Consider the following 230686-nt stretch of genomic DNA (forward strand, 5'->3'; position numbering starts at 1 on the left):
CACTGTCAGCTGGCGCGGCCAGCCACGGCAACTGCTGCTGGATGTGGGGCACAATCCGCATGCTGCGGCTTTTCTCGCCGCCGAACTTGAATCTGATAGCGTAGAGCGGTTGGCGGTTTTTGGTCTGCTGGCAGACAAGGATCTTGCCGGTGTGGTTGCGCCTCTGGTCGGTGTATTCAGTCGCTGGGCACTAGCCCCTTTACCCAGCCCGAGAACGCGGCCCGTTAGCGATCTGGCTACCTGCCTGACCGTTCTAGGGGAGCGAAGTGAAGGTTACGGCTCCGTCGCCGAAGCGTTGGAGCAGAGCCTTGACACAACGCCAGCTTCTACCGAAATAGTCATTTTCGGGTCGTTTTTCTGCGTCTCAGCAGCCATACTCTGGCTAAACCTCCAGTCCCGGGATCTGAATAATGGATGACAAATTGAAACAGCGGCTTATCGGTGCGTTGGTGTTGATCATTGCTGCGGTGGTTTTTCTGCCCATGCTGTTATCCGGTCAGGACGAGACCGTGAGTGTTGAAGTCGAAGCCCCCGAGCAGCCGGTGATGTCGAGCGAGCCTATCGAATCAGCGGCCCCTATCGAATTGCCGGCGCCCGAGCCGGTGAACGATATTCCGGAGGCTGAAGGCATTCCTCTGCCGGTGGAAGAGGAGGTCGCTGAGCCAGCGATTAGCGAAGCTCCAGTCGCCGAGCCTGTGCCCGCCCCCGAGCCTGAAGCCGCGCCAGCACCCGTTGCACCGACCGCCACGCAAGGCGATTGGGTCATCCAGTTAGGCAGTTTTTCAGCGGTGGCGAATGCCGAGGGTTTCAAGCAGAAACTGGTGGAGCAGGGCTACAACGCCTATACGGTAACGGCAAAGGCGGATGGCAAAGAGATTACCCGGGTTTACGTAGGGCCGCTTCTGGATCGCGAAAGCGCCAACCGGGTGCGCGACGAGCTGAGTCGCCGGCATGAGACCAAGGGTTTCGTAACGGCGTTTGATGCGGCTTCGGGTAAGCGATAGCGGTTCCGGTCAAAGGGCGGCTCTGGTAGAATATCGGCCTTTCCGCCAACGGGTGTTTCGTCGTGACACTAGCCTGGATTGATTGGGCCATCATCGCCATTATTACCGTCTCGACTGTGATCAGTTTAGCCCGGGGTTTCGTCAAGGAAGCGCTATCGCTGGTGACCTGGGTGGTCGCTGGCCTGGTAGCCTGGATGTTTGGCGGTGCGCTGGCCGAGTATCTGATTCCGTATATCGCGACACCTTCGCTCCGGGTGATTGCCGCCTGCGCTATATTATTTGTTCTGACATTGATTCTAGGCGGACTGGTCAATTATCTGATCGGCCAGTTGGTGATGGTCACTGGCCTGAGTGGTACAGACCGTTTTCTGGGTATGATATTTGGTGCCGCCCGCGGTGCATTGTTGGTTACCGTTGGTGTAGGGCTGTTGAGCCTGGCGCCGGTCGATGCTGACGAATGGTGGCGGCAGTCCGAGCTGATTCCGCATTTTCTCCTGGTTGCTGACTGGTCCAAGAGCATGATTCTCGGGTTTGTTGGGCGCTGATCCTTGCACCTGGCAGTGGCAGGTGTGGTGTATCCATAGACGAAAAGGTGTTTAGGCATGTGTGGCATTGTTGGCATAGTGGGCAAAGCGAACGTCAATCAGGCGCTCTATGATGCCCTGACAGTCCTGCAGCATCGCGGCCAGGACGCCGCCGGCATCGTAACCTGCGACCGTGGGCGGCTCTACCTGCGCAAGGATAACGGCCTGGTACGAGACGTGTTTCATCAGCGGCATATGCAGCGTTTGGTAGGCAACATGGGCATAGGCCATGTGCGCTACCCAACAGCTGGGTCGTCCAGTTCAGCCGAAGCGCAACCGTTCTACGTCAACTCTCCCTACGGCATCACCCTGGCGCACAACGGCAATCTGACCAACGTCGAGCAGCTGTCTCGCGAGATCTACGAGTCCGACCTGCGCCACATCAATACCAACTCCGACTCGGAAGTATTGCTCAACGTCTTCGCTCACGAACTGGCCCGTTGCGGGAAACTGCAGCCCAGCCAGGAAGATATCTTTGATGCTGTGCGCGCTGTGCACAAGCGTTGTGTTGGCGGCTATGCGGCGATTGCGATGGTTACCGGCTACGGCATCGTCGGCTTCCGCGACCCCAATGCGATTCGCCCCATCGTCTTTGGCCAGCGCGAAACCGAGAATGGCGTCGAGTACATGATCGCCTCGGAAAGCGTTTCGCTGGATGTGCTGGGCTTCGATCTGATCCGCGATCTGGAGCCGGGCGAGGCTGTTTACATCACTGACAAGGGCGAACTGCATACCCGTCAGTGCGCGGAAAATCCACATTACTCGCCCTGCATTTTCGAACATGTGTATCTGGCGCGCCCGGATTCGATGATCGACAACGTGCTGGTCTATAAGGCGCGGTTGCGCATGGGTGAGAAGCTCGCGGAAAAAATTCTGCGCGACAACCCTGATCACGGTATCGACGTTGTTATCCCGATTCCGGACACCAGCCGTACCTCGGCGGTGGAGCTGGCGAACCATTTGGGCGTCAAGTTTCGTGAAGGCTTCGTCAAGAACCGCTACATCGGGCGTACTTTCATCATGCCCGGCCAGGCCGCGCGGAAAAAATCTGTACGGCAGAAACTCAACGCAATTGAGCTGGAGTTTCGTGGCAAGAATGTTCTACTGGTGGACGACTCTATCGTTCGCGGTACCACCTGCAAGCAGATCATTCAGATGGCCCGTGAAGCGGGTGCCAAACAGGTTTATTTCTGCTCTGCTGCACCTGCAGTGCGCTACCCGAACGTGTATGGCATCGATATGCCCAGCGTCCACGAGCTGATCGCGCACAATCGTACTACTGAAGAAGTGGCTGAATTGATCGGCGCGGACTGGTTGATCTACCAGGATCTGCATGACCTGGTGGACGCGGTCAGTGAGGGCAATCCCAAGCTGAAGCGCTTTGATTGTTCGGTGTTTGACGGTGACTACATTACTGGCGATGTGAACGAGGCTTACCTGGGCAAGATCGAGCGCGCGCGCAATGATGCTGCCATGGCCACAGGTGATCAGGGCAACGCGGTGATCGAACTGCACAATAATTAAGCAAGAACAACAGCCGCTGGCGAGCCGCGTAAAGCCACTCGTCAGCGCAGCAAAGAGATTCGAGCCATGACTACAGAATGGGATGCGGGTCGCCTGGATAGCGATCTGAGCGAAGTGGGTTTCGATACCCTGGCCGTGCGCGCGGGCCAGCGCCGCGGGCCCGAAGCCGAACACGGCGAAGCCTTGTTTCTGACTTCCAGCTATGTGTTTCGCAGCGCCGCCGATGCAGCTGCCTGTTTTGCTGGCGAAGCCAAGGGCAACGTCTACTCGCGCTACATGAATCCCACTGTGCGCACCTTTGAAGAGCGTATGGCTGCGCTGGAAGGCGCCGAGCAGGCTGTCGCTACGTCTTCAGGCATGGCTGCGATTCTGGCCATGGTCATGAGCCTGTGTTCTGCCGGCGATCATATTCTGGTCTCGCGCAGTGTGTTTGGAGCCACGGTCAGTCTGTTCGACAAATACTTCAAGCGCTTCGGGGTCGAGTTCGATTATGTCGAGCTAGCGGACTTGAATGCCTGGAAGTCCGCGTGCAAGCCCAATACCAAACTGTTCTTTGTCGAATCGCCCTCCAACCCGCTCGCCGAGCTGGTAGACATTCGCGGCCTGTCGGAAGTGGCTCATGCGCAGGGCGCCCTGTTGGCGGTTGATAATTGCTTCTGTACGCCAGCACTGCAAAAACCTCTGGAACTGGGCGCCGACATCATCATTCATTCGGCAACCAAGTATATCGACGGTCAAGGCCGTTGCCTGGGGGGTGTAGTAGCGGGTCGCCGCGAGCACATGCAGGAAGTGGTGGGCTTTTTGCGCACTGCCGGACCGACCCTCAGCCCGTTCAATGCCTGGGTGTTTCTCAAAGGTTTGGAGACCTTGCGCCTGCGCATGCAGGCACATTGCGCCAGCGCGCAGACACTGGCTGAATGGCTGGAACAGCAGGAGGGCGTCGAGCACGTGTATTACGCTGGGCTACCCAGTCACCCGCAGCATGAGTTGGCCAAGCGTCAACAAAAGGCCTTCGGTGCTGTGCTCAGCTTTGAGGTGGCCGGTGGCCGTGAGGCGGCCTGGCGTTTCATTGATGCGACCCGGTTGTTGTCCATCACCGCTAACCTGGGCGACAGCAAGAGCACCATTACCCATCCTGCGACCACTACTCATGGCCGTCTGACGCCGGAAACCCGAGCTACAGCGGGGATTCGCGACAATCTGATCCGCATTGCGGTGGGTCTGGAAGAAGTAGAGGATCTGCAAGCCGATCTGATACGCGGACTGGCGGCGCTACGCGCCTGATAGTGAGACGCGTCTCACAACAAGGGTAAAAAGCTTTTTATTTTCAGATACAGCTGTTTTAAGTTGATTCGGCCGCAGGGAAGCGGGCCAGATCCGCTGCAGTCACCCCTGCAGTGCGGCGATCTTTCATAAAAAAGGAGCTTTACCATGAAGCATTTTATTCTTGCTGTTTGTCTTTCTTTTGCCTCGGTCTTTGCCCTGCCTGCTCTGGCAGAATCCACCCCAGCCCCTGTGGTCAGCGTCAACATCAATTCTGCCAGTGCCGATGAGATAGCCGAAGTGCTTCAGGGCGTAGGTCAGGCCAAGGCTCAGGCGATCGTCGACTACCGCGAATCCAATGGCGCCTTTGCCGCGATTGAAGACCTGGGGGAGGTCAAGGGTATTGGCGAGGCTACCCTGGCCAAGAATCAGGAGCGGATCACCCTGAAGTAATCGTGGTTTACCTGATATCGGCGCAGCGTTGTCGATATCAGGTTTTGAGTTTGCTTACCGACTCGCTCAAGGTGTGCGCCAGACTGGCCAGTTGCTCGCTGGTGGCGGCGCTGAGTGAGGTTTGCCTCACGGTAGTTTCTGTCACATCCCTTATCTGCACGACACTCTCGGTAATGGCTTCTGCCGCTTGGCTCTGCTGCTCTACGGCAGAGGCGATTTCGCTATTTCCGTCGCGAATCTGGCTGACGGCGGCCGCAATAATCTCCAGTGCCTCTCCCGCCTGCTGGCTTTGCTCGACTGATTCATGCGTTAGCGCTGCACTGGCATGCATATCGCTCACCGCCGCGCTGGTACCGCTTTGCAGCGCCTCTATCATGCGCTGAATTTCCTCGGTGGAGATCTGGACCCGTTGCGCCAGAGCTCGTACTTCGTCTGCTACCACCGCAAATCCGCGGCCTGACTCGCCGGCGCGTGCGGCTTCAATGGCGGCATTAAGTGCAAGCAGGTTGGTTTGCTCGGCGATATTGCGAATCACGCTGACCACGCCACTGATTTCCCGGCTATGTCCTTGCAGGGTTTCCATATGCCGAGTGCAACGTTCGATGCTGGTCGCCAGGCCGGCAATCGTCTGACTAACCAGGTTCACCCGATCATGGCCTTCGCGTGCCAGCAAATCCGCTTGCCTGGATTGGTCGCGGGTCGTCGACGAATTGCGCGCGATGTCCTGGACGGTCGCACTCATCTCGTTGGCAGCAGCGGCGACCATGTCAGTCTGGCTCTGTTGGCTGGTCATGCCCGCGCGCACCTGGGCCATGACTTGCACCAGATTGGCTGTACCTGCGTCGAGTTGTTCCGCGGCCTGCCTGACCGAGCGGACAATGTCGTGTTGCGATGCTTGCATGGCATTGAACGCTCGCGCTATGGAGCCGATCTCGTCACGTGAGTCAGCCTGCGCGCGCAGGGTCAGATCACCGCTTTGCTGGACCTTGAGCATCACATCACGCAGCGCGACGATGTGCCCGGTAATGAACGAAATCAGCAGTTGCGAGACAACCAGCAGCAACAGCATCAACAGCGTCACGGTGAAAGCGTAGAAAGGCGCTCGTTCGATCAGCAACTGCATATAAGGGATACGCTCAACACCCAGCAGGTAGGGTTGTCCTGCCTGTTGGCCAGCCCAAAGTCCATAGAACTCGCGAGCATCCGCTGGGTCTAATTGCTCAGCAGATTTCCACAGAGGAGTGGCAATGTTGCTTGAGGTCAATCGGTTGTGCCGGGGTTCTGGTGGAATTTCTTTCAGTCCAGGTAGTGCGGGGATGGAGCTGTTGTTGGAGGCTAGCACGGCACCGGCGAGCTGCTTTCGCTGATCCTGCAGGCTGTGCTGCTCGATCCAGAGTGCGGCCAGAACCAGCATCAGGGTGGTGACGAATGCTACCGAATTGACGGCCCAGAATTTGTATTTTAACGGTAGATGCTGAAGAACCACGCCATTGCTCCTTTGAGGCCGTGCAATCGCCGCCGCGAATACACTGTGTAGCCAGTATAAATATGCTTTAGCAGTATCGGTTGACGAGGATCAAACTTGAATGAGTTTTGTCATACAACAGTGCGCGGTACGGGCCGCGTTTCACTGTTTGATTCAGGTATACTCATTCGCTGAAAACGGATGAAGGTTGCATATGACGAGCGCGCTGGTTGAACCCTTGATGATTGATCGTAATGCCGATCTGGCGCATTGGTGCGAGCGTTGGCTCCAGCTGCCCTATGTCGCCGTTGACACTGAATTCGAGCGCACGGAGACATTCTTCCCGATTGCAGGCCTGATTCAGATCGGCGATGGAGAAGCGGCTTACCTGATTGACCCATTGGCAATCACCGATTGGTCACCGCTGGTGGCGCTACTGCAAAACCCAGACGTGATCAAGGTGCTGCATGCTTGCAGCGAAGATCTGGAAGTGTTCATGAAGCTCTGCGGCGTGGCGCCGGCGCCACTGTTCGACACGCAGATGGCCGCGGCCTATCTGGGTATGGACTTTTCCATGGGCTACTCGCGCCTGGTGAAGGCGCTGCTGGATATTGACCTGTCCAATGCTGAAACCCGTTCCAACTGGTTGCAACGACCCCTGAGCCCCAACCAGATCACCTATGCCGCTGCTGATGCCTTGCATCTTGCCGAGCTTTATCAGGTGCTGGGCCCGCGTATCGAGGCTGCAGGCTTGACCGATTGGTTGCTGGAAGACAGCGCAGAGCTGGTCAATGCCGCCGCGCGGGTTCAGGAGCCAGAAACGGCTTATCTGAACGTCAAACAGGCCTGGCGGCTGAAGCCCTCCGAGCTGGCAGTCCTCAAGGTCCTGGCCAGTTGGCGTGAACGTGAGTCGCGTCAGCGTGATCAGGCGCGCAATCGCCTGCTGCGCGAAAAAACATTATGCCCGTTGGCCCAGCGTCAACCGGATAGCCTGCAGTCGCTGTCACGTATTGAAGATATGCACCCACGCAGCGTCAGGCAGGACGGTCAAGCGATCCTCGACCTTATACGGGCAGGGCAAGAGGTGCCTGAACATGACTGGCCTCAGCGCCTGCCGGAACCCTTGCCGGCGGAAGCAAACAAGCTGCTCAAGGTTTTGAAGAAAGTCGGCCAGCAGCATGCCTCAACCCTCGGCATGGCTGAGGAGCTGATGTTGCGCAAGAAGCATCTGGAGGCCCTAGTACGCAGCGGTTATCCAGGCGGGCCCTATCAACTGCCTGATGAGTTGAATGGCTGGCGGCGCGTCCTTATGGGTGAGCAGCTGTTAGCGGTTGCCAATGCCAGAGATCAAGCCGAATGAAAGTCATGTGTTCCATCTACCGCAGCAAGCGCAAGGATGGCATGTACCTGTACGTGCCGCGTAAAAAGGACATGAGTGAACTGCCCGAGGCGCTGATGCAGTTTTTCGGCAAACCGGAGCTGTCCATGGATCTGGTGCTTACGCCCGAGCGCAAGCTGGCACGTGAAGATATTAATACCGTGTTGCGCAATCTCGAAGAGCAGGGGTACCACCTGCAGATGCCGCCTCAGGAAGACGAATACCTGGTGCATTTGCCAGACGAACTGCTCTATCGCAACGACCCGATCTGAATCAGCGCAACGACCTTGAAGGTCGCTGCTGCTGCGCTTTTCTCAATGGATCCAGTAGGTAAGAAAGCCCGTTATGATCGATTTCCTGCATAAGCGCGAGTAAGCGACCTATCTCCCCGCGCGGAAATCCCTCACGGGCAAACCAGTTAAGGTAATGCCCGGGCAAGTCGGCGATGACTCGGCCCTGGTATTTGCCATAGGGCATTTGACGCTCGAGCAACAGCGGTAGATCTTCTGGGTTCATCGCAGGTTCCGGGTGTCCAGGGTCGTTGCATGCTATCTTCGCGTTCAGCAACTGACCGCGTTGCTATACACACAACAGGATAAGTCATGATTGTTAAAGCACTTCGTAATGGATTGGGAAATATTATCATTTTTGTCGATTTTCTGACTCGTCCGGCCAAGATGAAGCGTTCGGCCGAGGATCAGGCGGATGTTGAGCGGGCAGCCGCTGCCTTGAGTCTGTACCAGTTTCGTGCCTGTCCTTTCTGCATCAAGACTCGGCGTACGCTGCACAAACTCAACCTGCCGGTCACGCTGCGCGACGCCAAGAACAATCAGCAGGACCGTCAGACGCTACTCGAGCAAGGTGGCAAGATTCAAGTGCCATGCCTGCGAATAGACGAGGCGGGTGGCACTACCTGGCTATATGACTCCAAAGCCATTGATGATTATCTCCAAGAGCGATTCGCAGCGGCTTGATCCGCAGCAGCAGGAGCTGGAATGGGCGCCCCCTCAAGACATCGCAGTAATATTCTGAATGCCGCCGTAACGCTATTCCGCCGCCGCGGATATGCGGCCACCGGGCTTGCCGATATTTTGCAGCTCAGTGGTGCGCCCAAAGGTTCGCTGTATCACTACTTCCCCCAGGGAAAGGAACAGCTGGGCGAGGAGGCGGCACTGCTGGCAGGGGCTGTTGTCTCGCAAACCTTGCGGAAACTGGGCGAGGAACACAGCTCAGCGGCTGACGTAATGCGTGCTTATGGCAAGCTGCTCGCCGGTTGGCTGGAAGCTTCTACTTTTGAAGATGGCTGCCCGCTGGCCACTACCCTGCTGGAAACCACTCCGCAATCCACACGAATGGCCGCGGCCGGGCAACAGGCATTTGACCAATGGACCGCTGAAATCAGGACTCTGCTCGAACACCAGGGCGCCGATGCCGAAACCGCCAGGCGGCTCGCGCAACTGGCCATTGCGACCATCGAAGGCGCATTAATTCAGGCACGGGTCGAATCCAGCGCCAGGCCGGTGCTGGAATCCACCGAAGAAATTGCCTTTTTAATGGAAGCGCGGCTGGCCAGGGTTGGCTAAGTGTTCGTTCAGTCGCCGCGGTACACGCAGCCACTGGTGCAGGTCTCGCGAATGGTGATCTGACTGAGTTCGGGCAACAGCGGTTTCAGCTCACGCCATATCCACTTGGCCAGAACCTCGCTGGTCGGGTTTTCCAGGCCGGGAATGTCATTCAGGTAGTTATGATCAAGCTGGTCATACAGCGGCCTGAAAATCGCCTTGAGTTCGGAGAAATCACGAATCCAACCGGTATGCGCATTCGGTTCGCCGCTGATATGCACTGCCACCATGAAAGAATGCCCGTGCAGACGCCCGCACTTGTGGCCCTGCGGTACATGCGGCAGCAAGTGCGCTGCCTCGAAGGTAAATTCCTTGAATATTTCCACGATGACTACCTGGCTAGGTGACTAAGCCCAGGCTGCTGAACCTGAGCTTATTGAAGGGGCGCAAGTTTATCTGAATCTGTAAACCCGCGCAGTCTTCAACTGACCTTCACCATTCGCGCTGCATGTTGCGGGTGGAGATCTGCTCGTTCAGTGTCCAGTAGTCGTAGAGCACGCCCAAAAGAAACAGTCCGCCGGTGAAGAAGTAGATGATCGCGGTGATCCATTTGCCCATATACAGGCGATGCGCGCCGAAGATGCCGAGAAAGGTCAATAGCACCCAGCTAAGATTGAAATTGACCGGGCCGCTGCGAAAGCGCCGGTCGGCCTGGGCGTCCATCGAGGGGATCAGAAACAGGTCAACAATCCAGCCGATAAAGAACAGCCCCAGGGTGAAGAACCAGATGGTGCCGGTAATGGGTTTGCCGTAATAGAAACGATGTGCCCCCATGAAACCGAAGATCCAGAGTAGATAACCGATGCCTTTGCTGTGTGTGTCTGAATAGGCCATGTGGCCAACCTCTATTGATTGAGTGGACTATGCGATACTGCCAAAGAGCATAGACCTTAAATGATTCCCGGAGTGCCTGCATGGTTGCAGTAAAAAATGTGAACTGGTTCAAACAGGTGCAGCAGCAAGCGGCACGCTTGAGTGGCCAGACAATCCGCGTGGGCGTGACCGGATTGAGTGGTGCTGGCAAGACCACCTTCATAACCAGTTTGATCAATCAGCTGGAGAATCACCAGCGTGGTTTGCTGTCCCGTCGTCGCCCGTTTGATCGTTTGCTGTCAGTGCGTTGGCAGCGTGAACAGGTAGAGCAGCCGTTTGCCTATCTGCAGGCGCTGGGGGCGCTGTCGGGCCAGCCGCCGCAATGGCCGTTATCGACTTCTGATCTGTCGCGGGTCGTTATTGACCTGCAGTTTCGCCCGGAGGGTCTGTTGAAAAGCTTGCAGAGCCAACGCCACGTGCGTCTGGAGTTGCTCGACTACCCGGGCGAGTGGTTGCTGGATCTACCGCTGCTGGGCATGACGTTCGGGCAGTGGAATGAGCAGATGCGCGCCTTGCTGGATGCTGAGCCGCGTGCCAGCCTGGCTGGCGATTTGCGTGAACGACTACTGGCCATCGATCCCGCGGCGCCCTGTGATCAGGCGCTGCTGGAGCAACTGACCCGCGAGTGGACGGATTTTCTCTTGCGCTGCCGCAGTGAGGCAGGCTTGTCACGCAATCAACCTGGGCGTTTCATGTTGCCTGGCAGCGGTATTGCGCCGCAGATGTTGATGTTTGTACCTCTGCTAAGCGCCAATCAGCATAGTCAGGGGGGCGCTGGCAGTTGGTGGGAGCAATGCCGCGAGCGGTTCGATTATTATCGCGACTTCGTGGTGAAGGGCTTTTATGAACAGCATTTCAGTCGGCTGGATCGGCAGATTTTGCTGGTCGATATGCTTGCGCCCATGCAAGCGGGCCAGGCCGCTCTGCGTGACCTGCAACTGGCGTTGGAGGGAGTGCTCGGTAGCTTCCGCTACGGCCAGAACACCCTGTTCCAGCGTCTGTTCAAACCGCGCATCGCTCATATGGCGGTGTGTGCCACCAAGGTCGATCAGGTTGCACCGAATCAGCAACGAGCGCTGCAGCAGTGCCTCGAGGACCTGGTCACCGATAGCCTGTCTGAAGTACGCCACGGCGGTGTACAGGTCCAGGGTTTTCCGCTGGCCGCAGTGCGCGCTGCCGAGCAGGATGGCGAAACCATGATCGGCGGCCTGGTTGGGCAGACGGCGTTTATCCGCTACCAGCCAGCCAGTATTCCCGAGCATCTGCCCCTCGATCTGCAGCTGAAGGGGCCCTCGTTACTGCAGTTGCGACCGCCGGCCGGGCTGCATCGCAACGAGCCTTTTCCGCATTATCGGATGGATGATCTGGTCAATTGGATCCTTGAGGGGGCGCAACCATGACCTACAAACCTACCAGTGACCAGCCCCACATTCTGGAAACCTGGGAGCCGGCACCGGCGCAGCCGGCTGACGAAGTGAAGGTCCTCGGTGAGTCGGCGGAGCAACTCAGGCCACGGGCGACGGCAACCGAGGTGCCCTTGCCAGGCACACTGAATGCGCCGCCCGTCAGCCCTTGGCCGGCGCGCATGGGCAAGCTTTTGCTGGCCGTGGTCGTTGGCGGTGCAGCGCTGGAGTGGGGCCGCTGGACCCTGGACGCCTGGACCTGGAATCCTGTGGCAGGTGGGGTAATCGGTGCGCTGGGGTTAGGGCTGGCCGGAACCGGCTTGCTCAGTTGGCGCGCACTGCGGCAGCAACGGCAACGCCTGACCACACTCGAGCAACTGCGGAAAGAAATGCGCATTGCACTGGCGGACCCTTCCGAGCGTTTAGCGCTGGATTGGCTGGAGCGCTTGCAAGCCTTGTATCGTGATACACCTCTGGCCCCGCGCATGGCGGAGGTGTGTTCAGCATTGGATCAGTCGCACAGCGCCCAGGAGGTAAGTCGGCGACTGAATCAGCAGTTCTATCAGCCGTTGGATATACAGGCCCGGCTGATGATCCGCAACGAATCAGTCAGCACCGGAATGTTGGTGGCAACCAGTCCCTGGGTGTCGATAGATCTGTTGTTGGTGGTCTGGCGCAATATCCGCATGATGCAGCGCGTGGCCATCTGTTACGGGTTGCCAATCGGACAGCTGGGCCGTTGGCGCCTGGCTCGCCATGTGCTGCGGAATATCGCCCTGGCGGGCGGCAGCGAAATGGCGATTGGCGCGCTCAGCGACAGCCTGCTCTCGGGCATGCTGGAGAAGCTTGCCGCGCGCATTGGCCAGGGCATTGGCATCGGGCTTTACAGCTCGAGACTGGGCCATTTTACCCTGGACCTGTGCCGCGCAGCGCCACTTGCCGACCAGAGCAGCCTGGCAGAAGACAACCGCGGGATCATCCAAGGCATTCGTACCCGTTTAGGACGTAAATCCGATGCCAGCTTATAAAAGCAGGGCACGCTGGCTGACCGAGCGCTGGCTGGCGGCCAGGCGCGATCAGTTGCTCGTGCATTGGCAAACGCTCAAGGGGCAACTGCTACCCATGCAGTGGCCACAGCGCTGCGAGCGGATGTTACAGCTTCCCGAGGGCAACGTGGGTGCATGGCAACCGCGCAGCGGCTCAAGCAGTGCGGAGCTGCTGTTGTTGCTCGAGCGCGCGCCACTGCTCCAACGGCGCTGGCTGGCGGCGTTATTGAGTGCGCCTTGCGCTGGGGCGCTGACGTTGGTGGAGGCGGTGGAACGTTTACAACTCGACTGGCGTTGTCAGCTTGATCCGCTGCATAGCCACCGCGAGTACGCTGCGCAGTTGGTCATACTGGCGCGGCAGTTGGGTTTGCCGGTGATTGCCGAATCTGCCTATCTGGAAAACGAACAGCAGATCCGCATCGCCATCGACGAGTTGCTGTTTGCCTCCTTGCCAATGCGTTTGCGCGCAGTGCTTGCCGGCGAGCATCCGCCAGGCAATGGTAGTTACCTGGGCTGGTGGCATGACCGGTTGTTGGCCAGGGCCGGAGTGCAGGAGTATGGCCTCGAAGGACTCGGCGCCGACGACTGGCCGGAGATGCCGCCGTCCTGGCTGGCGCTTGGCTGGCTGTCCAGCTTAAGGCTGGACGCCGACGGCGACTTTCAGCCGAAATAGGGGTTCATTCTGCAAGACTATGTTGCGTCATCAGCCCTTTGCCACGCGGTGCTGATGACCTACCATGCGTTTTCGCGAATTACAGGACTCCTTTCATGACCTTTGCTGAACTGCTTGCTGCACTAGCCGACTCCCCGCAACAGGAAGTCACCATTCCCACTGGCTGGGCTCAGGGCCGTGCCGGCTACGGCGGTTTGATTGCCGCGCTGGTTTATCAGGGTATGCGCGCCAAGGTGCCGGGCGACAGACCCGTCAGATCGCTGGCGATTACCTTTGTTGGCCCGGTCGCACCGGGTGAAAGCATGCAGGTTGAAGCGCAGGTGCTGCGCGAAGGCAAAGCTGTCACGCAGATGCTTGGCATGGGCAAACAGAATGGGCAGGTCATGTGCATCATTCAAGGCAGTTTTGGCGCCTCAAGGGAGTCTGTGGTGGCGGTCCCCAGCTTGCCCGCACCCGCTGCAAAGGCGCCGGCCGATTGCCCGGACATGCCTTATGTGGAAGGCCTGAATCCGGTGTTTATCAAACATTTTGCAGTGCGCTGGGCGTTTGGCGACCTGCCGTTTACCAACAGTCGCAAGCGCGAGATGGGCGGCTGGATGCGCTTTCGCGAGGATGAGGGCAGCGTGAAAGCGGCGCATATTCTTGGTCTCGTGGATGTATGGCCACCTGCGCTGCTTCCACACCTGCAGCAACGTGTGCCGGCCAGCTCGCTGACCTGGACCATTGAGTTCATGCAACCACAACCTGAGATCGGCAATACCGACTGGTTGTTGTATCGAGCTGAGATCGAGCATGCGCGTGATGGATATGGCCACGTGTCTGCCATGGTTTGGCGAGAAGATGGTACGCTGGTTGCTATAAGCCGTCAGACAGTCACCGTGTTTGGTTGAACAGCAACCAGCGCGGTGCAAGAGCGGAGCGTGCTGGTGATAAAAAACAAAATTGTAATTGCCCTGATCGCGGCCCTGGCCAGTCTGCTGGTACTACAGTGGGCGCTAGGCGCGATTTCCCCGTCCTTTGATCTTTCAGCAACCGCGACTCAGTGGTTGCTTGCGCTGGTGCTGGTCATTACTGGCAGCCTGCTCTGTCACTTCTACTGCTCGCAAAAATTGATCCGACAGCTTCGGCGCGATGCACGTGCGGCACTGGAGCGCAATATTCAGGTGATGGCCGCGGTCCGGGATGTGGTTTTTCGCGCTGAGTTCGATGGCAGCCTGGTGTATGTCAACCGGGCCTGGCAGGACTTGACGGGTATGGATGCAGCAAGCGTCAGAGGGCATTCCATACTTGAAGGCTTTCATGAGAGCGACCGCGGCCTGCTAAAAGATTATCTGCATCAGGTCCGAGGCGGTCACACCGAACCGCTGCAGGCGGATCTGCGCTTGCGTGATCTGGCCGGACGCTATCGCTGGAGCCGCCTGACGGCGCGGCCGTATCTCACCACGGAGAGCGGGGCGGTCATCATCGGGACCTTGCAGGATATCCAGGCGCAACAGGAACAAGCGATGATCCAATCGGCGCGCCTGAATGTGCTTGATGGCCTGCTGGGCAAGGCGGGTGTCCGGGAAATGGCCAGCCAACTGGCCAAGGCCTGGGAAAACGTGCAAATGGGGCAGCGAGTATCAGTGCTGTTGCTCGATCCCGACACCGGGGCCTTGCAGACGCTGGCGGCGCCGAGCATGCCTGAGCAGTACAATCAGGCGCTCAATGGCACCATGCCTGCCGAGGGCGTGGGCTCCTGCGGTACGGCGATTCACCGCGGTGAGCCGGTGTATGTGAGCGATGTCCGTAATGATCCCCTATGGCAAGACTTTCAGGATCTTGCCGAGCTGGGTTCGGTGGTCTCGTGCTGGTCCACGCCGTTCAGCGATCAGGACGGTCAGATCCTGGGTTCATTTGCCGTCTATGCCGACCAGGCCCGCTGGCCCGATGACCACGACCTGCAACTCATGAGCGAGTTTACCCGGCTGACTGCACTGATCGTGCAGAAATCACGCCTTGCCCAGGAGCGGGAGTTTACTGAAAAGCGTTTTTCCGCGATTTTCGAACATGCTGCTGTGGGAATATTACTGGTCTCGCCTACGGGACGTTATATAAGCGCCAACCCCTGTTATCTGGAAGGCTCAGGGTACAGTGAGGAAACGCTGCAGCGCATGACTCCGCGAGACCTGCTGGTGGCCGACGATATCCCGCTGGTAGAGCGCGGCTTACGCGATCTTCGTTTTGGGCTGGTTGATGAGTTTGTGCTCGAAGCCCGCTACTACAAATACGATAAGTCGGTTGTCTGGATCAATCTGACCATTACGCTGGTGCGCGACCCCGAGGGAGTGGCGCTGTACTACGTGTTTATCACCGAGGACATCTCCGAGCGCAAGGAGCAGGAGCAGTCGCTCAAGGAGGCGGCTGCGCTGTTCGAAAGCAGCGGTGAGGGGATGATGGTCATGGACAGCAAGTTCCATATTCTCAGGGTCAATCCTGCGTTCACCCACATAACCGGTTTGAATGTAGAGGACATTCTCGGTCAGCGGCCCTCCGCCCACCGGGACGATATGGACTCTCGCACGCTTACTCATCACGTTGTGTCTGCTCTGGTGCAAGACGGGCGCTGGCAGGGTGAGGTGCTGTTGGACCGCCCGGGTGAGCGCGATGTGCCCATCTGGGTGACAGCCACGGCAGTCAGGGATGGCGGCAACCAGATCAGCCGCTATATGGCGATGTTCAGTGATCTTAGCGGTTTGCAGCGCAGCCAGCAGCAGCTTCAGCATATGGCGCATTTTGACAGCTTGACCGGGTTGGCCAATCGCACTTTGGCGCTGCTTAAACTGGACCAAGGCATGCAACGGGCTGCAGCTCAAAAAATACCCTTGGCTGTTCTGTATATCGATCTGGACAGATTCAAGGCCATCAATGACAGTCTTGGTCATGCCATCGGCGATGAAGTGCTGCGCCAGGCCGGGCGGCGCCTTGCCCGCTGCTGTGACGACGCGGATACCCTGGCGCGCTTGAGCGGCGATGAGTTTCTGCTCATATCACATGGCCGGCAGCCTGAATCCGTACGTGAGTTGGGTGAGCACATCTGCACCAGCATGCGCGCACCGGTGGTGCTCGAAGACGGCCGGGAAATTTACATTGGTGCCAGCGTAGGCTACGCCTGCTATCCGCTGGATGGCGACAGTTCCGCAGACCTGGTACGCAATGCCGATGCCGCGATGGATACCGCCAAGAGCATCGGCCGTGATCAGGTGTGCGGTTATTCACGGGCGATGACCGAGGAAGCAAGCCAGCGTTTTGAGTTGGAACGTGGGCTGCGCAAAGCGTTGGAGAACCATGAATTCGAGCTGCATTACCAACCTTTGATCCAGGTCCGCAGTCGCCGTGCCTATGGGGTAGAGGCATTGCTGCGTTGGCGTCACCCGCAACATGGCTTGATAGCGCCGGACAAGTTCATCCCGTTGGCAGAGCAGAACGGTTTGATCGTGCAGATCGGCAGCTGGGTGCTACATGAAGCTTGTCGTCAGGCGCGGCAGTGGCAGGAGCAGGGGCTTGGGCTGGAAATGATTGCAGTGAACCTGTCTCCCCGTCAGTTTATTCAGCAGGATGTGGTTGCGCTGGTGCGCACGGTGTTGGAGGAGAGCGGTTTGCCCGCCAGCATGCTGGAACTGGAGATTACCGAAAGCGCATTGATGGCCAATGCCCAGCAAGGTGAGCAGACGCTCAGGCAGTTGAAAGACCTTGGGGTCACCCTGGCAATCGACGATTTCGGCACGGGTTATTCTTCACTGGCGTACCTGCGCCGCTTCCCGCTGGACAAGCTGAAGATCGACAAGAGCTTCCTCGCGGGGGTGCCGCAGAATACCGAGGACAATCAACTGGTCACGACCATTCTCGACATGGCCGCCAACATGCGTCTGCACGTGGTGGCCGAGGGCGTGGAAACAGAAGCGCAGTGGCGTTTTCTGCAGGGCCGTGGATGTGGAGCCTGCCAGGGCTTCTTGTTTTCCCGTGCATTGCCGCCGGCAGGGTTGCCGGACTGGCTGGCGCAGCAATAGCCTGGCCAGGTCAGGTGGTTCAGTTCCCCGGTTTTTTTGCGGTCAGCGTGGCGCGCAGGGGAGCCGGGTATCCCTCGCGGGTCAAGGCTGGATTCTCCGGGTCAAGAAATTCGGGTAACGACTGAAAGCGCATCCATTCGGTACTGCGCTGCTCGTCGGTGCTGGTCGGGGTGAGATCGATACATTTCACCTGCTGAAACCCGCTGCGGCGCAACAGCCGCTCAAGCATCGCCACCGACGGTAAAAACCATACATTGCGCATCTGTGCATAGCGATCTTCGGGCAATAGACAGGCATTTTCATCGCCTTCGATTACCAATGTTTCGATCACCAGTTCGCCACCGGGGCGCAGGCAGGCTTTTAGCTGCAGGAGATGATCAACCGGTGAGCGGCGATGATAAAGCACGCCCATCGAGAATACCGTGTCGAAGCCGCCAGCGGGTTCAGGCAGCTCCTCTAGGGTGAAGGGCAATTGCCATACCGGTGCGCCAGGCAGGTAACGCTGCACGGCCATGAATTGGTGGTAGAACAGCAGATTGGGGTCAACGCCCAGCACCATGTGCGCCCCCGCCTGCCACATGCGCCACATGTAATAGCCGTTGCCGCAACCTACATCCAGTACGCGCCTGCCTTTCATATCGAGGTGCGGGGCAATACGCTCCCACTTCCAGTCGGAACGCCACTCACAATCAATATGAGTGCCGAACAGCGTGAACGGACCCTTGCGCCAGGGATGCAAGCCCTGCAGGCCAGCCAGCAGATCGGCCTGTTGCTCATCGCTCAATGCCTGAGGCGCTTCGATCAGCACGCCCTGACTCAGGTCCGCTACCGAGTCAGCGACGCTTGGCAGTTGCTGCAGTGCCGCCTGCCAGCGTTCCAGGTCGCCATGATTCATGTCGCTAAAACGCTTTTCCAATGCATTGGGCAGCACGGTAAGCCAGGGAGAAAGCGGAGTATCGGCCAGTTGCTGGTACAGGGGGGTGTAATCGATCACTTATGGGCCATTATCGAGCAGAAGTTGAGGGACTGAAACCAGCTGTGACTGTGGCTGAAACCAGCTTCCTGCAACCGAGCCAGGTGCGTTTCCAGCGTATCAGGCAGCATGACCTTTTCAATGGCGCTGCGCTTCTGAGCTATTTCAAGCTCGCTGTAACCATTGGCGCGCTTGAACGCGTAGTGCATGTTCTCCAGGCTTCGCTGGGTATTCGGGTCGTCGAAACGCAGCTTTTCCGAGAGTATCAGCACGCCGCCCGGCAGCAGCGCTGTATAGATGGCCTCAAGCAGCTCAAGACGTTTGTCAGGTGCTACAAATTGCAAAGTAAAGTTCAGCACCACCACTGAGCAGCTTTTCAGCGGCAGCTCGAGGATGTCGGCCTGCATGACCTCGGCGGGCGTTAGCTCCTCGACCATGGCGTCCTGGGCTTGCAGATATTCCTGGCAGCGCTCGGTCATCGCCGCGGAACTGTCCACCGCAATGATGCGGCAGTCCGGCACGCGCACATGGCGGCGCATTGCCTGAGTGGCCGCACCCAGTGAGCTGCCCAGGTCGTATATCAGGCTATGCGGTCTAGCATATTGACCAGCAATCAGTCCGATGCTCTCTATAATAGTCGGGTATCCCGGCACGGATCTTTTGATCATGTCAGGGAACACGCGCGCCACGTCAGCGTCGAATACGAAGTCACTGACTTGGGCGAGGGGGGCGGAAAACAGCTTGTCGACCTCGTTCATAGATACATGTCTGTCTACTGGTTAAAAAGCGCATATTAACCCATGTCGAGCCGCTTGGCAGAAGAGCTCAGACACTGCTTGACTGCCGGCTGTTCGCGTGATGCCATAGTGGTATCATTTGTTCCAGTCGTCCCAGGCCAAATAATGCAAAAGACTGGTAATGGGTGGTGTGCTGCAGTCAAATTTGTGGCATAAAGCAATCAGTTTTGCTTATTGCAGTTTTTTTTGACGATTTGGCTCAATAGGCCGATTAGTTTAGGCTGTCGCGATGGCATAATGCGCCGGGTTTGGTTGAACTGATTTCAGTTGATGAGTACTCCCGTTCCCTGAAGGGAATGCGATGGAAAGCATCGTTGGTGATAAGCCGGTCAGGGTAACGCCCTTTGAGGTTTTCGCCCACAGAACAAGAGGAAAGGGTATGGCAGTGAAACGCCAAGTGATTGCGGGAGTCGCTACGCTGGCTGCTCTGTATGTGGGCGTCAGTAACGCATTGGGATTAGGTGAGTTGCGGCTTGATTCAGCGCTGAATCAGCCATTAAGTGCCAGTATTCAGTTGCAGGGTGGCGAGGGTCTGTCTCCAGAGGACATTCGCGTTTCCCTGGCTAATCAGGAAGCCTTTCAGAACGCTGGCATTGATCGGCCGTTCTTTCTGACAGACTTGCGCTTTGTGCCGGTAGTGGAAAACAACAGGTTATTTATCCGTGTTGAATCTACCCGACCGGTGCGTGAACCCTTTCTGAATTTCCTCGTAGAACTGCGTCGGCCGAATGGTCGGATGTTGCGCGAGTACACATTGCTGCTGGACCCGCCGCTGTATGACCCTCAAGCGGGATCCATAGCGAGTGCGCCGCCACCGGTCCCTGCTGCTGGCAACCGTCGCCCGATAGTAGCCGCCGCGCAGCCGCGAGATCAGGTCCAGTCGGCTGAGCCGCGATCGGAAGGGCAGCAGTCTTCTGATGCGCAGTTTGCCCAGCCTGCATTGCCTGAACTGCCAGAAATTCAGCCAGCCTCCGGTGCTGATGAGTACACCACGGTATCAGGTGACACACTCTGGGACATCGCTGCCGCGCAAAGACCTGACAGCAGTGTAGATATTCCCACCAGCATGCTGGCGATCCGTGCGCTGAATCCTGATGCCTTTGTGAATGGCAATATCAATCGCCTGCGCGCGAATCAGCGCCTGGTGCTGCCGACCCGCGAACAGCTTGTTGCCTCGGGCGCACCTGTTTCAATCATGGAAGGCGTTGCCGTTGATGAGCCTGAATCCAATGCAGAGCCTACCCAGCAGCCAGTAGTAGAGGCTGCGCCGCAGCCCCAAGCACGTCCAGAAGAAGATCCTTCGGAGCTTGCTACGCCTGACGTTGTCAGCGAAGCAGAGCCCGATGAAGGCATAGATGCGCGTCTGCGCATTGAAGAGTCCAGTATCGAAACGGCGGAAGCTGATTCTGAGGTGCTCCTGGATCGCTTGCGTTCGCTTGAGGGGCGCTTCAATGTGCTGCTCAGCGAACTGGATGCGCGCGACGCCCAGATCGCCAGTCTTCAGGCTGAACTCGAGGTGCTGCGCCAGGCGCGTGATGCCGAGGTGGAAGGCGACAGCTCGCTGGCAGGGGTGACCGGTGCCGGTAGTCTCGGAAGCAGTGACGCTGATTCCGGTCCCGGTGCTGCCGATGGCAGTGACAACCCTGCACCCGGCTCGGTGGATGCGAATGTGTTGCCTGGCGAAGAGCCGGCTGAAGTTGCACCGAGCGGCTCATCCTGGGTTGCCTGGCTGACGTTGCCTCTGGTGCTGATAGCCTTCCTGTTAGGCCTGTTCCTTGCCCGTCGCCGTTCGCCGGATGCTGCTGAAGAAGAACGCCCGAACGTGGTTCAGCCGGAGAATCCCGCTGGCTTTTCCTCGAACATCACTACCGTCCCAGCCATGGTAGCGCGCCCCGTCAAGCAAGCGCCGAAGGCGCCAGTTGATCCGCTGGATGGGGTGGAGCTGTACATTACTTACGGCCGTTTCGCCGAAGCGCGCATCATGCTCGACAAGGCGATAGATGAAGAGCCTGAGCGTCTTGATCTGCGCTACAAGCAACTGCGGGTGCTGGCTGAACTGGGTGATGCGCCGGCTTTTGCAGAACAGGAAGAAGAGATCAAGGACCTGGGTGGCGATCCTGAGCGTGTTGAACAGGTCAAGGCCCGCTTCCCGCTGCTGTTTGACGACAACGGTGACATGGTCGAGCAAGTTGACCAGGTGGAGCCGCTGCTGGACGACGATCTCGAGATCAAGGACTCAGCCGAGTTTCATTCGGGTATCCCGGACGAACATGACGAGTCGAGCACCAGCCAGCTGAATCTCAACGACTTCACGCTGGATCCTGACTGGGATCTGATCGAAGGCCTGAGTCCTGAGCCCAGCCGTCTGAATGCCGAGCGTGACGCTGCCAAGGAAAAAGCACGGAAGGAAGCCAAGGAAGATGACTTCGAGTCCAGCTTGCATGAGCTGCCGGAAGTAGAAGAACTGGATCACGATCATGACGAGCATTTTGCTCCTGATGATGACCGGTCCGGTGGCCGTAAGCGCTAAGGTTGTCGAGCTGTAATCAAAGGCGCCCCCAGGGGCGCCTTTTCAGTTTCAGTCAAACAGCTTTTTGGCCACATCACGGAAGTGACTGGCGAAGTGAACCTGCATGCCGTCTTTCAGATATGCCGGCAACTCTTCGTAGTCCCCGCGGTTGGCTTCGGGCACGATCAGTTCGAAGATCGATTGCCGGCGTGCAGCAATGACCTTCTCACGGATGCCGCCCACGGGCAGTACCTGGCCAGTCAAAGTGATTTCACCGGTCATCGCCAGTCCGGCTCGAGGCGCCTGATTACGCGCCAGCGACAACAGTGCACTGGCCATGGTGACGCCGGCGCTGGGGCCATCCTTCGGCGTGGCACCTTCAGGCACATGCATGTGCACAAAGGCTTCGTCGAAGAAACTGGTATCCGCCTTGTAGGTCTTCAGGTTGGCGCAAATGTAGCTGTAGGCAATCTCTGCCGATTCGCGCATTACCTCGCCCAGTTTGCCAGTCAGTTTAAAGCCGCGATTGAGTGTATGAATGCGGGTGACTTCAATCGGTAATGTGGCGCCGCCCATGGAGGTCCAGGCCAAACCAGTGATGATGCCAACGCCTTTCAGAGTTTTCTCGGTACGGAAGGGCGCGGAGCCAAGCAACTCGACCAGGTCGTCAGGTTTGACGGTGATCTTCTGCTCTCGATCCTGGAGTAGCCGCATGATCGATTTGCGTACAATCTTAGCTAACTGTTTCTCCAGGTTGCGCACCCCGGCTTCGCGGGCATAACCTTCGATCAGGCTGCGCAGCGCCTTGTCGGTGATGCGCAGTTGGCTCTTGCGCAGTCCGGCGCGTTCCAGTTGACGCGGCCAGAGGTGATGTTTGGCAATCGCCAGCTTCTCTTCGCTTATATAGCCTGAGAGGCGGATTACGTCCATGCGGTCCAGCAGTGGGCCGGGAATGCTGTCGAGAGTGTTAGCGGTACACACGAAGAGCACCTTGGACAGATCCAGGCGCAGATCCAGGTAGTGATCAAGAAACTGGTTGTTCTGCTCCGGATCCAGGGTTTCCAGCAGCGCTGAAGCTGGATCACCCTGGTGGCTGGCCCCCAGCTTATCGATTTCATCGAGCATGATTACTGGATTCATCACGCCGACTTCCTTGAAGGCCTGAACGAATTTGCCGGGCATCGCCCCTATATAGGTCCGCCGGTGGCCTTTGATCTCCGCTTCATCGCGCATGCCGCCGACGCTGAAGCGATAAAAGGGCCGACCGAGGCTTTCGGCAATCGAGTGGCCGATACTGGTTTTGCCCACACCTGGAGGGCCGACCAGCAGAATGATCGAGCCCGACACCGAGCCTTTGAACGCGCCCAGGGCGAGAAACTCGAGAATCCGTTGCTTCACGTCTTCCAGGCCATCGTGATCGCGGTCGAGCACTTTGCGCGCGTGATCGATGTCGAGTTTGTCCTGATGAGTCACGCCCCAGGGGATGGCAGTTATCCAGTCCAGATAATTGCGCGTCACCGCGTACTCGGGAGAGCCTGTTTCCAGAATCGAAAGCTTGTTCAGCTCCTCTTCTATCTTTTTGCTCGCAGCTTCTGGCACATCCTTGTCCGCGATGCGTGCGCGGAACTGTTCTATATCGGCGGTGCGGTCATCCTTGGACAGCCCCAGCTCCTTTTGGATGACCTTGAGCTGCTCCTTGAGAAAGAACGTGCGTTGATGGTCGCTGATGGTGCGGTTAACCTCGGCGCTGATCTCGCCTTGCAAACGCGCGACATCGATCTCCTTTTTCAGCAGCACCAGGACTTTTTCCATGCGCCGCAGCACCGGAATGGTATTCAGAATATCCTGCAGTTCGGTGCTCTTGGCAGACGTCAGGGTGGCGGCGAAGTCAGACAGCGGCGAAGGCTGGTTGGGGCTGAATCGATTCAGGTAATTCTTCAGCTCTTCGCTGTACAGCGGGTTGAGCGGCAGCAGTTCCTTGATCGCATTGATCAGTGCCATGGCATAGGCGCGCACTTCGTCACGCTCATCGCTGGGCGCTTCAGGGTATTCCACTTCCACCAGATAGGGTGGCTTGCGGCTCAGCCACTGGGTGATCCGTACGCGGGTCAGGCCCTGGGCAATGAACTGGATCTTGCCGTTCTCCTTGACCGCATGGTGCACCTTTACCGCGCAGCCCGTGTCCGGGAGGCGTGCCGGGTCGAGCTCTCCCTCGGGAGACATGGGGCCGTCGACATAGAACAGCGACAACGCATGGTGCGGGGTGTCAGCTACCCGCTCCAGGGTTTTCGCCCAGGGAGACTCGTCCACCACCACAGGCATGACCTGAGCCGGAAAAAAGGGACGATTGTTGATCGGCAATAAATACAGCTTGTTGGGTAAGCGCTGGCTGGGTACGACCAGCTCGGTGCTGGATTTATCCGAGTCCGCTTGTTGCTCGTTCTCAAAGTAGTCGGATTGATTGCTGTCCTGATCGGTCATGTCGGTTCTCGTCGGGGTTCGGTAGTCGATGGCGCCGTATGAAGTAAGAGATGGTGCCGATTCAGGGCTTTTCAATGCCAACAGGACGTCTATCTTGTGACAAGCATGAGCAAGGACTAATATTGGTGCTCCATGCGCAGTGGTCAGAGGCATGATCAAGACCAAAATATTAGACCTGCCGGTGCAAACTTCCACCCATGCCCATTCACAGCATCAGCTGATTGTGGGGCTGGACGGCTGCGCGGATTTCGAAGTGATGGGGCAGGGCGGTGCAGTCAACCGCTTGCATGCCTGCCTGGTTCCCGGGCATGAGGCGCATGCGTTTTCCGGGCGCGGCAGTAATCACATGCTCATTCTGGATCTGGCTCAGGGCTCGGAGACGACTTACGGTTATGGCGCAGACGACCTGTCCAGGCTGTTCGACAAGCCGCGTTTCCTGCAGCTGGACCAGCGTCTTCAAGGCTTGCTCGATTTTGCTTCGCATGAGTTGCGCGAGAGTCAGGCTCAGAACAGGCAATTGCCGATGGCCTGGCACCTGGGTGGCGTGCTGCTGCACACGCTGCATGACCGTTTGTTTTCCCTGCCTCTGACTGCTCAGCCTGTGCCCAGTCTGGACCTGGCGCGTATCGATGCCTTTATTCAGCAGCGCCTTGATCAACCGATCAGCGTTGCCGATATGGCTGCCCAGGTATATATCAGCCCCAGTCATTTTCATGCTCTTTTCAAGCAGGTGGCCGGGCACTCGCCGCATCAGTACCTGTTGCGGGCCAGGGTCGCCGAAGCGCTCAGGCTGATTTGCCAGACACCCATGCCCTTGTGCGAAGTGGCCAGTCGCTGCGGCTTCTCCAGCCAGAGCGCCCTGACCCATGCAGTGCGGGCCCAGAGCGGGCGCACACCGCGCAAACTCAGGCTGGCGGCGCGGGGCTAAGTTCCACGCGGGCTCTGGTTTCAGAGCTTTTCGCAAAAAAAACCCAGCTTTCTGCAAGATTTGACTGCTTCAGGCTCCTACAGTCGGGATACGGCTTTTACGTGCCTGCTCCGCCAGGAGAGGCGCAGCCGATAACAACAAGTGAATTCGTCCAAACGCTGCCTATGGTCTAGGATCAAGTAAAGATTGATTCCGATCCTTACCGGAGTTTATCCCGGCAGGTGGCGCAGGCATCAACGGAGCAAAATAGATGTTCAAAGCCAGTCAGGCTCTGCAAGGTGATTTCCTTGCCAGCAACCCGGATGACTTTCTCAAGGTTGTCAGCGACAACTACGCGGTAGACGAAGCTGCTTATGTCGCCGAGCTGGAGCCTCTGGCCGAGCCAGAAGATGTGGCGGCCCTGTCGCAACGTGCGACCCGGCTGATCGAAGATGTACGCAAGCGTGACAATGCCAGCGATAGTATCGACGCCCTGCTGCAACAATACAGCCTCGACACCCAGGAAGGCATCATGCTCATGTGCCTGGCCGAGGCGTTGTTGCGCGTGCCGGATGCCGAGACGGCCGATGCACTGATCCGCGACAAGTTGAACGCTGCCCAGTGGGACAAGCACGTAGGCCAGAGTGAGAGCGCACTGGTCAATGCTGCCGCCTGGGGGCTGGTCATGACCGGCAAGGTTGTGAACATGGACAAGCGCCAGGACGGTACTCCCGGCACCGTGCTCGGCCGGCTGGTCAAGCGTAGCGGTGAACCGGTGATCCGCAGCGCCATGCTGCAAGCCATGCGCATCATGGGCAAGCAGTTCGTACTCGGGCGCAATATCAAGGAAGCGCTGAAGAACGGTAAAGAACAGCGCGACAACGGCTATACCTACTCCTTCGATATGCTCGGCGAAGCGGCGCTGACTCGCGCCGATGCGAGCAAGTACCTGGCCGATTACAGCGACGCGATCAATGCCCTGGCTAATGACAGCTACAAGGGCACCAGCCCCAAGCCGACCATTTCGATCAAGCTGTCAGCGTTGCACCCGCACTATGAAACGGCCCGCGAGCAGCAGGTGCTGGATGAGCTGAGCGAGATCGTTCTGGGTCTGGCGCGCCAGGCGCGGGCGGGCGGCGTGGGTATCACCATCGACGCGGAAGAAGCCGATCGCCTGGAGCTGTCGTTAAAGCTATTTCGCCGCGTGTATAACCATGCTGACGTCAAGGGCTGGGGCAATTTCGGTCTGGTGGTTCAGGCGTATACCAAACGTGCGCTGCCAGTACTTTGCTGGCTGACGCTGGTGGCCAAGCAGCAGGGCGATCTGATTCCGGTGCGCCTGGTCAAGGGTGCTTACTGGGATACGGAGATCAAACTCTGCCAGCAGGCGGGGCTGGATGGTTATCCGGTATTTACCCGCAAGGAAGGCACTGATGTGTCCTACCTGGCCTGCGCCCGTTATCTGCTCAGCCCGCTGACGGATGGCCTGATTTACTCCCAATTTGCCACACATAACGCGCATACCGTGACCTGCATACTCTCGATGGCTGGCCAGCGCGCGTTTGAATTCCAGCGCCTGCACGGTATGGGCGACGCCTTGTATGACACCGTGATCAAGCAGAACAGCTGTGCCGTGCGCATTTATGCGCCGGTCGGCGCGCACAAGGATCTGCTGCCCTATCTGGTCCGGCGCTTGCTGGAGAACGGCGCCAATTCCTCATTCGTGCACAAGCTGGTGGACAAGAAGGTTCCGATAGAAACGCTTATTGAGCATCCGCTGGTCAGTCTGCGTCGGCATGCCTCACCCGCCAACCACCGCATCCCTATGCCCGCAGATATTTACGGCACGGAGCGGCGCAATTCCAAAGGCATCAACCTTGATGTGCTCTCTCAATGGTTGCCGCTCAAGCAACAGCTCGACCAGCATATGCAGTCAAGCTGGACCGGTGCGCCGCTGGTCAATGGCAAGCGGCTGTCAGGTGAAAGCAGGGCGGTCATGTGCCCCTACGCCTTGTCACATCAGGTTGGCGAGGTCATCTGGGCCACGGCCGAACAAACCCACGGCGCGATCGATCAGTTGGCTGCCGCATTCCCGGCCTGGAATGCTACCCCGGTTGATACTCGAGCCGCCGTGCTGGAGCGCACTGCGGACTTGCTCGAACAGCACATGCCAGAGCTGATGGCGCTGTGCACCCGCGAAGCCGGGAAGAGTTTGCAGGACGGCATTGATGAGGTGCGCGAAGCCGTTGATTTCTGCCGCTATTACGCACTGCAGGCGCGTCAGCGATTTGCGCTGATCACTCTGCCAGGACCGACCGGCGAAAGTAACGAGCTGTACCTGCAAGGTCGCGGCGTATTTGCCTGTATCAGCCCGTGGAATTTCCCCCTGGCGATTTTTCTGGGTCAGGTGTCAGCCGCACTGGTAACCGGTAATACCGTGGTCGCCAAGCCGGCTGAGCAGACCAGTCTGTTGGCCGTGCGCTGTGTCGAGCTGATGTTCGAGGCTGGCCTGCCAAGTAATGCGTTGGCGTTGTTGCCGGGCGACGGCGCGCAAGTGGGTAGCGTGATCACGTCTGATCCGCGAATAACTGGCGTGGCCTTTACCGGTTCAACCCAGACCGCCCATCTGATCAATCGCGCATTGGCAGCGCGGGACAGCGCGATTGCGCCCATGGTCGCTGAAACCGGCGGGCAGAACGCGATGCTGGTCGACTCGACCGCGCTGCCGGAACAGGTGGTCAAGGACGTGGTGCATTCGGCCTTTACCAGTGCCGGGCAGCGCTGTTCGGCATTGAGGGTCTTGTATATTCAGGAAGATATTGCCCCGCGGGTGATGGAGCTGCTCAAGGGTGCGATGGCCGAACTGCATGTCGGTGATCCCTTCAGCCGCGCCACGGATGTAGGTCCGGTCATTGATGCCGATGCCCGCGAGGGTTTGCTCAAGCATATCGAGACGATGAAGGTCGCAGATCGCCTTATCGCTGAAACACCTTTGCCAGAGGGGCTTGATGGACACTTCGTGGCTCCTGTAGCCTTCCGCCTGGACAGCATAAAGCAACTGGATCGCGAACATTTTGGCCCGGTACTGCATGTAATTACCTGGCGCAACGATACCCTCGACAAGGTCATCGACGAGATCAATGCCACCGGATTCGGCTTGACGCTGGGCATTCACAGCCGCAATGAAGATACCGCCCTGCATATCGATCGCCGGGTACGCATCGGCAACGTCTATATCAATCGCAATCAGATTGGGGCGGTGGTCGGGGTTCAGCCGTTTGGCGGTATGGGGCTGTCAGGCACCGGGCCGAAAGCAGGTGGGCCGCATTATTTGCTGCGTTTCGTTACCGAACGCACGCGCACCATCAACACCACGGCAGTCGGCGGCAATGCCAGCCTGCTGTCGCTGGGCAATGGTGAGCCTTGAGCACGAACGCGGCAGCCACCGGGCTGCCGCCAGGAAACAGAGGGAATTGATCAGTACTTCCCCATACCAATAACAGAACAGGGACTGTTCACTACAATGAGAGAAGAACGCCATGACTGGTAACATAGGCATTGTGAGTGCGACCTTCGCGGTCTATATCGTGGTGATGTTGGCCATCGGCTATATCGCTTATAAACGAACCAATAACCTGTCCGATTATATTCTCGGCGGACGCACGCTAGGCCCGGGCACGGCTGCTTTGTCTGCCGGCGCCTCGGACATGAGCGGCTGGCTGCTGCTGGGTTTGCCTGGCTATGCACTGGCGGCCGGTTATGAAGCGACCTGGATTGCGGCTGGCCTGCTGGCGGGTACCTGGCTCAACTGGCTGATCGTCGCACGGCGTTTGCGGGTGTACTCGCATGCGGTTAACGATTCGCTGACATTGCCGGCCTATTTCGAATTTCGTTTCGAAGATAAAAGCCGCGCATTGCGTGTGATTTCAGCTATTTTCATTCTGCTGTTCTTCCTCTTCTACACCAGTTCGGGCCTGGTGGCTGCCGGCAAGCTGTTTGAAAGCACTTTCGGCCTTAGCTACGAAATTGCCGTGGTACTGGGCACGCTGGTTATCGTCTCTTACACCTTCTTCGGCGGTTTTCTTGCGGTGTCGTGGACGGATGTGATCCAGGGTCTGCTGATGGCTGCGGCGCTGGTGATCGTGCCGATCATTGCGCTCAACACCATGGGCGGCTGGGACGAAGCCCGTGCAGCGATGGAGGCGAGCAATCCGGAACTGCTGACATTCTTCAACGACGTTGAAGGTAATCCACTGGGCTTTGTCGCGATCATTTCGCTGTTGGCCTGGGGTCTGGGTTATTTTGGGCAGCCGCACATTCTTGCGCGTTTCAAGGCTATTGGTGACGACGCTGCTCTGCCTACCGCCCGCCGCATTGCCGTTATTTGGACTGGCATCTGTCTGATCGCCGCGCTGATGGTCGGCTGGGTCGGCATTGGCTTCCTCGGCGAAGCGGGGATTGGCGATGCGGAAACGGTCTTCCTGGCGCTGATCCAGGCCATGATGCATCCAGTTGTGGCTGGCATTCTGCTCGCGGCCGTACTGGCAGCGATCATGTCGACCGCCGATTCCCAGCTGCTGGTGTCATCTTCTGCTCTGGCGGAAGATTTCTACAAGGCGCTGTTCCGCCGTGATGCTACCCAGAACGAGCTGGTCTGGGTGGGCCGCTTTGCGGTAATCGGCATCGCCTTGCTGGCACTGTTGTTCGCCTTCAATCCGGAAAGCACTGTATTGGGTCTGGTTTCCTACGCCTGGGCCGGCTTCGGTGCGGCCTTCGGTCCTGCGGTGATTCTGTCGCTGTTCTGGAAACGCATGAACCGCAACGGCGCTTTGGCCGGGATCATCGTCGGTGGCCTGACGGTGGTGCTGTACAAGCAGATTGATACCATCGGTCTCTATGAGATCATCCCCGGTGTCATTCTGGCGACCATCGCTATCGTTGTAGCCACGCTGCTGAGCCCTCCGCCTTCAGCGACCATAGAAGCAACCTTTGACGAGGTAGCCAACCGCTACTGAGCAATATTGCCGGGCAGCGCAAGCTGTCCGGCAGCTCGGCAGACAAGCTGCCGTATCCTTCTGCCATAGCGTTCTCCTGCCGCACTTCCCCCGACTTCTGACACAACTGCCAACAGTGTATTTGCGCACTGCGGGTTGTTTCCCGGCGCCCAGTGTTTTCTAATACGGACTGACGCGTCAGTCCGTGAGTAACAAATGCCCGTTAATAACAATGAATGCCAAGCCAAACGCTTGCGCAAACCCCCGGCCGAGCGCTGTGAAGAGATTCTTTACGCGGCGATCAAAGTCTTTGCCGAGCAGGGATTTCGCTGCACGGATGTGCAACAGATTGCCGATCTGGCCGGGGTGGGCAAAGGCACGGTATACCGCTTTTATCCCACCAAAGACGAATTGTTTCAGGCCGCAGTCGACGATGTGATGCTGCGGCTGACCAGCCAGGTTGATGCTGCGGTTCAAGAAATTACCGACCCTCTTGAGCACCTCAAACAGGGTTTCAGAACCTACATGTCGTTCTTTCAGCAGCATCCTGAAGCTGTTGAACTCTTTGTTCACGAATGCGCCGAGTTCGGCAAGGTGAGCAAGCCGCGGTACTTTGTCTATTCGGACCTGCGTCGCACGACCTGGTTGAATGTGTACCAGCAACTGATCGACAGCGGTCGTTGTCGAGTCAATGACCCCGAGCAAATCTTGAACGCTATCAGCAACCTGGCGTATGGCAGTGTGCTGGTCAATCGGATTTCCGGACGTAACAGCTCGCTGGAAGTGATGGCTGACGAGCTGCTGGATACGCTGCTGCATGGCGTTCTAGGGCCCACGCAGATAGTGGCCGCTAGCGATGAGTAGCGGTCCGTGCAGTAGCGTTCCCCACACCATCTTCATGCTCGGGCAGCCGCTCCGGGTATCTCTTTCTCCAATTTTCGAGCGATTGACGTTTATGCAAACCCCTCAGTTTCCTTTCCGTAGTTCTCAAGCAGCGGCATGGATCCGCGCGTTGTCTGTGCTAGCAGTGGCAGCTCTGGTATCGGCTTGTGGCAGTGATGATAAGTCCAAGTCCACGGAAAAAACGCCGCCCATGGTGACGGTGCAGGAAGTGACACTTTCCGATGCTGACCTGATTCAGGAGTATCCAGCACGGGTGCGCGGCGCCAGGGAGGTTGAGGTCAGAGCACGTATTTCCGGTGTGCTGCAGGAGCGTGTGTACGTCGAGGGTGCCGACGTCAAAGAGGGCGACATTCTGTTTCGCATTTTTCCGGAGCCGATGCAGATTCTGGTAAAGCAAGCCGAAGCGGCGAAGAGCAATGCCATCGCCGAGGTCAAACAGGCCGAGCGCGAGTGGGAGCGAGCCAAGCAATTGTTTGAGCGGGGTGCATTGAGTGCCAGCGAGCGGGATCGCACGCAATCGCAGCTGGATTTCGCCCGCGCCGGACTGGATGAAGCTGATGCGCTGCTGGATGAGGCCAAACTGAACCTGTCCTATACCAATGTACGTGCGCCGATGGATGGCAGCGCGAGTCTGGAAGTAGTACCGGAAGGGAGCGTACTGGCTGTCGGCGCGCTGCTGACCACGCTGGTCAAGCAGGATCCGGTGCACGTGATCTTCGCTCTGCCTGAGCGTGATGCGGCTATGCAGCGTGCAGCCCAGATTGAAGACGATACGCTGAATGGCGCCGTTACCATGTTGATGGCCGATGGCAGTGAGTACCCCCGCACAGGCAGCATCGATTTCACTTCAAGCAGTATTGATAACGCCACCGGCAGCATCACGCTCAGGGCAGTGTTTGATAATCCCGATCGCCAGCTTATTCCCGGACAATTCGTGCGTATCCGGCTAGTTCTCAAGCACTTCACTGATCAAGTGTTGCTACCTTCAGAGGCAGTGGGTGCCAGCGGTGACGGCCCCCAGGTGTTGGTAGTCAATGACGATTCCGAGATTGAAATTCGCAAGGTAAAACTCGGTGACATCCTGGGTGCAAGACAGATCATTCTTGAAGGTGTCGAGCCGGGTGACCGCGTGGTGGTCAACGGCCAGGTAGGCCTGCGTGCGGGCGCCAAGGTGCGCGTAGATGGTGGGGAACCCGAGCAGGACCCTGCAACCGACGACGCCGAGGAGTAAGGGCATGCTGCAGTTCTTTATTGATCGGCCGATCTTTTCGACGGTGTTGTCGATCCTGATCCTGATTGCCGGTGGCACCTCGCTTTATCAGTTGCCAATTGAGCAGTACCCCAACGTGGTACCCCCGCAGATTGTGGTGGAGGCCAGCTACCCGGGCGCCAGTTCGCAGGTAATTGCCGACGCGGTGTCGGCGCCATTGGAGCAAGCGATCAACGGGGTCGACGACATGCTGTATATGGAGTCCTTCAGTGGCGACTCCGGCAACATGCAACTGACGGTCTATTTCCGGATTGGCACCGACCCTGATCAGGCGACTATCGACGTCAACAATCGCGTGCAGAAAGCAACTGCGGAGCTGCCCCAGGAAGTGCGTGATCTGGGCGTAGTGGTCCAGGCCCGCTCGACCTCCATTCTCCAGGTGGTCGCTCTGTCGTCGGATACAGAACAACTCGGCGTGCTGGAAATCAGCAACTATGCGCTGCTCAACGTACTCGATGAGTTGGTGCGTTTGCCCGGCGTTGGTGATGCGCGTCTGTTTGGTGCCCAGGATTATTCCATGCGAATCTGGTTGCGACCGGACAAGCTGGCTGAATACGACCTGACGCCGAGTGATGTCGCCACAGCACTGCGTGAGCAGAATGCACAGTTCGCCGCTGGCCGTATCGGCGCCAACCCTGCGCCCGAAGGCCAGGCCTTTACCTTCAGTGTCAGCACGCCTGGGCGGATGTCGACCCCTGAAGAGTTTGAACAGATCATTCTGCGCAGCGATTCTGACGGGCGCACATTGCGCTTGGGGGAAGTGGCACGCGCCGAGCTGGGCGCACAGAACTACGATTTCAGCGCCACCTTCAATGCGAAAAATGCGGTGCCACTGGGCATCTATCTCCAGCCCGGGGCTAATGCGCTGGATACCGCGGACGAAGTTCGTCAGGCGATGGAGCGCATTTCTCAGCGCTTTCCCGGCGACCTGCGCTACGACATACCTTACGACACCACCCTGTTTATCGATGTCTCGATCAAAGAAGTGTTGATCACGTTCATTCAAGCATTGGCTTTGGTGGTATTGGTCACCTTCCTGTTTCTGCAGCATCTCAAGGCGACGCTGATTCCGCTGGTGGCTATTCCGGTCTCGCTCATCGGTACCTTCGCCGGGATGATGTTGATGGGTTTTTCCGTCAACCTTTTAACCCTGTTCGGGCTGATTCTGGCGATTGGGGTGGTGGTGGATAACGCCATTATCGTGATGGAGAATGCTGAGCGCTTGATCAAGGAGGAGGGGCTCTCCAGCTATGAAGCCGCCAGCAAGACCATGAAGCAGGTATCCGGCGCGGTAGTAGGCTCCACGCTGGTGCTGATTGCGGTGTTTGCCCCGGTATCCTTTCTCGGCGGCCTCAGCGGCGAGCTGTATCGTCAGTTCGCCATTACCATCGCCGTGTCCGTGGGTATTTCCGGCATCGTGGCGCTGACGCTCAGTCCGGTCATGTGCGCGTTGCTGCTCGACCGCAAGGAAACCGAGCCGTCTCCCAAATTCGCCTGGTTCAATAATGGCTTTGATCGGCTGACTGACGGTTTCACCCGTCTGGTTGGCTGGATGCTCAATCACGCCAAAATTACCCTGGTGCTGTTTCTGCTACTGATTGGATCTACCCTGTTTCTCCTGGATCGCATGTCCAGCGGCCTTGTGCCGCAGGAAGATCAGGGCTTTTTGCTGACGGTCTATCAACTGCCGCCAGTCTCATCACTGGAACGTACGGAGGCCGTGCGTGAGGAGTTGAGTCAGAAGATCGTCGACATGGAAGAGATCAAAGGGATCACCAGCTTTGCCGGTTTCGACATCATGAACCGGGGTCTACGCACCAATATGGGCGTCGCCTTCGTCACGCTGATCGACTGGGATGACCGTACCGAAGTAGAGCAGAGCGCGCAGGGTATGGCCAACCGTATCGTCGGCCTGGGTGCGAATATCCAGGAAGCCAACGTCATGGCCTTTGTACCGCCGCCGATTAACGGACTGTCACTGACCGGGGGTGTCGAAGGCTATCTGCAGCTGCGCGGCGAAAGCGATCCCTTGAAACTCAAGGCGGAAGCAGATCGCTTGGTCGGTGCCGCCAGCGAGCGTCCCGAGCTGACCAACGTGCGTGCGGCATTGGATGTCGGCGTACCTCGCTACCAGGCAGAGGTGGATTGGGACAAGGCCAAGGCCATGGGAGTGCCCATCAACGAAATCTTCACCGCCATGCGCAGTACTTTTGGTGCTCTGTATGTGAACGATTTCACCCTGCAAGGGCGTAACTGGCAAGTCAATCTGCAGTCAGAGGGTGAGTTCCGTAGCCATCCGGATGACCTGCGCAGGGTGTTCGTGCGCTCGGGCACTGGCGAGCTGGTGTCTCTGAATAACGTGGTGACCCTTGAACGTACCCAGGGTGTCGATTCGGTGAGCCGCTTCAATCTCTACCCTGCCACCAAAGTGACCGCCGACCCAGCGCCGGGCTACAACACGGCGGCGGCCTTGGCTGCCTTGCAGGAAGTTGGTGCCGAGGTTCTGGCTGCGGATGCGCAGTTGGGCTGGGTCGGTGAGGCCTATCAGCTGCTGGATTCGGCATCCTCCGGGGCGCTGGCTTTCGGGATGGGCATCATGATGGTATTCCTGATTCTGTCAGCGCAGTACGAACGCTGGAGTCTGCCCCTGGCGGTAGCCACAGCCATTCCTTTCGGCGTCTTCGGTGCAGTGGTAGCGTCGATGTTGCGGGGCTTCCCGAACGATATCTACTTCCAGGTCGGGTTGCTGGTGTTGATCGGTCTGGCGGCCAAGAACGCGATTCTGATCGTCGAGTTCGCGGCACAGAACCGCAAGGAAGGCATGTCGCCCTATGACTCGGCCTTGACCGCAGCACGTCAACGCTTTCGCGCGATCATGATGACCGCCCTGACCTTTATCATCGGCAGCTTGCCGCTGGCAATCAGTACTGGCGCCGGTGCCGTGAGTCGTCAGGAAATCGGTACCGTGGTAGTCGGTGGCATGGTCGCCGCCAGTACCCTGGCGCTGATCTTCGTGCCGGTGTTCTACATGTTGCTGGAGCAGAGGGGGTTCAAGCGCACCGAGTAAAACAGACTGCCCTTGTCGCTTATCGCCGACAAGGGCAGGGTGGCTCACCCGGCGGGAGGGATCACGGCCAATAAGAAGCTGTATTCCTCGGCCAGCTCGCGTATCGCCTGGTAACGTCCACTGGCACCGCCGTGCCCGGCGCTCATCTGGGTGCGCAACAACAGCGGCCGGGAGTCGGTTTTGCAATGCCGCAGCTTGGCCACCCATTTGGCCGCTTCCCAATACTGCACGCGCATGTCGTGATAACCCGCGGTGACGAACAGGGCCGGGTATTCCTGCTCCCGTACCTGTTCATAGGGCGCGTAACCGCGTACACGTTCGGCAACGACAGGATCATTCATGTCGCCCCATTCCTCGTACTCACCAATGGTCAGCGGCAGATCCGGATTGTTCATGGTATTGAACACGTCGACGAAGGGCACGTCAGCCACTGCGGCAGCGAACAGCTCGGGCCGCTGGTTGATTACATTGCCAATCAGCAGACCGCCCGCGCTGCCCCCGGCGATGACCAGCCGCGCAGAATCCGTCAGACCTCGCTGCAACAGGTGTTCGGCGCAGGCGATAAAGTCGCTGAAGGTGTTTTCCTTATGTTCGAGCTTGCCGTTCTGATACCAAGCTTCGCCCAGATCGGCGCCGCCGCGAACATGGGCGATGGCGAATATCCAGCCGCGCTCAAGCAGCGAAAGGCGGGCGTGTGAGAACCAGGGGTCCATGCTCGCACCGTAGGCGCCATAGCCGTAAAGATAAAGCGGCGCAGGCCCGGGAGCTCGCTCTCGCGCGGCGACAAGACTGATCGGGATCCTGCTGCCGTCTGCGGCAGTGGCCCATTCCCGCATGACCTCATAGTCGTCGGGGTCAAACTTGCCTTCCACCGGTATTTGCTTGAGCACGCGTTGCTCGCCGTTGGCGATATGCAAGGCGCTGACTTGTGCTGGTCGGTTCAGGGATTCATAACGCAAGCGCACAAACTCGCTGGCATATTCTTCGCCGCCCTGTACGTGCAGGCTATAGACGGCGTCCGGCATCTTCACCTGGTAGGGGGCGCCGGCCTCTGGCCGGACTTCCAGAGTGATCAACCCCTGGTCACGGTAATGCAGGAGCAAGCCTGCTTTTTGCACGCTCATGTCTTCCAGGGTGCGTTGCGTGTCCAGCTCGGCAATCTGCTGCCAGTGCTCAAATGCAGGATGTTCAGGTTCCGCCTGGAACAAGGCAAAATTCTCACCCGGCGCATTGCTACGAATAATCAGACCCTCGGGGCCATGGTCCACATGATACTCATGCCCGCTACGACGGGCTTCAATCAGTCGCCATGTGCCGGTGGGCTGATCCGCTGGCAGCAGCTGCACTTCGCAGGTGTTTTTACTGGAGCTGGCCAGCAGCAGCCATTGCTCGGAGCTGCTGCGGTAAATGTGCAGGTAGAAGCGCTGGTCCTGCTCATGAAACAGATGCACAGGCGCAGCGTCGGCTCGCAGCCGCCACAGGTGCGCAGGTCGCGAGGTCTCGTCCATGCTGATAGCAAACAGGTGCTGACTATCCTGGGCCCAGACCAGACTGCCGTCGGCGTTTTCCAGTGGCAGCTCGGTCACTGTGCCGCTATCAATCTTCTGCAGATACAACGAGTAGGTTTCATCGCCCTGACGGTCGAGGCTGTAGGCAAGCCATTGATGATCAGGGCTGATGGCATAGTCGCCCAGTTGCAGAAAACCATCGCCGGCCAGCAGGTTCAGATCCAGCAGCAGAGCTTCACTCGCCGGGTCTATTGTCAGAGACCCATCGACAGGCTTGGCGCAGCGGAAGTATCGCGGGTATTCGGCTCCGGTTTCGGTGCGCTGGTAGTACAGCCATGGGCCCCACACGCCGGGCAATGACAAATCGGTTTCACGGATTCGCCCGCGGATCTCTTCAAAGAGTATTTCCCGCTGATCATCATGGCTGGCCAACCAGGTTTCGGTCGCCTGGTTCTCCTGCTCGAGAAAGGTCAGTACCTCGGGCGCATCACGTTGCTCAAGCCAGGCATACGGATCATTGCCGGTATCGCGGCGTGTAGGTTGTAGCATCGAGTTGGGACTCCCTGAATAAAACCGTTATTATAGGCCCACATTTTTGCTGACCGGTGACTGCCTGATGTTCAACGAATCCGAATACCAGATGATGTGGATGATATATCTGGCGGCGGCAGCTTGCGCCTGGTTGGTCTGGTGGAAGATGACCAGTTGGATTCCGCTCTGGTATGTACGCGAACCGCTGTGGCTGATCATGGCGATACTACTGTTCACGCCGGTCCGAGTTGATCCGATGGAATCATGGATGGCACCTGCGACCATGATCTTTCTACTGGATACGGTGCTTGATACAGGAGACAACGAAGCGCGGATGCTGGGTGATCTCGCGCTGGCGATGGGGCTCGCGCTATTGCTTTATCTGTTGATCGCGGCGGGCAGGGCAGGTTGGAAGCATTGGCGCCAGCAGGAGACTGCTCACGCCAAAGGGCATTACAAGGCACCTTGAGGGCTTCTCAGCCCTCGTTCTTCTGTTCGTAAAGCGTGCGCGCCATGCGCATGATCTGCTCCTGGAATTCACTGCGCTGAATATCCGTCATCGGGCAGATACCAATCTGTTCAAACAGCCGATAGCCTCGTACAGAAAAGAACAGGATGCTCGCCTGCGCCAGGCCCAAAGGCGACTCGGCAAGAATGTTGAACAACCCCTGAACATCGTCTGATGTGGTCTGCAGCAACGCGGGGTTGCTGGCAGCGGCGGCGAGAATCGCGGAGTCCAGGTTCTTCTCCTCGTTCGACTCGCTCAGATTGCTCAGCAGCAGTGATTTCAGCTCGCGCATAGGCTCATCTGGCAGCACGCTTTCGTAGGCTCTCCAACGAACACGGAAACGCTCCAGCCGGTGCTCGATCATGGCTGAAAGCAAGGCTTCCCGATCAGGAAACATTCCTTGCAGATCACTCTCGGCGATGCCGGTACGTTCGCTCAGGCTGGCGAAGGTGAGCTGTGAAGCGCCTAGCTCGCTGACGATGGCTTCTGCCGCGCGGAAGATATTCAGACGGCGGTTTTCATTTTCTTTGGTTGAATCGATGCTTTCCACTGTTATAGACATCCTGGTGGTGGGGGTACCAAGGCAACACTGAATAAGGCAGCGCCGGTTGTGTCCCAAATGGCCTTCAGAGTGATGACACTCAGATTATGCGCACTAGGTTACGACTTAAGGGCTTATCAGGCGAGTATTTTTTGCAGCAGGAGGTGTCGCGTACAACTAAGGGAGGGTAAATTTCAGGCATTAAAAAACCCGGCCGGAGCCGGGTTTTTCAGTCAGACTTCGGAATTAACCGATAACCTGAATGTTTGCAGCTTGCTTACCTTTAGGACCAGTAGTGATATCGAAAGATACCTTCTGGTTCTCGGCGAGGGACTTGAAGCCCTGAACCTTGATTTCGGAGAAGTGGGCGAACAGATCATCACCACCGCCGTCCGGAGTAATGAAGCCAAAGCCTTTAGTGTCGTTGAACCACTTAACTGTACCAGTTGCCATTTCGGATAATTCCTATCAAATAAAAAAATCTGAGCTGAGCTCAATTAAAGCGTGGGGAATCAAAGATTACGAGAATGACAAACTTACGTACTGAAAAGTGCGCTTGCAGCCTACTACTCTATCTTGAAAACCTACGCGCTCACTGTGCGCCTTAATGCAAATCAAGTCAAGCTAGGCTATGACTCGCTGCATCGGGCTTGCGATGAACGAAACTCAGTATACGACAGATTCAGGAAATAACACCCTTTACCTGAGTTTTTTTTAAATATGCACTGCCGTTCGTCTGAAAATCGCCTTCAGTTTCGCTTGTACGGAAACACGTCCAGCACCTGCCCATCCTTTATACGCTCCTGCAGACCCCTCCAGTAACTGGCCTCGAACAAGTTGCCATGCATGCTGGAAAAAGCCTTGCGATGGCGGATGTCGGCAAACAGAAACACCGGAAACTCTTCCGGGAACACATCGTTCGGCCCTACCGAATACCAGGGCTCGGAAGCCATTTCCTGTTCGGGGTACATGGCTTCGGGGATGTCGCGGAAGTTGACCTCGGTCAGATAGCTGATTTCGTCGTAGTCGTAGAACACCACGCGGCCATGGCGCGTTACTCCGAAATTCTTCAGCAACATGTCACCTGGGAAGATATTGGCTGCGGCCAGTTCCTTGATCGCTTTGCCATAGTCGAGCAGGGCTTCCTGCGTCTGAGTCTCGCTCGCGCTCTCCAGATAGATGTTCAGCGGCGTCATCCGGCGTTCGGTCCAGCAGTGGCGTACCAGGATCACGTCGCCTTCCTCGATCACCGTCGAGGCTGCCACTTCGAGAAGCTCTGCCAGGCACTCAGGGTCAAAGCGTTCGCGGGGGAAGCGGAAGTCAGCAAATTCCTGGGTATCAGCCAGGCGTCCCACGCGGTCATGGCGCTTCACCAGCCGGTACCGGTCTATTACCGTGGCGCGATCGATATTCTTCGACGGCGCGAACTTGTCCTTGATGATCTTGAACACCGTATTGAAGCCGGGCAGGGTGAACACGCTCATCACCATGCCACGCACACCCGGCGCCATGATAAAGCGGTCTTCGCTGGTCGCCAGGTGTGCTATCAGCGCCCGATAGAATTCGGATTTGCCCTGCTTATAAAAGCCGATGGCGGTATACAACTCGGCAATATGTTTGCTCGGCAGCAACTGCTTGAGGAAGGCCACCATCTCCGCCGGAACGGCTGCTTCAACCATGAAATAGGAGCGGGTAAAAGAGAAGATGATCGAAACCTGGGATTCATCGGTAATCAAGGTGTCGACACTGATGCCTTCATGCTCGTGATGAATCAGCGGGAGAACGAAAGGCCATTGCTCCTGCTGACTGATCACCCGGCCCACCAGATAGGCGCCCTTGTTGCGATAGAACACCGACTGGATCAGCTCTACGGTCAGGCCGCGGTCTTTCTGCGCCCAATCCGGCAGGCCTTTGTGCAGATGTTCGATAATCATCTTGCAGTCGCGTTCGAAGTTTGCCCAGGGCGCGTCGAAGCTGTGCTCGTCGAGAATCTGCCGGACCAGCCCGTCCAGCGAGCCATCGGAAATAAAGCCGCGCGTCAGTGGTATCCGTGACGGCGGTCGCGTAGCCGGACGTGAACTGTGCACGAACATGGTCTCGTCACTGATCTGGTCATGCTGATGCAGTGAAGTGAAGATCGAGTTGAACCAGGTTTCGGCCAACTCGTCGTCGAAGCGCTGGTCGATGAGAGTGATATAGGCTTTGCGGATATCTGGCCAGTTGCGGACATCCAGTATGTATTCGGCATCAGTTGACTGGTGCAGATTCTGCGCGGTGCTGGACACGCAATCTTCATAAAGATTGATGCGCGCGGTGGACGCCGATTGAATGTCATTCCAGCGGGCTTGCTCAAACCGCACTCTCGCGCCGGACGTGATGCTGCGAAATTCGTCACGATAATGATCGAATTGATCCAGGATGTTCTGAGCAATGCGTTTGGGGCTGTAGGGCATGAAATAGGTACTGCCTGTGCCAGGTAGGAAACCGCAGAATAGCCAGTCTGGTGATTCAGCGAAAGTGCTCTATTGTTATCAGCGGATAAATCGCCAATCCTCACTGAAGTGGATAAAGTAGCTGAACTGTTTTAATTCAGCGAAGTCATTTGAGAATGAAAAAGACTTATAGCGTTCCCTTGGCCGCATTGGCCGTCATAGTTGTGTTGTTGATAATTGTGCATCTGTCACTCGCCACCTGGGTCCGTAACCTGTTGAACGAGAACATGGCGGAGATGGGGGATTACACCGGGCATGTAGAGGAGGTTGACCTGTTCTGGTGGCGAGGTGCTTACAGCATTCATAACCTGAACATTCAGAAAAATGTCGGCAACGTGCAGGCGCCCTTTTTTACAGCGCCGCTTATTGATATTGCCGTCAGTTGGCGAGCGCTGTGGGAGGAGCGCGCTTTGGTGGCCAAGGTGCGGTTCACCGACCCGGAGCTGAACTTTATTGACTCGGAAAATGAGCAGGATCGTCAAACCGGTGAAGGCGTTGACTGGCGTGAACGGCTGACCGAGCAAATTCTGATTGAAGTGGACGAGCTTCAGGTCGTCAACGGGACCCTCGCTTTTCGCAACTTTACCTCGGAGCCCCCGGTCAACGTCTACGCCAATAATCTGGATATGACCGTGCGCAACCTAAGTACCGCGCGTGATCTGCAAGGCACTCGTGATGCCAGCCTGGAAGGTACTGCCGATTTTCTCAACCACGCCCCGTTGGAAATAGAAGCTGCGTTCGATCCGCTATTGCGGATGGAGGATTTCGAGTTGCGCTTTCGTGTCAGTGAGGTGGATCTGACCCAACTGAATGATTTCGCCTCAGCCTATGGGAATTTCGATTTCAATTCCGGCAATGGCGAGTTGGTTGTGGAGGTTGATGCAGAGGAAGGTCAGTTAGGCGGTTACATCAAGCCGTTGTTGCGTGACGTGGATGTGTTCAATGTCGAGCAAGATCTGCAGAACGAAGATAAAGGCTTTTTCCGCGGGATGTGGGAGGCGCTGGTAGGTGCTGGTGGTGCGGCAGTGAAAAATCGCAATCGCGATCAGATTGCCACCCGCGTCGATTTAAGCGGCAGCTTGCAGGACGCGGATGTAAGCCCGCTTCAGGCATTCTTCGGGATTCTGCGTAATGGTTTTATTGAGGCCTTCAGTGCCGGCTTCGAAAAAGACGCGCCGGAGACTGAATAGTCTCCGGCGAAGTCTGTCGTTCTTATCCATCAGGCAGCGAGGTTACTGCTGTAGTTCTGCCTCGCTGAACATATCGCTGAACAGCATGCTGCTGAGATAGCGTTCACCTGAGTCTGGCAGGATTACTACCATGGTCTTTCCCTGCATCTCCGGCTCTTCTGCCATGCGCACGGCAGCTGCCATAGCCGCACCGCAGGAAATGCCGCAGAGAATGCCTTCCTCACGCATCAGTCGCAAAGCCATCGCCTTCGACTCTTCGTCAGTCACCTGTTCGATACGATCCACCAGTGACATGTCCAGGTTGCCGGGAACGAAACCGGCGCCAATGCCCTGAATCTTGTGCGGGGAGGGTTTGACCTCCTGACCATCGCGCGTCTGGGTGATTACCGGTGAGCTGACCGGCTCTACTGCCACCGACAGGATGTTTTTCTTGCAGGTGTTCTTTATATAGCGCGACACGCCCGTGATAGTGCCGCCAGTACCAACGCCAGAGACCAGCACATCAATACTGCCTTCAGTGTCTTTCCAGATTTCCGGCCCGGTTGTTTTTTCATGGATCGCCGGGTTGGCTGGATTTTCGAATTGCTGCAGCAGAATGTGGTTGGCAGGGTCCTGGGCGGTGATTTCTTCCGCTGCGGCAATCGCGCCTTTCATACCCTTGGCCGGGTCAGTCAGGACCAGTTCAGCGCCCAACGCTTTGAGCACTTTGCGCCGCTCCAGACTCATGGAGGAGGGCATGCTCAGCTTCAGTTTGTAGCCCCGTGCAGCGGCAACGAAAGCCAGGCCAATGCCGGTATTGCCGGATGTCGGCTCGACTATGGTCATGCCCGGCTTCAGACGCCCGGACTCTTCCGCGTCCCAGACCATGCTGGCACCAATGCGGCATTTGACCGAGTAAGCCGGGTTGCGTCCCTCGATCTTGGCCAGGATAGTCACGCCGGAAGGGCCGATACGATTGATGCGGACCAGCGGCGTATTGCCGATGGATTGTGAGTTGTCTGTATAGATTTTGCTCATAATGACATCCTGTTGGGTGCGGGGATCATTCAGTGACTGAATACTACATCCAGGTTCACAGTGCGCCTACCGTCACGTTATAGTCGCTGTTTTGACCGGGCGCCAATTAGAGCTGGCCCTGCTCCTGAATTCTCCAGAGGATAGCCTGAATGAAATTTGAAGGTACTGACGCCTACGTTGCTACGGATGACCTGAAACTGGCGGTCAACGCTGCCATTACCCTGGAACGCCCCTTGCTGGTCAAGGGCGAGCCGGGTACCGGCAAAACCATGCTCGCCGAGCAGTTGGCCGAGTCCATGGGCGCCAAGCTGATCACCTGGCACATCAAATCGACCACCAAGGCGCACCAGGGCTTGTACGAATACGATGCCGTGAGCCGTCTGCGTGATTCCCAGTTGGGCACTGACAAGGTGCACGACGTTCGCAACTACATCAAGAAAGGCAAGCTCTGGGAAGCCTTTGAAGCAGAAGAAAAGGTCATCCTGCTGATTGATGAGATCGACAAGGCCGATATCGAGTTCCCCAACGATTTGCTCCAGGAACTCGACAAGATGGAGTTCTACGTTTACGAGACCAATGAGACGATCAAGGCTGACAAGCGCCCGATCATCATTATTACCTCGAACAACGAAAAAGAACTGCCGGACGCCTTCCTGCGTCGCTGCTTCTTCCACTACATCGCCTTCCCCGATCGCAACACCATGCAGCGCATCGTCGATGTGCATTTTCCCGAGATCAAGAAAGAGCTGGTCTCCGAAGCGATGGACATCTTCTTTGACGTACGCAAGGTGCCCGGCCTGAAGAAAAAGCCGTCCACCTCCGAGCTGGTTGACTGGCTCAAGCTGCTGATGGCTGACCAGATCCCCGAGGCGGTGCTGCGTGATCGTGATCCGACCAAAGCCATTCCGCCGCTCTACGGTGCGCTGGTGAAGAACGAGCAGGACGTGCAGTTGCTGGAACGTCTGGCGTTCATGACCCGCCGCCAAAACCGTTAAGAAGGAGGGCGCCCATGTTATTGGGCCTGTTCAATGAAATGCGCGCAGCCAAGGTGCCGGTATCGGTCCGCGAGCTGCTCGATCTGATCCGTGCGCTCAAGCACCATGTGGTTTTCGCCGATATGGACGAATTCTACTACCTGGCGCGTACCGTGATGGTCAAGGATGAGCGCCACTTCGACAAGTTCGACCGGGCCTTCGGGGCTTATTTCAATGGTCTGCAGAACCTGGATCAACTTCTCGAAGCGCTCATCCCCGAGGATTGGCTGCGCAAAGAGTTCGAGAAGATGCTCACCGACGAAGAGCGCGAGAAAATCAAGTCGCTTGGCGGGCTGGACAAGCTGATCGAGGAGTTCAAGAAGCGTCTCGAAGAGCAGAAAGAGCGCCACGAAGGTGGCAACAAGTGGATCGGCACCGGTGGTACCAGCCCGTTCGGTTCAGGCGGCTACAACCCGGAAGGGATCCGTGTAGGTGATGCCGGCAAGCGCCAGGGCAAGGCCGCCAAGGTCTGGGATCAGCGCGAGTACAAGAACCTGGATGATCAGGTTGAGCTGGGTACGCGCAATATCAAGGTGGCTTTGCGTCGGCTGCGCAAGTTCGCGCGCCAGGGCGCCGCTGAGGAGCTGGATATCGATGGCACCATCGATCACACCGCTCGCGATGCAGGCCTACTGAACATTCAGATGCGCCCCGAACGTCGCAACGCGGTCAAGTTGCTGCTGTTATTTGATATCGGCGGCTCGATGGATGCGCATATCAAGGTTTGCGAAGAATTGTTCTCCGCCTGCCGTACCGAGTTCAAGCATCTGGAGTACTTCTACTTCCATAACTGCCCGTATGAATCCGTCTGGAAAAACAATCTGCGTCGCACCAATGAACGCACCTCGACCATGGATCTGCTGCATAAATACGGTCCGGACTACAAGGTCGTGTTTGTTGGTGACGCGGCGATGGCGCCCTACGAAATCACCCAGCCCGGCGGCAGCGTCGAGCATTGGAATGAAGAGGCCGGTCATGTATGGATCCAGCGCTTTATGGAAAAGTACAAGAAGATGATCTGGATTAACCCTTACCCCAAAGACGCCTGGGACTACACCACCTCGACACGCATTGTGCGTGATCTGATCGAGGACCGGATGTATCCCTTGACGCTGGAAGGGTTGGAAGAGGGGATGAGGTACCTGAGTAAATAGCCTTTGGCTATCTAGCTTGGAAACAGAAAGTGAAAGCGGGAACCGGTCAGTGCATGACCGGCTTCCCGTTTTTTTTTAACCGATTTTCACCTCTGGCAGTACCGGCCGCGCGACGCTGACCTTCTCGGTGGGCACCATCACGGTGGCGACCCCATCGACGACCTGTTTGCCATCCTGATTGAACACCCGCGTAGCAATGCGCGCGCGGTTCTTCGGCAGCTTCTCGATCACTTCCAGTTCAATGCGAATCTCGTCGCCCAGGCGTACTGGACGCAGGAAGCTCATTTCCTGACCTATATAAATAGTGCCCGGCCCCGGCAGTTCGCAGGCAATAGCGGCGGAGATCAAGGCGCCGGAAAACATGCCGTGGGCAATACGGCCTTTGAACGGAGTGGCTGCAGCAAACTCCTCATCCAGGTGCACCGGGTTCACATCACCGGACACCTCGGCGAACAGGATCAGATCGCGCTCGCTGACCATATGGGTGACCTCAGCTTTGTCACCCAGGGCAAGTTCGTCGTAGGTGCGATTTTCAAGCTTGGACATCAGTGCTCTCCGTTGAGTTGGCTGTGTTGGACGTTGCCAGCAATTGTGTATCCAGCCACTCGATCAGTTCGGCAGTCACCTGATCGCGGTTGGTTTCATTGAGAATTTCATGGCGGGCGTCATCATACAATTGCAGACTGACCTGCGACAGCCCTGCGTCCTGCAAGCGCCGCTGCAACCGCGCCAGGCCGTTGCCGGCGCTGACCGGGTCTGCGCTGCCGCCGATGATCAGCACTGGGAACGTGTCGGGAATGCGTTTCAGCTCACGTGGGTCGGCGATCTGTAGCAGGCCGCCAAACAGATCTTGCCAAAGACGCGCAGTACAGTTGAAGCCGCACATGGGGTCGGCAACGTACCGGTCTACCTCTGCAGGATCCCGGCTCAACCAATCAAACTCGGTACGTGCTGGCCGAAACGCCTTATTGAACTGGCCAAAGCTGAGTTTGCTGATGCCCAGCGCCGGCTGGTCAGCTCCGCGTATCCGCCCTTCGAGCGTGGCCGCAGCTCGGCCAAAGCGGCTGAGCGCAGGAGGATGGGCATTGCTGCCACTCAATACCACGCCAGCCAGATCCGCTCTGTGACGCAGCAGAAAGCCCTGCACTATGTAAGAGCCCATGCTGTGGCCGAAAAGAAAAACCGGTTTGCCCGGCGCCAACGCCTGGCCTTCACGCAACAGCAGGGCAATATCATCGGTTACCTTGCGCCAGCCATCCTGGTCGGCAAAATGCCCTTGTTTCTGGCCCAGGCTGCTCTGGCCATGACCTCTCTGGTCGAGCGCCGCGACGGCAAAGCCGTGGAAGTTCAACTGTTGGGCCAAACGGTCGTAACGGGCCGCATGCTCGGCCATGCCGTGGCTGATCAGCATCAGTGCTTTGCACTGGCGATCCTCCGGCAGCCATTCGTGCAGCATCAGCGGGTATTGGTCGTCACTGAGCAGTCTGCGGGTTTGGTAAGTCACTCTTGTTACTCTCCTTATTCACATACCAAATGAAACAGAACAGCATTTTGTGTTTCCCGGCAATGCTGGTATTTTTACGAGTTACGCATAGACGTGAACCGAATGACAAGCCCGCTGCCGACAGGGCTGTCTGCTGGAACAAGAGTACCGAGGGGCTAACCCGATTGCACCTTGGGTAAATGATACGGGGAAGAGGACAACAATAATGGAAGCAGCGTTCTGGAACGACAAGCGCCCACCGGGTGTACCTAACGAGATCGACCTGACGCAATACGGTTCGATCAATGAAGTATTCGCAAGCTCCTGCAAGAAATTCGCTGATCGTCCTGCGTTTACTAATATGGACACCACGCTGACTTACGGTGAAATTGATCGTTTGTCCGGCAACTTTGCCAGCTATATCCAGACGCAGACCGACCTCAAACCTGGCGATCGCATCGCCATCCAGATGCCCAACGTATTGCAGTTCCCTGTTGCCGTCTTTGGCGCTATTCGCGCCGGCCTGATCGTGGTCAATACCAACCCGCTGTACACCGCGCGGGAAATGCGTCACCAGTTCAAAGATTCCGGCGCTAAAGCCTTGATCTACATGAATATGTTTGGCCATCTGGTGGAGGAAGTCCTCCCCGATACCGATCTGAAATACCTGTTTGAAGCGCGCATGGGCGATATGCTGCCTGGCCTCAAGGGCATGCTGGTCAATACCGTCGTCAAGCGTGTGAAGAAGATGGTGCCATCCTTCAACCTGCCTCAGGCAGTGTCATTCAAGGCCGCACTGAAAGCCAGCAAGGGCAAGACGCCGACCCCGGTGACCAAGACCCTGGACGATGTCGCCGTGCTGCAATATACCGGCGGTACTACCGGCCCCTCCAAGGGCGCGATGCTGACCCATGGCAACCTGGTGGCGAACATGCTGCAGGTTTACGCCAACATGCAGCAGGTGGATAAAGACGGCAAGAAGATCATGAGCGACAGCGGTGAGATCGTTATCTGCCCACTGCCGCTCTATCATATCTTCGCTTTCACCGCGAACTGCATGTGCATGATGCTGGCGGGGCACCATAACGTGCTGATTACCAATCCACGTGATATTCCCGGTTTCGTTAAAGAGCTGAAGAAGTGGAAGTTCTCTTCCATGGTTGGCCTCAATACGCTGTTCGTGGCGTTGATGGAGCACCCCGAGTTTACCGAGATCGATTTCTCCCATCTCAAGAGCACTACCTCTGGCGGTACCGCCCTGGTCAAAGCGACTGCCGAACGTTGGCAAGGCAAGACCGGCAGCCTGATCGGCGAAGGCTATGGCCTGACCGAATGCTCGCCGGTAGTCTGCTCCAGCCCAGGTGATGGTTTGGCGCGGCTGGGTAGCGTCGGTTTGCCGGTACCTAGCACCGCGATCAAGGTGATCGATGAAAATGGCGTTGAACTACCAGTCGGCGAGCGCGGCGAGTTGTGCGTGAAAGGCCCGCAGGTGATGAAGGGTTATTGGCAGCGCGACGATGCAACCGCAGAAATGCTCGACCCTGAAGGCTGGTTGAAAACCGGAGACGTTGCTGTGATTGACGAGGACGGTTTTGTTTCCATCGTTGACCGCATCAAGGATCTGATCATTGTCTCGGGCTTCAACGTCTATCCGAACGAGATTGAAGACGTGGTAGCTGCGCACCCGAAGGTCGCCAACGCTGCGGCGATCGGTGTACCTGACGAGAAGTCCGGCGAAGCCGTCAAACTGTTCGTTGTGCCTAGCGCGGATGATCTGAACATCGATGAGTTGAAAGCGTATTGCCGCGCCAACTTTACTGGCTACAAAGTACCCAAGCATTATGAAATCCGCGATTCTCTGCCGATGACCCCGGTCGGCAAGATTCTGCGCCGGGAGCTGCGCGACAAGTAACCAAGCGCAACCTGCCAGGCTGGCATCGCCAGCCTCAAGCCCGGTGGTTTCACACCGGGCTACTCCCCCGCAAGCTCATTCTTCCATGCCCCCACGCCGCTCAATAGCCACGCTGGTCTGATCTGGCAAAAACTGCTAGTCTTCGGCCACTTTTCGACTGAAATGCTGTTTTTGTTCATCATTGACGCCGATAAGCCAGTTCTGTGCAGGAAACTCCGCTACCGCGCTTTCTACGCGTTTTCGGAGTAGCCTTTATAACCCATAAGAGAGAATCGGCTTGCGTGGCCGACTAGTTCAGGAGCAGGCATCCATGCTTGAGAATTTCTGGAAAGACAAATACCCGGCAGACATTCCTTTCGAGATTAATGCGGACCAATACCCCAACATCCTTGCCGTTTTGAAGGAATCCTGCCAGCGCTTTGCAGACAAGCCTGCCTTTACCAACCTGGGTAAAACCCTTACCTACGGTGAAATGTACAAACTCTCTGGTGATTTTGCCGCTTACCTGCAGAAGCATAGCGGTCTGCAGCCAGGCGATCGGGTTGCCATCCAGATGCCCAACGTCCTGCAGTACCCCATAGCGGTGTTTGGTGCCATGCGCGCCGGCTATGTCGTGGTGAATACCAACCCGTTGTATACGCCCCGCGAGATGGAACACCAGTTCAACGACTCCGGTGCCAAACTGCTGATCTGCCTGGCCAACATGGCTCATCTGGCTGAGCAGGTAGTTCCAAAAACCGGTGTGAAGAAAGTCATCGTTACCGAAGTCGGTGACATGCTGCCGCCGCTCAAGCGGACATTGATCAACTTTGTCGTCAAGCATGTGAAAAAGATGGTGCCGGCCTTCAATATTCCGGACGCGATCAAGTTCAACGATGCGCTGGCCAAGGGCAAAGGGCAGAGCTTTACCGAAGCTTCGCCCACCAATGACGATGTGGCGGTATTGCAATATACCGGCGGCACCACAGGCGTTGCCAAAGGCGCGATGCTGACCCACCGCAATCTGGTCGCCAACATGCTGCAGGCCAAGGCGATGATGGGCAACAGCATCAAGGACGGCGAGGAAGTGCTGATCTGCCCGCTGCCGCTGTATCACATCTACGCCTTCACCTTTCACTGCATGGCGATGATGATCAGTGGTAATCACAATATTCTGATCACCAATCCGCGCGATATCCCGGCGTTCGTCAAGGAGCTGTCAAAGGTCCGCTTCACCGGCTTTGTTGGTCTGAATACACTGTTTGTCGCACTGTGCAACGATGAAACTTTCCGCGGGCTGGATTTCAGCCAGTTCAAGGTCACCCTCTCTGGTGGCATGGCGCTGCAACAGGCCACAGCCGAGCGCTGGGAAAAAATCACCGGCTGTAAGGTCTGCGAAGGTTATGGCATGACCGAAACCAGCCCGCTGGCTACAGTGAATCCGATCAAAGCAATTCAGTTGGGCACTATTGGTATTCCAGTACCATCCACTCTGTGCAAGATCATCGATGATGACGGCACCGAAGTGCCTATGGGCGAGCGCGGCGAGCTGTGCGTCAAAGGCCCCCAGGTAATGAAGGGCTATTGGCAGCGTCAGGAAGCGACCGATGAAATGCTCGACGCTGAAGGCTGGCTGAAGACGGGTGACATCGCCATCATCCAGGAAGACGGCTTCCTGCGTATTGTGGATCGCAAAAAAGACATGATCCTGGTTTCCGGCTTCAACGTTTATCCGAACGAGCTGGAAGATGTCATGGCGGCGATTCCTGGTGTGACCCAGTGCGCCGCTATCGGTGTACCCGACGAGAAATCCGGCGAAGCGATCAAGGTATTCCTGGTCAAGGCACCGGGTGCCGAGTTGAGTGAAGAGCAGGTCAAAGCGCAGATGCGTGACAGCCTGACCGCGTACAAAGTACCGAAGTTTGTCGAGTTCCGCGACGCGCTGCCGACCACCAACGTCGGCAAGATCCTGCGTCGTGAGCTGCGCGATGAAGAGTTGAAGAAAATCGCCAATAAGTAACATTAGCGGTCTCAGCTGCAGCAACGCTTAGAGTAAATCTGCGACAATACGACCCCGCCATTGCTCTGCACTGGCGGGGTTTTTGTTTTCTCCAGAGCCGAATTGATGACTGATTTGAATTCCCTTGCCGCCCACCTCAACCAGGCCATGGCCGCTGACCGTCCACGCCTGGAACGCCAGCTTGCCAGCCTGGGAAAAAAGCCGGATGCCCAGCGTCTGGCCCAGTGGCAAGAGCGCTTCAGCCGTTCGTGCGCACGGGTTGAGGCGCGCCGCGCCAGCATTCCGCCGATGCGCTACGACGATCAACTGCCGATTGCCGAGCGCCGCGAGCAGATCAGAGCGGCGATTGCCGAGCATCAGGTAGTGGTGATTGCCGGTGAAACCGGCTCGGGCAAGACCACGCAGATTCCGAAAATCTGTCTCGAATTGGGCCGTGGCAGTCATGGCCAGATAGGCCACACGCAGCCGCGCCGTCTGGCCGCGCGCAGTGTCGCCAGCCGTGTGGCGGATGAAATAGGTACGCCCCTGGGAGAGCTGGTCGGCTTCCAGGTACGCTTTACCGATCAGAGCAAAGACAGCACGCTGATCAAGTTGATGACCGATGGCATCCTGCTGGCTGAAACCCAGCACGACCGGCTGCTGCAGCGCTACGACACCTTGATTATCGATGAGGCCCACGAGCGCAGCCTGAATATCGATTTTCTGCTGGGTTATCTGAAAACCATCCTGCCGGAGCGCCCGGATCTCAAGATCATCATTACCTCGGCGACCATCGATCTGCAGCGCTTTTCCGAGCATTTTGACAATGCTCCGGTGATTGAGGTCTCAGGTCGTGCCTACCCGGTGGATGTCTGGTATCGACCGCTCAGCGCGGAGATGGATGAAGAGGGTAATCAGGTCGAGGAAGACCTGAGTATCGAACAGGGCATTCTCGCCGCTCTACGAGAACTGGAAAAGTACGAACGGGCCAACGGCAAGGGCCCAGGTGATGCGTTGATATTCCTGCCGGGTGAGCGGGAGATTCGCGATACCGCCGACTACCTGCGCAAGGCCAATCTGCGCCATACCGAAATACTGCCGTTATATGCGCGTTTGTCGGTGGCCGAGCAGCAGAAAATTTTTGCCTCGCATGCCGGCCGCCGGGTGGTGCTGGCGACCAACGTCGCTGAAACCTCGCTGACCGTGCCGGGCATCGTCTACGTGATTGATCCCGGTGAAGCGCGCATCAGCCGCTACAGCCCACGTTCGAAAGTGCAGCGTTTGCCGGTGGAGGCGATCTCCCAGGCCAGCGCTAATCAGCGCAAGGGTCGCTGCGGGCGGGTGGCACCGGGTATTTGCGTGCGTTTGTACGCCGAAGAGGACTTCAACGCGCGGCCGGAGTTTACCGACCCGGAAATTCTGCGTACCAACCTGGCTGCGGTGATCCTGCAGATGTTGCATCTGCGGCTGGGCCGGATCGAGGATTTTCCCTTTATCGAGCCGCCGGATGGGCGCTCGATCAGTGACGGTTTCAACCTGCTGCAGGAGCTCGGCGCGGTAGACCGCGAGGGTGTGATTACCGCCAACGGGCGCCAATTGGCGAGGTTGCCGGTCGACCCGCGCATTGGTCGTATGTTGCTCGAAGCCAGTACCAGCGGCAGTCTGGAAGAGGTATTGATCATCGCTAGTGCGTTGGCCGTGCAAGACCCGCGCGAACGCCCCCTGGAGCGTCAGCAGGCCGCGGACCAGGCGCATGCCCAGTGGAAAGACGAAGGCTCGGATTTTGCTGCCTTCCTGAATCTGTGGCGCGGTTTCGAGGAGCAGCGCCAGGCGCTGACGCAAGGGCAATTGCGCAGTTGGTGCCGCCGGCAGTTTTTGAACTTTATGCGTCTGCGCGAATGGCGCGAAACGCACCGGCAGCTGGTACTCACTTGCAAGGACCTGGAGCTGGTGCGCAATGCGCAACCGGCGTCAGAAGAGGCGGTGCATAAAGCCTTGTTGTCCGGCCTGCTGAGCCAGCTGGGCAACAAGACCGAGGAGGGCGATTATCTCGGTGCACGTCAGCGGCGTTTTATGCTGCATCCGTCTTCGGCACTGGCGAAAAAACGCCCGAACTGGGTCATGGTTGCCGAGCTGACCGAAACGCGCCGGTTGTATGGTCGCCTGGCCGCGAAGATTGATCCTTTATGGGTCGAGCCGCTGGCGGCGCATCTGGTCAAGACCAGCCACAGCGAGCCGCATTGGGAGAAAAAGCGCGGCCAGGTCGTCGCCTTTGAGCAGGTCACGCTCTATGGCTTGATCATCGTACCCAAGCGCAAAGTGCATTTCGGTCCGATTGATCCGGTCGCCTCGCGGGAAATCTTTATTCGCCGGGCATTGGTCGGCGGTGAGTGGCATGGCCGCTCGGCGTTCAACAAGGCCAATCTGCAGCTGCTTGCGGAACTCGACGAGCTGGAAGCCAAAGCCCGACGCCGGGATATCCTGGTGGACGATGAAGCTCTCTACGCGTTTTTCGACCGTCACGTGCCCGCTAACGTCTACCAGTTGGCCAGCTTCGAACGCTGGCTGAAAAAATCCCAGCACGACCAGCCCAATCTGCTGCACATGACTCGGGAGGATCTGCTCAAGCGCGAAGCGGGCGAGGTCACGGTCGAGCAGTATCCTGATGCCTGGCGTTGGGAGCAGGTGGCATTACCGCTTAGCTACCATTTTGAACCGGGGCATGAGGAGGATGGCGTTAGCATTAAAGTACCTGCCGCACTGTTACGGCAGATTCCCGCGGAACGGCTCGACTGGTTAGTGCCTGGCTTGATCTTTGATAAGTGCGTGGCACTGGTACGCGGCCTGCCCAAGTCGCTGCGACGCAACTTCGTGCCGGTGCCGGATTTTGTCCGTGCGGCGTTGGAGCGTATGCCCTTCGGGCAGGGCCATTTGGCACAGACCTTGGGCCGCGAGTTGAGCCGCATGACCGGCACCCGGTTGGACGATGCCGCCTGGGATGATATCGAGCTGGAGCCGCACCTGCGTATGCGCATTGAAGTGGTGGATGCCGACGGCAAGGTGATTGCCAGCGGCCGCGATCACAGCGCTCTGTGCAGTCAACTGGCCGGCCAGCCCCAGGCACCAGCCAAACCGGTACAGGTTACGAGCAGTGACCAGGCCAAAGCTCAGCCGCCAGGCGAATATGCCTTGCCGCTCAGCCTGGTACGCAAACAGGCGGGGATTGAAGTGACCTTCTGGCCGGCCTGGGCCGAGCAGGGCGAACAGGTAGTTGAGCAGCTCTTTGATACCCCGGTGCAGGCTGAACAGGCACATCGCCGCGGCTTACAGCGATTGCTGTTGCAGGCCCAGGGCGAACAGGCGCGTTTCCTGCGACAGAAACTGTCGGCGTTAAAAGAAGCCGCGATCTATTATCGCGAGTGGGGCAATCAACAGCAGTTGACCGAAGACCTGTTGCTCGCCTCCATTGACCGGGTATTTCTGCCGGAAGGCCAGCCGCTGCCGCGCGATCCGCAGACATTAGCGGACTGTCTGGCCAAAGGCCGGGCGGAATGGGTGCCGATAGCGGAAAGTCTGGCGCGTGAGCTGCTGGCCTTGCTCAAGCAATGGCATGGCGTGCAGAAGCGCCTCAAAGGCAAGATTGACCTGGCCTGGGCCGTGGCGCTGACCGACATTCGCGGTCAGTTGGAGGGGTTGGTATTCAAGCATTTTGTTCGGGATGTACCAGCCCAGTGGCTGAGCCAATACCCGCGCTATCTGCAAGCCATCGAGCAGCGCCTGGATAAGTTGCCCGGCCAGGTCCAGCGTGACCGCGTCTGGACCGGTGAGATTCAGCAACTGGTGAGCCAGTATCAGGCCCGCGAACAAAAGCACCGTCAGGAAGGCAGATGGGACGAGCAGTTGCAGCAGTGGCGCTGGTTATTGGAGGAGTACCGGGTATCGCTGTTTGCGCAACAGCTGGGCACCCGCTATCCAGTGTCAGCCAAACGTCTGGCGAAATTGTGGCAGGAGATCGCCGCCTGATGGTCGATATTCTCAGTTCGGCCCTGCAGCTGGAAGCGGCGCCTGGCATCGTTCTGCATGTACAACGTTTTCGACCAACCACTCCTTGCGCACCGATACTCCTGGTGCACGGGCTGGTGGAGGACGGACGAATATTCTACTCCCAGTCGGGCAAGGGGCTTGCACCCTGGCTGGCGCAGCTGGGCTATGACGTTTTTGTGCCGGATCTGCGCGGCCGTGGGCAGAGCACGCCGTCGCTCCAGCCCGGCATGCAGATTACTCAGCAGCAGCTGATTACCGAGGACATGCCAGCGCTTTTTGATCTGATTGAACGTGAGTATCCCGGAAAGCCGTTTTTCGCTGCCACGCATTCCTGGGGCGGAGTCTGGTTGGCTAGCGCGCTGATTCGCCAGCCGCACTATTTGCCGCGGATCGCCGGTATGGTGCACTTCGGCTGCAAGCGGGTGATCTACCAGCGCAGTTTGCGCAAACGTATCATGATCGATCTTTTGTGGGGCAAGGTGGCCGGGCTATTGGGCCGGATCAAGGGCTTTATTCCCGCGCGTTCACTGGGCGCCGGTTCGGCGGATGAGTCCTGTGCACTTCACCGAGACAACCTGGCGTGGATGAACGGTGGCGAATGGCGTGATCTGGAGGACGGATTCGACTATGCTTTGGCATTGGACGCTTTGCACTGGCCGCCGGGTCTGTATCTGGCTGGCAAGCATGACCTTTATTTGGGCCATGTTGATGACGTGAAAGCCTTCGCCCGGGAGCTGGGCAACCATGATGCACAGATCGTATTGCTGGAGAAAGGCACAGGATGCTCCAGAGACTACGGTCATAACGATATGCTGACACACGCAAATGCGCGGGATGACCACTTTCCCCTGGTCCGTTCCTGGCTATTGCAGCACAGCAACTAACTTATTCATGGACAGTCAGCCAATAGCGCGCTGTTCAGGCATTACCTCGATTGGTGATGCATTGCCCATAACAGAAGAGGACCGACCGTGCAGAAAGTCGTGATCAGCGGAACAGGTTTGTATACCCCGAGCAGCAGCATCAGCAACGAAGAGTTGGTTGCCAGCTTCAATGGCTATGTCGAGCAGTTCAACAGCCGCAATGCTGCTGCCATTGAGGCAGGAACCGTCGCCGCGTTGGCACCGTCCAGTACCGATTTCATCGAGAAGGCCTCGGGCATCAAGAGCCGCTTCGTGATGAACAAGAGCGGCATTCTGGATATCAACCGCATGAAACCGGATATCCCCGAGCGCAGCAATGACGAATGGTCGATCCTCTGCGAGATGGCGGTCAAGGCCGCTACTGAGGCTCTGGCTCGCGCTGGCCGCACTGCCGCGGATATTGATGGGGTGATTGTTGCCTGCTCCAATCTGCAGCGTGCCTACCCGGCGATCGCAGTAGAGGTGCAGGAAGCGTTGGGCATTGAAGGTTTCGGCTTCGACATGAACGTTGCCTGCTCGTCGGCGACCTTCGGTATTCAGGTCGCCGCCAACTCGGTGCAGCTCGGCCAGGCCCGCGCTATCTTGATGGTCAACCCGGAAATCTGTACCGGCCACATGAACTTCTGTGACCGCGATAGCCACTTTATCTTTGGTGATGCCTGCACCGCGGTGATCGTTGAGCGCGCCGATCAGGCAGTGTCCGATTGCCAGTTCGACATTCTCGGCACCAAGCTGCTGACCAAGTTCTCCAACAACATCCGCAACAACTTCGGCTTCCTCAACCGCGCTGACGACAGCGGTGTGGGCAAGGATGACAAGCTCTTTGTTCAGCAGGGCCGCAAGGTGTTCAAGGATGTATGCCCGATGGTGGCAGAGCTGATCGGCGAGCACCTCAGGGAATTCAATCTGCCGGTCAGCGATATTCGCCGATTCTGGTTGCACCAGGCCAACCTGAACATGAATATGCTGATCGCCCGCAAGCTGCTGGGCCGTGACCCGGAGGCGCATGAGGCACCCGTGGTGCTGGATGAGTACGCGAACACCAGTTCGGCCGGCTCGATTATCGCCTTCCACAAGCATCAGGAAGATCTACCCAGCGGCAGCCACGGGGTCATCTGCTCCTTTGGTGCGGGTTACTCCATTGGCAGCGTGATCGTGCGCAAGCATTAATGAAGGAACTGGATGACGAGGAGCTGGTAGCGCTGCTGCTCAAGGGCGATCAGCCTGCTTTTCGTCATCTGGTCTATCGCTACCAAGGGGCAATGCGCGCAGTCGCGGTGGCGATTGTCGGTGGCTCACTGGCTGATGAAGTGGTGCAGGACAGCTGGTTGGCCGTCGTCAGGCACCTGCACAGTTTTGCCGGCCGGGCCACGCTGAAAACCTGGTTGATTACCGTCACTGCCAACACCGCGAAAACTCGGTTGAAACAGCAACGCCGGCAGGTGCAGCTGGATGACCGGAGCGGACCCCACGGTACCGTAGGCGCTGACCGTTTCCTGGCCGACGGTCATTGGCGCGTTGCTCCAGCGTCCTGGCATAGCGACTCACCCGAGGAGCTTCTGTGCGAGCAGCAATTGGCCGAATGCCTGGAACATACCCTTGCGTCCTTGTCTGAATTACAACGCAGCGTGCTGGTGTTGCGGGAACGTCAGGGTATTGAGTTGGCCGACATCTGTAATCTTCTGGATATTTCACTCTCCAATGCTCGTGTGTTATTGCACCGTGCCCGCTTGAGCGTGTTCGCTACCCTTGAACACTACGAGGTGACCGGAGAATGTTGAGTTGCAAAGACCTGGTGATGCATTCCAGCGATCTGCTTGATGGCCGATTAAGCTTTCGGCGGCAGCTGGCTGTGCGAACGCATCTGGCTATTTGCTGGAAATGCCGCCGCTTTATTCGTCAATTGCGTATGGCTCAGCAGGTCATTCGCGCGCTGCCGGAAGATCCCATACCTAACGTGGATGCACTTGCGCAGAACCTGGCGGAGCGGCAACGGGGCGGCGGTTGAACCAGTAAGAGGGCGGTCGGCTTGCCAATGATGGAGTAACTGTCTCGATATTGTCTTCCAGTTGTCATGGCCCTGACACACCGCTGGCACACCATGGCACCTGATTCATTCGGCTGCTGCCGCCTGTATCACTTTGTGCACTGCTCCTTGAGCCCCACTTCGGTGGGGCTTTTTTTGTAATCCCCATAATCCGCTATGTATTGCCCGCAGCTTCAAAAGTTCCTTGGAAATTTAAAACTTCATCTGACCGTAACCGTTTGTTCATCTGGGATTTCCATAATCGCTCCAGTCGAAACAACGACGTCACGTCACCTGAGCTGGCGTTTAAAAAACCTAGGAGATTACTGATGAATAAGAAGCTGCTTGCGATTGTTGTTGGGGCTGCTGCCGCCATGCCGATGATGGCCATGGCCGATGTGAACGTCTATGGCCGTGCACACGTGTCCGTTGACTTTCTGGACGATGGCGCTGATTACTCCGAGACCAACCTTTCCAGCAACTCTTCGCGCCTGGGCTTCAAGGGCGATCATGAGATCAACCCGAACCTGACCGCTTTTTTCCAAATTGAACAGCAAATCGACTTCGGCACCGATAACGGCAGTTCTTTTAACACTCGTGACACTTTCGTAGGTCTGGGCGGCAACTTTGGTGCCGTGCGCATGGGTCGTTTCGACAGCCCATTCAAGGCAGCACGTGGCCCGGCCAACCTGTTCGGTGACCAAGTCGGTGATATGCGCAACCTGACTCGTGTTGGTAACGCCCGTTTCGATGAGCGTTATGACAACACAGTTGAGTACACCACTCCTGACTTCAGCGGTTTCACCGGTAAACTGGGCTACTCAGTGCATGAAACCACTGTGAACGAGCAGGACGTAGACACCGATACCATCAGCACATCTTTGAACTACGCCGGTTCAGTTGTCGAAGCCGCTATTGCTTATGAGCAGGCTGAAGAAGATACCGGTCGTGGCGAGCGTGAAGGTGTACGTCTGGCTGGTGCCTACAAGATCACCGACGCGATCAAGGCTGTTGCTTTCTATCAGACCGTTGATTACAAAAACGACTCTGTTACTGAAGAAGTTCGTGATCAGTTGACTGCCGATACTGTTGGTCTGGGTGCAGAGTTTAAAGTCGCCTCCAATACCGCCCTCAAAGGCATGTGGATGACTCGCGAATCAGATGCGGATAACTTTGACAGCGACATGTGGGTTGTTGGCGTAGAGCACAAGCTGGACAAAGCCGTACGCGTTTATGCCAACTACGCGCTGGTTGATAACGAAGATAATGCTGCTCTGACTCCTTGGAGCCAGGCTCGTACTGCCAGCCCAGACGGCGCTGCTGGTGAAGAGGCTACAGGTCTGACAGTAGGTCTGCGCTACGATTTCTGATCTAGCGGTTTAGCCTTGTAATACAAAAGGGTTGTGCCGAGAGGTACAACCCTTTTGTCATCTTACTGACATCTTTCCGTCTTATTATCGCCCTCAACCGCTCTGCGGAAGCTCGTCCTTCTTCTAATTCTATTTGCAGCTATATCAAGGAGTTGTCATGCGAAGTCTGTTCGTTATCGCTGTTGCCTGTATGCTCGCCGCCTGTGCCCAGCGAGAGCCGGTGAAACTCTATTCCGGTGCCGAGCAATCGACCGGGCAGATTGTCGTCGTGGAAATGCCCTACACCCTGGAAGTGCTGAACATCAATGGTCAGCCGGTCCCCGCCGCTAACAGCATGACCGGTAATCGTGACCGCAAGCTGCACCTGCAGCCTGGCCAGTATCGTATCAATGCTTATTATGAAGATGTCTACGATATTGGCGGCGGCTTGAGCCATGAAGTGGTGCGCACCCGCAGTGCGACCTTCATGATTGACGGCAAGGCGGGCGACGTCTGGACGCTGGGCTTTGATGCGCCGGAAAACCTGGCTGAAGCACAGGCAATGAAAGACAACTTTGCTGGTTGGGCGCAGAACACGCGTACAGGTCAGCGCAACCCCACCGAGCCAGGCCCAGCCTATGTTTCCCTGGTAGGCCAGTTAATGGGGGGTGGCAACTCACCGACTTACTCCGAAGAGGTCAAGCCGTTGGGTGCTCAGGCAGCTGCCACCCCAGCGCCTATGGCTCCATCACAGGCTCCAGCTGCGCAACAGACCCTGCCGCATTCTGACGCTACTCTGACGACCCTGCAGCAACTGTGGTTGCTGCTCAGCCCAGAGAGCCGCAAGGCATTTTTGCAGTGGGCTGAAGAGTAAAGCTCGTATCGGTATTGAAAACCCTGCTTTGGCGGGGTTTTTTTATGGGTGTTTGTTGGGAGGAAAATCAGAATGGATTCCCGCCTTCGCGGGAATGACGGTGGAAGTGCGGGAATGACGTCGAGGTGTAGGAATAACGTGGAGGTGTAGGAATAACGGGGGAGCTGTAGGAATGACGGTGGAAGTGTAGGAGTGACGGTGAAAATGTAGGAGTGACAGAGGTGAAGCGGCATGACAGTGGGAACGACTGAGCGGGATTGATGGATTGAGTCACAACGGAAATTAGGCAAAAGGATCTGCTGAGGCGCGTACATTGCTGCGAAGATCCGGTGCGGTGTGGCATGCTGTGCTGATGAAAATACGCCAACTCGCCGCCATTGAAGAGGTCCCCGCTGAACAGTGGGATGGCCTGTTGACTAACGACTATCCGTTTATCCGCCATGCTTTTCTGGCCGCCCTGGAAGCCAGTGGCTCAGTGGGTGTGGAACAAGGTTGGGAGCCAGCGCATTTGCTGGTGGTCAACGCCGATAACAGCCTGCAGGCGGCTTTGCCGCTGTACCGCAAGATGCACTCCTACGGCGAATACGTGTTCGATTTTCAGTGGGCGCAGGCCTGGGAGCGAGCGGGGCAGGACTACTATCCCAAGCTGCTCGCCGCCATTCCCTATTCTCCGGTTCAAGGTCCGCGGCTGTTGGCGCGCTGCGAAACCAGCCGCGATCTGTTGCTGGAATACATCGATAACAATCTGCTGCACAAGCAGTCATCGGGTGCGCACTTGCTGTTCAATCTCGGTGAAGAAAATGTCAGCTTGCAGGCTGCCGGCTGGGTTCAGCGACTGGGTTGCCAGTTTCACTGGTTCAACCGTGGTTATCAGCAGTTTGACGATTTTCTCGCCGCCTGCAATTCACGCAAGCGCAAAAACTTCCGCAAGGAACGGCAAGCTGTGGAAGCGCAGGGTATCAGCTTTCATTGGCTGTCTGGCGCCCAACTGACGACGCAGGTGTGGGACAGGTTCTATCCGTTCTATGCAGCCACCTATCTCAAGCGCGGCCAGCAGCCCTATCTGACTCCGGCGTTCTTCCGGATGTTGGGCGACTCCATGCCCGATGCCATCCGCCTGGTCTTCGCCCGGCATGGTGACCGCGATGTAGCAGGGGCATTTTTCCTGGCGGACGGTAATGCACTGTACGGACGCTACTGGGGCTGCCTGGAGGAATATGACCGGTTGCACTTCGAAACCTGTTTCTATCAGGGCATGGAGCGGTGCATTGCCGAAGGCCTGGCACGCTTCGATGCCGGTGCGCAGGGCGAGCACAAACTGATACGGGGTTTCGAGCCGGTGCTGACGCAATCCTGGCACAAACTGCAGGAGCCTCTGCACGCAGCGGTGGCGGATTTTCTGGTGCGTGAGCGAGAGGGGGTGCAGGCTTATCATCTGGAAGCGCGGGGCTATCTGCCCTATCGGCAAGCCGAGTAGGGCAGAGCCGCCGCTGCAGCAGGATTACTCTTCGGACGCTTCTACGCGCTTGGCGCTGATGATGGTGACCGGGCTGCTGGGAACGTTCTGGTGCATGCCCTGGGTGCTGGTCGGTACCTTGGCAATGGTCTCTACCACGTGCTGGCCGTCGACCACTTCACCGAAAACCGCATAACCGAAATCACGACCGCCGTGGTTGAGGAAGTCATTGCTGCCCAGGTTGATAAAGAATTGGCTGGTGGCACTGTCCACTACCTGAGTGCGAGCCATGGCCAGCGTATAGCGCTTGTTCAGCAGGCCATTATCCGCCTCGTTCTTGATCGGCTGACCCACGTCACGCTGGCGCATGTCTGGGGTGAATCCACCGCCTTGAATCATGAAACCGGGAATAACCCGATGGAAGATCAGCCCGTCATAATGCCCAGCGTCAGCGTAACGCAGGAAGTTCTCAACGCTGATCGGCGCCTTTTCGGCGTACAGTTCAATCAGCATGTCGCCATGACTGGTTTCCAGCATGACGCGCGGATTCTCGGCCGCAGCAGTGGTAGCGAACATCAACAGGGCACAGGCGCCAATCAGGCGTTTCAACATTGTTATTCTCCGTTTTAGAGGGGCTGGTTCATAGCGTTTTGAGTGGGTGCAGCAGACCCTGATTGCCGCAAAAAGTCCAGCAGCAGGGCGTTAAAATTGTCGGCCTGATCGATCGGCGTGCCGTGACGGGAATCCTCAATGACCTCAAGCCGTGCATCGCCAAGCCGGCTGACATACTCACGCTTGCTTTCAACCGGTGTGTAGTCCTGGTCGCCGCTGATCACCAGCACCGGGCAATTGATGCGGTCGAGGCGGTCACTCACCCCCCAGCCAATAATCGCACGTAAGGAGGCCAGGTACGCACTTCGGTCATTCTCGTTCCAGCGGCTTTCAAACGTTTCACGAATGGATGCGTGCTCGGGCTTGGGGAACAGCAGCTTGGCCAAACCGCGAGCAGTTACCGATAACGGCAACACATGGGCAAAGAACAAGCGTTTGGCGACCATCAGGTATTCAGCCGGTTTACGCGGAATCACTTCCGGCGCGCTGTTGACGATGGTCAGGCTAGCGGGCAATTCCGGGCGCTGGGTGGCCAATTGGAAAGCAATCATGCCGCCCATGGAAATGCCGACGATATGCGGCTTTTCCAGGTTCAACTGCTCGATAAAGGCGATGCAGTCGTCGGCGAAGCCTTTGATTGAATACCCACCCTTGGGCTTGTCGCTTTGACCGTGGCCGCGCATATCCAGGCAGATCACCCGATATTGCGGCAGCAGGCTGGGCAGCTGATATTCCCAGTCACGGGTGCTGGAGCCCAGCCCGTGGATCAACAGCACCACTTCGCCGTCGCCCTGGTCCGTGTAAAACAGGCTACAGCCATTAATCATCGCGTGCGGCATGGTCCGGTCCTGTGTAAAAAGGGATGCAGAACTTCTATTCTAGCCAGCATCCCGTGCAGATGTCAGTTTGTCATCGAATGTTCAATCAACAGGTCGGCGAGGATGCGCGTCGCCGGCCCCAGCGGTTTGTCCTTATTGGCGTACAGATACATGTAATGCGAGCGATGCGTGCCTTGTTGCAGCGCCAGGGGTAGCAGTTGCCCCTGTTGTAGCGGGCGCTCGATAGCGTGGCGGGGCAGCCAGGCGAAACCCAGGCCGCTGGCGACCAGGCTGGCGGCGGTGCTGATACTCGTCACTGTCCAGCGTTGCTCGGCGCCTAGCCAGCCGGCGTCAATCGGGTGATGCCCCGAGTCGCGGATGACTACTTGCAGTTGGGTTTGCAGGTCATCATGAGTCAACTGCCGTTGTAACTGATGCAGGGGATGCTCAGGGTGAGCCACAGCGATGAATTCGACCTGGTTGATCTGGTGCGGCAGATAGCCTGCGATGCTCATGCCGGAAATAGCCAGGTCAGCAGAGTCATCCAGCAGACAATCTTCCACCCCGGACAATACCTCCTCGCGAAGCTGCACCCGGCAGCCCTGACTGAGCGGCATGAAGGCTTTTAGCGCGGTGGCCAGGCGATCAGTCGGGAAGGCTGCATCCACTACCAGGCGGACCTCAGGCTCCCAGCCCTGATCCATATTGATGGCAAGCATTTCCAGCTGACTGGCCTGTTTCACCAGCGTACGCGAGCGCCTGAGCAAAACCTCACCGGCTTCAGTCAGCACCGCCTTGCGACCCTCAATAACCAGCAGGGGCACGTCTAGCTGCTCCTGCATCTTGGCCACGGTGTAACTGACCGACGATTGCGACCGGTGCATGGCTTCCGCCGCCTGGGCAAAGCCGCCGTGATCAACCACGGCCTGCAGGGTGCGCCATTGCTCCAAAGTAACCCGGGGAGCTTTCATCGCAGATATCTCTGGCGTACTCTGAACGTCAACTGAACGGGAGCTGTCATGATGAAATTCTTGTCCATGCTGATATTTATGATGTTGTCGATGCCGTTGTTTGCGCAGAGCATTCCAGCCGCCAACAAGCCCTTTCCTATTGAAGTGGAGCTTGAAGGCGAGGCTCTGGGCATTCGTGCATCCAGCGGGCAGATCAGCAACATCGCCACGGTTACGCTGAACAACAGCGGTGACCAGACCGTGTTGTGTGAAGCCACCTTCGTCAACGGCCCTGAGCGCCCTTACGTCAACCGCGCCAGGCTCAATCCGGGTGAAGAAACGGTGGTGACTCAAGCGTTCAGCCGTGAAATCGTCCGGGTGCGTGTGTCTGTCGCCTGCTCTGCGCAATAGTAGTATTCATTTGCTCGATAGATAAAGGGCTAATACCGGGTTTCTTTATCGATTTCGTTCAGCGGTACTCGCCGGGCGTCAGCCCCGTCCATTTTTTGAATGCGCGATGGAACGCAGAGGGCTCGGAGAAACCGAGCAGCGCGGCGATGTCCTGGATGGGCAGATCTTGGCGCGTCAGATGATAGATCGCGATATCGCGCCGCAGATGATCCTTTAGCTCCTGCCATGAGGTACCTTCCTCGCGCAGATGCCGGCGTAGCGTCGGCGGGCTCATATTGAGCTGAGCGGCTATCGCTTCCATGTCCGGCATATCAGCGCCGACCCGCTTGCCGATCAATTGTCGCAAACGGCTCGACAGGCTATTGCCAAAGTCGCGGCGCGACAGCAGGTCCGCCGGTGAGTGGGCCAGAAAGCGCTTGAGCGTTCGCTCATCCTGAATCAGTGGCATCTGTAGGTAGCTGGTGCGCATGGCGACCGCGGTGACCGGCTGATCGAACTCCAAGGGGCAACCAAAGATCAGTTCGTATTCCCGGTAGTGAGCGGGGGCGGGATAATCAAAACAGGCGGTTTCCAGCGGAATCCGTTTGCCGATCAACCAGCTCCCCAGCCGATGCCAGATCACCAGCAAAGACTCGGTCAGGAAATGGTCAGGGTCATCCATCATGCTGGTGTTAATTTCCAACCAGCTCAACCCACCCTCCTGGCGCAACTGCACGCGAGGTGCGTCGGCGAACAGTCCATAAAACAACATACCGCGTTGCAGTGCCTTTTCCAGCGTCGGGCAGTGAATCAGGGAATGGCACATCATTGCGAAGGTGCCGGGCTTGCTGGCGCTGCGGCCCAGTCCCATATATTCGTCGTTCAGCGTCTGCCAGGTGAGCTGTACCAGTCGCGCGTACTGCTCAGGGTCGACCCGCGCACGCGGCTGGCTGAGTAACTCCGGGTTAATTCCGGCCGCGTGCAACAAAGCGTGGCCATCGTGCTTGTGGCGTTCTGCACCGCGCAGCACTGCCTGCACAAAATGGATGGCGACCGACCTGTTGTTCATGAAAACAGCCTTTCTGGTAGATGCTAGCGAGTTAGCCACAGCGACCCCGCCCCCGCAACCCGGCGAAATGGTCAATTGTGGTGAGCGTTCGGGTCATTGAGGCCTGGCGGTTGCCGACCTACTCTGAGCTATAACCACAAGGAGTCAGCCCCATGCAGCGCATCCATTTTGATACCGAGCACAATCTGTTTCGCGAGTCCTTTCGCACCTTCCTGCAGAAAGAGGTGGTGCCACATCAGGAGCGTTGGGAAGAAGCGGGCGTGGTGGATCGCGAGGTGTGGGCCAAGGCAGGGGAAATGGGATTTTTGCTGCCCTGGGCTGATGAGGCGTACGGCGGGCTGGGTCTCAAGGACTTCCGCTATGAACAGATCATGAGCGAGGAGCTGGCCTATATCAACGAGCCGGGCTTTATGTTGCCGTTGCACTCGGCGCTATGCGGGCCTTACATAACCGAGTACGGCAATGAAGAGCAGAAACAGCGGTTTCTGCCGGCGATTATTCGCGGCGAGTGCATTCTAGCCGTGGCCATGACCGAGCCTGGTGCGGGCTCGGACCTGGCTGGTATGCGCACCAGCGCGGTGGATAAGGGCGATCATTATCTGCTCAACGGCTCGAAGACCTATATCTCCAACGGCCTGCTCAGCGATCTGGTGATAGTCGCGGCCAAGACCGATCCGGAAAACAAGCATGCGATGGGGCTGTTTCTGGTCGAGCGGGGCATGCCGGGATTTGAGCGGGGGCGCAAACTGAAGAAGCTGGGTATGCACAGCCAGGATACCGCCGAGCTGTTCTTCAACGACGTCAAAGTGCCCAAGGCCAATCTGTTGGGTGACGGCAAGGCGGGATTCATCTATCTGATGCAAATGCTCGCCCAGGAACGTCTTACCAATGCCTGCGGCGCGGTGGCTGGAGCGGAAGCTGCTTTTCAGGCGACGCTGGAATATGTGAAAGAGCGCAAGGCGTTTGGACGCGCGGTGGCTGACTTTCAGAATACCCGGTTTAAGCTAGCGGAGATGCGCACCCAGATTGACGTCGCGCAGGTATTTGTCGACCGCTGCGTGATGGACCACAACGAGAAAAAGCTCACCGCCGAAGTGGCAGCCGAGGCCAAGTTGTTTACTACCGAGTTGTTGGGCAGAGTGGTGGACGAGGGCGTGCAGCTGCATGGCGGCGCGGGATACATGTGGGAATACCCAATCTGCCGCATGTATGCCAATGCGCGGATTCAGCGTATTTTTGCCGGTACGTCGGAGATCATGAAGGAGATTATCAGTCGGGGGTTGAAGTTGTAGGTTAGATCTCTTGCATGCTTGCGGCTGAGTTTTAACCAATGTGTCTGACTACCTATTCCCCGCCCACAGTCGTCATCCTCGCGAATGCGGGGATCCAAGCGGTGTGTCGGGTGGCAGATGCTGGCGAGATAGCCACTGGATTATACGTGACTCCGATTGGATTCCCGCCTGCGCGGGAATGACGGTGGTTGAGGGGAAAAGCAGACACAAAAAAGCCCGTGCATCAGCACAGGCTTTTTCAAATAGTGGCTCCGCGACCAGGACTCGAACCTGGGACCCAATGATTAACAGTCATTTGCTCTACCAACTGAGCTATCGCGGATCGGACGCTGCGCACTTTATCAAAAATATGATCCAAGTCAATGTCTTGGGGCACCTTTTTATCAAAGTGCGCAGCTTCAAATCAGCCCTTGGTAGTAAGCAGTACCTGCGCCATTGCATTGGCAACGTGATCAATATTGCCGTGATTCAACGCCGCTACACAGATGCGTCCACTACCCACCGCATAGATGCCGAAATCCTCAGCCAGCGTCGCAACCTGCAGTTGCGTCAACCCGGAATAGGAGAACATTCCGCGTTGGTGCTGGATAAATTCCACGTCGCTGGTAACGCCAGCGGCCTTGAGCTTTTCGACCAGGGCCTGGCGCATCAGCCGGATGCGGTCGCGCATCTCAGCCAGTTCTTCTTCCCAGAGCTCATACAGCGCAGGATCGGTCAGCACCTTGGCTACCACCTTGGCGCCGTGGGTAGGCGGATTGGAGTAGTTGGTGCGGATCACACGCTTGAGTTGCGACATGACCATCGCGCTTTCTACTTTGCTCTCAGTCACCAGGGTCAGGGCGCCTACGCGCTCGCCGTACAGCGAAAAGGACTTGGAGAACGAGCTGGCGATGAACATCGGCAGACCGGATTCGGCGAACAGGCGCACGGCAATGGCATCGTCCTGCAGGTTGTCGCCAAAGCCCTGATAGGCGATATCCAGGAAGGGCACATGCTTGCGACGCTGCACTACGTCAATAACCCGAGTCCAGTCGGCGAAGGACAGGTCGGCGCCGGTCGGGTTGTGGCAGCAGGCGTGCAGCAGCACCACACTGCCCTCAGGCAGGGCTTCAATACCTTGCAGCATGCCTTCCAGATCCACCCCATGGGTGGTCGGGTTGTAATAGGGGTAGTTCACCACCTCAAAGCCGGCGGCCTCGAACAGCGCGCGGTGGTTTTCCCAGCTCGGATCGCTGATCGCGACCAGGCGCTTGTCGAGCAGGCGATAGAGAAAATCTGCACCCAGCTTCAAAGCGCCGGTGCCGCCCAATGCTTGCGCGGTAATCAGTTTGCCGGATTGCAGCAGCGGCGAATCGGTACCGAACAGCAGCGTCTGCACTGCCTGGTCATACGGCGCCAGACCTTCCATCGGCAGGTAGGCCCGTGCGGCGTGCTCAGCGACGCGCGCCTCTTCGGCAGTCTGCACGGCGCGCAACAAGGGCACCTTGCCGTTTTCGTCGTAATACACCCCGACACCCAGGTTGACCTTGTCAGCGCGCGTATCGGCATTGAAGGCTTCGTTCAGGCCAAGAATCGGGTCGCGTGGAGCCATTTCAATAGGGGAGAACAGAGTCATGGTATAGGCAAACTCAAAGCAGGTGGGTGGGGTGGAACCGGCGGCCATTATAAACAGACAAGCCCTTGTGTGCGAGTGCGGCGGCGAGTGCAGTATGGTGAAACCCTTTACCGATCAAGGGTGTCAGAAGGAGGGCGCACGCAGTGCTATAGTAGTCACCGATTTTCAGCCCGGAAGCCCGTATTCATGAGCCAATTCAAGCTACAGACCCGTTTTCAGCCCGCCGGCGACCAGCCCACGGCCATCGCGCAGCTGGTGGAAGGCCTGGAAGCCGGGCTGTCGCACCAGACGTTGCTCGGGGTAACCGGCTCCGGCAAGACCTTCACCATTGCCAACGTGATCCAGCAGGTACAGCGCCCGGCGATCATCATGGCGCCCAACAAGACCCTGGCCGCGCAGTTGTACGGTGAGTTTCGCGAGTTCTTCCCGAATAACTCGGTGGAATACTTCGTTTCCTATTACGACTACTACCAGCCCGAGGCCTATGTGCCGTCCTCGGACACCTTTATCGAGAAAGACGCGTCGATCAACGACCATATCGAACAGATGCGCCTGTCCGCGACCAAGGCGCTGCTCGAGCGGCCCGATGCGATTATCGTTGCTACTGTGTCGGCTATTTATGGCTTGGGTGATCCAGCTTCTTATTTGCGCATGGTGTTGCATGTCGATCGCGGGGATCAGCTTGATCAGCGCTCGCTGCTGCGCCGCCTCGCCGAGCTGCAGTACACGCGCAACGATATGGAATTATCCCGGGCCAATTACCGCGTGCGTGGGGATGTGATTGACATCTTCCCGGCGGAATCCGACCTGGAGGCAATTCGTATCGAACTGTTCGATGACGTGGTCGAAACCATCAGCTATTTTGACCCGCTTACAGGTGAAGTATTACGTAAGGTTCCGCGCGTAACTATTTATCCTAAATCACATTATGTTACGCCGCGTGAGAAGCTGCTGGATGCAGTCGAGCTGATCAAGGTCGAGCTGGCGGAGCGTCTGGAAGTCTTGAAAAGCCAGAACAAACTGGTTGAGGCGCAGCGTCTTGAGCAGCGCACGCGCTTTGATATGGAGATGATTCTCGAGCTGGGTTACTGCAACGGGATCGAGAACTACTCGCGCTATCTGTCCGGCCGTGGCCATGGCCAGGCGCCGCCGACATTGTTTGATTACCTGCCCAAGAATGCGCTGCTGATTATCGACGAGTCTCACGTATCAGTGCCCCAGGTAGGCGCCATGTACAAGGGCGACCGCTCGCGCAAGGAAACGCTGGTGGAGTATGGCTTCCGCCTGCCGTCTGCGTTGGACAACCGGCCAATGCGCTTTGATGAGTGGGAGCTGATCTCGCCGCAGGCAATTTTCGTATCCGCAACACCAGGTCCTTATGAGGCAGAACACGCCGGGCGTACGGTGGAGCAGGTAGTGCGGCCCACCGGTCTGGTCGATCCGTTGATTGAAGTGCGGCCGGCGACCAGTCAGGTGGACGACCTGTTGTCTGAAATCGCCTTGCGCGCGGCCAAGGAAGAGCGCGTGCTGGTTACTACCCTGACCAAGCGCATGGCTGAAGACCTGACCGATTACCTGTCTGATCATGGCGTGCGGGTGCGTTACCTGCACTCCGATATCGATACGGTCGAGCGCGTGGAGATTATTCGCGACCTGCGGATTGGCGCTTTTGATGTGCTGGTTGGGATTAACTTGTTGCGCGAAGGCCTTGATATGCCAGAGGTTTCTCTTGTGGCTATCCTGGATGCAGACAAGGAAGGCTTTCTGCGTTCCGAGCGCTCGCTGATCCAGACCATCGGCCGAGCGGCGCGGAACCTCAACGGCAAGGCAATCCTCTATGCCGACCGGATGACCGGCTCCATGGAGCGCGCGATTGGCGAGACAGAGCGGCGCCGTGAGAAGCAGATCGCGTTTAACCTTGAGCACAACATTACCCCTATCGGGATCACCAAAAGCGTTCAGGACATCATGGAAGGAGCCGTGGTGCCGGGTAGCAACAGCCGCTCGAACAAGCGCAAAAAGCTCAAAGCCGCCGAGGATGCCGCGGAGTACAGCGCAGCTCAGCTACGCTCGCCCTCGGAGATCACCAAGCGCATCAAGCAGCTGGAAGAAAAGATGTATCACCATGCGCGGGATCTGGAGTTTGAGGCCGCGGCGGGTATGCGGGACGAGATTCAGAAGCTGCGTAATCAGCTGCTTAAGGTGTAAATCCGCGATACCGCTTGGATCCCCGCTTGCGCGGGGATGACGGGGTGAGCGGGCGCCGGGGGTGAGGTCATGCACCGAACAACTTCCAACACCTCATCATTCCCGCGCAGGCGGGGATCCATTTTGACCTTCATGGCCAGCACAGCGGCTCTGTACCCAACCCCTACGATGGATCCCCGCGTTCGCGAGGATGACGGCAAGGGCGAGGTGTGAGTTGTGAGTTGTTGGAGGTAATACAACGATCCGCCCCAATACCTCGTCATTCCCGCGCACGCGGGAATCCATTTTGACCTTCATGGCCCGCACAGCGGCTCTGTGCCCAATACCTACAATGGATGCCCGCTTTCGCGAGGATGACGAGATTGGCAAGTGGCGCGAAAGTTCGGGTGGATGCATGGGGCCTCCCCAGAACCCCGTCATTCCCGCGCAGGCGGGAATCCAAGCGGAGTATGGCTTCACACTAGCCTTGTCGTTAAACGGAGCCCTGTTTACCCAGCCACACATCAATCCGAGCAAGTAAACGATTTATCCGCTTTTATCAGTAGCTTATGCTTGACAAGGTCCTGCGCCGTGCGTAAAGTTCGCGGCCATTGCAGGCACGTAGCTCAGTTGGTTAGAGCACCACCTTGACATGGTGGGGGTCGTTGGTTCGAATCCAATCGTGCCTACCAAATTGAAAGCCCGGTCCATGTGACCGGGCTTTTCTTTTTCAACGCCATTTGGGGCGCCTTTGCAGTAGCCAGAAGCTGGCTGCCGGCAATCGTCAGCCGGTATGAACTGCAGTAGCAGGCAACCCAAGCGGACTTTTCCATCATGTGGCCTTGCGTAGGGGTCACCACTGAGAAGGAGCGGCATATGCCCACTATTACTCTCCCCGACGGCAGTCAACGCAGTTTCGATCATCCTGTATCCGTAGCCGATGTGGCCGCCTCTATTGGCGCTGGCCTGGCCAAAGCGACGCTGGCCGGCAAGGTCGATGGCCGTCTGGTCGACGCCTGCGACATCATCGATACCGATGCGACCCTGCAGATCATTACGCCGAAGGACGAAGAGGGGCTGGAAATCATCCGCCACTCCTGTGCCCACTTGATTGGCCACGCGGTCAAGCAGCTGTACCCGACTGCCAAGATGGTGATCGGTCCGGTAATTGACGATGGCTTCTATTACGACATCGCCTACGAGCGCTCCTTTACCCCTGACGACATGGCCGCGATCGAAGCGCGCATGCGTGAGCTGATCGCTACCGATTACGACGTGATCAAGAAGGTCACCCCGCGTGATCAGGTCATCGAGGTGTTCGAGTCCCGCGGTGAAGACTACAAACTGCGTCTGGTCGAAGACATGCCGGACGAGCAGGCCATGGGTCTGTACTACCACGAAGAATACGTCGACATGTGCCGCGGACCGCACGTGCCGAACACCCGCTTCCTCAAAGCCTTCCAGCTGACTCGGATCTCCGGCGCCTACTGGCGTGGCGATGCGAAGAATGAACAGCTGCAGCGCATTTACGGCACCGCCTGGGCCGACAAGAAGCAGCTGGCTGCCTACATTCAGCGTATGGAAGAAGCCGAGAAGCGCGACCACCGCAAGATCGGCAAGCGCCTGGGCCTGTTCCATACCCAGGAAGAAGCGCCGGGCATGGTGTTCTGGCACCCGAATGGCTGGACCATCTATCAGGTGCTCGAGCAGTACATGCGCAACCTGCAGCGCGTCAGCGGTTACAAAGAGATCAAAACCCCACAGGTCGTTGACCGCGTCCTCTGGGAGCGCTCCGGCCACTGGGAGCACTACTCGGCGAACATGTTCACCACCGAGTCGGAAAGCCGCGACTACGCGATCAAGCCGATGAACTGCCCGTGCCACGTACAGGTGTTCAATCAGGGCCTGAAAAGTTACCGCGAGCTGCCTCTGCGTCTGGCCGAGTTCGGCTCCTGCCACCGCAACGAGCCATCCGGCTCGCTGCACGGCCTGATGCGCGTACGCGGCTTTACCCAGGACGACGCGCATATCTTCTGTACCGATGAGCAGGTCAAGTCCGAGGCGGCTGATTTCATCAAGCTGACCCTGCAGGTGTACAAGGACTTCGGCTTTGATGATGTCGAGCTGAAACTCTCGACCCGTCCTGAAGACCGCATGGGCGACGACGCCGACTGGGACCAAGCCGAACAGGGTCTGGAAGCCGCACTCAACGAAGCGGGCCTGAAATGGGATCTGCAGCCGGGTGAGGGTGCTTTTTATGGTCCCAAGATCGAATTTTCCCTTAAAGACTGCATCGGCCGGGTATGGCAGTGCGGTACTTTACAACTGGATTTCATGTTGCCGGGCCGGTTGGGCGCGCAATATGTCGCAGAAGATGGTGCACGCAAGACTCCGGTCATGTTGCACCGCGCGATCCTGGGTTCCTTTGAACGATTCATCGGGATTCTGATCGAACACTACGCTGGCGATTTTCCAGCCTGGCTTGCTCCAACTCAGGCCGCAATTCTCAATATCACCGACAATCAGGCCGATTTTTGCTCCGAAGTGGAGAAAAGTCTCAATGAAATGGGCTATCGGGCCACTGCGGACTTGAGAAACGAGAAAATTGGCTTTAAGATTCGCGAGCATACTTTGCACAAGACACCTTACCTCCTGGTAATTGGAGATAGGGAAGTCGAATCGCACACTGTGGCCGTGCGCACACGGGAGGGTAAAGATCTGGGTTCCATGACTGTTACCGAGTTCTCCGAATACCTCGCCCGTGACGTTGCACAACGAGGCCGCCAGAATTCGGAGCTATAAAGATTAAACGCGAGATGAGACAAGACAAAAGAGCCGCACAACGCCCGCCGATCAATGAGAACATCACGGCGCGCGAAGTCCGCCTGATCGGTGCCGAAGGTGAACAAATCGGTATCGTGTCCATTCAGGAAGCCATGGCCGCTGCAGAAGAGGCCAAGATGGACCTGGTTGAGATCTCTCCTGATGCAGAGCCGCCGGTTTGCCGAGTCATGGACTACGGCAAGCACGTCTTCGAAAAGAAGAAACAGCAGGCCGTCGCGCGCAAGAATCAGAAACAGATTCAGATCAAAGAAATAAAGTTTCGACCAGGGACGGAAGAAGGGGACTATAAGGTGAAGTTACGCAACCTTATACGCTTCCTAAGTGATGGGGATAAGGCCAAGGTTTCATTGCGATTCCGCGGCCGCGAAATGGCCCACCAGGAGCTGGGGATGGAACTGTTGAAACGGGTCGAACAAGACCTGCTTGAATACGGTACCGTCGAACAGTATCCGAAAATGGAAGGTCGTCAGCTGATGATGGTCATCGCACCCAAGAAGAAAAAGTAACCTCCAGGGCAACGCCAGGCCTTGCGGTTATCTTATTAACGCAATATGCGGAGTACATGAACATGGCTAAAGTAAAGATGAAGACCAAAAGAGGTGCTGCAAAGCGCTTCAAGGCTACCGGCAACGGTATTAAGCACAAGCATGCTTTCAAGAGCCACATCCTGACCAAGATGAGCACTAAGCGTAAGCGTCAACTTCGGGGTACTTCCGAGTTGCACCCTGCTGATGTGCAAAAAGTCGAGCGCATGTTGCGTCTCCGTTAAGTCAAGGTTGAGGATATAAAGAATGGCTCGTGTTAAGCGTGGTGTAATGGCGCGTAAGCGTCACAAGAAAATTCTGAAACTCGCCAAAGGCTACTACGGTGCACGCTCACGCGTATTCCGTGTTGCCAAGCAGGCGGTCATCAAGGCAGGTCAATATGCCTATCGTGACCGCAAGCAGCGCAAGCGTCAGTTCCGTGCTCTGTGGATCGCTCGTATCAACGCTGGTGCTCGTATGAACGGCATGTCTTATAGCCGTTTGATCGCTGGTTTGAAAAAGTCGTCCATCGAAATCGACCGTAAAGTTCTGGCCGATCTGGCTGTGAACGAAAAAGCGGCGTTTACCGCGATTGTCGAAAAAGCAAAGGCTAGCCTGGCTTAAGCCCTCGTTACGACAATCACCGGAGCCTGGCTCCGGTTGGCAACGTCATTAATAGGGGAAGAGCCTCATCGCTCTTCCCCTATTTTTGTTTCTGGAGTCTGTAAATGGAAAACCTTGACGCCCTGGTCTCCCAAGCCCTTGAAGCTATCGAGCAGGCAGCTGATATCAACGCGCTGGAACAGATCCGCGTGCAGTACCTGGGTAAGAAGGGCGAGCTGACTCAGGTGATGAAAACCCTGGGCAACATCCCGGCTGAAGAGCGCCCGAAAGTCGGCGCCATGGTCAATGACGCCAAAGAACAAGTCTCCAGCGTGCTGAACGCGCGCAAGAGCGATATGGAAGCCGCGGCGCTGAATGCCAAGCTGGCTGCCGAACGTATCGACGTCACTCTGCCAGGCCGTGGCCAGGTCAGTGGCGGGTTGCACCCGGTCACGCGCACCATGGAGCGGATCGAACAGATTTTTGCCCACGTCGGTTACACCGTCGAGGAAGGTCCTGAAGTCGAGGACGACTACCATAACTTTGAAGCTCTCAACATTCCCGGCCATCACCCGGCCCGGGCAATGCATGACACCTTCTATTTCAACGCCAACACCCTGCTGCGTACCCACACCTCACCGGTGCAGGTACGTACCATGGAAAGCACGCAGCCGCCGATCCGGATCATCTGTCCGGGCCGTGTTTACCGCTGCGATTCGGATCAGACCCACTCGCCGATGTTCCATCAGGTCGAAGGCCTGCTGATCGACGAGGGCGTGAGCTTTGCTGATCTGAAAGGCACCATTGAGCAGTTCCTGCGCGAGTTTTTCGAGGCGGATCTGGAAGTACGCTTCCGACCCTCGTTCTTCCCGTTCACCGAGCCGTCCGCCGAGGTGGATATCCGCCGCACTGTGATCAAGAACGGTGAAGAAAAGGCCGATTGGCTGGAAGTGCTGGGCTGCGGCATGGTGCACCCGGATGTGCTGCGCATGTCTGGCATCGACCCGGAAAAGTACCAGGGTTTTGCCTTCGGCATGGGCGTCGAGCGCCTGACGATGCTGCGCTACGGCGTGGGCGATCTGCGCATCTTCTTCGACAACGACCTGCGTTTTCTTGAGCAGTTTCGCTGAGCGCCGCACCCGCAACCCTTTTGAGAGCAGGAACCAACAATGAAATTCAGTGAACAGTGGCTGCGCACCTGGGTGAACCCCAACGTCTCCCGTGACGAACTGGTCTCGCGCCTGTCCATGACCGGACTCGAAGTAGACAGCGTCACCCCGGCCGCTGGTGTGTTCAGCGGTGTGGTGGTGGGCGAGATCGTCAGCGCCGAGCAGCATCCCGATGCTGACAAACTGCGCGTGTGCCAGGTCAGCAATGGTAGCGAGCAGTTTCAGGTGGTTTGCGGCGCGCCGAATGCGCGACCCGGCATCAAGATCCCCTTTGCCATGGTCGGCGCCGAACTGGGCGAAGACTTCAAGATCAAGAAGGCCAAGCTGCGCGGTGTGGAATCCTTCGGCATGCTCTGTTCCGCTGCCGAACTGAAACTATCCGACGATCACGATGGCCTCTACGAGCTGCCAACGGACGCCCCCACAGGTCAAAACCTGCGTGAATACCTGGGCCTGGATGACGCGATTATCGAAGTCGATCTGACCCCCAACCGTGGCGACTGTCTGTCCATCGCTGGGCTGGCCCGTGAAGTCGGTGCCAATTACGGCGAGGCGGTTTCGCCCGTGCAGATTGATGCCGTGGCGGCGGTGCATGATGAGGTGCGTCCAGTCGAGCTCAACGCCCCCAAGGCCTGCCCGCGCTATCTGGGTCGCGTTGTCCGTAATGTGGATTTGTCGCGCCAGACGCCCTTGTGGATGGTCGAGCGCCTGCGTCGCAGCGATATCCGCAGCATCGATGCGGTTGTGGACATCACCAACTACGTCATGCTGGAACTGGGTCAGCCACTGCATGCGTTCGATCTCGCCGAAATCAAGGGCGGTATTCGCGTGCGCATGGCCGAGGAGGGCGAAAAACTGGTTCTGCTTGATGGCCAGGAAATCAGCCTGCGCGCCGATACCCTGGTCATCGCCGACCACGAACGTCCGCTGGCCATGGCCGGCATTATGGGTGGTGAGCATAGCGGCGTCAGCGCAGGCACGCGTGATCTGTTTCTGGAAAGCGCGTTTTTCGACACCATCGCTATTGCCGGCAAAGCCCGCGGCTACAGCTTGCACACCGACTCCTCGCATCGCTTTGAGCGCGGCGTGGATTGGCAGCTGCAGCGCGACGCCATAGAGCGCGCCACCGCGCTGGTGGTGGAGATCGTTGGCGGTGAGCCCGGTCCGGTGATTGAAGCCGTCAACGAAACGACATTGCCAACATTAAAGCAGATCACCCTGCGCAGCGAACGTATCAACCAGATGCTCGGCATGCAGATGAAAGGCGCCGACGTTGAAGCCTACCTGTCCGGTCTGGGGCTATACATTACGGCCGACGGCGAAGGCCAATGGCAGGTCGACGTGCCGAGTCATCGTTTCGATATCAGCATTGAAGTTGATCTGATCGAAGAGCTCGCCCGCCTGTACGGTTACAACCGTTTGCCGGTCAGCGCGCCGACTGCGGCGCTGAACCTGACAGCCAAGCCGGAAACCCGCGGTGAGTTGCCAGTTCTGCGTCGTCTGTTGGTTGCCCGCGGTTATCACGAAGCTATCACCTACAGCTTTGTCGAGCCGGGCCTCAACAAGCTCTTTGACCCCGAGGTTGAACCGCTGGCACTGGCTAACCCTATCTCATCTGATATGGCAGTGATGCGTACCTCGCTGTGGCCGGGCCTGAGCAAGGCCGTGCAATACAACCAGAACCGCCAGCAGGGCCGCGTGCGTTTGTTTGAAAGCGGCCTGCGCTTCGTGCCTCAAAGCAATGGCGAGTTGCTACAGGAGCCGATGCTGTCCGGCGTCGCTTGTGCGTCACGTCTGCCGGAAGGTTGGGCCAATGGCAGCGACAAGCTCGACTTTCATGATGTAAAGGGCGACGTTGAAGCGTTGCTGGGGCAGGGCGGTGCTGGCAATCAGTATCTGTTCGAACCGGCCGAGCACCCCGCGCTGCACCCGGGTCAGAGCGCCCGCATCAGTCGTGACGGCGAAACTGTCGGCTGGCTTGGCGCGCTGCATCCGCAATTGCTGACCGAGCTGGACATTCAAGGCCCATTGTTCGTTTTTGAGCTAACCTTAAGCAGGATCATTCAGGGTCGGCTGCCTAAATTCGCTGAACTGTCACGTTTCCCGGAAGTCCGAAGGGATGTGGCATTGCTCGTCGACAAGACGGTCGTAGCTGAAGATTTGTTGGCAGACATTCGTGCAAATGCAGGTGATGCCCTTAAAAACCTCAGGTTGTTTGACGTGTATGAGGGTAAAGGTATTGATCCGCATAGAAAAAGTCTGGCAATCGGCTTGACGTTACAGCATTCCTCGCGCACTCTTACTGATGATGAGGTGAACGCTGTCATGGACAAGGTGCTGACGTCCCTGGAGCAAAGGTTCAATGCCACACTAAGGAAATAGCCTATGGGGGCTCTGACAAAAGCAGAAATGGCAGAACGTCTCTACGAGGAACTCGGCTTCAACAAGCGTGAAGCCAAGGAACTGGTAGAACTGTTTTTCGAAGAGATTCGCAATGCCCTGGAAAGCAACGAGCAGGTCAAATTATCCGGTTTCGGCAATTTTGATCTGCGCGACAAGCGCCAGCGGCCAGGCCGTAATCCCAAGACCGGTGAAGAAATTCCCATTACCGCCCGGCGTGTGGTCACCTTTCGCCCCGGACAAAAACTCAAGGCACGAGTAGAAGCGTATGCTGGAACCCAGCCATAACGATGAACTACCAGTCATACCTGGTAAACGTTACTTCACCATCGGTGAAGTGAGCGATCTTTGCGCAGTCAAACCCCATGTACTGCGCTACTGGGAACAGGAATTCCCGCAATTGTCTCCGGTCAAGCGCCGCGGCAACCGTCGTTACTACCAGCGCCAGGACGTTCTGATGATCCGTCAGATTCGCGCGCTGCTGTATGACCAGGGCTTTACCATCGGCGGTGCGCGACAGCGTCTCTCCGGCGACGAAGCCAAGGAAGACGTCACCCATTACAAGCAGTTGATCCGTCAAACGATCACTGAGCTGGAAGAAGTTCTGCAGGTTCTGCGCACCCACTGAACCTGCCTCAACCCGAAAAAAAACTTTCTCATTTCAGATAGTTAATGTATTATGCGACCCGCTTCGACAGACAAAGTCGAAGCGACGTCGGGGCGTAGCGCAGCCTGGTAGCGCACTTGCATGGGGTGCAAGGGGTCGAGTGTTCGAATCACTCCGTCCCGACCAATATTATCGATGACTTAGCCCAATGTTCGCGCATTGGGCTTTTTCATTTGTGGGGACTTTGCGGGGCTTATGCGCTCTGTTTATTCCAAAAGCGCGCATTGCGCTTCCCAGCGACACAACTCTCCGCGCGTCTTTAATCTGCCTGAACTTCAAGCTTGCTACTCTCACTGCTTAATCCATCCAAGAGGAATATCCCATGGCTACCAACCGCTCACGTCGTTTGCGCAAAAAACTCTGTGTTGATGAATTTCAGGAGCTGGGTTTTGAACTGAATCTGGACTTGAAAGACGACCTCAGCGTTGAAGAGATTGATACCTTTCTCGACCAATTCATCCTGCAGGCCCTGGATGCAAACGGCCTGGATTATGTTGGCGGCGAAGACTTCGGCCTGGTGTGCCTGGCCGGGCGTGGCTCGGTCACCGAAGAACAGCGCGCGGCAGTCGAAAGCTGGCTCAAGGGCCGTAGCGAACTGACAAAAGTCGAAGTCAGTCCGTTATTGGATGCATGGTATCCAGATAAGCCAATTACTGCGGCATAGCCGCACGCGGCTACATCAGCACGCCTGCACTGGGTCGCCCCAGACCTGAATACGCGAAGAGTAACGCTGCCGTACCATGCTCTGGGGCGCTGCAACGAGTGGGTCGTTGCACGCACTATTTCCCACCAGCGCTCTACTGAATTGGCTCAACCTGCCGATAGCCTGATTATGGGATTTCGCGGGGAAGTGCCCCAGCACTGTTACGGTTTGCTGAGATTATCAATCGCCGGCGGTATTCGTTAGGACTTTGTTTCAAAATGTTGTAACGTGCCGTTATAGCCGAATAACTGGCGCCATTTTTTTGCTGTATGAGACCTGGTTCAAGTTTCACGCTTTGTTTTAGCGGCCTCGCGTTCATCCGAGATCGCCCAGAATGTTTTCGCCCATTCGGGTAGTTTCACCTCTTCTCCATATTTCACACCCTCTACGACTTTTGCGCAGGATGCGCGAAACGGGCACATGCGGATTACTCGCAGGCTCGTTCGAACGCGTCTGGGTGTGCCAAGGGGTCTATTTTGCAAAAAAAAATAATGACATTTGCACTTCTAACGTTGAGTTCCACTGCCTTTGCACAATTTCCTGACGGCGGCAGCCAGCTACAACAAATCCCGCCATCACCTACCCTGGAACAAGCCGAACCAGAGATTCAGGTCGAACAAACCCAAACACCTGCGGTTACCCCAGCCGATTCCGCCAGAATCCAGGTCAATTCATTGCATCTGACCGGCCAGAGTCTGTACACCGAAGCCGAGTTGCTAAGCGTGACTGGCTTTACCGCAGGGCAAGAGCTGAGTCTCGGCGAACTGCAGCAGATGGCTACGCGTATCGCAGCTTTCTACCATGAAAAAGGTTATTTCGTTGCTCAGGCATATCTCCCTGCCCAGGAGATCCAGCAGGGCGCCGTCACTATCGCGGTGGTGGAAGGTCGTTATGGCGACATCAGTTTGCGCAACCAAAGTAACCTGTCCGATCGCCAGGTAAATAGCTCCCTTGCGGGTCTTAATAGTGGTGAGGTGATCGAATCATCCGCACTGGAGAGCCGTTTGCTACTCCTGTCGGATACCCCCGGCGTGAACGTCAGATCAACGTTGGTTCCCGGCGCATCTGTCGGTGCAGCTGATCTGGTAGTCGATGTCGTTCCCGGGCAGCGAGTGAACGGCAGCATCGATGCCGACAATGCCGGCAACTACTACACCGGCGAATATCGCCTGGGTGCCACGCTAAACATCAATAATCTGGCAGGCCAGGGCGATGTTGCCACGTTACGCGTGCTACACGGCTTCGATGGCTTGAACTATGGCCGTGCCGCCTACCAGATGCAGTTTGGTCGGGCCACTGCGGGCGTGGCCTACAGCCGGATGGAATACGAGCTGGGTAAGGATTTCAGTGACCTGGATGCCAACGGCACGGCGGACATTGCCAGCGTCTTTGCCAGTTATCCGCTGATTCGTTCGCGCCGCAGCAACCTCTATGCTCAGGTGGGCTATGACTACAAGACTTTTGAAGACCGCATCGACGCGTTATCGCCGCCTATAGTTGTCGACAAGAATATCCATGTGCTGATGACGACCCTGCGCGGCGACCATCGCGATGACCTCGGCCGTGGCGGTGTGACGGCGGGTGGGGTGACCTGGTCAACTGGCGTGCTGGATATAGAAACGCCAGAAGCTCGTGCTGCGGACGACATCTCAGCGCGCAGAAATGGCAATTACAACAAGCTCGGCATGTATGCCATGCGCCTGCAGAACATTACCGAACGCGTCTCGCTTTATGGCGCGATCAGCGGTCAGCTCGCTTCCAAGAACCTCGACAGCTCCGAGCAGATGTCCCTGGGCGGCATGTACGGTGTGCGCGCTTATCCCCAGGGCGAAGCTTTTGGTGATGAGGGTTATCTGGCCACGCTAGAGGCCAGGTACCTGCTGGCCCAGCTGTCCAGCCAGCAACTTGGCCAAGTGCATCTGGTCGGCTTTGTTGACGGCGGCTCTGTCACCGTCAACAAGGATCCCTGGGACGGTTCGGATAACTCGCGCACCCTGACCGGTGCGGGTGTGGGCGTTAACTGGGTGGATACCAATAATTTCTCTGTGAAGGCTTCCTACGCGCGAAAGCTCGGTAGTGAAGATGCTACGGCGGCGCCGGATTCGAATGGGCGCTTCTGGGTGCAACTGGTCAAATACTTTTGATGGCCGACTTGGCTCAGTACAAAGAACACGGGCCTGAAAGGCTCGCAAAAAATGCCTGCAACAGGGTAGGAACACATAATGAATAATATCTACCAGTCGATCTGGAACGCCAAAAGCGGTACGTATATCGCCGCATCCGAACACGCTAAAGTCGGTGGCAAGAGAAGTGCCGGCGCCGTTAAAGGCGGCATAAGCCGAGCGGTAGGTTTTGCCCTGCAATCGCTTGCCGCTGCAGTCATGTTGGCAACTGGATTCAGTGCCCACGCCCTGCCAGTTGATGGTTCGGTAGCGGCAGGCGCTGCCAGTATTGCTAACGGTGAAGGTAGCATGACCGTTAACCAAGCATCGCAGAATGTCAGTATCAACTGGCAGAGCTTCAATATCGGCCAGGGCGAATCGGTCACGTTTGTGCAACCCAACAGCAGCGCAGTGGCGCTCAATCGGGTGCTGGGTTCTGACCCATCGAGCATTCTGGGTAGCCTGGATGCTAACGGGCAGGTGTTCCTGATCAACCCCAATGGCGTGCTCTTCGGCCAAAGCGCTTCGGTCAATGTCGGCGGTCTGGTGGCCTCGACGCTGAATCTTAGCGACAGCGATTTCATGGCAGGCGACTACAACTTCGCCGGTGCCAGTGATGGCAGTGTCGTCAACCAGGGTGCGATCAATGCCGATGGCGGCTATGTCGCGCTGCTTGGCGCGAATGTCAGCAACCAGGGCGTTATCCAGGCCAATCTGGGCACCGTTGCGCTGGCGGCCGGTGACGCAATAACCCTCGATGTCGCAGGCGACGGCCTGTTAAATGTCGCCGTTGACCAAGGTTCAGTAGCGGCATTGGTGCAGAACGGCGGGATGATCCAAGCCGATGGCGGCAAGGTATTGATGACGGCCAGGTCCGCGGGAAACTTGTTCCAGTCTGCGGTGAACAACACCGGCGTGGTCCGTGCCCAGAGCATCCACAACCGCAATGGCACCATTACCCTGCTGGGCGATATGCACAGTGGCACGGTAGATCTAGGCGGTGAGCTGGATGTGTCGGGCGACGGGGCAGGGCAGACGGGTGGTAGCGTTGTTGCCACAGCTAACCAGGTCGGCTTGGTTAAGGCCAACATCGATGCCTCCGGTGACGCGGGCGGCGGTACTGTGTTGCTGGGCGGCGGCTATCAGGGCAAGGACGCGGCAGTACAGAACGCCAAAGCAACCCATATGAGTGCTGACTCCAGCATCACCGCTGACGCGCTGAGTTCCGGCGACGGCGGCACCGTTGTGCTGTGGGGTAATGAATCGACCCGCGCCTATGGCAGCATTACAGCCCGCGGCGGCGCCGAGTCCGGCAACGGCGGCATGATCGAGACCTCCGGCGGTTGGCTGGACGTTTCCGGGATACGGGTGAATACCAGTGCACCCAACGGCCAGTTCGGCATGTGGCTGCTTGACCCCGCAGATATCACCATCTCCAGCGCGCCAGCATCAGGTGCCACGTCCACAGGCAATGTATTCGCCCCCGATTCCGGAATGAATGTGGCGAACATCAATGTAAACGACCTGGTCATGGCCTTGGGTGGTAGCAATATCACCGTAACGACCGAGAATACGGGCGCCAGTGGTAGCGGTAACGGCGATATAACGGTTATGAACGCCGTTACCTGGGTGGCGCCGACGACACTGACGCTTAACGCAGACCGGGATGTCAACGTGAACCTGGGCGCCGATATCACCGGCACCCTGGGTAGCCTTGAAGCAAATGCCGGTCGGGATATCAACGTTAATGCGGATATCACCACCACCACAGGTGGTCTTAGCTTTATCGCCGTCAACGACGTTACCGTTAACGCGGCCACGACCATTACCACAGGTAACCTCACCGCGGTCGCTGGGCAGAACGTCAATCTCAACGCAGCAATGACGGTCACTACGGGCGATGTCATCCTGCGTGCGGATAACGACGGTACCGGGCCGGGAGCCATCCTAGGTGGCACGGTGCTCATTACCTGCGGCAGCAACTGCATCACTATAGGTACGGGCGATCTGAGCATTCGCTTCAACCCGGTGAATTACGCGCAGACCAATGCTGAAATTCTTGCCTATGGACTGAACCTGACTGGCGGCGGCGCACTTGATGCCAAGGCCTGGGTGTTCGGCTTGGGCGACAACAAGGTTTACGACGGTTTGCGCGATGCCACTGTCAGCGGCCTTGAGACGGATATCACCAACACACCGCCTCCTGTCGCTCTGGGCGCCGTTACCAACGCGTTATTCGATACCAAGGATGTGGGTGTTGAAAAACTGATCACCTATGAAAGCACCTTTGCTGATCCGGTCTTTGATCTTTTTTCTCCTTTCGGTACGGCGGTGGGTACCTATGTCACGCGCGCCGATATAACTCCGGCACCGTTGACCATCACCGCCAATAACGCCACCAAGGTATTTGGTGAAACGCTGGTGTTGGGAACATCGGCCTTCACCTCGGTAGGCCTGGTAGCGGGCGAGACCATTGGCGGTGTGACCCTGACCAGCCCTGGAGCAGTGGGTACGGCTACAGTGGATGGTAATCCCTACGCCATTACTCCGAGTGATGCGGTTCCCGGCACCTTTGATCAGAACAATTACGCCATTAATTATGTCGATGGCACCTTGTTGATCAGCCAGGTGGTACCAGATCCCGTGATTCCAGTAGATCCAGTAGATCCGGTGATTCCAGTAGATCCGGTGGACCCAGTGGATCCCCCAGGCTCAACTCCTCCGGGCTCCACGCCCCCGGGCTCGACGCCAGACCCGACTGAACCAGACTTGCCAACCGAGACCCTGCCGGGTGTCACTAACCCGAATACCAGCAGCCCCTATGACGACAGTACCGGCCGACAATTCGTCGCTGGATCAACCCATCGTGCAGCTGGTGTGAACTACGCAACTGAAGGTACCGGTATCAACCTGGAGGTAGCGCAACTTACCCAGCTGTCAGCTGACCCCGTCGCTATCGTAGAAGAGGAACCCAGAGCGATTTATGTGCCACCGGTATATGCGCCGAGGCAGGATCGTAACTGAGCCAAACCCATGAGAACGGAGGAGATCAGCAACAACACTGCCAGGATCGTGGGCAATGCCCGTGCGAAGGGGCTTTACACGGGTATCCTGCTGCTTGCCGGAATGACTACTAATCACCTGGCGTGGGCGGATGGCGCCTGGGAAACGGGGGCGCTGGGTAAACCCGTTGTCTGGCAGCAGGTTGTTCCAACAGCAATAGCCCCAGCACCGGTTCCTATTCGCAAGGTTGCAAATTTCAAGGGTGAAAATGTCTCCGAGGCTGCACGGCAGGTCGTCAACTGGGTCGTAGACTCAGGCGACAACGCCGGCCTGCCATTTCTGATTGTCGACAAGGTGCAAGCAAGAGTGTTGATGTTTGATGCCCAAGGGCAGCTAACGGGTTCAGCGTCGGCTCTATTGGGTATGGCGGTGGGGGATGACACCGTGCCCGGCATTGGTCAGCGCAGACTGTCCAGTATTCTGCCGAACGAACGCACCACGCCTGCAGGTCGGTTTGAAGCATCGGTAGGCCGCAATCTAGCGGGCAAGGAGATTCTCTGGGTGGACTACGACGCAGCCATCTCACTGCACCGGGTCGTCACTAGTAATGCCAAGGAGCGCCGAGCCGAACGCTTGGCCTCACCGCTCATTGAAGACAACCGGATTTCCTATGGTTGTATTAACGTGCCAGTGGCGTTTTTCGATGAGGTCGTGCTTCCCGCATTTGCCGGCACCAATGGCATTGTGTACACGTTGCCGGAAACTCGGGAAAATCAGTCGGTGTTCAGTTCTTATTACGAACTTGAATAACCCGCTCTAGGTCTCCGTTTACTATACTTTTTATAAGCTACTAGAAAGTTGATGAATGAATATCCTGCATCGAATCTCCTGAAAAATCAGCATTCGCCACATAGGACTATCCGCGCTACTGTCTTCCAAGCTATCCCCGAACCTGGAGGTTCTGATGAAAAACCTGGAAGACCAACTGTCGCAATACGCGGCTTACCACCGCGACGCCCGTAATATCGCCACGCATTTTATCGGCATTCCGATGATCGTGGTGGGCGTTGCCGTTCTGTTATCCCGGCCCGCCATTGAGCTGGCTGGTATTGCCGTATCGCCTGCGCTGCTGGCAGGGCTGGCGGCGTCTTTCTACTACCTCAAGCTTGACTGGTTTCTGGGCGCGATCATGAGCGTGCTTATGGCGCTGTCTGTCTGGGCGGGTGCGCTGCTGGCGGCTGAATCGACTGCGCTCTGGCTGTCTGCCGGCGTCGGGCTCTTTGTGGTGGGCTGGGTATTCCAGTTTATCGGTCACTTCTGGGAAGGCAAAAAGCCGGCCTTTATTGATGACGTTGCCGGCCTGATTATCGGCCCGCTGTTCGTTGTTGCCGAAGCGCTGTTCATGCTTGGCGCTTTGCCAAAGCTGCGCGCGACGATTGAGGGCAGGGCAGGTCATATTCGCTCGGGCAAAACCTCAGCCGCCTGAGTACCAACTGGCCGCATTCGCTTTCAGTAATACAAAGTAACCCAGATCAACTGGCTAAACAGGCGTACCCGGCAACCCTCTGCTGTAATCAGTACTGTCCCATGACCTGGCTCGTGACGGGCCAGGCAACGCGCAGAGGGTAACCATCATGATTTATGCAAATCCGGGAGCCGATGGCTCCGTCGTCTCGTTCAAGGAACGTTACGGCAACTTCATCAACGGCGAGTTCGTCGCGCCGGTCAAAGGGCAGTACTTCAGCAATATTTCCCCCGTCACCGGCGACGCGGTCTGTGAAATTCCCCGGTCCGGCGCTGAAGATATCGAGAAGGCACTGGACGCAGCCCACGCCGCCAGGGCCGCCTGGGGCAAAACCTCTGTGCAGGAGCGGGGCAATATCCTGCTGCAGATCGCCGACCGCATCGAACAGAATCTGGAAAAACTCGCCGTTACCGAAACCTGGGATAACGGCAAAGCCGTGCGTGAAACGCTGAATGCGGATATCCCGTTGGCGGCCGATCACTTCCGCTACTTCGCTGGTTGCATCCGTGCTCAGGAAGGCACCCTGGCGGAGATTGACGAGTTCACCACCGCCTATCACTTTCATGAACCGCTGGGCGTCGTGGGCCAGATCATTCCCTGGAATTTCCCGCTACTGATGGCCGCCTGGAAGCTGGCGCCGGCGTTGGCAGCAGGCAATTGCGTGGTACTCAAACCAGCTGAACAGACCCCGCTGGGCATCCTGGTACTGATGGAGATCATTGGGGATCTATTGCCACCCGGCGTACTCAATGTGGTCAATGGCTACGGCCGTGAAGCCGGTGAAGCCCTGGCGACCAGCAAACGCATCGCCAAGATCGCCTTTACCGGCTCAACCCCGGTCGGCCGACACATCATGCATGCCGCCGCGGAAAACATTATCCCCTCCACCGTAGAGCTGGGTGGCAAGTCGCCGAACATCTTTTTTGCCGACATCATGCAGGCTGAAGAGGCCTTTATCAGCAAAGCCGTCGAAGGCCTGGTGCTGGCGTTCTTCAATCAGGGCGAAGTCTGCACCTGCCCGTCGCGGGCGCTGATTCAAGACAGCATGTACGACGATTTCATCGCCCTGGCGATCAAACGTACGCAGAGCATCACACGCGGTAACCCGCTGGATACCGACACCATGGTCGGCGCGCAGGCCTCTGAGCAGCAGTTCGACAAGATCCTGTCCTACATGGAAATCGCCCGGCAGGAAGGCGCAGAGTTTTTGATTGGTGGCAGTGCCGAACAGCTGGAAGGCAATATGAACAAAGGCTTTTACATCCAGCCGACCCTGCTCAAGGGCAACAACCAGATGCGTATCTTCCAGGAAGAAATCTTTGGCCCGGTGGTCAGCGTCACCACCTTCAAGGATGAAGAAGAAGCCTTGGCCATCGCCAATGACAGCCAGTTCGGTCTCGGAGCAGGGCTATGGACCCGCGACACCAACCGCGCTTACCGCATGGGCCGGGCAATTCAGGCTGGCCGGGTGTGGACCAACTGTTATCACCTGTATCCCGCGCACGCCGCCTTCGGCGGTTACAAGCAATCTGGCGTAGGCCGGGAAACGCACAAGATGATTCTCGACAGCTATCAACAGACCAAAAACCTGCTGGTCAGCTACGACGTGAATCCCCTGGGCTTTTTCTGACCGTTGGCGGCGCAAAGCCTTCGCCGCCTGAGTCCTGTATCATCGGTCGCTTCAATGTTCTGACTATGAAGCGACCGTGGCCACGCTCAAATACCTCAACGGATACAGCCCCAGCCTGCAACAGCAGGTACAGGCACTGATCGACAAGAACCAGCTAGGCAGTTGGCTGGAACAGCGCTACCCGCCGCAAACCCAGCACCTGATCCAATCCGACGCTGCGCTCTACGACTACACCCAGCGCCTCAAACAACAGCATATGCGCAGCAGCGATCCGGTCAGCAAGGTGTTCTACGACACCCGCATGCACGTCATCGACAACGCTCTGGGCCAGCACCAGTTCGTCAGCCGCGTGCAGGGCAGCAAGCTCAAGCGCAAGAACGAGATCAAGGTCTCCGCGATCCTCAAAACCCTACCCGAACCGTTACTGCGCATGGTCGTGGTGCATGAGCTCGCGCATCTGCGCGAGAAAGAACACAACAAAAGCTTCTACCAGCTGTGCCAGCATATGGAAGCGGACTATCACCAGTTGGAGCTGGACCTGCGCTTGTTTCTGACCTTGCGCGGATAGGGCAGTATTTCCCAGGTCATTTCAGCGGCTGCACCTTGAACACCGCCTTGGCCGTCGCGCAGAGCTGATCATTGGAATAGATATTCGCGTCAGCAAAGCACAGTGATTTACCCACCCGCGACGGCGTCGCACGCACTTCCACCCAATGGCCTACGTGCGCCGTACCCAAAAAATCGATCGTCATACTCACGGTCACCAGCCCCCCGATATTCTCCAACTGCCTGGCACAACTCAGCCCCATGGCATTGTCCGCCAACGCGGAGAGCAGCCCGCCATGCACAAAGCCGCGGCTGTTTACGTGCGGCGCATCGGCGAGCAAGCCCAGGCAGAAGGTGCTTTCAACGCTGGCAGCGTAGATTGGCTCCCAGGGATCGGTCAGGCCGCTCTTGCGGGTGTGGGGTTTGAAACCGGCGGGTATTGCTTGAGCGTTTTCCATGACGTGCCCTCAATTGAGATTTATACAACCATATAGACCAGTCTTTATAATTATCCAATTGGTAACGCACTTCAATAGGCCAATGAGCGGGGCAGCGCTAGATCAATTCGAGTGAATGCTGTTCGCTCAGGGGCAGGGGAGGAGACACCGCCTTCTCTGCCATAGGTTTAATCAGGTCTGCGCCGTGACTAGTCACGTTACCCACTTCCTTGCCCACCTTGAACCACTCAAAGGACTCCACGGGTTCGGCGTAATACCTGGCCAGCTCCTCAGCGCGCTCAGAGGTCAAGCCTGGCTCAAGCCATTCCCGCGCAACCTCAGGTGGCAATACCACAGGCGTGCGGTCATGAATGTCGATCATCCCGCGTTCGCTGGCCGTAGTGATCACCGCAAAGCCGTCCAGCTCGCTTGGCTTGCCATCAGGGCCCCGCGGAAATTGACCAATAGCGGCCCAGAACATCGGCTCGCCAGACTGGAGGCGAATGTAATATGGCTGCTTGCGGGTTTTGTCTTCAGGATCCTTGACCCACTCGTACCAGCCGTCTGCGACTACCAGACAACGGTTCGTCCATGCCGCGCCCCAATAGGGGTTGGTCGGAGCTTCTTCGATGGTCGCGTTGATCACCGGTTTTCTAGGCTTTGTGGCTTTGCCAGCGCTTTTAGCTTGAGCCCAGTGCGGCGCGTAATGCCATGGTACGGCGCTCATCCGTAACCCGTCTTCATCCCAGTGCAACAGCTGAACCCGAGTAGTAGGCGCGACGTTGTAGCGCTCAAGTGGCTGATCGCTGGGCGCAAAAGCCAACGCGGCCTGCCAGTTAAGGCGCTCCAGGTAGCGCACTTCAGACTGATATTGGGTATAGCGACCGCACATAGATTCCGCCCGTCTGCTGGTTACACATTTCTTTTGACCCTGAATGGGTAATCTCGTTTACTGTATGCACGTACAGTATTTATCAAGGTTACCTGATATGAACGTCATTACCAACTTAGGCCCCTTGGGCAGCTCGCTGATTGAGCTGCCTTTTTTTTCCTCGCGTGTTTCTGCCGGCTTTGCCAGCCCCGCGCTGGACCATATGGAGCAGGCTCTGTCCCTTGATGAACTGCTGGATATCGACGCGCCGCACACCTACCTGGTGCGCTCAGCCGGCGACAGCATGGAAGGCGCCGGCATCTTTGATGGCGATATTCTGGTGGTCAACCGCGCGGTCAAGGAACAGAACGGCAATATCGTGATTGCCGCCATCAACGGCGAAGCACTGGTGAAGCGGTTGTGCATTCGCGGTGATGAGGTAGTGCTCAGAGCCGAAAACCCCAAGTATCCGCCGGTATACGTGATGGAAGGCGATGAGCTGCTGATCTGGGGTGTGGTGAAATTCAACATACACGGGCATCTGTGTCATGGCTGACCCGGTGTTTGCGTTGATCGACTGCAACTCTTTTTATGCCAGTTGCGAGCGGGTGTTTCGCCCTGATCTGGCACGCACGCCCATTGTGGTGCTGAGCAACAACGACGGCTGCGTCATCGCCCGCTCGGCCGATGCCAAACCCTACGTCAAAATGGGCGCCCCCTACCATCAGGTGCATGAAGTGTTGAGGCAGCACGGCATCCTCGCCTTCAGCAGTAATTATTCGTTGTACGGCGATATCAGCGAGCGCGTCATGACCGTGATCGAAGGCCTGGTACCGGGCCTGGAGGTGTACTCAATCGATGAAGCCTTCGCCGATATGAGCGGCATCCAGGACCGGGACCAGCTAGGCCGCCAGATACGCGCCAAGGTACTCAAGACCACCGGCATACCCACCTGCGTCGGCATAGCTCAAACCAAAACATTGGCCAAGCTGGCGAACCACGCAGCTAAACGCTGGCAAAAGCACTACGGCGGCGTAATGGACATCTGCGATCCCGAGCGCCGCGACAAGGTGCTGAAGGCAGTAAAGGTCAATGAAGTATGGGGTGTGGGCCGGCGCATGAACGAACACCTCACGGCCATGGGTATAAACACCGCGTGGGACCTGGCCCAGGCCGACGCCTGGACCCTGCGCCAGAAGTTCAGCATCGTAGTGGAAAAGACCGCCCGCGAACTGCGCGGCGTATCCTGCCTCGCGCTGGAAGAAGCAGCCCCGGCCAAACAGGAAATCTGCAGCAGCCGTTCATTCGGTCACCGCCTGAAAGAAATAGAGCCGATCCGCGAAGCGGTGGCCACTTACGCATCCCGCGCATGCGAGAAACTAAGGGCGCAAGGCTCGCTGTGCAAAAAGGTCCGGGTCGCTATCCGCACCGGCATGTTCAACCCCACCGAAGCCAAGTTTGCCAAGGGCATCGTCTGCGAACTGCCATACCCCACGGACGATACGCGGCTGATCATCCGCGCCGCGCTACAAGGGCTGGACGCCGTATTCAGGAAAGGGCACGCCTACGCCAAGGCAGAAGTCATGCTGCTGGATCTGCGCCAACAGGGCGAGTTCACCGATGATCTGTTCGCCGAGACTCAGCCCGTCGCCGCCGAAAAGGTCATGAGCGTGCTGGACAGCATCAATAACCGCTGGGGCAGGGGCACCATGCGCCCGGCCCGCGTGCCGGTCACGCCCGAATGGGGCATGAAGCAGGACCTGAAAAGCCCCAACTACACCACCCGCTGGGATCAGTTGTGGACGGCGCGGTGTAAATGAGTTCTATCTAGTTGCGAAGTCTTCGGTTAGCGACAGCTAACGGCCAGAAGCGGTCCTTGAGTAACTTCGAAGCCGGGGCCAATTCAGAGGGCGCTGCGGGACGGAAAAGCCGAATGACCCAACCCCCAAAAGCAGTAGGACTCTCGTGGTGAGAGCCCGGGTTCTGGATATTTATTCTGGGTGTTTAACGCTCGAAACTAAAAATTTATATCCGCTGCCATAGCCGGGAATCGTCAGGCTATGTCCCGGCAGGCACGCCAGCAGAGCACAACCGAGGGGGGAGAAAATCGAAATTTGAGATCCTTTGCTGTAATTTTTGGCGGTTAAGGTCAGCGTTTGGAACTCCAAAGTTTCTCTATCCAATAAAACAACGGTGCTGTTGATTCGTGCTCGAGGATCATTAAGTGCTTTTGCCCCATCGAGACCTAAAGACTCCAGTTTTCCCACTACAGTGGCCAGTTCGCGCGGACCAATCATAAGGCAAGTCGAGCCACTGATCTTTTTTCCGCGCACATGCGCGCGAGCGCCAATAACGGACGACATTTCAAAATCCTATGTGATGTTTGAGATAAACGATAAGCCGGGTACGGTGGCCCCGTCCCGGCTTAATTCAGGAAGGCGAAAGGTCTTGCGGTATTTCTATCAGTCATGGGCATGGCAAATTGGTCTTTCTCGTGTTCTACACTGGCTACCATAAGCTACCTAGAAATAAAGACAACTCCGGGGCCATACATATTGTAAAAAGAGAGCATCTGCCCACGTGGGAAATTGAAGTGAACCTGGGCTTGCTGGATGTGCCGGATCAGTTTGTGCCGGCTTATGAGCTTTGGGTTAAACGGCGTGAGGGGTGGTTGCCGGAGTTTGTGGGGCTAGGCGATATGAGGGATCGGGAGGGGTTGGGTCTGGGTGAGGATAAAATTCTTTGAAGGGCAGTTTTCGGCCAAAAAAAGCGGTTGCTCACCATGAGCAGTTTCCACCTCATAAACGTCACTGTAGGTCTGGCTGCACCTCTTCCGTGGGGCGTTGACCCAGAGTGAATTACCTGCGGGGGTAATATTCATCTGACCCCGATTACTCAGGTGGTGAAGACACCAACCCGGAGAAGTTGTTCGCTGCACGACCTATCATCTTTTTAAGGCTGTGGCGTCAGGTCCGCCGGTTTTTATCCTGGCTCTGCGCTGCGTAAAGGAGCCGTTGAAAGCCCAGAAAGGTTTCGCGGATCGTTGCCGTTGAGCCCATTTCACTCGCTGCATCGCTGATGGTGTTGTATTTCAGCTCGATCAGGCCGCGCATCTTTTTCGGTGATAACTCTGCCACACCGTCTTCGATGTATTTGCTCAGCACAAAATCGATGAATTCCTGTTGTTTGTAGTTGCTGTAGGCCTGAGCGATGGCGGGCTTGGCGCTGTGTACCCGCTCTGTGCGGGTGTGGGTTTCGGCGGCATAGGCAACGTAAGCCAGCACGTCGTAGACGTCGCTGTCTTTGGCGTCGATGAGTTCTTTCATGCTGTCCAGCTGCTCCTCGCCGTAACCGGCCTCACTCAGGTCTTCCAGCAGCTTTTCGCGGGTGGCGGGGTCGCTCCATATCTGGCGCAGCTGGTCTTCGTCGCTGAAGAACTGGGGAATCTGGCCAAACAAACGCTCGATAAACTCTTTGGCAGTAATCGGCTTGCCTTCGGGGCTCCAGTACAGCGCCGAGGCAATATGTTTGATGCTGCGCGCTTTGCCGTCGCTAAGGTGAATCACCAGCTTTTCAGGTTTTTTGCACGCGCAAGGGGATTCACCGCATACCGGGCATGGCTGGTCGGCACACACACAAGGGTTTTGCCCACATTCCGCGCAGCCTGCTGCTGGGCAGTTGCAGGGCACTTCCGCACAAACCGGGCAGGCCGTTACGCAGCCACAGGGATTAAAGCCGCAAACCGGGCAGGGCTCTTTGGAGCAGGTGCAGGGGTTGTGGCCGCAGGTTGCGCAGTCTTTATCCTCTGGCGGCAGCGGCTCGCCATCCCACGCTGGGTCGGCAAAGTTGTAGTGCGCTTTGACGAAGTCGTAGATGGTGAAATAGTCTTTGCCATCGTACAGGCGGGTGCCGCGACCGATGATTTGCTTGAACTCGATCATGTTGTTGCAGGGCCGCATCAGCACGATATTGCGCACATTGCGGGCATCCACCCCGGTGGAGAGTTTGCGCGAGGTAGTGAGAATGGTGGGGATGGTCTTTTCGTTGTCCTGAAATACCTTCAGGTCACTCTCCCCGGCGCTGCCATCGTTGGCGGTCACACGCACGCAGTAGCCGGGGTTGCTGGTCCATTTCCTCTCTACTGCGTACTGGTTGATAAAGTCCCGCACCATGCCGGCGTGTTCCTGGGTGGCGCAGAAAACGATAGTTTTGTCATGGGGGTTGATGCGATCCATCCAGTAGCGCACGCGCATCTGCTCGCGCTGGGGGATGGTGATAATGCGGTTGAAGTCCGCCTCTTTGTAGACGCGGCCTGGTTCCGACTCGCCTTTGATCACCACACCATCGCCGGGGGTGTAGACGTACTCGTCCAGGGTGCCGACGATGGGCAGCACTTTAAACGGGGTGAGGAAGCCGTCGTTAATGCCTTCCTTCAGGGCGTAGCTGTAAACCGGCTCGCCAAAGTAGCTGTAGGTGTTGGCATTCACCGTGCGCTTGGGCGTGGCGGTGAGGCCCAGCTGCACTGCCGGTGAGAAGTAATCAAGAATATCGCGCCAGCTGCTCTCGTCGTTGGCGCCGCCGCGGTGACACTCATCGATGATAATGAAGTCGAAGAAGTCTTCCGGGTAGTCGCCGAAGTAGGGCGTCTTGTTGCCGTGCTCGTCTTCTGGCCCGCTCATAAAGGTCTGGAAGATGGTGAAGAAGACGCTGGCATTCTTAGGCACCGCCCCCAGTTTTCTAACCTCCCCCGGTTCAATGCGCACAATGGCGTCTTCACCAAAGGGGCCAAAATCGTTAAAGGCCTGATTGGCCAGTACGTTGCGGTCGGCCAGAAATAGAATGCGCGGGCGCTTTTTGGCGGCAGCGGGGTGGGTTTGCGCATGCAGGCTCCAGCGGCTGTGGAACAGCTTCCAGGCGGCTTGAAAGGCAATGCAGGTTTTGCCGGTGCCGGTGGCGAGCGTCAACAGAATGCGCTGCCGGCCCTGAGCGATGGCCTCCAACGCGCTATTGATGGCGTTTTCCTGATAGTAGCGGGGCTGCCAATCGCCTTTGCACTCAAAGGGAATCTGGGCAAAGCGCTCGCGCCACACGGCGGCAAAGCCCGGCTCGGGCAGGGCGCCGGGCTTATGGCTGGGGTCAAAGGTCAGCTGCCACAACTCAGCGGGGCTTAAAAAGCGCTCTACCAGCTTTTCTTCACCGGTGAGCATATCCATCTGGTAGATATCGTGGCCATTGGTGGCGTAGCCAAAGCGGCACTGCAGGCGCTGGGCGTAGTCCTTGGCCTGACGCACGCCCTCGGTATAACTCAGACTCTCCTTTTTGGCCTCAATGGCCGCCAGCTTGCGGCCCTGATACTCCATTACATAGTCACTGTTCAGGCTGGCCGCGCGTTTGCCGCCACCGATGATCCGGCCCTGGGTAATCGACCACTCGCGGCGGATATAGCTGTGCTCCACCACGCCCCAGCCCGCCTCGACCAGTTTGGGGTCGATCAGGTTGGCTCTGGTATCCGCTTCGTTCATGGTCATGGGTTGTCCGTTCCCTGCAATTCTAAATATCTAATATGAAATCCAGCTGGCCTGTTCTGTTCTTAGCAAAGAGACAAATGCCAGATCAGGCAGCTACCTCATTGCAACGCTTTGTCAGCTCTCCTGAAAAGGCTTTTTGTAACAGAGATTTTTTTAGCTCATCTAATCGATCGAGCTTAGCTTTGTATATTCTTTGAACCTGATTTAATTCATCTTCTAGAGCAGAAATCCTTTCTACAATATCTTTGGCTATCACACTATCGACCGAGGGGACGGAGATGCTGTTGAGGGCCTTTTGGTTCAGTTTTGGCTGAGCCATTCCGGAGACATAAGGCTCCAGAGAAATGGAGTTCAGATAGTACTCTATGAACTTTTGAATAAACGAATCCTTAAACCTCAATACGTGGGCATGATTGTTAACCCAGTATTTGCCAGTGGCTGTAAATGCAATTGGATAGGTTCTAGCCAATAGATTCGCACCATCTTCTGAAACTAATAGCAACTCTTCATCAAAAATATAATCATTTACGTAATCAACGATTCCAGAGGCCCCATAATAAGGGTGTTCACCCTCAACTCTATCCTTCTTTGTGATTGGGATTCTTTTGCTATCAAGGTTTTCTGCGATGTCCGCAAGCGTAGAGTCAACCCACCCATCCCCACTCAGGCTAAACACCTGCTGCAAATAGCTTTCAAACAGTTCGCGGGCGTTTTTGAGGTTTTGTTCGGTTAAGGCGCGGGCTTTGTCGATGTCGGCAAAGGCCTGGTCGAGGATGGCGACGATGCGTTTTTGTTCTTCTACGAGGGGGAGTGGAATTTCTGAATCTTCAATAAATTCCTTAGGTACTCGTTTATGTCCAACTGCACCAGTCATTACGGCCTGACCCTGCTCTCGGAACGATGGGCGCAGAAGGTAGTAGTACAGGTACTCTGGAATTAACTGGTTCGAGGTCCGAAATACGATGAACTCGCTCGATCCAAAGCCGACCCCATTCGTCAGGCCTTTTGCAATGCCTAGCTTTCCATTTTCAAAGCATGGTGTGATTTTGGCCAGCAGAACATCATTTTCAGCAAAGTAAGTATAGCTGCCAGTTACTTCGGAAAGTGCTTTGTCTTCCTCCAGTGCTAGATGAGGGGTACCAATGCCCAAGTTGTTCATTGGGACAAACGAAACCAAATCACTTTCTTTCAATGTCTTTTTGGCTTCTGATTTTGGTGGTTTGATCTCGCAGCATTCTGCCAGCCTGACATTCTTCCAAGTCATCAGCCTGTAACCCTCTGAATCTTCGCCAATATCGCCTCACTCTCTTTATCCAGCGCAATAATCTCGGCAATGATCTCTTTCGGCTCCCGCAGCTCGGATTCTTCCTTCGCATTGGGGTTTTTGACCGATAGGTCCCAGGTGGCCCGATCAAGGTCAGCGACATTGAGTGACCAGGATTGGTCCGAATCTGCCAAGCCTTTCTGCAGCTGCACAAACGCCTGCAGATCGTTGTCGTTGAGCGGGTTGGTTTTGCCCAGGCTGCGGCCGGGGTCGAGCTGGTAGTACCACACCTTTTGCGTGGGTTCGCCTTTGGTAAAGAAGAGCACCACGGTTTTCACGCCAGCGCCGAGGAAGGTCTTGGCGGGGCAGTCGAGCACGGTGTGCAGGTTGTGGTTTTGCAGCAGCTCTTTGCGCAGGGCGACAGCGGCGTTGTCGGTGTTGCTTAAAAAGGTGTTTTTGATCACCACGGCGGCGCGGCCACCGGGTTTGAGTATCTTCATAAAGTGCTGCAGAAACAGAAAGGCGGTTTCGCCGGTTTTAATCGGGAAGTTCTGCTGCACCTCTTTGCGTTCTTTGCCGCCAAAGGGCGGGTTGGCGAGGATGATGTCGTGCTGATTGCTGGGTTGTATGTCCTGCAGGTTTTCCGCCAGCGTGTTGGTGTGGATCACGTTGGGGGTTTCGATGCCGTGCAGGATCATGTTCATGATGGCGATGACGTAGGCGAGGGATTTTTTCTCTTTGGCATAAAACGTTCGCTCTAGCAGTGTTTCCTTATCGCTGGTGGATAAGCTGCGTTTTGGCTTGGTCTTCTGCTCATCTTCGTAATACAAATAATCGAATGCCTCACACAAGAAGCCTGCCGACCCAGCCGCGCCGTCGTAAATGGTTTCGCCGATGTGCGGTTGTACCACGTCGATCATGGCGCGAATCAGCGGGCGGGGCGTGTAGTACTCGCCACCGTTACGCCCGGCGTTGCCCATATTCTTGATCTTGGTTTCGTACAGGTGGCTGAGTTCGTGCTTTTCTTCCTGGGAACGGAAGCGCAGCTCGTCGACCTTTTCCAGGGCGTCTCTTAATGAATAGCCGCTCTGAATTTTGTTTTTGATCTCGCCAAAGATCTCGCCAATTTTGTATTCGATGGTGTCGGGGCCGTCGGCGCGCTTTTTAAAACCCTTGAGGTAGGGGAAGAGTTCGCCATCCACATAGTCCATCAGGTCATCGCCGGTGAGGGCGTTGTTGTGGTCAAAGTTGCCCGCGGCGTCCTTGGGCGCGGCCCAGCGGCTCCAGCGGTGGGCGTCGTCGATGATGTACTGGTAGCCTTCGCCCATCAGCTCGGCTGCAAGGCTACGCTCATGCTCCAAGTCGTCCAGGTATTTGAGAAACAGCATCCAGCTGGTCTGCTCGGTGTAATCCAGCTCACTGGAGCAACCAGCGTCTTTCCACAGAACATCGTCAATGGCTTTGAAGGTTTGTTCAAACATCTGGGGCGTGAATCCTTTTCAGTAGTGCCGTCTATCGCTGCAGTCGCAGCTGGCTTATGCCGTCAGATTTTGCCTTATTTGCTGCGGCGTGTCGTTGCTTTTGGGATTAGTCGACCACTACAACATCGGGTAACGATGGAGCAAGTGGAACGCTCAAGGCTAATGTTGGAGCTGAGCATTGTCAGCAACGCCACATTCGAAAATTCTACGAATCGGAACAAGTTCGCAAACTGGCCCAACCCCGTTTGTGGTGGTCGGACTCCGTTGGATATATTGGAAAATGATGACCCTGCGGCGCTCCGGCGTGCGGTTCACCAGCTTGGCTCTCAATCCCGTTGGTCTTGGTAAGGCGGGGCGACCCTAGGTCGAATTCCGGCCGATCTCGCTTGCCGATTGAGACCGAAAGCCGACCAATCCGGCTGGAGAATGGTCCGACACACTGCTTGGTAAGCCTCATCTGAAATGAAGGTGACTTTGTCCTTCCGGATGGTTTTCACGGCCTATTGTTGGGCATCGCTGCGGTGGGGAGGGTGCTGGCTTGGGCGGTGCATGATGCTACGCTGGCGCTTGATCTGATCGCCCCGGAGGTAATTATTGCCGCTGTGTTGCTGCTGGCGGCACGCCGGTTGGGTAAGACGGGTTAAGGCTACATAGTCAACCCACAGCTTCAGCTTTACGGCCACAAATGAGGCCGACGTCACTGCGCCTGTATCCAGCCATCCTTGGATTTGGCCATTAACATTTCCGAGCGTTGTACCGAGCGGCCGACGACCGGTGCTGTCGCATCCACTTCTACATCGCAGCGGTAGACATCCGTGCGTTCTTCTTCGCAACTATGGAGGGTGACGTCGTGGATCTCGACTTTCAGCATGCCGGACATGCTCTCACCGCCGAGCTCACCCAACATGGCGGACATCTGCTCCATTTGCGCTTCCAGCAGCGCTTTGACGTCCTTTTCCGACGGCCCGCTCGAGCATGCGCTGAGCAGTAGGGTTGAGCCCAGCAGGAGCGCTCCGTAAATGGCTTTTTTCATTCTGATCCCTGATGTTGGTTTTGTTGTAATGCATTAGCTGTCCGTCAGCGAGGTCATGTCAGATGCCAGGGCGGGGCAATACTAGACCTGATCCTGATTTCTCACGCGGCAGACTTATTATCAACTAATGGCACAAACTGAAGCTGGTACGTGTTCTGGGTGGCGTGTTGATAGTCCTTGCGGTGCTGCCAGTGATCAACTGCAAGCGCTAGCGCGCACCGCATGAGGGCTCTATAGATTGGTATCCGTCACCGCACCTTCCGAGGCCGAGGCGACTGTTTTGGCGTACTTCGCCAGCACGCCGCGGGTATAGCGCGGTGCGGGTTCTTGCCAGTTACTCAGCCGTCGGGTGATTTCTTCGTCAGTCAGGTTGAGGACGATTTGCCGGGTTTCCGCGTCGATGGTGATCTCGTCGCCGTCCTGCACAATAGCTATCGGGCCGCCTGCCTGGGCTTCTGGTGTGACATGGCCCACCACAAAGCCGTGGCTGCCGCCGGAGAAACGGCCGTCGGTAATCAGCGCAACCTTGTCACCCAGTTGCTGGCCCATGATGGCTGAGGTGGGGCTAAGCATTTCGCGCATGCCGGGGCCGCCTTTGGGGCCTTCATAGCGGATAACCATTACATCACCGGCGACTATCTTGTTGGCAAGTATGGCGGCCATGGCTTCTTCTTCGGAGTGGAATACCCGGGCCTTGCCGGTGAACTGCAAGCCTTCCTTGCCGGTGATCTTGGCCACTGCGCCGCCAGGGGCGAGGTTGCCCTTGAGGATGACCAGATGACTGTTGCGCTTGATCGGGTTATCGAAGCTGCGAATGATGTCCTGCCCTTGCGGGTAGGGCTGCACCTTGGCCAGGTTATCGGCCAGCGTCTGGCCGGTGACGGTCAGGCAGTCACCGTGCAGCAGGCCGCGCTCCAGCAGCATCTTCATCAGGGGCTGAATACCGCCAATCTGGATCAGCTCGGACATCAGGTATTGCCCACTGGGGCGCAGGTCGGCGAGTACCGGTACTTTCTGGCCGATGCGGGTGAAGTCGTCCAGGGTAATCCGCACGCCGATAGTCGAGGCCATGGCGATCAGATGCAGCACGGCATTGGTTGAGCCGCCCAGGGCGATCACTACGGTAATGGCGTTCTCAAAGGCTTCACGGGTCATGATGTCGCTGGGTTTGATGTCCCGGCGCAGCAGCTCGAGGATGGCCTGGCCGGCGCGTTCACAGTCCTGGGTCTTGTCTGCGGATACGGCGTCCTGGGCCGAGCTGCCGGGCAGGCTCATGCCCATGGCTTCAATGGCCGAGGCCATGGTGTTGGCGGTGTACATGCCGCCGCAGGAGCCGGCGCCCGGAATCGCCGTTTCCTCGATCTGCTTGAGCTCGATATCGGATACCGTACCCTTGGCATGGCCACCCACCGCCTCGAACACGGAAATGATGTCGGTGTGGTTCTTGCCCGGGCGAATGGTGCCGCCGTAGATAAAGATGGCGGGGCGGTTCAGCCGCGCCAGACCCATGATGCAGCCGGGCATGTTCTTGTCGCAGCCGCCAATGGCGATAATGCCGTCATGGCCCATGCAGCCGGAGACGGCTTCAATGGAATCGGCAATGATCTCGCGCGATACCAGCGAGTACTTCATGCCTTCGGTACCCATGGAAATGCCGTCCGAGATGGTGATGGTGTTGTAGATCACGCCTTTGCCGCCAGCGGCATTGATGCTGGCGTTGACGGTCTCGGCCAGGCCGTTGATGTGCATGTTGCAGGGCGTGACCATGCTCCAGGTGGAGGCTACGCCCACCTGAGGTTTGCGAAAGTCATCAGCGCTGAAGCCAACCGCATGCAACATGGCGCGGCTGGCGGCGCGTTCGACGCCTTCCACGACTTGGCTGGAGTGTTTGCGCGACGGCTTGGCGGGGGTGTTGTCGTCAGTCATGGCTGAGGGCCTCTGGTGTTCGGGGGATTTCAATGCGCTGTGGGGTGGCTATTGCCAGCCGAGCGCCTGTTCGCACTCTAGCACGCTAGACCCTGTACGCGGATTGTAGTGGAACGGCAGCTATTTAGCTGCAGACAGCGCCTGTGCAGGTTGATAAGTGCGCTGCTGCAAAGGTTCGCTTTAGGGCTACACCTGGTAGCAGACACCGAACGTGGCAGAAATATGATTCTTGTGGATCTAAACGATAAGTATTACCATTCGCGACCGAAGTTCGGGCGCGTTTGCTCTGAACATGGTTCGTTCTGACTATCGTGGAGACACCGTGAAACCTCACCCCAGCCAAGTTGCAGATCTGACACTTTTAACCTGCGCCATTCGCCGCGCCCGTTGGTTTGCCGCCGCAAGCACTCTGTGCCTGCTTACCCCGGTGGCAGTAGCGCAATCCGCCTCTGATGACAGGGACGCCGCGTATAAACTGGATGACACCGTTGTTGAGGCCTCAACCGGAGCTACGGTTCAATCAGCTGATAGCTACAAGGTAGAACGGAGCAGTACTGCGACGCGTTTGAGCCTGACGCCCAGGGAAACTCCGCAGTCGGTATCGGTTGTCACCGCGGCCCAGCTCAGGGATTTTCAGCTAACCGGCGCAATTGACGCCCTCGAGACGACGCCCGGGGTCAGCGTAGAGCGGGTTGAAACCGATCGCACTTACTTTACCGCCCGCGGTTTTGACATCACCAACTTCCAGTTCGACGGACTGGGCACTCCCATGATGTACAAGAACATCCAGGGCGATATCGACACGGCTGTCTACGAACGGGTCGAGGTTCTGCGCGGCGCCAATGGTTTGCTCTCTGGCACCGGTAATCCTTCTGCAACGGTCAACTTTGTGCGCAAGCGCCCAACGCGGGAGGCACAGACTTCGCTATCCGGAACTGTTGGCTCCTGGAACCACAAGCGACTGGAGGCAGATGTGTCGGGGCCATTGGGAGCCGCTGACAAGGTCCGTGGCAGATTGGTCGTTTCGGCGCAGGATGGCGAGTCGTACCTGGACCGTATGGAGCGCGAACGACACACGGTGTATGGCGTCGTCGAAATCGACATGACTGACCGTACGCTGCTAACAGCGGGCCACAGCTGGCAGCAGAATAATACTGATAGCCCGCTGTGGGGCGCGTTGCCGCTGTACTACACCGACGGAAGCCCGACCGATTATGACGCGTCTACCAGCACCTCGGCGGACTGGGCTTACTGGGACAATACCGATAACCGCAGCTTCGTTGAGCTGTCCCATTTGTTGGCCAGTGGCTGGGAGGTCAAAGGGGCGCTGAACTATCTCGATCACGACTCCAATTCCGAGCTGTTCTATCAGTACGGCACGCCCGATCGGCAGACCGGGCTGGGTCTGTTTGCCTATCCAAGCCAATATGAACTTAACATTGAAAAGCTGGTTGCCGATTTGCACGTGAAAGGACCATTTGCGTTTGCTGGTAGAGATCATGAGCTCGTAGCTGGTGTGCAGTGGTCGCGTTCTGAACTGGAAGATATGTCGAATTACGGTCAGGGCATCGGCACGCCGCTACCGCCCCTTGACCAGTGGAATGGCAATTATCCCAAGCCGCCATACAACTCGGGTGTGGACGGCAGCGAATGGATCGATAAGCAGGCCGGCCTCTATTCTACCGCGAGGCTGTCCCTGACCGACCGGCTGACGGGGCTGGTTGGCGGCCGTCTCAGCCGATTCGAGGGAGACGGCAACAGTTACGGTGTGACCCGCGATACCAGCTATAGCGGCGTCTTTACGCCGTTTGCCGGGCTGGTGTTCGACCTGAACGAGCGGATGTCGCTATATGCCAGCTATACCGAAATTTTCCAGCCGCAGACCGAGGTCGATGCCAATCGGGATCGGCTGGATCCGATCGAAGGCGTTCAATACGAGACCGGTATCAAGGCAGAAATGCCGGGCGGCGCAGATGCCAGCCTGGCCCTTTTCCGCATCGAACAGGACAACGTTGCCGAAGCACGCGGCACCATCCCGGGGAGTGTCGATACTGCCTATGTAGGGAGGCAGGGTCTGACCAGCGAGGGTGTCGAGGCGACACTCGCGGGGGAGGTGCTACCGAATCTGCAGGCCAGCTTGGGTTACACCTATATTGACCTTCAGGACTCAGAAGGCGAAAGGGCGCGCGCTTTCATTCCCCAGCATATGGTGCGGGCGATGAGCACCTATCGTTTGCCCTTCTACGAGGCGGTCAAGGTAGGGGCGCAGGCAAGCTGGCAGGATGTCATCTATCGCGAGCAGGGAGCGGGTATTACTTCTCGCCAGGATGCTTATGCGCTGGTGGACCTTATGGCCAGTTATGACCTCAGCGAGAATCTGACCGCGACGCTCAACGTCAACAACGTTACCGACGAGAAGTACCTGACAAGTCTCTATTTTGCGCAGAGCTACTACGGTGCTCCCCGTCACGCCATGCTGACACTGGCTTGGGACTACTGATCAGCGTCAAGTAAGAGGCGGGAGCATGCGGCATCGTTCCCCCTCTGAATGCATCTGCTTTCCCGCGCGAGGGAGCCGAGCTGCGCCTGCCGGAGTCGGAGTAGGCGTATAGCCCATGCGCGAGGGAACAGTCTCATGGCCACCCACCCTCAACGCGAACGCGGGTGGTCCAATGCGCGGGACCAGGTATCGTTATTGCAGCGAGGGCAGACCGCTGATACCTGGCTGTTTAAACGCTGTACATTTCCGCAGCGTACACACGCATGCGCTGTTCCTTGCCAGCCCGGCCGCACATTTCATGACCGGCTCGGTGATGACGGTGGATGCGGGATTCAATGCTTGAAGCCATAACACCAGTGTTGGGCATTAAAAAGGGGCTGACGACAAGTCGGCCCCTTTTTTGTTGATCGGCTACACCTCACTCTGGCAGCTTGGCGATCACCTTTATTTCAAAATCGAATCCGGCCAGCCAGGTCACGCCCACGCAGGTGATGTTAGGGTATGGCGCTTCGCCCCAGTGGTCTTTCACTACCACGGGCCAGATGGTTTCAAAGCGTGATTGTGGGTCGACGATAAATACGGTCACGTCTACCACATCTTCAAAGCTGCTGCCGGCGGCTTCCAGGATGCCATTGAGGTTCTTGAATGCCAGCGCGACCTGAGCCAACAGGTCCGGCTCGGGGGTGCCATCGACTTTGCTTCCAACCTGCCCGGAGACGAACAGAAAACCATTTGACCGAATGGCCGGTGAGTAGTGGTGCTGTTCGTAAAGAGCATGGCGCCCAGGTGGGAAAACGACATCACGTTGTGACATAACTACCTCCAACATCAATTTGGGGGCCGTGGAGGCCCGATGCAGCTACTCTAGAAGCTTGCGCCGGGGGGATAAACTGGCGAAAGTAATCAGCACTGTTTGTAAAATCCAAACAATCCATCGCCAGTGAGGCAGAAAATGGACCGGTTTGATGCAATGCAGGCTTTCGTCCGGGTGGTTGAGGCGGGCAGCTTTACCAAGGCCGCCGAGACGTTGCACATGAGCAAAACCACTGTCACGCACCTGGTGCAGCAACTGGAGACGCGGCTGCGGGTCAAGCTGCTTAATCGCACCACGCGCAAGGTCAATGTGACGGCCGATGGCGCCGTGTATTACCAGCGGGTGATCCATTTGCTGGCCGAGATGCACGATGCCGAGACCAGCTTGTCCGGCGCATCGGCGACGCCCAGAGGTCGGCTGCGGGTAGATGTACCTAGCCCGCTGGCACGGATGATTCTGATACCGGCACTGCCGCAGTTCTATGCGCGCTACCCGGAGATTCAGATCGACATGGGTGTGAGCGATCGCATTGTCGATATGATTGATGAAAACGTCGATTGCGTGGTGCGCGGCGGCGAGTTGGTCGATCTGTCACTGATGGCGCGGCGGGTTGCTGATCTGCAGCTTGGCGTGTTTGCCGCGCCTGCCTACCTCGAGGCCAGCGGACGACCAGAGCACCCGCTGGAGCTGGAGCGCTCGGAGCATCACACCGTTGGATTTCTCTGGGCGCGCACCGGGCGAGCCTTGCCCTACAGCCTGCACAAGGGCGATGAGCACCTGCAGGTCAAAGCGCAGTACCGCCTGGCGGTAGATGATGGCAATGCCTATCTCGCGGCCGGGTTGGCAGGACTGGGGATTATCTGGCTACCGACCTACATGTCTGCAGCCCACGTCGCCCGGGGCGAGCTGGTGGAATTGTTTGAGGACTGGACGCTGGAATCGATGCCGCTGTATATCGCCTATCCGCCCAACCGCCATATCAGCCTCAAGCTGCGGGTGTTTATCGACTGGGTTGCGGAACTGATGGCGGAACATGCGCCGGTCGCCCATCGTTCTATTACATAATTTCAACGCACACGTTTATGGCTTAACGCGGGCGACCAAATGTCATTCCCGCAGCGGGGGCAGAGCGCTGTTTGCTGGCTTTCAATGTGCTGCGTATGCGCGCAGCGAACACAAGCATGTACAACGCTGGCGGGCATTCGCTTATAAACCGGGCGATGCTCGGGAGGTAGTACCGATAGCCCCGGCTTGACCTCTTCTGATGAGTGAAAATAGAGACTTACGTCGCCATCGGTCTCAAGAATGCCCAAACGCACCTGGCCGAGATGTTCTACGCCTAGTTGGCGGAGCTCCATGAAAAACTCGTCTGCGGATATATTCAGATGGTCCAGGCTTTTCAATTCGTACTTGCCTTCCTTGATGATGGTGACCGGTTTGCCCTCGAGCCAGTTGGAAAAGTGTTTGCTGTGCCTGGTACCCAGAACAGTGAGACGATAAAGCACCAGTAGGGTGATAAACACCATTGCTATAGGTAATAGCGGTACGTCCTCGTAAAAGGACACATCGCCCGCAGCTGACCCCAGCGTCAGGATCATGACCAGTTCGAATAGTGATAGTTGGCGAACGCCGCGGCGTCCGCTGACTTTCAAGAACAGGAAAACGATTAGAAATGCAAAAAGGGCGCGAAACGCCACCTCGCCCAGAAATGCCAAGGGGAAATCATCTAACAGCATGCGCTGCCAATCGAACGCGATCATAAGTTGGTCCATTGAGTTAACTACGATCATTGAGACCATAAGACCTGGGTTTAGATCAGTTCGCGACGCTACCCGATGACCAAAAAGGCTAGAGAGAATGACAATGAATGAGCTTTATAACCTGGAACGTTTTCTCGATGCGCAATCGCAAATCTACCCCAAAGCCCTGGATGAGCTTGAAGCAGGGCGCAAAACGACGCACTGGATGTGGTTTGTGTTTCCGCAGGTGGCAGGGCTGGGGCGCAGTGACATGGCTCAGCGTTACGCGATTGCCGATATTGCCGAGGCTCAAGCCTATATTGGTCACCCGGTGCTTGGGCCCCGATTGGAAGCCTGTGCGCAGGCTTTGCTCCGCTGGCGCGAGCGTTCGGCAACAGAGATCATGGGATCACCGGATGATATGAAGCTGCGCTCCAGCATGACGCTTTTTGCGCTGGCAGCACCGCAAAAACGGATTTTCATTCAGGTGTTGCAGGCGTTCTTTGCCGGGCAGCCGGACGAGCGCACGTTGGAACTGCTGGGCGCAGCGGAATTGCCTGAACCACAGGACGAGTTAGCCGGCCTCGCGCGGCAAACGCTGGCGCATTACGAGCAAAACGCCGAGGGCTTTCGTGAGGGCACACGCGATCACGATGTAAGCCAGAACATTGATGCCTTGCTACGCAACATCCATGCGCCGGCGCCACTGCAAATACTCGATATGGGCTGCGGGCCAGGGCGTGATTTACGCACCTTCAAGGCCATGGGGCATTTGCCGGTAGGGCTGGACGGTTGTGAACGCTTTGTCGAGATGGCCCGGCAAGACAGCGGCTGTGAAGTCTGGCTGCAGGATTTCCTCGCGCTGGATCTACCGGCTGAACGCTTTGATGGCATCTTCGCCAACGCGACCCTGTTCCACATCCCCAGCAAGATGCTGCCCGCCGCGTTACGGCAGCTGCACCAGAGCCTCAAGCCCGGCGGCGTTCTGCTCAGTTCCAACCCGCGTGGCGAGGACCAGGAAGGCTGGACCGGGGATCGCTACGCTGCCTATTACCGACTGGAAACCTGGCGGGCATTCATGCAAGCGGCGGGGTTTGTCGAGATTGAGCATTACTACCGGCCTGCCGGTCTGCCGCGGGAGCAGCAGCCGTGGCTTGCGAGTGTGTGGCGGCGTAACCCTGACTGAAAGCCCATTGCCTCACCTTGCGCCTGTCTTACCGCCTGTCTGAGCACCCAAACACCTCTGGAACAAAATAAAGGTTAGCTTGCTAAATATATTCGCCGGTGTAGAATATATTGATTAGCAAGCTAACTAGTTATATCCGGAGACCAGAATGACACCTCCCACGAAACCCGAACCTTCGCTACATGAAACGCTTAAACCCTCGATGGGCGCAGCGCTTGGCCGTGTGCATCGCCTGTGGCGCGCGGCAATCAATCAGGCGGTGGGGGAGCTGGGCATGACCGAGGCTCGCTGGGCGGTCATGATGCATCTGGACAAGATGGGTGAGGGCTGCACCCAGCAGGTGCTGGCGACCGAATTGGCGATCGAGATGCCATCGCTGACTCGCACGCTGAACCAGCTTGAGCAACAACAATTGATTGAGCGCCGCCGGGACAAGACGGACCGCCGCGTGCATTGCCTGTGGTTCACCGAACAGGGCCGTGAGCAGGTAGAGCTGCTGGCGGTGCACATTGCCCAGGTACGCAAGGATATTTACCAGGGGCTGTCCGACCAGCAACTGGATGCCTTTGCCGAAGTGCTGCTGAGTATGGAGCACAACGTGCGGGAGCTGCTGAACAATTCGGAGGAAAGCGCATGACACCGGATCTGCTTTTTGCGCGCTGGGTGCGCGCTGCCCTGGTGATGTTTGCCGTGGCCTTCGGTTATTTTCTTGCAGCTGATCTATGGATGCCGTTGACGCCACAGGCGCGGGTCATGCATCCGGTTGTGCGGGTAGCGCCGCAGGTCAGCGGCCAGGTGCTCGATGTGCGGGTAACCAACAACCAGCACGTTGAGGCCGGCGAGGTGCTGTTCACCATTGACGCTCGTCCGTATCAGTTGGCGGTCGATCAGGCGCAACTGACATTGGAGGCAGCCGAGCGCGACAATACTGGTTACGACGCGTCATTGGCAGCGGCGGAGGCCGAGGTAAGGTCTGCGCGGGTCCAGGTCAATGAACTGGAGCGCGAACACCAGCGTCTGGCCAAGCTGGTCGCCAGTCAGAACGTGTCACAGCAGCTGTATGAGCAAACCCAGTCCAAGTACCAGGCGGCACAAGCCAGCCTGGCCAGCGCCAAGGCCCGCGCCGAGCAGTTGCGGGTTCAGCGCGGCCTGACCGATGAAGACAACCTGCGGCTGCGGCAGGCGCGCAACGACCTGGAGCGCGCTGAGCTGCAACTCAGCTACACCGAGGTGCGTGCGCAAACCCCGGGCATTGTCTCCAACCTGCAGATCAAACCGGGCACCTTTGCGACTGCCGGCAGTTCTCTGGTGGCCCTGGTCAGTGACGACGCGGACGTCATTGCCGACTTCCGCGAAAAGTCATTGGTGCATCTGAGCCGTGGTGAAGCGGCGGCCATTGTGTTCGACGCTTTGCCCGGCGAAGTCTTTGCGGCGCACGTCTCGGCGCTGGATGCCGGCACCCAGCAAGGCCAGTTGTTGCCTGACGGAAGCCTGGCTGCGCCGGAAGTCTCGGACCGCTGGGTGCGTGATGCTCAGCGCCAACGTATTCATCTGCAGCTGGAAACCCCGGAGATACTCTCGCAACTCCCTTCGGGCGCGCGGGCCACCGTGCAGCTTCACCCGGTCGACGGCCTGGCTGAGCTGTTTGGGAGCGTGCAGATTCGGCTGATCAGCCTCATGCATTACGTGTACTGAGGCCGGCGATGAAACCCATACTGCTTTTCAGTAAAACCCGATTGGACGCCAACGATGTACGCCAATGCCTGCGAATTGCCTTTGGCGGCACGCTGGGCTTTCTGCTCTGCAAGGTGATGGGCTGGAATTACGGCGCCTTCTTTGTGGTTCAGCCGATATTGCTGTTGGCCATGGTGCCGACACTGAACGCCCATGTAATGCGCCAGTTTCTGGCCAACATGCTGTTGGTGAGCTTTGCCGTGTTGGTGATTCAGGGGTTGTTTGGCGACAAGCCGGTACCCATGACGCTGCTAGTGATCGCCATGTTCGCGTTCCTGTTTCGCGAGATGAGCCGCGGGCCCAATTTCCTGTTTGGTGCCATGGCCATAGTGAATATGTCGATGCAGCTGCATTTTGCCAGCTACCCGACGGCAGACGTCGGCGACATTGTCGCCTCGAACCTTGTGGCCTTGCTGACCACGCTGTTCATTGCCATGTTGATGCAGGTGCTGTTTGCCGATGTAGCCCCGCGCCAGCCGCGGCAGATGCAGAGCAAGCCGTTGACCAATCAACGCCATGAAGTGATTCTGGCCACCACGGTCGCGACGCTGTCGTTTATTGTGTTTCAAGTATTCAATTTGCAAGGCGGACTCTCGGCCCAGGTCGCCAGCATTCTTGTGCTATTCCCCTTGAACTGGAAGGGCGCAGGCCCTGCGGGGTGGAACCGCGCGCTGGGCACACTGGTGGGCTGTAACGTCGGCTTGATCGTACAGTTTGTGCTGATGGATCACTTCGACATATTGCCCTTTGTCGCCGTCGGGCTCTGGCTCAGCCTGATGTTGTTCGCCCGGATACATCTGCTTGAGGGTGGTACCGGTGCGGGCATGGCGGCGATGACCACCATGGCCATCCTGTTCGGCCAATATCTGTCGCCTCGGCAAGACCTGTTTTACAGCGACCTCTACCGTTTCTTTTCATTAGGCATCGCCGTGACCCTGTCACTTATTGCGGTCTACTTGATGCATTTGCTGTTGAATCGATTTGCCGCTACGCGACTTCAGGTTCAGGAAGGCTGCAGATAAGTTGCACAAGTATTTGCAAATACGTTATATGCAAACTAGTATCTGTAGATATAAATAGTTGTCAGGACAGTATTATGCTCGCGAATCCCATTGCTACACCCGATAAAACCGCTTCTGCTACCGGCCTGCGGACCGCCGTCGCCATCCTGGATAGATGGGGTGCGACCGGCGAGCAGGGCGAGGCGATCTTGCGCGTGTCGCATAGCACCTATGCCAGGGCCAAGCGCAAGGACGGGTTGGCGTCGATCAATCTGGATCGCGACCAGCTGACGCGGGTCAGCTTTGTATTGAATATGCATGCGGCGCTGCGGACGATTTTTGATAACCCGGAAAACCTCTACGGCTTTATGCGCATGCCAAACGATAACGCGTTTTTCTTCGGCCGCTCGCCGCTGGAGGTGATGGGCGAGGGCGATATTGTCGCGGTGTATGAAACGTTCCGGCGCATCGATGCGTTGCGGGGTGGCCAGTGGTAGCGGTAACTGATCTGCCGGTGCTGCCAGCCAACACCGTACGGGCCTATCGCCTAGTGCATTCCAAGTTTCCGCCGATTGCGATCTTTGATGATGTGGCGAACGAGGAAGAGTTCGAGCAGCTGTATGCGCTGCAATCCTTGACCAATCCGCGCATGCTCAGCCAGGCCGGTAGCCTTGAATTGCTGCCGCGTGGCGAGATCCCCTTCGGCATTCAGGGCTGCTCCTATGCCGCAGCACCTTTTACCCACGTGAATCCGGAAGGCTCGCGCTTCAGCGATGGCAGCTTCGGCGTGTTGTATCTGGCTGACTCGATGGATACCGCGATCGCCGAGGTGCGCTATCACCAGCAGGCTTACTGGTCGCGCGTGGCGGATCTGCGTTACGAGCGCTTTGTGTTCCGCGGATTGACTACGCGCTTTGATGAGGCGGGTGCGCTGGACGTATTGACGGTGCCGCGTAACGATCCGATCTATGCACCTGAAAACTACAGCGCATCGCGCGTACTCGGCCGCAGCGCTCTGGATGCGGCAGCCACGGCGTTGCGCTACCACTCGGTGCGCCAGCCTGAAGGCGTGTGTTGGGGGCTATTCACGCCCCGCCAGGTCAAATCGGTAGTGCAGACGGCGCATTACGAGATGATCTGGAGTGGTGAGATTGCGGCGGTACATAAGCTGTCTACGCATATCGGCTGATTAGCTGGCCGGATTGTCGTTGTTGCTTATTTCTCCCGCCGCATCAGATCCACCAACGACCCCGCCGCCTGGCGCGCACGCTTCCATTCCCTTGATGCAGAAAACTTGCTGGCTTCACGCCTTTTGCGGTTCAGCTGCACGTTGATGGCCTTGTCATAGCGCTTGCTCAACACCGCGCGCAGGGTGTCGACGTTGTATTGCTCGCGCTCGGGCGAGACGCACAGTGGCAGGATGTCGTCGAGCTGCAGTACGTCCTGATTGAAATCCAGTGCTTCACGGATCAGCTCGGCCTTGCTGCCGGGCTCCGGGCTGTCCAGCTCGTAGGGCGGCTGCCATTCATTCTGAATGCCCAGGCGGTCAACCTGATTGAGCAGGCCAATCAGCGGCGGCGGCTGGTAGTCGATGCGTTTGCTGTGCCACTGGCGGAAGTGCTCGCCGAATTCCTGGTCGAGCTTGCGCGCGGGCTGATTGGCGCGCAGTACCCAGAGCACCATGTCGGCTTGGATCATCTCCTCGAACAGCACCTTCTCGATTTTGGCATCACCGTTCAGGCCGGGCAGATCGAGCAGGCGCAGGAAGGGAATCCCGTCGACCTTGCATTCATAGACCAGTCCGCGGTCGGTTGAGGGCAGGGCGCTGGTCTCGGCTTGCCAGCCTTCGGTCAGCGCATTGATCACTGACGATTTGCCGGCACCGGTCTGGCCGATCAGGCAGACGCGCACCGGTTCGGGGCGGCCAACGGTGCGCTCGTCATCCTTGCGTGTGGCGGCGGTGACCGTCAGCTCGTCATCATCAAAGCGGAAGTGGCCACCGTACAGATCAATTGCCGAGCGCAATACTTCGAGCATCAGCAGGCGCTTCATGCGTTGCTGCATTTCGTCGCTGAGCCCTTCAAAGGATTGCCCCAGGGCCTGGCTGCCGAGTTCGGCAAGCATGCCCTCGGGGGTGAGCATGCGTACCTTGCGGTAGACGTTAACCAGCGTCATGGCCGGCGCAAACTGGTCGGCTTTCTCTTCCAGCCAGAGTACGTGTGAGACTTTCAGATGATTGATGCCGGGGACGTTGTTTCTCAGCGTGCTGCGGTAGCGCTGGGTGAGCTGTTCGGTGATCGCCAGCAAGGCGATGGGCGAAAAAGCCCATTCGGAGTGGCGTTTGCCCTTGCCGTATTGCGCGGCGACGCTGCGGGCCAACACCAGGGCGCTTTCAGGTACGTCGCGCCAGGTTTCGGTGCCTTGCACCAGGGTAATTACCTCCGGCAACAGCTCCTGCTGCACATGTTTGTCCCAGGGTGTCCAGTAAGCCGGCGTCTCCACCTCTTTTTCCAGGCTGGCTTCAAGACTGGCTTCGATCTGCGGAGCGGTCTTGCGTCGCCGACGGGCGGCGAGGAAGTAGGGCACCATCGACGCCAGGGTCAATAGCCCGAGCAGGCCGACAAAGGTCAGAATGTAGTTGTAGCGAAAGATCGCATACAGGCCGAAGAACGCCAGCAGAGCGATGGGCAGCAGTATGGCGATCAGCAGGAAAGGCGTCAGCCTGTCAGAGAACCGGGCGGCCGCGCGTACCGCGCTAAGCGTCGTTTTTAACGTCATTTTTCGCCACTGGCATGATGTGTTCGAAGGCTTTGCGGTAGGTCGCCTTGAGCTCCTCCGCAGAGGTGGGCTCGCCGCGCTTCTTGTTGAAGAAGTAGATGCAACCGACTCGCCCCAGCGCGTAGGTAACGCAGTAGCTGGTCACCGCCGCGGAGGCTGCGCCAACGGTCTGACCGTACACCGGGATCAGCTTGACCAACTGCTGAATACCCAAGCGTGAAGCGTATTGAACGCCAAAGCCCACACCCAGGGTACTGACCAGTTCGGTAATCAGGCGTTTGTCCCACTCCAGCCCGTATTTGTTCGCCAGACTGTGCAACATCTTGGTTTGAATGGTCGGCACTGTCACCAGGCCGAGCACCGGCACGGCGTCGGTGGCGCCAGCTGCGCCGGCGTACCACATGATTTCGGTTTTGAGCTTCTGGAAGTTGGCTTCTTCAGCGTTGCTGTTGCCTTTGCGTTCGAACAGCTCAGCGACAATCGGCAGGAAATTACCCAGCTTTTCGATCAAATCGGGAATGCCTACTGGCGTGCCCTCGCGGCCTACCAGGTCCACAGCGGCATGCTCAATTTCGCCCCAGATCTTCTCCACTGCCTGTTGATTGTGCTGCACGCAGCGTCGCTGTTCATCCTGGGTGTCGAGCAGTTCGATACCGGTATGCACCACCAGAGCATTATTGATCTTGCCGGAGCGCTTGATCTGTTTGATCGCGTGGAGCAATTCCGATTGCTCGGGGTCATCGGCGCGCATGACGATGACCAGCGCGTGGCTGCTGCCTTCACAGGCTTTGATGTCAGCGGAGGCGTCGTACCCAGCTTCAGCCAGGCCGCGGGTATCCATGAAGGTCATCACCGGTGTGCTGGCAGGGAAGTCGTAGCGTACGGCGGTTTCGGTACAGGGTCGGAAGCCGCGTCCGACTTCGATGTCGCTGTGGCCGGTCACGGCGCGGATGAAGGATGACTTGCCCGCACCGGTCTTGCCGATCAACCACAGGGTCGGCAGATGTTCGGCGCTGTACCGGAAGGCAGGTTCCAGGTCAGCCTTTTTCTCCGGGTTGAGCCGGCGATAGGCCCGTTGCAAAAAACTCATCGATTCTCCTGATTGCGGGTGACTCGCGGTGTTGCCTTGGGCTGATGATGCCATCAACCCAAGACTACCCTATGTATGACCGCGATAACCTGCAACATTTCCGTCCGAATGCGACAACAGAGCTGTTTGCAGCGTTTCAGTTCAGCTTATAGGCAGGTCAGCCCCAGGTTATCCTCGATGATCTGGCGGTCTGCCGCATCGGTCAGGCCGTCCAGATTGAAGTCGTACCAGCTGGAGCGCCCGCCGTTGAGTTGCGAGAAGTAGCTCCAGTCCTCCAGATCCTGCTCGTTGATAACACGGTCCAGATTGCCATCGCCGGGGCAGGTGGGTTCCGAGTCAATAATGCTGTCGAGCTCGGCCAGCAGCGTATCGTAATGCTGCTGTTGTTCCGGCGTCAGCGCAGGGCGGGTGAGCAGGTCTTGCGCATCCAGGTTATCCAGCCCCAGCGGCGAGCCGCTTTCGTTGATTTCATAGAACTCAAAGCTTTCGGTCAAACCGCCTGCATCGCAGTTAGGCTCTTCCAGTTGCAGTAGCTTGAAACGGTCATCACGCACCGTGCGTTGGGTTTCGGCAAGGATGTCGAAAGGTGATTCGCCTTCGTTCACCCGGTAGGTGTTCACCGCGCAGCAGGAACTGAACGACTGCCCGGGCACCACGCCGTCATCGCCGTACCAGGTGCCACCCTCGGAAATACAAAGCCCCTTTTGCGGGAACAACTGCAGGCAGATATTCACATCGGTGAGTACGCAAGGCTGGGGGATACTGCCCGCCAGGTTGCGACCCGACATGGAAAAGTTGCTGTCCCGCACGGGTAGGGCGTCGACGTTCACAAGGTATTCATCCATGGGTTGCGCATCCAGCCGGTCCGCAACTTTGGGCGCACTCAGGTCAGCACCGCCCAATGTTGCAAACAGGTGATAGAGGTCGGTGGAATTGACCATGGCGCCGACGGAACGCCCGGGCTGCTCAACGGTGGCGCCGGTAACGATCAAGGGCACCCAGATCCCGCCCTGATAGACCGTGCCTTTGCTGCGCGCAGGCAGGAACGGCGCCTTGACTACCGGGCCGTAAGTGCCGTTATCACCGATAAAGGCTACGACGGTATTACTTGCCGGGTTGTATTCCAGGTCGCCGTTGGCGTTCTCGATATAGACACCCGCTGCCAACAGCACGCGGCGAATCTCGGTATCCATCGCCTCCATATTCTGGTCCATCAGTTGACGCGTATCGGCGCCATTGTCACAGGCGATGCCGGTATCCAGGGCACCGGTTACAGGTGCAAGGCTGGCCGGGGTCGGCTGTAGAGGGGCATGTGAGGCGGAATAGCCAAGCGACAGCATCCAGGGTTGCTCATCGGACTGTGCCTGGATCCAGTCGATAGCGAAATTGGACTCCAGCTGCGTGCGGTACAAACGCGTGGCGGGATTATCGACTTCCAGCTGTCGCGAGCCACTTTCCTCACTGATAACCACTTCGGCGGTGTAATAGGCGTTCTGCCGGGTGAAGTCGAGATAGGCCGGCAACGTCGACGCGCACTGCTGGTTGGGGTCAAACAAACCGCCACGCTCCAGGCACATCTTGCCCGGTACCGAGCTACCATCAGCAGTCAGCTCTTCACAGGCACCGCTGGGTTGATAGCAGGCGCCGGTATCGGCACCTTGCGGGTGGTCGGAGGCCAGCGGTACAAAACCGCAGGTGAAAGGCTGGGCACTGCTGTCCAGGTTATCCAGCCCGGCAGTCACATCAATCGGCCGTGGGCCGCCATCAAAGTAGCCGGCAAAATAATCAAAGCCTAGTGCGCGAATGGCTTCATCGCCAAATGGGTGGTTGGCTGGATTCACATCCGAGCCGGTGACGTGAATCTTGCCGATATAGGCACTGACGTAACCTTGCTCCCCCAGTACCGTGGGCAGCGAGCGCTCAAAGGGCGAGGTCTGCGAATTGGCGAAGTCTGTCGATACGATCGCGGTGTTCACATTGGTGCGCGGTGGATAACGCCCGCTGAGCAGGGCGGCGCGCGTCGTCGAGCAGGTCGGCATGGACCAGGTGTTGCTGAAGCTCACACCGGTAGCTGCCAGGCTATCGATAGTCGGTGTGGACGGCGGCTGCACTCCACCGAAACCAAAGCTGGAGAGCTGGTCCACACCGACGTCATCGGCGATGATCAGGATCAGATTGGGTTTGGTATTCGACGAGGGAGGTGCAGCGTCGTTGTCAGAAGAAGACGACCCGCTTCCATCAAGACAAGAAGTTAACAGCACAGAGCAAGCAATAACGACAAGAGAGGGCAGGAAGGAGATGTATTTTTGTTTTTTTGAGGTGCCTGGCTGGCTGATCAATTGAGCGCTGCTCCGTAGCGATGAAAGTTCTTTTATAGTAGCCCTTCGCCAGAATAATGTATTGAGATATCGACGTTCCAACCCCCCAAACTGTCAATTAAAATCGAACTTGCCGTCAGTTGTTGTATCTCATCAAGTAGGCCATCCCATTTTCGGCCTCGGAGAGATAATGATGAGCAATGAACAGAAATTGCCTGGCGAAAAGGGCATCCCCGATGAGAAATTCCCCGGTAAGGATCAAGAGAAGGATCTGGAAGGCCCGGTGGAAGGTGATGATCTGGACGTGATCGACGCCGAGAAGATTGGCGAGAACATGGAGGAGGTCGAGCGCGGTAGATAAGCTGCTCAGCCGGTCCTGAAACGAGAAAACCCGCACTTGGCGGGTTTTCTGCTATCTGGGCTTTGGCTTGCTGCTCAGTAGCGCTCTGAACGCTGCTGGCGAATGCCGCCGCCGTAGTTGCGGTTGTGATTCTCTCGCGGGCTCTTCTGGTAATACTGGCGCTTGGGTTGCTGGGTAATGCGCTCGCGGTTCTGGCTCCAGGTCTCACGCATCTGAATGCGCTGTGAACGATTCTGCCGATGCTGAGCACTGTAGTCCGGGCGCTGGTATTGCTCATAGCGCTGATGATTGGGGCGCTGATGCTGTGGCCGGGGATCACGGTACTTGTTGTAGTACTTGGGCTGCTGTGAGTATTTGGGATGCTGATAGTGCTGCGGCCGTTGCTGATGGTATTTTGGCTGCTGATGCTGATGGCCCGGATAATAATTGTATTGCTGCACCTGGTGCGGCTGTGTGTAGATCCGCGAACCCTGGCTGTATATCTGGCGGTGCGGCTGTTGCACCACGATCACCCGCGGCTGCGATTGATAGGCCTGTGGATGCTGGACGTACACACCCTGTTTATACCCACCGTGATGCGCAGACTCACGCGGGCTGGCGTAGGGGTTGTTGGCGCAAGCACTGAGCACCAAGGTTGAAATGCCCACAAGGGCGACACTACGGAGTATGTTCATCTGGCTGTCTCGCTTCGGTCAGACCGCGTGATTACCGGCGTCTGATGCATCCTGCAGCGCGGGGATTATTCATATGACCGCAAAACGAACATAAAAACTGCATTGTAAATGTAACTTTACACAGATTTACTCTGCGTTTGCTTCCGCACCACCGCCAGGTGATTACACCTTGTAGTATGCCAACAGCGTACGCAATTGCTCGGCCAGCTGTGTCAGATTCTGGCTGGCATCCCGAGTCTGAGCGACCAGTTCCCCGTTCTTGAGCGCTTCATCACTGATGCGCAGCACATTGCGGTTGATCTCTTCGGCGACCTGACTTTGCTCCTCGGCCGCACTGGCAATCTCGGTATTGACCTGATTAATGCGCGAGACTGCGCTCATCACATCCGCGAACGCAGTGCCAGCGCCCTGAGCTGCAGAAGCGTTATTGACTGCCAGATTGCGATTTTCAGCCATCATGGAAGAAGAGCGCGCGACTCCCTGCTGCACGCGTTCGATCATGCCGCGAATCTGTTCGGTAGATGCCTGTGTGCGCTTGGCTAGTGACCGTACTTCATCGGCGACAACCGCAAAACCACGACCCTGTTCGCCGGCACGAGCGGCTTCAATTGCCGCATTGAGCGCAAGTAGATTGGTCTGGCCGGCAATGTTCACAATCACCTCAAGCACCGAACCTATGTCATCGCTGGCTGATGCAAGCTCTTCCATGACGGCCATGGAAGCCGAAATTTCCTCGGCCTGATTCTGAATACTGCTAATCGTTTTTGTCAGCGTATCCTTGCCGTCTAGCGCTTGAGCGCTGGCTTGATTGGCGGCGTCTTCTCCGGTTGCGGCGCTTTGCGCCACACTTTGCGCAGTAAGGCTCATCTCATGCATGGCCGTTGCGACCATTTCGGTTTCCCGGTTCTGCACGCTGATCGACTTGCTGGACTGCTCTGCAACCTGGGCCAACTCATTGGCCTGCTGCAGAAGCGTGCTGGATGAGGCCAAAGCCTCGCGGATGGTATGTTGAATGCGATCGAGCAGTCGATCGAACGCCCGGGCCAAGATGCCGAACTCATCTTTGTTGAGACTGTTGAAGCGCACGGTCAGATCACCATTGCCATCGGCAATCTCCTCAATGGCTTTGATATTGGCGTTCAAGGGGCGCGCAACCATCAGGTTCATGAGCGCGCCGATGCAGATGGCAAGCACTATCCCGCCGAGGATGATCATGGCAGCAACGGAGAGAGAACTGGCTATGACCTGTTCGCGGATTTCCGCTATTGAATGGCCGGTGATGATTTCATAGCCCCAGGGAGCGAAAGATCGCTGCTCGATATGCCAGTCGCCACTGTTGCCTTGCAATGCGTCGCTGATCTGAACGTCAGTCAAATGGTCAGAATGCATTCTGATGTTGCCTTGCGGATCGCGCAGAGCGACAAATCCGGTTTCGAGAATGCGCGCCGTAGAGATGGCCTCGGAAAGCGCACTCAGGTCAGCCGAGTAGCCGACATACCAGATACCTATTGTGCGCCCGCGTGCATCCTTGATCGGCTCATAGCCGGTGAGGTAGGGCTGGCCCAATATGTCGACTTGACCGTAAAAGGCTTGGTCAGAGAGCACCGCCTTGATTGCGGCGCCGTTCGGATCAAGCTGGGTGCCGATTGCCCGCTGGCCATCGCGCAGCACATTGGTGGAGACGCGGATGAAATCATCGCCTTGCCTGGAAAACAGCGTAGCGGTGCCACCCATGATCGCCGTCACGCCGTCTACCAGATCGAAGTTGTTGGCCTGCTCAATACCACCCAGCAGCAATTGCGGGGCAGAAGCGGCGCCCACACTCAGGTTGCCGGCCAGCTCCGCCTCGCCAAGCTGGGTACCGCGTTGAATCAGCAGTTGCATGCTGTTCTTGACGCGTTCACTCATGATGGAATTGGTGAGGCTGAGAAGCCTGACCAATTCTTCCTGACGGCTGGATGCTTCCGACTGCGCCAGACTGCTGATCTTGTCACTTTGCGTAGCGGAACTGAGAATGACTGCGCCGACGACAAAAACCAGCAGCAGGCAGGTCAGGGTAAGAACAAATTTCTTTTGAAGTGTCATGAGTCATCCATGTCTGACAATGCACCAGGCATCATGAATATCGAGTATAGGCGGCAAAAGCCAGGGCATGCTTATACACGTAACGTGCCGATTTGAATAACAGGCTATGATTCAATCATTACAGCATGGTTTATAACCTGGGGAATAAAAATGGATTGGCGTGGTCGGCGGCAGAGCCGCAATGTGGAAGATAGACGTGGCCAGCCAATGCGCGGAGCCGGTGGTGCCGGCGGCGTGCTGTTGCTACTCAGGTTCCTGCCCATGATGTTGCGCAGCAAAATAGGGCGCGTGGTGCTGGTATTGGGCGTATTGGTGTTTTTTGGCGCACGCCTGCTCGGTATTGACCTGCTTCAGGTCATTGACGGTGGCGCGCCAACCCCGCTCAGCCCACTCAGGAATTTACCCCGCAGGAACAGGAGTTGGCCGAGTTTGTTTCCGTAGTGCTGGCGGATACCGAGGATACCTGGAACAACATTTTTGCCGCCTCCGGCGAGCGCTACCAGGAACCACGTCTGGTGCTGTTTTCCAACCGCGTAAATTCAGCCTGCGGTACGGCCAGTTCTGCCGTGGGGCCTTTCTATTGCCCGGCAGACAATCAGGTGTACCTGGACCTGGTGTTCTTCCGTGACCTCAAGTCTCAGCTAGGTGCGCCGGGCGATTTTGCCCAGGCCTATGTGATTGCCCATGAAGTGGGTCACCTTGTGCAGAATCTGATGGGTATCAGCCAGAAGGTGCGTGCTGCCGGTGCTGGCAAGAGCTCGGCTCAGGTCAATGAGCTGTCTGTGCGCCAGGAGTTGCAGGCCGATTGCTTTGCCGGTGTGTGGGGTCACAACGCAGATAACCAGCAGTTGCTTGACGAGGGCGATCTGGAAGAGGCGTTGACTGCGGCGTCGGCGATTGGCGATGACCGCCTGCAACGCCGAGGTGGCGGCGATGTGGTGCCAGACAGCTTTACCCACGGCACGTCCGAGCAACGCATGACCTGGTTCAAGCGCGGATTTGCCAGCGGCGATGTGAGCCAGTGCGATAGCTTTAGTACGCAGATTTAGATTAGATCTGCATCGGTAGAAGCAGGGTTTAGCTGGTTGATGAGCGAGCAAAGGTCAGTGAAATTCATGGGTTTTGCGAACAGGTAGCCTTGCAGCTCATCACACTGGTTTTTTACCAGGAAGTCGCGCTGGCCTTCTCTTTCTACACCTTCTGCGGTGATACGCAGGTTTAAATGGTGAGCCATTGAAATAATGCCCTGACAGATCGCCGCATCCTGCGCATTATGGTCGATTCCCTTTATGAAGCTTCGATCAATTTTGATCTTGTTGATGGGCAACACCTTCAGATAGTTCATGCTCGAGAACCCGACCCCAAAATCGTCAATGGCCAGCTTCACGCCCATATTTTTCAACTGATGCAAGGTATCCAGCGCCCTATCGGCGTGATCCATTAGCACGGTCTCGGTAATTTCCAGCTCCAACTGATCAGCTCGCAACCGGTGCTTGTCCAGCGCAGCTTGAATGGTAGGTACGAAGCTGGCGCGCAGTAGATGAGTGGATGAAATGTTGACCGCAATACAGGGAAGTGCGATTCCGGCATCAGTTAGCTCCCGTAGATGTCGGCAGGCGGTGTCGAGTACCCACAGCGTAAGCGGAATGATTTGTCCGGTTGTCTCTGCGATGGGGATGAAATAGGCCGGCGATACCGGGCCGCGAACAGGGTGCGACCAACGCAGTAGTGCTTCGGCTCCCGCTACTTTGCGCGTCCCACTGTCGACTTGCGGTTGATAGTGCAGCTCCAGGGCATGCGTATCGATCGCGTGCTGCAGATCATTGCGCAGCTGGGTCATTTCATATTCCTGTTGCGACAGGCCTCGGGTATACCAGGATGCGTTATTACGACCCTCCTGTTTGGCTTGGTACATTGCCGCGTCGGCTTGCCGGATTAACTGCAGCGGTTGCTCAATGTCCCCGTCACTCATCACAACGCCGACGCTGGCAGTCACGCGCAAATCGATTGTGTCGATCTGATAAGGATCCGCAATATCCGCAAGCAAACGTTCGGCAATAGTGGATACCGCGTGTTCGTTGGCCACCCCTGGAAGTATCACGATAAATTCGTCGCCGCCCATTCGCGCAACTGTATCTCCTGGTCGAACTATGGCGAGCATGCGTTTAGCGACCTCTACCAGCACTTGATCACCAAGGTAATGGCTGAAATTGTCATTGATCGGTTTGAAGCCATCGAGGTCAATTAGCATGACGGCCAAATGGCCCCCGGCTTGCTGAGCATCCAGGCAGGCCTGCTTCAACCTTTCTTCCAGCAATGGTCTGTTCGGCAAACCGGTCAGGCTGTCGTGCGTGGCCTGGAAAACCAGTTCCGCCTGAAAGCGCCGAGCCTCGTTATGGCTGGCATCCGCTTTCCGGGCAGCGGCGAGGGTTGCGCGGAGATTGAAGCGAGTGATGTAAGCAAACACCAGCAAGCCAAGAATGAGTATTGGAAATAACCACATCAGCATGGTGTCACCGGGCTGCGGAGGCTCCCAGCGCAGGGTGATAGGTTCACCATTCATGACATCAAGCCGGAGCGCTGGTGGTGCATTGGCATCATCGCTATCGTTTGCCACGCGCAGTTGGCTTATACCGAAGCTTTCTCCTGCAGCCGCCAACTTCGCGGGCCCGAGCCGGTCGACCATTACCAGAACAGAACCTGGACCGGGCATTTCTTTGACATAAGGGTCGCCGCCGCTGGTAAATGCTGCTGTGGCAATCATCATCGGATGGCCCTGATCAGCAATTACAGCAAACGCGACTTCCTCATCCTCGGCCAGCTGGCGGGCTTCCGCCAGCAGACTAACCACATCTTGCTTGAGCCAATTGTCGAGCGTAAGGTCCTGCCGTAGTTCGCCGTCAATGACCGCATAAGTAGTGATGTTGTTGCCGTTGACTACGAACAGGCCTTCATATTCGAAACTCTCAAACATGTGAGCGCCGAGGTTGTTACGGGTATAAGCCCAATCCACATCGATGTCGCCGTTCATGCGCTCATAGGCATCGCCCCAGAACGCATAGTCACCCATCACTGTCATTATGGAGTCGGAGCGCAGTTCAACAGCCTTTTCGACATAAAAAAGGGTTTGCTCGCGGCTGCTGCTGTTGAGCTGTAGCGCAACCACTACCAATGCCAAGCCACCGATGAAAAACAGCCCGAATAACAAACCAGACATACACATAATTGACTGGCGGATATATCGCTGATGGGTAGTAAGAGGTTCTGGGTAGGAAGGGGATAGTGGCATTGACAGTTCCTGACAGCTTCAAATGGTGGAATACCGCTGAACTGCCTATCACTACTGCAGTGATGTCATTATGACACTATAGCTTTTTATTTTCTGTATGCATCGGACGAACTGCAGGTTTTGACAGTCTGTGCACTTCCGGTTGCCACCATCGCGGCAGCAACTCCCGAACCGCCCTTTGGTTATACCTATCGTCGAGTAGGTACACCACGCCTTGATCCTCGGTGGTACGAATTACCCGACCAGCAGCCTGCACGACCTTTTGCAGGCCGGGGTACAGGTAGGTGTAGTCATAACCGTTGCCAAACATCGCCTCCATGCGATTGCGGATCTCTTCGTTGATCGGATTGATCTGGGGCAGCCCCAAGGTCGCTATAAAGGCGCCAATCAGCCGGTCCCCGGGCAGGTCGATACCTTCACCAAAGGCGCCGCCCAGCACGGCAAAACCAATGCCCTGCGAAGCCAGATGGAAGCGCGAAAGGAAATACGAGCGCTCGACTTCATTCATGCTGCGCGACTGCGCCCACACTGGAATATGCGGGTAGTCCCTGGCGAACTGGTCCATTGCTTGCTGCAGGTAAGCGTAGCTGCTGAAAAACGCCAGATAATTCCCCGGTCGGCGCTGGAACTGGTCGGCCATCAACTGAGCAATAGGTTGCAGGCTGGATTGGCGATGCAGGTAGCGGGTAGACAGGTTGCTGACGCTGAGCACTTCCAGCTGCTCGGCGGCAAAGGGCGATTCCACATCAATCCATTGAGTGCCCTCGGGCAGACCCAGCAGGTCGGCGTAGTAATTGGCCGGGCTCAGAGTGGCGGAAAACAGTGTGGTGCTGTGCGCTGCATTGAAACGCTGAGCCAGGAAGGGCGCAGGCACTACGTTGCGCAGGCACAGAATCGAGGTGGTGCACAGGCTGCTTTCTTCATCGCGAGTAATGTCGAACAGCGAGTGCGGGCCGTAGGCCTCGGCCAGCCGGCAGAACAGCATGGCCTGCAGATAGAATTCCAGCAGCAGCGTATGGTTGCCGGTGGGCTGGTCGGTCAGGTGATCGGTGATGGCGCTGACGCATTTCTGCAGCGCCACAACAAACAGATCGGCCACCGCCGGATACACCTGGTAGGGCATGATCTGATCCCGGTGCAACTGCTCCCAGTGCCGGCTGACCCGCTCCAGCGCACCCTTGACCCGGCCCGGTACGATGCGGCTCAGAGCGTGCAAGTCTTCCTGTACCAGTTCCGCGGTATACATGCTGCGGCCACGTTCGATCAGGTTATGCGCTTCATCCACCAGCAGCGTCACGCGCCAACCGTTCAGTTGGGTCAGGCCGTAGAGCAGGGCGTTCATGTCGAAGTAGTAGTTGTAATCGCAGACCACCACATCGGACCAGCGGCACAGCTCCTGGCTCAGATAATAGGGGCAGATCTGATGCGCGAGCGCCACCTGCCGCACCGCTGACTGGTCCAGCCAGTTCAGCTCCACGGCGGCCTGCCGTGCTGCCGGCAGCCGATCAAAAAAGCCCTGGGCCAGTGGGCAGGAATCACCGTGGCAGGACCTGTCCGGATACTCGCAAGCCTTGCTGCGCGCTACATGTTCAAGTACCCGCAACGGCATCGCCGGCTCCTGACTGCGCAGTACCTCCAGGGCATCCAGCCCCAGTTTGCGGCCCGGCGTTTTCGCGGTGAGAAAGAATAGCCGATCGAGTTTCTGCTCCGGGAAGCTTTTCAGTTGAGGAAATAAGGTGCCCAGCGTTTTGCCTATCCCGGTGGTGGCCTGGGCCATCAGGCTGTAACCGTCGCGGGCGGCGCGGTATACATTTTCTGCCAGTTGGCGCTGGCCGCGGCGAAAGTCGGGGTAGGGAAAGCGCAACTTTTCCAGGCTCTGATCGCGAGCGCTGCGATGTGCCGTTTCCTGCTCGGCCCAGGCGACGAAGCGGCTGCACAGCAGGTCGAAGAAAGCTTTCAGGTCCGCGGCGCTGTGCTCTTCGTGAAACACGCTTTCCTGTTGGGTGATGACGTTGAAATACACCACCGCCAGGTTAATCTCGGTCAGCTCCTGGGCGCTGCACAGCAACCAGCCGTATACCTTGGCCTGGGCCCAATGCAACAGCCGGTGGTTTTGCGGAATGCGCGAAATGTCGCCGCGGTGGGTTTTGATCTCCTCCAGCAGATTCTGCTCGGGATCATAACCATCAGCACGGCCTGCCACCAGCAATCCGGGGTATTCACCGCTCAGGGGCAATTCGGCTATATAGCCGGCCGCGCGTCGGGACACTACCGTATGGTGCCCGGTAATCCCTTCCTGGGCCGTGGGCGACGGGGTGAATCGCAGGTCCAGGTCACCTTCCTTGGCCGTGAATTCGCACAGGGCGCGCACCGCAACGCGATAACTCATGTGTTGGCCCATTGCACGTAGCAGACGTCCACCGGCATGGCGTGCTGAGCGCATACCGCCAGCCAGCGGCGCTGGTTGTCCTGTAGCCGATCACCGGGGCCTTTGACCTCGATCATGCGGTAGCGCTGCTCTGCGGGCCAGAACTGGATCAGATCCGGCATGCCGGTGCGATTGGCGCGAATGTCTGCCAGCAGCCGGTCGAACCAGATGTGCAGATGCGCTGCTGGCAGGCAATGCAGGGCCTGATCCAACAGTGCCTGATCAAGCAAGCCCCAGAACACGAAGGGTGATTGAATGCCGTACTTGTCCTGCCAGGTGCGACGGATCACGTTGTGATAGTCGCCGGAGCTTAACTGCGCGAAGCAGTTATCGAACAGCTCGGCACGTCGCAGCCGAAATTCCGGCTCGTGCAGGTCTACCGGGCCGCTGTGAAACGGATGGAAAAAGGCGCCGGGCAAAGGAGCAAAAATGGCTTCCCAGCAGAGCAGGCCGAACAGACTGTTGATCAGCCCGTTCTCTACATAGTGCACCGGGGCGTCGTCGCTATGCAGATGTTCGCGCACGCGGTATTCAACGCTGGACGCTTGGCTCTGCTCGCGTGGTAACAGCAGATCGATTCTGCCGGCAGGCGGTTCAGGCCTCGCTGCCGGCCTTGGCTGTCCGGTTTTGGCGGCCAGGCGCTTGATCGCCCGCTCGACCAGTTGCAGCTCGGTATCGCTTTCCGGCGTTTGCCTGGCGGCCAGCGCGAGCGCATGGGCGGCGTGGTAGTCGTGCTGCTTTTCCAGGGTGCGAATCAGCCGTTGCCGGGCGCCCGGATGACCACAGCGCTGGTAGGCCGCGACAGCTTCGGGCAAACGCTCCTCTCGCTCCAGCTGCCGAGCTAGCTTGAACAGCAGCCGATTGTGGCGCGAGTTCAAGTAGGCGCTGGTCGGCTCGAAGCCACTCAATTGCGCCAGAATCGCCTCTATCGGCTCATCAGCGTCAAAAGCTGCCCGGCATTGCCATAGATACAGGTATTGCTCCACCTCGGCGCGGCTAGCAAAGCCCCGCGATTCCTCAGCAATCGGCACCTGCTCATAGCGGAATATGCCCAGGTCAGCCAAGACGAACTCTGCCCAGCTTTGCTCCAGATTACCGAAGAACAGCAGACGCAGGCGCTCGCAGAGCGCATTGATAGTCAGGCTGTAGACGAGGTCGTCGACCAGCGGACACCACTGCTGGAAGGTTTTCGGTGCGGGCTGATCGCTGCTCAGTAACGGCAGCAGATCGGCCTTACTCGGGCTGCGCGGCCCAGCCGGCAGATCGAAGGCACGCAGGGCCTCGGCTTTACGCAGCAGCGCGAGCACCTCATACAGGTGCAGTTCAACGTCCGGGCGCACCCAGCCAGTATTGCAAAGCGGTGTTGCTGCCTGGTGTATATCACCGATCTCGGCGTAGTGGAGTTTACTGGCACGAAAGTGCTCACCCTTGCGCATGACCATTCTCACCAGCAACGCCTGGCTTGGCTGCGGCAACTGCTGAAATTCGCGAATAAACCCCAGCTCTTCGGCGCTCAGCAGATCGGCATAGCGCGCCTGCACCCAGAGCAGGGCGGTGAGAAAGTTCTGCAGGTAATAAAACGAAGGGATGTTGGGTTCGGCCATGGCGTGTATTCTACTAGCTATTCATACAGTAGTCTGCCTGGCTGTTCTACGAGCTTCAAGCACGGTAGTGCGAATACCGGAAACTCGCCCGTGCATGGCAATCAGAGTAAAGTGACTGAATAACATTTGTTCACCCAACCCGAGCACCATTTGCTGAATTGCCTGAGGTAACCCCATTGCTCACCCTGTTGTTTCTGACCAGCCTGGCGATTCTCCTGAGCAGCCTCTGGGCTGTACTGGCGCTCTGGTTTCAGGCGCCAGGGAGCACAGTGGCGCGGCAGGGGCTGATGATCGGTTGGAGCGTTGCGGTCGTGGCGTTGCTGATACTGCTATGGCAGGGCTGGATATGGCAAAGCCTGGTGATTTATGTGGTGATGTTCGTGTTGCTGCGCAGGTGGTGGGCCAGCCTCAAGCCCTCGAATGACCGCGATTGGGCCGACGATCTGGCGCGCACCACGCATGGCACCATTCAGGGTGATCTGGTCACGCTACACAATGTACGCAACTTCAATTGGCGAACCGAAGACGATTACGACATTTGCTGGGAAACCCGCGAGTACGATCTGAGCCGCCTGCATTCCGTGGATATGACGACCTCCTACTGGGGCTTGCCGGCGATTGCCCACGTGCTGCTGTCCTTCGGATTCGACAATGGTGACTTCGTCGTGTTTTCCGTTGAGATACGCAAGGAACGCAAGGAGCTGTTTTCGGAAATTGGCGGTTTTTTCAAAAAGTTCGAGCTGAGTATCGTCGCTACCGACGAGCGCGATGCCCTGCGGGTACGTACCAATGTGCGCGGTGAAGATGCCTACCTCTATCATACGCGGCTGACTGACGTGACCGCCCGGCAGCTGTTCGTCTCCTTTGTGGAGGAGGCCAACAAGCTTGCCACTACGCCGCGTTTTTATCACAGCATCACTGCCAATTGCACCACGCTGGTTTTCAATATGCTGCGGCGCATCATCGGTGGGTTGCCACTCGATGTGCGGCTGCTGCTCTCAGGCTATTTGCCGGCCTACGTACAAAAACATCGGGGTTTGCAGCTGGATTACAGCTTGAAGACGCTCAAGCAGCGCGGGCGCATCACCCAGAGCGCGATCGCGGCTGACCAGGCCGAAGACTTTTCATGGCGTATCCGCCAGGGCATCCCCGGGTGGGAGCCGGAAACTTTGCCCAGTGGGCAGGCTCCAATCAAATAACTGCACTGAACAGCAACCTGAATAGAGAGCTACTGCCCATGTCTAAAATGTCACTCTGGCTGCTGGCGGGCTTTATGCTGCTGCCTGTCAATGGCAGTGCCCAGGAGGCGCCCCAGGTGTCTGATGATCCCATGCAGATCGTTGGCGATCCTGAGCTTGAAGCGGGTGAACGAATCAGGCGCGCCATTGCACTACTCAATGGCATGGCCGACAGCCGTGAAAACGGTGGCGCTCAGGAGGATGCAGATCAGTTGCGTAGCGCGGCTTATATTCTCGGCCAGGCGCCAGACAATGGTGAAGCTTCAGAGCTGGCCGCGCAGGCGGTGATGGCGGCCGAACAGGGGGCGCTGGAAGAGGCACTGATATTGGCGGAAAGTGCCGCTGCGCTGTCTCCCTCCTGGGCCCCACCCAACTAGGATTTCTCAGTTACCCGCGGCTCGCTCAGTCGTGCAGGCGCTTGACGGAATCACTCATGAGGATGCCGGCCCAGCGCGTCTCGGGTGAGGAGTCCAGTGCCAGCTTGGCGATCATCGTCAATGGCACGGCCAACAACATGCCTATTGGTCCGAACACGTAACCCCAGATCAGCAGCGACACCAGTACGATGAGCGGAGAAATTCCCAGACTGGTACCCATCAAGCGCGGCTCGATAATACTGCCAATGGCGGTGTTGACGGCGACATACAGGGCGAGCACCAGCAGGCCCTCGACAATGCCCATGCCCATAAAGGCGATGATCACCGCTGGGATAGCCGCGATGATTGAGCCGATGGTCGGGATGAAGTTCAGTAGCCCGGCGACAATCCCCCAGAGCACCGCAAAGTCCACGCCCATAAAGGCCAGACCACCCCCGATGATGACCCCGGTGGCGGTGCTGGCGGCGGTTTTTATCAACAGATAACGGTACACCGAGCGCAGAAAGCGACGTGCCCTGACCCGGGCTCGCCGGCGGCTGGGGAAGGCCGCGTTGAGTTTGTCCGACAGGTAGCGCTCTTCGAGCAACAGGAACATGAACGCCAGCAGCACCAGCAGCGTGCTGGCAGTAAATTGCCCAAGTCCGCCGGCGACGCCCCGCGCTATTCCGGTAATGGTCGCGGTCGCAGGTAAGGGCAGGGTGCTGGGTAACAATTCCCGGGGCAGGCCACGCGCGGCAAGCATCTCGCGCAGCTCAATCAGCCAGCCGTTGAACCGGGCCTGGTACAGGGGCGCCTGGGAGGCCATGCTTTCGGCTGCGTCCTTCAGGGCCAGAAACAGCAGGAAGAAGGTCAAACCTACGACCGAGAACAACACGAGTACTGCCACCGGTCCTGGCAACTTGTGCCGTTGCATCCAATTTAACGGCGGCGCACAAATAATTGCCAGAAAGGCGGCAAGCAAAAAGGGTGTGACGATATGCCCGATCGCCTTGAGCCCGCCCAGTACAATAACCAAAGCGGCGGCACCAAGGAGCCATTGGACGCCGGAGGAAACGCCTTTAAGGGGAGCAGGGGTCAAGGAATGCATGGGTGGCCTGTAGACAAGGTAACGTGCGCTACCGGCACAAGGGCCGGTAGCAATGCGTCATCATAATGGGTATCGGCGCCGGACTGTAGCGCCTGGAAGGGAAATTAAGCGCTTTTAACTATCCGCCCATTCCTGTTCCTGTAGCGTGCGCCAGAGAATCTTGCCGGTAGGCGACTTGGGCAAGGCGTCGGTGAAGGTTACCTGCTTGGGGCACTTGTAGGCCGACATGTTGGCCTGACACCAATTGATGATTTCTTCCTCGGTGGCCTGCTGCCCTGCGGCCAGCACAATAACCGCCTTGGTGGTCTCACCACGCCGGGTGTCCGGGGCTGAAATCACGCAGACTTCCTGTACCGCCGGGTGGCCGTAGAGCAGGGATTCAACTTCCGCCGGCCAGACCTTGAAGCCGGCAGCGTTGATCATGCGTTTGACCCGGTCAACCAGAAAGAAATAGCCCTCTTCGTCGTAGTAGCCCAGATCGCCGGTGCGGAAAAAGCGCTTGCCCTGCAGCTCGACAAAAGCTTCTTCGGTGGCCTCGGGGCGCTTCCAGTAACCCTGGAACAGTTGCTCGCCCTGAACCACGATCTCGCCGGTAACATCCGGGCCGACTTCTTCCAGCGTATCGAGATTGATCACGCGCGAATCCACGCCGATGATCGGGATGCCCAGGCACTGCGGTTTGGGCGCATGGTATGGGTTCATATGGGTGGCGCTGATGGTTTCCGACAGGCCGTAACCTTCGGCATATTCCAGCCCGGTTTTGAGCCTGAGCTTCTCTGCAACCGCCAGGGGCATGGCTGCACCGCCGCCGCCGATGGCTTTGAGGCTAGTGATGTTGTATTGATCGATATCCGGATCCGAGAGCAGGTCCACGACCATGGTAGAAATATTACGCCAGCTGGTGATGCCGTGGTTCTCGATCAGCTGCGCCGCGACCTTGCGATCCCAGCGGGTCATGACCACCTGAGTGCCACCGATAAAGATCGAGCTGTTCATGCACACCTGCATGCCGGTGACGTGGAACATCGGCACGGAGACCAATTGCACACTGTTGTGCTGAGCGTTACCCCAGACCGAGCAATAAACCGTGGTCGCCATCACACTGTGATGTGTATGCACGCAGCCTTTAGGGTTGCCGGTGGTGCCGGAGCTGTAAGGAATTACACAAAGATCATCCGGGCCGGCGGTCAAGGGGCCGGGGGCATGATTGGCAGCCAGCGCCTGTTGCCAGTCGGTCACTCCCGGTAGCGCGGGTATGGACGGGGGCAGCTTGACTGCGTCGGGCAAATCAATGCTGGTTGGCTCACGGACATATTCGCTGTAGGCGCTGGTAATCACTTCACGCAGGCCACGCTGGCCGACAAGCGGGGCAATATTGTCCAGCAGCTCAAGACCACAGAGCGCGACCTCAGACTCGGTATCTTCCAGAAGGTATTCCAGCTCGGCTTTGCGGTTCATCGGGTTGACCGGGATGACCACGGCGTTGGCGCGCAGGATGGCGTAAAAGCCGATGACAAACTGCGGGCTGTTCTGCATATACAGCAACACCCGATCACCGGCCTTGACGCCTGCCTGCTGGAGGTAGCCTGCCAGGGCCTGCGCCTGCTGGTCTAACTCTCTATAGGTCAGGGTAGAGCCGTAATAGATGATCGCAGGGTGATCCGGGTAACGCAGCGCCGATACGGTGAGGTTACTGTAGAGGGAGGTTTGCGGCAGTTCCAGATCATGCGGAACGGAAACGGGCCATACGGCGTAATGGCGGTCGAACATGGAGTGAGGTTCCTCTCTTGTTGTGGCTGCAGCCGCTCTCGGGCTCTGCTGAATATGCGCTGAAAAAAGATTCTGTGAAAGATTTCTGGCTGACGCGGATCAATCCTTGCGCAGCCAATCAGCGTTATACTTGATTCATGACTCGCCGACTGTCGCTACCATTACTCTTTCTGTTGTTAATTGTTACTCCGATCCTGCCCGGATGGATGGCGGTTGCCCACGAAGCTGCTCAACCACTACCCGTGCAGGGTGAGCATCCTGCCGATCATCTGGCACACACTAACCCCCAGTCAGCCCTCCAGTCGCACGGCGAATGCGCGATGCAGATGGACGGCGCCTGTGTGCAGTTATGCGCGTTCAGTGCGGTGCTGAGCAATCTCGCGCTACCGGCCCTGACGGGCGCACGCGGTTATAATGCCGGCGCTGTTCCGGCGCCCGATACTCCCTACCTGGCACCCCCTTTCCAGCCGCCGAAGGCCTGATGTCTCATCCGATTTAATGTGATGTAATTAATCAGATAGCTGGAGCAAGCCCATGAATATAAAGATGGTTTATATGCTGACAATATTGTTGCCTGGGATGGTTGCTGGCCAAATGGTAAGCGCTGATACCTCGCGTGAGCACGCCGACCACGGTGCACACTCGGAGCAAATCAATCCAAACCCCTTTGCCGCGGCAAATGCCGATATGATGCTGGCGATGCATAACCTGGTGCCCACGGGTGACGTCGATTACGACTTTATGCGCGGCATGATTCCGCATCATCAGGGCGCCATCGATATGGCCAAGGCGATGCTGGAGCAGGGCGGCGATGAGCAGATGCTTGCACTCGCACGGCAAATTCTCGACGCTCAGGAAGCCGAGATCACGCAGATGCAGACCTGGTTGAAAGAGCATGGAGAACCTCGCCCCGGCGAGCAGGCACAGGACATTATTGCCGCCTGGCAGCGCATTGATCAGCGGATGATGGCGGAGATGCAGCTGACCACATCCGGCAGTACCGCAGGCGATTTCGCCCAGGGCATGATCCCGCATCATGTGGCCGCAGTGGATATGGCCTATGTGCTTCTCGCTCACAGCAACCACCCCGGTTTGCGGTCCATGGCCAAGGCGGTGATTCGCGAACAGGAGCGGGAAATCAGAGAGCTCAAAGCCTGGGAGGACAGGGCCGGCCACCCGCCGCTAGACGCGCATTCAGAGCACTAACTCACATCACCAGGACAACGGCCCCGGTACTGCTGGACAAGGGTATTGCCGGGGCTTAGTTTTGACCTGCCGCTTCCCTCAACCTGGAGAATCAGAAACATGGATCCTTTTATGCGCGCGACCATCGATGAGGCCCGTGCGGGCTTGGCCGAGGGCGGAATACCGATCGGCTCGGTGCTGGTTCACAACGGCAAGATCATCGGCCATGGGCATAACCGCCGGGTTCAGCATGGCAGTGCCATTTTGCATGGCGAAATGGATGCGCTGGAGAACGCCGGGCGGTTGCCGGCCTCGGTTTATAGCGAATCGGTGCTCTATACCACCCTGTCGCCCTGCGCGATGTGCAGTGGCGCTATTCTGCTGTATGGCATTCCCAAGGTGGTTATTGGCGAGAACCAAACTTTTATGGGTGAAGAACAGCTGCTGCGTGAGCGCGGCGTGGTTGTCGAGGTAAAGCAGGACGCCGAATGCATAGCACTGATGCGCGAGTTTATTCAGGCGAGCCCGGAACTCTGGAATGAGGACATAGGCGAGGAGGGATAGGTATTTATTAGCGTTAACTGAAAGCTCGTCTATATTTTTGTAATACGTTCTTTACGACGAGTTGCTTCATGCCCAGGACGATTCGGATGTTCGTGCAAGCAGTGGATGCTATGAACCGGTTTATTGGCCGGTGCGCGATGTATCTTATTTTCGTCATGATGGCCGTGTTGTTGTACTCCTCGATCAGCAAAACCTTCTTCAATCCCTCGATCTGGACCCTGGAAGTCGCGCAATTTTTGATGGTCGCCTACTTCCTGCTGGGCGGCGCCTATTCAATGCAGCTGGATGGCCATGTGCGCATGGACCTGCTGTACAGCAAATGGTCACCCCGGACCAAAGGCGCGGTGGATGCGGTCACCGTGCTGCTGCTGATCTTCTACCTGTTCTGGCTGCTGTATGGCGGCATTTCTTCCACCCAGTATGCGTTGCAATACAACGAAACCAGCTATTCAGCCTGGTCGCCACGCATGGCGCCGATCAAGATCATCATGTGCATTGGTGTCGCGATGATGATCCTGCAGGCGCTGGCCACGCTGTGTCGCGATATTGCCGAGGCGCGGGGGGCTCCGCTGGAATGAGCTACAACGTCATAGCGCTGTTGATGTTCTCCAGCATGATGCTGCTGTTGTTGACCGGTAAGCGGGTATTCGGCGCTATCGGTTTTGTCGCAGTGGCCGCGGCCTTGTTGCTGTGGGGCGATGGTGGCTCGGAAATCGCCTTCAGTGCGGCTATGAAGTTGATGAAATGGTACCCGCTGCTGACGCTACCGTTGTTCGTTTATATGGGCTACATGCTCTCCGAATCAGGGTTGGCCGAGGACCTGTATCGCATGTTTCATGTGTGGATGGGTCCGGTTCACGGCGGCCTGGCGATCGGCACCATCGGTTTGATGGTGGCTATCTCGGCGATGAACGGCTTGAGCGTGGCAGGCATGGCGATTGGCGCCAGTATTGCGTTACCCGAGCTCCTGCGCCGCGGCTACGACAAGATCATGGTCACCGGGGTGATCCAGGCCGGCAGCTCGCTGGGGATTCTGATTCCACCCAGTGTGGTGCTGGTGCTCTACGGCATGATTGCCCGCCAGCCGGTCGGCCAGTTGTGGTTGGCGGGGGTGTTTCCCGGGCTGATGATGGCCGGCCTGTTTGTACTGTATATCGCCATTCGCTGCCGCCTGCAGCCGCAGCTGGGGCCGGCGCTGCCGGAAGAAGAGCGGCGGCAGATTACCCGCGCAGACAAGTTCAAGTTGCTGCAGGCGGGCATCATTCCGGTGTTCATCTTTTTCTCCATGACCGGGCTGTTTCTGCTCGGCTACACAAGTCTGGTCGAGAGCTCTGCTGTGGGTGCTGCCGCGGCCACTTTGGCGGCTTTGCTGAAAGGTCGGCTGACGCGCAAGGTTATGGAAGAGACACTGCGCAAAACGCTGGCGATCAGTTGCATGTTTATGTGGATCATCCTGGCGGCGCTGTGTTTTGGCGCCGTGTTCGACGGTCTGGGCGCGGTGCGCGCAATCGAGTCGCTGTTTCTCGACAATCTGGGTTTAGGCCCCTGGCAGGTGCTGATATTGATGCAGCTGTCCTTCATCGTCATGGGCATGTTCCTGGACGATACGGCGATGTTGGTGATTGTCGCGCCGCTGTATATCCCGTTGGTGGGCGCGCTGGGTTTCGACCTGATCTGGTACGGCGTGCTTTATACCATCACCTGTCAGATCGCCTATATGACACCACCTTTTGGTTACAACCTGTTCCTGATGCGGGCCATGGCGCCGCCAGAGGTGACGCTGCGTGACATATACGTATCGGTTACGCCCTTCGTGCTGATCATGGTCCTGGCCTTGATCCTGGTGATGATATTCCCGCAGATTGCGCTGTGGTTGCCGGAGCTGCACTACGCCCAGTAGCCAGGTTTATCGAACTAAGAGCTGGCTCCGCTTGAGTCGGCTTCAAGGAACACTGCTCCGACCATGCTGGCCGTTGCAGGGTAATGCGGTTGTTGGAATACAAAATCGACATTAAAGGGAGTGACCAGCATGAGTTCAAGACGCAACTTTCTAAAGAACGCGGCTATCGGAGCGGTAGGCGCCTCAACGCTGGGCAGTGCACATATCTACGCCCAGGAAAGCAAAAAGATCACCTGGCGGCTGCAGACTTATGCCGGTCCGGCGTTGGCCGAGCACGTGATCAAACCGTCAATTGACGCCTTCAACAAGGCCGCCAATGGCGAAATGGAAATCGAACTGTATTTTGCCGATCAGCTAGTGCCCACCGGCGAGCTGTTCCGAGCGATGCAGCGTGGCACTATCGATGCGGTGCAGAGCGATGATGATTCGATTGCCGCGCCGGTGGATGTGTCGGTATTTGGCGGCTATTTTCCTTTCGCTTCGCGTTACAGCCTGGATATTCCGGTGCTGTTCGAGAAGTATGGCCTGAAGGAAATCTGGGAAGAGGCTTATGGTGAAGTGGAAGGTGTGACCTGGTTGGGCGCCGGGGCCTGGGACCCGTGCAACTTCGCCACGGTGAAGCCAATCAACTCGCTGGAGGATCTCAAGGGCAAGCGCATCTTTACCTTCCCGACGGCAGGCAAATTTCTCTCGCGTTTCGGCGTGGTGCCGGTGACTTTGCCATGGGAAGACGTGGAAGTGGCGATGCAAACCGGTGAGCTCGACGGGATCGCCTGGTCCGGCATTACCGAGGACTACACCGTAGGCTGGGCGAATGTGACCAACTACTTCCTGACCAATAATATCTCCGGCGCCTGGTGTGGCTCCTACTTCGCCAACGAAGAAAAATGGAACGAGGTGCCGGAGCATCTGAAAACCCTGTTCCGCCTGTGCATGGACAGCTCGAACTATTACCGGCAGCACTGGTATTGGGGCGGCGAAGCTGATCTGCGGGTGAACGGCAGCAAGTTGCAGCTGACCACAATACCCGATGCCGAATGGGCTACAGTTGAACAGGAGGCCATGAAGTTCTGGGACGAAATCGCCAAGACCAGCCCCCGCTGCGCCAAGGTGGTAGAGATTTTCAAGCAGTACAACGCGCTGATGGCCAAAGCGGGCACGCCTTACCGCTGTGCTTGAGTGGTTTGCTTTGGGATGTGGGAGCGTCCACCGGCGCTCCCACAAGCTGGACACGATACCGGATAAAAGCTGCGCTGGAGATTCAAATGCTCAAACCGCGGGAAGTAAAAACCGTCGAGGATGCCAGACGCATTGTCGAGGAGCGTGGCATCAGCCACGTCAAGGTCGGGCTGTTCGATAATGATGGTGTGATGCGCGGCAAATATATGAGCCGCGAGAAGTTCTTTTCTTCGCTTGATGATGGCTTTGCTTTTTGCGACGTGGTGCTGGGCTGGGACGTCAAGGATCAGCTGTACGACAACGCCAGTTACACCGGCTGGCACACCGGTTACCCGGACGCGCCGGTACGCATTCTTCCCGCCAGTTGCCGGGATATTCCCTTTGAAGACGGCATGCTGCTGTTTCTTGCTGAATTTGACAAGCAAGCCGAAGCGGTCTGCCCGCGCGGTACCTTGCGCCGCGTGATCGAGCGCTGCCAGGAGATGGGTTTCGAACCCTATGCGGCGCTGGAATACGAGTTTTTCATGTTCAACGAAACACCTGAATCGGCCCGGGCCAAGGGTTTTCGCGACCTGATTCCCTATACCCCGGACTGGTTCGGTTATTCGATGATCCGCAACTCGGTACACGCTGAGCTGTATCACCAGATTCTCGACATGTCCGAGGCCATGGACTTTCCGATCGAAGGCCTGCACACCGAAACCGGCCCCGGCGTATTGGAAGCAGCAATAGCGGTGGATCGAGCCGAAGCGGCTGCAGACAAGGCGGCGCTGTTCAAGACGTTCATGAAAGTCCTGGCCCAGCGTCAAGGCATGATGGCGACTTTCATGGCCAAATGGTCTGGCAAGTATCCGGGCCAGAGCGGCCATATTCACGTTTCATTGAGAGATAAAAAGACAGATAAATCAGCGTTCTATGACGCAAATGAAAAGCACTGCATGAGCAAGATACAGCGGCATTTTCTCGCCGGCCAGCAGCGCTTGATGCCGGAAATGCTGTGCATGGTGGCGCCGACGTTGAATAGCTACCGGCGGATGATCCCGGGTTTCTGGGCGCCGACGGATGCGACCTGGGGCGTGGAAAATCGCACCGCCGCGTTGCGCGTGATCCCCGGTAGTGACAAATCTCAGCGCCAGGAGTATCGCTTGGGCGCTGCGGACGGTAACCCGTATCTGGCTCTCTCGGTGGCGTTGGCGTCGGGCCTGTACGGGATCATGCATGAATGGGAACCCGGTGAGCCGGTGGAGGGCAACGCCTATGACATCAAACATCCACCTGAACTGGCCCTGCCCAGAACGCTGTGGGACGCGGCGCAGCGGTTGCGTGCATCGGATGCGGCGCGCGAGCTGTTTGGCGATGCCTTTGTCGAACATTTCGCTGCCAGCCGCGAGTGGGAAGAGCGCGAATATCGCCGGCATGTAAGCGATTGGGAGCTGGATCGGTATTTTGAAATTATCTGATTTACAGCCTGTCCGGGAGCATCAAATGAGCAAAACCCTGCAAACCATCTCTCCAATCGACGGCTCGGTCTACGTAGAGCGACCTCTGGCGACCGAAGAGCAGATCAATGAAGCCCTGGATCTTGCCATTAAGGCGCAGCGCCGCTGGAAAACCACGCCATTGCGTGAGCGACTGGAGGTAGTCCGCCAGGCCATAGCCGCTTTCAGCACCAGAGAATCGGTGCTTGCAGAGGAGCTGTGCTGGATGATGGGCCGGCCAATTCGGTATGCGGCGGGCGAGATCAAAGGCTATGTGGAGCGCGCCATCTATATGGCCGACATCGCCGAAACGGCCCTGGCGGATATCGAATTGCCAGAGAAGGCCGGGTTCAAACGCTTTATTCGCCGTGAGCCACTCGGCGTGTCGCTGATCATTGCGCCGTGGAATTTTCCTTACCTGACCGCCGTCAACGCGGTGGTGCCAGCGATTTTGGCGGGTAATGCGGTGCTGCTCAAGCATTCGGCACAAACGCCGCTGTGCGCCGAGCGGATGGTCGCGTCCTTTGCCGAAGCAGGCCTGCTTGAAGGGGTTTTTCAATACCTGCATATGAGTCACGCGGACACGGAGGCACTGATATCACGGTCGGGCATTGCTCACGTGGCTTTCACCGGCTCAGTGGCCGGCGGTGAGATGGTGGAAAAGGCGGCGGCGGGGCGCTTTATCGCCAGCGGTCTGGAACTGGGCGGCAAAGACCCGGCCTATGTGCGCGCTGACGCGGATCTGGCCCACGCGGTGGAAACACTGGTAGATGGCGCCTTTTTCAATTCAGGGCAGTCCTGTTGTGGTATCGAGCGCATCTACGTGCACGAGGATCTGCACGATGAGTTTGTCGAGCTGGTGGTCGCGTTAGTGCGCCAGTACAAGCTGGGCCGCTCGGACGATCCGGAAACCACCCTGGGGCCAGTGGTGCGCCCTGAAGCGGCGGCGTTCATTCGTGCGCAAATCGCCGAAGCGGTTGCCCAGGGCGCTGAAGCGCATATTGATGCCGACGACTTTCCGCTAAGCCGATCCGGTAGTGCCTACCTGGCCCCGCAGGTGCTGACTGGGGTCAATCATGGCATGCGGGTCATGACCGAGGAATCCTTTGGCCCGGTGGTGGGTATACAGAAGGTCAGCAGCGACGCAGAAGCGGTGGCCTTCATGAACGATAGCGAATACGGCCTGACTGCCGCGATTTTCAGCCAGGACGTAGATGCGTCTCTGGCGATAGCGGACCGGCTGCAGACGGGTACGGTTTTCCTTAATCGTTGCGACTATCTGGACCCAGCGCTGGCCTGGACCGGGGTGAAAAACTCTGGCCGGGGCTGTACCTTGTCCAGTGTCGGCTATGAATATGTCACCCGACCAAAATCCTTTCACTTCAAGATTCTGTAGGAGCTGAGCATGCAGGCGTATCGCATGAACTGGAATTATCCGACGTCGGTACGGGTTGGGGCAGGGCGAATCGCTGAGCTGGCCGATGCCTGCAAGCAGTTGGGCATGCAGGCGCCGTTGTTGGTGACCGACCCCGGTCTGGCTGCATTGCCTATGATCGACAGCGCACTGAAACAATGCCGCGATGCCGGTTTGAACGCCGATGTGTTTTCCTCTATCAAAGGCAACCCGACCGGGCAGAACGTGATGGACGGCGTTGTCGTGTACCGCGTGGGTCATCACGATGGTGTTATCGCCTTTGGTGGTGGCTCGGCTTTGGACGCGGCCAAGGCGATAGCCTTGATGGCCGGACAGGATCGACCGCTGTGGGATTTCGAAGATATTGGCGATAACCATCTGCGCGTCAATGTTGCGGGAATGGCGCCGGTGGTGGCTGTCCCGACTACAGCGGGTACGGGCTCTGAAGTGGGTCGTGCTTCGGTGATTACCGATGACGAAGCGCATATCAAACGCATCATCTTTCATGCACGCATGTTGCCGGCGCTGGTGATCCTTGATCCGGAACTGACTGTGGGTCTGCCGCCGCGTATTACTGCGGCGACCGGTATGGACGCCTTGTCGCATAATCTCGAAGCTTACTGCTCGCCGGTATTTCACCCAATGGCCGAAGGCATCGCGCTGGAGGGCATGCGCCTGGTCAAGGAGTATCTACCCAGAGCCACCGCCCAGGGCGACGACCTGGAGGCGCGGCTGAAAATGCTCGTGGCATCGAGCATGGGTGCGACCGCCTTCCAGCGAGGACTGGGTGGCATGCATGCGCTCGCGCATCCGCTAGGCGCGCTCTACGACGCGCATCACGGCACCTTGAATGCGATTCTGATGCCCTACGTGTTACAGGCCAATCGCAGCAGCATAGAACCACAGATGGAGCGTCTTGGACGCTACCTGGATCTGCCGCGACATGATTTTACCGGGGTGCTGGACTGGGTACTGGAGCTGCGCAGCGAGCTGGACATTGCGCATAATCTGGCCGAGATTGGTATCGATGACTTGCAGGTCGAGCGAGTGGGTCAGATGGCGGTAGAAGATGCCACCTCGGGCACCAACCCGATTCAGTTTGATGCCGGCCAGTACAGTGCTATTTTTACCCGAGCGTTGCACGGGCAACTCTAGACTCACTGTTTGAATGAAAGGGCGGGTTATGAAAATCGGGCTGCTGCAATGTGATGATGTAATGGAAAGCCTGCAGGTCGCGCATGGCAATTACCCTGAGATGTTCAACGAACTGCTGTTGGCGCGTCACCCCGACGCTCAGATTCGTGTTTATCGCTGCATGGACGGCGAGTTACCGCAGGACCTTAACGAATGCGATGCGTATATCACCAGCGGCAGTAAATTCGGCGTCAATGATGGTTTGCCGTGGATTGATGCGTTGCAGGAGTGTATTGCGCGCATGTGGGAGCAAGGCACACCGCTGGTGGGCGTCTGTTTCGGCCATCAACTGATGGCCAAGGCATTGGGCGGCGAAGTGATCAAATCGCCCAAGGGCTGGGGCGTGGGTATGTCGTTCAACCAGGTGCTGGTGCGCAAAAGCTGGATGAAACCCTGGCAGGACAAGCTCGACCTGGTCGTTAGCCATCAGGATCAGGTCAGCCTGCTACCGCCGCAAGCCGAGATTCTCGCCAGTAGTGAGTTCTGCCCCTATTACCTGGTGCAGTACGGCCAGCATTTTATGAGCGTGCAAGGGCATCCGGAGTTCTGCAAATCCTATTCCCGGGATTTGATGGACGCGCGTCGCGGTGTGATTGCCCATGCCCGCTTGCGTGAGGGGCAGGCCTCGTTGTCGGCGGAAGTAGACGCGCCGGTGATGAGCAGCTGGATTATCAACTTTATGCAGGAAGCGCTCGCGGGTTAAACTGCGGGCATGATCAAGCTATCCAACAATGTCGAGCTGGGTGACTGGGAGGTGGAGATATCCGCCATCCGCTCCCAGGGTGCGGGCGGGCAGAACGTCAACAAGGTCTCCAGCGCCATCCATCTCAGGTTCGATATCAATACCTCAAGCCTGCCGCCGTTCTATAAGGAGCGGCTGTTGGCGCTGTCTGATCAGCGCATCAGCAAGGACGGCGTGATCATCATCAAGGCGCAGTCCTACCGCAACCAGGAACAGAACCGCGAAGATGCCATCCGGCGCCTGCAGGAATTGATCAACGGCGCCGTAGTAGTACAAAAACGCCGCCGCCCAACCAAACCCACCAAAGGCTCACAAACCCGGCGCATGGACAGCAAGACCAAACGAGGTCAGGCCAAGTCTTTGCGGGGTAGGGTGGATATCTGAGCTACCTTTGTTGCCTGCCAATCAGCTCGAATGGATTCCCGCTTTCGCGGGAATGACGGGTGAGGTTGGGCATCCAGGTGGTCCTGGAATCGCCCTTAGGCGCGTAGTATCGATAAGCCCCAATTATTGATTGGCCGATGCACCACGCCTACCCACCGTCATCCTCGCGAACGCGGGGATCCATTTGGCATTCTCCTTCTGCTAGTCAGTGTGTGTGCGCAAATCCGCTTGGATTCCCGCCTGCGCGGGAATGACGGCGTGGGTTTGGGATGTCGAAGTTAGGCTGGGAGGCGGTGTACTCCCACCCGGAAAGGGGGCGTGGGTTCAGGAGTGGGGAGCGTGCGGAGAGCGCGTAAAGTTGACGCCACCCCACCGTCATCCCCGCGAAGGCGGGGATCCAAGCGGTGGTCTGCTTCGCCTGGGTGGTGAGTGTGTACTGCAAATCCGCTTGGATTCCCGCCTTCGCGGGAGTGACGGGTTGGCTGGGGCTATCGAGGCGATCGTGGAATAGGGCTTAGGCGCGATCAAAGCCGAAGCTTTGAAATCAGTCCTCTTCCTCAGCCTCTCGCAGGCGTTCCTGGCGGGCCTGCTCCTCAGCCATGACCGCTTTGATCTCTTCCACCACCGAATCTACATCGGCCGCAACGTCGCTCTCTTCAAAGTAGCCGGTTAGCTCGGTCTCAGGCGTCAGTTCGCCGTCTTCATACAACGCCCACATTTCCTTTGCGTAACGCGTTTGCAACAGCTCGGGAGCGTATTGGCCGTAGTAGTCGGTCATGTTGTTGACGTCACGGTCCAGCATCGAGCGGGCATTGTTATTGGCCGCGGCGTCAACCGCCTGGGGCAGGTCGATGATGACCGGGCCGTAGGCGTCGACCAACACGTTGAATTCAGACAGATCGCCATGCACGAGACCGGCGCAGAGCATCAGCTTGACGTAATGCATCACGGTCGCATGGTCTTCGATAGCCTGCTCGGCATCCATGGACACATCATTCAAACGTGGGGCTACGCCGCCTTCGTCGTCGGTGACCAGTTCCATCAGCAGCACGCCCTCAAAACACCCATAAGGTTTAGGCACGCGAACGCCAGCGGCATCCAGCCGGTAGAGTGCATCTACTTCCGCGTTTTGCCAGGCTTCTTCCTGCTGATTGCGACCAAATTTCGAGCCCTTTTCCATCGCCCGCGAGCGACGAGTGTTTCTGACCTTGCGGCCTTCCTGGTAGAGCACGGCCTGTTTGAAGCTGCGCTTGGCTGCTTCCTTATAGACCTTGGCGCAGCGGATCTCCGAACCGCAGCGCACCAGAAAGACAGCCGCTTCCTTGCCGCTCATCAGCGGGCGGATGACTTCATCGATCAGGCCATCTTCGACCAGGGGTTCCAAGCGTTTTGGGATTTTCATAGCGCCCTTATACCGCAAAACGGGGTGCGTTGGGTAATCTGCTGCGGGGTTTTTATGATGAAAAACAGAACCTCAGCGGCTGTGCCAACAGCGACTCATCGGGAGGTTATCATTTCGCAAACCATTCCTCGATAGCCGCCTGAGTCAAAGCCGGGCGCTGCGCTGGTTTGGGCGTCCAGTTTCGCCAAGCCTGGGTGGCATTCATCAGAAACTCGAACAGCGGCAGGTGCTGACGCAGCACCCGACGCTTGCGATGGTCGATTATCGGATTGAAATAGCCGAAATAATCGAACATCTGCCGCGGGTTTTTTCTGACCCAGAGCCAGGAACCCATTTCCAGGGTGAACGGCAGGAAAATATTCTCCGGATAATCGTCCACTGACTCGTCATAGAGGTAGTCCCACAGATCTCCATGGGTGGTGTAATTGATCGATTGGGGTTCGATAATATAAGGATGGTGATTGGGGTAGGCGTTTTGATAAAGCCGCTTCAGCGCCAGTACCTCGGCGATGTTGTGCATCGGCTTGTGTGTGCGGGCATAGCTGCACCATAAGCGATCCTGCCGACCGAACCCGCTGTGGCAATCCACGCTGAGGGAAAAAGGCGCATTGAGCAGACGTTTGCGTACCGTGTCCACCAGCGCGGCTGCCTCCGCTTCCATCGGATCATCACGCTTGCCGCGGTACCAGGGCAGGCGAGGGCTTATACGATGGCCACTGACCAGCCAGGGCACCGGGCCCATGGCGTCGACCGGCGCGTTGCGCATCAGGTCCACGCCGTTGAGATTGCTGCGCCGATGCTGCCAGATGCCGCCCGGATTGATCATTGGCATAAATACCAGACGCACGCGTTCAAGCTGGTGGCGTAGTTGCTCGTCCCAGTCCAGGCGATGAATCAGGCTGTGCATCCAGGACAACAGCACTTGAGTACCGATGCGCTCGACGCCATGTACGCCGCCGAAAAAGCCGATCACTGGCGCCTGCTCCGACCGAGTCCCGAGCTCTATTACCCGCACGGGGATCTCGATGTTGTCTATGGCCACAGTGTGCACGGTCTGACAACGCAGGTGCCGGGAGCCCTGTTCCAGCAAGCGGTCCAACTGTACATGTTCGGGCAGGTGACGCTGAATCAATTGCTGGGTTTCTGGCATGCCAAGGCTTCGCAAGTGGATCTATGACAGAACGGTGACATGAGCATATTGCAGTTGGATGACAGGCGAGGCAGGGCGGGCCAATCCAGGGGCGTCAAATGAAAAGCGGGTCAACAATAAGACCTTGGTCTATATTGATCCCAGGCGGCTCGCGCTAGATGCTGACCCATTAAACAAAAATAGAACATCAGGAGCCTTACATGAGTGCCGTAATCTTGCTCTTCGTAGGTCTTGGCATGATGGCGTTGGGGTATTTTGTCTACTCCAAATTCATTGCCGAAAAGATCTTCAAGCTTGACCCGGACTTCCGTACACCCGCCCACGAATTTGAAGATGGTGTGGACTTTGTACCCACCAACAAATTTGTTCTCTGGGGCCACCATTTTACCTCCGTCGCGGGCGCTGCGCCCATCGTTGGGCCGGCTATTGCGGTGATCTGGGGCTGGGCTCCGGCGTTTGCCTGGGTAGTGCTGGGCACCATGTTCTTTGCCGGTATCCATGACGCCGGCGCCATCTGGGCCAGCGTGCGCAACCGTGCCAAGTCGGTCGGCTCGCTGACCGGTGATGTTGTCGGCAAGCGTGCCCGTAGCATCTTCATGATCGTTATCTTCCTGGTGCTGTTGATGGTCAACGCTGTGTTTGCGGTGGTGATCGCACGCCTGATGATGACCTTCCCGACCGCGGTAGTGCCGGTCTGGGGCGCGATCTTCGTCGCACTGATCATTGGTCAACTGATCTATCGTCGCATCATGACCTTGCCGGTGGTGTCGATTCTGGGCGTGATCGCGCTGTATGCGCTGATCTTCATGGGTCCGTCGATGCCGATTCAGATGCCAGCAGAAGTCATGCCTGGTGTTTCGGGCAATGCAGCCTGGATTCTGTTGTTGTTCCTCTATGCGGCGATCGCCTCGGTATTGCCGGTATGGATGCTGTTGCAACCCCGTGACTACATCAACGGCCTGCAGCTCTTTATCGGTTTGCTGATCCTGTACGGTGCCATCGTGGTGCTGAATCCGACAATGATCGCGCCGATGTTCAACGTCGATGTGCCGGCAGGTACACCATCCCTTGTGCCCTTGCTGTTCGTTACCATCGCCTGCGGTGCCATTTCCGGCTTCCACGGTCTGGTTGCGTCCGGTACCACCTCCAAGCAGTTGAACCGTGAAACCGATATTCGCTTTGTCGGCTTCTTCGGCGCAATCGGTGAGGGTGGCTTGGCCCTGGCAGCCATTCTGGTAGCTACCGCCGGTTTTGCCAGTCTGGCGGACTGGCAGGCCATGTACAGCGCGTTCGGTCAGGGCGGCGTAACTGCCTTCGTTGAAGGTGGCGCGTATATAATCCATAACGGTCTGGGGCTGCCCCAGGTAACCGCAGCGACCCTGTTGACGGTCATGGCTGCGTTGTTCGCCGGCACCACCATGGATACCGGCCTGCGTCTGCAGCGCTACATATTCCAGGAGTGGGGCGAGATCTATAATCAGGAGTGGATGAAAAAGCCGCTGCCGGCCACCCTGCTTGCGGTCGGTAGTTGCCTGCTGCTGGCGTTTGGCGCCGGTGGCGCTGATGGCTCGGGCGGCATGATCATCTGGCCACTGTTTGGTACTACCAACCAGTTGCTCGCGGGCCTGACGCTGTTGGTGATCACTGTGATGCTGGTGCATTTGCGCCGGCCCATGTGGTACACCCTGGCGCCACTGTGCTTCCTGTTGGTGATGACGGTAACCGCGTTGATTTTCCAACTGCGCACCTTCTACGAGCAGCAGAACTGGTTCCTCCTGGGGCTGGACCTGGTAGTGCTGGTAGCCGCTATATCGGTAGCCATGGAGTGCGCCGCTGCGCTCAAGCGGCACCGCGCGCAGGTGGCTGCGGAGGACTAAAGCATGACGCAGGGTAACCCCCCGTCAGGAAAAGGAGCCTGGCTCAGCCAGGCTCGCTTCTTTCTGGAAGAGGCGTACAGCGCCCGCTACCGCGGCGCCATCGCCCGCGCGCGGCGTGACGAGGATGACCTGTTCATGCTGTTGGTTTTCGCTGAAATGATGGGGCTGCCGAATCCGGCCGCCTATTACACTCTCGAGCTCCAGCCGTTGTTGCTGGAGCGCTTCCACCAATGGCACCTGCGCATGGGCATGGAGCGTTCGCCGCTCGACCATTGCCGCTGCTGCTGAATCTCAAGGCCAATCATGTTTGATCTGTTGCAACGCCGCCTGATCTGGGTAGGCGGAAAAGGTGGCGTGGGCAAAACCACGGTTTCAGCGGCGCTGGCGGTGTTGGCTGCCAGCCGTGGGCAACGCTGCCTGGTGGTGTCGACCGATCCGGCGCACAGTCTGGGTGATGTGTTTGCCCGTGAGCTGGACGATACCCCAAGGCGCCTGTTACCTAACCTGGATGCGATGGAGATTGATCCGGACATCGAGGTAGAGGCCCATCTGAAGCGAGTCACCGAGCAGATGCGCCGGTTCGCAGCGCCGGAGATGATGAAGGAGCTGCAGCGGCAGATGCAGTTGACGCGGCAGTCTCCGGGCACTCAGGAGGCGGCGTTGCTGGAGCGTATCGCGCGGCTGATCAACGACCCTGACAGCCCCTATGATCAGATCATCTTCGATACCGCACCCACCGGGCATACGCTGCGGCTATTGACCTTGCCGGAAGCCATGGCCGCCTGGACCGATGGACTGCTGACGCACAACCGCAAGTCCGAAGAACTGGCCAAGGTGCTCAAGCACCTGACCCCGAAGAGCGGCCGCGACGTCGCTACGCCCTTTGACGACCCGGCCGAGAATACCTTGAGCGATCTGGATGAGCGCACCAAGGATATTGCCCAGACCCTGCTTAAACGTCGGCGGCTGTTCATGCAGGCGCGCCGGCATCTTGAGGACCCCAAGGTCAGTGGCTTTCTGTTCGTTTTGACGCCGGAACGGTTACCGATTCTGGAAACCGTACGCGCGGTCGCGACGCTCAAATCAGTCGGCATACCGGTGGTTGCGACCCTGGTAAACCGGGTTATACCGGAGGAGGCCGATGGTGAGTTCTTGCGCCGGCGGCGAGAGCAGGAGGCTAGCTGGCTGGAGCGTATCGATCAGGAACTGGGGCATTTGCCCCGCCCGCGCTTACCCTGGCTGGAGACCGACGTGCAAGGCGTTGAAACGCTGGAGCTGATCGCTGGCAAGTTGGCTGAGGCGGGTTTTTAACCCGACCAGTTGAGACCGCGCAGCAGCAAATCCACTGCCGATTCCACTCGATAACGCTTTTCAGCGGCGTCGGGCAGTGGCCGGCCATTCATCCACAAACCGCTCACCAGGCTACCTTTCCACATACCAATCAGTTGTTCGGCAGTGAGTAGCGGATCTTTCAGTTCTATACGGCCGCGTTCATGCGCGGCACTCAGGCAGTTCGCTGCACGAATGACAAAGGCCTGCGGGCCATCGCGATAGATCCACTGCCCGTGCTCGGCCTGCCGCGCGCCATGCGCGATCACGGTGCGCATGATGCGCACACCCTGTTCGCTGGTGAGAAAGTCCAGCAGTTGTGTGCCCAGAATGATCAACTGCTCGCGCAGGCCACCGGCACATTCCTCTATTTCCGGCAAATTACCCAGCATGTTTCTATGCAGGCGCGTCAAGACCGCTTGCAGCAGGGCTTCGGCATTGTCGAAGTGGCGGTAAATAGTGCCTTTGGATACGTCAGCCCGCCGGGCAACCCCTTCGATGGTGAAGTGCATATCGCCCTCGGCGAAGCTGTCGAGCACTGCATCCAGAATGCGATCGAGCTTATCGGGGTCAACGGGTCTGCCGGGGCCGGCAGCGGCCAGCGGTCTTTCGTCCATCTTGGTTACCTGTGTTGGCTAGCTACGTGCGGCATCTGATTGATCTGTGTGTATTCACCACGCAGATATTTTGCCCGCTGAGTATTTACTGAACGGACGCGTTCTGTAAATATGCGGGCACGAGATATTCGAATACACACTTTGATAAAGGTTAACAGGCCATGCGGGTTTTATCCCTTGCGACCCTGGCGTTATTTATCCTGGCTGGCTGCGGAGCTGAGCCTGAGAACGCAAAATCAGCCCAGAGTTCGGCGCTGAAGGTGCGAACGGCCGTTATTCAATCGGCAGAGCAACATACCTGGACGCTCAGCGGCACGGTACAGCCACGCAACGAAGCCGAATTGGGGTTCCGCCTGGCCGGCCAGATAAACGAACGTCTGGTGCATACCGGCGAGCACGTAGAGGCGGGGGACGTACTGTTGCGCCTGGACCCGGCAGACATCCGTCAGCAGCTTTCCGCCGCTCAGGCGGACGTGGAATCCGCGCGAGTGAAGGCCAACAACGCCGAAGCCAATCGCAAGCGCCTGGATACGCTGCGCGCCCGCGACCTGATTCCCGAGCAGACCTATGAAGATGCCCGCGCCGCAGCCAGTGCCGCCAGCGAGAGTGTCAAGGCTGCCCAGGCCCAGCTTGCCCAGGCGCGCAGCGCGAGTGGCTATGTGGAACTCAAGGCCCCCGCCAGCGGCATACTACTGACCGTCAGCGGCGAAGTAGGGCAGGTGGTGTCCGCGGGTACGCCGGTGGCCACGCTGGCTTATGACGGCCCACGCGATGTTGAAGTCTACATACCCGAGCGCCGTCGGGATGAGTTGCCGCAGACCGCACGGGTGCAGTTGTACGCCGAAGATGTTCAGGCTGACGCCAGCTTGCGCGAGATATCCGGCTCTGCAGACCCGTTGACGCGCAGCTGGCGGGCCCGCTTCGCGATTGAGGACGACCCCGAAGCCTGGTCGCTGGGCAGCAGCGTGACCCTTGAGTTGGTCCAGGAGCTGAATGGACAAGCGTTGCAACGGATTCCGGTCGGCGCGTTGATCGATCTGGGGCAAGGCATGGGGGTATGGGTGGTGGACAACGGCCAGGTGCAGTTCCACCCGGTGAAACTGGTGCGCATGGACACCGAGCAAGCGTACATCCACAGTGAGATGCCTGCCGGGACCCATATTATTGCGCTCGGCGCCCACCTTCTGGAGGCCGGGCAAGCGGTTGAGGTCCTGCCATGAGCCACGACCCATTGCGCTTCAATCTCTCGGCGCATGCGGTCAGGGAGAAATCGGTCACCCTGTTTTTCCTGTTGATTGTGGCGCTGGCGGGGATTTACTCATTCTTTGCGCTGGGCCGGGCCGAGGATCCGCAGTTCTCCGTACGCGCCATGGTGGTATCGGTCAACTGGCCTGGCGCCAGTGCCGAACAGATGCAGCAACAGGTCGCTGACCCGTTGGAAAAGCGCATCATGGAGGTGGCTTATTTCGACAAGATAGAAACCACCGCCCGTCCGGGCCTGGTGACCATGCAGGTGACCTTCGAGGATTTCACGCCTTCCGGGGAGTTGCCGCAGCTGTTCTACGAAGTGCGCAAACGTATGCAGGACGAAGCGCCGCGACTGCCGCCGGGCGTTCAGGGCCCGTTCGTCAATGATGACTTTTCCGATGTGTATTTTTCCCTGTACTCGCTGACCGCGCCGGGTATGCCGCAGCGCCAACTGGTGCGCGAAGCCGAAGCCCTGCGCAATAGTTTCAACCGCGTTGAGGGCGTGCAAAAGGTCAGAATCATCGGTGAGCAGTCAGAGCGGGTATTCGTCGATCTGGACGCCTATCGCATGGCGCAGTTGGGCTTGTCGCTGGAACAGATCGCCGATGCGCTGGAAGCCTACAACCGGCTGTTGCCCGCCGGCCTGATCGAAACCCAGGGTAGCCGTTTGTACTGGCGCATCGATGCCGATCTCGCTGATCTGGATGCCATCCGTGACGTGCCCTTGCGCGTCGACGATCGCTTGATCCGCTTGGGCGATGTAGCCGAAGTGGTGCGCGGTTACGAGGATCCGCCAAGCTATATGGTTCGAGCCTTCGGTGAGGATGCGCTGCTGCTCGGTGTGGTCCTGCGCAAGGGTGAGAATGGCCTGGATGTGGGTGAACATCTGTCTGACACCTATCATCAACTGGCCGACTCGATGCCGCTGGGGATGGAGCTGCGCCAGGTCACCAACCAGCGCGAAGCCATCACCCGCGCCGTTGAGCTGTTCCAGATCAAGTTTCTGATCGCGGTGTTGGTGGTCATGCTGGTGAGCTTTGTCAGTCTTGGGCTGCGGCCTGGACTGATCGTCGGCATCGCAGTGCCGCTGACGCTGGGCATTACCTTTTTGTTGATGCTCATGCGCGGGATGAACCTGGACCGCATCACCCTGGGGGCGCTGATCATTGCGCTGGGCCTGTTGGTAGACGATGCGATCATTGCCATCGAGATGATGCTGGTCAAGATGGAGGAGGGCTGGGACAAGGTCCGGGCTGCCGCGCACGCCTGGACAGTGACGGCGGCGCCGATGCTCTCAGGCACCCTGGTGACGGTGATCGGTTTTGTCCCCATCGGCTTTGCCAAATCCGGCGTCGGGGAATATACCGGCAATATTTTCTGGGTCCTGGCCTTCGCGCTGCTGGCCTCCTGGTTCGTGGCTGTGGTGTTTACGCCCTGGCTCGGTGTGGCGCTGCTGAAAGAAGTGAAATCGCCGCACACCGACCATGCACAGACTTACAATACGCGCGGCTATCAGCGCTTCCGCCGGCTTATCGCAAGCTGCGTGCGCTATCGCAAGAGCGTGGTGCTGGCGACGGTGGGCCTGTTCGCTCTCGCGATCGTTGGCATGGGCGCTGTGGTGCAGAAACAGTTTTTCCCCTCTTCGGACCGGCCTGAAGTGCTGATCGAGGTGTTCATGCCTGAAGGCAGTAGCATCAGCGCGACTGATGACGTGGCTCGCCGCCTGGAAGCGGCCCTCAAGGGGCATGAGGAGGTGGTGTCATTGTCCACCTATGTCGGCGCCGGCGCGCCGCGGTTTTTCCTTTCGCTGAACCCCGAGCAACCCAACCCCGGGTTTGCCAAGCTGGTGGCGATTGCCCGTGACGATGCAGGCCGCGATCAACTGATCCGTATCATGCGCGAAAGGGTAGCTGCTGGCGAGTTCCCAGAAGCGCGCGTGCGGGTGCACCAGCTGGTGTTTGGTCCGCCGGTGGTCTGGCCGGTCAGCTTTCGCGTCATGGGCCCAGATACCGACGTGCTCAGAGGCTTGGCAGACCAGGTGCGGCAGATCATGGCCGAGCACCCGGCGGTGTTCAACGCGAATCTGGACTGGTCGGAGCGGGTGCCTGTCGCACGCCTGAAGCTGGATAACGAACGCCTGCGCTCGATTGGTTTGACACCCCGTGAGCTGTCCCGGCAATTGCAGTTTCAATGGGGCGGCATGCCCGCCACCGTATTGCGCGAAGACGTACGTAGCGTGCAACTGGTCATGCGCGGTGTGCCAGAGGGCATCAAGGACTTTGCTGATTTGCCCCTGCGTACCGCTGACGGTCGCAATATTACACTGCAGCAGGCCGGCCTGATCGAGATGGTCAGCGAGGACCCGGTGCTGAAACGCTACAACCGCGAGCCCTTTATCACCGTTCAGGGCGATGTGCGCGGTGCGCAACCACCGGACGTGACTTGGGCGCTGTGGGAGCAGTTGGACGAGCTGCGGCAGCAGCTGCCGGCAGGCTACCACTTGGAGGTCGGTGGCTCTGTTGAGCAGTCCGCCAAAGGCCAGGCTTCGATCAAAAAGGTGCAGCCCATCATGATTGGCTTGATGATGATCATCATCATGCTGCAGATGCGCAGCTTCTCGGGCACTTTCATGGTGCTGGCGACCGCGCCTTTGGGCGTCATTGGAGCCACGTTGGCGTTGATCATCGGAAATCAGCCGTTCGGCTTTGTTGCTCTGCTTGGATTGACCGGGCTGGCGGGCATCCTGATGCGCAATACGCTGATTCTCACCATGCAGATCGACGATAACCTGGCCAGTGGCATGAATAAGTTCGATGCCTTGGTAGAAGCTACGGTCCAGCGCACGCGCCCGGTATTGTTGACCGCCCTGGCAGCGGCTCTGGCCTTCGTACCACTCGCTCATGACGCCTTCTGGGGGCCCATGGCTTACGTGTTGATCGGCGGTACGTTGGTTGGGACATTGATCACACTTTTGTTTCTTCCAGCGCTCTATGCCTTGTGGTTCAGGGTCAAGCCGGCTGGCCAGTAATTCCGCTTTACTCTATCCTGAGCACATGGAAAATCCGGAGTCGAGTGAAAAGGAATGCTGGACGTAAAAACCCTGATGCTGGTGCTTGCTTTCACCACGGCTCTGTCGGTGGCAGGGTTGGCGGTGGCGGCGGCACTTAATCGTCAGGTCAGAGCGATCCGCTATTGGACGTTGGGTTTGGCTGTGTTTGTCGCCGGCCTGGTATTGCAGGTGGCCAGCCCGCCATTGCCTCTGTGGATCAGCGCAGCCGTTATCACCCAAGCTTATTTTGTGCTCTGGTGGGGTAGCCGTCTCTACCGTGGCGGCAATGAGTTCTGGGGTTTCAGCAAAGTCATGTTGGCCATCCTGTTAGTCCAGGGTCTGGCGTTCTTCCTGCTGCGCGATTCGTTTCGCTACAGCACTATGCTGCACAGCGCCATCGTGGTCGGGCTCAGTATTCTGACGATACGGGAGTTGCGGCTGCTGGCGGGCTTTCAACGTTCGTTATTCTGGCTCTGGACGCTGTTGTGGTCGGTACATGGGTTGATCTACCTGAGGCGCTTTTTCCTGTACTTGCTGGATACCGCCTATACCGGTGCCGGCAGCTTTCAAGCCGCAGCCGAGATCGAGTCGCTGAACTATATGGAGGGGATAGCTTTTGTTTACGGCTTTACCTTGCTGTGCATAGTGCTGACTACCCGCAGCCTTCAGGATGCTTTGCGGCTGCAGGCGGCGATAGATCCGTTAACCGGACTGTTCAACCGTCGCGCTTTCGAAGAGTCGGCGATCAGGATGTTGGTGGCAGGGCAGCGCAACGGGCGACCGGTGTCTTTATTGCTGATGGATCTGGATCACTTTAAAGCCATCAACGACGATCACGGGCACAAGGCCGGTGATGGAGTGTTGGTTAAATTCGCCAAGCACCTGGTAGACCATACCCGGGTGCCGGACCTGATCTGCCGGTTTGGCGGCGAGGAGTTCGTTGTGCTGCTTCCCGATACCAGCCAGGAGCAGGCGAGGACGCTGGCCGAACGCATTCGCGCCGAGTGGGAGAAGGTGGCTATCCAGAGCAGCCGCGGTGATTTCCGGGCGACTGTTTCCATCGGCCTGGCTGAAGCCACCCTGGATGAGCGGGAAAATCTATACGACCTGGCTGACCGCGCTGATCAAGCGCTTTATGCGGCCAAACAGCAGGGCCGCAACCGCATCCTCAGTTGGGAGCGTGGCCTGCGGCTTGCAGCGGTCGAGACGGTACTCTGATTCAGCGCAATTGCTCAGGTTGGTTATGGGCTCGCCGTTCGGCAATCCATTGTTCTTTGCTCATCGCTGCCTGTTCGCCGGGCATCGCCGCCAATAGCTCGAAGTAATCCTGCCGGAGCGGGTCGAGCATCACCTTGGAGCGCGGCTTTATTCTTACCGCGTACACGGTTTGCACGTTCTGGTGATCAAAGGCGCGCCAACTCTGTGCGTCTTTGAGCAATTGGTATTCATGCCCCTCCAGCGCGGTGATCAATCTTTCGGTATCCAGGCTGCCCGTCCGCGCGACCGCATCGGCCCATTGATAGACAATGCTGTACGCCGAGGCGGCTGAGGTAGAGGGGTAGGTCTGGTAAAGCTCCACAAACCGCTCCACGAAAGCCTGCCCGCGCGCATGGTTGTATACGTAGGGCACATTCCAGGTCCAGGCAGATGCGCCCAGTACACCTTCCATCAATGCCGGGCCAGCCTGCTCGACCATACTCAATGTCAGGTTAGGCACGACTATCTGGGTGGTTTTGGTCAAACCCATCTGGTGAGCCATGCGCATACCCTTGACCATCTGATCACCGAACAGCACCAATACCAGGACCTCCGGCTTGGCATCGAGCGCCGCCTGCATGGCCACACGCAGATCTTTCTGCATTGACCCTGGGAAAGGGATCAGTGTGCGGCCATGTTCGCTGAGGTCATCGGTACCGGTGAAGTGGCGCATCGATTGCTCGGTCGTGTGGCCCCAGGTGTAGTCTGCCGTGACGTAGAAGTAGCGGGTATCCGGCATCTGTTCATTCAACTGCTGCCCCAATACCCGCGACGCCATCCAGGCGTTATAGCTCTCGCGAAACATGTAGCGATGAGCGTCTTTGCCGGTGGTGTCGTTGGAGTAGGTGAGGGTGCCGAAATATAGCAGTCCGAGGTCGCGTGCGCGCTTCCCGGCCGCAACCGCTACCGCGCTGGAGGCGCCACCAAACAGCATCTGAGCGCCTTCTGCAGCCAACTCGTTGACGTTGCTTACTGCTCGCGCTGGCTTGGAGGCGGTGTCGCGTTCAAGTATCGCCAAGGGGCGCCGCAGCACACCACCAGCCTGATTGATCTCATCCACCGCCATCAGCGCGCCGCGCACCTGCATCAGACCTTCTTGCTCATACTCGCCCGAGCGTGGCGCGTTGAGTCCCAGCAAAATAGGGTCTGCGGCACCCGCCGTCTGGCTGTTCAACAGAGCGCAAAACAGCATGCCGAACAGACAATATTTCCTTGTGATGTTCACTTGGCCAGTCCTTATTTATTGTTATCGGATTTTTTCGGAATGGCCAAACGTATACATCAAAAATGCGGTAGGAGGGGATTAGCTATTGGTCGATAGTTGCCAATGGTCAGCATGCACTTCATTGGATGGCCGCCATCAGCGCGTGGGCGGTTCAGGCAACAGTTGTGCGAGCTCCGCGGCATTGCGTGGCTGCACCATTCGCCCGATTACCTCAGCATTCTGATCGAGCAGGGTCAGGTCGCCGTCCTGTGTCCCGTGCTGACGGGCGAAGGCTCGTCCGACCGGCTGACCCTGATGAGCGATCCTGAAAAGGATCGCGTCCTGATATTGCGGCTCTACCTGGCGCATCAGCTCCAACACCTCGGCACCATTGAGCAGATTAACGTCACGGGTCAGAACCAGCACCGGGCGCTCGCCGCCGATCACCGACAAATCGGTAGAAATACCCGAGCGCGGCAATTGCTGCCACACCACCAGCGCCATGCCGGCGATCAACAAAACCAGAAATACGACTTTTATCCAGCCGGGAATAGCTCGTTTGGGTTGTTCTGCAGGACCACTCATACGCATTCGCTCTCAACGACAAATACATAGTGTCTCACGGCCCCCGCCATTCGGGGTGCCGGAGAAATGTCTTTGAACATAATGAGAGGTGAATGCTATGAAATTGCGATTCCGTTTGTTGCTGTTAATGCTGACGAGTCTGTTCAGGTCCAAACAGCCCATGTCCCATATCAGCCGGTTAAAGTTAAGAGTGTGGCCGGTGGATGTGGATATAAAAAAGGTCAATATCGAGCGGTTTTTCGCGTTTGGCGATCTTGGCTGGGCGTCGATGCTGATGGATTGGGGCATCTTCCGGCAGATTCTCACCAGCCGTTATGCTCCGTTCGGCAAATGCCTGTCTTTAAGTGTAAAAGGGCCGTTGTGGCTGTTTCAACGCTTCGAGATTCAGACGACGATCATCTGGTGCGATCACTATTGGGTCTATGCTGAGCAGCAGTTTTTGTCCAAGGGCCAAATAGTCGCTATCTCGGTTATCAAGGGCGGCGTACTGCAGGAGGGGCGTCTACTCAAGGTCAATCAGTGGATGCCTCAAGCCGAATTGGTATCAGTGCTGGGCAAGCCGGAGTTGGTAGATCTCTATCAACGTACTGAAAAGGCCATGTGGCGAGCTACGCGCGGCTAATAGCGCCAAACGGCACCGGGCCCGCCACCGGCGGCCTCCCGGTGCCGACTATGGCACTGCTATATGGCATAGTGGCAATCTTCCATCTGCAATGAGGCTGGGAATACCATGATTGTTGTCCACCACCTGAATAATTCACGCTCACAGCGTATCCTCTGGCTGCTTGAGGAGCTGGGGCTGGAATATGAAGTACGGCGCTATGAGCGTGACCCAGAGACGATGCTGGCACCGCCGGAACTCAAGGCGGTACATCCGTTGGGAAAGTCACCGGTAATTACTGATGGTGATCTGACGGTGGCAGAATCTGGCGCGATTATCGAGTACCTGGTCGAGACGTACGGCCAAGGGCATCTTGCACCCGCACGCGGCACACCCGAACGTCTGCGTTACACCTACTGGCTACATTATGCCGAGGGCTCCGCGATGCTGCCGCTTCTGCTCAAGCTGGTGTTCAATCGCGTTGAAACGGCGCCGATGCCGTTTTTTGCCAAACCCTTTGCCAGGGGCATTGCTCGGCAGGTCAAAGGCAAATTTGTTGAACCGCAGATCCTTCAACATCTGAATTACATGAACAATGAACTAGCTGCCACAGGCTGGTTTGCCGGGGCTGAATTCAGCGCTGCCGATGTGCAGATGAGTTTTCCGTTGGAGGCCGCCGCCGCGCGCGGGGGGCTGGATAAACAATGGCCACATTTGATGAGCTTTCTTGAGCGCGTGCATGATCGGCCTGCCTACAAGAGAGCACTGGAGCGCGGTGGCGAGTACGGGATTATTGGCTGAAAAGTATCCGCGGGGTTGGCGGCTCATCTGCCTGACTCGTGCGGCATGTCTGGCCCGCAGAAAAAAACACGCGAGCCTATTGTCTTTATTCACTCTGTTGCATAGAGTACTTTGCTTATAACAAATTGCATTTAATAATAACAAGAGATGACCAATGCCACCCTCCGCTGAAGAAGCCGCTCAGGCTTTGCGCGACATCGCGGCTATCAATGCGCGTGCTGCTGGTTTTCAGGACTACCAGGCAGAATCCAACCAGTTGATTCTGTGGGGCAGCGTGCATGTCATCGGTTTCGTTCTCACCGCTCTTTTCCCGCATTTCTTGTTGTTTATCTGGATTCCCCTGATTGTACTTGGCCTGGCTGGCGGCACCGTGCTTGCGGCCCGGGCTGCGCCTTTGTTGCCTGGCATCGTCTGGCGCTACCTGGTGGTGATCGGCACCATTCTGCTATTCCATATTCTGATCAATATCATCATGTGGCCGGTGGCAGCGCAGCAAGCAACGCTAGTCGGGCCACTGCTGGTCTGCACACTGTATGTTTTCCGCGGCGTTCACCTGCGGCCGCGGTATTTTCTGATCGGGGTACTGGTCGCCACTCTCTGCCTGATCGGCTATGCCTTTTTCGTCGCCTACTTTTGGTGGTGGATGGCTTTTGCCTACGGTGGCAGCTTTGTGCTGTTTGGCCTCTGGTTGAGGCCGCGCTGACATGCAAACCCCCAATGAAATCATCCACCAGCCGGTACGGCTGAAGATCATGGCCGCGCTCAACACGTTGGCGCCAAATCAGTGGCTGGAGTTCGTCGCGCTACGCGCCATAGTCGATACCACAGATGGCAATCTGGGTGCGCACCTCGCCACCCTGGAAGCCGCTCATTACGTCAGCATCAAGAAAGATTTCGCCGGGAAAAAGCCACGTACACGTGTGTGCCTCAGTGCACGGGGGCGTGAAGCTTTCTCCGGCTATGTGGCAACCCTGCATGCCATTCTGGCGATTGATTCGCTGGGCGGCGCTGAGGCCTCACCGACTAACACTCCTAACAACAACCAATAATCAATAATCGGGGTTTATATGGATACGCGAACATTAGGCTTTCATTCGACACGCTGGCAATCGCGGTTGCGCATGCTGATGCTGGTGCTGTTAATCGGGGTGACGGGACTGACCGCCAGCGCGGTGCTTGCCCAGGTTGAAGAGGAGTCAGCCACGCCCATAAATACCCCAACCCAAAACAGCGATTTGAACGCCCCGGAAACCGCTGTAGCGCCAATGCCGGTGCCTGAGCGTTTTGGCGTGCGCGAGATGTTCACGCAGGCGGACGTAGTGGTCAAAGCGGTAATGATCTTCCTGGTCCTGTGTTCGCTTTTAACCTGGGCGGTGCTATTTGAAAAGCTGGTGGTATTTGCCAAAGCGCGGCGTGCCAATCAGCGTTTTCTGGCGGGTTTTCGCAACAACGATCTGACGCTACTGCATGAGCAGGCTGAGCACAGCGCGATGGGCCGAATGTGGCAGGTGGCACAGGCGGAAGTCACGCACTTCGGGCGTAACCGTAGCGCCGATGCAGATCAAATAAATCGACTACTACAACGCATGTCGCTGACTGCCAGTATTGTGCAGGAGCGTGACCTGGCACGCCTGGGCAGCATGATGGGGGTGCTGGCGACCATTGGTGCAACCGCACCTTTCATCGGCCTGTTCGGTACCGTGTGGGGCATTCTCAACAGCTTTGCCAGCATTGCCACGATGAAGTCGGCCAGTCTGGCCATCGTCGCACCGGGCATCGCTGAAGCCTTGTTGGCAACCGCGTTGGGCTTGTTTGCCGCCATCCCGGCGGTGATGATCTTCAACAAGTTCGCGCGAGACATTAACGGCTTCGTCGGTGGGCTGGACAACTTTTCGGCGGAGATGATTGCCGACGTGTCGCGCAAGCTTGATGAGGTGAAATAGCCATGGGCATCCAGTTCAATTCAGGCCCCATGGTCAAGCGACATAACTATCAGCAGAACGCGGAAATGAACATCACCCCGTTCGTCGACGTGATGCTGGTGTTGTTGATCATCTTCATGGTGGCAGCGCCACTGGCAACAGTAGATGTGCCGGTGGATCTACCCAGTAATGCGGCAACGCCAAGCCCTCCGCCAACGGATCCAGTGTATGTGAGCGTGCAGGCCGACGGCTTGCTGTTTGTTCAGGAGCAGGAAATAGCCCTCAACCAATTGCAATCACAGATACTGGGTATCACCTCGGGTGACCTTGAAACCCGATTATTCCTGCGCGGTGACCAGGCGGTGGACTACGGCACCTTGATGCGGGTCATGAACACGTTGCAGAAGGCCGGTTACACGCGCATTAGCCTGGTTGCCTCGGAAGAGTTGGAGCCCTGATGAGCGCCCCGACGACAGGCCTCAAGTGGTCTGGAAGGCTGCTGGTTATCCTGCTTTCGGTTGTATTTCACGCTGCGCTGCTTGCTTGGCTGTTGAGTGGCCGCCTGGCTCAGCCGATGCCTGAAGAAGCCGTGGTGGTTGCGGTGGATATGGTCAGTATTCCCCCACCGCCAGAGCCAGAGCCAGAGCCGGAACCCGAACCTGAACCTGAACCTGAACCAGAGCCGGAACCCGAGCCCGAACCCGAGCCCGAACCACCCCCGGTTGCCGAGCCCGAGCCACCGCGTCGGCCGGAACCTGTGGTGGCAAAACCAGCTGCGAAACCTGCGGGCCCGCCAGTGCATGCTTTTGGCGCTAATACCCAGTTCGCCGCACCACCTGCGCCACCTGCGGATGCGCCCACGCGCGGCCGAACGGCCCCGCCCGGATACGCCGACACGGTAAAAAACCGGGTTATAGCGCAGCTGAAGCGGCCAGAGGGAGCAGTGTACAAGCCGCCGCCGGGCTACAAGGGTGATCCGAATGACTTCAAGCGTCAGTGCTATATCCCCTATGAAATCACTGTGGATGCCAACGGGCGGATGCTTTCTTACCAGATCAATCGCTGCGGTGATGAGCTGCTGGATGCGGCCGCCGATCAAGCGATCCGCCAGGCCGGTCCTTTCCCGCCACCGCCCGGCGGGGGAACAGCTCAGTACACCATTTATGGCACGGCGATTTTCATCAAATAATGACAATTAATCAGGAGCATCTGATGCGTCTTCCTTCTCGCGCTAAACAGGCCGTGCCAGCCGCGCTGGCGTTACTGGTTGCCGGTTGTGCCGCACCGGTTTCCGGCCCGGTTGCCTATCACGACACCACACCACGACTGGCTGAGGCGCGCGCTGAAACGCGTGCCAGCTTTGAATGCGGCGGTGCGCTGCCAGCGGTACACCGGCAGATCTGTGCCAGTGACGAGCTGTCGTCCCTGGATAAACAGCTGACAGACCAGTACCAACGCGCTGCGAACCAGCTGGATACCGCTGGCGGGTTGTTGTTGGAGGCCAACCAGCGTCAATGGATGCTCAGTAGAGCCGCACATTGCGGTTTGACTGCGCAAAGCGGTACCAAGGTGGAAGCGGACCCAGCCGCCATCATGTGCCTGGAGCAGATGTATCGCCAGCGCCGGCAACAGCTGAGCAGTTGGTCTGCCCCGGCGATGACTGCCGATAGTCGTCAGGTCGCCCACGCCTATGCCAGCTATGTCGAGTACCGCTTGGCCGATAGCCGTGAACCCGCGCTGTGCTCAGCGCTGACCGAGCAGTTGAATCAGGATCTCCAGCGCCATGGGCTGCCGGACCCATCGCGGCTACCTGGGGTAAAACTGCTCGCAGGCAGTAATGGCGAGAGCACCACGGCAGTGGTTGACGGGCGAGAAATTCGCGTGGATTTGCACAACGCCGGCCCCTACGCCGGTTATCAGACCCGTGCCCGCGGCGTGCTGATTAATGGTCAGCCGGTGATGGACGACCATACCTTGCCGCGTTGGGTCGCCGAGCAATCCAACTACGGTGGCAGAGCCTATGCATCATCATCTCAGACCGGTGACTACGGCTCCATCGACGTGTTTCAGCGTGATGGCAGGACCCTGTTGTTGGCCAACGAAACCTGGGGTTTCTATTCACCTGCAGCCCGGGGCGAGTCGGCATTCAGCGGGGTTTATCAAATCTCGGGGCAGGGAGTGCAGCCACTGTGCCTGTTCCAGACTTACCTCACCCCCCCGCGCACCAATACCCTGGCCGGCATGCCAGCCTATGCCGCATTGGAAAAGGAACTGAACAGGGTGGCCGGCGACCCATTGCCAGGCTATGCGCAACATGAACGGCGCGACAATTTTCAGAGCTGGAAGGAACGCCAGTGGACTCTATTGAATTTGCCACTGCTGGGCGCTGATGCATTGACTCGCTACCATCGTGAAGCCGCAATCTATCATCGCAACGACCAGGCTCTGGATGCGTTTTTCAACTGGTCCGAGCGTAATCTGGGCGCCAAAACCCTGTATCGCAAAGTCATGCCCATGTTGCGCCCAGCGCATCAGGAACTGGTCCAGATGTTTGCTGCGCAAGGTCTGAATGCTGCCGAGAGTGAAGCTGCGGCAAATCTGTTGTTCCATGAAACTCTGGCCAGGAGCATGGAAAACCTTGCGCCACCCGCGACCGTGCCAGGTTTGCCTCTGACGCCGCAGGAGCCCTATCAGCCACGGTACGCCATAGCACCTGCGGCCGGGGCGCTCGAACAGGGGCGGAACTTCGCCACCTTGTACAGCGTGGTGCTGAATAATGCACCCGCCAACGTGATTCGCGACTTCATTGCCTATGAAACCGACACCTTCGGCGAGGAGCGGGGCGTAGGACCGGACCAGAGCCCGGCACTGATGGTGGCAGTAGGCAATCCCGACAGTCTGGAACTGCTTTTACAGCAAGGCTTCGATCCGAATGCGGCGAACCAGTGGGGCAAAACCCCATTGATGACGGCTGCCGAGTTGAACCTGTTGCCGGGTGCTCGCCGTTTGATCGAAGCGGGCGCCAATGTGCACGCGCAAACCCGGCGAGTTGAGTTCGCCGGAGTCGGCGGGCCTGATCGTCAGGAAGCAGAGCAGGGCAGACGTACAGCTTTGCTGATTGCTGCAAGTAACGCCGATGCTGCGTTGATCGATTTGCTGGTCAGTGCCGGCGCTGCCGCGCAGGCCTGGGACGGATACCATCAGCAGGTGTGCGCGGCACTTGATGGCAATCAGCAATTGTCTGATGCCGAGCGCGCTCGTTTAAAAGCGCCGCTTTGCGCCAATGTGTATACACCGCCGCCGCCGTCACAACAGGCCGTGGTCGACATACGTGCGGGCGATACGCTGATCCTGCGTGACACTGGCGTGGACTACCGCATACGGCTGATCGAACGGCAGCCCATGCACCTGTTCGGGCGCAACATGCAGTTGACACCGGAACGTTTGCGCGAAGATATGGGCGGCATTGCCCGGCAGGTGGGCATGTCTGCAGTGCGCCGCGGGAAAATGAAGATCGTCGGCCCGCTGACCCTAGCCTTTGCCGACCTGGGCGCTATTACCGAAAACAGTCTGCCGATGCTGGTCAGTTTTCCGGTTACTGCGGTAGGTGCTGCGAATGTTGCCAACTACGTTCTGGAACAAAAACCGCTGCAACGTGTCTTGAGTGTTGACTATGATCCGGAGCGGGCTGATGCGGAAAGTACCTGGCGAGCCCTGTTCAGCGCCGCGCTGACCCAAGGCTTCACCCCGTCGCAACAGGGCTACGTTGTGATCCACACCCGCGGGGGGCAACGCACCGAGTATCAGTTAGTCGTCACTGAATAGTGGTTTGGGTATGCGGCTGGTAGTATGACTGCCAGCCCCTTTCAGACGATAACGAGAGCGCCATGCGCCTAAAAAAATACCTTCTGGTTGGTAGTATTTCTGCACTGTTTATTGGTTTGACCGCTTGCGCCACCCCACTGCCGGAGCACGATGTCTCCCCGAGTTATGCGATAGATGTGCCGGCCCAGGGGTTGCTGAGCACCTATATGCGTCAACAACCGGTAGATGATCTGAAAAAATCCGGGTTCTACATGCTTGATCGTGGCGTAGATGCGTTGTCTGCGCGCTTGCAACTGATCGACATGACCGAGACCACCCTTGATCTGCAGTATTACATTTACAGTGGTGACGTTACTGGTGGGTTGATCGCCGAGCGGATACTCGCAGCGGCAGACCGGGGCGTACGTGTGCGCATCCTGCTGGATGACATTGGCAACAGCATGTCAGACAAGGCTGTGGCGACGCTCGACAGGCATACCAATATTGAACTGCGGCTGTTCAATCCGGTGAGTATGCGCAACAAGTGGTTCAAGTTGCCGAGCAAAATCGTTGAATTTGGCCGTATCAACAACCGTATGCATAACAAGCTGATGGTCGCCGATAATCTGGCGATGATCACTGGTGGCCGTAACATCGGCGATGAATATTACACGCTTAGCGAGCGGGATTTTCAGGACATAGATCTGCTGGGGATCGGCCCGATCAGTCAGGAGGCCTCCGAAAGCTTTGACGCTTTCTGGAATAGCCCGCTGTCGATTCCTGCCAGCGTGGTCTACGAAAATGCCAAACAGGGAACCTTGAACCGTATGCGCAAGGGCTTGGCTTCACATCGCGAGCGCCAGGCACAGAAACCCTACATTCAAGCGATGGAGGACTCCTCGTTCAGCAAGTCGCTGATTGAAGGGCGCCTGAAACTGTACTGGGGCCACTCCGACTGGCTGGCGGATCCGCCGTCCAAGGCTGATGCACACTCCCCGAACAGCGAAGATCCCTATCTGGCCCGTATTCTGGGAAACCACCTGCTGGATGTGCATTCCGAAGTGCTGATGAAGTCCGCTTACTTCATTCCCGGTCAACGGGGCGTTGAGGCGCTGACCGGCGTAGTGGCGCAGGGAGCTGATGTGTCTGTGCTGACCAATTCATTGGCGACCACGGATGTTCTGGCCGTGCACAGCAGTTACGCCCCCTATCGAGTACCGTTGCTCAAAGGCGGCGTCAAATTGTGGGAATTGCAACCCATGGCGGCCAAGCAGACGCGACCCAACACTTTTATCAGTGAGTCTGTGGCGAGCTTGCACGCAAAGAGTTTTGTGTTTGATCGCTACAAGCTCTTTATTGGCTCTATCAATATCGATCCGCGCTCCATTGAGCTGAATACGGAAGCTGGGGTGATGGTGTATCAGAAGGAGTTGTCCGAGAAGCTGGCTGATCTGTTCCAACGCTGGACTGAGGATGACTACGCGTTCGAGCTGCGCCTGGGTGAAGGCGACAGACTTGAATGGCACACCAAGGATCAGACCTGGACCTCAGAACCAGAGGCGGGACGAATCCGCCGTTTCATGTCCTGGATGCTTGATTGGTTGCCCATCGAAGACCAGTTATAACGCCCTCAGCGAGGCGGCGTTTTGTGCTCTTTACCGCTGGCGGCGGCATCGGCCTGAGTCTGCACAGCAGGACGGGCCGGTGCTTGCTGTGCACGGTCCGCGATCGCCATGTGGGCCGACATAAGGGTGGCAGTGATAGTAATGGGCAGCATATATACGCGCATGAGCGGGCCTCACTGAAATAAACAAGAATCAATCTCAACTAGAGGCTAGCACCGCGTTTTGCTGGCAGCAAGGTGCGGGTGAGAATTATTTTCATTTCAGAGCAAAGGACTCATAAAAAACATCAAGCGCTCCAGCATGCGCGCAGGTCTGCCGCGTTGCTGCCACACTGTTCGCTCGACCGACTGGCTAGCGGCCGCGTAGGATTCCAGTAATGACTTGATCCCGGCACAGCTTTCTCTACCGAACAGTGCGACTGTCAGTTCGAAATTGAGCTGCAGGCTGCGAATATCCAGATTGAGACTGCCGACCAACGCCAATTCATCGTCCATCAACATGGCTTTGGTATGCAGCAGTCCGCCATCGAACTGTTTGATATCAGCCCCGGCTTCCAGCAGCAACTCAAAATACGAGCGGCTGGCCCAGTGCACCATCAGTGAGTCAACGCGCTTGGGCAATAAGACTGTGACCGCCACACCGCGCCGAGCGGCCTGGCAGAGAGCGTCGAAAATGGCCTCTGAGGGCACAAAGTAGGGCGTACTGATAACGATGCTGCGGTTCGCTCGGTAGATGCTCGACAGGACCGCCTGACCGATCATGTCTTCCCCCACCCCTGGGCCGGAAGGAATGATCGACAGCCAACTATTGCAGGCGTCAGGGGCGGGGTAATAATCCGGCAGATTTCGCTGCCCGGTTTCTACTTCCCAATCCCAGGCAAAGACCTTCGCCAATCCAGTTGCCGCCTGGCCGTCCAGTCGCAGCATGACGTCAATCCAGGGCGCCGATTTTGACTTCCGCTTGAACAATAGTGGGTCGGCCATGTTCATTGAGCCGGTATAGGCGATCCGATCATCGATGATCAGCACCTTGCGGTGCATGCGCAGGTCAATGCGCTGAACCAGAGCGCGCAATAACTTGACCGGCATGGCAGGCACCACTTCGATCCCGGCTTTGATCATCTGGTTACGCCATTTGGAGCGGAAAAACTGGCGGCTGCCGGCGTGGTCGATAAGCAGGCTGACTTTAACCCCACGCTGGCTGGCTTCAATTAGCTGGCGAGCCACTTCATCTGCTCTGCCGCCGAGATGCCAGATGTAGGTTTCGATGCGGATGCTTTCAGTCGCACTCTGGATATCGCTAATCAGACTGCTGAAAATGGTGTCCGGCGAAGCCAGTACCTGCATGTTCGAATAGCCCAGCGTACCCAAGCCCATGCGCGCAGCTAGAATCTGATGCACCGCGTAGGCAAGGTGTCCGCCGGGCAGCGGGATATCGTCATTACAGAAGCGGCTGTTGAGGTTTTCCAGATAAGGTTCGATCATCGCCTGGGCGCGTGCGGCGCGTTTGCGGCCCATGCTCAACTCACCGAGCAACAGATAAAGAATGGCGCCCACCAGAGGCAGTATGTAGATCACCAATAGCCAGGCTAGCGTGCCGCTGACCGGCCGACGGAAGATGACGACGCGAATGGTGACTGTTGCAGTGAGCAGCCAGTAAAGAACGGCAATAACCAAACCGATTATATTTTGCAGGTTGTCCATCGAAGTCCGTAGCGGTGCGTTGCCAAGCGTTATCAGATGGCCAATCTAACAGGCTTTCGGTAGGCTTGTAAGCATCTGATCCTTAGAGAGAACTTCCATGCTGCCTTTTACCCTGGTGGGCCGACTGCGCTACATTCTTGAGCGACAACTGGTCAAAGGTGCGCATTATCAGTTGATGGTGGTGGCCATATTTATCGGGCTGATTTCGTTGATCGGAGGCTGGTTGGCCTGGCCTTCCGCCGCAGCGGATATGCCCTTGGCCGATTCAGTCTGGTGGGCCTTTTTGCGCCTGACCGACCCGGGTTATCTGGGTGATGATCAGGGCACCTGGCGCCGTATCGTTTCCACTGCACTGACGATCATGGGTTATGTGGTGTTCATGGGCACGCTGGTCGCCATCATGACGCGCTGGCTGATCAGCAGCATGGCAACCCTGGAACAGGGCCTGACGCCGGTCACCATCCGCAATCACGTGGTCATCCTCGGCTGGACCAACCGAACCATTCCGTTGATCCGCGAGATTCTCGATACTGCCGGCGGTATCCAGCGCTTACTGCTGGCCAGAGAAACCAAACGGGTACGTCTGGTGATTCTTGCCGATGAGGTGAACACCAAGCGCATGCAGGAAATGCGCGATGAGCCGGGTATTGGTAGGCACGGCAAACACATCATTTTGCGCTCAGGCACCGCTCTGCAGCCTGAGGCGCTGCATCGCGTTGCCTGCATGCAAGCGACAGTGGTGATGATCCCGGGCCGCTCACAAGGCGGCACGGATCTGGTTACCGGGGATATGGAGACCATCAAGGCGCTGCTTACCCTGCAAGCGCATGCGCATCTGACCCGACAACCCCCGCCATATGTAGTTGCGGAAATAGAAGATGTGCGCAAGGTGAAGATCATGCGCCGCGCCTATAAAGGGCCGATGGAGATTCTGGCCAGTGATGCCATCGTCAGCCGGCTGATGGCGCAATCGATTATTCATCCGGGACTGCCGGAATTTTTTGCCGAGGTAATGTCGGTTCACGACGGCAACGAGTTTTATGTGCGCTCCAGCGATGGCTGCCAGGGCGCGAGCCTGGCCGAGGTCGCTGCCACCTGTCCTGCGGCGATCGTGTGCGGCATCATGCGCCCGGAGGGCGAGCAATGGCGTTCCATGCTTAACGCACCTTCCAGCGAGATCGTTGGCCCTGGAGACAAGCTGGTCATGCTTGCGCGCCAATATGCAGATGCTGACCCGGTACAGAAAACCATTGAAAAACTCCGCCTCTTGGAGCGGCCTGCGGGGACTTTTCCACCGCGTAATGCTGCGGCGGGGCGGGACCTGAAAGTCCTGATTCTCGGTTGGAACAACCGCCTGCCGGCACTCATCGACGAACTTGCTTCCTACAGCCCACAACGGTTTCAGGTTCAGGTGCTGTCTACCCTGGATACGGCGCTGCAGCGCGCGACGATTGCCCGGTACAGCGAGAGAACCGCGCAGGTCACATGCGAGCATATGCAGGGTGACTTCATGCTTGAGGGCTTGCTGAAACCGGTGCTGGAGCGTGGTTGGGACAGCATACTGCTGATCTCCAGTGATCTGCTGGCGTCCGGTGAAGAGGCGGATGCGCGGGCAATGGTCGGTTATATGGTGGTAGACGAGTTGCTCAAGGGCGCAAGCAAGCGGCCACAATTGTTACTTGAACTAAGCGACCCATCCAACGAAGCGCTAGTGGTGCGTAATCGCGGCGAGTGCATTATCAGCCCGATGATTCTCAGTCACCTGATGGCGCAGATCGCCCAGCGCCGGGAGCTAAGCCTGGTTATCGAAGATCTGTTTACTGCTGGCGGCCCAGAAATTCTCTACCGGTCACAAGCCGATTACCCTATGCACAGTGTGAATAACTTTGCTGACCTGGAAGCCGTTGCCGCGTTGAACGGCGAAACCGCTTTGGGGGTTTACCGGCATGATCCCGACGATGATGGGCGTCGCTTGCAGCTCAACCCACCACGTAATATTCCGCTGAAGCTCAAGCCAGGTGATCAACTGGTTATTCTGACTACGGTCGAAGCAGTGCAGGCCTAGTACTATAAGCAATTGTCCGGCTTCGGCAGGCCGGCAATTTTGCTCGCCAGTTTAGCTGGGCTACCGGGAAACAGGCGCAGCAGGTAAAGGCTATTACCTTTGTCGGCCCCGAGCTGTTGGGCCAGATATTTGACCAAGGGGCGCATTGCCGGAGATAGCTGGTACTGCAGGTAAAACTGGCGAAGCAACAGTATGACTTCAAGGTGCTCCGGGCCAAAAGCGATACCCTCGCGTTGCGCCAGGAGGGCAGCGAGCGGCTCGGACCAGTCATCCCGATCAATTAGAAAGCCTTCGTCATCCAGCGGTATGCACTGCTCTCCAAGCTGAATCATCGTACTCACCAGCTGACTACCTTGGGAAATTTTGCGCAAATGGCAACCATGCCCAGGTAATCGATCACCTCTACCCGGGCGGGCAGGTCATCCAATGGCAAGCCCCGAGCCAGGACATCCGCCTCCAATACATAAAACTGCACCGCAGCGGGCACCAGGCTAAGTTGTGCGGCCGTTGCCGAGTCTCGCAGCAATGCGTAAACCGCCTCTTCGGTCAGCAGCACGCCATCTTCGCCAGCCAGTACACGGAGGCAACTCGCAAAACGGCCATCTGAGTGGGGTGAATGCCTGAGAATATGCAGCATATGTTTCTATCGGCCTCCAGGACGTTGACCTTGACGTGGCGTTTCAATGCGGCAATTCACAAAGACACTACCTGGTCATAATGGGCTAGCAGATGGGCGATCTGCACGCTGTCTACAGCGCGGCAATCAAGCGCACACTGCCTGCTTTGAATGCCGCGTTCGGTCAGCGAGTGCTGGCACACCAGCACCTCCTCGACACCGTAGAGATCCAGAGCCTGCAAATTGGCTGCCAGCGACTTCTGCCCGACTGCAGAGGCATCCTGCCCCTTGAGCAACTGCAGTACGCCGTCCTCCATGAATAGCAGAGCGGTCGGCACACCAAAGGCGGCAGCAGCGAGCACCATATCCAATGCTTCGCGCGCGGCCAGACGGGCAGGGGGGTGACGACTGATAACCAGCAGGCTTTTCATCTCAGGTACCAAAAGTGATGGCTCGATCGGCCGTCTGGAGGGCGTCGACCCATTGCCCGAGTCCGGACAGATCATAAGGCGCCCCCGTATTGGCGGCTGGCCTCTTCCAACGTGCGGCTTCGGGCTCATTAAGCACGCCGCGACGCAGAGCCGCAGCAATGCACACCACCGCATCAAGCCGCTCGGCGGCAATGAATTCGCGCCATTGCAGGCTAGTGTCCTGCTCATCCTGGGGCTGAACACCGAGGTGGGAGGCTATCTGTACTGCGTCTCGATAGAAAAACAACCGAGTAATCTGATGCCCAGACTCAATCACCGCGCGGGCAAATTCCAACGCGCTACGCGCTGCTGGATCCTGAGGGCCTGCAAGAAGAGTGATGGCAAATTTCATCAAGGGTGCTCGCATGAAAAAGGCCCGCAATTAGCGGGCCCGTTTTACAGCCATTTTGGCTATCAATCTTCGCCCATGATGCCCAGAATCTGCAGCAGGCTGAGGAAGATGTTGTAGATGGAAACGAACAGCGTGATCGTTGCCATGATGTAGTTATCTTCACCACCGTGGATGATCGCACCGGTCTGATACAGGATGATGGCCGAGGAGAACAGCACGAAACCTGCGGAAATCGCCAGAGACAGCCCGCTGATCTCAAGGAAGAAGCTGGCGACCACAGCACACAGCAGCACTACAAAGCCGGCCATGATAAAGCCCGACAGAAAGCTGAAGTCCTTACGGGTCAGAATCGCGTAAGCAGACAGGCCGAAGAACACCATCGCCGTCATACCCAATGCCATGGCAACCAGCGAGCCGCCATTCGGCAATGATAGGTATGCATTCAGAATCGGACCAGTGGTGTAACCGAGGAAACCAGTAAAAGCAAAGGTCAACACCAGACCCCAACCGGAATTTCGCATTTTGGACGTAGCAAACAACAGGCCGTAAAAGCCGACCAGAGTAATGATCAGGCCGGGGTGGGGCAGGTTCAAGCTCATGGAAATGAACGCAACAACGGCGCTGAACGCCAGCGTCAGGGCCAACAGGCTATAGGTGTTGCGGAATAGCTTGCTGACTTCAGCTTCATTCACGCCTGTATGTTGCAGCGTGGTCTCGCGGTTTTGCATGTTCATCTATGGCGCTCCAAGAATGGCAAATAGGATGATCCTTCACTATGCGCTCGATAATACCCGTTCAACAGGTCAAATCAAGGTTTTACATGGCGCGAATCATGTCAATTTGCAACGTTAGCCATTGACTAGCCAGAAGTTTCCGGTAGTATTGCCGGCCGTGGAGGGATGGCAGAGCGGTTGAATGCACCGGTCTTGAAAACCGGCGTAGGTTAATAGCCTACCCAGGGTTCGAATCCCTGTCCCTCCGCCAAATAAACAAAAAAGCCTCAGCGAAAGCTGAGGCTTTTTTGTTTATCAGATGGGTTCTCGGTGAGAACCCACGTTCGACCGGAGCAAGCAACGCTTGCGTAGGAACGCAGGAGCGCAGCGACTGCGGCCCCGAAGGGGTGAGGCGCGAAGCGCCGAGTAATCCCTGTCCCTCCGCCAAATAAATGAAAAGGCCTCAGCCAAAAAGCTGGGGCCTTTTTCGTTTCTGTGACCCATCCTCAACGGATTGGCAGCGTGCGAAGCGCTGCATTGCCCGAGTCTCCCGCGCTGTCACCTTACTAACCGGTCTTTCAATACTGTATTAATATCCAGTACAATGTCGAGCTCCGACGCTCGACAGGTGTCGGAACCTCCATTCAGCCTGAAGGTACCACTATGGCCGTTGAAGTTGTTTACCGCAGTAGCAGAGACCCGGAGCAATTGTTCATGGACAAAGCCGAAGCTGATCGCCACGACAAGATGCTTGAACTGGCTGAGACATTGGGCGAAGTTTTGCAGAGGGCAGTACCGTCGTTGGATGAAAAGACCGCAGAAGAAGTCAGTTTGTTTATGGCTCAACATCGCGACGCCTTTAGTAAGGCATTCAAAAACAATCCAGACGCATTGTCTGAAGTTTTTACAAATAATAACAAGTGATATCAAAACAGTGGGTAGTGGCTCTGCCATCTTCATATCTACAGGCTAATTTTGGTCGTGACGGTCAATGTGAAACCAATATGGCATTAAAGTGGTTTCAGCTGGCGACTGTCCGGCTATTAGTCATATAACTGACAAAATGTGCGCCAAGTCATGTTTTGTCAGTTTCCCGTCACTGCCAATGGAACTCTATTCCAGCGCAGCCTGTCAAAATCAAGCATTCCAAATAATTAATCCTCCCTAACGACAGCTTCGTATTCCAGTGTTGAATAAATCTGGATTAGGGATGGCTGTGTCTTACTGTTCCGAACAAGACATATGCAAGAAACAAGTAAATCGACTTAGGGCTACTAACGCTTATGAGTATTTTGAAGTATCCGCTGAAAAAGGTATTGCCGCAAAGTGGCATTGAAAGTTTGAAGCGGCTGCGCGACAACGCCTCGATCGCTTGGGTAAAAGCTCTGGTCCGCTTCGCGTTCTTGCGACGCGTCCATTACGCCTTTTTTTCGGACGCTTTCGACCACGAAGCTCAGGCAGTGGTGGAAGGGCAACTGCGGCATGTGCGAAATCGCAGCGGCGTAGAAAGTAGCAATTTCTTTCTCAGACGCGCGGTGCACCGCATCGAGAAGGGGCTGATCATGCAGCCGCGGCGCGACGTGTTCGCGTTGGACTATATCGAACAGACTGTTGAAGCCTACTCACGCTCATTGGACGGGTCAGTCGACTCCTACGAGATCTGCTGGGCACATGATGTGTTGGCAGCGTACTTTGAGATGTCGGCGACCCATCCCGTCATTAATAGGGCGCGGGAGAGGTTCCTGGCGTTCAAGTCACCTCACGATATAGCGGATGACCTGCGTCACGAAGGGGAAGGCCGCGTGCCTTTCGCTGCGGGTGATGCCGTTGCACCGGTTAGCTACGCATCCTTCACTCAATTATGCATGAAGAGACGCTCTGTACGTTGGTATGACGGCAGGGCAGTGCCCCGGCAAATTATCGACCAGGCGGTGGAGCTGGCCGTGCAGTCCCCGAGCGCCTGTAATCGCCAGCCATTCAGATTTATTGTTTTCGATGATCCACAAGATATTGCGCAGGTGTCAGAACTGCCCATGGGCGTAGCGGGCTTTAATCACAACTTCCCGGCGATGGTGGCCATCGTAGGGCGCATGCGAGCCTACCCGCATGCGCGTGACAGGCACGTTATCTATATAGACGGGGCGCTGGCAGCAATGTCTTTCATCTTCGCGCTGGAAACCCTGGGGGTCTCTTCGTGCTCGATTAACTGGCCGGATATACCCGAACGGGAACGGGCAGCTACCAAGCTGTTGGGGCTGGAGCCAGATGAGCGCATCGTCATGTTCATTTCCCTGGGGTATGCCGCCCACGAATCACTAGTGCCGTACTCACAAAAGATCTCCCTGGAGGAGGCACGCGTTTACGGCAACTTCGCGGCTACCTCTGTCTGAGGCGGCAGCGATGCTCCATGCCTCAAAAAAACGCTCATTTCTTTACGATGGCGCACTCTTGGAGTCGTCCGTCTTTTAATTTTTCCAGCTTTATCAAGACCCTAGGAAAACCTTTATGTATGTAGAAGTGCGCAAAGCGGGATTTGTGAACAAGGGCGCTGAACTGATGCTCAGGGCTGTTCTGGAGCAAGTACAGACGCAGTATCCCGAGGCTCGGACGGTTATGGAGCCTGGCCGGGATAGTAGCCCTTACCCTTATCAGCAAAGAGCCAAGCTGGGCCTTTATCAAAAAGCCTGGTTATGGCGCAAGGGAATTCCTTTTGGTGACTTGGCCGCACTGATGCCGGGCAGATTGCGCGAGATGTATGGCGTCGTGCTCGACAAGGATATCGATGTGGTGCTGGATGCCGCGGGCTTTGCTTATACAGATCAATGGGGTCCGGAACTGTCTGAGGAGCTGGCAAGGTCTTCAGCGCGCTGGAAAAGCCGGGGGGCAAAAGTGATCCTGTTGCCGCAAGCATTCGGGCCGTTCCGTGACGGTAAAAGCAAGGAGGCGGTGAAGCGCTTCGTGGATAATGCCGACCTAATATATGCGCGCGAGAGGATTTCTTACGAGTATCTGACCGACATCGTTGGCAAAGCTGAGCATATCAAGCAGTGCCCGGACTTCACCAACCTGATCGAGGGGCAATGTCCGGACTATTTCGACCGCACAACCCACCAGATCTGCATCGTGCCTAATTTCCGCATGATGGATAAAACCACCGACGCTGTTGCCAAGGGCTACATTCCCTTTCTGGAACGGGTCACTCGCATTTTGCTTAAGCGGGATGCCAAGCCCTTCCTTCTGGTGCATGAGGGTGTAGATGATCTGCGATTGGCTGAGCAGGTGTCCAAGGCGGTGGGAGGCGTGCCTATCGTCAGGGAAAGCGACCCGCTGGCAATCAAGGGGATTTTGGGCGCCTGCAAAGGCACGGTGGGCAGCCGTTTCCATGGTCTGGTGAGTGCTTTGTCGCAGGGCGTCCCTTCGCTGGCGACTGGCTGGAGTCACAAGTATCAAATGCTGTTTGCCGACTATAGTTTCGAGCAAGGCGTTCTGGATATAAACCTGACTGATGATCAGTTGGAACAGGCTTTGGATTATCTGACCGATGCTGCCTTATCCGCCGAACTGTCATCGACATTGATTACACGCTCTAACGCGCTCAAGCAACAAAGCCGAAAAATGTGGAACGAGGTGTTCGAACTCATTGCTTCTTGAATCGACCACAAGTTGATTCTGCAAAGCACAACGAAAAACGCCCCGAGCAATCGAGGCGTTTTTTTTTGCGCTAAGTATTAGTAGCTATAGGTGACCTGGGTCGACAAGCCATGAGCGCTATTGCGGTAGTCGGCGCTATAGTCCGTGTAGCTGACGCTCGCCTGGTCTTCGCGCAGATAGGCATAAGCCACATCCACGGTTACGTTGTCGGTCGCTTCCCAGCCGGCACCCAGAGACAGAACCTTGCGGTTACCTACTGGAATACGAACGGTGCGATCAGCGTCCGTAGTGGGTGAGCGGTCGAACGCCAGGCCGGTGCGCAGCACCACTTCCGGCGTGATTTGATAGGCCGCGCCGAACGCAAACGCCCAGGTATCCGACCAGTTGAGCTCTTCTTCTACCGTTCCAAACAGCGCTGGAGAGTTCTCATTTTCGATGATCAACTGGTCAAACTGGCTCCAGCGTGTCCAGGTAGTCCCCGCATAGAGGGTCCAGCGCTCATCATGAGCGTAGGTCAGGGACACGTCGACTGACTCCGGCGTGGTCACATCCAGAGTGGCGTCATAACTGCCGTTGACCGGCAGCTGTGCCGGGAAGCCGGACACTCGGGTTCTTCCTTCCAGTGTGTAATCGACACTGGAGTGGTAAGTGACACCCAGTGCCACGCGCTCAGACAGGTCCACCAGTATGCCGGCGTTGAAACCATAGCCGATGTCGTCCCCCTGAATATCCACGTTGGCATCGCTCAGGCCGACGGGAACTGCACTGGTCAAGGTGCCTTCGATGCGATTGATGGTGGGGCCGAAACCGATCGAAACACGGTCGTTAATGCGATAGCTGAGCGTAGGTTGCAGCGTTACTACCTGCACCTCACTTTCCAGGCCGTGGTAGCGGCCCTGGAAGCTGTCCTCGTAATCGCTGATCACACCAAAGGGTACATATACGCCCAGACCGAAATGCCAGTCATCATTCAATGGCCTGACGTAGTAGCCGAAGGGTACCGCTGCGACCGGGACCATATCGCCGTCGTTAGTGCCGCTTGTGCTGCCTTGTGCATTGCTGATGTCGGTGTTGGCACTGATGACAGCAAAGCCGCCGCTGATTTGCGCGCGGTCGAGCTTGGACATCCCGGCGGGATTGCCGAATACGGTACTGGCGTCTTGCGCGGAGGAGGACCGGCCGGCGAAACCGGTGCCCATACCACTGGCACTTTGTTCGTTGATCGCAACGCCATTGGCCATCAGGTGGGTAGAAACGGTGGTTACCGCCAGTGCAAGTGCGGTTTTATAAACGACTTTCTTGATCATGCAAAACTCCAGGGTTGTCAGGGTCGCGGAGGCTACCGACGATTCCGACTGAAATCAATTCCTGGGGTTCAATAAAAATGGCTTGAAGAAAATAGTGGTGCAAGCGCCTCAACCGAAATAATGCAGAAAACTCACACTCCGCCAAGACGTGCGCGCTTGAGCTTTCGCCAGTGCCCAAGCCGAGTATTCAATTCGTCCAATTGGTGAATGCCTTGAGCCCGGGCCTTGCTCAGAAGGATCAACATGATCTCGGCAGTAGCCATCGCATCGGCAGCGGCATTGTGACGCTCGGTATTACTGAGCTCGAAATAGCTTTGCCAATCATCCAGGCCGCCACGGCCGACAACCGCATCCGGACAGAGCATCGGTGCGATCTCGGCTACATCGAGGAATTTATGCTGCAGGCGATAGCCCAGATCGTGGCGCAGGCTCTTGCTCAGCATGCGCTGATCAAAGCCTGCGTGGAAGGCGAGAAAAACACATTCGCCAGCAAACTCCATAAAATCCAGCAATGCGTCCTGTGGCGCCATGCCCAGGGCCACCTCGCTGGGCGGTATGCCGTGTATGAGAATGGCTTCGGTCACCTTGTGGTTGGCCCGGTAAAGGGTGCTCTCGTATTGAGTGCCCATATCGATCGCGCCGCGCTCGATTACCACTGCACCTATGGACAGGACCTTGTCACGCTGGGTATTCAGGCCACTGGTTTCAACGTCCACCACCACCAGCTTGGTCTCGTGCAGTGGTGTCTGGTCCAGCGGTTGCGGCGCCGGAAGATGGTCACGGCGGTCGCGCTGGAGTTCACTGATACTCGCCGTGCGACGATTTTGTAGCCAACTCAGCGGGCTCATAACTGGTACCTCAGAGCCAGGCTCGCTTGCAGCCTTTTTGCCTGGCGGAATGATTCACGCAAGATGCGACGATCCAGATGGTTAAGGATGTCAGGATCAATCCGGTTGCTGAACGGCAGACCTTGCCGATCTTGTAATTGGTGTTGTTGCATGCGGATCAATTGGATGAAGTGATAGGCCTCTTCGTATGCGGCAGCATCCTTGGCGTCGATGACCTCAATGGTGCTGAGCTGACGAAAGCGCTCCAGCGTATTGCACTCGGCAATGCCATGGGCGAGGGCGAGCAATCGTGCACCGTCGACAAAGGGCATCAGGCCCTGCTTCTTCAAGTCCAACGTATCCTTCTCCGCGCCGCTGCGCGCCACCACGAAGTCACGGAAGCGCCCGATGGGTGGCCGTTGCTCTAGCGCGTTGTGAGCAAGCATATGCTGGAACAGCGTGTTGTTGCTGACCTTGTCCAGCACCCTGGCGAACAGTTTTCTGGCGCCTTCAGCCTCACCCCAGACGACGCGGTAGTCGAAGAAAATCGAGGAGGCCATCAGGTTTTTCGGCGTCGCGGAGCTAATAAACTGCTCAAACCGCCTGTCCCACTCATGCCTCGACAGACACAACTCGGGGTTACTGGCCATGATGTTGCCCTTGCACAAGGTAAAACCACACTCTGCCAGCCCAAGGGTGATTTTCTGCGCCAACGGCAGCAGCAGGCCGCGCATTCGCGCCGCTTCTGCAGCGTCATCGGCCTCGAATAGAATGCCGTTGTCCTGATCGGTATGCAGCGTTTGCTCGCGGCGCCCCTCACTGCCAAAACACAGCCAGGTGAACGGAAAGCCGGGGTCGCCGTGCTCTTCAATGCACAGCTCTATGACCCGGCAGACGGTGTGGTCGTTGAGCAGGGTTATGATGTGCGTGATCTGGGTTGAGGAGGCGCCGTGGGCCATCATGCTTTCGACCAGTTGGCGAATATCGGTGCGCAGCGCCGCAAGGGTGCTGACCCGGGCGGCCTGACGAATGGTCCTGGCTAAATGGACCAGATCAACGCGCTGCAAGGAAAACAGATCTCTCTCCGATACCACGCCGACCAATCTCTCCTGGTCGACCACGCAGATGTGCGCTATATGCCGACCGGTCATGGCAATCGCTGCATCGAAGGCGGAGGCGCTGGAAGGGAGGTGGAAGGGTGGAGAGGACATCACCCGATGGATCGGCTCATCCATGTCGACCTCGCCCAGCGCCACGACTTTGCGCAGGTCGCGCAGGGTAAAGATGCCTTGCGGCTTGTTGTCTGAGTTAACGATGACAATACTGCCGACATTGGCCTCGTGCATGTGCCTGACGGCAACGCGTACGGGCAATTCCGCGGCGCAACTGATCGGGCTGCGCACGGCCAGATCGCCCAGGCGGGTATCCAGCGAATATTGCGAGCCGAGATTTTCTGCCGCCTGCATCTGGGCTTGCTGATTGACCTGATCCAGCAGACTGCTCACACCACGCAAGGCAAAGTCACGGAAGGGCGCAGACATGGCAAACAGTCTGGCAAAGTCAGCGCGGGGCAATGCCAGACAAAATGTGTCCTTGCCGGCTAGATGCTCAGTCCGCGTGGCTCGCTCGCCAATCAATGCCGCGAGTGGGAAGCACTCACCCTGTGTAATCTCAAAGGTGGTTTCTGGCGCTTCCTGGCCAGCGAGCATTCGCTCGCCCCTGACCAACCCCTGTTTGACGATATAAAAATGTTTTACCGGACCTTCCTGCGGGCGGATGATGGATTCACCGCTGGCAAAGAAGCACAACTGGCAGTGCTCCACCATAAACGCCAGGTGATGCGTATCCATCAGGTTGAAGGGCGGGTAATTAAGCAAAAAGGTCATGGTGCCATGCACATTCTGCATAACCGCGGTTTTGCCGGTAGCGGCGAAGGGGTCTTCCTTACTCATGAGCATGACCTTTTTGTATGTGTAGCGAGTATGGCAGACCGCCGCCCAGCACCCATCCTACGTAAGTCTAGTTCCCTTATAAACGATGTGGTTTAGTCTGACGGCATAATAAGAGGATCACCGTTCATGCCATCCACCCATTTGCACCCGCCAACCTATCCACAGGCCTATAGCCAGGCGCTACGCGAGCCTGAAATATTCTGGGCTGAGCAAGCTGCAGGCCTCGCCTGGCACACGCCGCCGACTACCATTTTGCAGCAGGACGCCGACGGTAACTATCAGTGGTTCGCTGACGGCCGGCTGAATACCGCCTGGCTGGCAGTTGACGCCCATGTGCTTGCAGGCAGGGGCGAGCAAACCGCACTGATTTACGACTCACCGGTGACCCACGGCAAAGCGCGTATCAGCTACCGCGAGCTGGCCGGTCGGGTGGCTCAGTGTGCGGGTATGCTGCGTGACTTGGGCGTGAACAAAGGCGACCGGGTAATCATCTATATGCCGATGATTCCTGAAGCCGTAGTCGCGATGCTTGCCTGCGCTCGGCTGGGCGCGGTGCACTGTGTGGTGTTTGGCGGCTTTGCCGCTCATGAGCTGGCGGTGCGCATCGATGATGCCCAGGCGGACGTCATCCTGACCGCATCCTGTGGGGTCGAAGTTGATCGCATTATTCCCTACAAACCGCTAGTCGATGCTGCTATCAACGAAGCAGCACATCCCGTCCGGCATTGTGTGGTCTACCAGCGACCACAGTGCCGTGCAGAGCTTTACAGTGACCGCGATCTGGAATGGCAGCGAGCTCTGGCCAATGCCGAGCCTGCTGAGGCGGTACCGGTGCTGGCAGGCGACCCGCTTTACATACTTTACACCTCTGGCACCACTGGCAAGTCCAAGGGCGTGGTGCGCGATCATGGCGGCCACGCCGTAGCCATGCGCTACAGCATGCGAGTGGTGTATGACATGCAGCCCGGTGATGTGTTCTGGGCTGCCTCGGACGTTGGTTGGGTGGTAGGGCACTCCTATATTGTCTATGGGCCGCTGCTGGCAGGCTGCACAACGGTGCTCTACGAAGGCAAGCCTGTCCGCACCCCGGACGCAGGTGCATTCTGGCGCGTGTGTGCCGAATACGGCGTCAAGGCACTGTTTGCTGCGCCAACGGCGTTCCGCGCGATTCGAAAGGAAGACCCGCAAGCGGCGCTCGCGCATGCTGCCGATTTGTCCAGGCTGGAGCGGCTGTATCTGGCTGGAGAGCGCCTGGACCCACCTACATGGGCATGGCTTGAGGAACACTTCAAGAGGCCGATTATTGACCACTGGTGGCAGACCGAGACCGGCTGGGCCATTGCTGCCAACCCGGCGGGCTATGGACTCCAAGCTGCAAAAATGGGCTCTGCGACCTATCCCATGCCAGGGTTTGAGGTGGCGATACTTGACGATGAAGGGCTGCCGGTAGCCGCAGGTGCTCAAGGCAACATTGCCCTGAAGATGCCGCTGCCGCCGGGCTGTCTTACCGGCATATGGGGCAATCCGGCACGCTTTCGCGAAGGTTATCTCAATGTGTTCCCTGGCTATTACCAATCTGGCGACGCGGGCTACCTGGACAGTGACGGCTACTTGTTTGTAATGGGCCGCACTGACGACATCATCAATGTCGCCGGCCATCGATTATCGACCGGAGAAATGGAAGAAGTGCTCGGGGCTCACAGCGCGGTGGCTGAATGTGCGGTGATCGGCATACCTGATGAACTCAAGGGCGAACTGCCGCTGGGCCTGGTCGTGCTGAAAAATGAGGTGGCGATCGACCCCGATACGCTGAGCGCGGAACTGGTGGCGATGGTTCGGCGGGATATAGGCGCGCTGGCCTGCTTCAAAGGCGCGCTGATCGTCAAGCGCTTGCCCAAGACCCGCTCAGGGAAAATACTCCGGCGGATCATGCGGCAGATGGCTGCTGGCGAATCTTTCAGCGTGCCATCCACGATTGATGATCCTGCCTGCCTGGATGAGTTGGCAGCGCAGCTTGGCCGCGCTGATCGCTAGATCAGCCGTTCCCCTGGAGGCGCTGATTTGCTATGGTACCGCCTAGTTAATCAGGGCTGAGCTTGTGCCGGCCAAACTGCCTGAGTCGGACGTTGGGCAGTTCTTGAAATGCCGCTCGTTCAATGCACAAGGGGTCGGATTTGATCAAGGTATTGGTAGTAGATGACCATGATCTGGTGCGCATGGGCATCAGCCGAATGCTCAGTGATGTGCCCGGCATCAGCGTAGTAGGCGAAGCAGACTCCGGAGAATCCGCCGTAACGCAAGCACGCACACTAAAGCCCGATGTGGTTTTGATGGATGTGCGAATGCCCGGTATTGGTGGTCTGGAAGCGACGCGTAAACTCCTCCTGCATGACAAACATCTGCGCATCATTGCGGTGACGGTGTGTGATGAGGAGCCGTTTCCAACGCGTTTGATGCAGGCCGGGGCCGCTGGCTATGTGACCAAAGGCGCGGCGTTGAATGAAATGGTGACGGCCATTCGCCAGGTGGCGGCGGGGCAACGGTATATCAGCCCGGATATCGCCCAGCAGCTTGCGCTCAAGGCCTTCGCGCCGGCCAGTGATTCGCCGTTCGACAATCTCTCCGAACGCGAAATGCAGATCGCCTATATGATTGTCAGTTGTGAAAAAGTCCAGAATATTGCCGACAAGCTGTGTCTGAGCCCGAAGACCGTCAATACTTACCGCTACCGCTTATTCGAGAAGCTGAACATCACCAGTGACGTTGAACTGACGCTGTTGGCCGTGCGCCACGGTATGGTCGACGCCATCCCTCGCTGAGCATGACGCCTCCGATGTTCGATCCCAATGCCTTCCTGTCCACGGCCAGCAACAAGCCTGGCGTGTATCGCATGTTCGATGCTCAGGGTGAGCTGCTGTATGTGGGCAAGGCCAAGCACCTGAAGAAGCGCCTGGCCAGTTACTTTCGCAAGACCGGGTTAAGCCCGAAGACCGCAGCGTTGGTAGCGCGCATTCAGCAAATTGACACCACCATCACCTCGAACGAAACCGAGGCGCTGCTGCTGGAACAGAGCCTGATCAAAGCCTCCAGGCCGCCTTACAATATTCTGTTGCGCGACGACAAATCCTACCCCTACGTGTATTTATCCAGCCTGGACAGCTTTCCGCGGCTGGGCCTGCATCGCGGAACAAAGAAGCTCAAGGGCCGCTATTTCGGGCCTTACCCCAGTGCCGGAGCCATCCGCGAAAGTCTGAGCCTGCTGCAGAAAGCCTTCAAAGTACGCCAGTGCGAAGACAGCTATTACCGCAATCGCACTCGACCCTGCCTGCAGCATCAGATCAATCGCTGCAAGGCGCCCTGTGTCGGGTTGGTGGATGAGCAGGAGTATGCGGAAGACGTGCGTCACTCGATCATGTTTCTCGAAGGCCGCAGCAACGCACTGGCGGATGAACTGGTCAAGAGTATGGAGCAGGCCTCTGAGCAGCTGGATTTTGAACGGGCTGCCGAGCTGCGTGATCAGATGGCGCTGCTGCGCCGCGTGCAGGACCAGCAGAGCATGGATACCGAGCAGGGCAATGTGGATATCGTCGCTGCTGCGGTTTCACCGGGCGGCGCCTGTGTGCATGTTGTTATGGTGCGCCAGGGCAGGGTGCTGGGCAGCAAGAATCATTTCCCCCGCGTACCTATCGAGCAAACCCCGGGGGAGGTGCTGGCAGCCTTCCTGCCCCAGTACTATCTGGGCGGCGCCGAACGCGAGCTGCCGGGTGAAATTATCGTCAACGCAGAGCATGAAGACATGCCGGTGATCGCTGAAGCATTGGCCCAGGCGCGCGGACATAACCTGACCATCAGCCACCGCGTCAGAGGCACGCGTAGCCGCTGGCAAAGCCTGGCGGTAAATAACGCCGATCTGGCCCTTGCCGGCATGCTGGCCAATCGGCAGAACGTGCAAATCCGTTTCGAGGCGCTGCAAGAGGCGTTGAAGCTGGACGAGCAACCAACGCGTCTAGAGTGTTACGACATCAGCCATTCCAGCGGCGAGGCAACCGTCGCCTCCTGTGTGGTGTTCGGCCCGGAAGGGCCTTTGAAGAGTGATTACCGCCGATTCAATATCGAAGGGGTTACCGCGGGTGACGATTACGCCGCCATGCGCCAGGCCCTGACGCGTCGTTTCAGCCGGATCAAGGACGGCGAGGGCAAGATGCCGGACATTCTCTTGGTCGATGGCGGTAAGGGTCAGATGTCGATGGCGCTTGAGGTGCTGCAGGACCTGGCGATACATGGCTTGACGCTGCTGGGCGTCGCCAAAGGCGTCACTCGCAAGGCCGGCATGGAAACGCTGTACCTGAATGATCCGCACAATGAGCTGGTGTTACCGGCGCATTCACCAGCGCTGCATCTGATTCAACATATTCGTGATGAAGCACACCGCTTTGCCATCACTGGTCACCGCGCCCGCCGGGGTAAAGCGCGCAATACATCTCCCTTGGAAGGGATCGAAGGCGTGGGGCCCAAACGCCGGCGTGAACTGTTAAAGCACTTCGGCGGACTGCAGGAACTGAAGCGCGCGAGTGCCGCCGAGATGGGTAAAGTGCCTGGGATCAGTAAAAAACTTGCGGAACAGATTTATGCTGCGCTGCATAGCGACTAGAATGCGCCATTAGACAAAGGCCGCTAATCACTCATGAACATACCGAATATTCTGACGTTGCTGCGGGTCGGACTGATCCCCATCTTCATCCTGTTCTATTATTTGCCCTTTCACTGGAGCTATATGGCTGCGGCGATCGTCTTTACTGTGGCCAGCATCACTGACTGGCTCGACGGCTATCTAGCTCGCAAATGGGAGCAGAGCACGCCCTTTGGTGCCTTTCTTGATCCGGTAGCAGACAAGCTGATGGTCGCGGTGGCGCTGGTATTGCTGGTGCAAAGTCATGCCAACTTCTGGGTCACTGCTCCGGCGATGGTGATCATCGGCCGTGAAATCGTTATCTCGTCGTTGCGTGAATGGATGGCCGAATTAGGCAAGCGTGCGCATGTGGCGGTATCCCAACTGGGCAAATACAAGACCGCCGCGCAAATGGTCGCACTCATCGTACTATTGGCCAATCCGCCGCTAATAAACAATTGGGTGGTACTTGGCTATGTGCTGCTAATGATCTCGGCGGTGCTGACGCTATGGTCAATGTTCGTCTATCTGCGCGCTGCATGGCCGTATATGAGCATGCATGCTGTGCAAAAAAGCGACAAATAACTTTTTCTGAATCAATGACTTGACAGGCCCGCGCAGGAGGATAGAATGGGCGCCGTTCCAAAGCGGGAATAGCTCAGTTGGTAGAGCACGACCTTGCCAAGGTCGGGGTCGCGAGTTCGAGTCTCGTTTCCCGCTCCATATTCAGATCAAAGCCACCTCCGGGTGGCTTTTTTCGTTGTCAGACGTAAAAAGCCGAAAGATCATCTCTTTCGGCTTTTTATTGCCTGCAGAAAACCGCTCGTATCTTCCGCGGCACCCAGTTGCTCAACTCCCGCTCAGCCACTTTCAAATCCGCTTGAGACGCGGCTCTGGTGCGCGCCATAAGGCCTAAGACTAATGTCGGGGATTTATTGTCAGGCCGAATTTTGCAAAATCGATGTCACGGAATCCTTCCGAGCTTGTGGAATTTCCCAACGCGGTAATAACAATAAAGTGGAGAGTAAAACGATGGATGACAAAGAGAAAGGAGCTGCATATTGGTCGGCGAACCTACGCCTGATCTTTTGCAGCCTAATAGTGTGGGCTTTAGTGTCCTTCGGTTTCGGCATCATATTGCGGCCTATGTTATCTGGTATTTCAGTAGGCGGCGCTGATCTCGGTTTCTGGTTCGCCCAACAGGGCTCAATCCTGGTGTTTGTTGTCCTGATCTTCTTCTATGCCTGGAGAATGAATCGTCTGGACAAAGAACACGGTCTGGAGGAGTAACGGATATGAGCCAATTTGTTATTAATCTATTGTTTGTGGGCGGGTCCTTCGCGGTCTATATCTTTATCGCGATCTGGGCCCGTGCCGGCTCCACCAAGGAGTTCTATGTCGCAGGCGGGGGTGTCCATCCCATCACCAACGGCATGGCAACAGCCGCTGACTGGATGTCTGCTGCATCCTTCATCTCAATGGCAGGTCTTATTTCGGTCGGGTATGTCAACTCCTCCTTCCTGATGGGCTGGACCGGCGGTTTTGTATTGCTGGCGATGTTGCTGGCACCTTACCTGCGTAAATTTGGCAAATACACGGTGCCGGATTTCGTTGGCGATCGTTTCAACAGCAACGCCGCGCGTGCAGTGGCGATCATCTGTCTGTTGGTGATTTCCACTACCTACGTTATCGGCCAGATGACAGGGGCGGGCGTAGCATTTGCACGTTTCCTTGAAGTGGACGCCACCACCGGTTTGATCATCGCGTCAGCAGTGGTATTTGTGTATGCGGTATTGGGCGGCATGAAAGGCATTACCTACACTCAGGTAGCCCAGTATGTCGTGCTGATCATTGCCTATACCATTCCGGCGATCTTCATCTCCTTGCAAATCACCGGTCATGTTCTGCCGCAAACTGGTCTGTTCGGCACGCACCTTGAGTCCGGCATGCCCATGCTGCAGAAACTGGATGAAGTGGTTCGTGAACTGGGCTTTCAGGATTACACTGCTGCTGTTCCTAACAAGCTGAACATGTTCCTGTTCACTGTGTCGCTGATGATCGGTACTGCCGGTCTGCCACACGTCATCATTCGTTTCTTCACCGTACCCAAGGTTGCAGATGCTCGCTGGACTGCTGGTTGGGCGCTGGTCTTCATTGCTTTGCTGTACACCACAGCGCCTGCGGTAGCCTCCATGGGTCGACTGAACCTGATCGACACCATTTATCCGGAAGGTCCAACTGCCGAATCGCTGGAGTATGCAGAACGGCCACAATGGATCCAAACCTGGGAAGAAACCGGACTTGTCACCTTTGAAGACAAGAATAATGACGGCAGGATCCAGATGTACAACGAAGTACCCGCATTTGCCGAAACAGCTGAAGCGCGTGGCTGGGCAGGCAATGAACTGGTCGTAAACAACGACATTCTGGTATTGGCGAACCCTGAGATTGCCAACTTGCCAGGCTGGGTTGTCGGCTTGATTGCGGCAGGTGGTATCGCAGCTGCGCTATCTACAGCGGCGGGTCTGTTGCTGGCGATCTCCTCGGCAATCAGTCACGACCTTATCAAGAAGATGATCAAACCCGACATTACCGACAAGGGAGAAATGCTTGCAGCACGTATTTCCATGGCGGTGGCCATCGTGATTGCGACCTGGCTGGGGATTAACCCTCCTGGATTCGCGGCGCAGGTGGTTGCACTGGCGTTTGGTATTGCCGCAGCAACGATCTTCCCGGTACTGATGATGGGTATCTTCTCCAAGCGTATCAACAGCAAAGGCGCGGTATTGGGCATGCTGGCTGGTCTGTTTGCTACCTGTATCTACATCTTTACCTATCTGGGCTGGTTCTTCATCCCAGGCACTGCAAGCCTGGCGAACATCCCGGAAAACTGGTTGTTTGGCATCTCGCCACTGTCGTTCGGCGCGGTTGGTGCACTGATCAACTTCGCAGTCGCCTTCGGGGTTGCCTATGCAACTGAAGAGCCTTCACAGGAAATTCAGGATCTGGTGGAAAGCGTTCGCTATCCAAAAGGCGCTGGCACTGCCGTAGATCACTGAGTAGTATCCAGGCCAGACCTGCACAGCTGAGCTGTGCAACTGGCTGAACCTAAGCGGGCTTCCTTATGGAAGCCCGCCTTATTTCCGGGAAAAGAATTCATGATCTGGCATTTGCTAGCATTGGCTGTAGCAGGTTTGGGTGCGGCGGGAATCGCTGCGACGCTACGTAGTTTGTCGGGAAAGAGACTGCCTAAATGGATCATTCCGATCTTTGCAGGGGCAGGTATGCTGAGTTATCAGATTTACTACGAGTACAACTGGTTCGAGCATAAGCAAACCCAGTTGCCTGAAGCTTCACAGGTAGTCGAGATCGAGCAGGAAGGTGTGTTCTGGCGCCCCTGGACGTTTATGTTCCCGATGACCGTAGGTTTCACCGTGCTGGATACGGGCAACATCTCTCAGGTCGAGCGGGAAGGGCAGAGCATCAGCCAATTCATACTCTATAAGTTCGATAAAGAGTACGTAGACCTGGTCTCCCATCAGACCCATCTACTCAACTGCTCTACTCAGGAGCTGGTACCGATGGCCGAAGATGGTTCACTGCGTGTCACTGCACTGCGTCGGGTCGAGCGCGATGCGCCTTTGTATCAGGCGGTCTGCGCGGCAAACTGATCGGGGGAGCACGGGCGAGCCAAGTATTCAGAGTGCGCTTGCCAAGCCCTCCAAATTGATACATAATGCAGCCCATCGAGTGCACTTGCTTTGAAAAATATCAGTCTTATCAATAAGATAAGACTAAAATCAAGACCTTTGTATCGATCAGAGTTGCGTTTGATTCACCCACAACGTAACTGTTAATTATGAGGCCGGGTGGCAGAGTGGTTATGCAGCGGATTGCAAATCCGTGAACGCCGGTTCGATTCCGACCTCGGCCTCCATTAATTCGCACTATGTAGTTAGTAATACCGTACTCGTTAGCCCGGATGGCGAAACTGGTAGACGCAAGGGACTTAAAATCCCTCGGGGGTAACCCCGTGCCGGTTCGATTCCGGCTCCGGGCACCATCGGGTATTACGTCCTCTGCAACACCTCCACATATCAAGCCGTCTCAACCTACTTTCCTGCTGTCATCTTTTGCAATGATAGATGAGCCTTGTCTGAAGTCAGGTATGAACTCCCAGGTTACAGTGTCGTCCGACTAGGTAGGTTAGCCAAAAGGTGGACTATGTCATATCTGGATCTGCGCGGCGTGAGCAAGTGGGCGCTGATAAAACGGAGCTTTCGCGAATTCGACAATAACGACATGTCGACCTACGCAGCTGCGTTGGCTTTCCGCGCGCTGTTGTCACTATTTCCCTTCCTGTTGTTTCTCACCGCCACGCTGAGTTTCTTCAATCTCCCTGAATTCTTCGATTGGTTGCGTCAGCAGGCAGCCGTCGCGTTTCCGGGCATGGTGATGGAAATGATTGATCCGGTTATCGATCAACTTCAGAAAGACAACAACAGTATCCTGTCTATCAGTATCGTCATGGCCCTATGGGTCTCGTCTACTGGTATGCGCTCGCTGATGAACGCCATGAACAATGCCTACGACGTGCAAGAAAGCCGCCCGGCGTGGAAGCTATTTCCGCTATCAATAGGTTTTACCTTGGGCATGGCTCTATTGCTTATGGTGGCTGCTGGTTTCATGGTGATAGGCCCCACGGCAGCCGAGTGGCTGGCAAACCAGGTGGGGATGAAGGATCTTTGGGTACTCTCCTGGAGCTGGCTACGCTGGCCCATAGTGGTGTTGATCCTGATGTTCGTCGTGGCCATGATCTACTACCTCACGCCGGATGTAGAACAGGAATTCCGTTTCATTACCCCAGGATCGGTGATTGCTGTGATGGTCTGGATTGCCGCCTCGATCGGTTTCGGTATCTTTGCTCGCAACTTTGGCAACTTCCAGCTGTTTTACGGCGGTATTGGTGCTGTGATCATTCTGCTGCTGTACTTCTATATTTCCGCCTCGGTGATGCTCTATGGCGCCCAGCTGAATGCAGTGGTCGAACATGCATCAGCGGAGGGCAAGGAGCAGGGTGAAAAGATCATTGATGAGGATTGATGGCGATCTGCCAAACCCATTGGCGTAGGGTATGCTGGGTTGTCGAGTAGCCGATTGAGCAAATGGGTAGTTAATTCGGGTTGTTGGTCCGTTGTTGGTACATAGTCACTGTTAACAGATAGTTAAGGTATAAAAATGAGTCACTACGATTTTGATCTTTTCGTCATTGGTGCCGGTTCCGGCGGAGTAAGAGCCAGCCGGATGGCCGCAGGCTTCGGCGCTAGGGTAGGGGTGGCGGAAGATCTTTATCTGGGCGGCACATGCGTTAATGTGGGCTGTGTACCGAAAAAACTCTTTGCCTATTCAGCGCATTATTCCGAGGACTTCGAGGACGCCAAGGGCTATGGCTGGGATCTGCCTGACGCCCACTTCGACTGGTCTGCGCTGCTGGAAAACAAGAACCAGGAGATCGCGCGTCTCAACGGCATCTATCGCAATATGCTCAAAGCCTCGGGTGTGACCATCATGGATGCCCGCGCGCGTTTTATCGATTCACATACCCTGCAGGTGGGGGATAAGCAGGTTACCGCCGAACATATTCTGATTGCGACCGGCGGCTGGCCGCATATTCCCGAGTTTCCGGGTAGCGAGCACGTTATCAGTTCGAACGAGGTGTTCCATCTGGAAACCCTGCCCAAACGCATCCTGGTAGTGGGCGGCGGTTATATCGCGATTGAGTTTGCCAGTATTTTCCACGGCATGCAGCGCGAAGTCAGCTTGCTCTATCGCGGCGAGCTTTTTCTGCGTGGCTTTGACACCAGCCTTCGTGAGCATATGGCAGCGACCATCAAGCACAAGGGCATAGACCTGCGCTTCAATGCCGATGTCAGGAACATTGAACGCCAGGCCGATGGCAGTTTGCTGGTTACACTGAAAGACGGCACCACGCTGGAGACCGACCTGGTACTCTATGCCACTGGCCGCAAGCCCAATCTCAAGGGCCTGGGCCTGGAAAACACCGCTGTGACCCTGGATGATAAAGGCTTTATCGCCGTCAACACCGATTACGAAACCCAGGACCCGGGTATTTATGCCATTGGCGATGTCACCGATACCCTGCAGTTAACGCCTGTTGCGCTGGCGGAAGGTATGGCGCTGGCTCGGCGGCTGTTCCAACCGGCCGACTATGTACCTGTGGACTATCGCGACATACCTACAGCAGTGTTCTGTATTCCGAATATTGCTACGCTGGGTCTCACCGAAGAACAAGCCCGCGAAGCTGGCCACGCGCTGAATATTTACGAAAGTCGTTTCCGCCCCATGCGCAATACGCTGGCGGGCAGGGGCGAAGAAAGCCTGATGAAGATGATTGTCGACAAGGCCAGCGACCGGGTATTGGGCGTGCACATGATTGGTCCTGACGCAGGCGAGATCGTCCAGGGCATGGCCGTTGCGCTCAAGGCCGGTGCTACCAAGGCCATGTTCGATGCCACGCTGGGGATTCATCCCACCGCAGCAGAAGAGTTTGTTACCATGCGTACCCCAACGCGGTCAGACTGATTCCGCGCCAGCCCGGAGATCGGACCGCATGACCTGGTTCTATGCCTTTGACCTGTTTGGCGTTGCAGTATTCGCCATATCTGGCGCGCTGGTCGCCGGGCGTAAGTCGATGGATCTTTTCGGGGTGCTGGTCATCGCCATTATCACCTCGCTGGGCGGTGGGACCTTGCGTGATGCCATTCTGGATAACCATCCCGTCAGCTGGATCAGAAACGACGTCTACATCTTGGTGGCTGTGTTGGCGGCTATTGGCACCATTCTCTGGGTACGGTTCACGCGGCCTATCCACGAAACTGGGCTGCTGATTGCTGATGCCTTCGGGCTCGCCGTATTTACGGTTATCGGCACCCAGGTAGCGCTGCAGCACGACGTGCCGGTTAGCGCGGCCGTTATCATGGGTGTGATGACCGGAGTTGCCGGTGGCGTGATGCGCGATGTTATCTGTAATGAAATTCCGCTGATTTTCCACAAGGAAATTTACGCTACCGCATGCATAGCCGGCTCAGTGGTGTATATCGCTCTGCACCAGCTCAACACCACGCCTAACCTGGATGTCACCATCTCGGTGTTGACCGTTTTGGTGATCCGCCTGGCCGCTATCCGCTGGCACCTTGGCCTTCCCCGGTTTCACTTACTGGATCGTGACCCGCCTGATCGTGATCAGTGATGCTGGTGCTCTCCAGACTCGGCTTGAACGTCTGCCGGAGCGTCCTGCTGGACAGAAATGTCGACTTCCAGCTCGCCTGCCTGTTCAAAGTGCAGGGTCAAAGGGAATTGTTCCCCTGCCACCAGAGGCTGCTTCAGGTCAAACAGCATGATGTGGTAACTGCCGGGTTTGAAACTGACACTGCTTCCGGCGGGTAACGCCATAGTCTCGATCTGCTGCATTTTCATCAGGCCGTCCCGGTGTATATGCTCATGCAGCTCGGCATGGCCGGCTACCGGTGTAGTGACCTCGAGCAACCGGTCAGCTTGCTCACCGCGATTCACGATAGTGAGATAAGCTGCTCCCGTCTTTGCTACGGGGGGCAGGGCACGCGACCATGGATGGGTAATATGCAGGTCGGCAATATCGTATTCATGAGCCATCACCTGACCGGCGAGCAAGCTGCTACCTAGCGTGGCGGCCAGGATGATGACCAGCTTTTTCAATCTCATGCAGTAACTCCTGAAGGCAAAGACTCAAGATTAACCTGCGCCTCAATTTCATGCTATCCCTGGTCAGGCACCCTGAGCGCAGATATCTTTTGCAGAATGATGTAATACTAAAATAGTATTGCGGCGCTGAATTTTCATCTGATTCCCATGTTCAGAACTGTGTTCCAGTTATCGAAAAAAGAGGCAATACATGGCTGTTAGCCAGCATGTATTTCAAGCAGACTGTCAGGGCTGACATCTCGCAAGGTAAGAAGGGATGAATACTTCGGTTAATGAGCCAACTATGTACGAAAAGCGGCGCCTGGAACGACATACATTGAGTGCGAGTCTTGAGGTTTATGATCTGGACAAAGGTTGCCATCTGGGCCGGGTCGTCGACCTGCATACCGAAGGATTAATGCTGCTGAGCGACCAACCTATCGTTTTGTTCAAGCGATATGCATTACAGGTCAGTTTGCCGATGACGCTGAACGGCATGAGCGATTTTTATCTGGATGCCGAAAGCTTGTGGCATCGCGAAAGCATCGCCGGTGGCCAGCACTGGACCGGAATGCATTTCGTCGAGTTACCAGAAGACGCCAGGAAATGCATAGAGAAAATGGTCGCCAGCCGCTGAACTCAGCTTTCCAAAGCAGTCAGATGATTGTCCCAGTGCAGTTCCTCAGGGTTTAGCAGTGTTGCTGTGTACTTCTGCTCATCCAGCAGATAGATCCCACCCAGGCCGGAAGTCACCACAAACCCTTCTTGGGGTGCAGGCAATACACCTGCGGCGTCGGGCAGATGGATATCAGCCACATACTCGCCACTCAGGTAGTTGATCAGCACCACACGGTTCCCGCGCGGCGCGGTAATGGCTGCCAACGGCCCACGCGTGCTGACGGCGACACTGGCGACATAATTGTTCATTGCCGCCAGCGCCTCGGCCGGCAAAGCAACCTCGCTGAACAAGCCCGAGCGGGTGTCCAAACGCGCAATCAGCGGCGGCCGTTCCCACTCTGGCCCCTCGAACTGATAGCCTGCGATGACCACACCTTCTGGACTGATATCCAGGTGATGACAGCTGAGCTGGTGATGCGAAGGCTCATGCCGCTGCTCAATCTCGCCAGTCTGCCGATTCATCAGCACCAATGCCGGGCGCATGCTATCGATGTTCAATTTGATGCGATCATAATCCGGATGGGTAAGAATCCCGCCCATGGCGATGACCAGCGTATTGCCGTCCGGGTGGAGCCTTAATTCGTGCGGATCCATGCCGCCTACCGGGAAGTCCGCGACCCATTGATACTGCTGGCGGGCGTCATAGACACGCACTTGACCCTGGCCATCATTGAAATGGTTGGCGGTGGCGTACAGATACTGACCGTCTTCACTGAAAACACCATGCCCATAAAAATGGTGCTTATCGCCGGAACTCAGCTGATGCAGCAGGGCGCCTTCGCGGCCATCGAGTATGTACAGCTCACGGCCAGGGCGCCGCGCAAATACCGCCACCTGAGCGGAGCCGGGCCGCACACAGCCGCCGTGACAACGTTCGGCAACGGGAACGCGGGCAAGCACATGACCCTGATGATCGGCCAGCGTAATCAGGTGCTGGCCGTTGGCATCATCTGCCGCGCTCAGAAATCGCTGCGGGCGATCCCTCTCGGCGTGCAACCGGGTACAACCTGCCAGGGGACCGCTCAAAACCAAAGCTGACAACCCCAGCTGAACAAAACGTCGTCTATTCATCAATCACCATCGCTGGAGTTGAAGCCTTTGACAATTCCGAGTTCACTGGCAATAGGGCCATTGAGCAGACTGGCGAGCCTGTCGATATCGACAAACAGCAGCTGCAGCCCCCGATAACGCTGCTCATCTTTCAGCGATGCGGATACGTCGGACGGAAGGCTGTCTATTCGCTCCAGGGTGCCGGCTAAGGTCTCCTCGAACTGAGTCAGCAGTTGCTCTTTACCGGCATCACGCATCACGGTGGCAAAGCCCGGAAGAAACTCGGATTGTAACCCTTGCAGCGTCGCCCGGATGGCCGTCAGTGACTGCTCACTGCGCCAGGCGTCTGCCAGATAGGCGTTACGCCGTTTCTTGCCCTGCAGGCCCATAGGGGCGCCAAGGCGTGCGTCACGCATGATTTCCAACGCATGCATCGCCGCACTGATGGTGGTGGTCTGATAGCCGTCGTTCTCAAGGTAATGCGGCTTGAACGCGGCCCATTGTTCAACAAGGTGGGTCGCATTGGCGCTGACCTGTGCACTGATTGCGACCAGCAGCTCGCAACCCCGCGGGGAAAGGGTGTCTGATTGCTCGCCGTAGAGCAGATATTCCATGGCGGGAAAGCCTTTCAGAGCGACACTTTCTCCAGCCAGTGCTTGAGGGGACACCGGGCGCTGATCCTTCATCCAGCCATCTACCTGACGGGCGATCAGATTCTTGCTGTCCGGCCAGAACTGAAACTGCCAGGCCATACTGTTTTGCTCGATCGGGCCGAAATCGATAAAACGTACTCGCTGCCAAGCCAGGAAGGCGCGTAGCCAGTCATCCCGCAGCGGCGCTGCAGCTGTTTCCTGGCTAATGGTGCAGTGCTCGGTTGCCTGCTGATGCAGGTCGCTGCTGGCGTCTGCCAGGGCTGTGTAGCCGCTGGACAGCTGTGCGTGCCATTGCTCGCGCGCTGATTCGGCATAGGCTGAGGATGTATACATCAGGGTAAGCAGACACGCACTCGCCAACAGCCGGCTGGGCCGGTTACTCAATACAGACATCAATACGCTCCGCTTACAGGGACTCAAGGAAACCAATCAACGCCGCGCGTTGCTCACTGGACAATTGTCGATACTGCTCGGTAGCTTGCTCAGCTTCGCCACCGTGCCAGAGAATCGCCTGTTCCAGCGTTTCGGCTCGGCCATCGTGCAGGAAGCCCGCCCGAGGATTAATCTGCTGTGCCAGCCCGATGCCCCATAGTGGGGGAGTGCGCCATTCGTTGCCGTCGGCGAGGAATTCCGGTCGGCCGTCGGCCAGCTCAGCGCCCATGTCGTGCAGCAACAGATCGGTGTAGGGCCAGATGGTCTGATTGCTCAGGTCCGGTCGGTCTGCAACCTCACCGGTTACCTGGCGTGGCGTGTGGCACCCGGCGCAACCACTCTGATTGAACAGCTGTGCACCCTGGGTTACCTGCGGGTCATCCATGTTGCGCCTCGCTGGCACCGCCAGACTGCGGGAATAGAAAGCAACAAAGTTGGCCACCTTGTCGCTGACCTCCGGCTCACCACCGTGTGCAAAGCGCCCGCAATCCTGCTCTTCAGTGCAATCGGTGATCGGAGCCAATGTGGATGTCAGTCCCATATCGCCGGCGAATGCGCCCATGCTCTGCTGCAAGACATTCGGTTCTGCCGCTTTCCAGCCAAACCGGCCCAGCGCACTCGTTTCTGTGGCTCTGTCCCAGACTTGATTGGGACGTCCGGAGATGCCGTCATCGTTGCGGTCGTCAGGATCGGCGGCAGCAAGAATATCCGCTTCGGGGATGGCCTCAAGCAAGCCGAGACCTATCATCGGCGGCGCTACCCGAGGCGACATCAGCAGATTCGCAGGCAAAGGTCCGTAAGCAGGTTTCTCGATTCGGTAGGTTGGTTTGCTCAGCGTAACCTTGGTGCCATCCGCGAGGCTTTTTTCCAGAGCACTCCATTCGATTGCCAGATCTGCCTCAGGCTGCATGCCAGGGACGGCGGAGGTCTGAAGCTGGCTGCCATAGACCGGGGCAGGTAGAAAACCATGCTGCTCGAGGATCAAAGCATCTACTTCCGCGTCGGCAGGCACTGACAGCCGCAGAAACAGCGATACGGCGGTCTCCCCAGCGGCAGGTGGATGACCGCGGCCATCCTTGATGTGGCACCCCTGGCAGGAGTTGGTGTTAAGCAGGGGGCCAAGGCCATCGCGCGCATCTGTGCTGGACGGTGCTACGACCCAGGGGTTGCGAAAAAAACTGTTACCCACACTGAAGTCCAGCCGGCTGGTCATCGGCAGATTGGATTGGGGCAGGGAGTAGGCATTGTGATCCGATTGTTCAACCGTACCTTCGCCCCCGGTATCGGGCGTGGTCTGTAACGGATACTCGGCTGCCGAATCGCAGGCAGTCAGTAATAATTGGGCGGCCAACAACAAACCAATGGCGGCGGGGCAAGTCAATAGCTTCATGAATGCCTGTTTATGTCACTGTTGAAACAAATGAGAGCCCGACCTCACGGGCGGACTCTCAGCGTACAGATCACCAGCCACCATGGTGACTGGCACTACTGTTGTTACCGCTTAGAATGCGTGACCGGCATCATCAGGCTCGAGCGACGCGATACCCAGCTCGCCGGCCACTTTCTCGATAGAGCCAGTTTGTGCAACCAAGCTGCTGATCGCTGCATTGATGATGTCATGGCCTTCCTGGTTATCCGGAGCGATCATCATATCGAACGCCATTGGATTTTCCTCGGCTTCGGCCGCATCTTTCATCGCCTGAACCGCTTCCATGGTGCTCTCAAGTTCAGCGCGCAGTTGCTTATCCAGCTCTGGATTGCGTTGGGCAACCAGATCCGAAAGGGAAGGGCCGGTGATGGCAGCGTCGTCAGCGGGCTGATACTCACCCAGGTAAACATTCTGGATGCCCTTGGCGTTATAGAAGTGCGAGTTGTGGGTATTGTCACTGAAGCAGTCATGCTCGTCTTCATAGGAGTTGGCTTCCAGCGCTACCTTCATGCGCTCGCCGGCCAACTCACCGAGGGAGAGGGAACCCATGCCGAACAGCATCTTCTGCAGAACTTCTTCACTGGGCATGGCCAACAGCTCGGCACGATAATTATCAGACTTATCCTCGGTCCACTGCTCGGTCATCCATTGCAGGTCGGTCACTAGCAGGTCGGTTGCCGCATCCAGATACTCGGCACGACGCTCGCAGTTGCCGTTGGTGCAATCATCGTTCTTGGCGAAATCGGTCACTGGGCGCTCGCCGCTACCGGCAGAGTAGCCGTTCATGTCCTGGCCCCAGAGCAGAAATTCGACAGCGTGATAACCGGTTGCAACGTTGGCTTCGGAGCCACCCGCTTCATTCAGGTCGGCCAGCAGCTTTGGGGTCAGCTCGGATACATCCAGCGTTTCGCCACCCACATTGATGCTGGTGTTGGCAATAATATTGGCATTGGCACCTTCGTTACCCATCTCGTGCTGATAGTCATCGGCAGCGACGTAATCGATCATGCCTTCGTCCAGCGGCCAGGCGTTGAGTTGACCTTCCCAGTCGTCAACAACTGAGTTACCGAAGCGAAATACCTCGGATTGCTGATACGCAACGCGTGCATCCAGCCAAGCCTGCTTGGCTGCGTTCAGGTTAGCCTCGGTAGGCTCATTGATCAGTGCATCGGTCGCCTCATTCAGGGCCACTGCCGTTTTCGTAGCATCCTGATAGGTGGCATAGGCAAGATCCGCGTAATGCTTGGCGACTGCCGCACTGTCTACGCCATTGTCAGCGCCTGCCTGGTTTGCATCATCATTCTCTACTGCGTCGACCACTGCCTCACCGGCCGACTGCTCTGCAGGTGCCTTGGTTTGCGCCTCTTCTTTGTTATCACAAGCAGTCAGCAATACAGCAGCGGATAGCGCGAGGGTCAATGCCTTTAGAGGGAAGTGAACGACCATGTAGATGGACTCCTGATTACCGTGAAAAGATTATAATGATAGTGATTTGCGTTCACGATTATAGGCTTGTGTCGGGATATTGCAACGCTCTGCAGATGCGGAACTTAGCGCCTCATCCTTTGCCTTACGGATAACGTTCACAAAAGGAGAAAGACATGTCAGATCAACATGTGTACAAGAAAGTCGAGTTGGCAGGATCCTCTACTACCAGCATTGAAGATGCGATCAGCAATGCTATTGCCGAGTGCGCGAAAACCGTCAAGAACGTGGAATGGTTTGAAGTTGTCGAGACGCGTGGCCATGTCGTTGATGGCAAGGTTGCACATTATCAGGTGGTCATCAAAGTTGGTTTCCGTATAGAAAGCGGCTCTAACTGATAGTGACGTCCGGACGGGAGGCCGCCGTGGCCTCCACGTTACCTTTCTGCATTCCTCCTCATATTGGAAACCTTGATTTTCCAGACCTGGTCTTCTGATCACTCCCCTCTAGTAAAGTATGTAAGCGTTATAGCCTTTTCAAGCAATTCCAGCCTCCATGGCCTGCTATCCTTTGCAAAATGAGGGCAGCCAAGTTGCATCAGGTTTCCAATTCTCCAGTTGAACAGAAGGGCGGCGTATTTAGATGCATTCCCAGAAATTCGCGCAGCATCCGGTGCAGTTACCGGAAGGCGTTCGCTTGATTCAAAATAAACATGGCCGAGAATTTCTGCAGATTGACCACCCAGCAGTCAGCGCCAGAATCGCCATGGAGGGTGCGCATATCACCCACTGTCAGCCCGCAGGGCAGGGGCCCTTGTTGTGGATGAGCGCCTCTGAACCAGAGCTCCCCGGCAAGACGATACGTGGCGGAATTCCCCTGTGTTGGCCCTGGTTCAGTGATACCAGATCAGGGCCGGCACATGGCATTGCGCGCATCAGCCCGTGGCAGTTAACTGCGGTATCAAGCGATGCTGAGCGGGTGAGCGTGCGCATGAGGCTGGCGCACTCTTTGATTGAACAGGCATTGCCGGGTGAGAAGTGGAAGTTGGACGTCGAATTTGTTCTGGGCTCCGACCTGATGGTGACGCTGATTACCCGCAATATGGGAGAAGAGCGTCAGGCGTTGAGCCAGGCCTTGCATAGCTACTTGCCTGTCTCGAATATTGATCAGGTGGTGGTCCAAGGCTTGGAGAGTTGCGCCTATCTTGACCAACTGACGGGGCACCTGCAGATTCAGCAAGGGCCTGTGCGCTTCACGGCAGAAACAGATCGCATCTATTTCAACCACTCTGGTGACGTGCGCCTGATTGATGCCAATAAGCAGGTGATCTCGGTCCACCGCAAGGGAAGTGATTCCGTGGTGGTATGGAACCCTTGGATAGAAAAATCACTCAGACTGAGCCACTTCGCCAGCGACGACTACCGGCACATGCTGTGCATTGAAGCAGCAAATGCCGGGCCGGATGCGCGAGTCCTCGAACCTGGCGAAACACACAGGCTGACCACCAGAATTACACGGGGCGCGGCAGATAGCTCCGTGGTTTGACCGCAGCCACCAACAGGCAGACCACAGTGGAGGCTGCCAAGGCGCCCGCAAAGGGCGCCAGGGTCGGAATACTGCCGGGGAATGAGGCTGCCATCACACCGCCAGAAATACTTCCCGTCACCCACCAACCTGGCAGTATTGCACCAAGGATCCCTGCCAGCGAACCAGCGATGGCAGCACCGGTGCTCATGCGTGACCACAAACCGAGCAAGACAGGCACGACGGCGGTCGCGCAGAGCAGGTCAGCGATGAGAAACAGACGCAGCACCGAGATGCCCTGCAATGCGACCGCGATCACCGGAATCATCAACAGGCAGGTTATCCAACGTGCCGCAGCGAGGGACAGTCCGCGGCTTTCAGTCACGGCGAGGGAGGCGAGCGCGTTCTGCAGCGTATCCACCGACGAAGCGACCAGGGTCATCGCCAGCACCAGCGCTGGAATGGTTAACCAGGCGGGAGCGTCAGCGAGCAGGGCGAAAAAGGGTATAGGGGGGCTTCCCAGTTCAATGCCGCTCATCGCTGCAGCAATCCCCAGGCCGCCAACCACAGCCACTACTACAACAGTGATTATACCGCCCAACAGTGCCCCACGCCCGAGGGCCTGGCCGTCGCGCGCAGCCCAGATGCGTTGCCAATAGCCCTGGTGAAAGAGGTTGGCGGCGGTCACCGCAATAATAAGAGTCAAGGCGATGGATAAGGAACTGCCCAGCGGAATGGAAGGCGTTGACTGGCCACTGCTCGCCAAGTCAGGTAGCCGTTTCAGCGCTACCCAGCCTACCGCGATCAACAACAGCATCAGCAGCCATGCTTGCCAGCGATCCGTTACCAAACTGGCTCGTAAGCCACCCCATGCGGTATAGAGGAGCGTGGTCACCGCCACGGCGACGATAACCAGGTTGCCGTTAACATCAGACAGCATGGATGTAATAGCACCAATCGCGGTGAGCTCGGCAATCAGAAAACAAAGCATATATAACAGCGAGATCAGCGCCACCCACCGGCGTACGGCGGTCCCGTAACAGGCCTGAGCAAATTCACCGATACTGCGGCCTTCAGGCAGGTGGCGGCGAATCGCCGGCCCACACCAGGCAAATACCATGAAGGGTAGGGCAGCGCCCAAAGCGTACCCGGCGAGAGCTACCGGGCCGGCAAATGCACCTATTTCCGGCGGCGCGAACAGAATCCAGCCGCCCATCCCCGAAGCCAGAAAAGACAACCCCAGCGCCTGCGCGCCTTGGCTGTTGCGGGCCGTGCAGTAATCATCGAGACCGGAAGCAGATTGGCGTTCACGTAGCCCAAGCCAGGCGAACAGCAACAGAGCAGCCGCCAGCACGGCCAGTGTCAGGTAAAGCATGTCGCGCTTCCTCCGCCGGTATTATCCGGATCAGGTTCCAGGGTTTACGCCGCAAATGATTGCGGCGATTCTCAGTCCGGTAAGGGACTCCCCTGGCGACGTGTGATGTGTGTGTTTAGCGTTGAGGCTGAATAGTGCCAAAAAAACCCGACTGTGCCTACGGTTGGGTTTCAGTCGGAGAAACCGGAAAGAGTGATCAGGCCGCTTCCGAGGTGTCTTTCCTGGCCAACACGGGTTTGGCCGAAGACTCAGGCGGGTCGAACGCCAGTAGGCCGTCGTCCAGGCTCTCCTTCATCAGCATTTCCGAGTCTTGCAAATAATCATTGAGCACGCGCCAAGGCAGACCCTTGCCCTGACGTGGCAGCACCGCATTGGCGCGCTGCACATATCCTGCTTCCAAAGAGCCCATGATGGAGGAGGGCAGCACACTTTCCTCGCCGCCTAGGGGTACTACTACCTGATAATGATGCTGATCCATATGCTTGAGCACACGACATAGATACTGGGCTGCAATGTCTGCCTTGAGTGTCCAGGAGGCATTGGTGTAGCCCATAATCCAGCCCATATTCGGCAAATTCTGCATCATTACCGCTTTGTAGGTCATCTGTTCGTGAATAGCGAATGGCCTTCCATCCAGCGTCAGCTGCATACCACCTAGAACCTGCACTTGCAGACCGGTAGCAGTGACGATTATGTCTGCCTCTATCTCCTTTCCGGAGCGCAGTAGCAGGCCTTTCTCGGTAAAAGTTTCTATCGTGTCGGTTTCCACCGACGCCTTGCCGGAATTGATAGCCTGGAACAGATCCGCGTCCGGGACCGCACAGAGACGCTGGTCCCAGGGCATGTACTCCGGCGTAAAGTGACGCATGTCATCCGGGTTGTTCAGTTGCTTACGCACCTGTTTGAGCAAAAAATTCCGCGTGCCGTTCGGCCAACGCTTGGCCGCGCGGTACATCCAGCGCTGGATACGGATATTGCGTTGGCGCGTAAAGTGATACACCCAGCTCTCGGGCAGTATCTTTTTCAGGAATCCGGCAATCGCATCGCGGGACGGGACGGAAAAAATGTAGGAGGGCGATCGCTGCACCATGATCACATGCGCAGCCAGCGCGGCCATTGCTGGCACTAGCGTAATGGCGGTCGCACCACTACCAATGATCACCACTTTCTTGCCCCGATAGTCCAGGTCTTCGGGCCAGGCTTGCGGATGGATACATTGGCCTTGAAAGCGTTCTGCGCCAGGGAACTCCGGCAAATAGCCCTGGTGATAGTTGTAGTAGCCGGTACAGCTGATCAAAAACCGGCAGGTGAACTGCAGCGTCTCACCGGAACTGAGCTCTGTGGCTGTCAGCGTCCAGAGTTTTTCTGTGCTGGACCAATTGGCCTGGGTGATATCCAGCCCGAAGCGAATCTTGTCGTTAATCTTGTATTCGGCGGCAGTGTCGCTGATGTAACGCCGAATAGATTCACCGTCAGCCAATACCTGCAGATCGTTCCAGGGTCGAAACTGGTAACCGAAGCTGAACATGTCGGAGTCCGAGCGCACACCCGGGTAGCGGAACAGATCCCAGGTGCCTCCAATGGCCTGACGCCGTTCAAGAATCGCGACACTGTGCCCAGGACACATTTGCGACATATGACAGGCCATGCCGATGCCAGAAAGGCCAGCCCCGATAACGATGACATCCAGGTGTTCTGCAGACATTTTATTATTCTCATGAGAGCCAAGTGACGCACTCAGCATAGACTGCCTGTTTGGAGTGCGTAAGCGACTACCATATGCTGCCAGATAACGATCAATCTCTGACAATCTTCAGGATTCGGGAGAGGGCTTTTTACGTGTAGGTCTGGCTGGAGGTTAATACTGTATTTAACATAATATAGATTATACGTAGTTATATGGATAGCGAACAGGGAGCTGCTAACCTTCAATATGGCTTACCAGTAGCTGTAGCACCCACGTATCGAATAAAACGATTGATATGCGCGGTATTTTGATTTTTCAGCTATGTAAATCTGATGCATGATGAATCACCAACTCGGTTAGTCCGATTTTTCATCTTCAAGTTTAAGGAGTTTCACTATGGCGAAGGTACTTGTGCTTTACCACTCCATGTATGGCCACATCGAAACCATGGCCAAGGCTGTTGCTGACGGTGCAGCCAAGGTAGACGGTGTCGAGGTATCCATCAAGCGTGTGCCTGAGACCATGAATGCCGAGGCATTCAAGGCTGCGGGCGGCAAAGTTGACCAGGATGCTTCCGTTGCCTCACCCGCAGAACTGGCTGATTACGATGCCATTATCTTCGGCGTGCCTACACGCTTCGGTAACATGTCTGGGCAGATGCGCAATTTCCTCGATCAAACCGGCGGTCTGTGGGCCAAAGGCGCCTTGTTTGGCAAGATCGCCAGTGTGTTTGCATCGACGGGTACCGGCGGCGGCCAGGAAATGACCATTACTTCCACATGGACAACCCTCGCCCACCACGGCATGACTATCGTACCCATTGGCTACGGCACACCCGAACTGTTTGATATTTCCCAGGTCAGCGGCGGCACTCCCTACGGCGCAACTACGCTGGCGGGCGGCGATGGGTCACGGCAGCCGGATGAACGCGAACTGGCTATTGCTCGCTTTCAGGGCGAACACGTGGCGAAGAGTGCTGCCAAACTGAAGGGCTGATAGCGTTCTTATCGCATTAGCTTAGAAACCAAAAAGGCGCCAGAAGGCGCCTTTTTGCTATAGCTGAAACCTATATCAAGCGAGCACGGCCAAAGCCGCATCATAGTTCGGCTCATCACGAATCTCGCCCACCAGTTCGCTGTGAAGCACGGTGTCATTTTCATCCAGCACCACTACCGCACGTGCAGTAACACCCGCCAGCGGGCCGCTTTCGATCGCTACGCCGTAATCCTTGAGGAACTCGCTACCGCGCATGGTCGACAGGTTGATGACGTTGTCCAAGCCTTCAGCACCGCAGAAGCGCGCCTGAGCGAAGGGTAGATCGGCAGAGATGCACAGAACCACGGTGTTATCCATAGCGCTGGCCTTGCTGTTGAACGTGCGTACCGACGTTGCACAGGTAGGGGTGTCGATACTGGGGAAGATATTCAGGACCTTCCGCTTGCCGCTGTAGGTCGCCAGGGTAGCGTCGGACAGATCCTTTGCTACCAGCTTGAAAGCAGGCGCCTTGTTGCCTTTCTGCGGAAACTCGCCACCGATTGTAATCGGGTTACCGCCTAGATTAACGCTGGACATGGAAACTCCTCAGATCATTGCAGGTAACGCGCAGTCTGTGCGCGGGAAAACATGATGCGGTCAGAAATCAATACGGTAGAAGAAATCCAGCGAACTGGCAAAGCCGCTGACGGCTTCCAGGTATAAACGCCGGGTCAAATCATATCGCAGCCCCAACTGGTTGGCCGGCTCAAATACCCCAACACCATAGCGCAAACTCAGCTTTTCGGTGATATAGCCGGCAGCGACCACCTGCGTCCCTACCCCACTGCCTTCTGTTTCAAGCTGAAAATCGTCAATCCCCAGTTTATTGGCAATATTGCCGGCAACCGGACCGCTGCCAGCCATTCCCAATGCCAGCGCGGCCTGGCCGAGCATGTTGTCATCGCCACCATCACCACCCAGCGGCCTGCCCAGTATCAGATATGACAGGGCCTGTTCCTGCGCCATGCTGGGCTCGGAAAATACCTCGGATTGTGGTGCTTCCGCGCGACCCGTCAAGCGCAGGCCAGCGACTACATCGTCCACCCGGCGCACCGCTTCTATATCCAGAAACGGTTGGGAAATGGGGCCCGCAAACAGAATCTGTGCGCGTCGCAAGCTGAGACGCTGGCCATACCGGCGGAAACGCCCATCGAGAATATTCAGATCACCGGTCGCATTCATATTCTCCTCGACCTGGATACGCCCACTGAGCCGGCCGGTGAGGCCGAAGCCGGAGAAACGCAATTGATCGCCGATCAGCAGCTGCACGCGGGCTCGGATATCCAGCGGCGCTTCCTGTTCTTCAACCTCCTGCCCAACGATAACGACATCAGGTGATAACTTTACCGCCTGCTCCGGCAATTCGCGCACCGTGATATCACCTTCAGGCACAGCTATCTGGCCACGCACCTGCAGTCGATTATCTGCCAGGGTTACATTCAGATCAGGGCTCACACTGAGATCCGCGTAGGGCTCGACTGTCACCGGCAGGGCGTCACCCTTCAACGTCAGATCAAGGTCAAGTTCCGGCGCCCAGGTTACGTTACCCTGCAGGCTGCCTTGCCCCTGCTCACCGCTGCGCCAGGTGCCATCAATATCAGCGCGCTGCCCAGCGACCAGAACATCTACATTCAGTTGCTCAAAACTTACCGGCAATTCCGGCCCGCTGACATGGCCGTCGCGCAAGCGTATCTCGCCAGAGATCAGGGGTTCCACGAGCGTACCGCTGATATCACCGCGACCGTTTACCTCGCCGTGCAGCTCTTCAACCTGGGTCAGGAAGGGCCTGAGGAAATCCAGCTTCAAACCTTCTATACGATATTGCCCAGTGAGCGCGCGCTCACCGGCAGGATCGTCAATTCGCACCTGGGCGTCGAGGGTACCCAGGCCCTCACTGGCAAGCAGCAGGCGCGTGTTGGCCTGCCCTTCTTCCAATAGAGTATTGAGCTGTAGGCTTTCGTAGGGGAATGCCAGGGTCTGCTCCGGGTTGGTCACATTGACTACGCCGTTGACGCTGGAAACGTCGACCTTGGCCAATGGTTCGCCGCCTACCGCCTGGTTGAACTCCACTTGCGCGTTGAGCAATCCGTCCCAGCTGAAATCCTCGGGCAAGGCGCCCTGAAGCGTGTCCAGTGCGAAATCATTCAATGCCAAATTGATGCGTCGGTCGGGCAAAAGATGTTGTTCGCCGTCAAAACACAAACGCGCGCCCTGCTGCCGCCAGCAATGCGCGGCCATGCGCAATCGGGCAGGTGCAAGCCGATAATTGAAGACGGCCGAATCCACCAGCGTCCAGATCATTTCTTCGTAGGCCAGTTCGGCATCGGTAAGCCGGCCCTGCCAGCGCTCTGCATTCAAAGTGCCGGTCAATTGCGTTTGTACATCAAGTATTCCGCGGTCCAGGGTCAGATTCAGGTTGTGGCTGGCTTTGTTGCCGCGCAGGGTCAGATTCATATTGCCTAAACGCGTTTCTCCACTGCGCATGCGCCTGGTGTTAAGCGTCAATTCGCCCGGCATAGCATCGGTTACGCTCACCCTGCCCTGCAGATCAAGTTCGCTGAGGGTCAGTTCCTCGAGGCCCAGGCCGCGGCCATTCAGGTTGAGCGCAATGTCCGGTGCGCTAGCCGCACCAGTGGCGGCAACCTTGCCTTGGACTGTACCCACCAGACCCGGCCAGAGGGTATTGAGTCGCGGCAGGTTGATATCCAGATCAGCCGCGATTTGCTCGCCCCACTGACCGCTACCTGCTATACGATTATCGCCCTGGCGTAGCAGCAGATCCTGTATCAGCCAAGCGTCGTCCTGCTTGTCCACATTCCCCGAAATGGCCAGCGGATGGGATCGTAGAGAGCCCTGCAGAGCCCAATCCGCAGACAGCTGCAGGCTTTCACCCATGCGGCCTTTACTATTGATCGGGCCATTAAGCTCGCCAGGCAACTGCGCGACAAAAACTCCGGGATTCAACTTCTCCAGCAGCAAGCTGACATCCCATGCCAGCGTTGCGCCCATATCGATAACCGCTTCACCCGTGGCCTTGCCCGCTTCGGTCTGCAGTTCAAAGGGGGCAATCCGCACCGATTCCTGGTTACCCCTGGCGGTCATCGCCAGCTCCACGGTTTGTTCTGCCACACCGCTGAGACGCGCAGTCAGGTCACTACTGACGTCCATATCCCGAAGGCTGGCCGTCATTGCCAGCTCTTCGAGCTCGATAGCGCCTATGTCCTGTGGATACAGCCACTGCCAGGGAAAGCGTTGAACATCCAGAGTGGCGTCAGCCAGCAACTGCTCTTCCCAGCTGGCATCTGCAGCCAGAAGCAACCGTCGATCAGGAGCGTCTGCAACATTAAGCTGCAACACCAGATCGCTGACGCCGGTCAGCCCGGCCTGGGCGTCCAGATTGAGATCCACACGCCCTTCAGAGCCGTGGAAATAGGCGTCTCCCTCAACCAAAAAACCGCTGTCCAGGTCGCCATCAACCGCCAGGCGCAGATCTTCCAGGGTCAAGGTTTCGGGTAGGGTCTGCAACGGCAGAAAAGCATCACCTTCCCAGGTCAGAGAGAGTGGCAAGGCCGATTGCAACGGCCGTACTTGGGCTTGAAGTGTTCCCTCCAGGTAGCCCTGGCTCAACGCCTCCACTCGCAGATCATCGAGACTGCCATTCAGACTGATATCTGCAGACCAGTCGCGTTCATCCATGGGCGGCAAATTCACTGCGGCATTGATCTGCAACGGCCAGTCGCCAGCCATGCGCAGCTCGCCATCAAGCTGCCAATCCAGATCAGGACCCTGCCCGGTAAACTGCTGAATAATCAGCTGGTCGTCGGCGCTTCGGGCTGACAGGTTTATATCAGTCAGTAGCGGCTCGTCACTGTTCAGCCACAGGCTGCCGATACGCACGCGATCAACCTGTATATCGAGCGGCAGGTTCAAATCTGGCAGTGTCACCGCCTGGCGCTCGGGCGTGGGCTCTTCGCTGGGCTCTGTCTGGATACGGATACTCTCCACATCCAGATCATCCAGACACAAACGTGTTTTCAACAGACACTCGGGGGACCAGGAGAATCGCACCTGATCAATCACGACCTCAATACCTGTGTCACGCCAGACAATCTGTTCAAATTGCCAGCCGCGCCACAACTGGCCCTCGATAAAATCAAGCTGCAGGCGTGGCTCGCGGTCCTGCACCTGCTGAAAGAGCCAGCGGTTGACTGACTCGCTGGCCAATAGTAGGCCGAGAAGCACGGGCAACATCAGCAGTATCAACACCGCCAATAGCAGATACTTGAACGACGATCTGACCGCCGACCGGGTCATAGCTCCGGCCCCATGGAGAAATGCAGCCGGAAGCCCTCGTCAGGCTCGGTGATGGATCGTGCCACATCGACGCGGATCGGGCCTACCGGCGACACCCAGCGTACACCCAGGCCAAGACTGGTTTCCCGCGGATCTGTTAGCGAGTCCATGGCATTACCGTGATCGACAAAGACTGCGCCGCGCCATTTATCAATAAACTCGTATTGATATTCGACGCTGGTCGCTACTAGATATCGACCGCCGATACGTTCGCCGGATTCATCAGTGGGCGCGAGCGTGCGGAAGTCGTAACCGCGCACGCTCTGATCACCGCCGGCAAAAAAGCGCAGCGAAGGCGGCAGGCTGTCGAAGCTTTCGCTACCAATGGCGCCAATACTGGCGCGCGACAGCAGGCGATGTTTGTCAAATAGCGTGTACAGACCTTTAGCGCTGGCGTTAACCCGCACGAAATCAAAATCGGCGAGCACGCCCTCTTTCGCGCCTTGCAGGTCGAGCATCAGGCTGTAGCCCTTGGACGGATCGATGCTGTTGTCGCTAACCGTGCGCTGCAATAACAGGCTGGGAATCAACAATGTGCTTTGCCCGGACTCATTACCTAACGAGAAACGTTCCTGCTCCAGGCGCAGCCCAATCACCCGCTCCCAGCCGCTGTCTAACGTTCGCAGTAATTGCGCACCCACAGTGAAGCTGCGCGTTTCAACATCATCGATTTCTTCGTCCTGAAAGCCGGTAAAGAAGCGCAGCGAATGGCTTTGCGGTGGGTCCAGGGGGATCTGGTACCAGGTGCTGATCTGCTGCCGCGGAGCGGACACCTCCAGATCGGCGCCGCGCGAATGGCCCTGCGGATTGATCCAGTGTTGCGTCCAGTTAACCTTGGCGCGTGGGCCGACGTCAGTCGAGAAACCACCCCCAAAGCCCAGAGAGTGCTGGTCGCGCTCGCGTATTTCAACGTTGACCGGGATCAGTCCATCCTCTGCTGTATTGGCGGAGGCAGAGACCTGGACGGTTTCAAAATAGCCGCTGGACAGCAAATCACGGTTCAGCTCTGCCAGCAGGTCGGCATCATAGGGTACGCCGGTGCGAAAACGCACCATACGCTGCAGCAGATTTTCATTGAAGGGGGTATCGGAAAAGGCTACTTCACCGAGCCTGAAGCGATCGCCGGATTGATATACCAGGGTGATATCTGCTTGGTAATTGTCAACATCAACCAAGAGTTCCTGCTGCTCGAAACGGCCACCGAAGTAACCATAGCGCAGCGCCTGATTGCTGATCAGCGTCTTGTAGCTTTCATAATGGCCGTGGTTGAGTACAGCGCCCTGCCGGAGCCTGGAACTGGAGGGCAATTGAAAGGTTTCACGCCCCTGCCCTTCGACGCGGATATCCACTTTATCGAGCAGAATCGGCTGGCCTAGGCTAACGTTCAAAACCAGCACAGGCGCATCTCGGCTGCCCGTGACATCGGGACGTATGCGTGTGTGATAGAAGCCCAGGGCTTGTGCGGCCTTGGTCGCCTGGTCCGTGGCATGACGGGCAAGGCGCCACATTTCACGGCGGTTCTCAGCCTCCACTGGGCCGATGAACGCCTGGATATTATCTCGTACCCCGTTGTTGCTGGGTTCCACGATCACTTCTAGTTGGGCCATGACTGCCGTGGGGATAAAAAGCAGGCAAATCAATGTAAAACAACGGCCCATATGATCCTTCCAGGGTTAAATTGGCAGTGAGAATGCTAACATGCCCCATCGGCCGGTCCGGCAAAAAATACATTTGCTTACAGACGCAACAGCGGAAAATAACCGCTTAACAGGACAAAACATGAAAATCGTTTCTTTCAATATCAACGGCTTGAGGGCAAGACCTCATCAACTGCAACAGATTGTGGAAAAACATGATCCAGACGTTATCGGTCTGCAGGAAACCAAAGTCGACGATCCCATGTTCCCGCTAGCCGATGTGCAGGCGCTGGGCTACCACGTACATTTTCATGGCCAGAAGGGGCACTACGGTGTTGCCTTGCTGACGCGCGCCGAGCCTCTATGGGTGCGCAAGGGCTTGCCGAATGACAACGACGAATCACAAAAACGCATGATAAGTGCGGCTATTCCGGTAGCAGACGGTGAGCCGCTGATCGTCTTCAATGGCTACTTCCCTCAAGGTGAGAGCCGCGACCATCCGATCAAGTTCCCGGCTAAAACGCGTTTCTACGCCGACCTTCAGCGCCACCTTGAGGACGATTACCGTCCAGAGCAGAAACTGGTGGTCATGGGCGATGTCAACATCTCTCCCGAAGATGCAGATATCGGCATTGGCGCGGATAACGCCAAGCGCTGGTTACGCACCGGCAAATGCAGTTTTCTGCCGGAAGAACGCGAGTGGATGGGCAAACTCAAGGGCTGGGGTCTGATTGATACCTTTCGGCACCTGAACCCCGAGGTGGACGACCGTTTCAGTTGGTTCGATTACCGCAGCCGTGGCTTTGAAGACAACCCCAAGCGCGGTTTGCGGATTGACCTGGTCATGGCCAGCAAAGGCCTAATTGATCACTGCGTAGACAGCGGAATCGACTATGACATTCGCGGAATGGAGAAGCCTTCGGACCACGCGCCGATCTGGGCGCAGTTCAAGCTCTGAAGCTGCGGTTGGCTGCGTGGCGACAGGGCGACCCTGCCCCACCACGCAGCCAACGCTGTTCAGGCCATTTCTTCCTCAAGTACGTCCAGCACCAGCTCATCGTCGCGCAGGCTGATATGCACCGTACCGCCGTGCTCGGCCAACTCGCCGAACAGGATTTGCTCAGCCAACGGACGCTTGAGTTTCTCCTGAATCAAGCGCGCCATCGGCCGTGCGCCCATCAATGGGTCGTAACCGTGCTCGGCTAACCAGTCGCGCGCGTCCTCATCCACATCCAGCAGCACGTGCTTATCCTCAAGCTGGGCCTGCAGTTCGGTAAGGAACTTGTCGACCACGAACTTGATGCTTTCGTGACTCAGACGGCCAAACTGGATGATGGTGTCCAGACGGTTACGGAACTCCGGCGTGAAGGTCTTCTTGATGACTTCCATCGCGTCGGTACTGTGATCCTGCTGGGTAAAGCCGATCGAGGACCGTGCCATGGACTCGGCACCGGCATTGGTAGTGAGCACGATGATCACATTGCGGAAATCCGCCTTGCGGCCATTGTTGTCGGTCAAGGTGCCGTGATCCATCACCTGCAACAGCAGGTTGAAGACTTCCGGGTGCGCCTTCTCGATTTCGTCGAGGAGCAGTACACAATGCGGGTTCTTGGTCACGGCCTCGGTCAGCAGACCGCCCTGATCGAAACCGACATAACCCGGAGGTGCGCCGATAAGACGTGACACGGTGTGGCGCTCCATGTACTCCGACATATCAAAGCGCAGAAGCTCTACACCCAGGCTTTTCGCCAACTGACGGGTGACCTCGGTCTTGCCGACACCAGTAGGCCCGGAAAACAGGAAGGAGCCAACCGGCTTGTCTGCCGACTTCAACCCGGCCCGCGAGAGCTTGATCGCCGTCGACAGTGCGTTGATCGCGTTATCCTGACCAAAGACCACCAGACGCAAATCACGATCCAGGTTCTTCAACAGTTCCTTGTCGCTGGTGGATACGTGCTTGGGCGGAATGCGCGCGATCTTGGCGACAATGGCTTCAACCTCAGCAACATCGATAATAGCCGCGCGCTCATCAATAGGCTTGAGCCGCTGATAGGCGCCGGCTTCGTCGATCACATCGATAGCCTTGTCCGGCATATGCCGATCATTGATATAACGCGAGGCGAGCTCGGCTGCGGCCTTCAGAGCCTCATCCGTGTAGCCGATGCCATGGTGGTCCTCAAAGCGGCTTTTCAGGCCCTTGAGGATCTGGATAGTGTCTTCCACCGAGGGTTCGACAATATCGACTTTCTGGAAGCGTCTGGCCAGCGCGCGGTCTTTCTCGAAGATACCGCGGAATTCCTGAAAAGTCGTCGAGCCGATGCAACGTATCTCACCCGAGGTCAGCAGCGGCTTGAGCAGATTGGAGGCATCCATCACCCCACCGGAAGCCGCACCGGCGCCGATAATGGTATGAATCTCGTCAATGAAAAGAATGGCATGCGGACGTTTGCGCAAGGCCTTGAGCAACGCCTTGAAACGTTTCTCGAAATCGCCGCGGTATTTGGTCCCCGCCAGCAGCGCGCCGAGATCCAGTGAATAGACCACCGCCTCGGAGAGGATGTCCGGCACTTCGCCATCAACAATGCGTTTGGCCAGCCCTTCGGCAATGGCGGTCTTGCCCACACCAGCCTCACCGACCAGCAGCGGGTTGTTCTTGCGCCGGCGCATCAGAATCTGCGCGACGCGCTCCACTTCCTGAGCACGACCTACTAGCGGATCGATACGGCCCAGGCGGGCTTGTTCGTTCAGGTTGCTGGCGTACGCATCGAGTGGATTGGCGTTACCAACGGTTTCACCGCTCTCATCGTCATTACCATCCTGATCTGGCTGCACCTGCTCGGCATCTCCGCCGACTTTGGAAATACCATGGGAGATAAAATTAACGATATCGATACGGGCGATCTGTTGCTGTTTGAGGAAGAAAACCGCCTGGCTTTCCTGCTCGCTGAAGATCGCCACTAGCACGTTAGCGCCACTGACCTCCCCCTTGCCCGAGCTCTGCACGTGGAATACCGCACGTTGCAATACCCGCTGGAAGCCCAGCGTCGGTTGTGTTTCACGCTCGTGATCCTGTTTTGGGATCAAGGGTGTAGTGGAATCGATGAATTCGGTGAGTTCACGCCGCAGTCGTTCCATATCCGCGCCACAGGCGCGCAATACATCGATGGCTGCGTGGTTATCCAGCAGAGCCAGCAACAGGTGTTCTACGGTCATGAACTCGTGACGTTTGTTGCGGGCTTCCTTGAACGCCAGATTCAGGGTGATCTCGAGATCTCTATTGAGCATGGTGCCACCTCGTCGTGCGACTTGAGTCGCTTGATTACGCTTCCCGTTCGATTTGACACATCAACGGGTGCTGGCATTCCCTGGCATATTCATTGGCTTGTGCAGCCTTGGTTTCCGCGATGTCTCTGGTAAAGACACCACATACCGCCCTTCCTTCAGTATGGACCTTTAACATGATCTGTGTAGCTGCTTCCCGATTTAAAAAGAAAATGCTTTCCAGCACCTCTACCACAAAATCCATCGGGGTGTAGTCATCGTTCATCATAACCACCTTGTAGCGCGACGGCGGCTTAAGCTCGGGCTTGCTAGTCTCAACGGCCAGGCCAGAGTCATCCTCGTGCTCCGGCTCGTCAGGTCGTTGATTCAAGGTTAGTTGAAGATTCTTTAATACAAACATGGGAAACATCGCTGCTGTCGAGTGTCAGAGAATTGAGCTGACAAAATGTGCGCTGAAGCACAGCTTGCCAGAGGCTAACTTGACTTACGTTGAATCAGTGTTAAAAAGTGTAAACGAGCATTGCATAGCGGTCATCTGTTTCAGCGCGTGTCGAGCTCATTCACAACTACCGGAACACCCCCGGAATGGAAACTAAGAGGGATGTAGTATGCAAAACGGCAAGGTCAAATGGTTTAACAATGCCAAAGGCTACGGTTTCGTGGTAGCTGAGGGACGCGATGAAGACCTGTTTGCACATTACTCGGCTATCCAGATGGATGGGTACCGTACGCTGAAAGCAGGCCAACCGGTCAAGTTTGACATCATTCAGGGTCCTAAAGGCTTACATGCGGTAAATATCCAGTCAGTTGATGCGGTAGCTGGCGTTTCGACAACCAATATCGAAGTAGGCGAAATAGAGGAAAGCCACCACTAATTTGCTTCTACCTTTCCAAGGCACCAACAACAAGGCCGGCATTAGCCGGCCTTGTTGGTTCTGGCTGAACGCTTAGCCCATGCTGGCAATCAGATCATCACCAAACTCGGAGCACTTGCGCAGGCTTGCACCTTCCATCAAACGCTCAAAGTCGTAAGTTACGGTCTTGTTGGCGATAGCGCCTTCAGTACCCTTGATGATCAGATCCGCAGCTTCTACCCAACCCATGTGACGCAGCATCATTTCTGCAGACAGAATCAGCGAACCGGGGTTCACCTTGTCCTGGCCAGCGTACTTGGGCGCAGTGCCGTGGGTCGCTTCGAACATGGCGATAGAGTCGGACAGGTTGGCACCAGGAGCGATACCGATACCGCCTACTTCTGCAGCCAGTGCGTCTGACAGGTAGTCGCCGTTCAGGTTCAGCGTAGCGATGACGTCGTAGTCGGCTGGGCGCAACAGGATTTGCTGCAACATGGCGTCAGCGATCACGTCCTTCACGACGATGTTCTTGCCAGTCTTGGGGTTCTTGAACTGCATCCAAGGGCCGCCATCCAGCAGCTCGGCGCCGAAATCATCACGGGCCACTTCGTAGCCCCACTCTTTGAAGGCACCTTCGGTGAACTTCATGATGTTGCCTTTGTGCACGATGGTGACCGACTCGCGATCGTTATCCACCGCGTACTGCAGCGCTTTCTGCACTAGACGCTTGGTACCTTCCTCGGAAACCGGCTTCACGCCAATACCGCACATATCGGTAAAGCGGATCTTGGTAACGCCCATTTCTTCTTGCAGGAACTTGATAACTTTCTTGGCTTCTGCAGAGCCGGCCTTGAATTCAACGCCGGCGTAGATGTCTTCCGAGTTCTCGCGGAAGATGATCATGTCCACATCGCCTGGCTTCTTGACGGGGCTAGGAACGCCAGTGAACCAGCGAACCGGACGTTGGCAGACATACAGATCAAGCTGCTGACGCAATGCCACGTTCAGTGAGCGAATACCGCCACCGACAGGCGTAGTCAGGGGACCCTTGATAGACACAACATATTCTTTAACCGCGTGCAGGGTTTCTTCTGGCAGCCAGGTGTCCTGATCGTATACCTGAGTCGCCTTTTCACCGGCGAATACTTCCATCCAGGAGATCTTGCGCTGGCCGCTGTAGGCTTTCTCAACCGCTGCATCAACCACTTTGATCATGACTGGCGAAATGTCCACGCCAATTCCATCACCTTCGATATAGGGAATGATCGGGTTGTTTGGCACATTGAGGGACAGGTCGGCATTTACGGTAATTTTGTCGCCGCTAGCCGGCACCTGAATCTTTTGGTATCCCATTATTGACTCCGTTATGTTGTCGTTGTCATGAATGATGGAGAATGGTAATTCGCCATCAGAAATACGGTGTTGCTGGTGCGCATATTGTTGTAGTTTTCCTACAAAATGTCACGCGTTTTCATCTATTCACAGCTCTTATACCTATGTCCTTCCGAGCCATTCTGCTTATCAAAGGCGTTACAAAACTGCGGATGGCCTATTTTGTAGTATCACTACATGATCACTACATATTTCCCTAATCGCATCCTAGCCGTTTTTATCGCCAAATCCAGTCCCACTGGCGCCAATTAGCGCAATGGAGTTCACCCTGCATCCGGTTTAGGCTACCCTATGCAGCCTGCTCAGGAGCCATTCATGCGTTTTCTGCCCCATGTCACAGTCGCGACCATTATCGAACATGAGGGGCGCTTCCTGATGGTCGAAGAATACCGGGACAGCCGCCTAGTTTTAAATCAGCCTGCCGGCCATGTGGAAGAAGACGAAAGTCTTATCCAGGCCGCCCGGCGAGAGGTATTGGAAGAAACAGCCTATAGCGTTGAACTGACCTCTGTCGTCGGCATCTACCTGTTCAAGGCCGATAATGGTGTCAGTTATCAACGCAGTTGTTTTGCCGGAAAGGTGGTGCAGCACTATCCAGAGCGCAAACTGGATGAAGGCATTCTGCGGACAGTGTGGCTTTCGCTCGATGAATTGCGCCAACGCCGCGACGACCTGCGCAGCTACCTGGTACTCGACTGCATCGAGGATTACCTGAACAAACCACATTATTCACTGGATCTGATTCGTTAACATGACAACCTTGCACACCAAAGCTCCCGAGCAGACTCGCGTTATCGTCGGCATGTCTGGTGGAGTTGACTCGTCCGTTTCGGCCGCCCTGCTGCTGGAGCAGGGTTACCAGGTCGAAGGCCTGTTCATGAAGAACTGGGACGAAGACGACGGCACGGAATACTGCACAGCGATGGACGATCTGGCAGACGCTCAGGCGGTCAGCGACCGGCTGGGGATCAAGCTGCATACCGCGAATTTTGCCGCAGAGTATTGGGATAACGTCTTCGAGCATTTTCTGGAAGAGTACAAGGCAGGTCGCACGCCAAATCCGGATATCCTCTGTAATCGCGAAATCAAATTCAAAGCCTTTCTCGACTATGCCCTTATGCTCGGTGCTGACTTGATCGCCACTGGGCACTACGTGCGTAAAGCCGAGCGCGATGGCAAGACCGTGCTGCTGCGTGGTGTAGACACCAATAAAGATCAGAGCTACTTCCTCCACGCCGTTGGTGCTGAGCAGATTGCCCGCACTCTGTTTCCGGTAGGAGAGCTGGAGAAACCCGAAGTAAGGCAAATTGCCGAGAAATACCAATTGGCGACGGCGAAGAAAAAAGACTCCACCGGGATCTGTTTTATCGGAGAACGACGTTTCAGCGATTTTCTGAAGCAATACCTGCCCGCCCAGCCAGGTGATATGGAAACGACTGATGGCCAGGTCATTGGTCGCCATCACGGTCTGATGTACCACACCATCGGCCAACGTCAGGGCTTGGGAATCGGCGGCATGAAAGATGCCAGTGATACCCCCTGGTACGTGCTGCGCAAGGATCTCACGCGCAATGTGCTGGTGGTGGGCCAAGGCAACGAGCACCCGTGGCTGTATGCGAGCGCCCTCACCTGCTCCTCAATTTACTGGGTCAACCCTGTAACCGTCACTGAGTCGCTGCCGTTGACAGCCAAGGTGCGTTACCGTCAGTCGGATCAGGCCTGCACGCTTGAGCCTTGTGCCAACGGTTATCTGGTTCGGTTCGACACGCCGCAACGCGCGGTCACTCCGGGCCAGTCGGTAGTGCTTTATCAAGGCGACGTTTGCCTCGGTGGTGGCGTGATCGAAACGGCCACTCCAGCCTTTGAAGAGGATGCGGCGTGACTCAAGCAGAAGAACAGGTCATTGCGCTGGGCGCGGTTTTCCAGGCGGCGATATTGGTCGACAAGCTGGCCCGCAGCGGACAGATCAGCGAAGCACCAGCTGCCTGCCTGTTAGGCAGCATCCTTGAACGCTCACCGGATGACGTGCTGCAAATCTACGGCGGCTCCACCTACCAGATTCGCCAGGGCGTGCAGGCGCTGCAGGCGATGCTGGAGCGGGACACCGCCGCCCTTCAACGCGACGCGCTACGCTACACGATGAATCTCCTGGTACTGGAACGGCAACTGGCCAAGCGTGATGACATGCTCAATGTGCTGGGCCAGCGGTTAGAGCAGGCCGGCTCACAGGTCGAGCATTTCGGTATTTTGCATGACAACGTTACCGCCTCCTTCGGCAGCATCTACCAGGACACCTTGAGCACCTTGCGTCTACGCATTCAGGTGCACGGCGATATGCGCTACCTGCAACAGCCGGACACCGCCAATCGGATTCGCGCGCTGCTGTTGGCCGGGATCCGCTCGGCACGCCTGTGGCGACAACTGGGCGGACACCGCTGGCAAATGCTGGTATCCAGGAAGAAATTGCTGGATGCGACCCGGTCCGTCCTGAATGGTTGAACTGGTCCGGCTGGACCAGCCGCGCAAAGGCGCGCTGCTGCTGGCCACCTCGGCGTTGCTGTTTGCCTTGATGGGCATTCTGATTCGTGAAGTATCAGTGGGCGTCAATAACGAGAACGTGGTGTTCTTCCGTAATCTGCTTGGCGTGGTGTTTTTCCTGCCGATGATACTGGTCAAGGGCTTCGCCCCGTTCCGTACCCAGCGTTTGGGTCGGCACTTCATGCGCACGTTCTATGGCTTGGGAGCGATGTATTGTTTCTTCTATGCCATCGCGCACCTACCGCTGGCCGATGCCATGGTTTTTACCTATGCCGCACCTGTATTCACGCCATTATTGGCCTGGTGGTGGCTGCGCGAATCGTTGACACCGCGAATGATGTTTATGGTGCTGCTCGGTTTTGCTGGCGTATTGCTCGTCGCTAAGCCCAGTGGCGCACTGTTTGACCCCATCGGCCTGGTAGGCATAGCAGCAAGCCTGCTGGCGGCCTGTGCCTTTGTTTCAATTCGCGTGATGAGCAGTACCGAACCGGCCACCCGCATGGTGTTTTATTTTGCCTTTTTCTCCACGCTGCTTTCTTCGATCCCGCTGCTGTGGGCCTGGCAGCCACTCACTGGCACCCAGCTTGGCATGCTGATCAGCATTGGGCTGGTAGCAACCGTCAGCCAATTGATCATGTCCAAGGCTTACACCTTGGCGCCGCCGGGCAAAATCGGGCCACTGAGCTATCTGGCCATTGTTTTTTCCGGGCTTTTCGCCTGGTTTCTCTGGGATGAAGTGCCGGATATTTCCTCCTTTGTGGGCGCTGGCCTGATTTTCGCTTCCACCTTGATCAGTATTGCCATGCCTGGCGCGCAGGCCAAACCGCGCCAATCTGGTGTATGATTTCACCCTTTTCCGCCCGACCTATCGACGAGACCGCTTATGCAACTGTCCTCCCTGACCGCCGTATCCCCGGTTGATGGCCGTTACGGCAGCAAAACCGCCAGCCTGCGCAGTATTTTCAGCGAATACGGGCTTATCCGTTTCCGCGTTCAGGTAGAGGTGCGCTGGCTACAATGTCTCGCCGCGCATCCGGAAATCCCGGAAATCGGCCCCTTCTCGGACGAAGCCAATGCTCTGCTCGACAAGCTGGTCGACGACTTTCAGATCGAGCATGCCGAACGCATCAAGGAAATCGAGCGCACCACCAATCATGACGTCAAGGCGGTGGAGTACCTGCTCAAGGAGCAAGCCGCGGCATTGCCGGAGCTGCAGTCGGTCAATGAGTTCATTCACTTTGCCTGTACCTCCGAAGACATCAACAACCTGTCCCATGCGTTGATGCTCAGCGCCGGCCGTGACCAGGTTATGCTGCCGTTGATGCATCGGGTTGTTGCCGACCTGCGCGCTTTGGCCGTAGCCCATGCCGACGTCCCGTTACTGTCGCGTACCCATGGCCAGCCCGCCTCCCCGACCACCATGGGCAAAGAGCTGGCAAACGTGGTGTATCGCCTGGAGCGTCAGATCGCGCAGATCAGCGCTGTGCCTTTGCTCGGCAAGATCAACGGCGCAGTGGGTAATTACAACGCGCACCTGTCGGCCTACCCGGAGATCGACTGGGAAGCCAACGCCAAAACCTTTATCGAGCAAATTCTTGGCCTGGGCTTCAATCCCTATACCACGCAGATTGAACCACATGACTATATTGCTGAGCTCTTTGATGCGGTCGCGCGCTTCAACACCATTCTGATCGATTTTGATCGGGATATTTGGGGCTACATCTCGCTGGGCTACTTCAAGCAGAAAACCATAGCGGGCGAAATTGGTTCTTCGACCATGCCGCACAAGGTCAACCCGATCGATTTCGAGAACTCCGAAGGCAATCTGGGTATTGCCAATGCGATCATGCAGCACCTGTCGAGCAAGCTGCCGATCTCGCGCTGGCAGCGAGATCTGACCGACTCCACAGTTTTGCGAAATCTGGGTGTTGGTTTCGCGCATAGCGTCATTGCCTATGAATCCACTTTGAAGGGAATCAGTAAGTTAGAGCTTAATGCTCAACGCATTGCTGAAGATCTGGATAATTGCTGGGAAGTGCTGGCCGAACCCATTCAGACCGTCATGCGCCGCTATGCCGTGCCCGATGCTTACGAGAAGCTCAAAGAACTGACCCGCGGTAAAGGCATTACGCCCCAGGCTCTGCAGGCATTTGTCGAGGACCTGGAAATTCCCGCAGAAGCCAAGCAGGAGCTCAAAGCGCTCACGCCAGCCAACTATATCGGCAACGCTGTTCAGCAAGCACGCCGGGTCTGATGCTCCTGCACATTCAGCGACTGCAGACTAGCTATTATTAACGTGCAATTCGAAACACGACCTGCTGACTCCCGGCCCCGGGAAAGCTCAGCAGGGTCGTCGTTCAGCTAGACGCTGAATACCCCCACTCCGGGCCGGATGACGTTACCTACATTGTTTCAGAGGCTCTTATGTCCCATACCGCAGCGTCCCCGCTTGGTGATATCACCCCCGCCGAATTCCTGCGGGATTACTGGCAGAAAAAGCCGCTGCTGATTCGACAGGCTTTCCCTGATTATCAAAGTCCGTTATCCGCCGATGAGCTGGCTGGCCTGGCCCTGGAAGACGAAGTCGAGTCGCGAATCGTCCTGACCCAAGGTGACATTCCCTGGGAGCTGCGACGCGGACCCTTCGCTGAGGACGACTTCAAGGTATTGCCTGAGAAGGACTGGACCCTGCTGGTACAGGCAGTAGACCAGTTCGTGCCCGACGTCGCTGAACTGATATCTGCTTTCCGCTTTCTGCCCAGCTGGCGAATCGACGACATCATGATCAGTTACGCGGCGCCAGGCGGCAGCGTCGGACCGCACTTCGATAACTACGATGTATTCCTGCTGCAGACCCACGGTCACCGGCGATGGAAGATCGGCCAGCACTGTAATGCCGACAGCCCAATTCTGCAGCACCCTGACCTGCGCATCCTGCAGGACTTTCAGCAGCAGGAAGAATGGCTGCTCGAACCCGGCGACATGCTCTATATACCGCCCGGCGTTGCCCATTACGGTATTGCCGAAGACGAATGCATGACTTACTCGATCGGCTTTCGCGCTCCAAGCCATCAAGAGATATTGCACCATTTCACTGACTTTCTCGGCCAGTATCTCAGCGACCAGGATCGTTATAGTGATGCAGGCATGTCAGTCCCGGTAGAGCCCGCCTGCATTGACGATGCCAGCATTGAGCGCTTGCAGGGCATTGTGCTGGAGCTGGTTCAGGACAAAGCAGCGCTGGCCACCTGGTTCGGCCGCTTCATGACCGAACCGCGCTATCCCGAATTGATCCAGGTCCAGGAGGTTGAGACCAGCCTGGTGGATGAAGAGCTGAGCAACGGTTACGGGCTGATCCGCAACCTGAGCGCGCGCCTGGCTTACCGCCAGGAGGGTGCCGAACACCTGATGCTGTTTGCCAGCGGCGAGCACTGTCTGTTGCCGATTACCCTGTTACCGCTGGTTCAACTAATCTGTGAACAGGATTATCTGGATTGCGAAGCGTTGCTGCCCTGGCGACAGAATCCGGAAGCCTGGACCCTGGTGGAGCAACTTCTGGCCAAGGGGGATCTCCAACTGGAGGGCGAGGATGAATGAGATTGACGTCAGGGTAGTTGACTGGCTAAGCACCGAAGCACTGCGAGAGATCCGCAAGCAGGTATTCATCGATGAGCAAGGTGTCCCGGATGCGCTGGAGTGGGATACCGACGATCAGTCCGCGGTGCATTTCCTCATGCGCGCTGAAAGCGAGGCACTGGGCACCGCGCGCTTGCTAGACGATGGCCATATCGGCCGAGTAGCCATATTGCCCGCGTGGCGTGGCAAGGGGTTGGGCGAACGGCTCATGCGCGAAGTCATGGCCTACGCCCAAGCGCAGGGCATGAGCACCTTGCTACTGAGCGCCCAGGTCCAGGCGCAGTCGCTGTACCAACGCTTGGGGTTCGTGGTCGATTCCGAACCTTATATGGAAGCGGGAATCCTTCACGTGGCCATGCGCTGGCAAGCCGAGCTCCTGGATATATCGGAGTTGCCGCCGATCGAGTTTGAATCGCCCGGCAGATTCAGCATTCACAACCCGCCCACACAGTTGCCGGCGGTGCGCACAGTGGATCTGCCCTATCAGTTGGGTAACCAGGCCGAGCTGATTGAGCTGGACGAAAGCAATGCACTCGATCATCTGTGCCATATGCTTGGCCAGGCCCGCCGGCAAATACATATCTATGCCGCCGACCAGGCCGTATGGCTGTTCAATCGTCGCGATGTGCTCAACGCAGTGGAGCAACTGATCGCCCGTCAGCCCAAGTGTCGAATCAAAATACTGCTGCAGGAAGCGGGCAAACCCTTTCTCCAGGGCCATAGCCTGCTGAACCTGATGCACCGCTTCCCGAGCATAGTGGAGATTCGCAAGCAGCATCCAGAACGTGAAAAACTGCCGCAGGTCTATATGCTGGCAGATACTTGCGGCATATTGATGCTACCCAAGGCTCTGCTGCGCCAGGGGTTTGCGCGCTATCAAAGTCCCGACCAGGTCAGGCGCAGGACTAGCGAGTTTGATGAGTTTTGGTCTACCAGCCAGAGCGATCCAGCCATCCGGAGATTTCTTTTATGATCAGGTTCTGCCTTGCCCAGTTGCTGTCGCTACTGATGTTCTGCAGCAGCGTTTCCGTGCAGGCAGAACCAACGACCGAGATATTCAGTCTCGGTTACAACATGGCTGAGAATATGATTTCGGCGATTCAGCCGATGCTCCGGGATGATGAGCGCGTCTCAGCCTATGGCAATCAACTGATAGTGCGCGCGGAGCCCGAGCGGCTGAAGGAAATACGCGCGTTATTGAATGAACTTGACCGCCAGCCGGCGAGGCTGTTGATCAGTGTCGCCAATAGCGGCGGTATCAGTAGCAACGAGCGCGGCTATCAGGTTGACGGGCGCTTCGACACTGGACCCGCGGACATCGTGGTCGGAGATCCGCGCAATGGCAACCAGGCGCGGATCATCAACCGTAGTACCCGCGGTCAGAACGATGGAGTCCGCCAGGTCACCGCCAATGAAGGTTACCCGGTGTTGATTCAGACCGGGCAATCAGTGCCTTTGCAGTCCACCACTACCGACGTATACGGCCGTGTTATCGAAAACACCGAATACCGTGATGTTACCCAGGGCTTTTATGCCACAGTGCGACTTAATGGTGACCTGGCAACCATTACCCTCAGCGCCAACAATGACAACGTCAACCGCAGCGATAATCGAATAGTTGACGTGCAGCAGACTGACACCGTGGTAACCGCGCGACTCGGCGAATGGATCACCGTCGGTGGCGTTACCGATAGCCAGCTCAGTAGCGGCGCGGACATTGGGCGGCGCACCAGCACCCGCAGCCAGAATGACAGCAGCGTGCGGCTCAAGATAGACCGCGCAAACTAGCCCGGGCACCAGCCTGAAAACGATATCCAGAGCTAGTGTAGTGCGCTTAAAAAAACACTACATGCGCATTGACTTATTGCCGATCAAGTCGCATCATTGCGTCGCTCCCGCTAGCCAGGGGGTCCGAAAGGGCTCTCCGGATCGGATCCATGAACCATTGGATCGATCAGTGTCTCAACAGCTCACAAGGCCGTTCGACGAGGTTGCGACTGGAACGAAGTTGTCCTGAGGGACGGGGAAGCGATTTAGCGTCAGTCTGAATGATTGTTTGATTCACTGCTCTACCTGCGGATATATCTGTGTCCGGGGTATGCATGACACCGCTCATGCTTGGCAGCCTCAATCATTCACCTGCTCACACCCCCCTCCCCCTGTGGATTTCTTTTTTTCAGTCCTGTTAAGACACGCTGCGGTGCACCGCCCATGCATAACCTTTAGCATGTGGGTTTTGGGTGGAAATTTGTGCTCAACCAAACGCAAACCTTGAAGGATTGACCATGTCAGCTTATCAAAACGACATCAAAGCCGTCGCCGCTCTGAAAGAATCTGCCGGCAACAGCTGGAGCGCTATCAACCCCGAGTCCGTCGCCCGCATGCGCGCTCAGAACCGTTTCAAAACCGGTCTGGACATTGCCAAGTACACTGCTGCCATCATGCGCAAAGACATGGCCGAGTACGATGCCGACTCCTCCGTCTACACTCAGTCACTGGGTTGCTGGCACGGCTTCATCGGTCAGCAGAAGCTGATTTCCATCAAGAAGCACCTGAAGACCACTAACAAGCGTTACCTGTACCTGTCCGGCTGGATGGTTGCAGCGCTGCGTTCCGACTTCGGCCCGCTGCCTGACCAATCCATGCACGAGAAGACTGCCGTTTCCGGTCTGATCGAAGAGCTGTACACCTTCCTGCGCCAGGCTGACGCCCGTGAACTGGATCTGCTGTTCATGGATCTGGACGCTGCGCGCGATGCTGGCGACAAGTCCAAGCAGGATGAAGTCCAGGCCAAAATCGACAACTTTGAAACTCACGTTGTGCCGATCATTGCCGACATCGATGCTGGTTTCGGTAACCCTGAAGCCACTTACCTGCTGGCCAAGAAAATGATCGAAGCGGGTGCTTGCTGCATCCAGATCGAAAACCAGGTGTCCGACGAGAAGCAGTGCGGTCACCAGGATGGCAAGGTTACCGTTCCCCACGAAGATTTCCTGGCCAAGATCAACGCCGTTCGTTACGCGTTCCTCGAGCTGGGCGTTGATGATGGCGTGATCGTTGCCCGTACCGATTCCCTGGGTGCCGGCCTGACCAAGCAGATCGCTGTAACCAAAGAGCCAGGCGACCTGGGCGACCAGTACAACTCCTTCCTGGATTGCGAAGAAGTATCTGCTGCTGACATGAAGAACGGCGACGTCGTTCTGAACCGTGACGGCAAGCTGCTGCGTCCAAAGCGTCTGCCAAGCAACCTGTTCCAGTTCCGTGCTGGCACTGGCGAAGATCGCGTTATCCTGGACTGCATCACTTCCCTGCAGAACGGCGCTGACCTGCTGTGGATCGAAACCGAGAAGCCGCACGTTGGCCAGATCGCCGCCATGGTTAACCGCATCCGTGAAGTCATTCCGACCGCCAAGCTGGTTTACAACAACAGCCCGTCCTTCAACTGGACTCTGAATTTCCGTCAGCAGGTATTCGATACCATGACTGCTGAAGGCAAGGACATGTCCGCTTACGATCGCGCCAAGCTGATGAGCGTCGATTACGACGAGACTGAACTGGCCCAGATCGCTGATGAGAAGATCCGTACCTTCCAGGCCGATGGCTCACGCGAAGCGGGTATCTTCCACCACCTGATCACTCTGCCGACTTACCACACTGCCGCGCTGTCTACCGACAACCTGGCCAAGGGTTACTTCGCAGAGCAAGGCATGCTGGCCTACGTTAAGGGCGTTCAGCGTCAGGAACTGCGTCAGGGCATCGCCTGCGTCAAGCACCAGAACATGGCTGGCTCCGATATCGGTGACAACCATAAAGAGTACTTCGCTGGTGAAGCTGCTCTGAAAGCTGGCGGCAAAGACAACACCATGAACCAGTTCGGCTGATAGCTGCGCAGGTTGGTGTTTAAAGAGGGCCACCTTCGGGTGGCCTTTTTTTGTGCCAGTTATCAGCTCCTGCTGTCTGCCCGGAGCGGTCTCAAGTACAATGCGCCCTCCCTCACGCCTGCCCTCACCTTCCCACCTACCAGGGGAGCATGTGGCACCATTAACGTCGTAACAGGTTTAACAGCATGGCACGCCTTACCCTCGAGTTTCCAGACAATCAGTTCTATTTCACTACACAGCTCACCGTCCGCATTACCGACATCAACGCGGGCAAGCACCTGGCGAATGACTCAATGGTATCGATGATCTCCGAAGCTCGCGCTCGGTTTCTGTATCAGTTCGGTATCGAAGAGGTCAGTGACAAGGATACCGGCATTATTGTCACCGACCTGGCCACCACTTATAAGCGCGAAGCTTTTGCCCGCGATGCGCTGATCTTTGAAGTCGGCATGATGGATCTGAACAAGTATGGCGGGGACATCATCTTTCGCATCACTAAGGCCATTGGTGGCGAACTGGTCGCCCTGGCCAAGTCTGGATTCGTTTTCTACGACTTCACCACCTCCAAGGTAACACCCATGCCGGATGACTTTCGCTTTCGCTTCCCTGGCGTGAATTACATTCATAACGGCTGATATTGAACGTGTTGGTTAAACAGCAGGTATAAAAAAACCCGGCCGAAGCCGGGTTTTTCTTAAGCTAAGCAGTCGTTATTAACGAACTTCTACTTCAGCTTCTACTTCAGCTTCTACGCGACGGTTCATGGCACGGCCATCATCAGTCTCGTTATCAGCAATCGGACGGGCTTCGCCGTAACCGACAGAGCTAACGCGCGAGGAGTCAACACCTTCGCTGATCAGAGCTTCACGGACCGAATTGGCACGACGCTCGGACAGGTTCTGGTTGTAGCTGTCGCTACCGACGGAGTCAGTGTGACCTTCAACAGTAGTAGTTACTGAAGGATAGGTCTTCATGAACTCGGCCAGGCTCTGAATGTCATTGCGGTATTCAGGGCGGATGGAGTCACGATCGAAATCGAACTTAACATCCAGCTCAACACGGACCGACTGCATTTCTGGCTCTGGCTGTGGAGCCGGAGCAGGTGCAGGGGCTGGTGCAGGAGCCGCTTGAGCAACAGGAGCTGCAGCGCCACCGAAGTTCAAGCCCAGGCCAACGCCAGCGGACCATTCGGTGTTCTTGCTATCAATGCCGTACAGAGCATCAACACCGGCTTTAACGAAGAAGTTCTCGCTCAGGTAGTTCTTGATACCAACACCGGCCATAGCCATGGTGGTACGATCGCGCTGGCTAGTGCCAACTTGATCCAGTTCCTGATGGCCGAAACCGCCAGAGATGTAAGGACGGATGTTGCTCTGACCGAAGTGGTAAACAGCTTCAACCGCCATCAGGCGACCGTCGATGTCTTCACCGGTAGCATCATCTTCAAGGTTTTTGTATGTACCCAGGTTAACGTTCAGCAGGACGTCATCAGTCAGGAAGTAACCAATGCCACCGCCCACCAGAGTACCGTCGCTCATGTCACGGTAGCTGTCTGTGAAGTAGCGATCAGCAAACGCCTCAACTTCAACGGAACCGGCGCTCTGAGCCATGACCGGCAAGGCAGAAGCAGCGACAACGGCACCAACAACAATACCCAAAGTGTTTTTCAATTTCATCTGTAAATCCCCATCAAATCCATATTAGGACGTTAACTTGCGCAAAACTCCCGGTAAGTATAACAGAAAACTGAGAATGCAAGTATATATGTTTAAAAACGTCTAAAAGGGGTTGTCTATGCTTTTACGTAATTTCTCAAGGGCCCTTTTATAACGCATTTTTGTCGCGCTTAGCCCCATATGCATAATGTCGGCTATTTCCTGGAATTCCAGTTCGGCTACAAATCGCAGCACCAGGATCTCCCGATCCACCTGATTTACATGGACCAGCCAGCGATCAAGGCTGGCCCGGTCCGTGACAATATTTATGGAACTTTCTACAACTTCTTCACTCTCGTCCTGATCCAGACTTAACGCATCCATTAAACGCCTTTTGCGTTTCTCTTTGCGGTACTGCGTTATACATTCGTTATAAGTAATGCTGTACAACCAGGTTTTGAATTTGGCTTTACCCTCAAACTGCCGTAACCCATGTAATACCTTGAGCATCACTTCCTGGCAAACGTCGTCCGCATCGCGGTCATTGCCCAGATACCTTGCACAGACATTGAACAGCGTGCGCTGGTAGCGGCGCATCAACTCTTCATAAGCCACTGTGGTATGCAACAACTCCCGATTGGCCCTGGCGACCAATTCTTCGTCCGTAAGCTCGGTGGGATTGTAACGGGTTGTCTGGTGTGGGTTAGTCAATGTGCGCAATCACCAAAGTAGACCAGGACCGGCAGCATTAGCGCGAAACGCGTTGGGCTATCAGCGTGCGATTGGCGACAGAGACGATCTGCCCGTCATCGTCGAGCAACTGAGTTTTAACTGTGCCGATTTCTTCAATCACACCTTCCACCTCGTCCATCTTGATGCGATCGCCCACATGATAGAGCTCGCGGACGTAGATCCCGGCAATAATCTGGCTGACCATTTCCCGACTCCCCAGGCCCAGCGCCAACGCCGCAGCCGCGCCGAACGAGATCAGTACTATAGCTATAACGGTGTTGAGTAGCGCCGTTTCAATCTGCAACTGACCGATTGCCAGGGATACGGTAATGATGACCAACAGGCCCTGCACGAAGCGTCCAAGCCCACTGGCGTAATCGACACCGACACTTTCGGCTGCTCCGCGAACCACGCCGTTGACCAGATGGGAAAGCAACAAGCCAGCCAGCAGGATCAAGGCCGCCCCTACTACCTTCGGCAGGTACAGCGTAAATATGTCCAGCGTCGCCGAGACCCGGGCTAAACCAAGTGACTCGGCTGCAGAGACAATAAAGGTCAGCACGATGAACCAGTAGACCACCTTGCCAACGACAGTCGACATGGGAGCGTTGATGCCAATGCGCTTGAGCATCTTGTTTACGCCCGCCCCGGTCATCAGGCGGTCCAAACCCAGCTTAGCCAGACCTTTGCTCAGCAGCGTGTCAACCACCTTGGCGATGACAAAGCCGAGCAGGACAATAAACAAGGCTGCTATAAGGTTGGGTATAAAGGCTGCGATCTTGTTCCATAGTGTCGCCATGGCGCCGACAAAGCTCTGACTCCAGATATCCAATTCCATGATCAGCTCTTCTCTTGTGATTCAGGTGTGACCAAACGTTCGTCCTCTGCGCGCCGACTGACGGGCCGCGAATGTTTCATTGCCCGCGCGCCTCCTTCGGAGAGCACCCATCCCCAATGCGCAAACAGATTGATCAAGTCAAAAAAACCGGCGCGCATGTGGGCTTTATGCAGGACCCGGTCAAGGCGATGCGCATCAACCGGTGTAGATGTGTCAGCTTCAGCGCGCATCAATTCGCGCAGCCGGCTTTCGATAGGATCTTCCATCATCACCTCCGCTAGGTCGGGTTACCTGGTTTGGACGCACGGAGGCGACAGAATGTCACCTACCTGAAGGCAGGTGACATATCTGCTGTCAGGAAGGCATTTCCAGTGCTTGCGCAGACACCACAATGCCGTTGTTATCGGCGTACACAAACTCGCCGGGGCGGAACGTTACTCCAGCGAAGGTCACCACTACATTAAGGTCACCAATGCCGCGCTTGTCGGTTTTCATCGGATGGCTGGCCAGCGCCTGAATCCCCAGCGGGGTTTGGGCCAGTACATCCACATCACGCACGCAGCCATAGACGATAATGCCTTCCCAGCCATTCTTGGCGGCCTTCTCCGCAAGCATGTCACCGAGCAGCGCTCGCCGCAGCGAGCCACCGCCATCAACCACCATGACTTTGCCACAGCCATCCTGATCGACTTGCTCCTTGACCACCGAGTTGTCTTCAAAACATTTGACCGTGACGATCTGGCCACCAAAGGAATCATGGCCACCAAAGTTGCTGAACATCGGCTCTACCACCGCCACATCCGGATAGGCGTCACACAGATCGGGGGTAACATAATGCATGTCAACTCTCCTCAAGGGCGTTTTCTGACAGGAAGAACCAGGTATCCATGACCGAATCTGGGTTCAGCGAGACGCTTTCGATACCCTGCTGCATCAGCCAACGGGCGAGATCGGGATGGTCTGATGGACCCTGCCCGCAAATCCCGATGTATTTGTCCGCAGCGAGGCATGCTGAAATAGCCATGGCCAGAAGCTTCTTGACCGCCGCATTACGCTCATCGAACAGGTGAGCGATGATGCCGGAATCACGGTCCAGGCCCAGCGTGAGCTGAGTCAGGTCATTGGAGCCAATCGAAAAGCCATCGAAATGCTCGAGAAACTCTTCGGCCAGCAACGCATTTGCAGGAAGCTCGCACATCATGATCAATCGCAGACCATTTTCGCCGCGTTTGAGGCCATTCTCGGCGAGCAGCTCAACCACCTGCTTGGCTTCGCCGACAGTGCGTACGAAGGGCACCATGATTTCTACGTTAGTGAGGCCCATGACGTCGCGCACGTGCTTCATTGCGCGGCACTCAAGCTCAAAGCAGTCACGGAATGAATCGCTGATATAACGCGATGCGCCGCGGAAGCCAAGCATTGGATTCTCTTCTTCCGGCTCGTACAAGCGGCCGCCAATCAGGTTGGCATATTCATTCGACTTGAAATCAGATAGCCGGACGATAACCTTCTTTGGCCAGAATGCGGCGGCCAGCGTACTGATGCCTTCGACCAGCTTTTCGACATAAAAGCCGACCGGATCATCGTAGCCAGCGATACGTTTTTCGACGCTGTCGCGCACATCTGCAGGCAGGCTGTCGAAATTCAGCAAGGCTTTGGGGTGCACGCCAATCATGCGGTTGATGATGAATTCAAGACGCGCCAGACCCACACCTTCGTTAGGCAGGTTCGCAAAATCAAAGGCGCGATCCGGATTACCGACGTTCATCATGATCTTGAACGGCAAATCAGGCATGGCGTCGACGCTGTTAGTGCGGATGTCGAACGACAGCTGGCCGGAGTAGATCATGCCGGTGTCACCTTCAGCACAGGAGACGGTCACTTCCTGACCATCGCGCAGCTCTGAAGTGGCGTTACCGGTACCCACTACCGCAGGAATACCCAGCTCACGAGCGATAATCGCCGCATGGCAGGTACGGCCGCCGCGGTTGGTCACGATAGCGCTGGCGCGCTTCATGACCGGCTCCCAATCGGGATCAGTCATGTCGGAGACCAGCACATCACCGGGCTGGACCTTGTCCATTTCGCTGACGTTATGGATGATCCGTACTCGCCCTGCGCCAATACGCTGGCCGATGGCACGACCTTCCACCAGAATTTCGCCCTTTTCCTTGAGCAGGTAGCGTTCCATGACGTTGACGTTGTTGCGGCTCTTGACCGTTTCGGGGCGCGCCTGAACGATATACAGCTGGTTGTCGTCACCATCTTTGGCCCACTCGATATCCATCGGCCGACCATAATGTTTCTCAATGATCAGCGCCTGGCGGGACAAGTTGGTGACTTCTTCATCACTCAGGCAGAAACGTGAGCGCTCTTCCTTGTCGACGTCCACCGTCTTGACCGAGCGGCCTGCACTGGCGACTTCGCCATAGATCATCTTGATTGCTTTGCTGCCCAGATTGCGACGCAGGATGGCCGGGCGGCCTGCTTCGAGGGTGGGCTTATGAACATAGAACTCGTCAGGGTTGACTGCGCCCTGCACTACCGTTTCACCCAAACCGTAGGCGCCGGTGATGAACACTACATCACGGAAACCGGACTCGGTATCCAACGTAAACATGACGCCGGCAGTACCGGTTTCAGAGCGAACCATGCGCTGCACGCCCGCCGACAAGGCGACCAGTTTGTGGTCGAAGCCCTGGTGCACACGGTAGGCAATGGCGCGATCATTAAACAGCGAGGCAAACACTTCCTTGGCCGCACGGATCACATTGTCCACACCGCGTATATTAAGGAAGGTTTCCTGCTGGCCGGCAAAGGAGGCGTCTGGAAGATCTTCGGCGGTGGCGGAAGAGCGCACGGCTACGGCGAGATTGTCATTACCGTTGGACAGCTCGGCAAAGGCAGTACGGATTGCCTGATCCAGCGCGTCAGGGAATGGTGCTTCCATCACCCACTCGCGGATCTGTGCCCCGGTACGGGCCAGCGCATTCACATCTTCCACATCCAGCGCATCAAGCGCGGCATGGATGCGTTCGTTCAGACCACTTTGTTCCAGAAATTCGCGGTAGGCTTCAGCCGTGGTGGCAAAACCGCCGGGGACAGAAACACCGGCGTGGGCCAGGTTGCTGATCATTTCGCCAAGGGACGCGTTCTTGCCGCCCACCCGCTCGACGTCATCAACGCCCAGATGCTCGAAGGACACTACGTACTCTAACAAGGTGATCTCTCCGTAAATCAATGAATTTTAGCTCCGCCGGATGGCGGTATCTGGCCTGTCTGACACAAATGCGCCACAATGCCGGCACAGAGACCAGCGAGGCGCTTTACTTGCCAGCTGCACTCAGCCACTGACATCTTAAGGCTTCACGCATGAAACGCACCGCTTTTTTCATTTCCGATGGCACAGGCATTACCGCCGAAACACTGGGTCAGAGTCTGCTGTCTCAATTCGAGAACATCGAATTCATCAAGCTGATCAGACCCTACGTTGATACCGTCGAAAAAGCGCGGAACATGGTACAACAAATCAATGCAGCTGCCGAGCGTGACGGTGAGCGGCCTATCATTTTTGACACCGTGGTCAACCGTGAGATCCGTGCGGAGCTGGCCAGTTGCAACGGCTACATGATCGATATTTTTGCCACCTTCCTGGCTCCGCTTGAGCAGGAGCTGGGCGACGGATCGTCCTATTCAGTCGGCAAGTCCCACTCTATCCAGCACAATCATCACTATCAGGATCGCATCGATGCGGTGCATTTTGCGATGGACAATGACGATGGTGCCCGGACCCAGCAATATGACAACGCCGATATCATTCTGGTTGGCGTATCGCGTTGCGGCAAGACACCCACCTGTATCTATCTGGCTCTGCAGTACGGCATCCGCGCTGCGAACTATCCACTGACTGAAGACGACATGGAACGGCTGCAACTGCCGCCTGCACTCAAGCAGCACAAGGAAAAGCTCTTCGGGCTGACCATCGAGCCCGAACGTCTGGCGAGTATCCGTGAGCAACGTCGCCCCAACAGTCGCTATGCCAGCTTCGCCCAATGCGAATTTGAAGTGCGCGAAGTAGAGAACCTGTTCCGCCGGGAAAATATCTCCTACGTTAATTCAACCACTTTTTCCGTAGAAGAAATATCCGCGAAAATCCTGGTGCAGATGGGCATTGAGCGTCGACTTAAATAAACGTCCGTCAGACCCGCTCGACAGTCTCACGCCAGGCATCCGGCACAGATTCGCGTAGCCAGTCCTGCAGGGCCGAGACCTTTTTTGCCGGATGGCCAAAATTACACAACAAGGTCACCGGCAAGCTCGCCGGTTGCCAGCCTTCCATGCACGCGACAAAACTACCCGGATGCGCTTGCTCATAGCGCTGGGCGTACCAGCTGGGCAGCACCCCAACGCCTTTACCGCGCACGACCGCGTCAGCCTGCAATACCAGGCTATCGACCTTCATCCGCGAGACCGGCGGCTGAAACACGTACTCGCCCTCCTCTGTATGTACCAGCGCCACCGGCTGCCGCCCCGCCTCCAGTACATCTACCCAGGCGCGTTGTTCAAGCTCTGTCGGGTGCAGTGGCAAGCCGTGTTCGCTGGCGTAACCTGGGCTGGTGAACAAACCCGCCTGCCAGGTGCCGATAATTTCGGAGCGCAAGCCGCTCGCCTCAACGTCACCCAGCCATAACCACAGGTCCCCTGCGCTCTCCTGCTCGAAGGCAGGCGCCCTGGAGCTGACTTGCACGTCCAGCAGAATATCCGGGTAGCGCTGCAGAAATGCATCCAGGACCGTCGGTAACCAACCTCTTTCAAAGGCATTGTGAACATGCAGCACCAACCGTCCACTGGCCTCCTCGCGTAATTCGTCCAGCGCCTGCTGACTGTGCTCGGCCAGTTCGATCAACTGCTTGCAGTATTTATAGAAGAGATTGCCTGCTTCGGTTGGCGTCAACCGATTGGAATGTCTGAGCAGCAGACGCTGACCTACGCGGTTTTCCAACTGACTGATGCGCCGGCTGAGCGTCGACTTGGGTAAGCCCAGGCTGGACGCTACGGGTGTCAAACCACCTTGCTCAACCACCAGCGCAAATACTGTCAACTCGCTGAAATCATGATGTACCACTCGCTAACCACTCCCGGCCTTCAATGCGTAAAACGGATGAGTACCGACGAGTGGCTGTCACTGCGGCAGTGCTACTGAATCCTGCAGATAATGGGAAGTGCTGTCAATTGCGAAACGATGGCATTTGTTGCGTTTTTATCAACCTTGCGTTGCGAAGAATGCTGTCGAACTTTGATCCCTGCCTGAATAGAATTCACGCCGACTAAATGGTAACCATTCTTGATTGCATTCAAGAGCGAATCGTATGACGCCAGCATGGCGCCGCTAGGAGAGCACAGCACATGACGCATAAAACTTTTCTCAAAACCCCTTTACCTAC

At 57.0% G+C, this 230686-nt stretch carries 197 protein-coding genes, 7 tRNA genes, 4 pseudogenes and 1 riboswitch (2 of these 209 only partly in view); of the genes and pseudogenes, 134 read left to right on the forward strand and 74 right to left on the reverse strand.

The window, feature by feature from the left end; all coding sequences use genetic code 11:
- From folC to DT594_RS04525, 6 genes are all read left to right on the forward strand, one after another.
- Nucleotides 1–418 carry the 3' portion of a bifunctional tetrahydrofolate synthase/dihydrofolate synthase gene (gene folC, locus DT594_RS04500; protein ID WP_149331549.1) on the forward strand. Its footprint begins 872 nt before the window's first position, so only the last 418 of its 1290 coding nucleotides appear in the window; its start codon lies off the left edge, out of view; it ends in the stop codon at nt 416–418.
- Entirely contained in the window at nt 411–1004 is a 594-nt protein-coding gene (locus DT594_RS04505) for an SPOR domain-containing protein (protein ID WP_149331550.1), read from the forward strand. Before folC ends, DT594_RS04505 begins: the two co-directional genes overlap by 8 nt.
- Nucleotides 1005–1066: 62 nt before the next feature.
- On the forward strand, nt 1067–1549 hold the full coding sequence (locus DT594_RS04510; protein ID WP_149331551.1) for a CvpA family protein: 483 nt from the start codon (nt 1067–1069) through the stop codon (nt 1547–1549).
- Between the two features lie 57 nt (nt 1550–1606).
- Complete coding sequence (gene purF, locus DT594_RS04515; RefSeq protein WP_149331552.1) at nt 1607–3112, forward strand: amidophosphoribosyltransferase; 1506 nt, start codon at nt 1607–1609, stop codon at nt 3110–3112.
- A gap of 66 nt (nt 3113–3178) precedes the next feature.
- A complete protein-coding gene (locus tag DT594_RS04520) occupies nt 3179–4396 on the forward strand; it encodes an O-succinylhomoserine sulfhydrylase (protein ID WP_149331553.1) in 1218 nt (405 codons plus the stop codon).
- A gap of 147 nt (nt 4397–4543) precedes the next feature.
- On the forward strand, nt 4544–4828 hold the full coding sequence (locus tag DT594_RS04525) for a ComEA family DNA-binding protein (RefSeq protein ID WP_096345854.1): 285 nt from the start codon (nt 4544–4546) through the stop codon (nt 4826–4828).
- A gap of 37 nt (nt 4829–4865) precedes the next feature.
- On the opposite strand, the gene DT594_RS04530 is transcribed toward DT594_RS04525, so the two are convergent.
- Nucleotides 4866–6314: a methyl-accepting chemotaxis protein gene (locus DT594_RS04530; RefSeq protein ID WP_246164547.1), complete on the reverse strand. Its 1449-nt coding sequence runs from the start codon at nt 6312–6314 to the stop codon at nt 4866–4868.
- A 193-nt stretch (nt 6315–6507) separates the two neighbouring features.
- Between DT594_RS04530 and rnd the strand changes: the two genes are divergently transcribed.
- Together rnd and DT594_RS04540 are read left to right on the forward strand one after the other, a co-directional pair.
- A complete protein-coding gene (rnd, locus tag DT594_RS04535; RefSeq protein ID WP_425460509.1) occupies nt 6508–7653 on the forward strand; it encodes a ribonuclease D in 1146 nt (381 codons plus the stop codon).
- Complete coding sequence (locus DT594_RS04540) at nt 7650–7943, forward strand: YcgL domain-containing protein (protein ID WP_149331554.1); 294 nt, start codon at nt 7650–7652, stop codon at nt 7941–7943. The genes rnd and DT594_RS04540 overlap by 4 nt, the downstream gene beginning before the upstream one ends.
- Before the next feature lies 1 nt (nt 7944).
- On the opposite strand, the gene DT594_RS04545 is transcribed toward DT594_RS04540, so the two are convergent.
- Nucleotides 7945–8187 (reverse strand): DUF3820 family protein, encoded by a 243-nt coding sequence (locus DT594_RS04545; protein ID WP_149331555.1) that lies wholly within the window; start codon nt 8185–8187, stop codon nt 7945–7947.
- 86 nt (nt 8188–8273) lie between these two features.
- Between DT594_RS04545 and DT594_RS04550 the strand changes: the two genes are divergently transcribed.
- Nucleotides 8274–8645, forward strand: coding sequence for a glutathione S-transferase N-terminal domain-containing protein (locus DT594_RS04550; RefSeq protein WP_149331556.1), 372 nt, complete (start codon nt 8274–8276; stop codon nt 8643–8645).
- 21 nt (nt 8646–8666) lie between these two features.
- Entirely contained in the window at nt 8667–9254 is a 588-nt protein-coding gene (locus DT594_RS04555; protein ID WP_149331557.1) for a TetR/AcrR family transcriptional regulator, read from the forward strand.
- Nucleotides 9255–9262: 8 nt separating this feature from the next.
- On the opposite strand, the gene queD is transcribed toward DT594_RS04555, so the two are convergent.
- Both queD and DT594_RS04565 read right to left on the reverse strand, forming a co-directional pair.
- Nucleotides 9263–9619 (reverse strand): 6-carboxytetrahydropterin synthase QueD, encoded by a 357-nt coding sequence (gene queD / locus DT594_RS04560; protein ID WP_149331558.1) that lies wholly within the window; start codon nt 9617–9619, stop codon nt 9263–9265.
- 106 nt (nt 9620–9725) lie between these two features.
- Entirely contained in the window at nt 9726–10127 is a 402-nt protein-coding gene (locus DT594_RS04565; RefSeq protein ID WP_149331559.1) for an NINE protein, read from the reverse strand.
- 80 nt (nt 10128–10207) lie between these two features.
- Between DT594_RS04565 and DT594_RS04570 the strand changes: the two genes are divergently transcribed.
- The 5 genes from DT594_RS04570 (at nt 10208) to DT594_RS04590 (ending at nt 17337) form a co-directional block, all read left to right on the forward strand.
- A complete protein-coding gene (locus DT594_RS04570; protein ID WP_149331560.1) occupies nt 10208–11566 on the forward strand; it encodes a YcjX family protein in 1359 nt (452 codons plus the stop codon).
- Nucleotides 11563–12597, forward strand: coding sequence for a TIGR01620 family protein (locus tag DT594_RS04575; RefSeq protein WP_149331561.1), 1035 nt, complete (start codon nt 11563–11565; stop codon nt 12595–12597). Before DT594_RS04570 ends, DT594_RS04575 begins: the two co-directional genes overlap by 4 nt.
- Nucleotides 12584–13288 carry a hypothetical protein gene (locus DT594_RS04580; RefSeq protein ID WP_149331562.1) on the forward strand — a complete coding sequence of 235 codons (705 nt, stop codon included), beginning with the start codon at nt 12584–12586 and terminating at the stop codon, nt 13286–13288. Before DT594_RS04575 ends, DT594_RS04580 begins: the two co-directional genes overlap by 14 nt.
- A 95-nt stretch (nt 13289–13383) precedes the next feature.
- Nucleotides 13384–14178, forward strand: coding sequence for an acyl-CoA thioesterase (locus DT594_RS04585; RefSeq protein WP_149331563.1), 795 nt, complete (start codon nt 13384–13386; stop codon nt 14176–14178).
- Between the two features lie 36 nt (nt 14179–14214).
- Nucleotides 14215–17337, forward strand: a complete 3123-nt coding sequence (locus DT594_RS04590) for a bifunctional diguanylate cyclase/phosphodiesterase (protein WP_149331564.1) — start codon at nt 14215–14217, stop codon at nt 17335–17337.
- Nucleotides 17338–17356: 19 nt separating this feature from the next.
- Here DT594_RS04590 and cmoB read toward each other — a convergent pair whose 3' ends face one another.
- On the reverse strand, nt 17357–18331 hold the full coding sequence (gene cmoB / locus DT594_RS04595) for a tRNA 5-methoxyuridine(34)/uridine 5-oxyacetic acid(34) synthase CmoB (RefSeq protein WP_149331565.1): 975 nt from the start codon (nt 18329–18331) through the stop codon (nt 17357–17359).
- On the reverse strand, nt 18328–19068 hold the full coding sequence (gene cmoA, locus DT594_RS04600; protein WP_149331566.1) for a carboxy-S-adenosyl-L-methionine synthase CmoA: 741 nt from the start codon (nt 19066–19068) through the stop codon (nt 18328–18330). The genes cmoB and cmoA overlap by 4 nt, the downstream gene beginning before the upstream one ends.
- A gap of 418 nt (nt 19069–19486) precedes the next feature.
- Here cmoA and DT594_RS04605 point away from each other — a divergent pair, with 418 nt between their 5' ends.
- A complete protein-coding gene (locus tag DT594_RS04605) occupies nt 19487–21637 on the forward strand; it encodes a type IV pilus assembly protein FimV (RefSeq protein ID WP_178091414.1) in 2151 nt (716 codons plus the stop codon).
- A gap of 48 nt (nt 21638–21685) precedes the next feature.
- On the opposite strand, the gene lon is transcribed toward DT594_RS04605, so the two are convergent.
- Nucleotides 21686–24097, reverse strand: a complete 2412-nt coding sequence (lon, locus tag DT594_RS04610; RefSeq protein WP_149331568.1) for an endopeptidase La — start codon at nt 24095–24097, stop codon at nt 21686–21688.
- Between the two features lie 151 nt (nt 24098–24248).
- On the opposite strand from lon, the gene DT594_RS04615 reads away from it, so the two are divergent.
- From DT594_RS04615 to DT594_RS04640, 6 genes are all read left to right on the forward strand, one after another.
- Complete coding sequence (locus DT594_RS04615; protein ID WP_149331569.1) at nt 24249–25025, forward strand: helix-turn-helix domain-containing protein; 777 nt, start codon at nt 24249–24251, stop codon at nt 25023–25025.
- Nucleotides 25026–25275: 250 nt separating this feature from the next.
- Complete coding sequence (gene putA / locus DT594_RS04620; RefSeq protein WP_149331570.1) at nt 25276–28431, forward strand: bifunctional proline dehydrogenase/L-glutamate gamma-semialdehyde dehydrogenase PutA; 3156 nt, start codon at nt 25276–25278, stop codon at nt 28429–28431.
- Between the two features lie 112 nt (nt 28432–28543).
- Nucleotides 28544–30019: a sodium/proline symporter PutP gene (gene putP / locus DT594_RS04625; RefSeq protein WP_149331571.1), complete on the forward strand. Its 1476-nt coding sequence runs from the start codon at nt 28544–28546 to the stop codon at nt 30017–30019.
- Between the two features lie 195 nt (nt 30020–30214).
- On the forward strand, nt 30215–30862 hold the full coding sequence (locus DT594_RS04630; RefSeq protein ID WP_149331572.1) for a TetR/AcrR family transcriptional regulator: 648 nt from the start codon (nt 30215–30217) through the stop codon (nt 30860–30862).
- Between the two features lie 154 nt (nt 30863–31016).
- Complete coding sequence (locus tag DT594_RS04635; RefSeq protein WP_246164573.1) at nt 31017–32132, forward strand: efflux RND transporter periplasmic adaptor subunit; 1116 nt, start codon at nt 31017–31019, stop codon at nt 32130–32132.
- A gap of 4 nt (nt 32133–32136) precedes the next feature.
- Nucleotides 32137–35238: an efflux RND transporter permease subunit gene (locus tag DT594_RS04640; RefSeq protein WP_149331574.1), complete on the forward strand. Its 3102-nt coding sequence runs from the start codon at nt 32137–32139 to the stop codon at nt 35236–35238.
- 44 nt (nt 35239–35282) lie between these two features.
- Here DT594_RS04640 and DT594_RS04645 read toward each other — a convergent pair whose 3' ends face one another.
- Complete coding sequence (locus DT594_RS04645) at nt 35283–37295, reverse strand: S9 family peptidase (RefSeq protein WP_149331575.1); 2013 nt, start codon at nt 37293–37295, stop codon at nt 35283–35285.
- A 67-nt stretch (nt 37296–37362) separates the two neighbouring features.
- On the opposite strand from DT594_RS04645, the gene DT594_RS04650 reads away from it, so the two are divergent.
- On the forward strand, nt 37363–37746 hold the full coding sequence (locus DT594_RS04650; protein ID WP_149331576.1) for an MFS transporter: 384 nt from the start codon (nt 37363–37365) through the stop codon (nt 37744–37746).
- Between the two features lie 7 nt (nt 37747–37753).
- Here DT594_RS04650 and DT594_RS04655 read toward each other — a convergent pair whose 3' ends face one another.
- From DT594_RS04655 to aceK, 3 genes are all read right to left on the reverse strand, one after another.
- Nucleotides 37754–38335, reverse strand: a complete 582-nt coding sequence (locus tag DT594_RS04655; protein ID WP_096345312.1) for a TetR/AcrR family transcriptional regulator — start codon at nt 38333–38335, stop codon at nt 37754–37756.
- Nucleotides 38336–38572: 237 nt separating this feature from the next.
- Nucleotides 38573–38779: a cold-shock protein gene (locus tag DT594_RS04660; RefSeq protein ID WP_028615072.1), complete on the reverse strand. Its 207-nt coding sequence runs from the start codon at nt 38777–38779 to the stop codon at nt 38573–38575.
- Between the two features lie 296 nt (nt 38780–39075).
- Complete coding sequence (aceK, locus tag DT594_RS04665) at nt 39076–40779, reverse strand: bifunctional isocitrate dehydrogenase kinase/phosphatase (RefSeq protein ID WP_149331577.1); 1704 nt, start codon at nt 40777–40779, stop codon at nt 39076–39078.
- 155 nt (nt 40780–40934) lie between these two features.
- On the opposite strand from aceK, the gene DT594_RS04670 reads away from it, so the two are divergent.
- Complete coding sequence (locus DT594_RS04670) at nt 40935–42008, forward strand: AsmA family protein (protein ID WP_149331578.1); 1074 nt, start codon at nt 40935–40937, stop codon at nt 42006–42008.
- Between the two features lie 42 nt (nt 42009–42050).
- On the opposite strand, the gene cysK is transcribed toward DT594_RS04670, so the two are convergent.
- The gene (cysK, locus tag DT594_RS04675; RefSeq protein ID WP_149331579.1) at nt 42051–43025 is read right to left on the reverse strand and encodes a cysteine synthase A; all 975 of its coding nucleotides are present in this window, start codon (nt 43023–43025) and stop codon (nt 42051–42053) included.
- A gap of 149 nt (nt 43026–43174) precedes the next feature.
- Between cysK and DT594_RS04680 the strand changes: the two genes are divergently transcribed.
- Nucleotides 43175–44020 (forward strand): AAA family ATPase, encoded by an 846-nt coding sequence (locus DT594_RS04680; protein WP_022964169.1) that lies wholly within the window; start codon nt 43175–43177, stop codon nt 44018–44020.
- A 14-nt stretch (nt 44021–44034) separates the two neighbouring features.
- On the forward strand, nt 44035–45213 hold the full coding sequence (locus DT594_RS04685; RefSeq protein WP_096345308.1) for a vWA domain-containing protein: 1179 nt from the start codon (nt 44035–44037) through the stop codon (nt 45211–45213).
- 75 nt (nt 45214–45288) lie between these two features.
- Here the strand turns inward: DT594_RS04685 and DT594_RS04690 are convergent, their stop codons facing one another.
- Nucleotides 45289–45759 (reverse strand): MaoC/PaaZ C-terminal domain-containing protein, encoded by a 471-nt coding sequence (locus tag DT594_RS04690; protein ID WP_149331580.1) that lies wholly within the window; start codon nt 45757–45759, stop codon nt 45289–45291.
- The gene (locus DT594_RS04695) at nt 45746–46669 is read right to left on the reverse strand and encodes an alpha/beta hydrolase (protein ID WP_149331952.1); all 924 of its coding nucleotides are present in this window, start codon (nt 46667–46669) and stop codon (nt 45746–45748) included. Before DT594_RS04695 ends, DT594_RS04690 begins: the two co-directional genes overlap by 14 nt.
- 253 nt (nt 46670–46922) lie before the next feature.
- Between DT594_RS04695 and DT594_RS04700 the strand changes: the two genes are divergently transcribed.
- The 10 genes from DT594_RS04700 to DT594_RS04745 all read left to right on the forward strand — a co-directional run bounded on the left by DT594_RS04700 (nt 46923) and on the right by DT594_RS04745 (nt 61279).
- Nucleotides 46923–48608 carry a long-chain-fatty-acid--CoA ligase gene (locus tag DT594_RS04700; RefSeq protein WP_149331581.1) on the forward strand — a complete coding sequence of 562 codons (1686 nt, stop codon included), beginning with the start codon at nt 46923–46925 and terminating at the stop codon, nt 48606–48608.
- A 310-nt stretch (nt 48609–48918) separates the two neighbouring features.
- Nucleotides 48919–50607, forward strand: coding sequence for a long-chain-fatty-acid--CoA ligase FadD1 (gene fadD1 / locus DT594_RS04705; RefSeq protein WP_149331582.1), 1689 nt, complete (start codon nt 48919–48921; stop codon nt 50605–50607).
- A gap of 105 nt (nt 50608–50712) precedes the next feature.
- Complete coding sequence (gene hrpA, locus DT594_RS04710; RefSeq protein WP_149331583.1) at nt 50713–54609, forward strand: ATP-dependent RNA helicase HrpA; 3897 nt, start codon at nt 50713–50715, stop codon at nt 54607–54609.
- Nucleotides 54588–55514, forward strand: a complete 927-nt coding sequence (locus DT594_RS04715) for an alpha/beta fold hydrolase (protein ID WP_149331584.1) — start codon at nt 54588–54590, stop codon at nt 55512–55514. The genes hrpA and DT594_RS04715 overlap by 22 nt, the downstream gene beginning before the upstream one ends.
- Before the next feature lie 87 nt (nt 55515–55601).
- The gene (locus tag DT594_RS04720; protein ID WP_149331585.1) at nt 55602–56723 is read left to right on the forward strand and encodes a beta-ketoacyl-ACP synthase III; all 1122 of its coding nucleotides are present in this window, start codon (nt 55602–55604) and stop codon (nt 56721–56723) included.
- A complete protein-coding gene (locus DT594_RS04725) occupies nt 56723–57334 on the forward strand; it encodes an RNA polymerase sigma factor (protein WP_149331586.1) in 612 nt (203 codons plus the stop codon). Before DT594_RS04720 ends, DT594_RS04725 begins: the two co-directional genes overlap by 1 nt.
- A complete protein-coding gene (locus DT594_RS04730; protein ID WP_149331587.1) occupies nt 57328–57561 on the forward strand; it encodes an anti-sigma factor family protein in 234 nt (77 codons plus the stop codon). The genes DT594_RS04725 and DT594_RS04730 overlap by 7 nt, the downstream gene beginning before the upstream one ends.
- 347 nt (nt 57562–57908) lie before the next feature.
- Nucleotides 57909–58949, forward strand: a complete 1041-nt coding sequence (locus DT594_RS04735; protein WP_149331588.1) for a porin — start codon at nt 57909–57911, stop codon at nt 58947–58949.
- 157 nt (nt 58950–59106) lie between these two features.
- Nucleotides 59107–59802: a DUF2057 family protein gene (locus tag DT594_RS04740; RefSeq protein WP_149331589.1), complete on the forward strand. Its 696-nt coding sequence runs from the start codon at nt 59107–59109 to the stop codon at nt 59800–59802.
- Nucleotides 59803–60154: 352 nt separating this feature from the next.
- Nucleotides 60155–61279 carry a GNAT family N-acetyltransferase gene (locus tag DT594_RS04745; RefSeq protein WP_149331590.1) on the forward strand — a complete coding sequence of 375 codons (1125 nt, stop codon included), beginning with the start codon at nt 60155–60157 and terminating at the stop codon, nt 61277–61279.
- 24 nt (nt 61280–61303) lie between these two features.
- Here DT594_RS04745 and DT594_RS04750 read toward each other — a convergent pair whose 3' ends face one another.
- From DT594_RS04750 to DT594_RS04760, 3 genes are all read right to left on the reverse strand, one after another.
- Nucleotides 61304–61870: a peptidylprolyl isomerase gene (locus DT594_RS04750; RefSeq protein WP_149331591.1), complete on the reverse strand. Its 567-nt coding sequence runs from the start codon at nt 61868–61870 to the stop codon at nt 61304–61306.
- 14 nt (nt 61871–61884) lie between these two features.
- Nucleotides 61885–62709 (reverse strand): alpha/beta fold hydrolase, encoded by an 825-nt coding sequence (locus DT594_RS04755; RefSeq protein WP_149331592.1) that lies wholly within the window; start codon nt 62707–62709, stop codon nt 61885–61887.
- A gap of 62 nt (nt 62710–62771) precedes the next feature.
- Nucleotides 62772–63659: a LysR family transcriptional regulator gene (locus tag DT594_RS04760; protein WP_149331593.1), complete on the reverse strand. Its 888-nt coding sequence runs from the start codon at nt 63657–63659 to the stop codon at nt 62772–62774.
- A gap of 48 nt (nt 63660–63707) precedes the next feature.
- On the opposite strand from DT594_RS04760, the gene DT594_RS04765 reads away from it, so the two are divergent.
- Nucleotides 63708–64049: a hypothetical protein gene (locus DT594_RS04765; protein ID WP_149331594.1), complete on the forward strand. Its 342-nt coding sequence runs from the start codon at nt 63708–63710 to the stop codon at nt 64047–64049.
- Between the two features lie 58 nt (nt 64050–64107).
- On the opposite strand, the gene DT594_RS04770 is transcribed toward DT594_RS04765, so the two are convergent.
- Complete coding sequence (locus DT594_RS04770; RefSeq protein ID WP_149331595.1) at nt 64108–65097, reverse strand: AraC family transcriptional regulator; 990 nt, start codon at nt 65095–65097, stop codon at nt 64108–64110.
- 152 nt (nt 65098–65249) lie between these two features.
- On the opposite strand from DT594_RS04770, the gene DT594_RS04775 reads away from it, so the two are divergent.
- Nucleotides 65250–66389 carry an acyl-CoA dehydrogenase family protein gene (locus tag DT594_RS04775; protein WP_149331596.1) on the forward strand — a complete coding sequence of 380 codons (1140 nt, stop codon included), beginning with the start codon at nt 65250–65252 and terminating at the stop codon, nt 66387–66389.
- Between the two features lie 246 nt (nt 66390–66635).
- Here DT594_RS04775 and DT594_RS04780 read toward each other — a convergent pair.
- Together DT594_RS04780 and DT594_RS04785 are read right to left on the reverse strand one after the other, a co-directional pair.
- A tRNA-Asn gene (locus DT594_RS04780) sits at nt 66636–66711 on the reverse strand.
- A gap of 81 nt (nt 66712–66792) precedes the next feature.
- Nucleotides 66793–68004 (reverse strand): amino acid aminotransferase, encoded by a 1212-nt coding sequence (locus tag DT594_RS04785; protein ID WP_149331597.1) that lies wholly within the window; start codon nt 68002–68004, stop codon nt 66793–66795.
- A 186-nt stretch (nt 68005–68190) separates the two neighbouring features.
- Here DT594_RS04785 and uvrB point away from each other — a divergent pair, with 186 nt between their 5' ends.
- The 18 genes from uvrB (at nt 68191) to DT594_RS04875 (ending at nt 87989) form a co-directional block, all read left to right on the forward strand.
- Nucleotides 68191–70212, forward strand: coding sequence for an excinuclease ABC subunit UvrB (gene uvrB / locus DT594_RS04790; RefSeq protein ID WP_149331598.1), 2022 nt, complete (start codon nt 68191–68193; stop codon nt 70210–70212).
- Between the two features lie 594 nt (nt 70213–70806).
- A tRNA-Val gene (locus tag DT594_RS04795) sits at nt 70807–70883 on the forward strand.
- A gap of 184 nt (nt 70884–71067) precedes the next feature.
- Nucleotides 71068–72993: a threonine--tRNA ligase gene (gene thrS / locus DT594_RS04800; protein ID WP_149331599.1), complete on the forward strand. Its 1926-nt coding sequence runs from the start codon at nt 71068–71070 to the stop codon at nt 72991–72993.
- Nucleotides 72990–73541: a translation initiation factor IF-3 gene (infC, locus tag DT594_RS04805; RefSeq protein ID WP_174959116.1), complete on the forward strand. Its 552-nt coding sequence runs from the start codon at nt 72990–72992 to the stop codon at nt 73539–73541. The genes thrS and infC overlap by 4 nt, the downstream gene beginning before the upstream one ends.
- A gap of 62 nt (nt 73542–73603) precedes the next feature.
- Nucleotides 73604–73804, forward strand: a complete 201-nt coding sequence (gene rpmI, locus DT594_RS04810; RefSeq protein ID WP_096344611.1) for a 50S ribosomal protein L35 — start codon at nt 73604–73606, stop codon at nt 73802–73804.
- 22 nt (nt 73805–73826) lie between these two features.
- Nucleotides 73827–74183, forward strand: coding sequence for a 50S ribosomal protein L20 (rplT, locus tag DT594_RS04815; protein WP_096344612.1), 357 nt, complete (start codon nt 73827–73829; stop codon nt 74181–74183).
- Nucleotides 74184–74287: 104 nt separating this feature from the next.
- Nucleotides 74288–75292 (forward strand): phenylalanine--tRNA ligase subunit alpha, encoded by a 1005-nt coding sequence (pheS, locus tag DT594_RS04820; protein ID WP_149331600.1) that lies wholly within the window; start codon nt 74288–74290, stop codon nt 75290–75292.
- A 39-nt stretch (nt 75293–75331) separates the two neighbouring features.
- Nucleotides 75332–77713, forward strand: a complete 2382-nt coding sequence (gene pheT / locus DT594_RS04825) for a phenylalanine--tRNA ligase subunit beta (protein WP_149331601.1) — start codon at nt 75332–75334, stop codon at nt 77711–77713.
- Nucleotides 77714–77716: 3 nt separating this feature from the next.
- The gene (gene ihfA / locus DT594_RS04830) at nt 77717–78019 is read left to right on the forward strand and encodes an integration host factor subunit alpha (protein ID WP_036992243.1); all 303 of its coding nucleotides are present in this window, start codon (nt 77717–77719) and stop codon (nt 78017–78019) included.
- Entirely contained in the window at nt 78000–78359 is a 360-nt protein-coding gene (locus DT594_RS04835; protein WP_096344615.1) for a MerR family transcriptional regulator, read from the forward strand. Before ihfA ends, DT594_RS04835 begins: the two co-directional genes overlap by 20 nt.
- An 88-nt stretch (nt 78360–78447) precedes the next feature.
- A tRNA-Pro gene (locus DT594_RS04840) sits at nt 78448–78524 on the forward strand.
- Nucleotides 78525–78720: 196 nt separating this feature from the next.
- Entirely contained in the window at nt 78721–79062 is a 342-nt protein-coding gene (locus DT594_RS04845; RefSeq protein WP_149331602.1) for a YggL family protein, read from the forward strand.
- Nucleotides 79063–79592: 530 nt separating this feature from the next.
- Complete coding sequence (locus tag DT594_RS04850; protein WP_149331603.1) at nt 79593–81245, forward strand: ShlB/FhaC/HecB family hemolysin secretion/activation protein; 1653 nt, start codon at nt 79593–79595, stop codon at nt 81243–81245.
- A gap of 78 nt (nt 81246–81323) precedes the next feature.
- A complete protein-coding gene (locus DT594_RS04855; RefSeq protein WP_149331604.1) occupies nt 81324–84287 on the forward strand; it encodes a two-partner secretion domain-containing protein in 2964 nt (987 codons plus the stop codon).
- A gap of 9 nt (nt 84288–84296) precedes the next feature.
- A complete protein-coding gene (locus tag DT594_RS04860; protein ID WP_246164548.1) occupies nt 84297–85076 on the forward strand; it encodes a hypothetical protein in 780 nt (259 codons plus the stop codon).
- A gap of 154 nt (nt 85077–85230) precedes the next feature.
- Nucleotides 85231–85752 carry an Mpo1 family 2-hydroxy fatty acid dioxygenase gene (locus DT594_RS04865; RefSeq protein ID WP_149331605.1) on the forward strand — a complete coding sequence of 174 codons (522 nt, stop codon included), beginning with the start codon at nt 85231–85233 and terminating at the stop codon, nt 85750–85752.
- Between the two features lie 148 nt (nt 85753–85900).
- Complete coding sequence (gene exaC / locus DT594_RS04870) at nt 85901–87421, forward strand: acetaldehyde dehydrogenase ExaC (RefSeq protein ID WP_149331606.1); 1521 nt, start codon at nt 85901–85903, stop codon at nt 87419–87421.
- A gap of 76 nt (nt 87422–87497) precedes the next feature.
- Complete coding sequence (locus DT594_RS04875) at nt 87498–87989, forward strand: M48 metallopeptidase family protein (RefSeq protein WP_149331607.1); 492 nt, start codon at nt 87498–87500, stop codon at nt 87987–87989.
- Between the two features lie 16 nt (nt 87990–88005).
- Here DT594_RS04875 and DT594_RS04880 read toward each other — a convergent pair whose 3' ends face one another.
- Both DT594_RS04880 and DT594_RS04885 read right to left on the reverse strand, forming a co-directional pair.
- Complete coding sequence (locus DT594_RS04880; protein ID WP_149331608.1) at nt 88006–88425, reverse strand: PaaI family thioesterase; 420 nt, start codon at nt 88423–88425, stop codon at nt 88006–88008.
- 97 nt (nt 88426–88522) lie between these two features.
- The gene (locus DT594_RS04885; protein ID WP_149331609.1) at nt 88523–89296 is read right to left on the reverse strand and encodes an SOS response-associated peptidase; all 774 of its coding nucleotides are present in this window, start codon (nt 89294–89296) and stop codon (nt 88523–88525) included.
- A 97-nt stretch (nt 89297–89393) separates the two neighbouring features.
- On the opposite strand from DT594_RS04885, the gene DT594_RS04890 reads away from it, so the two are divergent.
- Together DT594_RS04890 and umuC are read left to right on the forward strand one after the other, a co-directional pair.
- Nucleotides 89394–89831 (forward strand): LexA family protein, encoded by a 438-nt coding sequence (locus DT594_RS04890; RefSeq protein ID WP_149331610.1) that lies wholly within the window; start codon nt 89394–89396, stop codon nt 89829–89831.
- Complete coding sequence (umuC, locus tag DT594_RS04895; protein WP_149331611.1) at nt 89824–91095, forward strand: translesion error-prone DNA polymerase V subunit UmuC; 1272 nt, start codon at nt 89824–89826, stop codon at nt 91093–91095. Before DT594_RS04890 ends, umuC begins: the two co-directional genes overlap by 8 nt.
- A 171-nt stretch (nt 91096–91266) precedes the next feature.
- Here umuC and DT594_RS04900 read toward each other — a convergent pair whose 3' ends face one another.
- The 6 genes from DT594_RS04900 to ilvD all read right to left on the reverse strand — a co-directional run bounded on the left by DT594_RS04900 (nt 91267) and on the right by ilvD (nt 100507).
- The gene (locus DT594_RS04900; RefSeq protein WP_149331612.1) at nt 91267–91638 is read right to left on the reverse strand and encodes a GreA/GreB family elongation factor; all 372 of its coding nucleotides are present in this window, start codon (nt 91636–91638) and stop codon (nt 91267–91269) included.
- A 603-nt stretch (nt 91639–92241) separates the two neighbouring features.
- On the reverse strand, nt 92242–94803 hold the full coding sequence (gene hsdR, locus DT594_RS04910) for an EcoAI/FtnUII family type I restriction enzme subunit R (protein ID WP_149331613.1): 2562 nt from the start codon (nt 94801–94803) through the stop codon (nt 92242–92244).
- Nucleotides 94804–94888: 85 nt separating this feature from the next.
- Entirely contained in the window at nt 94889–96067 is a 1179-nt protein-coding gene (locus DT594_RS19050; RefSeq protein WP_149331614.1) for a restriction endonuclease subunit S, read from the reverse strand.
- Nucleotides 96067–97548 carry a class I SAM-dependent DNA methyltransferase gene (locus tag DT594_RS04920; protein ID WP_149331615.1) on the reverse strand — a complete coding sequence of 494 codons (1482 nt, stop codon included), beginning with the start codon at nt 97546–97548 and terminating at the stop codon, nt 96067–96069. Before DT594_RS04920 ends, DT594_RS19050 begins: the two co-directional genes overlap by 1 nt.
- Before the next feature lie 697 nt (nt 97549–98245).
- Entirely contained in the window at nt 98246–98581 is a 336-nt protein-coding gene (locus DT594_RS04925; protein ID WP_096344882.1) for a hypothetical protein, read from the reverse strand.
- Between the two features lie 231 nt (nt 98582–98812).
- Entirely contained in the window at nt 98813–100507 is a 1695-nt protein-coding gene (gene ilvD, locus DT594_RS04930) for a dihydroxy-acid dehydratase (RefSeq protein WP_149331616.1), read from the reverse strand.
- 322 nt (nt 100508–100829) lie between these two features.
- Here ilvD and DT594_RS04935 point away from each other — a divergent pair, with 322 nt between their 5' ends.
- A complete protein-coding gene (locus tag DT594_RS04935) occupies nt 100830–103007 on the forward strand; it encodes a TonB-dependent siderophore receptor (protein ID WP_178091418.1) in 2178 nt (725 codons plus the stop codon).
- Nucleotides 103008–103425: 418 nt separating this feature from the next.
- On the opposite strand, the gene DT594_RS04945 is transcribed toward DT594_RS04935, so the two are convergent.
- Nucleotides 103426–103821, reverse strand: a complete 396-nt coding sequence (locus DT594_RS04945) for a RidA family protein (RefSeq protein ID WP_149331618.1) — start codon at nt 103819–103821, stop codon at nt 103426–103428.
- Nucleotides 103822–103959: 138 nt separating this feature from the next.
- Between DT594_RS04945 and DT594_RS04950 the strand changes: the two genes are divergently transcribed.
- Nucleotides 103960–104886 carry a LysR family transcriptional regulator gene (locus DT594_RS04950; RefSeq protein ID WP_149331619.1) on the forward strand — a complete coding sequence of 309 codons (927 nt, stop codon included), beginning with the start codon at nt 103960–103962 and terminating at the stop codon, nt 104884–104886.
- Between the two features lie 2 nt (nt 104887–104888).
- On the opposite strand, the gene DT594_RS04955 is transcribed toward DT594_RS04950, so the two are convergent.
- Nucleotides 104889–105581 carry a DUF421 domain-containing protein gene (locus DT594_RS04955; protein WP_149331620.1) on the reverse strand — a complete coding sequence of 231 codons (693 nt, stop codon included), beginning with the start codon at nt 105579–105581 and terminating at the stop codon, nt 104889–104891.
- Nucleotides 105582–105684: 103 nt separating this feature from the next.
- On the opposite strand from DT594_RS04955, the pseudogene DT594_RS19055 reads away from it, so the two are divergent.
- The 7 genes and pseudogenes from DT594_RS19055 to DT594_RS04985 form a co-directional block, all read left to right on the forward strand.
- A pseudogene (locus DT594_RS19055) lies at nt 105685–106089 on the forward strand (DUF1810 domain-containing protein); the annotation flags it as partial.
- Nucleotides 106090–106113: 24 nt separating this feature from the next.
- Nucleotides 106114–106746 (forward strand): class I SAM-dependent methyltransferase, encoded by a 633-nt coding sequence (locus tag DT594_RS04960; RefSeq protein ID WP_246164575.1) that lies wholly within the window; start codon nt 106114–106116, stop codon nt 106744–106746.
- A gap of 148 nt (nt 106747–106894) precedes the next feature.
- Nucleotides 106895–107383: a MarR family winged helix-turn-helix transcriptional regulator gene (locus DT594_RS04965; RefSeq protein ID WP_149331622.1), complete on the forward strand. Its 489-nt coding sequence runs from the start codon at nt 106895–106897 to the stop codon at nt 107381–107383.
- Nucleotides 107380–108441, forward strand: coding sequence for an HlyD family secretion protein (locus DT594_RS04970; protein ID WP_149331623.1), 1062 nt, complete (start codon nt 107380–107382; stop codon nt 108439–108441). Before DT594_RS04965 ends, DT594_RS04970 begins: the two co-directional genes overlap by 4 nt.
- A gap of 8 nt (nt 108442–108449) precedes the next feature.
- Nucleotides 108450–109502, forward strand: a complete 1053-nt coding sequence (locus DT594_RS04975; RefSeq protein WP_149331624.1) for a DUF2955 domain-containing protein — start codon at nt 108450–108452, stop codon at nt 109500–109502.
- Between the two features lie 74 nt (nt 109503–109576).
- Nucleotides 109577–109978, forward strand: a complete 402-nt coding sequence (locus DT594_RS04980; RefSeq protein WP_178091420.1) for an MbcA/ParS/Xre antitoxin family protein — start codon at nt 109577–109579, stop codon at nt 109976–109978.
- Nucleotides 109972–110670: an RES family NAD+ phosphorylase gene (locus DT594_RS04985; protein WP_149331626.1), complete on the forward strand. Its 699-nt coding sequence runs from the start codon at nt 109972–109974 to the stop codon at nt 110668–110670. The genes DT594_RS04980 and DT594_RS04985 overlap by 7 nt, the downstream gene beginning before the upstream one ends.
- A gap of 26 nt (nt 110671–110696) precedes the next feature.
- Here DT594_RS04985 and DT594_RS04990 read toward each other — a convergent pair whose 3' ends face one another.
- The 3 genes from DT594_RS04990 to DT594_RS05000 form a co-directional block, all read right to left on the reverse strand.
- The gene (locus tag DT594_RS04990; RefSeq protein ID WP_149331627.1) at nt 110697–112259 is read right to left on the reverse strand and encodes a GTPase family protein; all 1563 of its coding nucleotides are present in this window, start codon (nt 112257–112259) and stop codon (nt 110697–110699) included.
- Complete coding sequence (locus tag DT594_RS04995; RefSeq protein ID WP_149331628.1) at nt 112237–113349, reverse strand: YcjF family protein; 1113 nt, start codon at nt 113347–113349, stop codon at nt 112237–112239. Before DT594_RS04995 ends, DT594_RS04990 begins: the two co-directional genes overlap by 23 nt.
- A 146-nt stretch (nt 113350–113495) precedes the next feature.
- The gene (locus DT594_RS05000; protein WP_218574473.1) at nt 113496–115610 is read right to left on the reverse strand and encodes a sulfatase-like hydrolase/transferase; all 2115 of its coding nucleotides are present in this window, start codon (nt 115608–115610) and stop codon (nt 113496–113498) included.
- Between the two features lie 247 nt (nt 115611–115857).
- Here DT594_RS05000 and DT594_RS18930 point away from each other — a divergent pair, with 247 nt between their 5' ends.
- The gene (locus DT594_RS18930; RefSeq protein WP_178091421.1) at nt 115858–116028 is read left to right on the forward strand and encodes a hypothetical protein; all 171 of its coding nucleotides are present in this window, start codon (nt 115858–115860) and stop codon (nt 116026–116028) included.
- Between the two features lie 74 nt (nt 116029–116102).
- On the opposite strand, the gene DT594_RS05005 is transcribed toward DT594_RS18930, so the two are convergent.
- Together DT594_RS05005 and DT594_RS05010 are read right to left on the reverse strand one after the other, a co-directional pair.
- Nucleotides 116103–116702: a polyadenylate binding domain-containing protein gene (locus DT594_RS05005; RefSeq protein WP_149331629.1), complete on the reverse strand. Its 600-nt coding sequence runs from the start codon at nt 116700–116702 to the stop codon at nt 116103–116105.
- A 162-nt stretch (nt 116703–116864) separates the two neighbouring features.
- Nucleotides 116865–118787 carry a methyl-accepting chemotaxis protein gene (locus tag DT594_RS05010; RefSeq protein WP_149331630.1) on the reverse strand — a complete coding sequence of 641 codons (1923 nt, stop codon included), beginning with the start codon at nt 118785–118787 and terminating at the stop codon, nt 116865–116867.
- A 150-nt stretch (nt 118788–118937) separates the two neighbouring features.
- Between DT594_RS05010 and ypfJ the strand changes: the two are divergent.
- Nucleotides 118938–119836: pseudogene (gene ypfJ / locus DT594_RS05015) on the forward strand (KPN_02809 family neutral zinc metallopeptidase).
- Here the strand turns inward: ypfJ and DT594_RS05020 are convergent.
- The 3 genes from DT594_RS05020 to DT594_RS05030 all read right to left on the reverse strand — a co-directional run bounded on the left by DT594_RS05020 (nt 119833) and on the right by DT594_RS05030 (nt 126108).
- The gene (locus DT594_RS05020) at nt 119833–122004 is read right to left on the reverse strand and encodes a putative bifunctional diguanylate cyclase/phosphodiesterase (protein ID WP_246164549.1); all 2172 of its coding nucleotides are present in this window, start codon (nt 122002–122004) and stop codon (nt 119833–119835) included. The pseudogene ypfJ and the gene DT594_RS05020 overlap by 4 nt on opposite strands.
- 148 nt (nt 122005–122152) lie before the next feature.
- Complete coding sequence (locus DT594_RS05025; protein ID WP_149331631.1) at nt 122153–124465, reverse strand: ATP-dependent DNA helicase; 2313 nt, start codon at nt 124463–124465, stop codon at nt 122153–122155.
- A complete protein-coding gene (locus tag DT594_RS05030) occupies nt 124462–126108 on the reverse strand; it encodes a VRR-NUC domain-containing protein (protein ID WP_149331632.1) in 1647 nt (548 codons plus the stop codon). The genes DT594_RS05025 and DT594_RS05030 overlap by 4 nt, the downstream gene beginning before the upstream one ends.
- 176 nt (nt 126109–126284) lie before the next feature.
- On the opposite strand from DT594_RS05030, the gene DT594_RS05035 reads away from it, so the two are divergent.
- Complete coding sequence (locus DT594_RS05035) at nt 126285–127307, forward strand: Lnb N-terminal periplasmic domain-containing protein (RefSeq protein ID WP_246164550.1); 1023 nt, start codon at nt 126285–126287, stop codon at nt 127305–127307.
- 38 nt (nt 127308–127345) lie between these two features.
- On the forward strand, nt 127346–127723 hold the full coding sequence (locus DT594_RS05040; protein ID WP_149331633.1) for a hypothetical protein: 378 nt from the start codon (nt 127346–127348) through the stop codon (nt 127721–127723).
- A 25-nt stretch (nt 127724–127748) separates the two neighbouring features.
- Here DT594_RS05040 and DT594_RS05045 read toward each other — a convergent pair whose 3' ends face one another.
- Both DT594_RS05045 and DT594_RS05050 read right to left on the reverse strand, forming a co-directional pair.
- Nucleotides 127749–128810 (reverse strand): AI-2E family transporter, encoded by a 1062-nt coding sequence (locus DT594_RS05045; RefSeq protein ID WP_149331634.1) that lies wholly within the window; start codon nt 128808–128810, stop codon nt 127749–127751.
- Nucleotides 128811–128924: 114 nt separating this feature from the next.
- Nucleotides 128925–130580 carry a long-chain fatty acid--CoA ligase gene (locus DT594_RS05050; protein WP_149331635.1) on the reverse strand — a complete coding sequence of 552 codons (1656 nt, stop codon included), beginning with the start codon at nt 130578–130580 and terminating at the stop codon, nt 128925–128927.
- 137 nt (nt 130581–130717) lie between these two features.
- On the opposite strand from DT594_RS05050, the gene DT594_RS05055 reads away from it, so the two are divergent.
- The 11 genes from DT594_RS05055 to arfB all read left to right on the forward strand — a co-directional run bounded on the left by DT594_RS05055 (nt 130718) and on the right by arfB (nt 140620).
- Entirely contained in the window at nt 130718–131062 is a 345-nt protein-coding gene (locus DT594_RS05055; protein WP_149331636.1) for a hypothetical protein, read from the forward strand.
- Between the two features lie 52 nt (nt 131063–131114).
- Complete coding sequence (copM, locus tag DT594_RS05060; RefSeq protein WP_149331637.1) at nt 131115–131786, forward strand: CopM family metallochaperone; 672 nt, start codon at nt 131115–131117, stop codon at nt 131784–131786.
- 99 nt (nt 131787–131885) lie between these two features.
- The gene (locus DT594_RS05065; protein ID WP_149331638.1) at nt 131886–132329 is read left to right on the forward strand and encodes a nucleoside deaminase; all 444 of its coding nucleotides are present in this window, start codon (nt 131886–131888) and stop codon (nt 132327–132329) included.
- 68 nt (nt 132330–132397) lie between these two features.
- A complete protein-coding gene (locus DT594_RS05070) occupies nt 132398–132907 on the forward strand; it encodes a TRAP transporter small permease subunit (protein ID WP_149331639.1) in 510 nt (169 codons plus the stop codon).
- Nucleotides 132904–134229 carry a TRAP transporter large permease gene (locus DT594_RS05075; protein WP_149331640.1) on the forward strand — a complete coding sequence of 442 codons (1326 nt, stop codon included), beginning with the start codon at nt 132904–132906 and terminating at the stop codon, nt 134227–134229. The genes DT594_RS05070 and DT594_RS05075 overlap by 4 nt, the downstream gene beginning before the upstream one ends.
- A 129-nt stretch (nt 134230–134358) precedes the next feature.
- Nucleotides 134359–135408: a TRAP transporter substrate-binding protein gene (locus DT594_RS05080; protein ID WP_149331641.1), complete on the forward strand. Its 1050-nt coding sequence runs from the start codon at nt 134359–134361 to the stop codon at nt 135406–135408.
- Between the two features lie 86 nt (nt 135409–135494).
- The gene (locus tag DT594_RS05085; RefSeq protein WP_149331642.1) at nt 135495–136868 is read left to right on the forward strand and encodes a glutamine synthetase family protein; all 1374 of its coding nucleotides are present in this window, start codon (nt 135495–135497) and stop codon (nt 136866–136868) included.
- A 25-nt stretch (nt 136869–136893) separates the two neighbouring features.
- Complete coding sequence (locus tag DT594_RS05090) at nt 136894–138282, forward strand: aldehyde dehydrogenase family protein (RefSeq protein WP_149331643.1); 1389 nt, start codon at nt 136894–136896, stop codon at nt 138280–138282.
- A gap of 9 nt (nt 138283–138291) precedes the next feature.
- Nucleotides 138292–139455 (forward strand): iron-containing alcohol dehydrogenase, encoded by a 1164-nt coding sequence (locus tag DT594_RS05095; RefSeq protein ID WP_149331644.1) that lies wholly within the window; start codon nt 138292–138294, stop codon nt 139453–139455.
- 28 nt (nt 139456–139483) lie between these two features.
- Nucleotides 139484–140197 carry a glutamine amidotransferase-related protein gene (locus DT594_RS05100; protein ID WP_149331645.1) on the forward strand — a complete coding sequence of 238 codons (714 nt, stop codon included), beginning with the start codon at nt 139484–139486 and terminating at the stop codon, nt 140195–140197.
- Nucleotides 140198–140206: 9 nt separating this feature from the next.
- The gene (arfB, locus tag DT594_RS05105; RefSeq protein WP_096347724.1) at nt 140207–140620 is read left to right on the forward strand and encodes an alternative ribosome rescue aminoacyl-tRNA hydrolase ArfB; all 414 of its coding nucleotides are present in this window, start codon (nt 140207–140209) and stop codon (nt 140618–140620) included.
- 544 nt (nt 140621–141164) lie between these two features.
- On the opposite strand, the gene DT594_RS05110 is transcribed toward arfB, so the two are convergent.
- Both DT594_RS05110 and DT594_RS05115 read right to left on the reverse strand, forming a co-directional pair.
- A complete protein-coding gene (locus DT594_RS05110; protein ID WP_149331646.1) occupies nt 141165–142022 on the reverse strand; it encodes a PA4780 family RIO1-like protein kinase in 858 nt (285 codons plus the stop codon).
- Nucleotides 142023–142131: 109 nt separating this feature from the next.
- Complete coding sequence (locus DT594_RS05115) at nt 142132–143172, reverse strand: M14 family zinc carboxypeptidase (RefSeq protein WP_149331647.1); 1041 nt, start codon at nt 143170–143172, stop codon at nt 142132–142134.
- A 200-nt stretch (nt 143173–143372) separates the two neighbouring features.
- On the opposite strand from DT594_RS05115, the gene DT594_RS05120 reads away from it, so the two are divergent.
- Genes DT594_RS05120 through DT594_RS05130 form a run of 3 tightly spaced genes read left to right on the forward strand, consistent with a single transcriptional unit; the run spans nt 143373 to nt 146360 of the window.
- Nucleotides 143373–145049, forward strand: coding sequence for a carbon starvation CstA family protein (locus DT594_RS05120; protein ID WP_149331648.1), 1677 nt, complete (start codon nt 143373–143375; stop codon nt 145047–145049).
- A 3-nt stretch (nt 145050–145052) separates the two neighbouring features.
- The gene (locus DT594_RS05125; RefSeq protein WP_096347720.1) at nt 145053–145337 is read left to right on the forward strand and encodes a cory-CC-star protein; all 285 of its coding nucleotides are present in this window, start codon (nt 145053–145055) and stop codon (nt 145335–145337) included.
- Between the two features lie 15 nt (nt 145338–145352).
- A complete protein-coding gene (locus DT594_RS05130) occupies nt 145353–146360 on the forward strand; it encodes an ArsA family ATPase (protein WP_096347719.1) in 1008 nt (335 codons plus the stop codon).
- Here the strand turns inward: DT594_RS05130 and DT594_RS05135 are convergent.
- Nucleotides 146357–146995 (reverse strand): TetR/AcrR family transcriptional regulator, encoded by a 639-nt coding sequence (locus tag DT594_RS05135; RefSeq protein ID WP_149331649.1) that lies wholly within the window; start codon nt 146993–146995, stop codon nt 146357–146359. The genes DT594_RS05130 and DT594_RS05135 overlap by 4 nt on opposite strands.
- 161 nt (nt 146996–147156) lie before the next feature.
- Between DT594_RS05135 and DT594_RS05140 the strand changes: the two genes are divergently transcribed.
- From DT594_RS05140 to DT594_RS05150, 3 genes are read left to right on the forward strand one after another with little or no spacing between them, the layout of a single operon-like run.
- Nucleotides 147157–148215: an efflux RND transporter periplasmic adaptor subunit gene (locus DT594_RS05140; protein ID WP_149331650.1), complete on the forward strand. Its 1059-nt coding sequence runs from the start codon at nt 147157–147159 to the stop codon at nt 148213–148215.
- Nucleotides 148212–151271: an efflux RND transporter permease subunit gene (locus DT594_RS05145; protein WP_149331651.1), complete on the forward strand. Its 3060-nt coding sequence runs from the start codon at nt 148212–148214 to the stop codon at nt 151269–151271. Before DT594_RS05140 ends, DT594_RS05145 begins: the two co-directional genes overlap by 4 nt.
- 54 nt (nt 151272–151325) lie before the next feature.
- The gene (locus tag DT594_RS05150) at nt 151326–152510 is read left to right on the forward strand and encodes a GGDEF domain-containing protein (RefSeq protein WP_149331652.1); all 1185 of its coding nucleotides are present in this window, start codon (nt 151326–151328) and stop codon (nt 152508–152510) included.
- Between the two features lies 1 nt (nt 152511).
- Here the strand turns inward: DT594_RS05150 and DT594_RS05155 are convergent, their stop codons facing one another.
- Nucleotides 152512–153741, reverse strand: a complete 1230-nt coding sequence (locus tag DT594_RS05155) for an ABC transporter substrate-binding protein (protein WP_149331958.1) — start codon at nt 153739–153741, stop codon at nt 152512–152514.
- A gap of 168 nt (nt 153742–153909) precedes the next feature.
- Complete coding sequence (locus DT594_RS05160) at nt 153910–154344, reverse strand: hypothetical protein (RefSeq protein ID WP_149331653.1); 435 nt, start codon at nt 154342–154344, stop codon at nt 153910–153912.
- Nucleotides 154345–154435: 91 nt separating this feature from the next.
- Here DT594_RS05160 and DT594_RS05165 point away from each other — a divergent pair, with 91 nt between their 5' ends.
- From DT594_RS05165 to DT594_RS05210, 9 genes are all read left to right on the forward strand, one after another.
- Complete coding sequence (locus DT594_RS05165) at nt 154436–154960, forward strand: thioesterase family protein (protein WP_149331654.1); 525 nt, start codon at nt 154436–154438, stop codon at nt 154958–154960.
- 108 nt (nt 154961–155068) lie between these two features.
- Nucleotides 155069–155740 (forward strand): glutathione S-transferase, encoded by a 672-nt coding sequence (locus tag DT594_RS05170; RefSeq protein ID WP_149331655.1) that lies wholly within the window; start codon nt 155069–155071, stop codon nt 155738–155740.
- A gap of 154 nt (nt 155741–155894) precedes the next feature.
- Nucleotides 155895–156443: a hypothetical protein gene (locus DT594_RS05175; RefSeq protein ID WP_149331656.1), complete on the forward strand. Its 549-nt coding sequence runs from the start codon at nt 155895–155897 to the stop codon at nt 156441–156443.
- A gap of 1 nt (nt 156444) precedes the next feature.
- A complete protein-coding gene (locus tag DT594_RS05180; RefSeq protein ID WP_149331657.1) occupies nt 156445–156789 on the forward strand; it encodes a winged helix-turn-helix domain-containing protein in 345 nt (114 codons plus the stop codon).
- An 18-nt stretch (nt 156790–156807) separates the two neighbouring features.
- Nucleotides 156808–157683, forward strand: coding sequence for a MotA/TolQ/ExbB proton channel family protein (locus tag DT594_RS05185; protein ID WP_149331658.1), 876 nt, complete (start codon nt 156808–156810; stop codon nt 157681–157683).
- Nucleotides 157684–157685: 2 nt separating this feature from the next.
- Nucleotides 157686–158120 carry a TonB system transport protein ExbD gene (exbD, locus tag DT594_RS05190; protein ID WP_425460510.1) on the forward strand — a complete coding sequence of 145 codons (435 nt, stop codon included), beginning with the start codon at nt 157686–157688 and terminating at the stop codon, nt 158118–158120.
- The gene (locus tag DT594_RS18940; RefSeq protein WP_178091423.1) at nt 158120–158851 is read left to right on the forward strand and encodes a TonB family protein; all 732 of its coding nucleotides are present in this window, start codon (nt 158120–158122) and stop codon (nt 158849–158851) included. Before exbD ends, DT594_RS18940 begins: the two co-directional genes overlap by 1 nt.
- Nucleotides 158852–158874: 23 nt before the next feature.
- On the forward strand, nt 158875–161487 hold the full coding sequence (locus tag DT594_RS05205) for an ankyrin repeat domain-containing protein (RefSeq protein ID WP_178091425.1): 2613 nt from the start codon (nt 158875–158877) through the stop codon (nt 161485–161487).
- 62 nt (nt 161488–161549) lie between these two features.
- Nucleotides 161550–163091: a phospholipase D family protein gene (locus DT594_RS05210; protein WP_149331661.1), complete on the forward strand. Its 1542-nt coding sequence runs from the start codon at nt 161550–161552 to the stop codon at nt 163089–163091.
- A gap of 260 nt (nt 163092–163351) precedes the next feature.
- Here the strand turns inward: DT594_RS05210 and cls are convergent, their stop codons facing one another.
- Complete coding sequence (gene cls / locus DT594_RS05215; protein ID WP_149331662.1) at nt 163352–164794, reverse strand: cardiolipin synthase; 1443 nt, start codon at nt 164792–164794, stop codon at nt 163352–163354.
- 97 nt (nt 164795–164891) lie between these two features.
- On the opposite strand from cls, the gene DT594_RS05220 reads away from it, so the two are divergent.
- Nucleotides 164892–166859 (forward strand): CASTOR/POLLUX-related putative ion channel, encoded by a 1968-nt coding sequence (locus DT594_RS05220; protein ID WP_149331663.1) that lies wholly within the window; start codon nt 164892–164894, stop codon nt 166857–166859.
- Between the two features lie 2 nt (nt 166860–166861).
- Here the strand turns inward: DT594_RS05220 and DT594_RS05225 are convergent, their stop codons facing one another.
- The 5 genes from DT594_RS05225 to DT594_RS05245 all read right to left on the reverse strand — a co-directional run bounded on the left by DT594_RS05225 (nt 166862) and on the right by DT594_RS05245 (nt 169025).
- On the reverse strand, nt 166862–167191 hold the full coding sequence (locus tag DT594_RS05225; RefSeq protein ID WP_149331960.1) for a TusE/DsrC/DsvC family sulfur relay protein: 330 nt from the start codon (nt 167189–167191) through the stop codon (nt 166862–166864).
- A 5-nt stretch (nt 167192–167196) separates the two neighbouring features.
- Nucleotides 167197–167496, reverse strand: coding sequence for a sulfurtransferase complex subunit TusB (gene tusB / locus DT594_RS05230; RefSeq protein WP_149331664.1), 300 nt, complete (start codon nt 167494–167496; stop codon nt 167197–167199).
- 56 nt (nt 167497–167552) lie between these two features.
- Nucleotides 167553–167906, reverse strand: coding sequence for a sulfurtransferase complex subunit TusC (tusC, locus tag DT594_RS05235; RefSeq protein WP_149331665.1), 354 nt, complete (start codon nt 167904–167906; stop codon nt 167553–167555).
- A 1-nt stretch (nt 167907) separates the two neighbouring features.
- The gene (tusD, locus tag DT594_RS05240) at nt 167908–168297 is read right to left on the reverse strand and encodes a sulfurtransferase complex subunit TusD (RefSeq protein ID WP_149331666.1); all 390 of its coding nucleotides are present in this window, start codon (nt 168295–168297) and stop codon (nt 167908–167910) included.
- Nucleotides 168298–168359: 62 nt separating this feature from the next.
- On the reverse strand, nt 168360–169025 hold the full coding sequence (locus tag DT594_RS05245) for a Bax inhibitor-1/YccA family protein (RefSeq protein WP_149331961.1): 666 nt from the start codon (nt 169023–169025) through the stop codon (nt 168360–168362).
- 165 nt (nt 169026–169190) lie between these two features.
- Between DT594_RS05245 and DT594_RS05250 the strand changes: the two genes are divergently transcribed.
- The 4 genes from DT594_RS05250 (at nt 169191) to DT594_RS05265 (ending at nt 172661) form a co-directional block, all read left to right on the forward strand.
- Nucleotides 169191–169281, forward strand: a tRNA-Ser gene (locus tag DT594_RS05250).
- Nucleotides 169282–169673: 392 nt separating this feature from the next.
- Nucleotides 169674–169934, forward strand: coding sequence for a YebG family protein (locus DT594_RS05255; RefSeq protein WP_096347669.1), 261 nt, complete (start codon nt 169674–169676; stop codon nt 169932–169934).
- A gap of 359 nt (nt 169935–170293) precedes the next feature.
- Nucleotides 170294–171400: a nitroreductase family protein gene (locus DT594_RS05260; protein WP_149331667.1), complete on the forward strand. Its 1107-nt coding sequence runs from the start codon at nt 170294–170296 to the stop codon at nt 171398–171400.
- Nucleotides 171401–171515: 115 nt separating this feature from the next.
- Nucleotides 171516–172661, forward strand: a complete 1146-nt coding sequence (locus DT594_RS05265; RefSeq protein WP_149331668.1) for a polysaccharide pyruvyl transferase family protein — start codon at nt 171516–171518, stop codon at nt 172659–172661.
- Between the two features lie 77 nt (nt 172662–172738).
- Here the strand turns inward: DT594_RS05265 and DT594_RS05270 are convergent, their stop codons facing one another.
- From DT594_RS05270 to DT594_RS05280, 3 genes are all read right to left on the reverse strand, one after another.
- The gene (locus DT594_RS05270) at nt 172739–173965 is read right to left on the reverse strand and encodes an OmpP1/FadL family transporter (RefSeq protein WP_178091466.1); all 1227 of its coding nucleotides are present in this window, start codon (nt 173963–173965) and stop codon (nt 172739–172741) included.
- 134 nt (nt 173966–174099) lie between these two features.
- Nucleotides 174100–174816, reverse strand: a complete 717-nt coding sequence (locus DT594_RS05275) for a 3'-5' exonuclease (RefSeq protein ID WP_149331670.1) — start codon at nt 174814–174816, stop codon at nt 174100–174102.
- A complete protein-coding gene (locus DT594_RS05280) occupies nt 174813–176747 on the reverse strand; it encodes a putative nucleotidyltransferase substrate binding domain-containing protein (protein ID WP_149331671.1) in 1935 nt (644 codons plus the stop codon). The genes DT594_RS05275 and DT594_RS05280 overlap by 4 nt, the downstream gene beginning before the upstream one ends.
- A 126-nt stretch (nt 176748–176873) precedes the next feature.
- On the opposite strand from DT594_RS05280, the gene DT594_RS05285 reads away from it, so the two are divergent.
- From DT594_RS05285 to DT594_RS05345, 13 genes are all read left to right on the forward strand, one after another.
- The gene (locus DT594_RS05285) at nt 176874–178781 is read left to right on the forward strand and encodes a propionyl-CoA synthetase (protein WP_149331672.1); all 1908 of its coding nucleotides are present in this window, start codon (nt 176874–176876) and stop codon (nt 178779–178781) included.
- A 140-nt stretch (nt 178782–178921) separates the two neighbouring features.
- Nucleotides 178922–179566 carry a UvrY/SirA/GacA family response regulator transcription factor gene (gene uvrY, locus DT594_RS05290; protein ID WP_149331673.1) on the forward strand — a complete coding sequence of 215 codons (645 nt, stop codon included), beginning with the start codon at nt 178922–178924 and terminating at the stop codon, nt 179564–179566.
- Nucleotides 179567–179580: 14 nt separating this feature from the next.
- Nucleotides 179581–181398, forward strand: coding sequence for an excinuclease ABC subunit UvrC (gene uvrC / locus DT594_RS05295; RefSeq protein ID WP_246164551.1), 1818 nt, complete (start codon nt 179581–179583; stop codon nt 181396–181398).
- Nucleotides 181399–181431: 33 nt separating this feature from the next.
- Nucleotides 181432–182001 (forward strand): CDP-diacylglycerol--glycerol-3-phosphate 3-phosphatidyltransferase, encoded by a 570-nt coding sequence (pgsA, locus tag DT594_RS05300; RefSeq protein ID WP_149331675.1) that lies wholly within the window; start codon nt 181432–181434, stop codon nt 181999–182001.
- 62 nt (nt 182002–182063) lie between these two features.
- A tRNA-Gly gene (locus tag DT594_RS05305) sits at nt 182064–182139 on the forward strand.
- Between the two features lie 309 nt (nt 182140–182448).
- Nucleotides 182449–182706 carry a DUF4212 domain-containing protein gene (locus tag DT594_RS05310; protein WP_149331676.1) on the forward strand — a complete coding sequence of 86 codons (258 nt, stop codon included), beginning with the start codon at nt 182449–182451 and terminating at the stop codon, nt 182704–182706.
- Nucleotides 182707–182711: 5 nt separating this feature from the next.
- The gene (locus DT594_RS05315) at nt 182712–184475 is read left to right on the forward strand and encodes a sodium:solute symporter family protein (RefSeq protein WP_149331677.1); all 1764 of its coding nucleotides are present in this window, start codon (nt 182712–182714) and stop codon (nt 184473–184475) included.
- Between the two features lie 225 nt (nt 184476–184700).
- Nucleotides 184701–185087, forward strand: coding sequence for a hypothetical protein (locus DT594_RS05320; RefSeq protein WP_246164552.1), 387 nt, complete (start codon nt 184701–184703; stop codon nt 185085–185087).
- A 192-nt stretch (nt 185088–185279) separates the two neighbouring features.
- Nucleotides 185280–185353, forward strand: a tRNA-Cys gene (locus tag DT594_RS05325).
- A gap of 39 nt (nt 185354–185392) precedes the next feature.
- A tRNA-Leu gene (locus DT594_RS05330) sits at nt 185393–185479 on the forward strand.
- Between the two features lie 161 nt (nt 185480–185640).
- Nucleotides 185641–186519 (forward strand): YihY/virulence factor BrkB family protein, encoded by an 879-nt coding sequence (locus DT594_RS05335; RefSeq protein ID WP_149331679.1) that lies wholly within the window; start codon nt 185641–185643, stop codon nt 186517–186519.
- A gap of 135 nt (nt 186520–186654) precedes the next feature.
- Nucleotides 186655–188019 (forward strand): glutathione-disulfide reductase, encoded by a 1365-nt coding sequence (gorA, locus tag DT594_RS05340; RefSeq protein ID WP_149331680.1) that lies wholly within the window; start codon nt 186655–186657, stop codon nt 188017–188019.
- Nucleotides 188020–188047: 28 nt separating this feature from the next.
- The gene (locus DT594_RS05345; RefSeq protein ID WP_149331681.1) at nt 188048–188686 is read left to right on the forward strand and encodes a trimeric intracellular cation channel family protein; all 639 of its coding nucleotides are present in this window, start codon (nt 188048–188050) and stop codon (nt 188684–188686) included.
- Here the strand turns inward: DT594_RS05345 and DT594_RS05350 are convergent.
- Nucleotides 188680–189177, reverse strand: coding sequence for a copper chaperone PCu(A)C (locus tag DT594_RS05350; RefSeq protein WP_149331682.1), 498 nt, complete (start codon nt 189175–189177; stop codon nt 188680–188682). The genes DT594_RS05345 and DT594_RS05350 overlap by 7 nt on opposite strands.
- 283 nt (nt 189178–189460) lie before the next feature.
- On the opposite strand from DT594_RS05350, the gene DT594_RS05355 reads away from it, so the two are divergent.
- Nucleotides 189461–189793, forward strand: a complete 333-nt coding sequence (locus DT594_RS05355) for a PilZ domain-containing protein (protein WP_178091427.1) — start codon at nt 189461–189463, stop codon at nt 189791–189793.
- 2 nt (nt 189794–189795) lie between these two features.
- Here the strand turns inward: DT594_RS05355 and DT594_RS05360 are convergent, their stop codons facing one another.
- The 4 genes from DT594_RS05360 to DT594_RS05375 all read right to left on the reverse strand — a co-directional run bounded on the left by DT594_RS05360 (nt 189796) and on the right by DT594_RS05375 (nt 194844).
- Nucleotides 189796–190905, reverse strand: a complete 1110-nt coding sequence (locus DT594_RS05360) for a DUF1513 domain-containing protein (protein ID WP_218574476.1) — start codon at nt 190903–190905, stop codon at nt 189796–189798.
- Nucleotides 190905–191930, reverse strand: a complete 1026-nt coding sequence (locus tag DT594_RS05365; protein WP_149331685.1) for an imelysin family protein — start codon at nt 191928–191930, stop codon at nt 190905–190907. The genes DT594_RS05360 and DT594_RS05365 overlap by 1 nt, the downstream gene beginning before the upstream one ends.
- 13 nt (nt 191931–191943) lie before the next feature.
- The gene (locus DT594_RS05370) at nt 191944–193359 is read right to left on the reverse strand and encodes a di-heme oxidoreductase family protein (protein ID WP_149331686.1); all 1416 of its coding nucleotides are present in this window, start codon (nt 193357–193359) and stop codon (nt 191944–191946) included.
- Between the two features lie 111 nt (nt 193360–193470).
- Complete coding sequence (locus tag DT594_RS05375) at nt 193471–194844, reverse strand: imelysin family protein (RefSeq protein WP_149331687.1); 1374 nt, start codon at nt 194842–194844, stop codon at nt 193471–193473.
- A gap of 155 nt (nt 194845–194999) precedes the next feature.
- Here DT594_RS05375 and DT594_RS05380 point away from each other — a divergent pair, with 155 nt between their 5' ends.
- Nucleotides 195000–195221, forward strand: a complete 222-nt coding sequence (locus tag DT594_RS05380) for a dodecin (protein ID WP_149331688.1) — start codon at nt 195000–195002, stop codon at nt 195219–195221.
- 244 nt (nt 195222–195465) lie between these two features.
- Nucleotides 195466–196368 carry a D-hexose-6-phosphate mutarotase gene (locus DT594_RS05385; RefSeq protein ID WP_149331689.1) on the forward strand — a complete coding sequence of 301 codons (903 nt, stop codon included), beginning with the start codon at nt 195466–195468 and terminating at the stop codon, nt 196366–196368.
- Here the strand turns inward: DT594_RS05385 and DT594_RS05390 are convergent.
- Nucleotides 196334–197722 (reverse strand): SLC5/6 family protein, encoded by a 1389-nt coding sequence (locus tag DT594_RS05390; RefSeq protein ID WP_149331690.1) that lies wholly within the window; start codon nt 197720–197722, stop codon nt 196334–196336. The genes DT594_RS05385 and DT594_RS05390 overlap by 35 nt on opposite strands.
- Nucleotides 197712–197826, reverse strand: a riboswitch (TPP riboswitch). Its footprint overlaps the gene before it by 11 nt.
- A 92-nt stretch (nt 197827–197918) precedes the next feature.
- The gene (locus tag DT594_RS05395) at nt 197919–199427 is read right to left on the reverse strand and encodes a flavin-containing monooxygenase (protein WP_149331691.1); all 1509 of its coding nucleotides are present in this window, start codon (nt 199425–199427) and stop codon (nt 197919–197921) included.
- A 378-nt stretch (nt 199428–199805) separates the two neighbouring features.
- Here DT594_RS05395 and wrbA point away from each other — a divergent pair, with 378 nt between their 5' ends.
- Nucleotides 199806–200405 (forward strand): NAD(P)H:quinone oxidoreductase, encoded by a 600-nt coding sequence (gene wrbA / locus DT594_RS05400; RefSeq protein WP_149331692.1) that lies wholly within the window; start codon nt 199806–199808, stop codon nt 200403–200405.
- A gap of 75 nt (nt 200406–200480) precedes the next feature.
- Here wrbA and tpx read toward each other — a convergent pair whose 3' ends face one another.
- The 3 genes from tpx to DT594_RS05415 are packed head-to-tail and all read right to left on the reverse strand — an operon-like array spanning nt 200481 to nt 206455.
- Nucleotides 200481–200981 (reverse strand): thiol peroxidase, encoded by a 501-nt coding sequence (tpx, locus tag DT594_RS05405; RefSeq protein WP_149331693.1) that lies wholly within the window; start codon nt 200979–200981, stop codon nt 200481–200483.
- Between the two features lie 60 nt (nt 200982–201041).
- A complete protein-coding gene (locus DT594_RS05410; RefSeq protein WP_149331694.1) occupies nt 201042–204758 on the reverse strand; it encodes a translocation/assembly module TamB domain-containing protein in 3717 nt (1238 codons plus the stop codon).
- The gene (locus DT594_RS05415) at nt 204755–206455 is read right to left on the reverse strand and encodes an autotransporter assembly complex protein TamA (RefSeq protein WP_149331695.1); all 1701 of its coding nucleotides are present in this window, start codon (nt 206453–206455) and stop codon (nt 204755–204757) included. Before DT594_RS05415 ends, DT594_RS05410 begins: the two co-directional genes overlap by 4 nt.
- A gap of 121 nt (nt 206456–206576) precedes the next feature.
- Between DT594_RS05415 and xthA the strand changes: the two genes are divergently transcribed.
- The gene (gene xthA / locus DT594_RS05420) at nt 206577–207392 is read left to right on the forward strand and encodes an exodeoxyribonuclease III (protein WP_149331696.1); all 816 of its coding nucleotides are present in this window, start codon (nt 206577–206579) and stop codon (nt 207390–207392) included.
- A 59-nt stretch (nt 207393–207451) separates the two neighbouring features.
- Here xthA and clpA read toward each other — a convergent pair whose 3' ends face one another.
- Both clpA and clpS read right to left on the reverse strand, forming a co-directional pair.
- Nucleotides 207452–209719: an ATP-dependent Clp protease ATP-binding subunit ClpA gene (gene clpA / locus DT594_RS05425; protein ID WP_149331697.1), complete on the reverse strand. Its 2268-nt coding sequence runs from the start codon at nt 209717–209719 to the stop codon at nt 207452–207454.
- Nucleotides 209720–209753: 34 nt separating this feature from the next.
- Nucleotides 209754–210116, reverse strand: coding sequence for an ATP-dependent Clp protease adapter ClpS (gene clpS, locus DT594_RS05430; RefSeq protein WP_149331698.1), 363 nt, complete (start codon nt 210114–210116; stop codon nt 209754–209756).
- Between the two features lie 208 nt (nt 210117–210324).
- On the opposite strand from clpS, the gene cspD reads away from it, so the two are divergent.
- Nucleotides 210325–210591, forward strand: coding sequence for a cold shock domain-containing protein CspD (gene cspD / locus DT594_RS05435; protein WP_149331699.1), 267 nt, complete (start codon nt 210325–210327; stop codon nt 210589–210591).
- Nucleotides 210592–210663: 72 nt separating this feature from the next.
- Here cspD and icd read toward each other — a convergent pair whose 3' ends face one another.
- On the reverse strand, nt 210664–211923 hold the full coding sequence (gene icd, locus DT594_RS05440; protein ID WP_149331700.1) for an NADP-dependent isocitrate dehydrogenase: 1260 nt from the start codon (nt 211921–211923) through the stop codon (nt 210664–210666).
- Between the two features lie 354 nt (nt 211924–212277).
- On the opposite strand from icd, the gene DT594_RS05445 reads away from it, so the two are divergent.
- The 11 genes and pseudogenes from DT594_RS05445 (at nt 212278) to DT594_RS05490 (ending at nt 222652) form a co-directional block, all read left to right on the forward strand.
- The gene (locus tag DT594_RS05445) at nt 212278–212712 is read left to right on the forward strand and encodes an NUDIX hydrolase (protein WP_149331701.1); all 435 of its coding nucleotides are present in this window, start codon (nt 212278–212280) and stop codon (nt 212710–212712) included.
- A gap of 1 nt (nt 212713) precedes the next feature.
- Complete coding sequence (gene mnmA / locus DT594_RS05450) at nt 212714–213844, forward strand: tRNA 2-thiouridine(34) synthase MnmA (RefSeq protein WP_149331702.1); 1131 nt, start codon at nt 212714–212716, stop codon at nt 213842–213844.
- On the forward strand, nt 213841–214461 hold the full coding sequence (gene hflD, locus DT594_RS05455; protein ID WP_149331703.1) for a high frequency lysogenization protein HflD: 621 nt from the start codon (nt 213841–213843) through the stop codon (nt 214459–214461). The genes mnmA and hflD overlap by 4 nt, the downstream gene beginning before the upstream one ends.
- Nucleotides 214454–215344, forward strand: coding sequence for a DMT family transporter (locus tag DT594_RS05460; protein ID WP_149331704.1), 891 nt, complete (start codon nt 214454–214456; stop codon nt 215342–215344). The genes hflD and DT594_RS05460 overlap by 8 nt, the downstream gene beginning before the upstream one ends.
- A gap of 39 nt (nt 215345–215383) precedes the next feature.
- Nucleotides 215384–216754 (forward strand): adenylosuccinate lyase, encoded by a 1371-nt coding sequence (purB, locus tag DT594_RS05465; protein WP_149331705.1) that lies wholly within the window; start codon nt 215384–215386, stop codon nt 216752–216754.
- A gap of 170 nt (nt 216755–216924) precedes the next feature.
- The gene (locus DT594_RS05470; RefSeq protein ID WP_149331706.1) at nt 216925–218097 is read left to right on the forward strand and encodes a ribosomal protein uL16 3-hydroxylase; all 1173 of its coding nucleotides are present in this window, start codon (nt 216925–216927) and stop codon (nt 218095–218097) included.
- Nucleotides 218090–218494 (forward strand): annotated as a pseudogene (locus DT594_RS19175) (GNAT family N-acetyltransferase); the annotation flags it as partial. The gene DT594_RS05470 and the pseudogene DT594_RS19175, both read left to right, overlap by 8 nt.
- A 177-nt stretch (nt 218495–218671) precedes the next feature.
- Nucleotides 218672–219109: pseudogene (locus tag DT594_RS19195) on the forward strand (DUF7931 domain-containing protein); the annotation flags it as partial.
- On the forward strand, nt 219106–219924 hold the full coding sequence (locus tag DT594_RS05480) for a secretin N-terminal domain-containing protein (protein ID WP_149331708.1): 819 nt from the start codon (nt 219106–219108) through the stop codon (nt 219922–219924). The pseudogene DT594_RS19195 and the gene DT594_RS05480, both read left to right, overlap by 4 nt.
- A gap of 497 nt (nt 219925–220421) precedes the next feature.
- The gene (locus DT594_RS05485) at nt 220422–222017 is read left to right on the forward strand and encodes an isocitrate lyase (protein ID WP_149331709.1); all 1596 of its coding nucleotides are present in this window, start codon (nt 220422–220424) and stop codon (nt 222015–222017) included.
- Between the two features lie 185 nt (nt 222018–222202).
- Nucleotides 222203–222652 (forward strand): acyl-CoA thioesterase, encoded by a 450-nt coding sequence (locus tag DT594_RS05490; RefSeq protein ID WP_096345037.1) that lies wholly within the window; start codon nt 222203–222205, stop codon nt 222650–222652.
- A gap of 78 nt (nt 222653–222730) precedes the next feature.
- On the opposite strand, the gene DT594_RS05495 is transcribed toward DT594_RS05490, so the two are convergent.
- The 6 genes from DT594_RS05495 to ppsA form a co-directional block, all read right to left on the reverse strand.
- Complete coding sequence (locus DT594_RS05495; RefSeq protein ID WP_096345036.1) at nt 222731–223693, reverse strand: OmpA family protein; 963 nt, start codon at nt 223691–223693, stop codon at nt 222731–222733.
- Nucleotides 223694–223795: 102 nt separating this feature from the next.
- Nucleotides 223796–224383, reverse strand: coding sequence for an RNA polymerase sigma factor SigX (sigX, locus tag DT594_RS05500; protein WP_149331710.1), 588 nt, complete (start codon nt 224381–224383; stop codon nt 223796–223798).
- A gap of 37 nt (nt 224384–224420) precedes the next feature.
- Nucleotides 224421–225242 carry a mechanosensitive ion channel family protein gene (locus DT594_RS05505; RefSeq protein WP_149331711.1) on the reverse strand — a complete coding sequence of 274 codons (822 nt, stop codon included), beginning with the start codon at nt 225240–225242 and terminating at the stop codon, nt 224421–224423.
- Between the two features lie 2 nt (nt 225243–225244).
- Nucleotides 225245–225508 carry a CrfX protein gene (locus DT594_RS05510; RefSeq protein ID WP_149331712.1) on the reverse strand — a complete coding sequence of 88 codons (264 nt, stop codon included), beginning with the start codon at nt 225506–225508 and terminating at the stop codon, nt 225245–225247.
- Between the two features lie 88 nt (nt 225509–225596).
- Nucleotides 225597–226082 (reverse strand): ribonuclease E activity regulator RraA, encoded by a 486-nt coding sequence (rraA, locus tag DT594_RS05515; RefSeq protein WP_149331713.1) that lies wholly within the window; start codon nt 226080–226082, stop codon nt 225597–225599.
- A 1-nt stretch (nt 226083) separates the two neighbouring features.
- Nucleotides 226084–228462 carry a phosphoenolpyruvate synthase gene (gene ppsA, locus DT594_RS05520; RefSeq protein ID WP_149331714.1) on the reverse strand — a complete coding sequence of 793 codons (2379 nt, stop codon included), beginning with the start codon at nt 228460–228462 and terminating at the stop codon, nt 226084–226086.
- A gap of 152 nt (nt 228463–228614) precedes the next feature.
- Here ppsA and ppsR point away from each other — a divergent pair, with 152 nt between their 5' ends.
- A complete protein-coding gene (gene ppsR / locus DT594_RS05525; RefSeq protein WP_149331715.1) occupies nt 228615–229433 on the forward strand; it encodes a posphoenolpyruvate synthetase regulatory kinase/phosphorylase PpsR in 819 nt (272 codons plus the stop codon).
- 7 nt (nt 229434–229440) lie between these two features.
- On the opposite strand, the gene DT594_RS05530 is transcribed toward ppsR, so the two are convergent.
- Entirely contained in the window at nt 229441–230367 is a 927-nt protein-coding gene (locus tag DT594_RS05530) for a LysR family transcriptional regulator (RefSeq protein WP_149331716.1), read from the reverse strand.
- A gap of 281 nt (nt 230368–230648) precedes the next feature.
- On the opposite strand from DT594_RS05530, the gene DT594_RS05535 reads away from it, so the two are divergent.
- Nucleotides 230649–230686 carry the 5' portion of a TonB-dependent receptor domain-containing protein gene (locus tag DT594_RS05535; RefSeq protein WP_149331717.1) on the forward strand. Its footprint extends 2221 nt past the window's final position, so the window shows 38 of its 2259 coding nt (coding positions 1–38); the start codon lies at nt 230649–230651; the stop codon falls past the right edge of the window.

Source organism: Halopseudomonas laoshanensis (genome assembly GCF_008365385.1).
GTDB classification, from domain to species: Bacteria; Pseudomonadota; Gammaproteobacteria; order Pseudomonadales; family Pseudomonadaceae; genus Halopseudomonas; species Halopseudomonas laoshanensis.

Coding starts and splice junctions, on each gene's coding strand:
- DT594_RS04745 (WP_149331590.1), top strand. CDS start 60,155: ATGAAAATACGCCAACTCGCCGCCATTGAAGAGGTCCCCGCTGAACAG.
- DT594_RS05255 (WP_096347669.1), top strand. CDS start 169,674: ATGGCCGTTGAAGTTGTTTACCGCAGTAGCAGAGACCCGGAGCAATTG.
- tusC (WP_149331665.1), bottom strand. CDS start 167,906: ATGAAAAGCCTGCTGGTTATCAGTCGTCACCCCCCTGCCCGTCTGGCC.
- DT594_RS05145 (WP_149331651.1), top strand. CDS start 148,212: ATGAGCCACGACCCATTGCGCTTCAATCTCTCGGCGCATGCGGTCAGG.
- pheS (WP_149331600.1), top strand. CDS start 74,288: ATGGAAAACCTTGACGCCCTGGTCTCCCAAGCCCTTGAAGCTATCGAG.
- DT594_RS05175 (WP_149331656.1), top strand. CDS start 155,895: ATGCCACCCTCCGCTGAAGAAGCCGCTCAGGCTTTGCGCGACATCGCG.
- DT594_RS05460 (WP_149331704.1), top strand. CDS start 214,454: ATGGTTGAACTGGTCCGGCTGGACCAGCCGCGCAAAGGCGCGCTGCTG.
- ppsR (WP_149331715.1), top strand. CDS start 228,615: ATGAAACGCACCGCTTTTTTCATTTCCGATGGCACAGGCATTACCGCC.
- cysK (WP_149331579.1), bottom strand. CDS start 43,025: ATGAGCAAAATCTATACAGACAACTCACAATCCATCGGCAATACGCCG.
- DT594_RS05110 (WP_149331646.1), bottom strand. CDS start 142,022: ATGAAAATCCCAAAACGCTTGGAACCCCTGGTCGAAGATGGCCTGATC.
- DT594_RS05185 (WP_149331658.1), top strand. CDS start 156,808: ATGGATACGCGAACATTAGGCTTTCATTCGACACGCTGGCAATCGCGG.
- DT594_RS05375 (WP_149331687.1), bottom strand. CDS start 194,844: ATGGTCGTTCACTTCCCTCTAAAGGCATTGACCCTCGCGCTATCCGCT.
- DT594_RS04880 (WP_149331608.1), bottom strand. CDS start 88,425: ATGGAAAACGCTCAAGCAATACCCGCCGGTTTCAAACCCCACACCCGC.
- DT594_RS05335 (WP_149331679.1), top strand. CDS start 185,641: ATGTCATATCTGGATCTGCGCGGCGTGAGCAAGTGGGCGCTGATAAAA.
- DT594_RS19050 (WP_149331614.1), bottom strand. CDS start 96,067: ATGACTTGGAAGAATGTCAGGCTGGCAGAATGCTGCGAGATCAAACCA.
- DT594_RS04575 (WP_149331561.1), top strand. CDS start 11,563: ATGACCTACAAACCTACCAGTGACCAGCCCCACATTCTGGAAACCTGG.
- hrpA (WP_149331583.1), top strand. CDS start 50,713: ATGACTGATTTGAATTCCCTTGCCGCCCACCTCAACCAGGCCATGGCC.
- DT594_RS05310 (WP_149331676.1), top strand. CDS start 182,449: ATGGATGACAAAGAGAAAGGAGCTGCATATTGGTCGGCGAACCTACGC.
- cspD (WP_149331699.1), top strand. CDS start 210,325: ATGCAAAACGGCAAGGTCAAATGGTTTAACAATGCCAAAGGCTACGGT.
- tusB (WP_149331664.1), bottom strand. CDS start 167,496: ATGCTGCATATTCTCAGGCATTCACCCCACTCAGATGGCCGTTTTGCG.
- uvrC (WP_246164551.1), top strand. CDS start 179,581: ATGTTCGATCCCAATGCCTTCCTGTCCACGGCCAGCAACAAGCCTGGC.
- gorA (WP_149331680.1), top strand. CDS start 186,655: ATGAGTCACTACGATTTTGATCTTTTCGTCATTGGTGCCGGTTCCGGC.
- DT594_RS05090 (WP_149331643.1), top strand. CDS start 136,894: ATGAGCAAAACCCTGCAAACCATCTCTCCAATCGACGGCTCGGTCTAC.
- DT594_RS05365 (WP_149331685.1), bottom strand. CDS start 191,930: ATGTCTGTATTGAGTAACCGGCCCAGCCGGCTGTTGGCGAGTGCGTGT.
- DT594_RS05390 (WP_149331690.1), bottom strand. CDS start 197,722: ATGCTTTACCTGACACTGGCCGTGCTGGCGGCTGCTCTGTTGCTGTTC.
- DT594_RS05140 (WP_149331650.1), top strand. CDS start 147,157: ATGCGGGTTTTATCCCTTGCGACCCTGGCGTTATTTATCCTGGCTGGC.
- DT594_RS05095 (WP_149331644.1), top strand. CDS start 138,292: ATGCAGGCGTATCGCATGAACTGGAATTATCCGACGTCGGTACGGGTT.
- DT594_RS04615 (WP_149331569.1), top strand. CDS start 24,249: ATGATCAAGACCAAAATATTAGACCTGCCGGTGCAAACTTCCACCCAT.
- ihfA (WP_036992243.1), top strand. CDS start 77,717: ATGGGGGCTCTGACAAAAGCAGAAATGGCAGAACGTCTCTACGAGGAA.
- DT594_RS04785 (WP_149331597.1), bottom strand. CDS start 68,004: ATGACTCTGTTCTCCCCTATTGAAATGGCTCCACGCGACCCGATTCTT.
- DT594_RS04920 (WP_149331615.1), bottom strand. CDS start 97,548: ATGTTTGAACAAACCTTCAAAGCCATTGACGATGTTCTGTGGAAAGAC.
- DT594_RS04950 (WP_149331619.1), top strand. CDS start 103,960: ATGGACCGGTTTGATGCAATGCAGGCTTTCGTCCGGGTGGTTGAGGCG.
- purB (WP_149331705.1), top strand. CDS start 215,384: ATGCAACTGTCCTCCCTGACCGCCGTATCCCCGGTTGATGGCCGTTAC.
- DT594_RS05130 (WP_096347719.1), top strand. CDS start 145,353: ATGTTTGATCTGTTGCAACGCCGCCTGATCTGGGTAGGCGGAAAAGGT.
- exbD (WP_425460510.1), top strand. CDS start 157,686: ATGGGCATCCAGTTCAATTCAGGCCCCATGGTCAAGCGACATAACTAT.
- mnmA (WP_149331702.1), top strand. CDS start 212,714: ATGACAACCTTGCACACCAAAGCTCCCGAGCAGACTCGCGTTATCGTC.
- DT594_RS04965 (WP_149331622.1), top strand. CDS start 106,895: ATGACACCTCCCACGAAACCCGAACCTTCGCTACATGAAACGCTTAAA.
- DT594_RS05040 (WP_149331633.1), top strand. CDS start 127,346: ATGTCTAAAATGTCACTCTGGCTGCTGGCGGGCTTTATGCTGCTGCCT.
- DT594_RS05160 (WP_149331653.1), bottom strand. CDS start 154,344: ATGCGTATGAGTGGTCCTGCAGAACAACCCAAACGAGCTATTCCCGGC.
- DT594_RS05280 (WP_149331671.1), bottom strand. CDS start 176,747: ATGAGTAAGGAAGACCCCTTCGCCGCTACCGGCAAAACCGCGGTTATG.
- lon (WP_149331568.1), bottom strand. CDS start 24,097: ATGACCGATCAGGACAGCAATCAATCCGACTACTTTGAGAACGAGCAA.
- DT594_RS05470 (WP_149331706.1), top strand. CDS start 216,925: ATGTCCCATACCGCAGCGTCCCCGCTTGGTGATATCACCCCCGCCGAA.
- DT594_RS05245 (WP_149331961.1), bottom strand. CDS start 169,025: ATGCAAAACCGCGAGACCACGCTGCAACATACAGGCGTGAATGAAGCT.
- DT594_RS04750 (WP_149331591.1), bottom strand. CDS start 61,870: ATGTTGAAACGCCTGATTGGCGCCTGTGCCCTGTTGATGTTCGCTACC.
- DT594_RS04850 (WP_149331603.1), top strand. CDS start 79,593: ATGACATTTGCACTTCTAACGTTGAGTTCCACTGCCTTTGCACAATTT.
- tusD (WP_149331666.1), bottom strand. CDS start 168,297: ATGAAATTTGCCATCACTCTTCTTGCAGGCCCTCAGGATCCAGCAGCG.
- ilvD (WP_149331616.1), bottom strand. CDS start 100,507: ATGACTGACGACAACACCCCCGCCAAGCCGTCGCGCAAACACTCCAGC.
- DT594_RS05030 (WP_149331632.1), bottom strand. CDS start 126,108: ATGGCCGAACCCAACATCCCTTCGTTTTATTACCTGCAGAACTTTCTC.
- uvrB (WP_149331598.1), top strand. CDS start 68,191: ATGAGCCAATTCAAGCTACAGACCCGTTTTCAGCCCGCCGGCGACCAG.
- DT594_RS04775 (WP_149331596.1), top strand. CDS start 65,250: ATGCAGCGCATCCATTTTGATACCGAGCACAATCTGTTTCGCGAGTCC.
- DT594_RS05150 (WP_149331652.1), top strand. CDS start 151,326: ATGCTGGACGTAAAAACCCTGATGCTGGTGCTTGCTTTCACCACGGCT.
- fadD1 (WP_149331582.1), top strand. CDS start 48,919: ATGCTTGAGAATTTCTGGAAAGACAAATACCCGGCAGACATTCCTTTC.
- DT594_RS18930 (WP_178091421.1), top strand. CDS start 115,858: ATGATGAGCAATGAACAGAAATTGCCTGGCGAAAAGGGCATCCCCGAT.
- DT594_RS04975 (WP_149331624.1), top strand. CDS start 108,450: ATGAAACCCATACTGCTTTTCAGTAAAACCCGATTGGACGCCAACGAT.
- DT594_RS04520 (WP_149331553.1), top strand. CDS start 3,179: ATGACTACAGAATGGGATGCGGGTCGCCTGGATAGCGATCTGAGCGAA.
- DT594_RS04890 (WP_149331610.1), top strand. CDS start 89,394: ATGAACGTCATTACCAACTTAGGCCCCTTGGGCAGCTCGCTGATTGAG.
- DT594_RS04690 (WP_149331580.1), bottom strand. CDS start 45,759: ATGTCCAAGCTTGAAAATCGCACCTACGACGAACTTGCCCTGGGTGAC.
- DT594_RS04945 (WP_149331618.1), bottom strand. CDS start 103,821: ATGTCACAACGTGATGTCGTTTTCCCACCTGGGCGCCATGCTCTTTAC.
- arfB (WP_096347724.1), top strand. CDS start 140,207: ATGATCAAGCTATCCAACAATGTCGAGCTGGGTGACTGGGAGGTGGAG.
- DT594_RS05085 (WP_149331642.1), top strand. CDS start 135,495: ATGCTCAAACCGCGGGAAGTAAAAACCGTCGAGGATGCCAGACGCATT.
- DT594_RS04630 (WP_149331572.1), top strand. CDS start 30,215: ATGCCCGTTAATAACAATGAATGCCAAGCCAAACGCTTGCGCAAACCC.
- DT594_RS05205 (WP_178091425.1), top strand. CDS start 158,875: ATGCGTCTTCCTTCTCGCGCTAAACAGGCCGTGCCAGCCGCGCTGGCG.
- tpx (WP_149331693.1), bottom strand. CDS start 200,981: ATGTCCAGCGTTAATCTAGGCGGTAACCCGATTACAATCGGTGGCGAG.
- DT594_RS05065 (WP_149331638.1), top strand. CDS start 131,886: ATGGATCCTTTTATGCGCGCGACCATCGATGAGGCCCGTGCGGGCTTG.
- DT594_RS05485 (WP_149331709.1), top strand. CDS start 220,422: ATGTCAGCTTATCAAAACGACATCAAAGCCGTCGCCGCTCTGAAAGAA.
- DT594_RS05350 (WP_149331682.1), bottom strand. CDS start 189,177: ATGAGATTGAAAAAGCTGGTCATCATCCTGGCCGCCACGCTAGGTAGC.
- DT594_RS04865 (WP_149331605.1), top strand. CDS start 85,231: ATGAAAAACCTGGAAGACCAACTGTCGCAATACGCGGCTTACCACCGC.
- DT594_RS05180 (WP_149331657.1), top strand. CDS start 156,445: ATGCAAACCCCCAATGAAATCATCCACCAGCCGGTACGGCTGAAGATC.
- DT594_RS04645 (WP_149331575.1), bottom strand. CDS start 37,295: ATGCTACAACCTACACGCCGCGATACCGGCAATGATCCGTATGCCTGG.
- DT594_RS05265 (WP_149331668.1), top strand. CDS start 171,516: ATGTATGTAGAAGTGCGCAAAGCGGGATTTGTGAACAAGGGCGCTGAA.
- DT594_RS04585 (WP_149331563.1), top strand. CDS start 13,384: ATGACCTTTGCTGAACTGCTTGCTGCACTAGCCGACTCCCCGCAACAG.
- DT594_RS04955 (WP_149331620.1), bottom strand. CDS start 105,581: ATGATCGCGTTCGATTGGCAGCGCATGCTGTTAGATGATTTCCCCTTG.
- DT594_RS05225 (WP_149331960.1), bottom strand. CDS start 167,191: ATGATTCAGCTTGGAGAGCAGTGCATACCGCTGGATGACGAAGGCTTT.
- icd (WP_149331700.1), bottom strand. CDS start 211,923: ATGGGATACCAAAAGATTCAGGTGCCGGCTAGCGGCGACAAAATTACC.
- DT594_RS04725 (WP_149331586.1), top strand. CDS start 56,723: ATGAAGGAACTGGATGACGAGGAGCTGGTAGCGCTGCTGCTCAAGGGC.
- DT594_RS05165 (WP_149331654.1), top strand. CDS start 154,436: ATGAAATTGCGATTCCGTTTGTTGCTGTTAATGCTGACGAGTCTGTTC.
- DT594_RS04835 (WP_096344615.1), top strand. CDS start 78,000: ATGCTGGAACCCAGCCATAACGATGAACTACCAGTCATACCTGGTAAA.
- DT594_RS05070 (WP_149331639.1), top strand. CDS start 132,398: ATGCCCAGGACGATTCGGATGTTCGTGCAAGCAGTGGATGCTATGAAC.
- DT594_RS04990 (WP_149331627.1), bottom strand. CDS start 112,259: ATGACGTTAAAAACGACGCTTAGCGCGGTACGCGCGGCCGCCCGGTTC.
- copM (WP_149331637.1), top strand. CDS start 131,115: ATGAATATAAAGATGGTTTATATGCTGACAATATTGTTGCCTGGGATG.
- DT594_RS05120 (WP_149331648.1), top strand. CDS start 143,373: ATGAGTGCCGTAATCTTGCTCTTCGTAGGTCTTGGCATGATGGCGTTG.
- DT594_RS05220 (WP_149331663.1), top strand. CDS start 164,892: ATGCTGCCTTTTACCCTGGTGGGCCGACTGCGCTACATTCTTGAGCGA.
- DT594_RS05445 (WP_149331701.1), top strand. CDS start 212,278: ATGCGTTTTCTGCCCCATGTCACAGTCGCGACCATTATCGAACATGAG.
- DT594_RS04855 (WP_149331604.1), top strand. CDS start 81,324: ATGAATAATATCTACCAGTCGATCTGGAACGCCAAAAGCGGTACGTAT.
- rraA (WP_149331713.1), bottom strand. CDS start 226,082: ATGCATTATGTTACCCCCGATCTGTGTGACGCCTATCCGGATGTGGCG.
- DT594_RS05285 (WP_149331672.1), top strand. CDS start 176,874: ATGCCATCCACCCATTTGCACCCGCCAACCTATCCACAGGCCTATAGC.
- DT594_RS05385 (WP_149331689.1), top strand. CDS start 195,466: ATGCATTCCCAGAAATTCGCGCAGCATCCGGTGCAGTTACCGGAAGGC.
- DT594_RS05055 (WP_149331636.1), top strand. CDS start 130,718: ATGACTCGCCGACTGTCGCTACCATTACTCTTTCTGTTGTTAATTGTT.
- DT594_RS05510 (WP_149331712.1), bottom strand. CDS start 225,508: ATGGAAGATCCTATCGAAAGCCGGCTGCGCGAATTGATGCGCGCTGAA.
- DT594_RS04740 (WP_149331589.1), top strand. CDS start 59,107: ATGCGAAGTCTGTTCGTTATCGCTGTTGCCTGTATGCTCGCCGCCTGT.
- rnd (WP_425460509.1), top strand. CDS start 6,508: ATGACGAGCGCGCTGGTTGAACCCTTGATGATTGATCGTAATGCCGAT.
- DT594_RS04755 (WP_149331592.1), bottom strand. CDS start 62,709: ATGCCGCACGCGATGATTAATGGCTGTAGCCTGTTTTACACGGACCAG.
- DT594_RS04730 (WP_149331587.1), top strand. CDS start 57,328: ATGTTGAGTTGCAAAGACCTGGTGATGCATTCCAGCGATCTGCTTGAT.
- xthA (WP_149331696.1), top strand. CDS start 206,577: ATGAAAATCGTTTCTTTCAATATCAACGGCTTGAGGGCAAGACCTCAT.
- DT594_RS18940 (WP_178091423.1), top strand. CDS start 158,120: ATGAGCGCCCCGACGACAGGCCTCAAGTGGTCTGGAAGGCTGCTGGTT.
- DT594_RS05045 (WP_149331634.1), bottom strand. CDS start 128,810: ATGCATTCCTTGACCCCTGCTCCCCTTAAAGGCGTTTCCTCCGGCGTC.
- DT594_RS05010 (WP_149331630.1), bottom strand. CDS start 118,787: ATGACACTTCAAAAGAAATTTGTTCTTACCCTGACCTGCCTGCTGCTG.
- DT594_RS04680 (WP_022964169.1), top strand. CDS start 43,175: ATGAAATTTGAAGGTACTGACGCCTACGTTGCTACGGATGACCTGAAA.
- DT594_RS04765 (WP_149331594.1), top strand. CDS start 63,708: ATGATGAAATTCTTGTCCATGCTGATATTTATGATGTTGTCGATGCCG.
- DT594_RS05345 (WP_149331681.1), top strand. CDS start 188,048: ATGACCTGGTTCTATGCCTTTGACCTGTTTGGCGTTGCAGTATTCGCC.
- DT594_RS05480 (WP_149331708.1), top strand. CDS start 219,106: ATGATCAGGTTCTGCCTTGCCCAGTTGCTGTCGCTACTGATGTTCTGC.
- DT594_RS05410 (WP_149331694.1), bottom strand. CDS start 204,758: ATGACCCGGTCGGCGGTCAGATCGTCGTTCAAGTATCTGCTATTGGCG.
- DT594_RS04525 (WP_096345854.1), top strand. CDS start 4,544: ATGAAGCATTTTATTCTTGCTGTTTGTCTTTCTTTTGCCTCGGTCTTT.
- DT594_RS05115 (WP_149331647.1), bottom strand. CDS start 143,172: ATGCCAGAAACCCAGCAATTGATTCAGCGTCACCTGCCCGAACATGTA.
- DT594_RS05075 (WP_149331640.1), top strand. CDS start 132,904: ATGAGCTACAACGTCATAGCGCTGTTGATGTTCTCCAGCATGATGCTG.
- putP (WP_149331571.1), top strand. CDS start 28,544: ATGACTGGTAACATAGGCATTGTGAGTGCGACCTTCGCGGTCTATATC.
- DT594_RS05210 (WP_149331661.1), top strand. CDS start 161,550: ATGCGCCTAAAAAAATACCTTCTGGTTGGTAGTATTTCTGCACTGTTT.
- DT594_RS04980 (WP_178091420.1), top strand. CDS start 109,577: ATGCTCGCGAATCCCATTGCTACACCCGATAAAACCGCTTCTGCTACC.
- DT594_RS04605 (WP_178091414.1), top strand. CDS start 19,487: ATGGCAGTGAAACGCCAAGTGATTGCGGGAGTCGCTACGCTGGCTGCT.
- rpmI (WP_096344611.1), top strand. CDS start 73,604: ATGGCTAAAGTAAAGATGAAGACCAAAAGAGGTGCTGCAAAGCGCTTC.
- DT594_RS05050 (WP_149331635.1), bottom strand. CDS start 130,580: ATGTTCGACCGCCATTACGCCGTATGGCCCGTTTCCGTTCCGCATGAT.
- DT594_RS05490 (WP_096345037.1), top strand. CDS start 222,203: ATGGCACGCCTTACCCTCGAGTTTCCAGACAATCAGTTCTATTTCACT.
- DT594_RS05005 (WP_149331629.1), bottom strand. CDS start 116,702: ATGAACATACTCCGTAGTGTCGCCCTTGTGGGCATTTCAACCTTGGTG.
- DT594_RS05080 (WP_149331641.1), top strand. CDS start 134,359: ATGAGTTCAAGACGCAACTTTCTAAAGAACGCGGCTATCGGAGCGGTA.
- DT594_RS04860 (WP_246164548.1), top strand. CDS start 84,297: ATGAGAACGGAGGAGATCAGCAACAACACTGCCAGGATCGTGGGCAAT.
- DT594_RS05125 (WP_096347720.1), top strand. CDS start 145,053: ATGACGCAGGGTAACCCCCCGTCAGGAAAAGGAGCCTGGCTCAGCCAG.
- hsdR (WP_149331613.1), bottom strand. CDS start 94,803: ATGACCATGAACGAAGCGGATACCAGAGCCAACCTGATCGACCCCAAA.
- DT594_RS04670 (WP_149331578.1), top strand. CDS start 40,935: ATGAAAAAGACTTATAGCGTTCCCTTGGCCGCATTGGCCGTCATAGTT.
- pheT (WP_149331601.1), top strand. CDS start 75,332: ATGAAATTCAGTGAACAGTGGCTGCGCACCTGGGTGAACCCCAACGTC.
- cls (WP_149331662.1), bottom strand. CDS start 164,794: ATGGACAACCTGCAAAATATAATCGGTTTGGTTATTGCCGTTCTTTAC.
- clpA (WP_149331697.1), bottom strand. CDS start 209,719: ATGCTCAATAGAGATCTCGAGATCACCCTGAATCTGGCGTTCAAGGAA.
- purF (WP_149331552.1), top strand. CDS start 1,607: ATGTGTGGCATTGTTGGCATAGTGGGCAAAGCGAACGTCAATCAGGCG.
- DT594_RS04545 (WP_149331555.1), bottom strand. CDS start 8,187: ATGAACCCAGAAGATCTACCGCTGTTGCTCGAGCGTCAAATGCCCTAT.
- DT594_RS04695 (WP_149331952.1), bottom strand. CDS start 46,669: ATGCTGCACGAATGGCTGCCGGAGGATCGCCAGTGCAAAGCACTGATG.
- cmoA (WP_149331566.1), bottom strand. CDS start 19,068: ATGAACGAGGTCGACAAGCTGTTTTCCGCCCCCCTCGCCCAAGTCAGT.
- wrbA (WP_149331692.1), top strand. CDS start 199,806: ATGGCGAAGGTACTTGTGCTTTACCACTCCATGTATGGCCACATCGAA.
- DT594_RS04640 (WP_149331574.1), top strand. CDS start 32,137: ATGCTGCAGTTCTTTATTGATCGGCCGATCTTTTCGACGGTGTTGTCG.
- DT594_RS04900 (WP_149331612.1), bottom strand. CDS start 91,638: ATGTCGTCCGTTATTGGCGCTCGCGCGCATGTGCGCGGAAAAAAGATC.
- DT594_RS05315 (WP_149331677.1), top strand. CDS start 182,712: ATGAGCCAATTTGTTATTAATCTATTGTTTGTGGGCGGGTCCTTCGCG.
- DT594_RS05100 (WP_149331645.1), top strand. CDS start 139,484: ATGAAAATCGGGCTGCTGCAATGTGATGATGTAATGGAAAGCCTGCAG.
- DT594_RS04580 (WP_149331562.1), top strand. CDS start 12,584: ATGCCAGCTTATAAAAGCAGGGCACGCTGGCTGACCGAGCGCTGGCTG.
- clpS (WP_149331698.1), bottom strand. CDS start 210,116: ATGTTTGTATTAAAGAATCTTCAACTAACCTTGAATCAACGACCTGAC.
- DT594_RS04925 (WP_096344882.1), bottom strand. CDS start 98,581: ATGAAAAAAGCCATTTACGGAGCGCTCCTGCTGGGCTCAACCCTACTG.
- DT594_RS05360 (WP_218574476.1), bottom strand. CDS start 190,905: ATGAATAGACGACGTTTTGTTCAGCTGGGGTTGTCAGCTTTGGTTTTG.
- DT594_RS05415 (WP_149331695.1), bottom strand. CDS start 206,455: ATGGGCCGTTGTTTTACATTGATTTGCCTGCTTTTTATCCCCACGGCA.
- DT594_RS04845 (WP_149331602.1), top strand. CDS start 78,721: ATGGCTACCAACCGCTCACGTCGTTTGCGCAAAAAACTCTGTGTTGAT.
- DT594_RS05505 (WP_149331711.1), bottom strand. CDS start 225,242: ATGGAATTGGATATCTGGAGTCAGAGCTTTGTCGGCGCCATGGCGACA.
- DT594_RS04735 (WP_149331588.1), top strand. CDS start 57,909: ATGAATAAGAAGCTGCTTGCGATTGTTGTTGGGGCTGCTGCCGCCATG.
- DT594_RS05260 (WP_149331667.1), top strand. CDS start 170,294: ATGAGTATTTTGAAGTATCCGCTGAAAAAGGTATTGCCGCAAAGTGGC.
- DT594_RS04760 (WP_149331593.1), bottom strand. CDS start 63,659: ATGAAAGCTCCCCGGGTTACTTTGGAGCAATGGCGCACCCTGCAGGCC.
- DT594_RS04505 (WP_149331550.1), top strand. CDS start 411: ATGGATGACAAATTGAAACAGCGGCTTATCGGTGCGTTGGTGTTGATC.
- DT594_RS05025 (WP_149331631.1), bottom strand. CDS start 124,465: ATGAGTTATCGCGTTGCGGTGCGCGCCCTGTGCGAATTCACGGCCAAG.
- DT594_RS04685 (WP_096345308.1), top strand. CDS start 44,035: ATGTTATTGGGCCTGTTCAATGAAATGCGCGCAGCCAAGGTGCCGGTA.
- DT594_RS04660 (WP_028615072.1), bottom strand. CDS start 38,779: ATGGCAACTGGTACAGTTAAGTGGTTCAACGACACTAAAGGCTTTGGC.
- DT594_RS04700 (WP_149331581.1), top strand. CDS start 46,923: ATGGAAGCAGCGTTCTGGAACGACAAGCGCCCACCGGGTGTACCTAAC.
- DT594_RS05320 (WP_246164552.1), top strand. CDS start 184,701: ATGCTGAGTTATCAGATTTACTACGAGTACAACTGGTTCGAGCATAAG.
- DT594_RS05380 (WP_149331688.1), top strand. CDS start 195,000: ATGTCAGATCAACATGTGTACAAGAAAGTCGAGTTGGCAGGATCCTCT.
- rplT (WP_096344612.1), top strand. CDS start 73,827: ATGGCTCGTGTTAAGCGTGGTGTAATGGCGCGTAAGCGTCACAAGAAA.
- DT594_RS05495 (WP_096345036.1), bottom strand. CDS start 223,693: ATGAAATTGAAAAACACTTTGGGTATTGTTGTTGGTGCCGTTGTCGCT.
- DT594_RS05155 (WP_149331958.1), bottom strand. CDS start 153,741: ATGCTGTTTTGCGCTCTGTTGAACAGCCAGACGGCGGGTGCCGCAGAC.
- thrS (WP_149331599.1), top strand. CDS start 71,068: ATGCCCACTATTACTCTCCCCGACGGCAGTCAACGCAGTTTCGATCAT.
- aceK (WP_149331577.1), bottom strand. CDS start 40,779: ATGCCCTACAGCCCCAAACGCATTGCTCAGAACATCCTGGATCAATTC.
- DT594_RS05355 (WP_178091427.1), top strand. CDS start 189,461: ATGTACGAAAAGCGGCGCCTGGAACGACATACATTGAGTGCGAGTCTT.
- DT594_RS04970 (WP_149331623.1), top strand. CDS start 107,380: ATGACACCGGATCTGCTTTTTGCGCGCTGGGTGCGCGCTGCCCTGGTG.
- DT594_RS04555 (WP_149331557.1), top strand. CDS start 8,667: ATGGGCGCCCCCTCAAGACATCGCAGTAATATTCTGAATGCCGCCGTA.
- DT594_RS05275 (WP_149331670.1), bottom strand. CDS start 174,816: ATGAGCCCGCTGAGTTGGCTACAAAATCGTCGCACGGCGAGTATCAGT.
- DT594_RS04565 (WP_149331559.1), bottom strand. CDS start 10,127: ATGGCCTATTCAGACACACACAGCAAAGGCATCGGTTATCTACTCTGG.
- putA (WP_149331570.1), top strand. CDS start 25,276: ATGTTCAAAGCCAGTCAGGCTCTGCAAGGTGATTTCCTTGCCAGCAAC.
- DT594_RS05020 (WP_246164549.1), bottom strand. CDS start 122,004: ATGTCTGGTTTGTTATTCGGGCTGTTTTTCATCGGTGGCTTGGCATTG.
- DT594_RS04885 (WP_149331609.1), bottom strand. CDS start 89,296: ATGTGCGGTCGCTATACCCAATATCAGTCTGAAGTGCGCTACCTGGAG.
- DT594_RS04770 (WP_149331595.1), bottom strand. CDS start 65,097: ATGAACAACAGGTCGGTCGCCATCCATTTTGTGCAGGCAGTGCTGCGC.
- DT594_RS04650 (WP_149331576.1), top strand. CDS start 37,363: ATGTTCAACGAATCCGAATACCAGATGATGTGGATGATATATCTGGCG.
- DT594_RS05135 (WP_149331649.1), bottom strand. CDS start 146,995: ATGGACGAAAGACCGCTGGCCGCTGCCGGCCCCGGCAGACCCGTTGAC.
- exaC (WP_149331606.1), top strand. CDS start 85,901: ATGATTTATGCAAATCCGGGAGCCGATGGCTCCGTCGTCTCGTTCAAG.
- umuC (WP_149331611.1), top strand. CDS start 89,824: ATGGCTGACCCGGTGTTTGCGTTGATCGACTGCAACTCTTTTTATGCC.
- pgsA (WP_149331675.1), top strand. CDS start 181,432: ATGAACATACCGAATATTCTGACGTTGCTGCGGGTCGGACTGATCCCC.
- DT594_RS04570 (WP_149331560.1), top strand. CDS start 10,208: ATGGTTGCAGTAAAAAATGTGAACTGGTTCAAACAGGTGCAGCAGCAA.
- DT594_RS05370 (WP_149331686.1), bottom strand. CDS start 193,359: ATGAAGCTATTGACTTGCCCCGCCGCCATTGGTTTGTTGTTGGCCGCC.
- DT594_RS04995 (WP_149331628.1), bottom strand. CDS start 113,349: ATGAGTTTTTTGCAACGGGCCTATCGCCGGCTCAACCCGGAGAAAAAG.
- DT594_RS04550 (WP_149331556.1), top strand. CDS start 8,274: ATGATTGTTAAAGCACTTCGTAATGGATTGGGAAATATTATCATTTTT.
- DT594_RS05170 (WP_149331655.1), top strand. CDS start 155,069: ATGATTGTTGTCCACCACCTGAATAATTCACGCTCACAGCGTATCCTC.
- DT594_RS04540 (WP_149331554.1), top strand. CDS start 7,650: ATGAAAGTCATGTGTTCCATCTACCGCAGCAAGCGCAAGGATGGCATG.
- DT594_RS05395 (WP_149331691.1), bottom strand. CDS start 199,427: ATGTCTGCAGAACACCTGGATGTCATCGTTATCGGGGCTGGCCTTTCT.